218 protein-coding genes, 5 tRNA genes and 2 pseudogenes (2 of these 225 running past the window's edge) are annotated in these 222,688 nt (G+C 63.3%); 74 read left to right on the forward strand and 151 right to left on the reverse strand.

The features are described from left to right. The 16 genes from AAHK21_RS06435 to mtnA all read right to left on the reverse strand — a co-directional run. Positions 1-1,083, reverse strand: partial view of a glycosyltransferase family 4 protein gene (locus tag AAHK21_RS06435; RefSeq protein WP_367856770.1) — the 5' portion only. 147 nt of this gene lie to the left of the window's left edge; only the first 1,083 of its 1,230 coding nucleotides appear in the window; it begins with the start codon at positions 1,081-1,083; its stop codon lies off the left edge, out of view. Between the two features lie 15 nt (positions 1,084-1,098). After that, positions 1,099-3,009 carry a hypothetical protein gene (locus AAHK21_RS06440; protein ID WP_367856771.1) on the reverse strand — a complete coding sequence of 637 codons (1,911 nt, stop codon included), beginning with the start codon at positions 3,007-3,009 and terminating at the stop codon, positions 1,099-1,101. A gap of 591 nt (positions 3,010-3,600) precedes the next feature. After that, entirely contained in the window at positions 3,601-4,881 is a 1,281-nt protein-coding gene (locus AAHK21_RS06445; protein WP_367856772.1) for a lipopolysaccharide biosynthesis protein, read from the reverse strand. 20 nt (positions 4,882-4,901) lie between these two features. Further along, a complete protein-coding gene (locus AAHK21_RS06450) occupies positions 4,902-5,981 on the reverse strand; it encodes a DegT/DnrJ/EryC1/StrS family aminotransferase (RefSeq protein WP_367856773.1) in 1,080 nt (359 codons plus the stop codon). Next, positions 5,978-6,562, reverse strand: coding sequence for a UDP-2-acetamido-3-amino-2,3-dideoxy-D-glucuronate N-acetyltransferase (gene wbpD, locus AAHK21_RS06455; RefSeq protein WP_367856774.1), 585 nt, complete (start codon positions 6,560-6,562; stop codon positions 5,978-5,980). The genes AAHK21_RS06450 and wbpD overlap by 4 nt, the downstream gene beginning before the upstream one ends. Before the next feature lie 3 nt (positions 6,563-6,565). After that, positions 6,566-7,516, reverse strand: a complete 951-nt coding sequence (locus AAHK21_RS06460; RefSeq protein WP_367856775.1) for a Gfo/Idh/MocA family protein — start codon at positions 7,514-7,516, stop codon at positions 6,566-6,568. Between the two features lie 69 nt (positions 7,517-7,585). Next, positions 7,586-8,899, reverse strand: coding sequence for a UDP-N-acetyl-D-glucosamine 6-dehydrogenase (wbpA, locus tag AAHK21_RS06465; protein WP_367856776.1), 1,314 nt, complete (start codon positions 8,897-8,899; stop codon positions 7,586-7,588). A 664-nt stretch (positions 8,900-9,563) separates the two neighbouring features. Beyond that, entirely contained in the window at positions 9,564-9,827 is a 264-nt protein-coding gene (locus AAHK21_RS06470) for a LapA family protein (RefSeq protein ID WP_367856777.1), read from the reverse strand. Positions 9,828-9,843: 16 nt separating this feature from the next. Beyond that, the gene (gene ihfB, locus AAHK21_RS06475; protein ID WP_217866827.1) at positions 9,844-10,140 is read right to left on the reverse strand and encodes an integration host factor subunit beta; all 297 of its coding nucleotides are present in this window, start codon (positions 10,138-10,140) and stop codon (positions 9,844-9,846) included. 239 nt (positions 10,141-10,379) lie between these two features. Further along, positions 10,380-12,056, reverse strand: coding sequence for a 30S ribosomal protein S1 (gene rpsA / locus AAHK21_RS06480; protein WP_046856619.1), 1,677 nt, complete (start codon positions 12,054-12,056; stop codon positions 10,380-10,382). A 123-nt stretch (positions 12,057-12,179) separates the two neighbouring features. Next, on the reverse strand, positions 12,180-12,866 hold the full coding sequence (gene cmk, locus AAHK21_RS06485) for a (d)CMP kinase (RefSeq protein WP_267302462.1): 687 nt from the start codon (positions 12,864-12,866) through the stop codon (positions 12,180-12,182). Then, positions 12,863-15,103, reverse strand: coding sequence for a bifunctional prephenate dehydrogenase/3-phosphoshikimate 1-carboxyvinyltransferase (locus AAHK21_RS06490; RefSeq protein WP_367856778.1), 2,241 nt, complete (start codon positions 15,101-15,103; stop codon positions 12,863-12,865). Before AAHK21_RS06490 ends, cmk begins: the two co-directional genes overlap by 4 nt. A 162-nt stretch (positions 15,104-15,265) precedes the next feature. Further along, the gene (gene pheA / locus AAHK21_RS06495) at positions 15,266-16,360 is read right to left on the reverse strand and encodes a prephenate dehydratase (protein WP_046856621.1); all 1,095 of its coding nucleotides are present in this window, start codon (positions 16,358-16,360) and stop codon (positions 15,266-15,268) included. Further along, positions 16,360-17,445, reverse strand: a complete 1,086-nt coding sequence (gene serC / locus AAHK21_RS06500) for a 3-phosphoserine/phosphohydroxythreonine transaminase (protein ID WP_046857873.1) — start codon at positions 17,443-17,445, stop codon at positions 16,360-16,362. The genes pheA and serC overlap by 1 nt, the downstream gene beginning before the upstream one ends. A gap of 157 nt (positions 17,446-17,602) precedes the next feature. Further along, positions 17,603-20,365 carry a DNA gyrase subunit A gene (gene gyrA, locus AAHK21_RS06505; RefSeq protein ID WP_046856622.1) on the reverse strand — a complete coding sequence of 921 codons (2,763 nt, stop codon included), beginning with the start codon at positions 20,363-20,365 and terminating at the stop codon, positions 17,603-17,605. A 248-nt stretch (positions 20,366-20,613) separates the two neighbouring features. Continuing rightward, positions 20,614-21,690 carry an S-methyl-5-thioribose-1-phosphate isomerase gene (gene mtnA / locus AAHK21_RS06510; protein ID WP_367856779.1) on the reverse strand — a complete coding sequence of 359 codons (1,077 nt, stop codon included), beginning with the start codon at positions 21,688-21,690 and terminating at the stop codon, positions 20,614-20,616. A 111-nt stretch (positions 21,691-21,801) separates the two neighbouring features. On the opposite strand from mtnA, the gene AAHK21_RS06515 reads away from it, so the two are divergent. The 4 genes from AAHK21_RS06515 to AAHK21_RS06530 all read left to right on the forward strand — a co-directional run bounded on the left by AAHK21_RS06515 (position 21,802) and on the right by AAHK21_RS06530 (position 25,420). Further along, positions 21,802-23,127: a TRZ/ATZ family hydrolase gene (locus AAHK21_RS06515; protein ID WP_367856780.1), complete on the forward strand. Its 1,326-nt coding sequence runs from the start codon at positions 21,802-21,804 to the stop codon at positions 23,125-23,127. A gap of 64 nt (positions 23,128-23,191) precedes the next feature. Next, a complete protein-coding gene (gene ubiG, locus AAHK21_RS06520; protein ID WP_023630595.1) occupies positions 23,192-23,890 on the forward strand; it encodes a bifunctional 2-polyprenyl-6-hydroxyphenol methylase/3-demethylubiquinol 3-O-methyltransferase UbiG in 699 nt (232 codons plus the stop codon). 2 nt (positions 23,891-23,892) lie between these two features. Further along, positions 23,893-24,564 (forward strand): N-acetylmuramic acid 6-phosphate phosphatase MupP, encoded by a 672-nt coding sequence (gene mupP / locus AAHK21_RS06525; RefSeq protein WP_102684341.1) that lies wholly within the window; start codon positions 23,893-23,895, stop codon positions 24,562-24,564. Positions 24,565-24,679: 115 nt separating this feature from the next. Then, entirely contained in the window at positions 24,680-25,420 is a 741-nt protein-coding gene (locus AAHK21_RS06530; RefSeq protein WP_102684342.1) for a YciK family oxidoreductase, read from the forward strand. 59 nt (positions 25,421-25,479) lie between these two features. Here AAHK21_RS06530 and AAHK21_RS06535 read toward each other — a convergent pair whose 3' ends face one another. From AAHK21_RS06535 to AAHK21_RS06565, 7 genes are all read right to left on the reverse strand, one after another. After that, on the reverse strand, positions 25,480-26,265 hold the full coding sequence (locus tag AAHK21_RS06535) for a TenA family transcriptional regulator (protein WP_046856627.1): 786 nt from the start codon (positions 26,263-26,265) through the stop codon (positions 25,480-25,482). Between the two features lie 38 nt (positions 26,266-26,303). Beyond that, a complete protein-coding gene (locus tag AAHK21_RS06540; protein WP_367856781.1) occupies positions 26,304-28,760 on the reverse strand; it encodes an EAL domain-containing protein in 2,457 nt (818 codons plus the stop codon). Positions 28,761-28,920: 160 nt separating this feature from the next. After that, a complete protein-coding gene (locus AAHK21_RS06545) occupies positions 28,921-30,753 on the reverse strand; it encodes an ABC transporter ATP-binding protein (RefSeq protein WP_367856782.1) in 1,833 nt (610 codons plus the stop codon). Continuing rightward, positions 30,746-31,378 carry a DsbA family protein gene (locus AAHK21_RS06550; protein WP_367856783.1) on the reverse strand — a complete coding sequence of 211 codons (633 nt, stop codon included), beginning with the start codon at positions 31,376-31,378 and terminating at the stop codon, positions 30,746-30,748. Before AAHK21_RS06550 ends, AAHK21_RS06545 begins: the two co-directional genes overlap by 8 nt. A 3-nt stretch (positions 31,379-31,381) precedes the next feature. Then, entirely contained in the window at positions 31,382-32,314 is a 933-nt protein-coding gene (locus AAHK21_RS06555; protein ID WP_023631440.1) for a rhodanese-related sulfurtransferase, read from the reverse strand. A 217-nt stretch (positions 32,315-32,531) separates the two neighbouring features. Continuing rightward, on the reverse strand, positions 32,532-32,831 hold the full coding sequence (locus AAHK21_RS06560; RefSeq protein WP_046856632.1) for a BolA family transcriptional regulator: 300 nt from the start codon (positions 32,829-32,831) through the stop codon (positions 32,532-32,534). Between the two features lie 10 nt (positions 32,832-32,841). Beyond that, positions 32,842-33,360 (reverse strand): DUF2059 domain-containing protein, encoded by a 519-nt coding sequence (locus AAHK21_RS06565; RefSeq protein ID WP_023631438.1) that lies wholly within the window; start codon positions 33,358-33,360, stop codon positions 32,842-32,844. A 153-nt stretch (positions 33,361-33,513) separates the two neighbouring features. Between AAHK21_RS06565 and AAHK21_RS06570 the strand changes: the two genes are divergently transcribed. Next, the gene (locus AAHK21_RS06570; RefSeq protein ID WP_046856633.1) at positions 33,514-34,908 is read left to right on the forward strand and encodes a class II fumarate hydratase; all 1,395 of its coding nucleotides are present in this window, start codon (positions 33,514-33,516) and stop codon (positions 34,906-34,908) included. A gap of 44 nt (positions 34,909-34,952) precedes the next feature. Here the strand turns inward: AAHK21_RS06570 and AAHK21_RS06575 are convergent, their stop codons facing one another. After that, positions 34,953-35,906: a DMT family transporter gene (locus tag AAHK21_RS06575; RefSeq protein ID WP_367856784.1), complete on the reverse strand. Its 954-nt coding sequence runs from the start codon at positions 35,904-35,906 to the stop codon at positions 34,953-34,955. Between the two features lie 195 nt (positions 35,907-36,101). After that, positions 36,102-37,595, reverse strand: coding sequence for a polyphosphate:AMP phosphotransferase (gene pap, locus AAHK21_RS06580; RefSeq protein WP_367856785.1), 1,494 nt, complete (start codon positions 37,593-37,595; stop codon positions 36,102-36,104). Positions 37,596-37,748: 153 nt separating this feature from the next. Here pap and mnmC point away from each other — a divergent pair, with 153 nt between their 5' ends. Continuing rightward, on the forward strand, positions 37,749-39,719 hold the full coding sequence (gene mnmC, locus AAHK21_RS06585; RefSeq protein ID WP_367856786.1) for a bifunctional tRNA (5-methylaminomethyl-2-thiouridine)(34)-methyltransferase MnmD/FAD-dependent 5-carboxymethylaminomethyl-2-thiouridine(34) oxidoreductase MnmC: 1,971 nt from the start codon (positions 37,749-37,751) through the stop codon (positions 39,717-39,719). Positions 39,720-39,811: 92 nt separating this feature from the next. On the opposite strand, the gene AAHK21_RS06590 is transcribed toward mnmC, so the two are convergent. Together AAHK21_RS06590 and AAHK21_RS06595 are read right to left on the reverse strand one after the other, a co-directional pair. After that, a complete protein-coding gene (locus AAHK21_RS06590) occupies positions 39,812-39,940 on the reverse strand; it encodes a PA1414 family protein (RefSeq protein WP_256206021.1) in 129 nt (42 codons plus the stop codon). Positions 39,941-40,064: 124 nt separating this feature from the next. Beyond that, entirely contained in the window at positions 40,065-40,958 is an 894-nt protein-coding gene (locus tag AAHK21_RS06595) for a LysR substrate-binding domain-containing protein (protein ID WP_367856787.1), read from the reverse strand. Positions 40,959-41,064: 106 nt separating this feature from the next. On the opposite strand from AAHK21_RS06595, the gene AAHK21_RS06600 reads away from it, so the two are divergent. From AAHK21_RS06600 to AAHK21_RS06610, 3 genes and pseudogenes are all read left to right on the forward strand, one after another. Further along, positions 41,065-42,228 (forward strand): MFS transporter, encoded by a 1,164-nt coding sequence (locus AAHK21_RS06600; protein WP_367856788.1) that lies wholly within the window; start codon positions 41,065-41,067, stop codon positions 42,226-42,228. 76 nt (positions 42,229-42,304) lie between these two features. Then, complete coding sequence (locus tag AAHK21_RS06605; RefSeq protein WP_367856789.1) at positions 42,305-42,607, forward strand: type II toxin-antitoxin system RelE/ParE family toxin; 303 nt, start codon at positions 42,305-42,307, stop codon at positions 42,605-42,607. After that, positions 42,600-42,878: pseudogene (locus AAHK21_RS06610) on the forward strand (addiction module antidote protein); the annotation flags it as partial. The gene AAHK21_RS06605 and the pseudogene AAHK21_RS06610, both read left to right, overlap by 8 nt. A gap of 85 nt (positions 42,879-42,963) precedes the next feature. On the opposite strand, the gene AAHK21_RS06615 reads toward AAHK21_RS06610, so the two are convergent. The 9 genes from AAHK21_RS06615 to AAHK21_RS06655 form a co-directional block, all read right to left on the reverse strand. Beyond that, positions 42,964-43,890: a DMT family transporter gene (locus tag AAHK21_RS06615; protein ID WP_367856790.1), complete on the reverse strand. Its 927-nt coding sequence runs from the start codon at positions 43,888-43,890 to the stop codon at positions 42,964-42,966. A 91-nt stretch (positions 43,891-43,981) separates the two neighbouring features. Further along, on the reverse strand, positions 43,982-44,386 hold the full coding sequence (locus AAHK21_RS06620; RefSeq protein WP_367856791.1) for a transcriptional regulator: 405 nt from the start codon (positions 44,384-44,386) through the stop codon (positions 43,982-43,984). A gap of 106 nt (positions 44,387-44,492) precedes the next feature. Then, positions 44,493-44,933, reverse strand: a complete 441-nt coding sequence (locus AAHK21_RS06625) for an SMI1/KNR4 family protein (protein ID WP_367856792.1) — start codon at positions 44,931-44,933, stop codon at positions 44,493-44,495. A gap of 39 nt (positions 44,934-44,972) precedes the next feature. Further along, entirely contained in the window at positions 44,973-45,572 is a 600-nt protein-coding gene (locus tag AAHK21_RS06630; protein ID WP_367856793.1) for a hypothetical protein, read from the reverse strand. A gap of 400 nt (positions 45,573-45,972) precedes the next feature. Then, on the reverse strand, positions 45,973-46,203 hold the full coding sequence (locus tag AAHK21_RS06635; RefSeq protein WP_367856794.1) for a hypothetical protein: 231 nt from the start codon (positions 46,201-46,203) through the stop codon (positions 45,973-45,975). Positions 46,204-46,359: 156 nt separating this feature from the next. Continuing rightward, on the reverse strand, positions 46,360-46,683 hold the full coding sequence (locus tag AAHK21_RS06640; protein ID WP_367856795.1) for a hypothetical protein: 324 nt from the start codon (positions 46,681-46,683) through the stop codon (positions 46,360-46,362). Between the two features lie 190 nt (positions 46,684-46,873). Continuing rightward, a complete protein-coding gene (locus AAHK21_RS06645; RefSeq protein WP_367856796.1) occupies positions 46,874-47,110 on the reverse strand; it encodes a hypothetical protein in 237 nt (78 codons plus the stop codon). Positions 47,111-47,145: 35 nt separating this feature from the next. Further along, complete coding sequence (locus AAHK21_RS06650) at positions 47,146-47,391, reverse strand: hypothetical protein (RefSeq protein WP_367856797.1); 246 nt, start codon at positions 47,389-47,391, stop codon at positions 47,146-47,148. Positions 47,392-47,420: 29 nt separating this feature from the next. Then, on the reverse strand, positions 47,421-47,891 hold the full coding sequence (locus AAHK21_RS06655) for a hemagglutinin repeat-containing protein (protein WP_367856798.1): 471 nt from the start codon (positions 47,889-47,891) through the stop codon (positions 47,421-47,423). Positions 47,892-47,903: 12 nt separating this feature from the next. On the opposite strand from AAHK21_RS06655, the gene AAHK21_RS06660 reads away from it, so the two are divergent. Next, positions 47,904-48,173 (forward strand): hypothetical protein, encoded by a 270-nt coding sequence (locus AAHK21_RS06660; protein ID WP_367856799.1) that lies wholly within the window; start codon positions 47,904-47,906, stop codon positions 48,171-48,173. A gap of 11 nt (positions 48,174-48,184) precedes the next feature. Here the strand turns inward: AAHK21_RS06660 and AAHK21_RS06665 are convergent, their stop codons facing one another. The 3 genes from AAHK21_RS06665 to AAHK21_RS06675 form a co-directional block, all read right to left on the reverse strand. Next, positions 48,185-48,421 carry a BrnA antitoxin family protein gene (locus AAHK21_RS06665; protein ID WP_094010018.1) on the reverse strand — a complete coding sequence of 79 codons (237 nt, stop codon included), beginning with the start codon at positions 48,419-48,421 and terminating at the stop codon, positions 48,185-48,187. Continuing rightward, positions 48,396-48,677: a BrnT family toxin gene (locus AAHK21_RS06670; protein ID WP_367856800.1), complete on the reverse strand. Its 282-nt coding sequence runs from the start codon at positions 48,675-48,677 to the stop codon at positions 48,396-48,398. Before AAHK21_RS06670 ends, AAHK21_RS06665 begins: the two co-directional genes overlap by 26 nt. Before the next feature lie 185 nt (positions 48,678-48,862). Further along, a complete protein-coding gene (locus tag AAHK21_RS06675; protein WP_367856801.1) occupies positions 48,863-50,188 on the reverse strand; it encodes a DEAD/DEAH box helicase in 1,326 nt (441 codons plus the stop codon). Positions 50,189-50,330: 142 nt separating this feature from the next. Between AAHK21_RS06675 and AAHK21_RS06680 the strand changes: the two genes are divergently transcribed. Continuing rightward, on the forward strand, positions 50,331-51,632 hold the full coding sequence (locus tag AAHK21_RS06680; protein WP_367856802.1) for a mechanosensitive ion channel family protein: 1,302 nt from the start codon (positions 50,331-50,333) through the stop codon (positions 51,630-51,632). A 164-nt stretch (positions 51,633-51,796) separates the two neighbouring features. Beyond that, positions 51,797-52,999: an MFS transporter gene (locus AAHK21_RS06685; protein WP_367856803.1), complete on the forward strand. Its 1,203-nt coding sequence runs from the start codon at positions 51,797-51,799 to the stop codon at positions 52,997-52,999. Positions 53,000-53,002: 3 nt separating this feature from the next. Here AAHK21_RS06685 and AAHK21_RS06690 read toward each other — a convergent pair whose 3' ends face one another. From AAHK21_RS06690 to AAHK21_RS06700, 3 genes are all read right to left on the reverse strand, one after another. Further along, on the reverse strand, positions 53,003-53,875 hold the full coding sequence (locus tag AAHK21_RS06690; protein WP_367856804.1) for a carboxylate/amino acid/amine transporter: 873 nt from the start codon (positions 53,873-53,875) through the stop codon (positions 53,003-53,005). A gap of 283 nt (positions 53,876-54,158) precedes the next feature. Further along, positions 54,159-54,758 carry an FMN-dependent NADH-azoreductase gene (locus tag AAHK21_RS06695; protein WP_023629502.1) on the reverse strand — a complete coding sequence of 200 codons (600 nt, stop codon included), beginning with the start codon at positions 54,756-54,758 and terminating at the stop codon, positions 54,159-54,161. A gap of 110 nt (positions 54,759-54,868) precedes the next feature. Then, positions 54,869-55,183, reverse strand: coding sequence for a hypothetical protein (locus AAHK21_RS06700; RefSeq protein WP_023629501.1), 315 nt, complete (start codon positions 55,181-55,183; stop codon positions 54,869-54,871). A 50-nt stretch (positions 55,184-55,233) separates the two neighbouring features. Between AAHK21_RS06700 and AAHK21_RS06705 the strand changes: the two genes are divergently transcribed. From AAHK21_RS06705 to AAHK21_RS06720, 4 genes are read left to right on the forward strand one after another with little or no spacing between them, the layout of a single operon-like run. Continuing rightward, complete coding sequence (locus AAHK21_RS06705) at positions 55,234-56,157, forward strand: LysR family transcriptional regulator (RefSeq protein ID WP_028693074.1); 924 nt, start codon at positions 55,234-55,236, stop codon at positions 56,155-56,157. Between the two features lie 13 nt (positions 56,158-56,170). Then, the gene (locus AAHK21_RS06710; RefSeq protein ID WP_367856805.1) at positions 56,171-56,983 is read left to right on the forward strand and encodes an alpha/beta fold hydrolase; all 813 of its coding nucleotides are present in this window, start codon (positions 56,171-56,173) and stop codon (positions 56,981-56,983) included. Continuing rightward, positions 56,977-57,534, forward strand: a complete 558-nt coding sequence (locus tag AAHK21_RS06715) for a peptidylprolyl isomerase (RefSeq protein WP_050706800.1) — start codon at positions 56,977-56,979, stop codon at positions 57,532-57,534. The genes AAHK21_RS06710 and AAHK21_RS06715 overlap by 7 nt, the downstream gene beginning before the upstream one ends. 51 nt (positions 57,535-57,585) lie before the next feature. Further along, positions 57,586-59,418 (forward strand): ABC transporter ATP-binding protein, encoded by a 1,833-nt coding sequence (locus AAHK21_RS06720; protein WP_367856806.1) that lies wholly within the window; start codon positions 57,586-57,588, stop codon positions 59,416-59,418. 67 nt (positions 59,419-59,485) lie between these two features. On the opposite strand, the gene AAHK21_RS06725 is transcribed toward AAHK21_RS06720, so the two are convergent. Further along, a complete protein-coding gene (locus AAHK21_RS06725) occupies positions 59,486-60,613 on the reverse strand; it encodes a GNAT family N-acetyltransferase (protein ID WP_313047748.1) in 1,128 nt (375 codons plus the stop codon). A gap of 239 nt (positions 60,614-60,852) precedes the next feature. Between AAHK21_RS06725 and AAHK21_RS06730 the strand changes: the two genes are divergently transcribed. Next, on the forward strand, positions 60,853-62,097 hold the full coding sequence (locus tag AAHK21_RS06730; protein ID WP_046856651.1) for a putative porin: 1,245 nt from the start codon (positions 60,853-60,855) through the stop codon (positions 62,095-62,097). Between the two features lie 183 nt (positions 62,098-62,280). Here the strand turns inward: AAHK21_RS06730 and AAHK21_RS06735 are convergent, their stop codons facing one another. The 4 genes from AAHK21_RS06735 to AAHK21_RS06750 all read right to left on the reverse strand — a co-directional run bounded on the left by AAHK21_RS06735 (position 62,281) and on the right by AAHK21_RS06750 (position 68,389). After that, complete coding sequence (locus AAHK21_RS06735; RefSeq protein WP_367856807.1) at positions 62,281-63,402, reverse strand: beta-ketoacyl-ACP synthase III; 1,122 nt, start codon at positions 63,400-63,402, stop codon at positions 62,281-62,283. A 217-nt stretch (positions 63,403-63,619) separates the two neighbouring features. Beyond that, entirely contained in the window at positions 63,620-67,525 is a 3,906-nt protein-coding gene (gene hrpA / locus AAHK21_RS06740; RefSeq protein ID WP_367856808.1) for an ATP-dependent RNA helicase HrpA, read from the reverse strand. A 105-nt stretch (positions 67,526-67,630) separates the two neighbouring features. Further along, positions 67,631-67,879, reverse strand: a complete 249-nt coding sequence (locus AAHK21_RS06745) for a hypothetical protein (RefSeq protein ID WP_367856809.1) — start codon at positions 67,877-67,879, stop codon at positions 67,631-67,633. A 12-nt stretch (positions 67,880-67,891) separates the two neighbouring features. After that, positions 67,892-68,389 carry a hypothetical protein gene (locus tag AAHK21_RS06750; protein WP_367856810.1) on the reverse strand — a complete coding sequence of 166 codons (498 nt, stop codon included), beginning with the start codon at positions 68,387-68,389 and terminating at the stop codon, positions 67,892-67,894. A gap of 463 nt (positions 68,390-68,852) precedes the next feature. On the opposite strand from AAHK21_RS06750, the gene AAHK21_RS06755 reads away from it, so the two are divergent. Continuing rightward, positions 68,853-70,217 (forward strand): glutamine synthetase family protein, encoded by a 1,365-nt coding sequence (locus AAHK21_RS06755; RefSeq protein WP_367856811.1) that lies wholly within the window; start codon positions 68,853-68,855, stop codon positions 70,215-70,217. A gap of 26 nt (positions 70,218-70,243) precedes the next feature. Then, on the forward strand, positions 70,244-71,551 hold the full coding sequence (locus tag AAHK21_RS06760; RefSeq protein WP_367856812.1) for an NAD(P)/FAD-dependent oxidoreductase: 1,308 nt from the start codon (positions 70,244-70,246) through the stop codon (positions 71,549-71,551). Between the two features lie 158 nt (positions 71,552-71,709). On the opposite strand, the gene fadD1 is transcribed toward AAHK21_RS06760, so the two are convergent. After that, the gene (fadD1, locus tag AAHK21_RS06765; protein ID WP_046856658.1) at positions 71,710-73,407 is read right to left on the reverse strand and encodes a long-chain-fatty-acid--CoA ligase FadD1; all 1,698 of its coding nucleotides are present in this window, start codon (positions 73,405-73,407) and stop codon (positions 71,710-71,712) included. 356 nt (positions 73,408-73,763) lie between these two features. Further along, entirely contained in the window at positions 73,764-75,452 is a 1,689-nt protein-coding gene (gene fadD2 / locus AAHK21_RS06770; RefSeq protein WP_367856813.1) for a long-chain-fatty-acid--CoA ligase FadD2, read from the reverse strand. 201 nt (positions 75,453-75,653) lie between these two features. On the opposite strand from fadD2, the gene AAHK21_RS06775 reads away from it, so the two are divergent. After that, complete coding sequence (locus AAHK21_RS06775) at positions 75,654-76,598, forward strand: lysophospholipase (RefSeq protein WP_367856814.1); 945 nt, start codon at positions 75,654-75,656, stop codon at positions 76,596-76,598. A gap of 34 nt (positions 76,599-76,632) precedes the next feature. Further along, complete coding sequence (locus tag AAHK21_RS06780; protein WP_367856815.1) at positions 76,633-77,103, forward strand: MaoC family dehydratase; 471 nt, start codon at positions 76,633-76,635, stop codon at positions 77,101-77,103. 38 nt (positions 77,104-77,141) lie between these two features. Here the strand turns inward: AAHK21_RS06780 and AAHK21_RS06785 are convergent, their stop codons facing one another. From AAHK21_RS06785 to AAHK21_RS06815, 7 genes are all read right to left on the reverse strand, one after another. Next, a complete protein-coding gene (locus AAHK21_RS06785; RefSeq protein WP_367856816.1) occupies positions 77,142-78,380 on the reverse strand; it encodes an RNA polymerase sigma factor in 1,239 nt (412 codons plus the stop codon). 46 nt (positions 78,381-78,426) lie between these two features. Continuing rightward, entirely contained in the window at positions 78,427-78,771 is a 345-nt protein-coding gene (locus tag AAHK21_RS06790; protein ID WP_023631072.1) for a YciI family protein, read from the reverse strand. A 46-nt stretch (positions 78,772-78,817) separates the two neighbouring features. Further along, the gene (locus tag AAHK21_RS06795) at positions 78,818-79,243 is read right to left on the reverse strand and encodes a nuclear transport factor 2 family protein (RefSeq protein WP_023631071.1); all 426 of its coding nucleotides are present in this window, start codon (positions 79,241-79,243) and stop codon (positions 78,818-78,820) included. Between the two features lie 135 nt (positions 79,244-79,378). Next, on the reverse strand, positions 79,379-80,020 hold the full coding sequence (locus tag AAHK21_RS06800) for a LysE family translocator (RefSeq protein WP_046856663.1): 642 nt from the start codon (positions 80,018-80,020) through the stop codon (positions 79,379-79,381). A 74-nt stretch (positions 80,021-80,094) separates the two neighbouring features. After that, complete coding sequence (locus AAHK21_RS06805; RefSeq protein ID WP_023631069.1) at positions 80,095-80,427, reverse strand: type II toxin-antitoxin system HicB family antitoxin; 333 nt, start codon at positions 80,425-80,427, stop codon at positions 80,095-80,097. Continuing rightward, positions 80,424-80,678 carry a type II toxin-antitoxin system HicA family toxin gene (locus AAHK21_RS06810; RefSeq protein WP_367856817.1) on the reverse strand — a complete coding sequence of 85 codons (255 nt, stop codon included), beginning with the start codon at positions 80,676-80,678 and terminating at the stop codon, positions 80,424-80,426. The genes AAHK21_RS06805 and AAHK21_RS06810 overlap by 4 nt, the downstream gene beginning before the upstream one ends. Positions 80,679-80,722: 44 nt before the next feature. Beyond that, the gene (locus AAHK21_RS06815) at positions 80,723-81,691 is read right to left on the reverse strand and encodes a threonine dehydratase (protein WP_367856818.1); all 969 of its coding nucleotides are present in this window, start codon (positions 81,689-81,691) and stop codon (positions 80,723-80,725) included. 76 nt (positions 81,692-81,767) lie between these two features. On the opposite strand from AAHK21_RS06815, the gene AAHK21_RS06820 reads away from it, so the two are divergent. Further along, positions 81,768-83,135 (forward strand): PLP-dependent aminotransferase family protein, encoded by a 1,368-nt coding sequence (locus tag AAHK21_RS06820; protein WP_367856819.1) that lies wholly within the window; start codon positions 81,768-81,770, stop codon positions 83,133-83,135. Positions 83,136-83,198: 63 nt separating this feature from the next. Here AAHK21_RS06820 and AAHK21_RS06825 read toward each other — a convergent pair whose 3' ends face one another. Next, on the reverse strand, positions 83,199-83,456 hold the full coding sequence (locus AAHK21_RS06825; protein WP_023629531.1) for a DUF2790 domain-containing protein: 258 nt from the start codon (positions 83,454-83,456) through the stop codon (positions 83,199-83,201). Positions 83,457-83,719: 263 nt separating this feature from the next. Between AAHK21_RS06825 and AAHK21_RS06830 the strand changes: the two genes are divergently transcribed. Beyond that, complete coding sequence (locus AAHK21_RS06830) at positions 83,720-84,169, forward strand: GNAT family N-acetyltransferase (protein WP_367856820.1); 450 nt, start codon at positions 83,720-83,722, stop codon at positions 84,167-84,169. Here the strand turns inward: AAHK21_RS06830 and def are convergent. The 3 genes from def to AAHK21_RS06845 all read right to left on the reverse strand — a co-directional run bounded on the left by def (position 84,124) and on the right by AAHK21_RS06845 (position 85,962). Next, positions 84,124-84,660 (reverse strand): peptide deformylase, encoded by a 537-nt coding sequence (gene def / locus AAHK21_RS06835; protein WP_031314713.1) that lies wholly within the window; start codon positions 84,658-84,660, stop codon positions 84,124-84,126. The genes AAHK21_RS06830 and def overlap by 46 nt on opposite strands. After that, positions 84,660-85,616 carry a YihY/virulence factor BrkB family protein gene (locus tag AAHK21_RS06840; protein WP_046856666.1) on the reverse strand — a complete coding sequence of 319 codons (957 nt, stop codon included), beginning with the start codon at positions 85,614-85,616 and terminating at the stop codon, positions 84,660-84,662. Before AAHK21_RS06840 ends, def begins: the two co-directional genes overlap by 1 nt. A 166-nt stretch (positions 85,617-85,782) precedes the next feature. Continuing rightward, positions 85,783-85,962 (reverse strand): CsbD family protein, encoded by a 180-nt coding sequence (locus AAHK21_RS06845; RefSeq protein ID WP_023629533.1) that lies wholly within the window; start codon positions 85,960-85,962, stop codon positions 85,783-85,785. A 230-nt stretch (positions 85,963-86,192) separates the two neighbouring features. Between AAHK21_RS06845 and AAHK21_RS06850 the strand changes: the two genes are divergently transcribed. Then, the gene (locus AAHK21_RS06850; RefSeq protein WP_023629534.1) at positions 86,193-86,573 is read left to right on the forward strand and encodes a hypothetical protein; all 381 of its coding nucleotides are present in this window, start codon (positions 86,193-86,195) and stop codon (positions 86,571-86,573) included. Here the strand turns inward: AAHK21_RS06850 and AAHK21_RS06855 are convergent, their stop codons facing one another. Then, positions 86,574-87,410 carry a S1 RNA-binding domain-containing protein gene (locus tag AAHK21_RS06855; RefSeq protein ID WP_023629535.1) on the reverse strand — a complete coding sequence of 279 codons (837 nt, stop codon included), beginning with the start codon at positions 87,408-87,410 and terminating at the stop codon, positions 86,574-86,576. A gap of 129 nt (positions 87,411-87,539) precedes the next feature. Here AAHK21_RS06855 and AAHK21_RS06860 point away from each other — a divergent pair, with 129 nt between their 5' ends. Next, positions 87,540-88,400: a DUF6279 family lipoprotein gene (locus AAHK21_RS06860; protein ID WP_367856821.1), complete on the forward strand. Its 861-nt coding sequence runs from the start codon at positions 87,540-87,542 to the stop codon at positions 88,398-88,400. 153 nt (positions 88,401-88,553) lie between these two features. On the opposite strand, the gene aceK is transcribed toward AAHK21_RS06860, so the two are convergent. Beyond that, on the reverse strand, positions 88,554-90,269 hold the full coding sequence (gene aceK / locus AAHK21_RS06865) for a bifunctional isocitrate dehydrogenase kinase/phosphatase (protein WP_367856822.1): 1,716 nt from the start codon (positions 90,267-90,269) through the stop codon (positions 88,554-88,556). A 178-nt stretch (positions 90,270-90,447) separates the two neighbouring features. Between aceK and AAHK21_RS06870 the strand changes: the two genes are divergently transcribed. Further along, positions 90,448-91,323 carry a DMT family transporter gene (locus tag AAHK21_RS06870; protein ID WP_367856823.1) on the forward strand — a complete coding sequence of 292 codons (876 nt, stop codon included), beginning with the start codon at positions 90,448-90,450 and terminating at the stop codon, positions 91,321-91,323. 42 nt (positions 91,324-91,365) lie between these two features. Here AAHK21_RS06870 and AAHK21_RS06875 read toward each other — a convergent pair whose 3' ends face one another. The 3 genes from AAHK21_RS06875 to cysK all read right to left on the reverse strand — a co-directional run bounded on the left by AAHK21_RS06875 (position 91,366) and on the right by cysK (position 94,696). Beyond that, positions 91,366-92,247 (reverse strand): DMT family transporter, encoded by an 882-nt coding sequence (locus AAHK21_RS06875; RefSeq protein ID WP_367856824.1) that lies wholly within the window; start codon positions 92,245-92,247, stop codon positions 91,366-91,368. A 382-nt stretch (positions 92,248-92,629) separates the two neighbouring features. After that, positions 92,630-93,565 (reverse strand): aspartyl/asparaginyl beta-hydroxylase domain-containing protein, encoded by a 936-nt coding sequence (locus tag AAHK21_RS06880; RefSeq protein ID WP_046856670.1) that lies wholly within the window; start codon positions 93,563-93,565, stop codon positions 92,630-92,632. A gap of 156 nt (positions 93,566-93,721) precedes the next feature. Beyond that, a complete protein-coding gene (cysK, locus tag AAHK21_RS06885) occupies positions 93,722-94,696 on the reverse strand; it encodes a cysteine synthase A (protein WP_367856825.1) in 975 nt (324 codons plus the stop codon). A 134-nt stretch (positions 94,697-94,830) separates the two neighbouring features. On the opposite strand from cysK, the gene AAHK21_RS06890 reads away from it, so the two are divergent. The 3 genes from AAHK21_RS06890 to AAHK21_RS06900 all read left to right on the forward strand — a co-directional run bounded on the left by AAHK21_RS06890 (position 94,831) and on the right by AAHK21_RS06900 (position 98,132). Next, positions 94,831-95,904 (forward strand): DUF748 domain-containing protein, encoded by a 1,074-nt coding sequence (locus tag AAHK21_RS06890; protein WP_367856826.1) that lies wholly within the window; start codon positions 94,831-94,833, stop codon positions 95,902-95,904. 190 nt (positions 95,905-96,094) lie between these two features. Next, positions 96,095-96,940: a MoxR family ATPase gene (locus tag AAHK21_RS06895; protein ID WP_023629931.1), complete on the forward strand. Its 846-nt coding sequence runs from the start codon at positions 96,095-96,097 to the stop codon at positions 96,938-96,940. Positions 96,941-96,953: 13 nt separating this feature from the next. After that, the gene (locus AAHK21_RS06900; RefSeq protein WP_023629932.1) at positions 96,954-98,132 is read left to right on the forward strand and encodes a VWA domain-containing protein; all 1,179 of its coding nucleotides are present in this window, start codon (positions 96,954-96,956) and stop codon (positions 98,130-98,132) included. A 123-nt stretch (positions 98,133-98,255) separates the two neighbouring features. Here AAHK21_RS06900 and AAHK21_RS06905 read toward each other — a convergent pair whose 3' ends face one another. Genes AAHK21_RS06905 through AAHK21_RS06920 form a run of 4 tightly spaced genes read right to left on the reverse strand, consistent with a single transcriptional unit; the run spans position 98,256 to position 101,959 of the window. Further along, on the reverse strand, positions 98,256-99,194 hold the full coding sequence (locus AAHK21_RS06905; protein ID WP_367856827.1) for a biotin-dependent carboxyltransferase family protein: 939 nt from the start codon (positions 99,192-99,194) through the stop codon (positions 98,256-98,258). Further along, positions 99,191-99,886, reverse strand: coding sequence for a 5-oxoprolinase subunit PxpB (gene pxpB, locus AAHK21_RS06910; RefSeq protein WP_046856675.1), 696 nt, complete (start codon positions 99,884-99,886; stop codon positions 99,191-99,193). Before pxpB ends, AAHK21_RS06905 begins: the two co-directional genes overlap by 4 nt. Continuing rightward, positions 99,883-100,662: a 5-oxoprolinase subunit PxpA gene (locus AAHK21_RS06915; RefSeq protein ID WP_367856828.1), complete on the reverse strand. Its 780-nt coding sequence runs from the start codon at positions 100,660-100,662 to the stop codon at positions 99,883-99,885. Before AAHK21_RS06915 ends, pxpB begins: the two co-directional genes overlap by 4 nt. Before the next feature lie 10 nt (positions 100,663-100,672). Next, positions 100,673-101,959, reverse strand: coding sequence for an MFS transporter (locus AAHK21_RS06920; RefSeq protein WP_038705611.1), 1,287 nt, complete (start codon positions 101,957-101,959; stop codon positions 100,673-100,675). 129 nt (positions 101,960-102,088) lie between these two features. Between AAHK21_RS06920 and AAHK21_RS06925 the strand changes: the two genes are divergently transcribed. Beyond that, complete coding sequence (locus AAHK21_RS06925) at positions 102,089-103,000, forward strand: LysR family transcriptional regulator (protein ID WP_046856677.1); 912 nt, start codon at positions 102,089-102,091, stop codon at positions 102,998-103,000. A gap of 24 nt (positions 103,001-103,024) precedes the next feature. Here AAHK21_RS06925 and AAHK21_RS06930 read toward each other — a convergent pair whose 3' ends face one another. From AAHK21_RS06930 to AAHK21_RS06940, 3 genes are read right to left on the reverse strand one after another with little or no spacing between them, the layout of a single operon-like run. After that, positions 103,025-103,546: a DUF2937 family protein gene (locus tag AAHK21_RS06930; RefSeq protein ID WP_023632562.1), complete on the reverse strand. Its 522-nt coding sequence runs from the start codon at positions 103,544-103,546 to the stop codon at positions 103,025-103,027. 9 nt (positions 103,547-103,555) lie between these two features. Then, positions 103,556-104,329, reverse strand: coding sequence for a class II glutamine amidotransferase (locus AAHK21_RS06935; RefSeq protein WP_038705609.1), 774 nt, complete (start codon positions 104,327-104,329; stop codon positions 103,556-103,558). A 16-nt stretch (positions 104,330-104,345) separates the two neighbouring features. After that, a complete protein-coding gene (locus tag AAHK21_RS06940; RefSeq protein WP_038705608.1) occupies positions 104,346-104,855 on the reverse strand; it encodes a hypothetical protein in 510 nt (169 codons plus the stop codon). Between the two features lie 126 nt (positions 104,856-104,981). Between AAHK21_RS06940 and AAHK21_RS06945 the strand changes: the two genes are divergently transcribed. Continuing rightward, the gene (locus AAHK21_RS06945) at positions 104,982-107,024 is read left to right on the forward strand and encodes a S9 family peptidase (protein WP_367856829.1); all 2,043 of its coding nucleotides are present in this window, start codon (positions 104,982-104,984) and stop codon (positions 107,022-107,024) included. Between the two features lie 85 nt (positions 107,025-107,109). Continuing rightward, positions 107,110-107,583, forward strand: coding sequence for a cyclic nucleotide-binding domain-containing protein (locus AAHK21_RS06950; RefSeq protein ID WP_046856679.1), 474 nt, complete (start codon positions 107,110-107,112; stop codon positions 107,581-107,583). On the opposite strand, the gene AAHK21_RS06955 is transcribed toward AAHK21_RS06950, so the two are convergent. Continuing rightward, positions 107,580-107,855, reverse strand: a complete 276-nt coding sequence (locus AAHK21_RS06955; protein WP_160291270.1) for a hypothetical protein — start codon at positions 107,853-107,855, stop codon at positions 107,580-107,582. The genes AAHK21_RS06950 and AAHK21_RS06955 overlap by 4 nt on opposite strands. A 132-nt stretch (positions 107,856-107,987) precedes the next feature. Between AAHK21_RS06955 and AAHK21_RS06960 the strand changes: the two genes are divergently transcribed. Together AAHK21_RS06960 and AAHK21_RS06965 are read left to right on the forward strand one after the other, a co-directional pair. Further along, a complete protein-coding gene (locus tag AAHK21_RS06960) occupies positions 107,988-108,353 on the forward strand; it encodes a YajD family HNH nuclease (protein WP_023632486.1) in 366 nt (121 codons plus the stop codon). A 73-nt stretch (positions 108,354-108,426) separates the two neighbouring features. After that, positions 108,427-108,897 (forward strand): RNA methyltransferase, encoded by a 471-nt coding sequence (locus AAHK21_RS06965; RefSeq protein ID WP_046856681.1) that lies wholly within the window; start codon positions 108,427-108,429, stop codon positions 108,895-108,897. 170 nt (positions 108,898-109,067) lie between these two features. Here the strand turns inward: AAHK21_RS06965 and AAHK21_RS06970 are convergent, their stop codons facing one another. The 8 genes from AAHK21_RS06970 to AAHK21_RS07005 all read right to left on the reverse strand — a co-directional run bounded on the left by AAHK21_RS06970 (position 109,068) and on the right by AAHK21_RS07005 (position 118,428). Beyond that, positions 109,068-110,558, reverse strand: coding sequence for an aldehyde dehydrogenase (locus AAHK21_RS06970; RefSeq protein WP_367856830.1), 1,491 nt, complete (start codon positions 110,556-110,558; stop codon positions 109,068-109,070). A gap of 2 nt (positions 110,559-110,560) precedes the next feature. Continuing rightward, on the reverse strand, positions 110,561-111,463 hold the full coding sequence (locus AAHK21_RS06975) for a dihydrodipicolinate synthase family protein (RefSeq protein ID WP_367856831.1): 903 nt from the start codon (positions 111,461-111,463) through the stop codon (positions 110,561-110,563). Positions 111,464-111,529: 66 nt separating this feature from the next. Then, positions 111,530-112,858, reverse strand: a complete 1,329-nt coding sequence (locus AAHK21_RS06980) for an MFS transporter (protein ID WP_367856832.1) — start codon at positions 112,856-112,858, stop codon at positions 111,530-111,532. 186 nt (positions 112,859-113,044) lie between these two features. Further along, positions 113,045-114,364: an NAD(P)/FAD-dependent oxidoreductase gene (locus tag AAHK21_RS06985; RefSeq protein WP_367856833.1), complete on the reverse strand. Its 1,320-nt coding sequence runs from the start codon at positions 114,362-114,364 to the stop codon at positions 113,045-113,047. A 93-nt stretch (positions 114,365-114,457) separates the two neighbouring features. Further along, positions 114,458-115,180, reverse strand: coding sequence for a GntR family transcriptional regulator (locus AAHK21_RS06990; RefSeq protein ID WP_367856834.1), 723 nt, complete (start codon positions 115,178-115,180; stop codon positions 114,458-114,460). 114 nt (positions 115,181-115,294) lie between these two features. Further along, positions 115,295-115,561 carry a hypothetical protein gene (locus tag AAHK21_RS06995; protein ID WP_367856835.1) on the reverse strand — a complete coding sequence of 89 codons (267 nt, stop codon included), beginning with the start codon at positions 115,559-115,561 and terminating at the stop codon, positions 115,295-115,297. Positions 115,562-115,711: 150 nt separating this feature from the next. Continuing rightward, positions 115,712-116,890, reverse strand: coding sequence for an integrase core domain-containing protein (locus AAHK21_RS07000; RefSeq protein WP_367856464.1), 1,179 nt, complete (start codon positions 116,888-116,890; stop codon positions 115,712-115,714). A 174-nt stretch (positions 116,891-117,064) separates the two neighbouring features. Continuing rightward, positions 117,065-118,428 (reverse strand): IS3 family transposase gene (locus AAHK21_RS07005; protein ID WP_367856463.1). Its coding sequence is split into 2 segments (ribosomal slippage): positions 117,065-117,963 and positions 117,963-118,428, totalling 1,365 coding nucleotides; the frame shifts between segments, so codons are not numbered across the junction. Between the two features lie 464 nt (positions 118,429-118,892). On the opposite strand from AAHK21_RS07005, the gene AAHK21_RS07010 reads away from it, so the two are divergent. Continuing rightward, positions 118,893-119,123: a hypothetical protein gene (locus AAHK21_RS07010; protein ID WP_367856836.1), complete on the forward strand. Its 231-nt coding sequence runs from the start codon at positions 118,893-118,895 to the stop codon at positions 119,121-119,123. A 189-nt stretch (positions 119,124-119,312) separates the two neighbouring features. Continuing rightward, the gene (locus tag AAHK21_RS07015) at positions 119,313-119,636 is read left to right on the forward strand and encodes a DUF2892 domain-containing protein (RefSeq protein WP_367856837.1); all 324 of its coding nucleotides are present in this window, start codon (positions 119,313-119,315) and stop codon (positions 119,634-119,636) included. Positions 119,637-119,728: 92 nt separating this feature from the next. Here the strand turns inward: AAHK21_RS07015 and AAHK21_RS07020 are convergent, their stop codons facing one another. Beyond that, the gene (locus AAHK21_RS07020) at positions 119,729-120,937 is read right to left on the reverse strand and encodes a hypothetical protein (protein WP_367856838.1); all 1,209 of its coding nucleotides are present in this window, start codon (positions 120,935-120,937) and stop codon (positions 119,729-119,731) included. Between the two features lie 26 nt (positions 120,938-120,963). Next, a complete protein-coding gene (locus tag AAHK21_RS07025; protein WP_367856839.1) occupies positions 120,964-121,413 on the reverse strand; it encodes a YcgN family cysteine cluster protein in 450 nt (149 codons plus the stop codon). Positions 121,414-121,559: 146 nt separating this feature from the next. Here AAHK21_RS07025 and AAHK21_RS07030 point away from each other — a divergent pair, with 146 nt between their 5' ends. Beyond that, positions 121,560-122,153, forward strand: coding sequence for a nitroreductase family protein (locus AAHK21_RS07030; protein ID WP_102681718.1), 594 nt, complete (start codon positions 121,560-121,562; stop codon positions 122,151-122,153). Between the two features lie 112 nt (positions 122,154-122,265). Here the strand turns inward: AAHK21_RS07030 and AAHK21_RS07035 are convergent, their stop codons facing one another. The 5 genes from AAHK21_RS07035 to AAHK21_RS07055 form a co-directional block, all read right to left on the reverse strand. Beyond that, positions 122,266-123,198, reverse strand: a complete 933-nt coding sequence (locus AAHK21_RS07035; protein ID WP_367856840.1) for a D-2-hydroxyacid dehydrogenase — start codon at positions 123,196-123,198, stop codon at positions 122,266-122,268. 75 nt (positions 123,199-123,273) lie between these two features. Continuing rightward, positions 123,274-123,567, reverse strand: coding sequence for a YcgL domain-containing protein (locus AAHK21_RS07040; RefSeq protein ID WP_023630461.1), 294 nt, complete (start codon positions 123,565-123,567; stop codon positions 123,274-123,276). Continuing rightward, entirely contained in the window at positions 123,564-124,697 is a 1,134-nt protein-coding gene (gene rnd, locus AAHK21_RS07045) for a ribonuclease D (protein ID WP_110697933.1), read from the reverse strand. The genes AAHK21_RS07040 and rnd overlap by 4 nt, the downstream gene beginning before the upstream one ends. Before the next feature lie 100 nt (positions 124,698-124,797). Then, on the reverse strand, positions 124,798-126,435 hold the full coding sequence (locus AAHK21_RS07050) for a phosphoethanolamine transferase (protein ID WP_367856841.1): 1,638 nt from the start codon (positions 126,433-126,435) through the stop codon (positions 124,798-124,800). Between the two features lie 164 nt (positions 126,436-126,599). Continuing rightward, on the reverse strand, positions 126,600-126,965 hold the full coding sequence (locus AAHK21_RS07055; RefSeq protein WP_046856694.1) for a 5-carboxymethyl-2-hydroxymuconate Delta-isomerase: 366 nt from the start codon (positions 126,963-126,965) through the stop codon (positions 126,600-126,602). A 116-nt stretch (positions 126,966-127,081) separates the two neighbouring features. Between AAHK21_RS07055 and AAHK21_RS07060 the strand changes: the two genes are divergently transcribed. Next, the gene (locus tag AAHK21_RS07060) at positions 127,082-127,318 is read left to right on the forward strand and encodes a YdcH family protein (protein ID WP_046856695.1); all 237 of its coding nucleotides are present in this window, start codon (positions 127,082-127,084) and stop codon (positions 127,316-127,318) included. A 27-nt stretch (positions 127,319-127,345) separates the two neighbouring features. Here the strand turns inward: AAHK21_RS07060 and AAHK21_RS07065 are convergent, their stop codons facing one another. Continuing rightward, positions 127,346-128,521 carry a PLP-dependent aspartate aminotransferase family protein gene (locus AAHK21_RS07065; RefSeq protein ID WP_367858965.1) on the reverse strand — a complete coding sequence of 392 codons (1,176 nt, stop codon included), beginning with the start codon at positions 128,519-128,521 and terminating at the stop codon, positions 127,346-127,348. Between the two features lie 152 nt (positions 128,522-128,673). Here AAHK21_RS07065 and AAHK21_RS07070 point away from each other — a divergent pair, with 152 nt between their 5' ends. Then, on the forward strand, positions 128,674-129,132 hold the full coding sequence (locus AAHK21_RS07070) for an Lrp/AsnC family transcriptional regulator (RefSeq protein WP_046856697.1): 459 nt from the start codon (positions 128,674-128,676) through the stop codon (positions 129,130-129,132). 120 nt (positions 129,133-129,252) lie between these two features. Here the strand turns inward: AAHK21_RS07070 and AAHK21_RS07075 are convergent, their stop codons facing one another. Then, entirely contained in the window at positions 129,253-131,580 is a 2,328-nt protein-coding gene (locus tag AAHK21_RS07075) for an FdhF/YdeP family oxidoreductase (RefSeq protein WP_367856842.1), read from the reverse strand. A 254-nt stretch (positions 131,581-131,834) separates the two neighbouring features. Between AAHK21_RS07075 and moaA the strand changes: the two genes are divergently transcribed. Both moaA and AAHK21_RS07085 read left to right on the forward strand, forming a co-directional pair. After that, a complete protein-coding gene (moaA, locus tag AAHK21_RS07080) occupies positions 131,835-132,839 on the forward strand; it encodes a GTP 3',8-cyclase MoaA (protein ID WP_367856843.1) in 1,005 nt (334 codons plus the stop codon). 21 nt (positions 132,840-132,860) lie between these two features. Continuing rightward, positions 132,861-133,760, forward strand: a complete 900-nt coding sequence (locus tag AAHK21_RS07085; RefSeq protein ID WP_367856844.1) for a bestrophin family protein — start codon at positions 132,861-132,863, stop codon at positions 133,758-133,760. Between the two features lie 82 nt (positions 133,761-133,842). Here the strand turns inward: AAHK21_RS07085 and moaB are convergent, their stop codons facing one another. Next, a complete protein-coding gene (gene moaB, locus AAHK21_RS07090; RefSeq protein WP_367856845.1) occupies positions 133,843-134,382 on the reverse strand; it encodes a molybdenum cofactor biosynthesis protein B in 540 nt (179 codons plus the stop codon). 192 nt (positions 134,383-134,574) lie between these two features. Between moaB and AAHK21_RS07095 the strand changes: the two genes are divergently transcribed. After that, the gene (locus tag AAHK21_RS07095; protein ID WP_110697921.1) at positions 134,575-135,462 is read left to right on the forward strand and encodes a LysR family transcriptional regulator; all 888 of its coding nucleotides are present in this window, start codon (positions 134,575-134,577) and stop codon (positions 135,460-135,462) included. Between the two features lie 261 nt (positions 135,463-135,723). Here AAHK21_RS07095 and AAHK21_RS07100 read toward each other — a convergent pair. Continuing rightward, positions 135,724-135,957, reverse strand: a pseudogene (locus AAHK21_RS07100) (phage tail protein); the annotation flags it as partial. 459 nt (positions 135,958-136,416) lie between these two features. Next, entirely contained in the window at positions 136,417-137,187 is a 771-nt protein-coding gene (locus tag AAHK21_RS07105; RefSeq protein ID WP_367856846.1) for a helix-turn-helix domain-containing protein, read from the reverse strand. Between the two features lie 244 nt (positions 137,188-137,431). On the opposite strand from AAHK21_RS07105, the gene AAHK21_RS07110 reads away from it, so the two are divergent. The 5 genes from AAHK21_RS07110 (at position 137,432) to AAHK21_RS07130 (ending at position 143,957) form a co-directional block, all read left to right on the forward strand. After that, on the forward strand, positions 137,432-139,048 hold the full coding sequence (locus tag AAHK21_RS07110) for an APC family permease (protein ID WP_263159021.1): 1,617 nt from the start codon (positions 137,432-137,434) through the stop codon (positions 139,046-139,048). A 23-nt stretch (positions 139,049-139,071) separates the two neighbouring features. Next, positions 139,072-139,998: a 4-hydroxyproline epimerase gene (locus AAHK21_RS07115; protein ID WP_367856847.1), complete on the forward strand. Its 927-nt coding sequence runs from the start codon at positions 139,072-139,074 to the stop codon at positions 139,996-139,998. 41 nt (positions 139,999-140,039) lie between these two features. Then, the gene (locus AAHK21_RS07120) at positions 140,040-140,987 is read left to right on the forward strand and encodes a dihydrodipicolinate synthase family protein (RefSeq protein WP_367856848.1); all 948 of its coding nucleotides are present in this window, start codon (positions 140,040-140,042) and stop codon (positions 140,985-140,987) included. Between the two features lie 144 nt (positions 140,988-141,131). Then, on the forward strand, positions 141,132-142,709 hold the full coding sequence (locus tag AAHK21_RS07125) for an aldehyde dehydrogenase (NADP(+)) (RefSeq protein WP_367856849.1): 1,578 nt from the start codon (positions 141,132-141,134) through the stop codon (positions 142,707-142,709). 3 nt (positions 142,710-142,712) lie between these two features. After that, entirely contained in the window at positions 142,713-143,957 is a 1,245-nt protein-coding gene (locus tag AAHK21_RS07130; RefSeq protein WP_367856850.1) for an NAD(P)/FAD-dependent oxidoreductase, read from the forward strand. 31 nt (positions 143,958-143,988) lie between these two features. Here the strand turns inward: AAHK21_RS07130 and AAHK21_RS07135 are convergent, their stop codons facing one another. Then, on the reverse strand, positions 143,989-145,080 hold the full coding sequence (locus tag AAHK21_RS07135) for an NADH:flavin oxidoreductase/NADH oxidase (protein WP_367856851.1): 1,092 nt from the start codon (positions 145,078-145,080) through the stop codon (positions 143,989-143,991). Positions 145,081-145,131: 51 nt separating this feature from the next. Between AAHK21_RS07135 and AAHK21_RS07140 the strand changes: the two genes are divergently transcribed. Further along, complete coding sequence (locus AAHK21_RS07140; RefSeq protein ID WP_046856709.1) at positions 145,132-145,467, forward strand: helix-turn-helix transcriptional regulator; 336 nt, start codon at positions 145,132-145,134, stop codon at positions 145,465-145,467. Between the two features lie 121 nt (positions 145,468-145,588). Here the strand turns inward: AAHK21_RS07140 and mqo are convergent, their stop codons facing one another. Continuing rightward, positions 145,589-147,226, reverse strand: a complete 1,638-nt coding sequence (gene mqo / locus AAHK21_RS07145) for a malate dehydrogenase (quinone) (RefSeq protein WP_046856710.1) — start codon at positions 147,224-147,226, stop codon at positions 145,589-145,591. A gap of 327 nt (positions 147,227-147,553) precedes the next feature. Then, positions 147,554-147,745, reverse strand: coding sequence for a DUF4223 family protein (locus AAHK21_RS07150; RefSeq protein WP_023630554.1), 192 nt, complete (start codon positions 147,743-147,745; stop codon positions 147,554-147,556). A gap of 434 nt (positions 147,746-148,179) precedes the next feature. Here AAHK21_RS07150 and AAHK21_RS07155 point away from each other — a divergent pair, with 434 nt between their 5' ends. Both AAHK21_RS07155 and AAHK21_RS07160 read left to right on the forward strand, forming a co-directional pair. Next, the gene (locus tag AAHK21_RS07155; RefSeq protein WP_367856852.1) at positions 148,180-148,482 is read left to right on the forward strand and encodes a type II toxin-antitoxin system RelE/ParE family toxin; all 303 of its coding nucleotides are present in this window, start codon (positions 148,180-148,182) and stop codon (positions 148,480-148,482) included. Positions 148,483-148,484: 2 nt separating this feature from the next. Further along, a complete protein-coding gene (locus AAHK21_RS07160; RefSeq protein WP_367856853.1) occupies positions 148,485-148,847 on the forward strand; it encodes an addiction module antidote protein in 363 nt (120 codons plus the stop codon). A gap of 180 nt (positions 148,848-149,027) precedes the next feature. Here the strand turns inward: AAHK21_RS07160 and AAHK21_RS07165 are convergent, their stop codons facing one another. The 7 genes from AAHK21_RS07165 to dapA all read right to left on the reverse strand — a co-directional run bounded on the left by AAHK21_RS07165 (position 149,028) and on the right by dapA (position 153,690). After that, positions 149,028-149,270 carry a hypothetical protein gene (locus tag AAHK21_RS07165; protein WP_102681691.1) on the reverse strand — a complete coding sequence of 81 codons (243 nt, stop codon included), beginning with the start codon at positions 149,268-149,270 and terminating at the stop codon, positions 149,028-149,030. An 11-nt stretch (positions 149,271-149,281) separates the two neighbouring features. Continuing rightward, positions 149,282-149,761 (reverse strand): hypothetical protein, encoded by a 480-nt coding sequence (locus AAHK21_RS07170; RefSeq protein WP_367856854.1) that lies wholly within the window; start codon positions 149,759-149,761, stop codon positions 149,282-149,284. A 228-nt stretch (positions 149,762-149,989) separates the two neighbouring features. Continuing rightward, positions 149,990-150,079: transfer RNA gene (locus AAHK21_RS07175), tRNA-Ser, on the reverse strand. A 91-nt stretch (positions 150,080-150,170) separates the two neighbouring features. Continuing rightward, on the reverse strand, positions 150,171-150,881 hold the full coding sequence (gene purC, locus AAHK21_RS07180) for a phosphoribosylaminoimidazolesuccinocarboxamide synthase (RefSeq protein ID WP_367856855.1): 711 nt from the start codon (positions 150,879-150,881) through the stop codon (positions 150,171-150,173). 29 nt (positions 150,882-150,910) lie between these two features. After that, a complete protein-coding gene (locus AAHK21_RS07185; RefSeq protein WP_367856856.1) occupies positions 150,911-151,669 on the reverse strand; it encodes an MBL fold metallo-hydrolase in 759 nt (252 codons plus the stop codon). Continuing rightward, positions 151,670-152,785 (reverse strand): outer membrane protein assembly factor BamC, encoded by a 1,116-nt coding sequence (gene bamC / locus AAHK21_RS07190; protein ID WP_046856746.1) that lies wholly within the window; start codon positions 152,783-152,785, stop codon positions 151,670-151,672. A 17-nt stretch (positions 152,786-152,802) separates the two neighbouring features. After that, a complete protein-coding gene (dapA, locus tag AAHK21_RS07195; RefSeq protein ID WP_217868671.1) occupies positions 152,803-153,690 on the reverse strand; it encodes a 4-hydroxy-tetrahydrodipicolinate synthase in 888 nt (295 codons plus the stop codon). A gap of 260 nt (positions 153,691-153,950) precedes the next feature. Between dapA and AAHK21_RS07200 the strand changes: the two genes are divergently transcribed. Both AAHK21_RS07200 and AAHK21_RS07205 read left to right on the forward strand, forming a co-directional pair. Then, a complete protein-coding gene (locus tag AAHK21_RS07200) occupies positions 153,951-154,511 on the forward strand; it encodes a glycine cleavage system protein R (RefSeq protein ID WP_038705592.1) in 561 nt (186 codons plus the stop codon). A gap of 10 nt (positions 154,512-154,521) precedes the next feature. Then, the gene (locus AAHK21_RS07205; protein WP_367856857.1) at positions 154,522-154,995 is read left to right on the forward strand and encodes a peroxiredoxin; all 474 of its coding nucleotides are present in this window, start codon (positions 154,522-154,524) and stop codon (positions 154,993-154,995) included. 32 nt (positions 154,996-155,027) lie between these two features. On the opposite strand, the gene AAHK21_RS07210 is transcribed toward AAHK21_RS07205, so the two are convergent. Next, positions 155,028-156,098 carry an AI-2E family transporter gene (locus tag AAHK21_RS07210; protein WP_023630921.1) on the reverse strand — a complete coding sequence of 357 codons (1,071 nt, stop codon included), beginning with the start codon at positions 156,096-156,098 and terminating at the stop codon, positions 155,028-155,030. A gap of 21 nt (positions 156,099-156,119) precedes the next feature. Continuing rightward, a complete protein-coding gene (locus tag AAHK21_RS07215) occupies positions 156,120-156,359 on the reverse strand; it encodes a sulfurtransferase TusA family protein (protein ID WP_023630920.1) in 240 nt (79 codons plus the stop codon). A gap of 106 nt (positions 156,360-156,465) precedes the next feature. On the opposite strand from AAHK21_RS07215, the gene AAHK21_RS07220 reads away from it, so the two are divergent. Beyond that, complete coding sequence (locus AAHK21_RS07220) at positions 156,466-157,902, forward strand: M48 family metalloprotease (RefSeq protein ID WP_046856749.1); 1,437 nt, start codon at positions 156,466-156,468, stop codon at positions 157,900-157,902. A 52-nt stretch (positions 157,903-157,954) separates the two neighbouring features. Here AAHK21_RS07220 and nadA read toward each other — a convergent pair whose 3' ends face one another. The 8 genes from nadA to AAHK21_RS07260 all read right to left on the reverse strand — a co-directional run bounded on the left by nadA (position 157,955) and on the right by AAHK21_RS07260 (position 168,126). After that, positions 157,955-159,013 carry a quinolinate synthase NadA gene (gene nadA / locus AAHK21_RS07225; RefSeq protein ID WP_046856750.1) on the reverse strand — a complete coding sequence of 353 codons (1,059 nt, stop codon included), beginning with the start codon at positions 159,011-159,013 and terminating at the stop codon, positions 157,955-157,957. Between the two features lie 244 nt (positions 159,014-159,257). After that, the gene (locus tag AAHK21_RS07230; RefSeq protein WP_367856858.1) at positions 159,258-160,769 is read right to left on the reverse strand and encodes a YdgA family protein; all 1,512 of its coding nucleotides are present in this window, start codon (positions 160,767-160,769) and stop codon (positions 159,258-159,260) included. Positions 160,770-160,874: 105 nt separating this feature from the next. Then, on the reverse strand, positions 160,875-161,507 hold the full coding sequence (locus AAHK21_RS07235; protein ID WP_367856859.1) for a GNAT family N-acetyltransferase: 633 nt from the start codon (positions 161,505-161,507) through the stop codon (positions 160,875-160,877). Beyond that, a complete protein-coding gene (locus AAHK21_RS07240) occupies positions 161,500-163,386 on the reverse strand; it encodes a hypothetical protein (protein WP_367856860.1) in 1,887 nt (628 codons plus the stop codon). Before AAHK21_RS07240 ends, AAHK21_RS07235 begins: the two co-directional genes overlap by 8 nt. After that, positions 163,292-164,485, reverse strand: coding sequence for a GNAT family N-acetyltransferase (locus AAHK21_RS07245; RefSeq protein ID WP_046856753.1), 1,194 nt, complete (start codon positions 164,483-164,485; stop codon positions 163,292-163,294). Before AAHK21_RS07245 ends, AAHK21_RS07240 begins: the two co-directional genes overlap by 95 nt. Continuing rightward, positions 164,475-165,662, reverse strand: a complete 1,188-nt coding sequence (locus AAHK21_RS07250; protein WP_367856861.1) for a GNAT family N-acetyltransferase — start codon at positions 165,660-165,662, stop codon at positions 164,475-164,477. The genes AAHK21_RS07245 and AAHK21_RS07250 overlap by 11 nt, the downstream gene beginning before the upstream one ends. Further along, positions 165,646-166,953 (reverse strand): aminotransferase class I/II-fold pyridoxal phosphate-dependent enzyme, encoded by a 1,308-nt coding sequence (locus AAHK21_RS07255; protein WP_330104475.1) that lies wholly within the window; start codon positions 166,951-166,953, stop codon positions 165,646-165,648. The genes AAHK21_RS07250 and AAHK21_RS07255 overlap by 17 nt, the downstream gene beginning before the upstream one ends. 3 nt (positions 166,954-166,956) lie before the next feature. After that, entirely contained in the window at positions 166,957-168,126 is a 1,170-nt protein-coding gene (locus tag AAHK21_RS07260) for a sterol desaturase family protein (protein WP_367856862.1), read from the reverse strand. Positions 168,127-168,735: 609 nt separating this feature from the next. On the opposite strand from AAHK21_RS07260, the gene AAHK21_RS07265 reads away from it, so the two are divergent. The 4 genes from AAHK21_RS07265 (at position 168,736) to AAHK21_RS07280 (ending at position 175,700) form a co-directional block, all read left to right on the forward strand. Next, the gene (locus AAHK21_RS07265; RefSeq protein ID WP_367856863.1) at positions 168,736-170,070 is read left to right on the forward strand and encodes an APC family permease; all 1,335 of its coding nucleotides are present in this window, start codon (positions 168,736-168,738) and stop codon (positions 170,068-170,070) included. Between the two features lie 56 nt (positions 170,071-170,126). Next, the gene (locus AAHK21_RS07270) at positions 170,127-172,253 is read left to right on the forward strand and encodes a methyl-accepting chemotaxis protein (protein WP_367856864.1); all 2,127 of its coding nucleotides are present in this window, start codon (positions 170,127-170,129) and stop codon (positions 172,251-172,253) included. 554 nt (positions 172,254-172,807) lie between these two features. Next, a complete protein-coding gene (locus AAHK21_RS07275; RefSeq protein ID WP_367856865.1) occupies positions 172,808-174,361 on the forward strand; it encodes an amino acid permease in 1,554 nt (517 codons plus the stop codon). 52 nt (positions 174,362-174,413) lie between these two features. Next, a complete protein-coding gene (locus tag AAHK21_RS07280; RefSeq protein ID WP_367856866.1) occupies positions 174,414-175,700 on the forward strand; it encodes an NAD(P)/FAD-dependent oxidoreductase in 1,287 nt (428 codons plus the stop codon). Between the two features lie 71 nt (positions 175,701-175,771). Here the strand turns inward: AAHK21_RS07280 and AAHK21_RS07285 are convergent. From AAHK21_RS07285 to AAHK21_RS07370, 18 genes are all read right to left on the reverse strand, one after another. Then, positions 175,772-175,847, reverse strand: a tRNA-Lys gene (locus tag AAHK21_RS07285). 61 nt (positions 175,848-175,908) lie between these two features. Then, a complete protein-coding gene (gene queC / locus AAHK21_RS07290) occupies positions 175,909-176,583 on the reverse strand; it encodes a 7-cyano-7-deazaguanine synthase QueC (protein WP_367856867.1) in 675 nt (224 codons plus the stop codon). 10 nt (positions 176,584-176,593) lie between these two features. Continuing rightward, a complete protein-coding gene (gene queE, locus AAHK21_RS07295) occupies positions 176,594-177,241 on the reverse strand; it encodes a 7-carboxy-7-deazaguanine synthase QueE (protein WP_139673117.1) in 648 nt (215 codons plus the stop codon). 160 nt (positions 177,242-177,401) lie between these two features. Continuing rightward, entirely contained in the window at positions 177,402-178,211 is an 810-nt protein-coding gene (ybgF, locus tag AAHK21_RS07300; RefSeq protein ID WP_023628691.1) for a tol-pal system protein YbgF, read from the reverse strand. Between the two features lie 6 nt (positions 178,212-178,217). Then, positions 178,218-178,715 (reverse strand): peptidoglycan-associated lipoprotein Pal, encoded by a 498-nt coding sequence (gene pal / locus AAHK21_RS07305; protein ID WP_008090230.1) that lies wholly within the window; start codon positions 178,713-178,715, stop codon positions 178,218-178,220. A 54-nt stretch (positions 178,716-178,769) separates the two neighbouring features. After that, a complete protein-coding gene (gene tolB, locus AAHK21_RS07310) occupies positions 178,770-180,020 on the reverse strand; it encodes a Tol-Pal system beta propeller repeat protein TolB (protein WP_046856761.1) in 1,251 nt (416 codons plus the stop codon). Between the two features lie 47 nt (positions 180,021-180,067). Beyond that, the gene (gene tolA / locus AAHK21_RS07315) at positions 180,068-181,144 is read right to left on the reverse strand and encodes a cell envelope integrity protein TolA (RefSeq protein WP_046856762.1); all 1,077 of its coding nucleotides are present in this window, start codon (positions 181,142-181,144) and stop codon (positions 180,068-180,070) included. Further along, on the reverse strand, positions 181,144-181,596 hold the full coding sequence (tolR, locus tag AAHK21_RS07320) for a protein TolR (protein ID WP_023628694.1): 453 nt from the start codon (positions 181,594-181,596) through the stop codon (positions 181,144-181,146). Before tolR ends, tolA begins: the two co-directional genes overlap by 1 nt. A 14-nt stretch (positions 181,597-181,610) precedes the next feature. After that, the gene (gene tolQ, locus AAHK21_RS07325; protein ID WP_023628695.1) at positions 181,611-182,306 is read right to left on the reverse strand and encodes a protein TolQ; all 696 of its coding nucleotides are present in this window, start codon (positions 182,304-182,306) and stop codon (positions 181,611-181,613) included. Between the two features lie 2 nt (positions 182,307-182,308). Then, on the reverse strand, positions 182,309-182,761 hold the full coding sequence (gene ybgC / locus AAHK21_RS07330) for a tol-pal system-associated acyl-CoA thioesterase (protein WP_367856868.1): 453 nt from the start codon (positions 182,759-182,761) through the stop codon (positions 182,309-182,311). A 125-nt stretch (positions 182,762-182,886) separates the two neighbouring features. Then, the gene (gene ruvB / locus AAHK21_RS07335) at positions 182,887-183,933 is read right to left on the reverse strand and encodes a Holliday junction branch migration DNA helicase RuvB (RefSeq protein ID WP_023628697.1); all 1,047 of its coding nucleotides are present in this window, start codon (positions 183,931-183,933) and stop codon (positions 182,887-182,889) included. Then, entirely contained in the window at positions 183,930-184,547 is a 618-nt protein-coding gene (gene ruvA / locus AAHK21_RS07340; protein ID WP_367856869.1) for a Holliday junction branch migration protein RuvA, read from the reverse strand. The genes ruvB and ruvA overlap by 4 nt, the downstream gene beginning before the upstream one ends. A gap of 108 nt (positions 184,548-184,655) precedes the next feature. Beyond that, on the reverse strand, positions 184,656-185,180 hold the full coding sequence (ruvC, locus tag AAHK21_RS07345; protein WP_023628699.1) for a crossover junction endodeoxyribonuclease RuvC: 525 nt from the start codon (positions 185,178-185,180) through the stop codon (positions 184,656-184,658). A gap of 133 nt (positions 185,181-185,313) precedes the next feature. Then, positions 185,314-186,066, reverse strand: coding sequence for a YebC/PmpR family DNA-binding transcriptional regulator (locus tag AAHK21_RS07350; RefSeq protein WP_023628700.1), 753 nt, complete (start codon positions 186,064-186,066; stop codon positions 185,314-185,316). A 93-nt stretch (positions 186,067-186,159) separates the two neighbouring features. Continuing rightward, positions 186,160-187,935: an aspartate--tRNA ligase gene (gene aspS / locus AAHK21_RS07355; RefSeq protein ID WP_046856765.1), complete on the reverse strand. Its 1,776-nt coding sequence runs from the start codon at positions 187,933-187,935 to the stop codon at positions 186,160-186,162. A gap of 94 nt (positions 187,936-188,029) precedes the next feature. Further along, a complete protein-coding gene (locus AAHK21_RS07360) occupies positions 188,030-188,251 on the reverse strand; it encodes an FmdB family zinc ribbon protein (protein WP_046856766.1) in 222 nt (73 codons plus the stop codon). Positions 188,252-188,339: 88 nt separating this feature from the next. After that, positions 188,340-188,666 carry a ribbon-helix-helix domain-containing protein gene (locus tag AAHK21_RS07365; protein WP_046857889.1) on the reverse strand — a complete coding sequence of 109 codons (327 nt, stop codon included), beginning with the start codon at positions 188,664-188,666 and terminating at the stop codon, positions 188,340-188,342. A 195-nt stretch (positions 188,667-188,861) separates the two neighbouring features. Next, a complete protein-coding gene (locus tag AAHK21_RS07370) occupies positions 188,862-189,335 on the reverse strand; it encodes a Dps family protein (protein WP_028690591.1) in 474 nt (157 codons plus the stop codon). A 280-nt stretch (positions 189,336-189,615) separates the two neighbouring features. On the opposite strand from AAHK21_RS07370, the gene AAHK21_RS07375 reads away from it, so the two are divergent. Beyond that, the gene (locus AAHK21_RS07375) at positions 189,616-190,209 is read left to right on the forward strand and encodes a cold shock domain-containing protein membrane protein (protein ID WP_367856870.1); all 594 of its coding nucleotides are present in this window, start codon (positions 189,616-189,618) and stop codon (positions 190,207-190,209) included. Positions 190,210-190,228: 19 nt separating this feature from the next. On the opposite strand, the gene AAHK21_RS07380 is transcribed toward AAHK21_RS07375, so the two are convergent. Together AAHK21_RS07380 and AAHK21_RS07385 are read right to left on the reverse strand one after the other, a co-directional pair. Continuing rightward, positions 190,229-190,441, reverse strand: coding sequence for a SlyX family protein (locus AAHK21_RS07380; RefSeq protein ID WP_046856768.1), 213 nt, complete (start codon positions 190,439-190,441; stop codon positions 190,229-190,231). Positions 190,442-190,443: 2 nt separating this feature from the next. Continuing rightward, the gene (locus AAHK21_RS07385; protein ID WP_110697854.1) at positions 190,444-190,863 is read right to left on the reverse strand and encodes an HIT domain-containing protein; all 420 of its coding nucleotides are present in this window, start codon (positions 190,861-190,863) and stop codon (positions 190,444-190,446) included. 762 nt (positions 190,864-191,625) lie between these two features. Here AAHK21_RS07385 and AAHK21_RS07390 point away from each other — a divergent pair. The 3 genes from AAHK21_RS07390 (at position 191,626) to AAHK21_RS07400 (ending at position 195,789) form a co-directional block, all read left to right on the forward strand. Then, positions 191,626-192,942: an OprD family porin gene (locus AAHK21_RS07390; RefSeq protein ID WP_367856871.1), complete on the forward strand. Its 1,317-nt coding sequence runs from the start codon at positions 191,626-191,628 to the stop codon at positions 192,940-192,942. Between the two features lie 156 nt (positions 192,943-193,098). After that, positions 193,099-194,814: a proline--tRNA ligase gene (locus AAHK21_RS07395; RefSeq protein ID WP_046856771.1), complete on the forward strand. Its 1,716-nt coding sequence runs from the start codon at positions 193,099-193,101 to the stop codon at positions 194,812-194,814. 21 nt (positions 194,815-194,835) lie between these two features. After that, on the forward strand, positions 194,836-195,789 hold the full coding sequence (locus tag AAHK21_RS07400) for a lipoprotein (protein ID WP_046856772.1): 954 nt from the start codon (positions 194,836-194,838) through the stop codon (positions 195,787-195,789). 35 nt (positions 195,790-195,824) lie between these two features. Here the strand turns inward: AAHK21_RS07400 and dinB are convergent, their stop codons facing one another. Then, positions 195,825-196,883 (reverse strand): DNA polymerase IV, encoded by a 1,059-nt coding sequence (gene dinB / locus AAHK21_RS07405; RefSeq protein ID WP_367858966.1) that lies wholly within the window; start codon positions 196,881-196,883, stop codon positions 195,825-195,827. A gap of 210 nt (positions 196,884-197,093) precedes the next feature. Here dinB and AAHK21_RS07410 point away from each other — a divergent pair. From AAHK21_RS07410 to AAHK21_RS07430, 5 genes are all read left to right on the forward strand, one after another. Further along, positions 197,094-197,170: transfer RNA gene (locus tag AAHK21_RS07410), tRNA-Met, on the forward strand. Between the two features lie 136 nt (positions 197,171-197,306). Beyond that, a tRNA-Met gene (locus AAHK21_RS07415) sits at positions 197,307-197,383 on the forward strand. 124 nt (positions 197,384-197,507) lie between these two features. Continuing rightward, positions 197,508-197,584 (forward strand) — tRNA-Met (locus tag AAHK21_RS07420). A gap of 248 nt (positions 197,585-197,832) precedes the next feature. After that, a complete protein-coding gene (gene mprF, locus AAHK21_RS07425) occupies positions 197,833-200,475 on the forward strand; it encodes a bifunctional lysylphosphatidylglycerol flippase/synthetase MprF (protein WP_160290797.1) in 2,643 nt (880 codons plus the stop codon). Further along, on the forward strand, positions 200,475-201,767 hold the full coding sequence (locus AAHK21_RS07430; RefSeq protein WP_367856872.1) for a virulence factor family protein: 1,293 nt from the start codon (positions 200,475-200,477) through the stop codon (positions 201,765-201,767). Before mprF ends, AAHK21_RS07430 begins: the two co-directional genes overlap by 1 nt. A gap of 101 nt (positions 201,768-201,868) precedes the next feature. Here the strand turns inward: AAHK21_RS07430 and AAHK21_RS07435 are convergent, their stop codons facing one another. After that, positions 201,869-203,779 (reverse strand): potassium transporter Kup, encoded by a 1,911-nt coding sequence (locus AAHK21_RS07435; RefSeq protein WP_367856873.1) that lies wholly within the window; start codon positions 203,777-203,779, stop codon positions 201,869-201,871. A 235-nt stretch (positions 203,780-204,014) separates the two neighbouring features. On the opposite strand from AAHK21_RS07435, the gene rimO reads away from it, so the two are divergent. From rimO to tsaA, 5 genes are all read left to right on the forward strand, one after another. Further along, on the forward strand, positions 204,015-205,346 hold the full coding sequence (gene rimO / locus AAHK21_RS07440; protein ID WP_031315328.1) for a 30S ribosomal protein S12 methylthiotransferase RimO: 1,332 nt from the start codon (positions 204,015-204,017) through the stop codon (positions 205,344-205,346). Between the two features lie 85 nt (positions 205,347-205,431). Continuing rightward, complete coding sequence (locus AAHK21_RS07445; RefSeq protein ID WP_367856874.1) at positions 205,432-205,890, forward strand: GNAT family N-acetyltransferase; 459 nt, start codon at positions 205,432-205,434, stop codon at positions 205,888-205,890. Positions 205,891-206,011: 121 nt separating this feature from the next. Beyond that, positions 206,012-206,722, forward strand: a complete 711-nt coding sequence (locus AAHK21_RS07450) for an rRNA pseudouridine synthase (protein ID WP_367856875.1) — start codon at positions 206,012-206,014, stop codon at positions 206,720-206,722. Positions 206,723-206,772: 50 nt separating this feature from the next. After that, a complete protein-coding gene (locus AAHK21_RS07455; protein WP_094010097.1) occupies positions 206,773-207,234 on the forward strand; it encodes a DUF1456 family protein in 462 nt (153 codons plus the stop codon). Between the two features lie 6 nt (positions 207,235-207,240). Further along, positions 207,241-207,933: a tRNA (N6-threonylcarbamoyladenosine(37)-N6)-methyltransferase TrmO gene (gene tsaA / locus AAHK21_RS07460; RefSeq protein WP_367856876.1), complete on the forward strand. Its 693-nt coding sequence runs from the start codon at positions 207,241-207,243 to the stop codon at positions 207,931-207,933. Positions 207,934-208,011: 78 nt separating this feature from the next. Here the strand turns inward: tsaA and fpr are convergent, their stop codons facing one another. Then, positions 208,012-208,791: a ferredoxin-NADP reductase gene (gene fpr, locus AAHK21_RS07465; protein ID WP_046856781.1), complete on the reverse strand. Its 780-nt coding sequence runs from the start codon at positions 208,789-208,791 to the stop codon at positions 208,012-208,014. Between the two features lie 120 nt (positions 208,792-208,911). Between fpr and finR the strand changes: the two genes are divergently transcribed. After that, positions 208,912-209,838 (forward strand): LysR family transcriptional regulator FinR, encoded by a 927-nt coding sequence (gene finR, locus AAHK21_RS07470; protein ID WP_023631043.1) that lies wholly within the window; start codon positions 208,912-208,914, stop codon positions 209,836-209,838. Positions 209,839-209,841: 3 nt separating this feature from the next. Here finR and AAHK21_RS07475 read toward each other — a convergent pair whose 3' ends face one another. From AAHK21_RS07475 to AAHK21_RS07485, 3 genes are all read right to left on the reverse strand, one after another. Beyond that, positions 209,842-210,207, reverse strand: coding sequence for a diacylglycerol kinase (locus AAHK21_RS07475; protein WP_023631044.1), 366 nt, complete (start codon positions 210,205-210,207; stop codon positions 209,842-209,844). A gap of 76 nt (positions 210,208-210,283) precedes the next feature. Then, complete coding sequence (erdR, locus tag AAHK21_RS07480) at positions 210,284-210,934, reverse strand: response regulator transcription factor ErdR (RefSeq protein ID WP_023631045.1); 651 nt, start codon at positions 210,932-210,934, stop codon at positions 210,284-210,286. Between the two features lie 257 nt (positions 210,935-211,191). Then, positions 211,192-211,902, reverse strand: coding sequence for a tRNA-uridine aminocarboxypropyltransferase (locus tag AAHK21_RS07485; RefSeq protein WP_094010099.1), 711 nt, complete (start codon positions 211,900-211,902; stop codon positions 211,192-211,194). Between the two features lie 214 nt (positions 211,903-212,116). Here AAHK21_RS07485 and AAHK21_RS07490 point away from each other — a divergent pair, with 214 nt between their 5' ends. Continuing rightward, entirely contained in the window at positions 212,117-212,536 is a 420-nt protein-coding gene (locus AAHK21_RS07490; protein WP_367856877.1) for a quorum-sensing-regulated virulence factor family protein, read from the forward strand. Between the two features lies 1 nt (position 212,537). Here the strand turns inward: AAHK21_RS07490 and AAHK21_RS07495 are convergent, their stop codons facing one another. Further along, positions 212,538-212,744 carry a hypothetical protein gene (locus tag AAHK21_RS07495; RefSeq protein ID WP_046857890.1) on the reverse strand — a complete coding sequence of 69 codons (207 nt, stop codon included), beginning with the start codon at positions 212,742-212,744 and terminating at the stop codon, positions 212,538-212,540. 304 nt (positions 212,745-213,048) lie between these two features. On the opposite strand from AAHK21_RS07495, the gene AAHK21_RS07500 reads away from it, so the two are divergent. Beyond that, positions 213,049-214,167 (forward strand): LOG family protein, encoded by a 1,119-nt coding sequence (locus AAHK21_RS07500; RefSeq protein ID WP_094010100.1) that lies wholly within the window; start codon positions 213,049-213,051, stop codon positions 214,165-214,167. A gap of 69 nt (positions 214,168-214,236) precedes the next feature. Here AAHK21_RS07500 and recX read toward each other — a convergent pair whose 3' ends face one another. The 11 genes from recX to AAHK21_RS07555 form a co-directional block, all read right to left on the reverse strand. Next, positions 214,237-214,707 carry a recombination regulator RecX gene (gene recX / locus AAHK21_RS07505; protein WP_367856878.1) on the reverse strand — a complete coding sequence of 157 codons (471 nt, stop codon included), beginning with the start codon at positions 214,705-214,707 and terminating at the stop codon, positions 214,237-214,239. A 9-nt stretch (positions 214,708-214,716) separates the two neighbouring features. After that, positions 214,717-215,793, reverse strand: a complete 1,077-nt coding sequence (gene recA / locus AAHK21_RS07510) for a recombinase RecA (protein WP_028690616.1) — start codon at positions 215,791-215,793, stop codon at positions 214,717-214,719. A gap of 103 nt (positions 215,794-215,896) precedes the next feature. Next, complete coding sequence (locus AAHK21_RS07515) at positions 215,897-216,379, reverse strand: CinA family protein (RefSeq protein ID WP_367856879.1); 483 nt, start codon at positions 216,377-216,379, stop codon at positions 215,897-215,899. Positions 216,380-216,409: 30 nt separating this feature from the next. Continuing rightward, on the reverse strand, positions 216,410-216,982 hold the full coding sequence (locus tag AAHK21_RS07520) for a hypothetical protein (protein WP_110697824.1): 573 nt from the start codon (positions 216,980-216,982) through the stop codon (positions 216,410-216,412). Between the two features lie 61 nt (positions 216,983-217,043). Further along, positions 217,044-217,745, reverse strand: coding sequence for a colicin-like pore-forming protein (locus AAHK21_RS07525; protein ID WP_367856880.1), 702 nt, complete (start codon positions 217,743-217,745; stop codon positions 217,044-217,046). 44 nt (positions 217,746-217,789) lie between these two features. After that, positions 217,790-218,251 carry a lysis system i-spanin subunit Rz gene (locus tag AAHK21_RS07530; protein WP_367858967.1) on the reverse strand — a complete coding sequence of 154 codons (462 nt, stop codon included), beginning with the start codon at positions 218,249-218,251 and terminating at the stop codon, positions 217,790-217,792. Between the two features lie 32 nt (positions 218,252-218,283). Beyond that, positions 218,284-218,835, reverse strand: coding sequence for a glycoside hydrolase family 19 protein (locus AAHK21_RS07535; protein ID WP_367856881.1), 552 nt, complete (start codon positions 218,833-218,835; stop codon positions 218,284-218,286). Between the two features lie 217 nt (positions 218,836-219,052). Further along, a complete protein-coding gene (locus AAHK21_RS07540) occupies positions 219,053-220,087 on the reverse strand; it encodes a phage late control D family protein (RefSeq protein ID WP_367856882.1) in 1,035 nt (344 codons plus the stop codon). A gap of 16 nt (positions 220,088-220,103) precedes the next feature. Further along, positions 220,104-220,310, reverse strand: a complete 207-nt coding sequence (locus AAHK21_RS07545; RefSeq protein ID WP_102681658.1) for a tail protein X — start codon at positions 220,308-220,310, stop codon at positions 220,104-220,106. Then, positions 220,285-221,130: a phage tail protein gene (locus AAHK21_RS07550; RefSeq protein WP_367856883.1), complete on the reverse strand. Its 846-nt coding sequence runs from the start codon at positions 221,128-221,130 to the stop codon at positions 220,285-220,287. The genes AAHK21_RS07545 and AAHK21_RS07550 overlap by 26 nt, the downstream gene beginning before the upstream one ends. 9 nt (positions 221,131-221,139) lie before the next feature. Beyond that, a protein-coding gene (locus tag AAHK21_RS07555; RefSeq protein WP_367856884.1) for a hypothetical protein crosses the window boundary here: on the reverse strand, positions 221,140-222,688 show its 3' portion. Its footprint extends 746 nt past the window's final position; only the last 1,549 of its 2,295 coding nucleotides appear in the window; its start codon lies off the right edge, out of view; the stop codon is at positions 221,140-221,142.

The following is a 222,688-nucleotide window of genomic DNA, read 5'->3' on the forward strand; positions in this document are numbered from 1 at the left end:
AACGACGGCATCTACGTCGTTCGCAGGCACAAATACACCACAACCCGACTCGTTAATCATGGACGGGTAACCATTATAGGACGCCACAACCGGCTTGGCCGCCAACATGTAGTCGATGACCTTGTTCAAAGACTGCCCATAATTCCAGACCTTGGAGTCATGCACGGAAAAATAGAGCAGATCCCCCTTGGCAAGTACCGCTTGCACCATATTGCGCGGCACTTTTGGAGCAAAGACAAGATTAGGGAGGTGGCCATAGCGTTGTTGAAAACTTTCCTTCAACGCTCCATCACCCACAACCACAAACTCGACATCTGTTTGATCTCGCATGGTTTGTGCTGCGGCAAAAAATACATCGAGCGCGTTGGTAATACCAACCGTACCAGCATGCACAACTTTAAACTTATTACTGGAAAGATAACGTTCCGCATAAGCATCCGGAACCTGTGCCACATCGCTCAGATGTTCTTGGCTGACCCCCATGGGAATGCAAAATACGGGACGTTCATAGCCCAATTCGTTGCGAACATGCTCTCCAAGGTTTGGCATCGTACCCACGATCGCATCCGCTTTTTTATAGGCAATCCGCTCGAGCCAAGCCAACCCTCTGACGAACAGGTTACGCTTGCTGTACCCGCCCTCTTCCACAATTGTAAGCGGCCAGATATCACGAATTTCCAGTACCAAGCGACACTTGTACCTCCATCGCATCCACAACCCATTAATGATTGTCAACAACGACAGACTGGATACAATCACCACATCCGGACGAGGTAATGCACGCTTATCGAGCCAGAACAGGTTCCACTCGAAGTGAAACCAACTAAGGATCCTTCGCAAAGACTTGGCGACGGAATACTTCATTGTTTTCAACCAAACGACCTTTATCCCGTCAATATCCTCGGTCGTCACCTGTTCATGAAGCACGGGCAGATCTACTACATTGTTCGAGTCCGAGCTAATCACGACGAGCTGGCACCCGGCGCGCGCCATCTCCTCAACAATAAACCAGCCTCGCCCTCCGGGGCTGGTAGCGGTTTTTGGCGAAAAGTATTTGGTCACATACCAAATCGTTTTTTTCATCGACTCAAGTATCCATCAATCTTTATAGAGACGTGGAATGGAATTGACCACCTTGATCACCTCGGTAAAGTCCATGCCGAGCGCATCCAGATACCAACGAATGTTCTGGTAGCGAGGACGATTTTCTTCACGCACCAGCTCAAGCGCCCGCTCACGGGTCATTTCCCCCTCGCGCACCTGATTACTGCGGAAAGTATCATGCTCGGAAAAACCAGCAACAAGATAATAAATGTAGTTATATAGCCCCGCAGTACCATCACCGATCCGCCAGGTGGTCGTAGTGTCGGCCGCCAACTCCCAACCGTAGTCATCAATCAACGTACGATCAATAGTCTGCTCATCCCAGCGCCAATAGTCAAAAATATGATAGTAATCTTTTTTCTCGGTAAAACTACGATAGTACTCACCAGACAGAGTATCCCACAGCGAACCGTTAAAATATCCGGGACTTCTAAGCATCGCTTTGAACCGCAGGCTCTGATACTCAAGCTGCTTACGCCAACCATGCATATAGACCCGCTTTTCTTCGAACGCCGGCGGCACGCCTAGGAAGCCAGCCTTGAAGTGAGTCACCTCCAGAGGGTTGACTCCCCATAGATTCAGGTCAACGCCTGTCTGTTTCTTGACTGTTTCGATATGGCGAAAGAAGTGCTTGTCGCCTGCGGTAAGAATACTGATCATACCCAAGTGTGGCGCTTTGAGCCACGCCTTGAGATTTACCGCAATATTCCTGCGTTTTTTCGCGATGTCATCTGCAACAATGATGTTTTCGACACCCAGCTCGGCGCTCATTCGGCTTATGTTACGCCGCCCCAGATCAGTGACCATACCCCAATCATAGGTGTAGGTCACCGGATTCATTTTGAGTTCCTTGACAACTAGGTGCAGCCCGTAGCAACTATCACGCCCACCGGAGAATGGGACAATACAGTCCGTCACTCCAGCGCGACGATAGGATTCCACTAAATTGAATAGCTCTTCCTTGGGCTTTGGTATATTCCGCGGACTATAGCTCCGACAGTAATTGCACACTCCATCGACGTCAAAATCAATGAATGGCATCGTTTCAGGAAGAATGCAGCGGGTACAACGGCGCAGATTGGGTTGCGGATAGAGAAGCAACTTTTCTTCAGCGCTAATGAAGCGAAACGGCGGAATTAGGTTCTCTACACGCTGTTTCCTGTCAGCTACGTGGATATCCAACGCCATTGGCAGGTCGAGAACAACCCCTCCCTCACGGATTTGTTGGATATCCGTGCTGCCGATCTGAGTCAGAGGAAACCGCTCCGAGGAGAAGCAGCACCCGCCGTCCACGGAACCGACATACAGGCTGCCATTGTTGGAGAAAAGCAATGCCTTGCCCAGGCGTGGAACAGCGATCGCACAGGCGATGACTCCCTCGCAAAGTGCCAACACCTTGTGCGCCAAGCCATCCAGCGTGTCACCAGCTTCCTCGAGGTGCTGCTCGGCAATCGCCGCGATTACTTCGCTGTCGATCTCCTGCATGCGTGCGGGCTTGATGTGATTCCATACGTCAGCGTCATTTACAATGATGCCATTGTGAATAACGCAAATACCATTCCGCACGACAGGCTGATTGTCAGCAAGGCCATTGGTAATAAGGCGACTGTGCCCAAGAACGAAGGTCGAATCGAAAGGCTTGATTTCCGAAATCAACTTTTTGACGTCGTAATCAGCCCTGCTCACTTGATAACCGCTCTCATCAGCGTAGATCAGACCGCTGGAGTCCCGCCCCCGCTGCCTTGCATGCAAAGCGAGCGTCATGACGCTCTCTTGGCTGACCTTCTTACCGCTGATGAAGCCAAAAATCCCACACATAAACAGCCCGTAGTAATTGGTTTTTCCGCACGCTGGCAGGTTAAAGTCTGAGGTGAGTACGCTACCAACCGGAGCCACGCCAATCATTCGCGATGCAAGGCTACCTAGGCATGGCTGGTTTCTCGCATGCCCACCAGATTTTTTGCGATTTCGACTCGAAAGCTATCGCTGCTACCGACCACCATTCTTTCGCCTGCACACTCCCCGACTCGGCAGGACCAGGCACGCAAACAGACGCATTGAGGTTCTCTCCCTTGTGTCGCAGGTGGAGTACCGGATGTCATTACCGCGCAGTTTACAGCATTCGCCAACCCCATAGCCCGAAAGCACGGTATCGATGCAGCAAAATTAGCTATGCGTGCGAGAAACCGGCACAAGAGAGGCTCGAAACGGCCTGCTTTTCTGACGGTAGTGCGCCTCACCCAGCCTCCAGAGCAAAACCGGGCCAAGCAACCGGCATAACGAGAGCGACGCACACAGCACAAGAGCTACATTGCTCCCGCACAAGACAATCAATTGACCCTCAGTGGGCGGTCAAAATGGGTGCCGACGTTGAACTGACCTCGGGCGGAGTGATCAACGTGGTACGGCAGGTTTCCGAGCGACGAGCGGACCTGCTGTTCTTGCAACGCGTTACTGCGATTGCACGCACCAGAGCTGCTGCCCCCGATACCAGCACTACCGCTGCACAGAAACGACACCCCTAGCAGCCCTGTACTGAAAGTAGGAATGTAAAATGTATAAACCAGAGAAAGCACACACATGTGCAATAATCGCAGCGTGGTATCCAAAACCCTCTCGCTTGCAGATATAGAAAATCAGCCCAGTCGCACAGAGTCGAGAGAACTGCCAGAATGAGTCCAAATGCAACCATCCCGGTAACAAAACAGTGCCACTCAATGGCGATGAAAGTGTTTGAAAAAAAACCAGGACCGACAGCAGGGAGGCAATCTCTCCCGCTGGCCGCCAAGCATCTCCAAAAATCAGAACAAAAAGTGATGGCCCACATAGCAGCACAGGCAACATGGGCAGGAAAGCAAAAATCAGCAGCCGCTTGAGCGAACCAAGGAAAATATCCCGACATTCGCCCGTATCGGCATATTGGCCCGCTGCCCGCTGGCGATAAACATCACCGATTGCATTGGCAACCAGGCTTAATGGTGCAGCCATTACGCGTTGCGCCAGCGAATAAAAACCTGCAACACCTGCACCATAGAATACAGTCAAAAGCAATAGCGGCATCTCGGTTGCACCCACGCTCATGACCTGCCCAGGTACCATAAACTTGGGATAGCCGATGTACTTGCGCGCCACACACCTCATACGTTTGAGGCTGACCCGCCGAAACAGCCTGCGATCATTTTCTTGCAATGACAGAGCCAAAGACAATGTCGATAACACCTGCCCCAGCAACTGCCCCCCGATCAACCCCAGCGACCCGATCTTGGAGGCACCAGCAGCTAACTGCACAGCGATGCCAGCGCCGCTCTGCACAACCCGACTAACCGCCATGCCCTTGTAGCGCCCACGACGGTTGGCCCAGAAATTCAGAGCAAAATAACAACCCAGTATCAAAGTAGCCAGAGGAACAAGATAAAACCAAGGCGCCATTTCCGGGTGCCCTAGCGACGTAACGATAGCGCGGTTGCAGACGAGGACGATGATGAGTAAAAAAAAGCTGATCACGATAGTAGATATGAAGGTAACCGCTACCAGATTAGCGGCCTCGACGTCACGTCTGGGGACCACGATAGCAAGTTCGTATTTCCCCGTAACAAGCACCGCCAAGATTGCACAAATCGAACCATACAAGGCAAACACACCAAAATCCTGCGGCGTGTAAAGCCTGGTCAAGACCGGCGATAGAATTAGGGGTAATAATTGAGCCAGGCCAGTTCCTGTCATCAACGTCATCACGCTTTTGGCAAAGTTACTTTGAGGCAAAAACCGCCTGGCCATACGACGAAAACCCCGCATTATCATCCGGCCAGGGCTGCCACTATTTCTTCCTGATCTTCTATACCCAGATAAGGATGCATAGGCAGACTCATCACGCGCTGCGCGATCGCGTCACCAACAGGTAGGTGAACGCCTGCATCAGCGACTGCGGGCTGCTTGTTCAATGGAATGGGATAATGCACGGCCGTTGGCACCCCACGCACTTTCAATTTTTCCTGAACTGAATCCCGAGACGCTACCTGGACGGTAAATTGTGCCCACGCGCTCACGTTGCAGGTCTCGACATACGGCGTAGCGATCCCCGCACTTTCGAGCAAAACCTCATAGCGCTTAGCCACTACCTGGCGCTGCTCAAGTTCTTGCGCGAACACATCCAATTTAGGCAACAGAATTGCTGCCTGGAGAGTATCCAGGCGACTGTTCACCCCCACCCGGACATGGTGATAACGACGATCCTGGCCATGCCTAGAGATCTGTCGCAGCACAATCGCCAGGTCATCGTCATTGGTGAAGATGGCCCCACCGTCGCCATAGCAACCTAATGGCTTGCTTGGGAAGAAACTGGTACAGGCGATGGTGCTCAGATTGCAGGAACGGATCCCTTTGTAGCTCGCACCAAAACTCTGCGCCGCATCCTCAATGACCGGGATCCCATGTTTTGCAGCAACAGCATTGATCGCATCAAAGTCCGCGCACTGCCCATAGAGCGATACCGGAATAATAGCCTTGGTACGAGGAGTGATTGCAGCCTCGAGCAGCTTCGGGTCCAAATTATAAGTACGAGGATCAACATCCACATACACAGGCTTGGCCCCCAACAATGCAACCGTTTCCGCTGTTGCAATATAGGTGAAACCTGGCGTAATCACCTCATCACCTGGCCCGATTCCCAAAGCCATCTGCGCAATCTGCAGTGCGTCGGTACCGTTGGCGACACTGATACAGTGTTTCGCACCAACAAAAACAGCAAGCCTTTCTTCCAGCTCCGCCACTTCCGGACCAAGAATGTACTGACCATGCTCAAGCACGCGCGCGATACCCGCCTTGATCTTTTCGCCTATCAGTGACTGCTGGGCCTTCAGATCGATGAATTCAATCACTCCGCGCTCTCCTTGCTCAAATTCCGACCACTAAGGACATAAAGCGCGCCAGTGTGCGTACAATGTGCGCTCGCGCGTCCCTCCAGAGGCAATTCCAACTGCTCACCAAACTCACTCATCCAGCCTATCTGCCGCGCAGGCACTCCAACCATCAAAGCGTACGCTGGAACGTCCTTATTGATTACCGCTCCCGCTCCGACAAAAGCAAACTCGCCTATGGTGACACCACACACAACCGTGCAATTGGCTCCCAACGTCGCACCTCGCTTCACTTGCGTGTCACGGTACTGATCCTTACGCTCGACAAGCGAGCGGGGATTGTAGACATTGGTGAAGACCATACTGGGACCGCAAAACACCCCGTCCTCCAAAGTAACGTTGTCGTAAACTGACACGTTGTTCTGGATTTTACAGTTGTTCCCGATCACCACCTTATTGCCGACAAACACGTTCTGTCCGAGAGAGACGCCGGTACCGATACGCGCTCCTCCACAGACATGGACAAAGTGCCACACGCGCGATCCTTCACCGATCTGCGCCCCCTCATCGACAATCGCGCTTTCATGCTGAAAGTATTTCATGGATTAGCCCAGCAGCCCTGCAAGCATCGGATGTCCTTCGTTGTCGCGCACGACAACGGGCGCCATGGTGCGGATAGTCTCAACAGTTTCCACACAATGGCGCGCGTCTTCGATTCCGTACCCCTTGCCATCGAGAATGGCCTGGTAACTGATGGTATGCAAATCGGTAAAACCTTCGGAGAACTCGATCTCTGCCCCATCGCAAGTGATCGAGCGGTAGGTCGACTTCTTACCCTTGACCGATTCCGGCAGGTCATTGGCATCGATGGAGAGGAACCAGCGTACCCGGGCATTTTCATATTCCAGGTAACCAGCCGCCTTGGACTCGTTGGCGAAGTGAACAACGTTACGCTGCAACTTGCCAAAGATGAAGTGCAGCATGTCGTAGAAATGCACACCGATATTGGTGGCTACACCGAAGGATTTGCGTGGATCGCCCTTCCAGCTCTCCATATACCACTTGCCGCGGCTGGTGATATAGGTGAGCTCGACGTCATGCTTGTGTGGTTGGGCGCTACCCTGTACCTGCTGCTTGAGATCGATGATCGCCTTGTGATGGCGAAGCTGCAGGATGTTCCACAGGCGTTTGCCGGTTTCGCGCTCGGTCAGCGCCAAGTCATCGAGCATGGCGGCGCTGGGCACCAACGGTTTTTCGCAGATCACATCACAACCCAGGCGCAGGCCAGCGGTGATGTGAGGATGATGCAGATAGTTGGGCGAGCAGATCGAGACGATGTCCAGCGCTTGCGCCGGATCGCGCTTCAAGCGCCAGGCATGATCGTAGAAGCGCTCGAACTCGGTGAAAAACTCGCTCTGGGGCGACAGGCTGTCAATGATACCGACCGAATCATTGATGTCGTAGGCACTGACCAGTTCGTTACCGGTATCTTTGATGGCGCGCATGTGACGCGGCGCGATGTAACCCGCAGCACCGACTAAAGCAAAACGTTTCATGGCAGATCTCGAGAAGACAGTTGAGCAGAGCAGAAACGCCCGACAATCAGCCGGGCGTCTCCAATCGGATTAGGCCTTGATGATGTTCGCCGCCGGCGTCCGGTATTTACCGCGGCTGTCGACCAGCAATCGGGCATTGGCCTGGATCAGGGTGTAGTCGAACTTGTCATGATCGGTCGCCAGTACCACGGCATCGAAGGTGGCAAGGTTCGCAGTGGTCAGCGGTTCGCTGGACAGTTCGAAGTGATGCTCACGCATTTCCGGGAAAGTGGGCACATGCGGATCGCTGTAGGCCACCACGGCGCCCTTGGCTTCAAGCAGCTCCATGATTTCAACCGAGGGCGACTCACGCATGTCATCCACGTTCTTCTTGTAGGCGATACCCAGGACCAGCACACGGCTGCCCTTTAGCGCCTTCCCTTGCTCGTTGAGGCCGCTCACCAGTTTGCCAACAACGTATTCCGGCATGGCCTTGTTGATCTCGCCAGACAACTCGATGAAGCGGGTATGCAGGCCATACTCGCGAGCTTTCCAGGTCAGATAGAACGGATCGATCGGAATGCAGTGGCCACCCAGACCTGGCCCCGGGTAATAGGCGGTAAAGCCGAAGGGCTTGGTGGCGGCCGCGTCGACCACTTCGAAGATATCGATACCCATGCGGTCCGCAACGATCTTCATTTCGTTGACCAGACCGATGTTGACCGCTCGGTGAATGTTTTCCAGCAGTTTTGTGAGTTCGGCCGCCTTGGTGGAGCTTACCTGTACGACCTGATCGATCGCCTGCTCGTACAATGCAACGCCCACACGCAGGCAATTCGGCGTATGCCCGCCGATGACCTTGGGGATGGTACGAGTTTCGAAGTTAGGGTTGCCCGGATCTTCGCGCTCAGGGGAATAGACCAGGAAGATATCCTCGCCCACCTTCAGACCACCCTCCTGTACCCGAGGCAACAGCTCTTCCTCGGTGGTGCCTGGGTAGGTGGTGCTTTCCAGCGAAACGACCTGGCCAGCACGCAGATAGGGCTTGATTGCGTTGGTGGTATCGATAACGAAACTCAAATCCGGCTCGCGATACTTATTGAGCGGAGTAGGAACGCACAGGATCAACGCATCACATTCGCTGACCCGAGTAAAGTCAGCGGTCGCTTCAAAACCGCTGGCACGTGCCTGAGCGACGCTGTCGTGCGAAATGTGCTCAATATCACTCTGACCCGCATTGAGCATATCAACTTTGACGGTATTGATATCAATACCCAGCACACGATAGCCGATGGCGTTATAACGCAACATCAGCGGTAGGCCAACATACCCCAGACCCACGATACCAATGATGGCTTCCTTACTTTTGAATCTCTCGATACTGGCTTGGGTCTGCTCAAACATGCATGGCTCCGATAATGCACCTTTTACTTTTGGCGCTCACACCCAGGCTCCAGCCCAGGTACAGTTTCTGACATCTACGGATAGTAATGGATCGAGCCCCGGTAGCATAGCCCTGACTAGGCTTCTGGGGACCGCCGACCCCCAGCAGCGCGGGCACCTCCGGCTATCAAAATAACATCAATACACCCCCAACCCCAGCAAACAGGCAGGTAGCGAGACACAGGAAAGAATGAATCTGGGCGAGCGCACCTTTTGACAACCGTCGGTGAATTCGCACAACGCCAGAGAATGGAATCCCGAAAACGGGCGCTGACAACCACACAAGATCGTTAGGCAACTACCAATTTCACAGCCCAGAACTTTACGCACAACATGCGATCACCCAGACAATGCACGAGGAACACGAGACACAAAAGCATGAACCAAGCAAGTTAATCTAACAAACAGCACTAACACGAAAAAAGCACGAGACGCGAAAGGAACAACTTCGCAACACCAGCCACCACACCATTCAAACACATATCGGAACGTGTCGACCAGAACCAATCAAATAGCCACTCGCACCAGCAGCTCATCAACATTGATCCATGACAGACCACAGTTTAATACATCCTCTCGAATATAATTATAGCCAGCCCACTGCGCGCACCCTGCCCAGAATACGTTAACGCCCAGAAGATCCTGCCTGAAGCAGCGAGGTCCGAATTTTGCGATTGCCACGCACCAGACCATACGCCCCCAGCAGAGGCCCGATTGCCAGCCCGACAATTAGCGCCGCCAGCACCAGGACACCAATAGGCAAGGCCGGAGCAATCCAGCCGAACAAGACCAACGACACTGCCTGCTGGTTTTCCAGGACGAAGAATAACACCACAGCCGCCAGCAGCAGCACGAACAGCGCCGCCAGGGCGCGCTTGAGGTTACGCATCAGACTGCTCCTTCACTCAATGAGGCACGTGCTCATCTTCATTGACCCGATCACGCAGCTCCTTGCCGGGCTTGAAGTGCGGTACGTACTTGCCGTCCAGGCTGACCGACTGACCGGTCTTGGGGTTGCGTCCTACACGGGGCGCGCGATAGTGCAGAGAAAAGCTGCCGAAGCCACGGATCTCGATACGATCCCCGGTCGCCAAGCACTGCGACATCTGCTCAAGCATGGTCTTGATGGCCAACTCGACGTCCTTGGACGAGAGTAGCCCCTGATGGGTGACAATACGTTCGATCAGCTCCGACTTCGTCATATTTTTCCCTTCGTTATCAAGCAGCTAGATCATTGCTTAATCAGTTTGTAGCACGCTCCGAGCGATTTGAACAGGCCGGTTCTTGACTAAACAAAAAAATTCAAGGTAAGGATTTGTTCACAGTCGTGACAAGCCGCCAGGAATCGGGCCAGGGCACCGGAGGCCCCACACCTACCGAGAAATCACAGGCACAAAAAAGGGCGACCCGAGGGTCGCCCTTTTTACCGATCAAACAGAACTCAGTTCTGCTTGGCCATAGCTTCGCGCAGCAGCGCGGCCATGGTGGTATCGGCAGCCGCTTCCGGAGCGTTTTTCAGGCTCTGGATGGCTTCGCGCTCTTCAGCATCGTCCTTCGACTTGATGGACAGGCTGATGACGCGGGACTTGCGGTCGACGCTGATGATCTTGGCTTCGATCTCTTCGCCTTCCTTCAGCACGTTACGAGCGTCTTCAACGCGGTCACGGCTGATTTCGGAAGCTTTCAGAGTAGCTTCGATGTCGTCGGCCAGGGTCACGATAGCGCCCTTGGCGTCAACTTCCTTGACGATACCCTTGACGATAGCGCCCTTGTCGTTGACAGCAACGAAGTTGGAGAACGGATCGTCTTCCAGCTGCTTGATGCCCAGGGAGATGCGCTCGCGCTCTGGGTCAACCGACAGGATGACGGTTTCCAGCTCGTCGCCCTTCTTGAAGCGACGCACGGCTTCTTCGCCGGCTTCGTTCCAGGAGATGTCGGACAGGTGAACCAGACCGTCGATGCCGCCGTCCAGGCCGATGAAGATACCGAAGTCGGTGATCGACTTGATGGTACCGGTGATCTTGTCACCCTTGTTGAACTGGCCGGAGAAGTCTTCCCATGGGTTCGATTTGCACTGCTTGATGCCCAGGGAGATACGACGACGCTCTTCGTCGATGTCCAGAACCATGACTTCCACTTCGTCGCCAACCTGAACGACTTTCGACGGGTGGATGTTCTTGTTGGTCCAGTCCATTTCGGAAACGTGTACCAGACCTTCAACGCCTTCTTCCAGCTCAGCGAAGCAGCCGTAGTCGGTCAGGTTGGTAACGCGAGCAGTCACGCGGGTGCTCTCTGGGTAACGGGCTTTGATAGCAACCCATGGGTCTTCGCCCAGTTGCTTCAGGCCCAGCGAAACGCGGTTGCGCTCACGATCGTACTTCAGGACCTTGACGTCGATCTCGTCACCAACGTTGACGATCTCGGACGGGTGCTTGATACGCTTCCAGGCCATGTCGGTGATGTGCAGCAGACCATCGACGCCGCCCAGGTCAACGAACGCACCGTAGTCGGTGAGGTTCTTGACGATACCTTTGACCTGCTGGCCTTCCTGCAGCGATTCCAGCAGAGCTTCGCGCTCGGCGCTGTTTTCGGCTTCCAGGACGCTGCGACGGGAAACGACAACGTTGTTGCGCTTCTGGTCCAGCTTGATGACCTTGAATTCCAGCTCTTTGCCTTCGAGGTGGGTGGTGTCGCGCACTGGGCGGACATCAACCAGGGAGCCCGGCAGGAACGCACGGATGCCGTTAACGTCGACAGTGAAGCCGCCTTTAACCTTACCGTTGATAACGCCCTTGACCACTTCTTCAGCAGCGAAAGCAGCTTCCAGAACAATCCAGCACTCGGCGCGCTTGGCTTTTTCACGGGACAGCTTGGTTTCGCCGAAGCCGTCTTCGACCGCGTCCAGCGCAACGTGAACTTCGTCACCGACCTTGATGGTCAGTTCGCCAGTTTCGTTGTAGAACTGCTCGAGCGGGATGACACCCTCGGACTTCAGGCCAGCGTGTACGGTAACCCAGTCGCCGTCGATGTCGACAACGATACCGGTGATGATTGCACCCGGCTGAAGATTGAGGGTTTTCAGGCTTTCTTCAAAGAGTTCTGCAAAGCTTTCGCTCATTTTAATTCCTGTAGATTCGGGCGAAAAAGACGCCCATAGCCACATTCCAGACAATGTGGGTTTCGTTAAGTTAAGAAGCGCTGGCAGGACGTTGACTGGTGCCCCTGCCGACTCTCCTCTCCATCAGGCCAGGTCGCGCAGGGCGAGCTCGCTTCTGATGCGTTGCAGCACCTGTTCGATGGACAACTCCGTGGAATCCAGCTGGATTGCATCGGCCGCCGGCTTGAGCGGGGCCACTGCACGCTGGGTGTCGCGCTCATCACGCGCACGGATCTCATCTAGCAGACTCGACAGACTAACATCTTCGCCCTTGCCCTTCAACTGCAGGTAACGGCGACGGGCACGCTCCTCGGCACTGGCGGTAAGGAACACCTTCAACGGCGCGTCCGGGAATACCACGGTGCCCATGTCGCGACCGTCGGCAATCAGCCCGGGGGCCTCACGGAAAGCACGCTGGCGCTGCAGCAGCGCCTCGCGCACCGCGGGCAGCGAGGCGACCATCGAGGCCCCTGCACCAACAGTCTCGGTGCGAATGGCATTGCTGACATCCTCACCTTCAAGAATGATCTGCTGCAGCTTGCCCGGCTCCGCCGCGACGAACTGCACGTCCAGATGCGCGGCCAGCGCCTTGAGCAGCTCTTCGTTGGTCAGGTCGACGCCATGGTTGGTGGCGTTGAACGCCAGCAGGCGGTACAGGGCGCCGGAATCGAGCAGGCGCCAGCCCAGCTCGCGGGCCAGCAGGCCCGCCACGGTACCCTTGCCCGAGCCGCTCGGCCCGTCGATGGTGATGACCGGTGCTTGCGAATTCACGACTTGCCCTCTTCAGCGACGCGGATGCCGACTTCCTTGCACAGCGCCAGGAAGTTGGGGAACGACGTGGCGACGTTGGCGCAGTCATGGATCACGATCGGCGCGCTGGCGCGCAGCGAGGCGATGCTGAAGGCCATGGCGATGCGATGGTCGCCGTGGCCGTGCACTTCGCCGCCGCCGATCTGGCCGCCGTCGATGATGATGCCGTCCGGGGTCGGCTCGCACTTCACGCCCAGGGCGATCAGGCCGTCGGCCATCACCTGGATGCGGTCCGACTCCTTCACCCGCAGCTCTTCGGCGCCACGCAGCACGGTACGCCCTTCGGCGCAGGCGGCAGCGACAAACAGTACCGGGAACTCGTCGATGGCCAGCGGCACCAGTTCTTCCGGGATGTCGATACCCTTGAGCCTGGCGCCACGCACGCGCAGGTCGGCCACCGGCTCGCCGCCGACTTCACGCTGATTTTCCAGGGTGATGTCGCCGCCCATCAGGCGCAGGATGTCGATAACGCCGGTGCGGGTCGGGTTGATGCCAACGTGTTCCAGGACCAGCTCGGAACCCTCGGCGATGGACGCCGCCACCAGGAAGAACGCCGAGGAGGAAATGTCTGCTGGCACTTCGATGCGGGTGGCGGTGAGCTTGCCACCGGACTGCAGGGAGGCTACCGGACCGTTCGACTCGACCGCGTAGCCGAAGCCGCGCAGCATGCGCTCGGTGTGGTCACGGGTCGGCGCAGGCTCGGTGACAGTGGTGGTGCCTTCGGCGTACAGGCCGGCCAGCAGCAGGCAGGACTTGACCTGGGCACTGGCCATCGGCAGCGTGTAGTTCAGCGCCTTGAGCTTGTGCCCACCACGGATGGTCAGCGGCGGACGACCTTCAGGGCCGGTCTCGACCACGGCACCCATTTCACGCAGCGGATTGGCCACGCGGTTCATCGGGCGCTTGGACAGCGAGGCGTCGCCGGTCATGGTGGTGTCGAACGACTGCGCTGCCAGCAGGCCGGACAGCAGGCGCATCGAGGTGCCGGAGTTACCCACGTACAGCGGGCCGGGCGGCGGCTTCAGGCCGTGCAGGCCAACACCGTGAATGGTCACGCGACCATGGTGCGGCCCTTCGATGACCACGCCCATGTCGCGGAAGGCCTGCAAGGTCGCCAGGGCGTCTTCACCCTCGAGGAAACCTTCGACTTCAGTCGTGCCCTCGGCCAGCGAGCCGAGCATGATCGAGCGATGGGAAATCGATTTGTCGCCAGGTACGCGGATCCGTCCGGACACGCGGCCACCCGGTTGGGCCAGGAAAATCAGATCGTTGGCGTTCATAGCGTCCACATAGGCCCGACGGGCAAGGATTTTACTGAAATGCTCGCGGGCAACACGGGCGCGGGTGAACACGCCCAGCAGTTGGTGCCCGTCCCCAGCATCGACCGCGTCGCGCAGGGCGTCGAGGTCGCTGCGAAATGTATCGAGAGTGCGCAGGACCGCCTCACGGTTGGCGAGGAAGATGTCGTGCCACATGATCGGGTCGCTGCCGGCGATTCTCGTGAAATCGCGGAAGCCTCCCGCAGCGTACCGGAAGATCTCCAGGTTTTCATTGCGCTTGGCCAGCGAGTCGACCAGGCCGAAGGCCAGCAAGTGCGGCAGATGGCTGGTGGCGGCTAGCACTTCATCATGGCGCTCCACCGACATATGCTCGACATCGGCATCCAGCGCTCGCCAGAGGCGATCAACCAGGGCGAGCGCGCCCGGCTCGGTTTCCGCCAGCGGAGTGAGGATCACCTTATGCCGGCGGAACAGCGCCGCATTGGAAGCTTCCACCCCGCTCTGCTCCGATCCGGCGATCGGGTGCCCCGGCACGAAACGCGGCAGGCGCTCGGCAAATGCCTCGCGCGCGGCACGCACCACATTGCCCTTGGCGCTACCCACGTCGGTGATCACCGCATTAGCCAGGTCGAGCTGGGCCAGGCGAGCCAGGACTTTCTCCATGGCCAGGATCGGCACAGCCAACTGGATAACGTCGGCGCCGACACAAGCGGCCGCAAGGTCTGCCTCGCAGCGATCGACCACGCCAAGCGCCACGGCTTGCTTGCGTGACTCGGCGTCGAGGTCGACGCCGACCACTTCGCGGCACAGGCCGCTTTCGCGCAGACCCTTGGCGAAGGAGCCGCCGATCAGGCCGAGACCTACGACCACCAGACGGTCGATGAGCGGAGCGGGATTGTTTGTTACAGCATTAACCACGAGTGCGAACCCTGTTCAAAAACATGCCAGTCGTTGAAACCGCAGGGGCTGCTGCGCAGCCCATCGCTGGCAAGCCAGCTCCCACATAGGCCAGCGATACACCGCTCCCTGTGGGAGCCGGCTTGCCGGCGATGGGCCGCAAAACGACCCCAGCAAAATCGATCAAAGCACCGCTTTCGGATAAGAGCCCAGCACCTTCAGCGCCACAGCCTCCTGGCTGATCTGCTCCAGCACCGCCTTGATCAGCGGATCACGGTGATGGCCGACAAAGTCGATGAAGAACACGTAGGTCCACTTACCACTGCGCGAAGGACGGGTCTCGATGCGCGTGAGGTCGATGCCGTTTTCATGGAACGGCACCAGCAGCTCGTGCAGAGCACCCGGCTTGTTGCTCATGGAGACGATGATCGAAGTCTTGTCGTCGCCGGTCGGCGGTACTTCCTGGTTACCGATCATCAGGAAGCGCGTGGAGTTGTCCGGGCGGTCCTCGATCTTTTCGGCCAGACGGGTCAGACCATACAAGTTGGCCGCCATGTCGCCGGCGATCGCCGCCGAGTTCCACTCGCCCTTGACCCGCTTGGCCGCCTCGGCGTTGCTCGACACAGCCACGCGCTCGACGTTCGGGTAATGGGCGTCCAGCCACTTGCGGCACTGGGCCAGCGACTGGGCATGGGAGTAGATGCGGGTGATGCTGTCGGTCTTGGTGTTCTCGCCCACCAGCAGGTGATGGTGGATACGCAGCTCGACCTCGCCGCAGATCACCATGTCATGCTCGAGGAAGCTGTCCAGCGTGTGGCTGACGGCGCCCTCGGTGGAGTTCTCCACCGGCACCACGCCGAAATTGACCGCACCCGCCGCCACTTCGCGGAACACTTCGTCGATGGCCGCCATCGGGCGGCTGACCACGGCATGGCCGAAGTGCTTCATGGCTGCGGCCTGGGTGAAAGTCCCCTCAGGGCCGAGGTAGGCCACTTTCAGCGGCTCCTCGAGCGCCAGGCAGGAGGACATGATCTCGCGGAACAGCCGCGCCATCTCTTCGTTGTCCAGCGGCCCCTGGTTACGCTCCATGACGCGCTTGAGCACCGCGGCCTCGCGCTCGGGACGGTAGAACACCGGCGCCTCGCCTTCAGGCAGCGATGCGGTCTTGACCTTGGCCACTTCCTGGGCGCAACGGGCGCGCTCGCTGATCAGCTCGAGGATCTTCTCGTCGAGGCTGTCGATGCGCACACGCAGGGCCTTGAGCTCCTGATCGGACATCAGCCGTGCTCCTTCTCGAATTCACCCATGTACTGCACCAGCGCCTCGACAGCCTCCAGGCCCAAGGCGTTGTAGATCGAAGCGCGCATGCCTCCAACCGAACGATGGCCCTTGAGGTTGAGCAGGCCACGGGCATCGGCACCAGCCAGGAAGGCTTTGTCCAGACGCTCGTCGGCCAGGCGGAACGGCACGTTCATCCACGAGCGGGCGTTGACGCTGATCGGGTTGGTGTAGAACTCGCTGGCATCGATGAAGCCGTACAGGCGCTCTTTCTTGGCGCGGTTGCGCTGCTCCATGGCCTCGACGCCACCCTGCTCCTTGAGCCACTCGAACACCAGGCCCGAGAGGTACCAGGAATAGGTGGCCGGAGTGTTGTACATCGAGCCGTTGTCGGCCGACACCTTGTAGTCGAGCATGGTCGGGCAGCTGCTGCGGGCACGACCCAGCAGGTCTTCGCGCACGATCACCACCACCAGGCCGCTCGGGCCGATGTTCTTCTGTGCGCCGGCATAGATCAGGCCGTACTGCGACACGTCGATCGGGCGCGACAGGATGTCCGAGGACATGTCGACCACCAGCGGGACGTCACCGGTCTCGGGTACCCAGTCGAACTGCAGGCCACCAATGGTCTCGTTGGACGCATAGTGTACGTAGGCGGCGTTGCGGGTCAGCTGCCACTCGTTCTGGCCCGGGATGGCCAGGTAGTCGTAGGGCTTGGCGCTGGCAGCAACGTTGATAGTGCCGAAGCGGCGCGCCTCCTCGATGGCCTTCTTCGACCAGATACCGGTCTCGACGTAGTCGGCGGTGCCGTTTTCCGGCAGCAGGTTCAGCGGAATCTCGGCGAACTGCTGGCTGGCACCGCCCTGCAGGAACAGCACCTTGTAGTTGGAGGGGACGGATAGCAGGTCGCGCAGGTCCTGCTCGGCCTTTTCGGCGATAGCCACATAGTCGTCGCTGCGATGGCTCATCTCCATCACCGACAGACCCTTGCCGCGCCAGTCCAGCATCTCGGCCTGGGCGCGCTGCAGCACGGCATCAGGAAGCGCGGCAGGGCCTGCGCAGAAGTTAAAGGCTCGTTTGCTCACATCCACTCTCGCTCTGCCAAATAGAACAAAATCGTAATTCGCTGCCGACCAGTCAAGACTGTGTCGCCGGCACCGGGGCTGCCTTGCAGCGCCAATGCCCCACCTTCATCAGTCAAACGGGGCGACCTTGGTCGCCCCGCTCGGGTTGTTGCATCGATTATTCCTGAGGCGCCTCTTCGGTGCCGGCATCGTCGTCGCCCACCGCATCGAGCGGGGCGCCCTCCTCGTCCGTCTCGATCAGTTCATCGAGCTCTTCCTCGGAGGGTTCCTGAACGCGCTCAAGCCCCACCAGCGTCTCGTCGGTGGCCAGCTTGATCAGCGTGACACCCTGGGTGTTACGGCCCAGGCTGGACACCTCGCCGACCCGGGTACGCACCAGCGTGCCCTGGTCGGAGATCAGCATGATTTCCTCGCCTTCTTGCACCTGGATAGCGCCGATCAGCAGGCCGTTGCGCCCCTTGGTGCCCATGGCGATCACGCCCTGACCGCCACGGCCGCGACGCGGGAACTTGGACAGCGGCGTGCGCTTGCCAAAACCACGCTCGGAGGCGGTGAGGATCTGCGCGCCAGACTCCGGAATCAGCATGGAAATGATCTGCTGACCCTTGCCCAGCTTCATGCCGCGCACGCCACGGGCGGTACGGCCCATCTCGCGCACCACGCTCTCGGCGAAGCGGATCACCTTGCCGGCGTCGGAGAACATCATGACTTCCTTGGCGCCATCGGTAATGGCGGCGGCGATCAGGGTGTCACCTTCCTTGAGCTTCAAGGCGATCAGGCCATTGGAACGCGGACGGGCGAACTGCACCAGCGGAGTCTTCTTGACGGTACCGGAAGCAGTGGCCATGAAGATGTAGGCGCCGGTCGCTTCAGCGGCCCACTCAGGGGTGTCGCCGTCTTCCTCGTCGATCTCCTCGGCTTCCACCAACTCGCCTTCGATCACGCTGTCGTCGCTGTCTTCCAGTTCTTCCTCTGGATCTGCGTGCTGCTGCAGCGCCTCCAGATCGATCTGCAGCATGGCGGTGATGCGCTCACCTTCTTCCAGCGGCAGCAGGTTGACCAGCGGGCGGCCGCGGGCGGCGCGGGAGGCCTCGGGAATTTCGTAGGTCTTCTTCCAGTACACCTTGCCCTTGCTGGAGAACAACAGCAGGGTGGCGTGGCTGTTGGCGACCAGCAGGTGCTCGATGTAGTCCTCGTCCTTGACGCCTGTGGCCGACTTGCCTTTGCCGCCACGGCGCTGAGCCTGGTACGCGGACAATGGCTGGGTCTTGGCGTAGCCACCGTGGGAGATGGTCACCACACGCTCTTCTTCGGGGATCATGTCGCCGTAGTTGAGGTCGTGGCTGGCATTGAGGATTTCGGTGCGACGGGCATCACCGTACTCGGCGCGGATCGCTTCGAGTTCTTCGCGGATCACTTCCATCAGACGCTCGGCGCTGCTGAGGATGCGAATCAGCTCGCCGATCTGCTCGAGAATCTCCTGATACTCGGCCAGCAGCTTCTCGTGCTCCAGGCCGGTCAGGCGGTGCAGGCGCAGCTCCAGGATCGCCTGGGCCTGTTCCGGCGACAGGTAGTACTTGCCTTCGCGCAGGCCGTACTGCTCCGGCAGGTCTTCCGGACGGCACGACTCGGCACCGGCACGCTCGACCATGACCTGCACTGCACTGGACTCCCAGGCCGTGCTGATCAACGCTTCCTTGGCTTCGGACGGCGTCGGCGAGGCCTTGATCAGGGCGATGACCGGATCGATGTTGGACAGCGCGACCGCCTGGCCTTCAAGGATATGGCCACGCTCGCGGGCCTTGCGCAGCTCGAACACGGTGCGGCGGGTGACCACCTCGCGACGGTGGCGAACGAACGCTTCGAGCAGGTCCTTCAGGTTCAGCAGGCGCGGGCGACCGTCGATCAGGGCAACGATGTTGATACCGAACACGCTCTGCAGCTGGGTCTGCTGGTAGAGGTTGTTGAGCACCACCTCCGGCACCTCGCCGCGACGCAGCTCGATGACGATACGCATGCCATCCTTGTCGGACTCGTCGCGCAGCTCGGTGATGCCTTCGATCTTCTTCTCTTTAACCAGCTCGGCGATCTTCTCGATCAGGCGCGCCTTGTTCAGCTGGTACGGCAGCTCGGTGACCACGATCTGCTGGCGGCCGCCGACCTTGTCGATGTCCTCGATCTCGGAGCGGGCACGCATATAGATGCGGCCACGGCCGGTGCGATAGGCCTCGATGATGCCTTGGCGACCATTGATCAGGCCCGCTGTCGGGAAGTCCGGCCCCGGGATGAACTGCATCAGCTCATCGACCGTGATGTCGGAGTTGTCGATCAGCGCCAGGCAGCCGTCGATCACTTCGCCGAGGTTGTGCGGCGGAATGTTCGTCGCCATGCCCACGGCAATACCGCTGGAGCCATTGACCAGCAGGTTGGGGATCTTGGTCGGCATGACCGCCGGGATCTGCTCGGTACCGTCGTAGTTCGGTACCCAGTCGACGGTCTCTTTGTGCAGGTCGGCCAGCAGCTCATGGGCCAGCTTGGACATGCGCACTTCGGTGTATCGCATGGCCGCGGCGTTGTCGCCGTCCACCGAACCGAAGTTGCCCTGGCCATCGACCAGCAGGTAGCGCAGCGAGAATGGCTGGGCCATGCGCACGATGGTGTCGTACACGGCGGTGTCGCCGTGCGGGTGGTACTTACCGATCACGTCACCGACCACACGGGCGGACTTCTTGTACGGCTTGTTCCAGTCGTTGCCCAGTTCGCTCATCGCATACAGAACGCGACGATGCACGGGCTTCAAGCCGTCACGCGCATCAGGCAGCGCTCGCCCGACAATAACGCTCATCGCGTAGTCGAGGTAAGACTGTCTCAGTTCGTCTTCGATATTGACCGGGAGGATTTCTTTGGCCAGTTCGCCCATGAGAAGCCTGATTCCTTTTTCTGGTGAAACTTCGCCTGATCCCTCGAAGGACGAACGAAGCTCGCCGCCGCAGCGCAATTGGGGTGCGACGACTTACGACAAATCAATGAGTTGTGCCATGGATCTGCGCAATGAAGGCCGCGGTAAAGAGCGGCCTTGGAAACTGCCGGATGGTATCACAAACGCTGCGCGCATGGGAGATATGGCAGGTTGCCGTACTGCACCATCCGCACGGATGGAAAAACGCCTCAGTGGAGGCGTTTGCGGCACATCAACTGGGCGATTTTTGCGGTATCCGGGCGCTCGACCACGCCCTTCTCGGTGACGATCACGTCGATCAGGTCGGCCGGGGTGACATCGACCACCGGGTTGTAGGCCTCGACATCAGCGGTTACCTGGATCCCGGACACCTCCAGCAGCTCTTCCTCGCCGCGCGTCTCCAGCGGGATATCCTCACCGGTGGGCAGGTTCAGATCGATGCTGGTGCTCGGCGCCACCACCATGAAGCGCAGCCCGTGGTGCATGGCCGCCACCGCCATCTGGTAGGTACCGATCTTCGCCGCCACATCGCCATTGGCGGCAATGCAGTCGGCGCCGACCACCACCCAGGTGATGCCCTTGGTCTTCATCAGGTGCCCGGCCGCCGCGTCGGCAACCACGGTCACCGGCACACCGTCGGCGGCCAGCTCCCAGGCGGTCAGGCGCGAACCCTGCAGCCACGGCCGCGACTCGCAGGCATAGACCTGCTCGACCATGCCCTCCAGGGTGGCGGCGCGGATCACCCCCAGGGCGGTACCGAAGCCGCCGGTGGCCAGGGCCCCGGCGTTGCCGTGGGTGAGCAGGGCCTGCTCGCTGCCCTGGTGCCTGCGGATCTGCTCGACACCGAACTGGGCCATGGTCAGGTTGGCCTCGCGATCACTCTGGTGAATCGCCACCGCCTCGGCCTCCATCACCTTCAGCACGTCTTCATCCGGGCGCAGGCGCTGCAAGCGCTCACGCATGCGGTTGAGCGCCCAGAACAGGTTGGCCGGGGTGGGCCGCGCCTCACCGAGCATCATGAAGTCTTCTTCGAGGCTCTCTTCCCAGCTCTCGCCTTCGGCCAGGCGACTGCGCAGCGCCAGCACCAGCCCGTAGGCGGCGCAGATGCCGATCGCCGGAGCGCCACGCACGGCCATGTCGCTGATCGCCTCAGCCACCTCGGCCGCCTCGGTGCAGGCCAGCCAGCACTGCTCAAGCGGCAGCAGGCGCTGGTCGAGCAGGTGCAGCACGCCGTCGCGCCACTCGATGCCCGTCACCGTCTCCGCCGCCATCAGTTGCTCGCGCATCGCCTCTCCCCGTCGCCCTGGCATCAAAAGCCGGCGATTATAGCGAGCCTGCGTCGCGGACGCTCGGGTATACTGCGCGTTTAGCCGAACCGATCCAGGTATATATCGCGCATGCCCATCGCCACCCCCCTCCTCGACCTGCTGCTTGTGCCGGACTGGCTGGTCCCCGTCGAGCCGGCCGGTGTCGTGCTGGAGGGCCATGCGCTGGGTATCCGCGACGGCCAGATCGCCTGGCTCGGCCCACGCGAGCGGGCGCCACAAGCGCGGGAAGTGCGAACGCTGCCCGACTGCCTGCTGACGCCCGGGCTGGTCAACGCCCACGGCCACGCCGCCATGACCCTGTTCCGCGGCCTGGCCGACGACCTGCCGCTGATGACCTGGCTGCAGGAGCACATCTGGCCCGCCGAGGGTCGCTGGGTGAACGAGGCCTTCGTAGCCGACGGCACCGAACTGGCCATTGCCGAACAGCTCAAGGGCGGCATCACCTGCTTCGCCGACATGTACTTTTATCCCCGAGAGGCCTGCGACCGCGTGCACCGCAGCGGCATCCGCGCGCAGATCGCCGTGCCGCTGCTGGATTTCCCCATCCCCGGCGCACGCACCCCGGACGAGGCCCTGCATCTGGCCATCGAACTGTTCGGCGAGCTGCGCCACCACCCGCGCATCACCATTGCCCTGGGCCCGCACGCCCCCTACACGGTGAGCGACGAGAACCTGGAGAAGATCCGGGTGATCGCCGACCAGCTGGACGCACCGTTGCACATGCACATCCACGAGACCGCCAGCGAAGTCGAGCAAGCGCTCAAGGACAACGGCGAGCGGCCACTGGCGCGCCTCGCGCGCCTGGGCCTGCTGGGCCCGAACCTGCAAGCGGTGCACATGACCCAGATCAGCGACGAAGACCTGGCGCTGCTGGTAGAAAGCAACACCAGCGTGGTTCACTGCCCCGAATCCAACCTCAAGCTGGCCAGCGGTTTCTGCCCGGTGGAGCGCCTGTGGCAGGCCGGGGTGAACGTGGCCGTCGGCACCGATGGTGCCGCCAGCAACAATGACCTCGACCTGCTCGGTGAAACCCGCACCGCCGCGCTGCTGGCCAAGGCCGTCGCCGGCTCGGCCACCGCCCTGGACGCTCACCGGGCGCTGCGCATGGCCACGCTCAATGGCGCCCGGGCCCTCGGGCTGGAGGCGATCACTGGCTCGCTCGAAGTGGGCAAGGCCGCCGACCTGGCCGTCTTCGACCTGTCGGGGCTGGCGCAGCAACCGGTGCACGACCCGGTCTCGCAACTGATCTACGCCACCGGTCGCGACTGCGTGAAGGATGTCTGGGTCGCCGGGCAGCAACTGGTCGAGGACCGCCGCCTGAGCCAGATGGACGAAGCCGCGCTGGCCGCCAACGCCCGCGCCTGGGGAGCCCGCATCGGCGGGCGCAACGAATGAACGGCCGGCAGCTGCGGCTGCCGGCCCGCGACACTATTTATCAAAGATTCAGAGGACTGTTCCCATGAGCAACGTCGACCACGCCGAAATCGCCAAGTTCGAAGCCCTGGCCCACCGCTGGTGGGACCGCGAGAGCGAGTTCAAGCCGCTGCACGACATCAACCCGCTGCGGGTCAACTGGATCGACGAACGCGTCGGCCTGGCCGGCAAGAAGGTGCTGGACGTCGGCTGCGGCGGCGGCATCCTCAGCGAGGCGATGGCCCAGCGTGGCGCCACCGTCACCGGTATCGACATGGGCGAAGCACCGCTGGCGGTGGCCCAGCTGCACCAGCTGGAGTCGGGCGTTGCGGTGGAGTACCGGCAGATCACCGCCGAAGCCCTGGCCGAAGAGATGCCCGGCCAGTTCGACGTGGTCACCTGCCTGGAAATGCTCGAGCACGTACCCGACCCTTCCTCGGTGATTCGCGCCTGCTACCGCATGGTCAAGCCCGGCGGCCAGGTGTTCTTCTCGACCATCAACCGCAACCCCAAGGCCTACCTGCTGGCGATCATCGGCGCCGAATACGTGCTGAAGATGCTGCCGCGCGGCACCCACGACTTCAAGAAGTTCATCCGCCCCTCCGAGCTGGGCGCCTGGAGCCGTGCCGCAGGCCTGGAGGTCAAGGACATCATCGGCCTGACCTACAACCCGCTGACCAAGCACTACAAGCTGTGCAACGACGTCGACGTCAACTACATGATCCAGACCCTGCGCGAGGAATGAGCATGCGCCTGCGAGCAGTACTCTTCGACATGGACGGCACCCTGCTGGACACGGCGCCGGACTTCATCGCCATCTGCCAGGCGATGCTCGCCGATCGCGGCCTGCCGGCCATCGACGACGCACGCATCCGCGAGGTGATTTCCGGCGGCGCCCGCGCCATGGTCGCCGCGACCTTTGCCATGGACCCCGAGGCCGACGGCTTCGAAGCCCTGCGCCTGGAGTTCCTCGAACGCTACCAGCGCGATTGCGCGGTGCACAGCAAGCTGTTCGACGGCATGCCGGAGCTGCTGGCCGACATCGAGAAAGGCAACCTGCTGTGGGGGGTGGTCACCAACAAACCGGTGCGCTTCGCCGAACCGATCATGCAACGCCTGGGCCTGGCCGAGCGCTCGGCGCTGCTGATCTGCCCGGACCACGTGAAGAACAGCAAGCCCGACCCAGAGCCGCTGATCCTGGCATGCAAGACGCTTGACCTGGACCCGGCCAGCGTCCTGTTCGTCGGCGACGACCTGCGCGACATCGAGTCCGGCCGCGACGCCGGCACCCGCACCGCAGCGGTGCGCTATGGCTATATTCATCCAGAGGACAACCCTAACAACTGGGGCGCCGACGTGGTGGTGGACCACCCGCTGGAACTGCGCAAGGTGATCGACAGCGCGCTGTGCGGCTGCTGATTTCAAGTCGCAAGCGTCAAGCTTCAAGCCTCAGGAAAAAGCAGCTCCAACACTGATGCGCTTTCTCCTGTAGCTTGCCGCTTATAGCTTGCAGCTCATATTCAAGGACAGACCTATGTTCGACTACACCGCCCGCCCCGACCTGCTCAAGGGCCGGATCATTCTGGTCACCGGCGCCGGTCGCGGCATCGGCGCCGCCGCCGCCAAGGCCTATGCCGCCTTGGGCGCCACCGTGCTGCTGCTGGGCAAGACCGAAGCCAACCTGAACGAGGTCTACGACCAGATCGAAGCCGCGGGCCACCCGCAGCCGGTGGTGATCCCGTTCAACCTGGAAACCGCCCTGCCCCACCAGTACGACGAACTGGCGGTGATGATCGAGGACCAGTTCGGCCGCCTCGACGGCCTGCTCAACAACGCCTCGATCATTGGCCCGCGCACGCCGCTGGAGCAGCTGTCGGGCGACAACTTCATGCGCGTGATGCACATAAACGTCAACGCCACCTTCATGCTGACCAGCACCTTGCTGCCGCTGCTGAAGCTGTCGGAGGACGCCTCGGTGGTGTTCACTTCCAGCAGCGTCGGGCGCAAGGGCCGCGCTTACTGGGGTGCCTACGGGGTGTCTAAATTCGCCACCGAGGGCCTGATGCAGACCCTGGCGGATGAACTGGAAGGCGTAGCGCCAGTGCGCTCCAACAGCATCAACCCGGGCGCCACGCGCACGGCGATGCGCGCCCAGGCCTATCCGAGCGAGAACCCGCAGAACAACCCGCTGCCCGAGGACATCATGCCGGTGTACCTGTACCTGATGGGGCCGGACAGCAAGGATGTGAACGGGCAGGCGCTGAACGCGCAGTAAAACCGACAAGCCCGCCCCTACGCCTTGCTGCGTGGGAGCGAGCTTGCCCCGCTATGGTTTCAGCCCGCCGCCAAGGCCGGGCGCAGGCGCCCTTGCTGACGCCCTTCGAGCTGCATGCAACGCTCCAGGAACAGGAACATGCAGTCGTAGCTCTTGCAGATCGCCCGACGCAGCTCGGTGCGCAGCCCCAGGGTCGGGCTCTCGCCCGCCAGCGTGCAGATGATTTCCAGCGCTTCCCACGGGTGCGCGTCATCATACTGCGCATGCATCTTCAACCATTTCATGGCGCGCTTGCGGGTGTCTTCGGGGAAGCCCTGGGCGTAGGTATCTTCGGCGCAGACCACCGCCGACCATTCACCGGTGGCACCTTCGATGGCGTAGTTGGTGGCCGCCATGGCGATGGCCAGCGACTCGGTGGCGCATACCCGCCAACACCAGTCGTTCAAGCCATTGAGCTCGGGCGGCACTTCCTGGGACTGCAGTTCATGCAAGTGGATGCCATGAGCCTGGCACCAGTGCACCCAGTAGTCGGCATGATTGAGCTCGACGCGGATGTTGCGCATCAGCCAGCGGCGCGCCATGTCTTCGCCGGGATGCCGGGCGTAACGGGTCTTGGTGAGGTTGTGGGCCATGTAGAGGGAGAACTGCTCGACCACCGGCCAGCCACCGATCAGGTACTGGCGGATGGTCGACTGCTTGAGCTGGCCATCGCGCAGGCGTTGGTAGAATTCATGCTCCACCACCCTGCGCTTGCTTTCGCGGCAATCCTCTATCAGTTGTTGGGCCCACTGCGGATAACTGGCCGGATCCATCAATGGTCCGATCCTTACGAACGCGTCGATCACTGTCAGCTCCTTGATTCCCTGTGATTTCCGGGCGTTGTTCAGCGAAAGGTCCCCGGCGCCCGGTGCAGAAGGGGCCTCGCGGCAATCCGTTGGCGCTGCAGGCTGTCGCAGGTGAACACCTGCGGGCGTTCGATGAGATATCCCTGGGCGTAGTCCACGCCGATCTCCTGCAAAGCCTGCTCGATCAGTGGCGTCTCGACGAACTCGGCGATGGTCCGCTTACCCATGACGTGGCCAATGTGATTGATCACTTCGACCATAGCCCGGTTGATCGGGTCATCGAGCATGTCCTTGACGAAACTTCCGTCGATCTTCAGGAAGTCTACAGGCAAATGCTTCAAATAGGCGAATGACGACATTCCGGCGCAGAAGTCGTCCAGCGAGAATTTGCAGCCCAATCCTTTCAATTCATTGATGAACCGTATTGCACTGCCCAGATTGGCGATGGCGCTGGTTTCGGTAATTTCAAAACAGATGAGCCGTGGCGGGATGTCGAACTCGCCAAACAGGCGCTGCAGGTACTCGAGGAACTTGTCGTCGCCGATGCTCGAGCCCGAAAGGTTGATGGCACACATTGCCAACGGCCCCTCCCGCCCCTCGTCCAGGCACTGGCGAATCACCTGGAACACACTGCGCACCACCCAGCGATCGAGCGCGGTCATCAGGCCGTAGCGCTCGGCTGCGGGAATGAAGCTGTCGGGCAGGATGGTGCGTCCGCTTTCATCATGCAGGCGCAGGAGGATTTCGATATGCCCCGGTCCTTCATGGGGATGCAGCGGGGCGATTTCCTGGGCGTAGAGGCAGAAGCGATTCTCCTCCAGCGCCACGTGCAGGCGCTGGATCCAGGCCATTTCACCGAAGCGCATGGACAGCTCGCTGTCGTCGGCGTGATAGACCTGCACCCGGTTGCGCCCTTTCTCCTTGGCCATGTAGCAGGCCATGTCCGCCGCGCGCAACGACGCCTCCAGGGTACTGGGCACCTGGGCGATATGCACCAGGCCGATGCTGACCGTGGTGACGAAGGGCCTGCCCTTCCACACGAAATGCAGGCTCTGCACGGCCTGGCGCAATTGCTCGGCAATGCGCTCGCCCTGCTCGGGGGGGCAGTTCTCGAGCAGCACGCCGAACTCGTCGCCGCCCAGGCGCGCCAGGGTGTCGCCCTCGCGCAGGCCCGACTGCAGCACCGCACAGATATGCCGCAACAGCTCGTCGCCAGCGGCATGGCCACAGGTGTCGTTGACCAGCTTGAACTGGTCCAGGTCGAGGAACATCAGCGAATGCCGCCCGGCCTGGCGCGCCAGGCCATTGAGCGCCTGCTCCAGGCGATACTCGAACTCGCGGCGGTTGGCCAGCCCGGTCAGGGCGTCGTGGGTGGCCTGCCACGACAGGTTGGCGATGTACTGGCGCTCCTGGGTCATGTCATGCAGCACTACCACGATGCCACTGACCTGCCCTTCGGTGAGGATGGGCGAGCCCACCAGGTTGACCGACACCGTGCTGCCGTCCAGGCGCTGGATCAGCCGGGCGTGCTCGGCGCCGCCCTTGAGGCTGCCGCTGAGCACCTGCTCGACCAACGTCATGCTATCGCCTTCGGCATTCTCGTCGAGCAGGCTGAACAGCGCCGCCAGCGGCAGACCCTGGGCCTGCACCGCCTGCCAGTGAGTCAATTGCTCGGCAGCCGGGTTCATGTAGCTGATGCAACCGTCGACATCGGCGGTGATCACCGCGTCGCCGATCGACTCCAGGGTGATCTGCGCCCGCTCCTTCTCCTCCTGCAACGCACTGGCGAACGCCTGACGCTGGGCCAGCAGCTTGCTCGAGCGCCGCCAGGCCATGGCGATAAGGAACAGCGCGGTGGCCAGGTTGGTGAGCATCAGCACCTTGAGCAGCATCCGCGAACCTTCGCCCAGGGCATCGCTGAACGCCTTGGCGGCAGGGGTCACGCCATCGTTGATGGCGACGATGCGTGCCTTCCAGTTGGCTACCTGGTGGGCGTCGGCCTTGCCGCCGGCAAACCCTTCGCGCATCTGCTGGGCCAGCACGTCGAGCTGGCGCAGGTAGTCGTCACCGATGTCCCAGTAATCGATGGCGGTTTCCATGTAGCTGATATGGCGAAAGTTGCGGTAGAACCAGATGATCCGGGCGACGTCCTCGGGATGATTGCCACCCTGCAGCACGCCTTGGCGCGCCGCCTCCAGGTCCGGCTCGGGCCGATCCAGGGCCAGGCGCAGGTTGTGATCGCCCTGGGGCACCAGGATGGCCCGGCGATAACGGGCATAGGTCAGCGGATCGCGATCATCGGCATAGAGGTTGAGGTAGTAGATGGCGTCCTTCTGCGCCTTGGACCATAGGCTCTCGCCCGCCACATAGGCGCGCACGGCGGACAATGCATAAAGACTCAAACTGCCCAGCAGTACCTGGAAAACCACAACGGCGACGAAGGGCCAGATGATGCCCAGCAGCCTTGGCGCTTCGAGAGTCCGATTTCCCTTCATGTAATCCCTGTCATGGCGGCAGATAAGGCACGAATCGACCTAGACAAGCACAGCGTAGGCCATTTGCCATGAAGCAGCGACCAGGGAAAAGCGCCAAGCGGCAAGAAAAAGCCTGCTCGTTTCGACTTGCCGCTTGAACCGTGAAGCTTGAGGCGGTTTTTCAGGTTTGCTGCAGGTGGCCGTAGAGCTTGGCGTACAGGCCACCTTCGGCGATCAGCTGCTGGTGGTCGCCATCTTCGGCGACATGACCGCCATCGAACACCAGCACCCGGTCCGCCTGCTTCACCGCCGACAGGCGGTGGGCGATGATCAGCGTGGTGCGCCCGCTGAGGAAGCGCGCCAGGGCCAGGTGCAGGTTGTATTCGGTGGCCGCGTCCAGCGCGGAGGTGGCCTCGTCGAGGATGACTACCTTGGGTTCGGCCAACACCATGCGGGCGATCGCCAGGCGCTGGCGCTGGCCACCGGACAGACGCACGCCGGAACGCCCGACGATGCTGTCCAGGCCCTGGGGCAGCGCGGCGATGGTGGCGTCCAGCTGGGCGATCCGCAGTGCCTGCCAGCAGGCGTCGTCGCTGCAGTCACGGCCCATGGTCAGGTTGGCGCGCACACTGTCGTTGAACAGTGACGGGTGCTGCAGCACCACCGCGACATTTTCGCGCAGGGTCTCCAGGCCGATCTCCTGCAGGCTGGCGCCTCCAAAGCGGATGGTCCCGGCCTGGGCGCTGTACAGCCCAAGCAGCAACTGCACCAGGGTACTCTTGCCGCCGCCGCTGGCACCGACGATGGCGACCTTCTCGCCCGGGGCGATGGTCAGGTTGAGCTGGTCGAGCACCGGCTCGTCGGCATAGGCGAAGCGCAGGTCGCGCACCTCGATACCGACCGTGTCGCGCCCGGCGAACGGGTCGGCGGCCGCCGGGTACTGCGGCTCGTCGGCCCGCGCCAGCAGCTCGTTCAAGCGGCTCAGTGCGCCGCCAGCGGCATAGTAGGCATATTGCAGGTTCAGCAACTGCTCCACCGGCCCGATCATGAACCACAGGTAGCTGAACACCGCCAGCATCTGGCCGATCGACAGGTCGGAGAACAGCACCGTGAGCATGGCAGCGGCACGGAAGATATCGATGCCGAACTGGAACAACAGGCCACTGGCGCGGCCGCTGGCGTCGCTCTTCCACTGCGATGCCACCGCGTAGTCACGCACCTCGCGGGCGCGCAGCCCCAGGCGGCCGAGGAAGTAGCCCTGGCGGTTGCCGGCGCGGATCTCCTGGATCGCGTCGAGGGTCTCGGTCAATGCCTGGGTGAAACGTGCCGTGCTGTCGTTCTCGAGCTTCTTCAGGTGCTTGACGCGCTTGCCCAACTGCACGGTGAAATAGATCACCAGCGGATTGAACAGCAGGATCAGCAGCGCCAGCTGCCAGTGCATCCAGATCAGGATGGCCGCGGTGCCGGTCAGCGTGAGCACGGCCACCAGGAAGCGGCTCAGGGTTTCGCCGACGAACTTGTCGAGGGTGTCCAGGTCGGTGACCAGGTGGGTGGTCACCGTGCCGCTGCCCAGGCTTTCGTATTCCTTGAGCGAAATGCGCTTGAGCCGCTCGATCAGGCGGATGCGCAGGCGGTAGACGATGTCCTTGGCCAGGCCGGCGAACAGCTTGGCCTGGACCACGTTGAACGCCAGTGCCGCCAGGCGCAGGCCGAGGGTGGCGCACAGCATCAACCCGATGTAACCGGCGGCAACTTGCCAGCCCGCGGGCAGGAAATTGTTCATCCACTTCAGCGCCGCGTCGCCATGCCCCAGCAGCACTTCGTCCACCAGCAACGGCAGCAGCAAGGGAATCGGTACGCTGCACAGGGCGGCGAGCACGGCCACCAGGTTGGCGGTCCACAGGGCTTGCTTGTGGTGCAGTGCCAGGCGGCGGATCTCCGCCCAGCTCAGGCGATCGGGCACAGCGGGGGACTTCCCTGGCACAGGGTCTGGCGACCCTGGCAGGTCAAGCACAGGCGGCCTGCTGCAGCCAGCGGCCGAGCAAGGGTTGCAGGCTGTCCAGCGGCTGGTAGCCATTGGTCAGCAGAGCCAACTGGCCATTGCGCTCGGCCAGCAGCGTGGGGAAGCCAGCGATGCCCAGGTCCTGCACCCAGGCGAAATCGGCACTGGTGGCGATTCGGGTGTCAGGGAGGGTGAAGCGCTGGGAGAACTGCTCGCGGTCGAAGCCGGCCTGCTCGGCCAGCTCCACCAGTTGCGGGGCGCGGGTGACATCCACGCCCTGCTCGTAGAACGATGCCTGGATCAGTTGCAGCAGGCGCCAGGCCCGCTTGTCGTCCAGCTCGCGTGCCGCCACCAGGGCGCGGCACGCCGGCTCCGTGTCGTAGACGAAACCGTCGGGCATCGCGTCGTCGAAACGGAACGGCTGCCCGGTGGCGTCATGCACCGCCTGCCAGTGCTCGAGGATGTACTTACGGGTCGAGGCGTCCAGGGCGCTGCCACCGGTGCGCAGGCCGCCCGGCACCAGGCGGGTCTCGACACCCGCCTCACGGGCCTGGGCGATCAGCGCCTCGGCCACCGGGGCAAAGCCCCAGCACCAGGAGCACATCGGGTCCATCACATAGAGCAGGCGTGCGGACATGCATCAGGCCTCGGCTTTGTAGTTGAAACCGATCGGGTGCGGCTGGTTGCGCGCCTTGGCCAGCTCGATCTGCTTCTGGCGGTCGATGGCGCTGCGCCGGGTCTTCTCGCTCAGGCTGTCCCAGCAGTGCGGGCAGCTCACGCCTGGCGAATAGTGCTCCGACTCCCGGTCCTTCACGTCGATCGGGTGGCGGCAGGCATGGCACTGGTCGTACTCGCCCTCGGTCAGGTCGTGGCGCACCGTGACCCGGTTGTCGAAGACGAAGCAGTCGCCGTCCCAGAGGCTTTCTTCCTGGGGCACTTCCTCGAAGTATTTCAGGATGCCGCCCTTAAGATGATAGACCGCTTCGTAGCCCTCACCGAGCATGTAGCTGGAGGCCTTCTCGCAGCGGATGCCACCGGTGCAGAACATGGCGACCTTCTTGTGCTTGCTCGGGTCGAAGTGGGCCTTGATGTAGTCGGGGAACTCGCGGAAGGTCTCGGTCTTCGGGTCGATGGCGCCCTTGAAGGTGCCGATGGCCACTTCATAGTCGTTGCGGGTGTCGATCAGCAGCACTTCCGGGTCGCTGATCAAGGCGTTCCAGTCTTTCGGATCGACGTAGGTGCCGACCGCCTTGTTTGGGTCCACGCCCGGCACGCCGAGGGTGACGATCTCTTTCTTGAGCTTGACCTTGGTGCGGTAGAACGGCTGCTCGTCGCAGTACGACTCTTTATGGTCGACGTCCACCAGGCGTGGGTCGTTGCGCAGCCAGGCCAGCAGCGCGTCGATGCCTTCGCGGGTGGCCGAGACGGTGCCGTTGATACCTTCGTTGGCCAGCAGCAGGGTGCCTTTCACGCCGTTGTCGAGCATGGCCTTCAGCAGCGGCTCGCGCAGTTCGACGTAGTCTTCGAGGGTGACGAACTTGTACAGCGCCGCCACGACGATCGGTTGGGTCATTGCGTTGAATCTCCAGGTGGTTGCCCTCGTAAGGGGCGGACCGGGTTTGGCAAAAGCATGGGGCCGCTGCGCAGCCCATCGCCGGCAAGCAGGCTCCCACACGCTCAGCGCAAGACTCGAAATTTGCGCAGGACCTGTGTGAGCCGGCTTGCCGGCGATGGGCCGCAAAGCGGCCCCGAGGGAATAACGCGAATTGTACCAGAACGACGGAAAGGATTCAGTGCTTGCCGCCGCCGGCGCACACCGGCGAGGCCGGCGCCACACCGACCACGGCCCATTCCTCGGGCGTGTAGGTGTGAATCGCCAGGGCGTGGATCTGGCCCATCAGCTCACCCATGGTGGCGTAGACCTTCTGGTGGCGCTTGACGCTGTTCAGTCCGGCGAACTGCTCGCTGACCAGCACCGCCTTGTAGTGCGTTTCCTGGCCACGGCTGTGCATATGGCTTTCGTTGTGCACTTCGAGGTGTTGCGTGCCCAGCGGCGCCAGCTGCTGTTCGATGCGTTGCTGCATGCTCATCGCGTCACGCTCACTTCTTCGCCGGGGCCTTGCCGGCGCTTGGGTCGAGTTCCTTGGTCATGTCGTCGAGCAGCTTGTTGACCACAGGTACCGCCGGCTCCAGGCTCTGCTGGGTCAGCTGGGCGGACTGCTGGGTGACCTTGGGCATTTCACGCAGGACTTTCTTGCCCAGCGGCGACTCGTAGAACTTGACCAGGTCGTTCAGCTCGGCCTCGGTGAAGGTCGCGGTGTACAGGTCGACCATCTTCGGCTTGAGCTTCTTCCAGCCGATGGCGTTGTCCAGGGCGGCGTTGGCCTTGGCCTGGTAGCTGTCGAGCACGGTTTTCTTGGAGGCCGGCGCCTTGGTCTGCTCGAAGCGCTGGGCGAACATCTGCTGGACCTGCATGTACACCGGGGTGCCCAGCTTGTCGGCATTGGCCAGGGTCAGGAATTTCTCGGCGGCAGCGTTGTGCGCTGGAGTGGCAGCGAGTACCTGGCCGCTGGCGCAAACCAGGGCAACGGCGGCACAGAGGACACGGAGACGGGTCATTGCATTTCCTTCAAGAAAGGGAGGCGAGTACCTCAGAGTAGAGCATTCTGCGCTGTGATGGCGAAGTGCTCAAGTGGCACGACGAGCGACGGAACCGCTCTGTCGAATCAGGGCCTAAACTGCGATTTCGAACCACAAAGGAGTGAGCGCAGCATGAGCCGTATCGAGACAGACAGCCTGGGCCCGGTCGAAGTTCCGGAGGACGCCTACTGGGGTGCGCAGACCCAGCGTTCGCTGATCAACTTCGCCATCGGCAAGGAGCGCATGCCGCTCGCGGTACTGCACGCCCTGGCGCTGGTCAAGAAAGCCGCTGCCCGGGTCAACGACCGCAACGGCGACCTGCCCGCCGATATCGCCCGCCTGATCGAGCAGGCCGCCGACGAAGTGCTCGACGGCGAGCACGACGAGCAGTTTCCGCTGGTGGTGTGGCAAACCGGCAGCGGCACCCAGAGCAACATGAACGTCAACGAAGTGATCGCCGGGCGCGCCAATGAGCTGGCCGGCAAGGGCCGTGGCGGCAAGGTGCCGGTGCACCCCAACGATCACGTCAACCGCTCGCAGAGCTCCAACGACTGCTTCCCCACCGCCATGCACATCGCCGCGGCCCAGGCCGTGCATGACAAACTGCTGCCGGCGATCGCCGAACTGTCGGCCGGGCTGGCCGAGCTGTCGGCGCGCCACACGCACCTGGTCAAGACCGGGCGCACGCACATGATGGACGCAACGCCCATCACCTTCGGCCAGGAGGTCTCGGCCTTCGTCGCCCAGCTCGACTACGCCCAGCGCGCCATCCGCGCGACCTTGCCGGCGGTTTGCGAACTGGCCCAGGGCGGCACCGCCGTGGGCACCGGGCTCAATGCCCCGCACGGTTTCGCCGAAGCCATCGCCGCGGAGCTGGCGGCCTTGTCCGGCCTGCCGTTCGTCACCGCGCCGAACAAGTTCGCCGCCCTGGCCGGCCATGAGCCGCTGACCAGCCTGGCCGGCGCGCTGAAAACCCTGGCCGTGGCCCTGATGAAGATCGCCAACGACCTGCGCCTGCTGGGTTCCGGCCCCCGCGCGGGGATTGCCGAGGTACGCCTGCCAGCCAACGAGCCAGGGAGCTCGATCATGCCCGGCAAGGTCAACCCGACGCAGTGCGAGGCGCTGTCGATGCTGGCCTGCCAGGTGCTGGGCAACGATACGGCGATCGGCTTTGCCGCAAGCCAGGGCCACCTGCAACTGAACGTGTTCAAACCGGTAATCATCCACAACCTGCTGCAGTCGATCGAACTGCTGGCCGATGGTTGCAGCAACTTCCAGCAGCACTGCGTGGCCGGCATCGAGCCGGACGCCGAACAGATGGCGGCGCACCTGGAGCGTGGATTGATGCTGGTGACGGCGCTGAACCCGCACATTGGCTACGACAAGGCGGCGGAAATCGCCAAGAAAGCCTACGCCGAGGGCAAGACCCTGCGCGAGGCGGCGCTGGAGCTCAAGTACCTGACCAACGAGCAGTTCGACCAGTGGGTGCGGCCAGAGAACATGCTGGCGCCCGGCGGCAAGGGCTGATCCGGCGGCCTCATCGCGATGCGACTTGCACCGCGATGAGGCCATCAATCAACCTGTACCCGACGCGCTTTCCAGCCAGCCACCAGCGATGGCCCCAGCGCCACCAGTGCCGAGCCCAGTACCACGGTCACCGCCCCGACATACCCCAGGCCATTGATCTGCTCGGCATGCACGTAGTCCGGCCAGAGCCAGGCCGCCAGCGCTACCGCAACGAACGTCACCAACGGTGTCAGCGCCAGGGTCGCGCTCACCCGCGAGGCCTCCCAATGCGCCAGTGCCTCGGCGAACGCGCCATAGGCCACCAGTGTGTTCAGGCAGCAGGCCAGCAACAGCCAGCCCTGCAACGGGCTGAGCTGCAACGCCTCCAGCGGATGCACCCAAGGCGTCAGCAGCAGCGCGCAGCAGATGTAGATCACCATCATCACCTGCTGCGAGTTCCACACCGTCAGCAATTGCTTCTGGCTCAGGGCATAGAACACCCAGATGCTGGTCGCCAGGATGATGGTCAGCACACCGGTGGTGTAGGTGCCGAGTGATGTGAGCAGTTCTTCCAGGCGCTGGTTGAAAAACAACGCGAAGCCCAACAGCAGCACCAACAGGCCCAGGCCCTGCCCCAGGCTGAAGCGCTCCTTGAAGACGAAGACGCTGGCCACCAGCAACAACACCGGCCCAAGTTGCACCACCAGTTGCGCGGTACCGGGGCTGAGCAGGTTGAGCCCAACCAGGTACAGAACGTAGTTGCCGACCAGCCCCGCCACCGCGACGGCCACCAGGCCCTTGCCCTTGACACCGAGACCGCTGAAAGACGGCAGCCGCCGATTGGCCGCCAGCCAGGCGAACAGCAGGCCGCCGGAAACGCTCAGGCGGTACCAGGTGACGGTCACCGGGTCCATCACCTGCAGCACCTGCTTGAGCTTGATCGGCAGGATGCCCCAGAGAAACGCGGTCAGCAGCGCCAGCAGCAGGCCCTGGACCCAGCGTCCGGAAGAAATGTGCATGGTGTCCTCGAATCAGGCCTTGGCGGGGGAAGCTGCAGTCTAAAGGCTTGCCGGGAAGGATGTGGTGGGAAAAGATTTCATCAGGTCATTCCCTGGATGCATGCTCAATGCGTGGGCGGGCTTTCGTGGGAGCGGCGGTGCGCCGATGCGACTTGCCCCGCGATAGGGCCAAGCCAACACCCGTGCACGATCCGCCTACTTCTTGTCCTTGGCGAACGCCGCCTCCAGTGACTGGTTGATCGTGCGCAGCACCTTCACCCGCGCCCAGCGCTTGTCGTTGGCCTCCACCAGGGTCCATGGCGCGATCTCGGTGCTGGTGCGGTCGACCATGTCGCCCACCGCTTCGGAATAGACATCCCACTTGTCGCGGTTGCGCCAGTCTTCCTCGGTGATCTTGTAGCGCTTGAACGGGATCTGCTCACGCTCCTCGAAACGCTCCAGCTGGGTCTGCTGGTCGATGGCCAGCCAGAACTTGACCACCACCACCCCGGCGTTGCTCAGTTGCTCCTCGAAGTCGTTGATCTCGCCGTAGGCGCGCATCCAGTCCGCCGGGCTGCAGAAGCCCTCGACCCGCTCCACCAGCACGCGGCCATACCAGGAGCGGTCGAAGATGGTGAACTTGCCGCGGGCCGGGATATGGCGCCAGAAGCGCCACAGGTACGGCTGGGCACGTTCTTCCTCGGTGGGCGCGGCAATCGGCACAATGCGATACTGGCGCGGGTCCAGCGCCGCCGCCACTCGACGGATGGCCCCGCCCTTGCCGGCCGCATCATTGCCTTCGAACACCGCCACCAGGGCGTGCCGGCGCATGCGCTTGTCGCGCAGCAGGCCAGCCAGGCGTGCCTGTTCGGTGACCAGCTGTTCCTGGTAGTCGTGCTTGTCCAGGCGCAGGGTCATGTCCAGGGCGCCGAGCAGGCTCTTCTGGTCGATGCTGCGCCCCAGGGGCGCGACGTTACCCTGGTGCTTGCCCTTGGGATTGTTGGCCAGCGCGGCCTGCAGGCTTTCGAGCAAGATGCGCCCGACCGCCAGGCTGCGGTAATGCGGGTCGACGCCCTCGACCACATGCCAGGGCGCATAGTCGCGGCTGGTACGGCGCAACACCCGCTCGCCGAAGCGCACGAAGCGGTCGTAGGTTTGCGACTGCTGCCAGTCCAGCGGGCTGATGCGCCAGTTGTGCAGCGGGTCTTCCTTGAGTGCCTTGAGCCGCGCCTTCATCTGCTTCTTGGACAGGTGGAACCAGAACTTGATGATCAGCGCGCCCTCGTCGCACAGCATCTGCTCCAGGCGCTCTGCTCCGGCGATGGCCTGGTCGAGCACGGCGTCCTTGAACTGGCCGTGCACTCGCCCTTCGAGCATCTGGCTGTACCAGTTGCCGAAGAACACGCCCATGCGCCCCTTCGGTGGCAGCGCCCGCCAGTAGCGCCAGGCCGGCGGGCGGGCCAGCTCTTCGTCGGTCTGCTGGTCGAAGGTGCGTACCTCGATCAGCCGCGGGTCCATCCACTCGTTGAGCAGCTTGACCGTCTCGCCTTTACCGGCGCCCTCGATGCCGTTGATCAGCACGATCACCGGAAAGCGCGCCTGCTGCTTGAGTTCGTACTGGGCTTCGAGCAAGGCCTCGCGCAGGGCGGGCACTTCGGCTTCGTAGGTGTCCTTGTCGATGCTGTGACCGATTTCGGCGGATTCGAACATGGAGGGCTCCTTCAATGGATAAGCAAGATTAGCGGATCGAGCAGGATTTTTGCGCCCTCTGCGCTCAGCATCGCGACACCAGGCCGCTGCCACGAACGACGCAAGCGTCTGCAGATCGCTTAAGATCCACCCTTTGTTGCAACCGAGCCGACCATGTCCGACACCCTCCTCCCCACACAGGCCCAGATCGACTGGGATGACCAGGGCCGCCCCCACTCCCGGCAATACGACGATGTCTACTTCGCCATCAACGAAGGCATCGACGAGACCCTGCATGTGTTCATCGAGCAGAATCACCTGCGCCAGCGCTTCGCCGAGCTGCAGCCGCATGCCTGCCTGGTGATCGGTGAAACGGGCTTTGGCACCGGCATGAACTTCTTCTGTGCCTGGCAACTGTTCGCGGAGCTTGCGCCCGCCGACGCACGCCTGCATTTCGTCAGCGTCGAGAAATACCCGCTGGCCCCCGACGACCTGGCCCGCGCCATGCAGCTGTGGCCGGAACTGGCCGCCTTCACCCAGCCGTTGCTGGAGCAGTACGTGGCGATCCACCCGGGCTTCCAGCAATTCAGCCTCGACGGTGGCCGCGTCACCCTGACGCTGATGATCGGCGACGCGCTGGAACAGTTGCCTCAGCTCGACGCCCGCATCGACGCCTGGTTCCTCGATGGCTTCGCCCCGGCGAAGAACCCCGACATGTGGACGCCGGAACTGTTCGCCCAGCTGACGCGGCTGTCGCACCCCGGCACCACCCTGGGTACCTTCACCACCACCGGCTGGGTGCGTCGCTCGCTGATCGAGGCCGGCTTCACCATGAAGAAAGTGCCGGGCATCGGCAAGAAGTGGGAAGTGATGCACGGGGTCTACAGCGGTGCGCCTGTCGCTCGCGCAGCGCCCTGGTACGCGCACCCGGCACCCGCATCGGGGCCACGCGAAGCGCTGGTCATCGGCGCCGGCCTGGCCGGCAGTGCCACGGCCCGGAGCCTGGCTGCACGGGGCTGGCAGGTCAGCGTGCTGGAGCGCCACGACGGCCCGGCCCGGGAGGCCTCGGGCAATCCACAAGGCGTGCTGTACCTCAAGCTTTCCGCCCACGGCACCGCCCTTTCGCAGATGATTCTCGCCGGCTTCGGCTACACCCGCCGCTGGCTCGAGCATCTGCAGCGTGGCCAGGACTGGGATGCCTGCGGCGTGTTGCAACTGGCTTTCGATGATCAGGAAAATGCGCGCCAGGCCAAGCTGGCAGCGGCCTTTGACAACAGCCTGCTGCAGCGCCTGGAGCGCGCCCAGGCCGAAGCCATCGCCGGGGTCGCGCTGCCCAGCGGCGGCCTGTACTACCCCGAAGGTGGCTGGGTGCACCCGCCTGCGCTGTGCCAGGCCCAGCTGGACCACCCGCGCATCCGTCTGCTTACCCACGCCGATGTGCTCGAGCTGCGCCGTACCGATGGCCTGTGGCAGGCCTGGGAGGGTGAGCGCCTATTGGCCAGCGCACCGCTGGTGGTGCTGGCCGGCGCCGCCGATATCCGCCGTTTCCCGGCGTGCGCCGGGCTGCCGCTCAAGCGTATTCGTGGGCAGATCACCCGCCTGCCCGTGACCGAAAGCAGCCGTGCGCTGCGCACCGTGGTCTGTGCCGACGGCTACGTGGCGCCCCCGCGAGGGGACGAGCACACCCTTGGCGCCAGCTTCGACTTCAACAGCGAAGACCTGACGCCAACCGTGGCCGAGCATCAGGGTAACCTGGCGCTGCTCGATGACATCTCCACAGACCTCGCCGCCCGCCTGCGCACCGCCGAGCTGGACCCGGCGCAGTTGCAGGGCCGGGCGGCGTTCCGCTGCACCAGCCCGGATTACCTGCCCATCGTCGGGCCGATGGCCGATGTCGAGGCGTTCAACGAGGCCTACGCCATGTTGGGCAAGGATGCGCGGCAGGTACCGGATGTAGCCTGCCCGTGGCTGGAGGGGCTGTATGTGAACAGTGGGCACGGCTCACGCGGCCTGATCACCGCGCCGCTGTCTGGCGAATTGATTGCGGCGTGGGTCAGCGGTGAGCCGCTGCCGGTGCCCAGGGCAGTGGCCGAGGCGTGCCATCCCAACCGCTTCGCGCTGCGTCGGCTTATCCGCGGCAAGTAGCACCAGGATTGGGCGCTGCGCTCCCGAAAGCGCGCCCCTTGAACGCAAAAGGCCGCCGCATCGATTGGATGCGGCGGCCTTTTGCCTTGTGGTCAGCGCCGACGCGGCTGGCGCTTGCGCTGTTCTTCGTCGGTCGGGATCGGCACCGGCTGCAACGGTGGCGGGAGCAGGCCCAGGGCGACGGCGAGGTCATGGAGCCAGTTGTACATGCGTTCGTTCATATTGCCCCCTTGACGGGTCAGCCTCACGGTCAATCAATCTTGCGATGCGTCATACAGATCATAGTCCGATGTCTTGTATTACGCATGCCTCTGTTCTTACAGATATGGGCGATTCTGACCCGGATCAAGCGCAGATGGCAGCTTCCGACGGTCGGTCAATCGTTTCGCTTTGTTGCAAATCGATCCAGGCCTGCAGATTGGCCCCGCGTTTACCCTGGCGCCACATCAACCAGGTCATCGCATGATCGAACGGTGCCTGCAAGCGGTGGGCACGCACCTGGTCGCGCCCCGGCAGGCTGTCGAGCATCGACTGCGCCATGAGTGCCACACCTGCCCCGGCGATCACGCAGGCCAGCATGCTCTGGTAGGACTCGATCTCCATCACCCGGCCCATGGGCGTGTGGGCATGGGCATACCAGGCTTCCAGGCGCATGCGGTACGAGCAGCCCTGGCGGAAGGTGAACACCGCCTTGCCGGCAACGTCACTGGCGCTGTGCACCACCGGGTGTTCAGGGCTGGTGATCAGCACCAGCGTTTCCTCGCACAGTGGCACGCCATCCAGCCCGGCCAGGTTGAGCGGGCCGTCGACCAACGCCGCGTCCAGCCGATGGCTGAGCACGCCTTCGAGTAGTTCCGCACTAGGCGCCGCCTGGACCTGCAGGTTCACGGCTGGATAAGCCTGGTGATAACGCGCCAGTAGCGCTGGCAAATGAATGGCCGCGGTGCTGTACATGGTGCCCAGCACGAAATCCCCCGCTGGCTGGCCCCCCTGCACCGCCGCGAGCGCCTCGTCGCGCAGGTTGGCAAGGCGGTTGGCGTAGTCGAGCAGCACCTTGCCGGCCGGCGACAGCTGCAAGCGCTGGCGCTCGCGCAGGAACAACTCCACGCCCAGTTGCTCCTCGAGCTGACGCAGGCGCGTCGACAGGTTCGACGGCACCCGGTGCAAGCGCTCGGCGGCGCGGGTAACCGAACCCTCCTCGGCCACGGCCTGGAAGATGCGCAGTTGGCTGAACTCCATGAGATTCTCCAAAACAGAACAACTTCATCATCATTATTCAATTTTATTGAAAGTCAATGCACCCTACTCTGCCATCCATCGCATCCCTTCGTGCAGGAGACTTTCCATGTCGCCCTTCGTGCAACTGTTGGCCAGCGCCGTGGCGCTGATGATGGCCATGGGCATCGGCCGCTTCGCCCTGACCCCACAACTGCCCCGGCTGATCGCCGAGGGCCAGTTCGACCTGACCGCTGGCGGCCTGGTCGCCGCCGCCAACTACCTGGGCTACTTTCTTGGCGCGGTGGACGGCATGTTCGCCCGCCAGCCACGCCAGGTACGCCTGCGCCTGCATGGCGGGCTGTGGCTGTGCGTATTGCTGACCCTGGCATCGTGGGCGGCCGACGGATTCTGGAGCCATTTGCTGCTGCGCTTCGGCACCGGCGTGGCCAGCGCCTGGGTGCTGGTGATGATCGCCAGCCTCAGCCAGCAACTGGCCAGTGCCCATGGCCGCCAGCGCCTCGGCGCACTGGTGTTCGCCGGACCCGGTGTCGGGATTGCGGCGACAGGCTTGCTGGCCTTGGCCGCGCACCTGCTGGGGCTGGATTCGGCGGCCCTGTGGCTGATTTATGGGGTCGCCGCACTGGTCATGCTGCTCGCGGTGCTGCCGTGGCTGCCGCGAGCGCTCGAACCCGTCACCTTGCCCCTTGGCAGCGACCGCGGCCCCAACAATGGCATCGGCCGCCTGGGCCTGCTCTACGCGCTCTACGGGATCGGCTACATCCTGCCGGCCACCTTCCTGTCGCAGATGGCCAACCAGCAGTTCCACGGGCAATGGCTGGCCGACCTGTTCTGGCCGGCGTTCGGCCTGGCCTCGGCGCTGGGTGTGATGATCGTCAGCCTGCTTCGCCCGGGCCGCACCTCGACCTGGCTGAGCATCACCCTGTGGCTGCAAGGGCTGGGTGTTCTGGCCTGCCTGCTGGGCGGCGGCGTCGGCCTGGCATTGGGCGTGCTGCTGTGCGGTGGGCCGTTCCTGGCCTGCATGCAACTGGTGATGCAGCGCTCGCGGGAGCTGGCGCCCCATGCCACACAGCGCAATGCCGGGATGTTGACCGCTTGTTTCGCCCTTGGGCAATTAAGCGGGCCGCTGCTGGCGGCGTTGAGCAACCACTACAGTGCCAGCCTGCAGCCTGCCTTGGTGCTGGCAGCGACAGGGCTGGCCATGGCTGGCGTGCTGGTCATCACGGGAAACCGCAGTTTGCAGGGCTGCCCATCAAGAACCCGAATGGCCTGACAGGGAAAACCCGGCTGCAAAAGGTCGAAACCATTTGCAGCCTTTGCCATTGTATTTTATAAACTACATTCACTCGATGAAAACCATCGAATCCAGCAGTTTCAGGCATTGGCTGATCGGGCTTCGGAATGCCACGGCAAGGGCCAGAATCGTCGCTCGTGTCAACCGACTCAAGGAAGGGCTAGCGGGTGACGTTTCACCGGTCGGCCATGGCATGAGTGAGCTGAGAGTCCATTACGGCCCAGGCTATCGGGTGTATTTTCACCAATACGGCGATACCTTGATCATCCTGCTTTGCGGCGGCGACAAAAGCAGCCAGCAACGGGACATCAAGGCAGCCCGGCAGATCCTGCAGTCGTGGAGTATGCAAAATGACTGAAACGTTCCATGAATTCGACGCTGCCGCCTATCTGACTTCCCCGGAAACCATCGCGCAGTTCATGACCGATGCATTGGAGACAGGGGATGCAGCCTACGTGGCAAAAGCCGTGGGCGTGGTGGCTCGCGCCAGGGGCATGAGTGAACTGGCAAAGGAAACAGGCCTGTCTCGCGAGCAGCTTTACCGCTCGTTCAGTGAACACGGCAACCCAACGCTCAAATCGTTCCTGACTGTAATGAAAGCGTTGGGAATAGACATGGCTGCCAGACCATCCCAGCAAGGTGTAGGCCAGGCGAAGTGCCTTGCCGGTCCTGTGGCATCTAATACCTCAAGGACCGGCACTTGCTTGCGCCCTGTCATCCCACCAGTTTGCGCAACTGCTGCCGCACCCACGCCTCGGCGCTGACCATGATCACCCCAAGCAGCACCATCACCGCGCCGATCACGAAGTTCAGGCTCAGCGGCTCGCCCAGCAACAGCACCCCAAAGGTCACCCCGAACAGCGGCGTGATGAAGGAAAACACCGCCAGGTTCGACGCCAGGTACTTGCGCAACAACCAGAACCAGGTCAGGTAGCTCACGAACGACACCACGATCCCCTGGAACAGCACGCTGCCCACCGCCAGCGGGGTCACCGAGAAGTCGGCGATCTGTCCACTCACCAAAGCAATCAGCACCAGCCCGACAAACCCCACGGCCAGCTGGTAGAACAGGGTCAGGGTCGCCGGCGCCTCGGACAACCGCGAGCCGCGCACCACCACCGTGGTAGCGCCCCAGGCCAGGCCAGCGAGAATCGCCAACGCGTCGCCAAGCAGCATGCGCCCATCGAGATGTTCGAGGGAAACACCGCCCGCGAAGGCCAGGGCAATCCCCCCGAACGCCAGCAGGATGCCCAGCCACTGCAACAGCCGCAGCCGCTCGCTAGGCATCATGAAATGCAGCCCCAGGGCGGTGAAGATCGGCGCGGTGTAGAGGAACACCGACATATGCGCCGCCGAGGTCAGCTTCAGCCCCTCGGCGATGAACAGGAACTCCAGGCCGAACAGCGCGCCGGCCAGCAGCCCGGCGCGCCAGGTGCTGCCAACCTGGTTCCAGCCACCCCGCAAGCACACCAGCAGGCCAACCAGTACCGCCGCGATGCCATTGCGAAACGCCGCCTGCATGACCGGTGCGATATCCACCGCAGCGGATTTGATCAGCACCTGCTGGCAGCCCCAGATCAGGCACAGCCCCAGCATGACCTGGAAAGCAAAAGCGTCGGGGTTCTTGCGGACCGCGGTCATGGGCGGCCCCTCTGCAGGTTGAACGACATGGCAAGGCTCGGCGGTGAGAATGGATCCCGATTATCGGGGGACCGGCCTTGCCGATGCCAGTCTAAATTGACCCGCCGGCGATCTGCGCCTTGGCCGAGACATGCTCGAAGGTGGCTTCGTCCAGGGCATCGGCCTGTTCATCGAGCACCTGGCGCGGATGTTCGAAGCCCGGAATGCTGCTGTCGATCAGGCTGAGCAGGCGCGAACCGCGTGGGCTGAGGACGAAATTCTCGCCGTTGCCGCCTTCCGCTTCAGGCCGGCTCTCGATGAAACCGCGTTCGGAGAGGATCTTTTCGTACTTGCAGGCCTGGGCCTTGAGCTGGTTCAGATCGCCCGGCGCCTCGCCATCGGCGGCCAGCGCGGCGGCATGCTGCTCGGCATAGGGGCGCGGCGTGAAACTGTGACCGGCGCCGTTCTGCACTTCGTGCAGCAAGCGTTCGATCAGGTCCCAGTCGTATGTGCTCATGGGGTAAGCCTCCTGCTGTGGACAAGTAGGTACACAGCGTGGGACTGACAGAGGTTGCCAGGTGTTCAATCAGAAACCGAAGGGCCGCCCCATTGCTCATCGCAGGCTACAAGCTGTTCAGCATTTCACGTATGTACTCGGAAAAACTGTCCGCCACTTGATTCGCCTCACGGCTTACCGGGTCGATATCGACAACCACCCAGCCATTGTTCGTATCGAACCCCGAGCAATACCCCTGCATGTCATCTCCGAACAGGAGGATGCCGTCCAGGGGGAGTTCATCATCTTCGTCGTAGACCTGGTCTGGGGTCAGCAGGCCCTCATACAACATGTAGGCAGCCTCACCCACTTCACCCCAGCCAAGCTCCTTCATGAACGCAACATAATCGGCCGGAACTTGCGAATGATCGGCAGTCAGTGCCGCGAGCACCTGCGCAGTGGCTGTCTCCAATTTTGCGAGCAGGCCGGATGCCTTGTCCGGCTGCAGATCTTCATACCTGTCCACGGCTGCTCCTTCCATGTCACGAATCAGCCAAAACTCGATCACGACAACGCCGGGGTGGAGAACATGCTTTTTGCCCCAGGCTTAGCACCTATACAAATCGCAAAAATACTCGTTGATACATTTCCCACTCAACACTTGTTTCGAATTGAAATCCAAGGTTTGAGAGACGACAACTCCTGGTCTCAGGCTCTCTGGAAAATCTTCAATCGATGCATACTCCCCTGGCACCAGAAACCTGAAGTAGTCTCCCATACTCGTAGGGCCATCAAACCCAACGGGAAAATCTTCTCCCTCTCGGGAACCTTCGACGGCGTGATAGACAAAGAAACCTTTGTTGAAGGCAAGGCTGGCTTCACTGTAGATTCCTCGCTCTTCGAGATCGCGCAACAGCTCATCCAGCACGAAAGCCTTGTCTCTTCCTTGCCAGCGCCATGCCGAATACAAGTCCACCGTAAAGCCACCTTTCTTCAAAGGTGGGTACGACCGAAAGACCTGAGACTCCTCCCACATGAATTCACTGAGGGTGTCCAGCATTTCCTCCGCTCCGCTCAGTGCCAGGAGCACTTTCGGAATATCACCAAAACAATTGTTCACCATGACCGCAATTCGACCAACTCCATCCATGGCCAACCACGTGTATATAGTACCGAAGCCAGGTTCCCATTGTTCATCAAGGCTCATTGCCGGTTCCCCTTAGGCCATGTCACCGTGCAATTTTCTCAAGTTTTAGCATGGCGCCGAGAGGAACATCGCCTCGTCGCCAGACACCGATCAAGGACACAGATTTATTATATAAACCCTAATTTCGACGCCTTCGGCTCAGCGCTCGACACTCTCTTCGGTAGAGGACTTAAAAATAAAACCCCCTTTCGTCAAGAGCAGGTTAAATAAAATTTTTCACTTTCCGCCCAACCCGCTTACCTGCCCCTACCCATACAACTTAGGCGCTGCTCGAAATATATCTGCACTCGCCAATAACGCGTTGAAAGGAGGCTCGGAATGCTCATGTACTCCAGTACACTGCGCTTCCTCCCCCTTTTTTCCTTGTTTGGCCTTCACGCAGAAACATTTCGTACAAACCCTAATCAATCACCTGCTCCACAGCATAAGTCGTGAAACTATTTTCACCTTCCTCCAAATGCAATCGCCGGCATTGGGGGCAACGGTAAACTGCCATGGCAGTTATTTCAATCACCTCGTAAAACTGCTCCGAAGACATTGACTCCACATCCAGACGCTCTGCAACCTGCTCTATAACTGACTCAGGCATTAGTGTCATTTCATGATCTGACCAGCCATGCGACAAGTTCATGACGCACCCACACCTACACAAGAATTTTGGCATTCTGATTTTCCGAATTTTTATCTATCGGCACACGCCATGCCGTCCAGAAGCGCCTGACGCTTTAGTAAATCAGCAACGTAGCAAAACAATACTGCCCCCGCTTTTTCAACTGCTGCAGTTCCATCAACCCAGTGGATGCTCTCTGACATAGGCCCGCAAGTCCTCGAGTGCTATACCCGGCGCGCCTGATGCCAACCATAGCTGGAACTCTGCGGGGTAGGGTGACAATACTTGGCCACCCGCGACCTGATGCTCCGTCACTGTTCCATACTTGGCGATAAATCTGAGATGCGTTACAACGAGCACCCAGATTCGTCTCAGCGCAGATGATTCGGGCACCCCTTGTGAAGCATCGGTCAGGTACACCGACTCCCCCTCGACGAAAGCGAGAAGATCATCTGCCCTGCCCGCTTGAATCAAAGCACGAATCAACTCACTCTTTTCCATATTGCTCTCTAATCACGAAATTCAACCGAGCAGTTTGACACCACTTCGAAGCTCTTGAAACCGAGCAAGGATATTGCTTTAACTAACGGAGTAGCTCATAGCCGTCGGCTCGGCCATGCAACAGCAAAGAGCAGAGCAAAACAAATAAAATCTTCTCCTTTCCGCACCAACTCAGCTATATATTGAGCAATCATATACCATCCAGAAGCACCTGGAGCTTTAGCGGGTCAGCGACAGTACCGAAGTAGTAGACTCCCCCAGTCGTCGAAAAGCCCGGCGACTTCACCTTCAGATAAGGGACAAAATACTCAGCATCCAATAAATACTCCAATTTCTTGCAATCTTCAAGACCTGCAATACGTACGAAAGGCCCCTGTTCCGAATCCAAACAAACTTGAATTTTTTCACCAATCATTGTATCGATCATAACCACCTTCGTTATCCAAACACCTCAAGAACCACCTACAACTCGATACTATCGAGCAGCTCTTGAAGCTTGATCGGATCAGCAACGGTACCGAAATAGTACTCGGTCCCGCCATGAACACCAAGGTCTGGGCACGGCCCCAGCCAGTAGAGCACATTGAGCTCATCATCAAACAGATCCCTGAGCGCCCCACTGTCCTGAAAGGAAAAAATTCTTATATAAGGCCCATAACGAGGATCAATAAGAACCTGAACTCGCTCCTTGGTAATGCAGTCAATCATTTTTCACCTCGCCGTTCACCACCACAAACTCAACCAGATTTATTTTGCACGTATTCCAAGGACCAATTCAGCTCTTTCTCGATTGGAGCTCTCTTCTTGCCGCTGTTGTCGAGGGCGTCATCGTATCTGACAGGTCGCGTTTTTCCAGACAGGCCAAGGAAACCGGACTTGGTCTTCTTGCTGTACTCGCCGTGTTCCTCGACGCCAGACAGCACGGCCACATCGCCAGTTGCACCGAGCATGACATCACCGCCGGCCTTGAGTTGGCTGCCGATCACCGCGACATCACGGCCACCGTCCAGGTCGATGCCGCCGTCGTCCTTCTTGCTGACGTTGACGGTCAGGTCGCCACCGGCCTCGATCATCGAGGCGACGTCGGTGCTGTGGTAGCTCTCCTGCTGCTTGAAGCTGCGGATCTGGATAACGGCGCTTGTCCCGCCAGTCGCTCGCGCTGAACTTCCGGCCAGCCAGCGACCTCCACCGCATGAATCGACTGACAAGGGAACCGAAGGATGAAACCACTACCCTACATCCTCTACGCGGCAGCCCTGCTGTGCGCGCAGCCCATCTGGGCCTGCACACCGGAAGAGGCCACGCAGAAAAGAGAGCAACTGGCAGGCCTGGTGAGCCAACTGACCGAGCAGAACGCTCAAAAGGCCAAGGAGATCAATGAGGAGCTCCAGCACATGGACCTCGGCACCGCCAGCAAGGACCTGCCGGACAAGTGCCAGTTGATCGACAAGCGCATCCAGGAGCTGAAGGAAGCGGAAAGGAAAACCTGACCGCGCCCGGATCAACGCCGCTGCTGGGCCTGCATGTACTGACGAAGCAACTGGTTGATGCGGGTCTGGTAGCCGGCGCCCTGCTCCTTGAACCAGGTCAGTACATCGGCATCCAGGCGGATGGTCACTGTCTGCTTGGCCGGCACCCGCAGCTCGGCGCGGCGGAAGAAGTCATCGTCGAGTTCGGGGATGTCCGAGGTATCGACCGGGGCTTGGTCTTGCTCACAGCTTCTGGACGGTTTCGACATAGCGCGTTACCTCACGTCGAGTGGCTCTTCTGGCGGAAATGATGCGGATTACATCACCCTGTCGTTCGGTGTAGGCGACCACGCTGACCCAGGCATTGATCCAGCCCATGCCGATCCAGCGTGCCTCCGGGTACTCGAATCGCTCATCCCGCAGCGCCAGCATCGGTTGGCGGAACATCTGGGGCACATCGTTGAAGTCGATACCGTGCTTGCGGATGTTGAGCTGGTTCTTTTCCTCGTCCCATTCAAATCGCACGGGACAATCGTATTTACAGCTGTACATACGCTACTCCTCCTTGGCTGCACATGCCAGAGGAGTGTGGCGCTCGGGCGACAAAATGCCCGGGCTGGAACAGGGTTTGGGAAATGGGCTACGCGCCCTGGGGAAAGAGGTGAAGCAACCCGCCACCGTTGCAGTGGCGGGCTCATTGCCGGAGGGGCTTACTCAGCCGCCGGCTTGCGCTTTTTCAGCGGTGCCAGGCCATCGGCGCTGGCCAGCGGCGCGTTGGCCTTCGGCTTGGCGGACGGCTTGCGCTTGACGGCGCCTTTCTTGTCGGCACCCGACTTCTTCTCGGTCTTTTTCTTCTTGGTGCCGGCAGCCTTGCCCGACGCCTTGACCTTCTTCGGACCGTTATAGGTACCCTTGACCTCCTTGATGACGCGGCGCTCGAACTGCTGCTTGAGGTAGCGTTCGATGCTCGACATCAGGTTCCAGTCGTTGTGGGTGATCAGCGAGATCGCCAGGCCTTCGCCGCCGGCACGGCCGGTGCGACCGATACGGTGCACGTACTCGTCGCCGCTGCGTGGCATGTCGAAGTTGATCACCAGGTCGAGGCCGTCGATATCCAGGCCGCGGGCCGCGACGTCAGTGGCCACCAGCACCTTGGAGCCGCCGTCCTTGAAGCGGTCGATGGCCAGCTTGCGGTCCTTCTGGTCCTTCTCGCCGTGCAGGACGAACGCCTTGACCTCCTTGGCCACCAGGTGGCCGTAGATGCGGTCGGCCAGGGCGCGGGTGTTGGTGAAGATGATTGCCTTCTTGTAGGTCTCGTTGGCCAGCAGCCACTGCACGATCTGCTCTTTGTGCTGGTCGTGGTCAGCGGTGATGATCTGCTGGCGGGTGCCTTCGGCGAGCTGCGAAACGCTGTTGAGCATCAGGTGCTCAGGGTCTTTGAGCACTTTGCCGATGATGTCGCGCAATGCCGCGCCACCGGTGGTGGCCGAGAACAGAAGGGTCTGCTTGCGGTTTTCGCACTCTTTGCACAGGCGTTCCATGTCTTCGGCGAAGCCCATGTCGAGCATGCGGTCGGCTTCGTCGAGGATCAGCACGTCAACGTGCGACAGGTCGAGGTTGCCGGCATTGAGCTGCTCGAGCAGGCGGCCCGGGGTGCCGATCAGCACATCCGGCACCTTGCGCAGCATCGCCGCCTGTTCCTTGAAGTCTTCACCGCCGGTGACCAGCCCCGACTTGATGTAGGTGAATTGGGAGAACAGCTGCACCTGCTTGAGGGTCTGTTGGGCCAGTTCGCGGGTCGGCAGCAGGATCAGCGCACGGATTTCCACGCTCGGGCCGCTGCGGTCGACCAGGCGGTTGAGCAGTGGCAGCACGAAGGCGGCAGTCTTGCCGCTGCCGGTCTGCGCCGTCACCCGCAGGTCACGCCCTTGCAGGGCCAGGGGAATGGCCGCCGCCTGCACTGGGGTCGGCTCGACAAATTTCAGCTCGGCCACGGCTTTGAGCAGGCGTTCGTGCAGGGCGAATTGGGAAAACACGGGGTAACCTCGGGCAAGTGCGAAAAATTCAGTTGCATAGGGTAACGTTTTCCGTGGCCAGAACCGAATTTCTTTTGGCAACTTTGCGCCGATCCACGCTCTAATAACGCTTCGTACCGCAACACAGACCGTTTCCAAGCCCATGGACATCCAACGCTTCTGGCGTGACGCCCTCGACCTCTGGGGCACGCTCGACCAACACCCGCTGCTGCACGCTGCCCTCGGCCTGGCCGTGCTGCTGCTCGTCTCGCTGCTGATCGGCCGCCTGGCCCGCTTCCTGGTGCTGCACTCCAGCCGCCTGCTGGGGCGCCAACAGGCGCTCAGGTGGCTCGACGACCTGCGCCACAACAAGGTGCTCCATCGTCTGGCCCAGACCACCCCATCACTGGTGGTGCAGTTCGGCCTGAAGCTGGTGCCGGAGCTGTCGGCCGCCGCACAGCATTTCCTCGGCAACGTCGCCCTGGCCGTGACGCTGCTGTTCATGACCCGCGCCCTGTCCTGCCTGCTCGACGCACTGCTGGACATCTACGCCCGCACCGAACATGCCCGCACCCGCTCGATCAAGGGTTATATGCAGCTGGCCAAGATGATGCTGTGGATCTTTGCCGCCATCGTCATCGTCGCCACCCTGATCGACCGCTCGCCACTGTTGCTGCTGTCCGGTCTGGGCGCCATGTCGGCGGTGCTGCTGTTGGTGTACAAGGACACCCTGTTGTCGTTCGTCGCCAGCGTGCAACTGACCAGCAACGACATGCTGCATGTCGGCGACTGGATCGAAATGCCCCAGGCCGGCGCCGACGGCGACGTGGTCGACATCACCCTGCACACGGTCAAGGTGCAGAACTTCGACAAGACCATCGTCTCCATCCCCACCTGGCGCCTGATGAGCGAGTCATTCCGCAACTACCGCGGCATGCAGCAGTCCGGCGGGCGGCGGATCAAGCGCAGCTTGTTCATCGATGCGGCGGGCGTACGCTTCCTGACCCAGGAAGAAGAACAGCGCCTGGGCCAGGTGCGTCTGCTCGGCGACTACCTGGCCGGCAAGCGCCAGGAGCTGCGCGAATGGAACGAGGCTCAGGGCCACAATGCCGGGCTGTCGGCCAACCGCCGGCAGTTGACCAATATCGGTACCTTCCGCGCCTTCGCCCTCGCGTACCTGAAGAGCCACCCCAACGTGCACCCGAACATGACCTGCATGGTCCGCCAGATGCAGACCACCGCCGAAGGCGTGCCACTGGAGATCTACTGCTTCACCACCACCACGGTGTGGGCCGAGTACGAGCGCATCCAGGGCGATATCTTCGACTACCTGTTGGCCGTCCTGCCGGAGTTCGGGCTGAGCCTGTACCAGCAGCCTAGTGGTCATGACATGCGTGCGGGGCTGGCGGCCAGGCCGCAGCCTCAGACCCAGCCACGCAGCCTGGACGTATTGAGCGAGGCCTGACCGTCCCATCGGGGCGCCCGACCGGGCGCCCTTTGCATTGCGCCCCCAAGGCGCACTACCCTGGAGCCATCCAGGACGACGTCATCACGGAAGATCGACGGCCCACTCGCCACGCCTATCCCTGACGCTCGACAGACGCCTGCCACAACCTTCGTGAGCGAGCCATGCCTCAGGACATTGCCAGCACTTCACTGCACGACACCCCGCCATCGTCTCGGCGCAAGACCCTCGCCGCCGCCAGCCTCGCCCATGGCGTGCATGACGGCCTGACCGATGTCATCTACGTATTGCTGCCCCTCTGGCAGGTCGCCTTCGGCCTCAGCTACGCCCAGGTCGGGCTGCTGCGCGGCGCCTACGCCGGCATGATGGCGGGTTTTCAGTTGTTGGCCAGCAAAGGTGCCCGGCACTGGGGTCGCGAGGCCCTGTTGATCCGGGGCACGGCGCTGGCCGGGCTGGCCTACCTGATGGCCGCCCAGGCGAGCGACTTGAGCCTCCTGCTGATCGCCCTGATGCTCGCCGGCCTCGGTGCCAGTACCCAGCACCCGCTGGCCAGCGCGCTGGTCGCTGATGCCTACGAAGGCAGCGGCAAGGTGAAGCAGGCCCTGGCCCAGTACAATTTCGCCGGAGATATCGGCAAGGCGCTGATCCCGGGCCTGGTCGGCCTAGTGCTGGTATATGTGTCATGGCAGGCTAACGCCACCGCGCTTGGACTGCTAGGCCTGGGGGCGGCAGCGGCACTGTGGTGGCTATTGCGTCAGGCGCCACTCGCAGGGCGATCAACGCGCAAGGCCGTGGCCCAAGATCGAGTTGGCTCAAGGTCAGGGCTGGCGGCGCTGATCGCCACCGGCACCCTCGACAGTGGCGTGCGCATGGGTTTTCTGACCTTCCTGCCGTTCCTGCTGCAGAGCAAGGGCGCGACGACCGCGCAAATAGGCCTGGCCCTGACATTGCTGTTCATTGGCGGCGCCTTCGGCAAGCTGTTCTGCGGCTACCTGGGCGCCCGACTGGGGCCGGTGCGCACCGTGATCTGCACCGAGCTGCTGACCGCCGGGCTGATCCTGGTGGCACTGCTGTTGCCCTACCTGCCGTTGATGCTGGTGATGCCTCTGATCGGCGTGGCACTCAACGGCACCTCGTCGGTGCTGACCGGGCTGGTGCCGGACTTCGCCGGCAGCGAGCAGCGCGAGCGGGTGTTCGCCTGCTTCTATACCGGCACCGTCGGCGGCGGCGCGCTGGCGCCGATGCTGATCGGCGCGATATCCGACCACACTGGGGTGGAACAGGGATTGATGGCGCTGGCAGGCACGCTGCTGCTGACCCTGCCGTTATGCCTGGTCGTGCACACTGGCCTGCCGCGCCGGCAATGATCCTCAGGCCGCTCCCGGCAGCCTCGCGCGCTGGCCGCCCAAGCGGCTCAACCAGACCGACGCCAGGATCACCGTACCGCCAATGGCCAGGCGCCCGAGCGGTTCGTCCTGGTTCCAGATCAGCAGGTTGAGCAACAAGCCCACCGGCACATGCAGGTTATTCATCACCGCTAGGGTACCGCCGGAGACCAGGCAGGCACCCTTGTTCCACCAGTACAACCCCAATGCAGTCGGACACAGGCCGAGGAACAGCAGCACCAGCCACTGGGTATCGGTGCTCGGCAGGTGCTGGGCATTGCCGAACAGCAGGAAGGCCGGCAATACCACCAGCAACGCGCCCAGGTAGAAATAGCCGAACCGGCGGTAGTGCGGCAGGTCGCTGGGGTGGCGGGCCACCAGATGGCGGTACAGCACCTGCCCGGCGGCATAGGTGAAGTTGGCCAGCTGCAGCAGCAGGAAACCGATGAAGAACTCGCCGGTGACCGTGTCGAAGCGGATCACCGCCGCGCCGGCCACTGCCACCAGGGCGGCAAGCAGCGCCCAGGGGTTGAAGCGGCGGTTCAGGGCATCCTCGATCAAGGTCACATGCAGCGGGGTGAGAATGGTGAACAGCAGTACCTCCGGCACCGTCAGCACGCGGAAGCTGAGGTACAGGCAGACATAGGTGATGCCGTACTGCAGCGCGCCGATCAGCAGCATCGAGCGCATGAAGCGTGGTTCGACCTGGCGCCAGCGGGTCAGTGGCAGGAACACCAACCCGGCCAGCAACACCCGCACAAGCACGGCGAAGTAGCTGTCGACATGGCCGGCCAGGTATTCGCCGATCAGGTTGAAGGAGTACGCCTGGATCAGCGCGACGATTATCAGGTAGCCCATGGTTGGCCCTCGTGGATCAAGGCGGGGACCTTAGCGGGTTGGGCCTGGGCAGTTCAACCATGGGGATTGTGGGGCTGCTGCGCAGCCCATCGCCGGCAAGCCGGCTCCCACACCGACCGCACAATTCTCAAGGACTGCGCTGTATCCATGAGCTGGCTTGTCGGCGATCAGGCCGGCACAGGATGCGCACTTTCTGCGAGCAAAAAAAGCCCGGCCATCTCTATGGCCGGGCAGGCACACCCAAAGGAGCAACAAGGTGTCAGGGTTGGGAATTCGTCGCGGCTCAGGCCACCGCGGCCAGTCTGGCCTTGGCCTGGTTCAGGCCCTTCTCGTGGAACTCGCCGCTCATGTTCAAGCCTTCGGCATGGATGAAGTCCACATCATGGATACCGATGAAGGCCATCACCTGGCGCAGGTACGGTTCCTGGTGATCGCTGCTGGCACCGGCATGGATGCCGCCGCGAGCGGTCAGGACGATGGCGCGCTTGCCGTTGAGCAGCCCCTGTGGCCCGGTCGGGGTGTACTTGAAGGTGATGCCGGCGCGCAGCACGTGGTCCAGCCAGGCTTTCAGGGTACTGGGGATGGTGAAGTTGTACATCGGCGCAGCCATCACCAGCACGTCGGCGGCCAACAGTTCGTCGGTCAGCGCATTGGAGCGCTCCAGTGCCTCACGCTCGGTAGCGCTGCGCTGTTCCTCGGGCTTCATCCAGCCGCCGAGCAGGTTGGCGTCCAGGTGCGGCACGGGGTTCACCGCCAGGTCGCGCACCGTGATCTCGTCGGCCGGATGCGCCGCTTGCCATTGCTGGATGAAGTCCAGGGTCAGTTGGCGAGAAACGGAATCCTGCTGGCGGGCGCTGCTTTCGATGATCAGTACGCGGGACATGTGTGCCTCCATCGGCGGTAAGGGGTGGCGATTCGATGGAGGTGAGATTAGAGGTTGACCTATCGATAAAAAAGCGTAAAAAGTGGGATCAACCTATCGATTAACCTGTTTTATTCCGCTTTGCAGTCGAGCACGATGCGCAGCTTGATGATCTGCCGGTTGAACTTGGCAGTGACATCCACGCTTCTGCCCGCAGGCACGTTGACCCGGCGCACCCTCGGCGCCTCGGGGCCGTTGCGGAAGGTGACCTTGCATGCCGCCGGCACCTGCCCATAGTTGTTGAGGCTGATCGAGCCGATGTCATAGGCCGTGTCGTAGGCGGTGTAGTCGACCTTGACCCCGGTCAGTTCCTTCTCCACGTCGATCGGGTAAGCCATGGCCCCGAGGGGCAGGCACAACAGCAAAGCCGCACAACATTTCTTCATACGGGCGCTCTCCTTGGGAAGAGCGCAGCTTAGGACAACAGGAGCCCTGGATGAAAGCACCGCGCGTTACCCTGGATCAGTGGCGGACCCTGCAGGCGGTGGTCGACCACGGCGGGTTCGCCCAGGCCGCCGAGGCCCTGCACCGCTCGCAATCGTCGGTAAGCTACACCGTGGCGCGCATGCAGGAGCAGCTGGGCGTGCCGCTGCTACGCATCGATGGGCGCAAGGCGGTGCTGACCGAGGCCGGCAGCGTGCTGCTGCGCCGTTCGCGGCAACTGGTCAAGCAGGCCAGCCAGCTGGAAGACCTGGCCCACCACATGGAGCAGGGTTGGGAAGCCGAGGTGCGCCTGGTGGTCGACGCCGCCTACCCCAGCGCCCGCCTGGTGCGCGCCCTGGCAGCGTTCATGCCGCAGAGCCGCGGCTGCCGGGTACGCCTGCGCGAAGAGGTGCTGTCCGGAGTCGAGGAAGTGCTGCACGAAGGCATCGCCGACCTTGCCATCAGCAGCTTCAACATCGGCGGTTACCTGGGCACCGAACTGAGCCCGGTGGAGTTCATCGCCGTCGCCCACCCCGAGCATGCCCTGCACCGCATGGGCCGCGAAATCACCTTCCAGGACCTGGAAAGCCAATTGCAGGTGGTGATCCGCGACTCCGGTCGGGCCCAGCCGCGTGATGTCGGCTGGCTAGGCGCCGAGCAGCGCTGGACGGTAGGCAGCCTGGGCACCGCGGCGACCTTCGTCGGCAGCGGCCTGGGCTTTGCCTGGCTGCCCCGGCACATGATCGAGCGCGAACTGCGCGAAGGCGTGCTCAAGCCCCTGCCGCTGGATCAGGGTGGCAGCCGCCATCCACTGTTCTACCTTTACTCGAGCAAGGAAAAGACCTTGGGCCCGGCCACGCAGATTCTCATCGAACTGCTGCGCAATTTCGACACCGCGCCGCTGGACGTGCCCTTCGCAGCCCCCCCGCAAGCCTGAGAGGACCGCGCCCATGGCCGTTTTCGAACATCAAGGATGCCAGTTGCATTACGAGGAACACGGTCAGGGCGAGCCCCTGGTGCTGCTGCACGGGCTGGGTTCGAGCAGCCAGGACTGGGAACTGCAGGTGCCCGAGCTCGCCCGCCAGTACCGGGTGATCCTCATGGACATCCGCGGCCACGGGCAATCGTCCAAGCCTCGCTCGGGCTACCAGATAAAGACCTTCAGCGAGGATCTCCTGGCCCTGCTCCGTCATCTGGACACCGGCCCGGTGCACTTCATCGGCCTGTCCATGGGCGGCATGCTCGGTTTCCAGTTCGCCGTCGACCACCCCGAGTGGCTGCGCAGCCTGTGCATCGTCAACAGCGCCCCGGAGGTCAAGCGCCGCACCCGCAGCGACTGGATCTGGTGGCTCAAGCGCTGGGGCCTGGCGCGTCTGCTCAGCGTCGAGACCGTCGGCAAGGGCCTGGCCGAACGGCTGTTTCCCAAGCCGGAGCAGGCCGAGCTGCGGCGCAAGATGGCCGAGCGCTGGGCGCGCAACGACAAGCGTGCGTACCTGAAAAGCTTCGACGCCATCGTCGACTGGGGCGTACAGGAACGCATCGGCCAGATCCGCTGTCCCACCCTGGTGATCGCCGCCGACCACGATTACACACCGATACAACTCAAGGAGCGTTACGTCGCCCTGATGCCCAACGCCAGACTGGCGGTCATCGACGATTCGCGGCACGCTACGCCCCTGGACCAACCTGAGGTCTTCAACCAGACCCTGCTGCAGTTCCTCGCAGCCGCTTCCACCTCTCAAGGATCATTGAGCCCATGCTGAAAAAACTTCTGCTCACCGCCTGCTCGGTCGCCTTCGCCACCAGCGTCATGGCCTCCGACAAGACCCCGCACGTTGAGCTGGTCACCAGCTTCGGCAAGATCGAGATCGAATTGAACGCAGAAAAAGCGCCGATCAGTACCAAGAACTTCCTCCAGTACGTCGACAGCGGTTTCTACAACAACACCATCTTCCACCGTGTGATCCCGGGCTTCATGGTCCAGGGCGGTGGCTTCACCGACCAGATGGTACAGAAGAGCACCCAGGACCCAATACGCAACGAGGCGAGCAACGGCCTGCAGAACACCCGTGGCACCCTGTCCATGGCGCGTACCTCCGACCCGAACTCGGCCACCAGCCAGTTCTTCATCAACGTCGCCGACAACGACTTCCTCAACCCGGGCCGCGACCGTGGCTACGCGGTGTTCGGCAAGGTCACCAAGGGCATGGAGGTGGTCGATCAGATCGTCAACTCGCCAACCACCGTCAAGAAAGGCATGCGCGATGTGCCGGCGGATCCGGTCTACATCAAGTCGGCCAAACGCATCGATTGATCCCGCGCCGCACAGGGACGTGAGTCGGGTCGAACAGGAGTGTCGTCACCCATGCTGTACCGTCGTTTCGAGCAGTTGATCGACATCTTCCGCGAGGCGCCGAGCGAGGCGCCTCCCGGCAAGGTCTGGCCCTTCTATCTCTATTATTTGCGCCAGGTCTGGCCGAGCTTCGTCGCCTTGCTGATCGTCGGGCTGATCGCCTCGCTGATCGAGGTGGCGCTGTTCAGCTACCTGAGCCGGATCATCGACCTGGCCCAGGGTACGCCCAACGCCAACTTCTTCAGCGAGCACAGTGGCGAGCTGATCTGGATGCTGGTGGTGGTGCTGGTGCTGCGGCCGGTGTTCTTTGGCCTGCACGACCTGCTGGTGCACCAGACCATCAGCCCGGGCATGACCAGCCTGATCCGCTGGCAGAACCACACCTATGTGCTCAAGCAGAGCCTGAACTTCTTCCAGAGCGACTTCGCCGGGCGCATCGCCCAGCGCATCATGCAGACCGGCAACTCCCTGCGCGATTCGGCGGTGCAGGCGGTGGACGCGCTGTGGCATGTGCTGATCTATGCCATCAGCGCACTGGTGCTGTTCGCCGAGGCCGACTGGCGGCTGATGCTGCCGCTGCTGGTGTGGATCGCCTGCTATATCGGCGCGCTGTACTACTTCGTGCCGCGGGTGAAGGAACGCTCGGTGATCTCCTCCGATGCCCGCTCCAAGCTGATGGGGCGCATCGTCGATGGCTACACCAACATCGCCACGCTCAAGCTGTTCGCCCACACCGACTACGAGCAGCAGTACGCTCGCGAGGCGATCAGCGAGCAGACCGAGAAGACCCAGCTGGCCTCGCGGGTGATCACCAGCATGGACGTGGTCATCACCTCGCTGAACGGCCTGCTGGTGGTCGCAACCACGGGCCTTGCCCTGTGGCTGTGGAGCCAGTCGCTGATCAGCGTCGGTGCCATCGCCCTGGCCACCGGCCTGGTGATCCGCATCGTCAACATGTCGGGCTGGATCATGTGGGTGGTCAACGGCATCTTCGAGAACATCGGCATGGTCCAGGACGGCCTGCAGACCATCGCCCAGCCGGTCACCGTCAGCGACAAGCCGCACGCGCCGGCACTCAAGGTCAGCCGCGGCGCGGTGCGCTTCGACCATGTCGACTTCCACTACGGCAAGGGCGGCAAGGTGATCGATGCCTTGAACCTGGATATCCGCCCCGGCGAGAAGATCGGCCTGATCGGCCCGTCCGGCGCCGGCAAGTCGACCCTGGTCAACCTGCTGCTGCGCCTGTATGACATCGACAGCGGGCGCATCCTCATCGACGGCCAGGATATCGCCGAGGTCAACCAGGCCAGCCTGCGCGCTCAGATCGGCATGATCACCCAGGACACTTCGCTGCTGCACCGCTCGATCCGCGACAACCTGCTGTACGGCCGGCCGGATGCCAATGACGAGGAAGTCTGGGAGGCTGTACGCCGGGCGCGGGCCGACGAGTTCATCCCGCAGTTGTCCGACGCCCAGGGCCGTACAGGCTTCGACGCCCATGTCGGCGAGCGGGGCGTGAAGCTCTCCGGCGGCCAGCGCCAGCGCATCGCCATCGCCCGGGTGCTGCTGAAGAACGCGCCGATCCTGATCATGGACGAGGCCACCTCGGCGCTGGACTCGGAGGTCGAAGCGGCGATCCAGGAGAGCCTGGAGACGCTGATGCAGGGCAAGACGGTGATCGCCATCGCCCACCGCCTATCGACCATCGCCCGCATGGACCGGCTGATCGTGCTGGACAAGGGGCATATCGTCGAGAGTGGCAGCCACACCGAGCTATTGGCGCAGCGTGGCCTGTATGCGCGGCTGTGGCATCACCAGACGGGTGGGTTCGTCGGGGTGGATTGATACAGAAAACGCCATGGGAAAATCAGCTTGGGAGCGGGCTTGCCCGCTCCCACGAGCCCCTTGATCTTCATGCCTGGCGATATGGCAACATCCCCCGCGCCTCCTCGGCATAAGCCCGCACCCCGACCCGCTCCTGTCCGAGAAAATCCTCCACCGCCCGGCGCAATCCCGGATGCAGCAGGTAATGCCACGACCGCGTGATCACCGGCTCGAAGCCGCGAATCAGCTTGTGCTCACCCTGGGCCCCGGCATCGAAACGCTGCAGCCCTTCGCCTATGGCGAAATCCATGCCCTGGTAGAAACAGGTCTCGAAGTGCAGACGGTCGAACTCATCCAGGCATCCCCAGTACCGTCCATACAGGCTGTCACCGCCGATCAGGCTGAGCGCCATGGCCACCTCGCGCCCCTGCTGGCGGGCGATGACCACCCGGATGGCCTCGGGCATTCGCTCGGCGATCAGGCTGAAGAATTCACGGGTAAGGTAGGGCGCGCGCCGGCGCACGGCGTAGGTGTTGGCGTAACACAGGTAGACAAAATCCCACTGCGCCTCGCTCAGCTCGTCGCCCCGATACCAGGCGAAGTCGATCCCCTGCCCCGCCACCTGTTCGCGCTCCTTGCGCATCTGCTTGCGCTTGCGTGAGCTGAGGGTGTCGAGAAAGTCCTGGAAGTCCCGATAACCCCGATTGCGCCAATGGAACTGGCAACCCAGGCGTTCCATCCAGCCTGGCAGACCGGCGAGTGCCTCATCCAGCGCAGTGTCGGTGAAGTTGATATGCGCACCCGATAGCCCGCCCTTGCCCAGGTACTCGGGGATGGCCTGCAACAGCAACAGGCCATCGCTCGGGTCAGCGGCCAACAGGCGTGGGCCGGTCACCGGGCTGAACGGCACCGCACCCAGCAGCTTGGGGTAGTAGGCGATACCTGCGCGCTCGCAGGCATCGGCCCAGCCGTGGTCGAACACGTACTCGCCGAAGGAATGCCATTTGCGGTACGCAGGCAGCAGCGCCCGCACCTCACCGTCGCGTTCCAGCACCAGGTGTTCGGCGGCCCAGCCAGTGTCAGGCACCACGCTGCCACTGTCCTCCATGGCCGTGAGGAAGGCATGGCGCAGGAACGGCTGGGCGTCAGGCACCAGCGCGTCCCAGGTGGTCGCCGGCAGGTCGCGCAGATGGGCAAGGCTGTGGAGGCTGATCACGTTTCCGACTCGCTGAAAAGAGAGTGCCAGTATTGCCAAGTCGACCGTGACACTCAAATGACGGCCGCTTTACTTAACAACAGTGCCACTGTTTAGACATTATTCTGTCATTCGCCCCCGCAATACTTGCGCCTGTTTTCCGGAACCCCAGAACCTGTCTAGTCAGGCCCTTTCCGAAGACATGCCAACTTGGGGGCGGGCGCTTGAGCCTCCCCACTTTTTCCAACAGGGAGAACCTTATGCGTCTTGTTTCTACACTTACCGGAGTGAGCCTCACCGGCATGATGCTGGCTCTGAGTACTCCGGCCAGTGCTGCTGTCGACGCCAAGCTGCTCGAAATGCTCCGCGCCAATGGCTCGATCAACCAGGCGCAGTACAACGAACTGCAGGGCGACCTGGCAAAGGAAACCAAGGAAAAGGCCGACCAGAAAGCCCAGTCCGAGCGCATGAGCTCGTTCGAGCAGAAAGTGGCGTGGGCCGCCAAGACCCAGATCAAGGGTGATGTGCGCCTGCGTTACGAAGACGTCAACGTCGACAACCCGATCTCGCGCAGTGGCAACCAGGACCGTGAGCGCGTCCGCGCCCGTGTCGGCTTCTACAGCGAGATCAACCCGCAAGTGGACGCCGGCGTGCGTGTGGCCACCGGCAGCAGCGCCGATGCCCGCTCGACCAACCAGAGCCTGGACAACTACTTCGAGAAGAAATCTCTGTGGGTCGACCTGGCCTACCTCGACTGGCACCCGACCGCCATCCCCAACCTGCACCTGATCGGCGGCAAGATGGCCCAGCCATGGGTGAGCATGGGCGACATCATCTGGGACAGCGACATCAACCCCGAAGGCGTGGCGGTCACCTACAAGACCAACCTGGGCGCCACCGAACTGTTCGGCAGTGCCGGCCACTACACCCTCAAGGACAACGTCGACGGCGACGGCGTGCAGTTCAAGCACGACGCGCAGCTGTACCACGGCCAGCTGGGTGCCAAGTTCAACGCGGCCGACACCCTCAAGTTCACCGTGGGCGGCAGCATCTACGGCTACGACAACGACAAGGAGTCGACCGTCCTGCGTGCCCTGGGCAACACCACCAACGAGTTCAACCTGGTGGAAGGTTTCGGCCAGGTGGACTTCACCGGATTTGCCATCCCGCTCTCGGCCTATGGCCAGTTCGTCAAGAACACCGAAAGCACCGACGGCAAGGACAAGGCCTGGCTGGCGGGCCTGAAAACCAAGGTCGGCGCCTGGAGCCTGGACTACAACTACCGCGACGTGCAGCGTAACGCGGTGGTCAGCGCCTTCACCGACTCCGACTTCGGCAACGGCTTCACCGGTTCGCGTGGCCACAAGTTCAAGGTCGGCTACGAGATCGACAAGAACTTCTCGCTGGGCGCGGCCTACCTGATGGCCAAGACCGACTTCTCCAACCTGCCGAACAGCGATGCTGACGTAGACACCCTGCAGGTGGATCTGGAAGCGAAGTTCTAAGCAACAGGCTCCTTGGCTCCACCCTGAAGCGGGAAATGCTGACCCCATCCAGCATTTCCTGCTTTTTTTGCTCTGTCAGAAATGCGTCGGCCCTATCGCCGGCAAGCTGACTCCCAAGAGAAATATGCACCACTGTGGGAGCCGGCTTGCCGGCGATTAGGGCCGGAGCAGGCGAAACGGGTATCAGCGCTTGCGCAGGATCACGCTTCCAATCGAATAACCCGCGCCGAACGAGCTCAGCACACCCAGCGACCCCTTGGCCAGGTCATCCTGGTACAGGTGGAAGGCAATCACCGACCCTGCCGAGCTGGTGTTGGCATAACGGTCGAGAATCACCGGCGCCTCTTGCTCGTCCACTTCGCGGCCCAGCAGCTTCTTGACGATCAGGTGGTTCATGCTCAGGTTGGCCTGGTGCAGCCAGAAGCGCTGGACGTCGCTCGGCTGCTGGCCGTTTTCGTCCAGGTGCTGGCCGATCAGTTCGGCGACCTTCGGGCAGACTTCCTTGAATACCTTGCGGCCTTCCTGCACGAACAGCTTGTCGCGCGAACCGATGCCCTCTTCCGCGGCGCGGTTGAGGAAGCCGAAGTTGTTGCGGATGTTATTGGAGAACGCGGTCCACAGCTTGGTGCTGACGATATCGAACTGGTGCGCGGAGGTGGCCAGGTCGGCACGTTCGATCAGTACCGCGGTGGCGGCGTCACCGAAAATGAAGTGGCTGTCACGGTCACGGAAGTTCAAGTGGCCGGTGCAGATTTCCGGGCTGACCACCAGCACCGCGCGGGCCTGGCCCAACTGCACGCTGTTGGCAGCCGTCTGGATGCCGAAGGTGGCCGACGAACAGGCGACGTTCATGTCGAAGGCGAAGCCCTCGATACCGAGCGCCTGCTGCACTTCGATGGCGATGGCCGGGTACGGGCGCTGCAGGTTGGAGCAGGCGACAATCACCCCGTCGACATCGGCGGCGGTGCGCCCGGCACGTTCCAGCGCCTGACGCGCAGCGGCAACGCCCATTTCGCAGAGGATCGACTGTTCGTCGTTGGAACGCTCCGGCAGGCGCGGTTTCATGCGCTGCGGATCGAGGATGCCGGCCTTGTCCATGACGAAGCGGCTCTTGATGCCCGAGGCCTTTTCTATGAAGGCGGCATCGGACAGCGGCGCCGCCTCGACTTCGCCACGCTCGATGGCGGCGGCATTGTCACGGTTGAAACGCTGTGCCCAGGTGTTGAAGGACTCCACCAGTTCTTCGTTGGAAATGCTCTGGGCCGGGGTATACAGGCCGGTGCCGCTGATGACGACGTTGTGCACGGTCGTTCCTCTGGTCAAAGGCCATCGCCATGCGGCGCAGGCCGGGAAAAGGGCAACATAATGGCACCTTGGTACCAATTCACAGACGAGGGCTGGGCCCTCGATCGCTGGCAAGCCAGCTCCCTCAGTTCAATGCGTACCCTGTTGGAGCTGGCTTGCCAGCGATGGGCCGCAAAGCGGCCCCAAATTCCGTCAAGTTTGCCACAAGTTGCAACGGTTAGGCTTCCACCTGACTCCACTGCTTGCTCAGTCGCTTGTCGGAAACCGGAACCTTGGTCCCCAACTGCTGGGCAAACAACGACACCCGGTACTCCTCCAGCAGCCAGCGGTACAAGGTAAGTTGCTCATCGCGCTTGCCTTCCTGGGCATGCTTGTCGGCACGGACCTGGTATTGCGCCCAGCAATTGGCCAGCTCGCCACTCCACACCCGGTCCTTCTGCACCTGCGACCCCAGCTTCTCCAGGCGCAGTTCCACCGCCTTGAGATAACGCGGCAATTCCTTGAACCAGGCCCCCGGCGTCTCGCGCACGAAGCCCGGATACACCAGGTTGGCCAGTTGCTGCTTGATATCGTTGAGTGCCACCGCCTGGCTCAGGTCGATCTTGCCCTTGAAGCGCTTCTGCAAGCCATGCCACAGCTTGAGCACCTCCAAGGTCAGGCGCGCCAGGCGCTCGGCATGCTCGCTCCAATTACCACGCTTACGCTCGGCCAGCGAGGCCAGGGCGGCGCCATCACGGGGCAACGGGTCTTCGCCTTCGAGCACGCAACTGTCGAGACTGGCCAACAGGATATCCTCCACCAGTGCCTCGACCCGGCCCAATTCGCGATACAGCAGGCCCAATTCGGTCAGCCCCGGCAGCTTGCCGCGCAGGAACTTGGCCGGCTCGGCCAGCTGTTGCAGCAGCAGGCGCTGCAGGGCACGTCGGTGCTGGAACTCGGCCTCGGCCTGGGTCGAGAACCGTCCCTCGCGCACCGTGCCGTTGTCCTCGACCAGTGCCGGGTACACGGTCATCGACAGCCCGGCGATCTTCTGCTGGGCGATCTGCGCCACTTGCTCGAATACCTTGGCCTGCACCGGCTGTTCGGCCTTGTCGTTGCGCGGCAAGGCCAGGGCGGCCTGGCTGGCGGCGGCAAAACGGGCAGTCAGTTCGGCCAGATCGCGGCCTTCGCCGAGGAACTTGCCCTGGGCATCGACCACTTCGATGTTCATGCGCAGATGGCCTTCCACCAGCCCGGTCGCTTCCGCCCAGGCCTCGTCGGACACCCGCGCCCCGGTCATGCGCAGCAGCTCATGGCCCAGTGCCTGGGGCAATGCGCCCTGGCCGAAGACCATGCGCGACAGTGCCGCCTTGACGAAGTCCGGCACTGGCACGAAGTTCTTGCGCAGGGCCTTGGGCAGGTTGCGCACCAGGGCGATGCACTTGGCCTCGAGCAGGCCCGGCACCAGCCATTCCAGGCGTTCGCCCGGCAGGTTGGGCAGCAACGGCGCCGGCACCCGCACGGTCACGCCGTCACGTGGATGGTTCGGTTCGAAGTGGTAGCTCAGCGACAGGCGCAGTTCGCCCACCTGCAAGTGATCCGGGTACTGCGCTGCGGTGACCTCGCTGGCCTCGCGGGCCAGTACGTCCTCCTCGCGCATGATCAGCAGGTTGGCGTCCTTCTGACTGGTCATCCGGTACCAGGCATCGAAGGTCGCGGTCTGGTGGATCTCCGCGGGCAGGCGCGCTTCGTAGAAGGCGTACAGCGTTTCTTCGTCAGCCAGAATGTCACGCCGACGGGCCTTGGCCTCCAGTTCGTCGAGCTGCTCCAGCAGGCGCTTGTTGGCCGCCAGGCACTTGGCCCGGGACTGGATCTCGCCGCCGACCAGGCCATCGCGGATGAACAGCTCACGGGAAGTGGCGGGGTCGATCGGGCCGAAATGCACCGGGCGGCGTCCGACCAGGATCAACCCATACAAGGTGATCTGCTCGTAGGCCACCACCTGGCCGCGCTTCTTCTCCCAGTGCGGTTCGAAGTGGTTCTTCTTGATCAGGTGGGTGGCCAGCGGCTCGATCCAGTCCGGTTCGATCTTGGCCACCATGCGCGCATACAGCTTGGTGGTTTCCACCAGTTCGGCGGCCATCACCCATTGCGGCCGCTTGCGGCCAATGCCCGACGACGGGTGAATCCAGAACCGCCGTTGACGCGCGCCCTGGTAGTCGCCCTCCTCGGTCTTCTGGCCGATCTGGCTGAGCAGGCCGCTGAGAATCGCCTTGTGCATGCGCTGATAGTCGCAGGCATCCTTGTTCATCGTCAGTTGCAGGTCGCGACAGATCAGCGCCAGCTGGCGGTGGGCGTCGCGCCACTCGCGCAGGCGCAAGTAGTTGAGGAAGTTCTTGCGGCACCAGTTGCGCAGCGGGTTGGCGGTCAGCGCCTGGCGCTGCTCCTCGAAACCGCGCCATAGATTGACCAGCGCGGCGAAGTCGGAATCGACATCCTTCCACTGGGCATGGGCCTGGTCGGCGGCCTGCTGGCGCTCCGGTGGGCGCTCGCGCGGGTCCTGCACCGACAATGCGCTGGCGACGATCAGCACTTCCTGCAGGCTGCCCTGGCGGGCACCTTCGAGCAGCATGCGGCCCATACGAGGATCTATCGGCAGACGCGCCAGCTGGCGGCCCAGCGGCGTCAGCTGGTTCTCGCGGTTGACCGCCGACAGTTCCTGCAACAGGTTGAAGCCGTCGCTGATGGCCTTGCCATCCGGCGGCTCGATGAACGGGAAGGCGTCGATCGCGCCCAGGCGCAGGTGCAGCATCTGCAGGATCACTGCCGCCAGGTTGGTGCGCAGGATCTCCGGATCGGTGAACGCCGGCCGGCCGTTGAAATCATCCTCGCTGTACAGGCGGATGCAGATGCCCGGCTCGACCCGGCCGCAGCGGCCTTTACGCTGGTTGGCGCTGGCCTGGGACACCGCCTCGATGGGCAGGCGCTGGACCTTGGCGCGGTAGCTGTAGCGGCTGATGCGGGCGGTGCCGCTGTCGATCACGTAGCGGATGCCCGGCACCGTCAGCGAAGTCTCGGCGACGTTGGTCGCCAGCACCACGCGCCGGCCGCTGTGGGACTGGAAGATCCGCTGCTGCTCGGCCGGCGACAGCCGCGCATACAGCGGCAGGATCTCGGTGTGGCGCAACTGCGCCTTGCGCAGGATCTCGGCGGCGTCGCGGATCTCGCGCTCGCCGGGCAGGAACACCAGCACGTCGCCCGGGCCCTTGCCCTGGCTGCGCTCGTGCTGGGCGATCTCGTCGAGGCTGGCGAGGATCGCCTGGTCGACCGAGAGGTCTTCCTCGACCTGGTTGCCCTCCTCGTCCTGCTCGCTGGTCAGCGGGCGGTACCAGGTTTCCACCGGGTAGGTACGGCCGGACACCTCGATGATCGGCGCGCCGTCGAAGTGCTTGGAGAAACGCTCCAGATCGATGGTCGCCGAGGTGATGATCAGCTTCAGTTCCGGACGGCGATGCAGCAGGGTCTTGAGGTAGCCGAGCAGGAAGTCGATGTTCAGGCTGCGCTCGTGAGCCTCGTCGACGATGATCGTGTCGTAGCGTTCGAGGAAGCGGTCGTGCTGGGTCTCGGCCAGCAGGATACCGTCGGTCATCAGCTTGACCAGGGTGTTCGAATCGCTCTGGTCCTCGAAGCGCACCTGGTAGCCCACCAGCGCCCCCAACGGCGTGCCCAGTTCCTCGGCGACCCGCGCCGCCACACTGCGCGCAGCGATCCGCCGAGGCTGGGTGTGGGCGATCAGGCCGCGGCTGCCACGGCCCAGCTCCAGGCAGATCTTCGGCAACTGGGTGGTCTTGCCCGAACCGGTCTCACCAGCGATCACCAGCACCTGGTGCTCGGCCAGGGCCTTCTTGATCTCGTCGCGCTTGGCGGCGATCGGCAGGTTGTCGTCGTAGCGAATGCTCGGCACGCTCTGCTGGCGCGCGGTGACCTGGGCGCAGGACGCCTGGACCTTTTCCACCCACTGCGCGAGCTTGCCCTCGTCGGGGCGCTTGCGCAGTTCGTGCAATTGCCGACGCAGCCGATGGCGGTCGGCGATCATGGCGTGGTCGAGGTTGTTCAGCAGTTGGTCGATGGCGTGGTCTGTCATGGGGCTTTTTAATGATGCAGGCGAATGCTGCTTTTTCATGATCGGCAGGCGTAAGAGGCGCGATTGTCGCAGATTTGCGAAATCGATGCTGCCTGTGCCCGCCGTTCAGTCGCGGTCACGTTCGAAATAGCGGGAACGCTTGAACAACAACGGGGCAGCAATTGCCACGAAAAAAGCTGACCAACCAATACCATCAAGTTGCAGAAACTGTTCTTCACCCAGTTGAGTACAGGCGGTGATCCCGGTGACGTTGAACACGATGTAAAGAAAAACCCTGATGCACCTTGACCGGCATGCCCAGTCGACCAACGTGCCGACCACGAGGGCATAGCAAATACCATAAAGCACCCACATATCCGCTCCCCTTCAGATAATCAACATCAGGCTGCTGGATTGGGGACCAATACCGCCTTTCACGGTTGCTGATAGCGATGCCAGTACATCCCCAGCATGAAAAGTAGGAATCTTATTCTGAATCAACCACCCCACAGCTCCGGTGACGGCGATCCCTGCGACCGCCGCCGCAGGCCCACCTGCCATTGCTAGCGCGACATCCGCCGTCGCTTTACCCGCTGCGGTACTGAAAATGCCCGAAACCCTGTACCTCTGCTGATTGAGGCTGTCCCCCTGCTGGCGAGTTAACGGCCGTGATACCGCAACCGTCATCAGGCAAGGCCGCTGCCCTGCCAGCATCCGGTCGTAAAGCTCCGCCATTTTTTCAACGACCCGATAGTGCCCGGCATGAACCCATGGCAGACCCGTTTGCCGGATTTGGCAACATTCTCCTGGCTGGATGATGAACTCGCTGACATCGAAGACGATCGCGTGATGTGCAACTACCTGATAAGTCCTTTGTGCTTGCATGGCTGTCCCTGTCGCTTGCCTATCCTGCAGAACTTAGCGACTTTCACCTCTGGCCCTGGCCCTGCAAATTAGCCTGGGTCCGATAAAGCTGTGGGAAGCTTCCTAAGCTCCTGCGAAGCGGTGGGCAAACCTTGCCAATGTTTAGCCCCCACCGGAATGAACGTCGCCATTCACTGCTTTAATCAACCTTAAAGGCCATGTGAGTATCCAGGGATGCTTCCCGACCCGATGATCGCCCGCTCGCTGCCCCACCCTTCATTGCCGAAGGCCCGGGCCCGTGCCGGTGAAAATCCGTTGGTCCATATCATCCTGGCGTTCTGGGCGCTGTGGCATTGTCGTCACGCGCGCCCACCGGACACTTCGCTCACGCACTCCTGACCCGACCCGGCCATCCTCTGGCCGATTGACTCAGCCTGACCGCTCGCCTGCGCGGCGGTCCCGTGTGCCCCAGAGCGAATCCACCATGCACTTTGCCCCTGCCGAGCAAGCCAGGCGTTTCCTGGCCGACAACCCCGATATCGACCTGATCGAACTGTTCATCCTCGACGCCAACGGCGTACCCCGCGGCAAGCTGTTGCATCGCGAGGAACTGCTGGCGGTGTTCGACAGCGGCCGCCCGCTGCCCAGCACCATCCTCGGCCTGACCCTCAATGGCGATGATGTCGAAGACTCCGGCCTGGTCTGGGACGTCGGCGACATCGACTGCCGCGCCTACCCGCTGGAGGGCAGCCTGGTGCGCCTGCCCTGGCGCCGGGTGCCGACCGCCGCCGTGCAGGTCAGCATGCACCCCAGCGAAGGCCTGCCGGCCAGCGTGGCGGATCCGCGTCATGTGCTGCTGCGGGTGATCGACGCCCTCAAGGCCGAGGGTTATCACCCGGTGATGGCCTGCGAGCTGGAGTTCTACCTGCTCGACCAGCAGCGCGACGCCCAGGGCCGCCCGCAGCCGGCGCTGGACAGCGACGGCGGCCGCCCGCGCGGTACCCAGGTCTATGGCTTGCGCGAGCTGGAGCAGATCGAACCGTTCCTTGCCGGTCTGTATGCTGCCTGCAAGGCTCAGGACATCCCTGTGCGCACGGCGATCTCCGAGTACGCCCCGGGGCAGGTGGAAATTACCCTGGAGCACGGCAATGCGCTCCAGGCCATGGACCAGGCCGTGCGCTACAAGCGTCTGGTCAAGGGCATTGCCAATGCCCATGGCATGCAGGCCTGCTTCATGGCCAAGCCGTTCGCGCAACTGGCCGGCACCGGCATGCACATGCACCTGAGCCTGGCGGACGCCGCTGGCAACAACCTGTTCGCCAGCGAAGACAAGGCCGGCACCCCACTGTTGCGCCAGGCGGTGGCCGGCATGCTGCGTCACCTGCGTGAGTCGCTGCTGCTGTTCTGCCCCAACGCCAACTCGTTCCGCCGCTTCCAGGCCAACAGCTATGCCCCGCTGGCGCCGACCTGGGGCGTGGACAACCGCACCGTCAGCCTGCGCGTGCCCGGCGGCCCGGCCAACAGCCGGCATGTGGAGCACCGTATCTGCGGCGCCGACGCCAACCCCTACCTGGCCGCCGCCGCGATACTTGCTGCCGCGCACCAGGGCATCCGCGAACAGCTCGATCCCGGCGCGCCGGTCGAAGGCAACGGCTATGCCCAGGCCAGCGAGTACCTGCCCACCGACTGGCTGACTGCCCTGGAAGCCCTGGAGCAGTCGGCCTGGGCCAGGGAGGCGCTGGGCGAGGCCTTCCTCGGCGTATACCTGAAGGTCAAGCGCGCCGAGTACCGCCAGTTCATGGCCGAAGTCGGCGAACAGGACTGGCGCTGGTACCTGCATCAGGCCTGACAGACGAACTACAACAAGGAACACCCATGAACGCAGCACTGAACAACAGGCCGGCCCAGCGTGCGCCGTCCTACTACAGCGCCACCCTCAATGACGCGACCGAATACCCCACGCTCAAGGGCACGGTGCAGGTGGACGTGGCGATCATCGGCGGCGGCTTCACCGGTGTGGCCACTGCGGTGGAGCTGGCCGAGCGTGGCCTGAAGGTAGCCATCGTCGAGACCAACCGCATCGGCTGGGGCGCCAGCGGGCGCAACGGTGGCCAGGTCACCGGCAGCCTGTCGGGCGACGAGGCCATGCGCGCGCAGATGCGCGACCGCCTGGGCGCCGAGGTGGACGACTTCATCTGGCACCTGCGCTGGCGCGGCCACCAGATCATCGAACAGCGGGTCGAGCGCTACGGTATCCAGTGCGACCTCAAGCACGGCCACCTGCACGCGGCGATGAAACCGTCGCACATGACCGAACTGCGCGCCTTCGAGGCCGAAGCCCAGCGCCGCGGCATGGGCGACCTGGTGCAATTGCTCGACCGCGACGCCATGCAGCAGCACCTGCAAAGCCCGCTGTACCTTGGCGCGTTGAAGAACCACCGCAACCTGCACCTGCATCCGCTCAACCTGTGCCTGGGCGAGGCCCGCGCCGCCCATGGCCTCGGCGCGCTGGTGTTCGAGAATTCCGAAGTGCTGGAGATCATCCACGGCCCCCGCCCGGCCGTGGTTACCGCCAACGGGCGCATCGAGGCACGCCAGGTGATGCTGGCCGGCGACGTCTACCACAAACTGGAAAAACGCCAGCTCAAGGGCAAGATCTTCCCGGCCATGGGCGGCATCGTCACCACCGCGCCACTGGGCGACCTGGCCGACCAGATCAACCCGCAGGATCTGGCCGTGTACGACTGCCGCTTCGTCCTCGACTACTACCGTCTGACCGCCGACAAACGGCTACTGTTCGGCGGCGGCGCCAACTACTCCGGGCGCGATTCGCGAGACATCGAGGGCGAGCTGCGCCCGTGCATCGAGCGCACCTTCCCGGCACTCAAGGGCGTGCCGATCGAGTTCCAGTGGAGCTGCGCCATGGGCATCGTGGTCAACCGCATCCCACAACTGGGCAAGCTGTCGGACAACGTCTGGTACTGCCAGGGGTACTCCGGGCACGGCATCGCCACCAGCCACATCATGGGCGAGATCATGGCCGAGGCCTTGACCGGGACGCTGGAGAAGTTCGATACCTTCGCGGCGTGCAAGCACATCAAGGTGCCGATGGGCGACTTGCTGGGCAATCCGCTGCTGGCGGCGGGGATGTGGTACTACCAGATGCTGGAAAAACTGCGCTGAGCTACATAACGCAAAACGGGAGCGGCGGTGCGCCGGTGCGACTTGACCCGCGATGGCGTCGGTTCAAGCAACAACGTTGCCTGACCTGACGCTATCGCGGGGCAAGTCGCATCGGCGCACCGCCGCTCCCACGTTTCAATCCCAAAGCAGGCTGCAGATCAGGCGATCTTTTTCAGGCCCTGCTTTTTCAGCTCTTCGTCACGCAGCTCGCGGCGCAGGATCTTGCCGACGTTGGTGGTCGGCAGCGCATCGCGGAACTCGATGGCCTTGGGCACCTTGTAGCCGGTGACGTTGGCGCGCATGTGCTCCATGACCTGTTCCTTGGTCAGGGTCATGCCAGGCTTGACCACGATGAACACCTTGATCACCTCGCCGGATTTTTCGTCCGGGATACCGATGGCGGCGCACTGCATCACGCCCGGCAGCGCGGCCAGCACGTCTTCGAGCTCGTTGGGGTACACGTTGAAACCGGACACCAGGATCATGTCTTTCTTGCGGTCGACGATGCGCATGTAGCCGTCCGGCTGGATCAGGGCAATGTCACCGGTTTTCAGCCAACCGTTGCTGTCGATGATCTCGGCGGTGGCGTCTTCACGCTGCCAGTAGCCCTTCATCACCTGCGGCCCCTTGATGCACAGCTCGCCCACCTCGCCCAGGGGCAGTTCCTGGCCGTTGTCGTCGACGATCTTGCACAGGGTGGACGGCACCGGGATGCCGATGGTGCCCAACTGGTTGGCCGAGGTCGGATTGACCGCCGCCACCGGGCTGGTCTCGGTCATGCCGTAGCCTTCGCAGATGGCGCAACCAGTCACCGCCTTCCAGCGCTCGGCCACGCTCTGCTGCAGGGCCATGCCGCCGGACAGGGTGATCTTCAGCGCCGAGAAATCGAGGTTGCGGAAGGTCTCGTTGTTGCACAGGGCGACGAACAGCGTGTTGAGGCCGATGAAGCCGCTGAACTTCCACTTGCCCAGTTCCTTGACCATCGCCGGCAGGTCGCGCGGGTTGCTGATCAGCACGTTGTGGTTGCCGATCAGCATCATGGCCATGCAATGGAAGGTGAAGGCGTAGATGTGATACAGCGGCAGCGGAGTGATGAGGATCTCGCAACCTTCGTGCAGGTTCGAGCCCATCAGCGCACGGCACTGCAGCATGTTGGCCACCAGGTTGCGATGGGTGAGCATCGCGCCCTTGGCCACGCCGGTGGTGCCGCCGGTGTACTGCAGCACGGCGACGTCGCCAGGCTGCGGATTGGCCTCGGTGACCGCGCCCCCCTTGCCCAGCGCCAGCGCGTCGTTGAAGCGCACCGCGCCCGGCAGGTGGTAGGCCGGCACCATTTTCTTCACGTACTTGATGACGCTGTTGATCAGCAGGCGCTTGAGTGGTGGCAACAAGTCGGCCACTTCGGTGACAATGACGTGTTTGACCTGGGTCTTGGGCACCACCTTTTCCGCCAGGTGCGCCATGTTGGCCAGGCACACCAGCGCCTTGGCGCCGGAATCGTTGAACTGGTGCTCCAGCTCCCGCGCGGTGTACAGCGGGTTGGTGTTGACCACGATCAGCCCGGCACGCATGGCGCCGAAGACGGCGACAGGGTACTGCAGGACGTTGGGCAACTGGACCGCGATGCGGTCACCCGGCTTCAGGTCGGTGTGCTGCTGCAGCCAGGCGGCGAAGGCGCCGGACAAGGTGTACAGCTCGCCGTAGGTGATGGTCTTGCCCAGGTTGCTAAAGGCAGGTTTGTCGGCAAAGCGTTGGCAGGATTGCTTGAGTACCGCCTGGATATTGGGGAATTCGTCAGGATTGATGTCCGCCGTGACCCCGGCTGGGTACTTATCCTTCCAAAAATGTTCGATCATGGAAGCCCGCTCCTTCAGCAACAGCGAATTCGGTATGCGTCGATGCGCTTATTATTGATATGAGACGCCGGTTCATTGCAAACCGGATCCTCTGAAAGCGCGCCGAGAGTAACAGCTTTGCAAGGGGTCGCCTAGAGGCCGAAATGGGCCGGCAGGTCACAAAAATGACTCAATGAACAATACAGGTCATTTTTAGAGTAATTATACAAAATGTCGCGAATCCGCCTCAAAGCCTGGGCCTAGAGAGGATCTGTGAGAGCGCGCCTGGCCCGCGATGGCGTCATTCATGGCAACACTGTCGCCCAGGCTGACGCAATCGCGGGACAAGTCGCATCGGCGCACCGCCGCTCCTACTCTCAGGCGATGTCCCGCAATTCCCGACGCAGGATCTTGCCCACCGGGGTCATCGGCAGCGACTCGCGCAGCACGATGTGCTTGGGCACCTTGTAACCAGTGAAATTGCTCTTGCAGAACGCCTTGAGCTCATCGACGCTCACCCCGCCCACACGCGGCACCACGAACAGCTTCACCGCTTCGCCGGTACGCTCGTCCGGCACGCCGATCACCGCGCAGCTGGCTACCTGCGGATGGCCCATCACCACGTCCTCGATCTCGTTGGGATACACGTTGAAGCCCGAGACGATGATCATGTCTTTCTTGCGGTCGACGATGCGGGTGTAACCATCCGGATCGATGATCGCAATGTCGCCGGTCTTCAGCCAGCCTTCGCTGTCCAGCACCTGGGCGGTAGCCTCCGGCTGCTGCCAATAGCCCTTCATCACCTGCGGCCCCTTGATGCACAACTCGCCGCGCTCGCCCAACGGTTGTTCGTGACCGTCATCGTCGATCACCTTGAACCCGGTGCCAGGCACCGGGATCCCCACCGTTCCCAGGCGCGCCAACTGGCCATAGGGGTTGGTGCTGGCCGCTGGCGAGGTCTCGGTCAGGCCGTAGCCTTCGACGATGCGGCAACCCGTGAGCGCCTCCCAGCGCTCGGCGGTGGCCTTGACCAGCGCGGTGCCGCCGGAATTGGTGATCTTCAGCGCGGAGAAATCCAGCGACTTGAACCCCGGGTTGTCCATCAGCGCGACGAACAGGGTATTCAGGCCTACCAGCGCCGAAAACCGCCACTTGCCCAGTTCCTTGATGAACCCCGGAATGTCGCGGGGGTTGGTGATCAGCACGTTGTGATTGCCGGTCACCATCATGCACATGCAGTTCGCGGTAAAGGCATAGATGTGGTACAGCGGCAGCGGCGCGATCATCACCTCCTGCCCTTGCTTGATCAGCGGCTGGCCATCGGGCCCGTGCTGGCCGAAACAGGCCAGGACCTGAAGCATGTTGGCCACCAGGTTGCCGTGGGTGAGCATGGCTCCTTTGGCCAGGCCCGTGGTCCCGCCGGTGTACTGCAGCACCGCGACATCGTCGAGTGTCTGCGCCACCGCCTGGTGACTGAGGCGTTGCCCGTGGCGCAGGACCTGCTTGAACGACACCGCCTGGGGCAACTGGTAGGCCGGCACCATTTTCTTCAGCTTGTCGACCACGGTGTTGATCAGCCAGCCCTTGGCCGCCGGCAGCAAGTCGCCCATCTTCGCTTCGATCAGGTACTCGATGCCGGTGTCGGGCAGCACCTCCTGCACGCGCTTGCCGAACATGTTCAGGTACACCAGCGCGCGGGCGCCGGAGTCCTTGAACTGGTGGCGCATCTCGCGCTCGGTGTACAACGGGTTGGTGTTGACCACCACCAGCCCGGCGCGCAAGGCGCCGAACACGGCTATCGGGTATTGCAGAACATTGGGCATCTGCACCGCGATGCGGTCGCCCGGCACCAGGTCGGTGTGCTGCTGCAACCAGCCGGCGAAGGCCGCCGAGTAACGGTCGAGGTCCGCGTAGCTCAGGGTGACGCCGAGGTTGCTGTATGCCGGCCGGTCGGCGAAGCGCTTGCAGGAGCGCTCGAAAACGTCGACGACTGACGTATAGGCATTCATGTCAATGGTGGAAGGCACGCCCGCCGGGCGCTTGTCGTTCCAGAAATCGGCTTGCATTTATTGTTGTTCCTCTACCGGGACGTCCCTGACCTGATCGCCTGATGGCAAAAAGGTGTTCAGCCGACGTTAGCAGCTCTGTCGAGGGTGGCAAATACGCCAAGTGCCGCCATTAACATTGTGAATCTCTTTTCTGCCCTTCCTGCAATCGAGCGCTTTGCGCATACACTGTTGGCGAACCTCCGCGCGCAAGGATCCGCCATGCCCCATGACGCCTTCTGGCTCCCCGCCAGCGAGCATTGCAGCCTCCATGTTCATCAATGGCTGCCCGCCACGCCGGTCAAGGCCGTGGTGTTGCTGGCCCACGGCATGGCAGAGCATGCCGGGCGCTACCAGCGCCTGGGGCATGCCCTCAACGCTGCCGGCTACGCGCTGCTCGCCCCCGACCTGCGCGGCCATGGCCGTACCGCCGAGCTGGGCAGCCTGGGCCTGTTCGCCCGCCATAATGGCTGGAATGCCGTGGTCAACGACTTGGGTCTGTTGGCCCAGCACGTCGGCCAGCAGTTCCCGGGTACCCCCTTGTTCCTGTTCGGCCACAGCATGGGCAGCTACATCGCCCAGGCCTACCTGCTGCACCACAGCGCCAGCCTGCAAGGCGCGATCCTCAGCGGTTCGAACTTCCAGCCGGTGGCACTGTACCGGGCCGCACGCCTGATCGCCCGCTTCGAAGCGTGGCGCCAAGGCCCCCTGGGCAAGAGCGCGCTGATCGACTGGCTGTCGTTCGGCTCGTTCAACAAGGCCTTCAAACCCAACCGCACGGCGTTCGACTGGCTCAGCCGCGATGCCGGGGAAGTGGACAAGTACATCGCCGACCCGTTGTGCGGCTTCCGTTGCAGCAACCAGCTGTGGCTCGACCTGCTGCAGGGGCTGGCGCAGATCAGCCAGCCCAGGCATCTCGGGCAGATCGACCCGAACCTGCCCATCCTGGTGCTCGGCGGCGAATGTGATCCGGTGAGTGCCGGCAAGCGTCTCACCCATCTGGCCGACGCCCTGCGCGCGACCGGCAACCGTCATGTACAGTTGCGCATCTACCCCGGCGCACGCCACGAAGTGCTCAACGAAACCCATCGCGACGAGGTCACCGCCGAGATCATCGGCTGGCTGGAGCAGGCGCTGGCCCTTGGCCGCCCTGCCCGCAGTGAATGATCGGCCACCTCGCCCGCCCTACAAGGAAGCCTCGATGACCCAGATCACCAACACCCCTTACGAAGCCCTCGAAGTCGGCCAGAAAGCTGAGTACAAGAAGTCTGTCGAAGAGCGCGACATCCAGCTGTTCGCCGCCATGTCCGGCGACCACAACCCGGTACACCTGGACGCCGAATTCGCCGCCAAGAGCATGTTCCGCGAACGCATCGCCCATGGCATGTTCAGTGGCGCGCTGATCAGCGCCGCTGTCGCCTGCACCCTGCCTGGCCCGGGCACCATCTACCTGGGCCAGCAGATGAGCTTCCAGAAGCCGGTGAAGATCGGCGATGAGCTGACCGTGCGCCTGGAAATTCTCGAGAAGCTGCCCAAGTTCAAGGTGCGCATCGCCACCAATGTGTACAACCAGAACGATGAGCTGGTCGTCAGTGGCGAGGCCGAGATCCTCGCGCCGCGCAAGCAGCAGACGGTCGAGCTGGTCAGCCCGCCGAACTTTGTCGCCAGCTGATTCACCACGCCGGCCATCGCGGGCACGCTGGCGATAGCTCAGCCCAGTTCGCGTAACCGCCGTTCGATATGCCGCCGTTCCGGCCCCTGGCGGGTGAGCGTCAGCGCTTGCCGCCAGGCATCCCGGGCCTGATCGAGGTTGCCCAGCTGCCGGTGCAGTTCGGCGCGCGCGGCATGGGCCAGGTGATAATCACCCAGCTCGCCGCGCTGCAGGATTGCCTCCACCGCCTGCAACCCCACCTGGGCGCCGTCCCGCCTGGCCAGCGCCGCCGCCCGGTTCAGCTCCACCACCGCTGATGGCCAGTGACGCTGCAGCACATCGTACAGGCCGATGATCTCGTCCCAATCCGTGGCCTCGGCGCTGGGCGCTTCGGCATGCACCGCGGCTATGGCCGCCTGCACGGTATACGGCCCGAAGTCGCGACTGCGCAGTGCCTGCTGGACCAGCTGGCTGCCCTCGTCGATCTGCCCGCGATCCCACAGGCTGCGATCCTGCTCATCCAGCAGCACCAGCTCGCCATCGGCGGTGCTGCGCGCCCTCTGCCGCGATGCCTGGAGCAGCATCAGCGCCAGCAGGCCATGCACTTCGGCATCGGGCAGCAACTGGGCCAACAGGCGTCCCAGGCGGATTGCCTCATCGGTCAGCTCGCGGGTGGTGACATCTTCGCCCGCCGAGGCCGAATAGCCTTCGTTGAATACCAGGTAGATGACCCGCAGCACGCTTTCCAGGCGCTCGGGCAGCTCGCTCAGCTCCGGCACCTGATAGGGAATCTTCGCATCGCGGATCTTGGCCTTGGCACGCACGATACGTTGGGCGATGGTGGCCGGGCTTTGCAGGAAGGCACGGGCGATCTGCTCGGTGGTCAGGTCACACACCTCGCGCAGGGTCAGCGGTACCTGGGCGTCAGAGGCCAGTGCCGGGTGGCAGCAGGTAAAGATCAGACGCAGACGGTCATCGGCCAGTAACGTCTGCTCGCCCGGATCATCGGCTTCGCGTTCGAGCAACATGATCAGGTCGGCCTGGGAGCGGTCGAAGCGCGCACTTCGGCGCAGCGCATCGATGGCCTTGAAGCGGCCGACAGACACCAGCCAGGCCCGCGGGTTGTCGGGGATACCATCGCGCTGCCAGCGCTGCACGGCAATGAAGAAGGCATCGTGCATGGCCTCCTCGGCCAGGTCGAAGTCCCCCAGCAGGCGAATGAGGGTCGCCAGGATCCGCCGCGAGTCGCGGCGGTAGACAGCCTCCACCTCCTGGCGGACTTGCGCTTCCCCCACCATCAATCGGGCTTTCCCTGCTGACTCATGCGGCTTTTCTCCCGTTGCGTCAGGGTTGCAGTTCACGCACCGGCCGAACCTCGACGCTGCCCACCCGGGCTGCCGGGATGCCCTTGGCGATGTTCAGCGCCTCGTTGAGGTCACGGGCGTCGACCAGGTAGAAACCGGCCAGTTGCTCCTTGGTTTCGGCGAACGGGCCATCGGTCAGGCTCATGCGCCCGGCGCGTACACGTACCGTGGTGGCCGTCTGCACAGGCTTGAGCGCCTCGGCGGCGAGCATGCGCCCGCTGCCCTGGATGGATTCGGCGTAGGCCATGCATTCGGCGTCTTCGGGGCTGTCGGGCAGGCTGTGCAACAGCGCTTCATCACAATAGACCAGGCACAGGTATTTCATGATCGTCTCCAGCAGGTCGGCTTGGTGCGGTGGGCGATGAGCGGTATCAGGGCTTGAGATCGAACAAGGCTTTTTGCGTTTCCATGTCGAACGGCGCCGACCAATGCTCGTGGATCACTTGCCATTGGCCGCCGCTGCGCCGATAGCCGACCGTGGCGCGCATGAAGCCGCACTGGCTTTCGTCGTCGCCCGGGCCACAGCGGTTGAGCCAATGAGCCAGGGCCAGGTCGCCGTCGGCGTATACCTTCAGCTCTGCCAGCTCGAAGACCATCGGCCCCGTGCACATACCCATGCACATTTCCCAGTGTGCGCGGTAGGCGGCCTTGCCCTTGAACTGCAGGGCCTGGATGGCATCGAAGGCGAGGATGTCGTCGGCATAGGGTGCGACAATACGGTCCACGTCGCGCTCGCGCACGGCCTGCATCCACTGTTCGATCAGTTGACGAAGTTCAGTTTCGGCTGCGCTGTTCATCGGTGCTTCCTCCCAGCGTTCAACAATGATTGGCGCCGGTGCATTCCGGCGCCTTCACCCATGGTCGAACGGGAAAATGGAGAATCGACAACCCGATGAGAAAAAACAGTCAGCGGCACAGAACAGCCGGAATGATCAGGCCGGTACTGCCAGGATGAATTCGCGGTAACCGGAGAGCACCACGTAACCTGCGAAATAGCAGAAGATCGCTGCCGACAACAGGTACGACCAGGTCAGCAGGCGATCGCCAAGCAGGCGCCCGCCATGACTGGCGATACCGCACAACGAGACGCACCAGAGCAGCCCTGCGGCAAAGAAGCCACCGAGGAACAGGCCTGCATCCAGCGCGCTGCCGGCGCCGGAGCGGGAGATCAGCACGCCGCCGACTGCGGCAAACCAGAGAATCGCGCTGGGCGATGACATGGCCAGGAAGATCCCGCGCAGGAATTCGCGCCAGCCCGATTCGACCACTACCTGGCCACGCGACTCCAGGTGCCCGCCGCGCCACGCCGCCAGCAGCATCTTCACCGCGAACCACGCCAATAACGCGGAGCCCCCCAGCCACAACGTCCAGCGCACGCTTTCGAACTGCAGCAAAACGGTCATGCCGGCCAGGGCCGCAATGGCGTAGATGAGATCGCCGACGCAGGTCCCCAGCCCAAGCCAGAAACCCTGAAGAAACCCCCGCTGCATGGCCAGGGTAATCATGGCGATGTTGGCCACGCCGATGTCCAGGCACAGGGACAGGCTGAGGAGGAAACCATTGGAAAAGGGCATGGCAGGCTCGACTGCGGACGAAAGTCAGCGATTGAACCTGAATGCCCCCTGGCGGTACAGGAGGAATTTGCAGCTCAGGCCATCGCCGCCTGCTCGAAGACCTCGTCGGCCCATTGGTTCAGACTCTTGCCGGCAACCCTGGCCGCAAGGCTGGCAGCAGCGTGCACTTCTGGGCGGATACGCAACATGACCTTGCCCGAGGCCGGTTTTTCGGGGGTGACGCCCTGTTCGGCGCAATCGGCCAGGTAGTCGTCGAGTGCCTCACGGAACGCCTCGTGCAACGCAGGCACGGCGCTGGCGTGGAAGCTGATGATGTCCCGCAGGCCGAGCACGCGGCCGACGAAAATATCGTCACGCGCGTCGTACTCGATGCGGGCGGCATACCCTTTGTATCGCATGCAGCTCATGGTCGGACTCCCGCCCGCAGCAGGAACTCGCGGGCCTCTTCTATCTGATATCGCCTGGCTTCCTTGCCAGGATGGGGGCGGTGGCAGCGCCAGCACTGCTCGCCCAACAGCATCTTGACCCTGGAACCCTGCCGCTCCAGCACCTGGCCGCCAAGATGCAGCACCAGAGCCTCGATTTCGGCGAGCGGCAATGTGGGTGTGGTCGGAGCTCTGAAGATGCTGTCCAGAATCTTGCGATATCGAGTGTTCATCGGAAAATGCTATCAAATAAAGATAGCACTTCCTTTCGACACTTTCATACAGGATCTTTCGTCCCCATCAACACCTGCGCATAGCGCCCGCGATCCACGTTCGCGCCACTGAGAACCACCGCCACCCGCTTGCCCGCCTGACGCCCACGCTCCTGCATCAGTGCAGCCAGGGCGGCGGCGCCGGCACCTTCGGCGGTGTTGTGGGTGGTTTCGTGGTAGAAGCGCATGGCTTCGGCGATCTCCTCGTCGCTCACCCGCACGATGCGTGCAGCATGCTCGCGTACCAGGGCAAAGGCATCGGGATGCGGCACGCGGCAGGCCATGCCGTCGGCGAAGGTATCGGCGCTGGCGGTGGTGACGATGCGTCCCAGCTCGAAGCTCTGGGCATAAGCGTCTGCCGCAGTGGATACCACGCCGACGATCTCGGTGGACAGCCCCAGCAGGTTGCGCGCCTGGATCAGCCCACAGATGCCCGACCCCATGCCGATCGGCACGTACACGCAATCCAGGTCGGCCACCGCCTCGAACAGCTCCAGGGCGTAGGTGGCCACGCCACGCACCAGCTCCGGATGGAACGAGGGAACCATGGCAAAGCCCCGCGCATCAGCCAGGCGCGCTGCCTCTTCCCGGGCCACGTCGAAGTCCACGCCATGCTCCACCAGTTCCGCGCCCAGGGCGCGCATGGCGGCATTCTTCTCCCGCGAATTGCCCTCTGGCACCACGATCACCAGCGGCAAGCCGGCCTGGCGCGCCGCCAGGGCCATGCTCTGGCCGTGATTGCCGCGAGTGGCGGTAACCAGGCCACGGGGGACTGCGCCACTGGCCAACAGCGAGCGGACATAGACCAGCCCGCCGCGCACCTTGAAGGCCCCCGTGGGCGCATGGTTCTCGTGCTTGACCCACAGCTGGCAACCCAGCCGTTCGGCCAGCAGCGGCCAGGCGTGCTGTGGGGTCGGTGGCACGTGCTGGTGAACGAAAGCGGCGGCTTCGCGCAGGGCGGGCAAGTCGAACATGGCGAACGTCCTTCATCGGTATGGGGTTGAACCGATCCTAAGCGCCGGGCATTGTATGGGTCCAAATAAATATTGCATGGGTAGCAATTTCGTGTGGATTCCGAGCCTCCCGGCCAACGACCAGCCGCGCTACCAGGCACTGGTCGAGGCCATCGCCAACGCCATCGAACAGGGTGAACTGAAGGTCGGTGAACGCCTGCCCCCGCAACGCCGCCTCGCCTGGGCGCTGGGCCTGAACCCGAGCACCACGCAGCAGGCCTACCGAGAAGCAGCGGCGCGGCATCTGGTGTCCGGGGAGGTGGGACGCGGCACCTATGTGCTGGCCAGCAGCAAGGAAGCGACGCTGTTTCGCCTCAAGCAACCCAGCCGCCAGCACCCAGTGATCGATCTATCGACCAATGTGCCGGTGGCCGATCCCTGCAATCTGGACCTCGAGCACAGCCTGCGCAGTCTGCTCGAGCAGGGCGATACCGCCTTGCTCGACCATTACCTGGGGCCCGAGCAGTTGCTGCTGGGGCGGATCGAGGGGGCGCGCTGGCTGGGCAACCGCGGTTTGGACCTGGCGCCAGAGGACGTGCTGCTTTGCGGGGGCGCCCAGCAGGCGCTGACGCTTGTGTTGCAGTCGTTGTGCCAGGCGGGCGAGCCGGTGATGGTCGAGGCGTTGACCGCCCCGGGCATCAAGGCGGCCTGTCGCCAGTTGCGCCTGCCCGTGCACGGCGTGGCCCTGGATGAGCAAGGCCTGCTCCCGGACGAACTGGACCGTGTGGTCCGCGCGAGCGGCGCGCGGGTATTGGTCACCACCCCTACCCTGCACAACCCGACCGGAGCGTGCATGGGCGAGGCCCGGCGCCTGGCGCTGGCGCAAGTCGCCAGGCGCCACCAACTGCTGGTCATCGAGGATGACGTGTATGGTGCGTTGACCGACCTGCCACCCCTCTACCCCTTGCTCGAAGGCCGTGGCGTGCTGATCAGCAGCCTGTCCAAGACCGTCGCCGCCGGCTTGCGCCTGGGCTGGATCGTGGCCCGGCCAGCGTTGCTGGAACAGATCGATCCCTATGCCCAGGCCACCCACTGGTCGGTGTCGCCGCTGAACCTGCGCATCGCCTGCCAATGGATCGCGGATGGCACTGCCGCCCGGCGGCTGGCCTGGCAACGGGAGGAACTGGGCGAACGCTGGCGCCTGGCGCGGGCGGTGCTGGGCGAGGCGCTGCCCGCCGATGGCGTGCCGTCGCCGCACATCTGGCTGGCCACGCCTGGAGACACCCAGGCGCTGGTTGCGCGGTGTCGGGAACACGGGGTGGAGATCGTGCCGGCCAGCGTGTTCGCGGTAGGCACCGACAGCGTCAGGGCCGTGCGGATCAGCCTGTCGGCGGCGCACAGCCGGGCACAGTTGAAGCAAGGACTGGAACTGGTGGGAGCGGGCCTGACCCGCGATTGCACGTGATACTCGGCTGAACGCCATCGCGGGGCAAGCCCGCTCCCACGAGCCTTGTCTCGGCCACGCGGCTCAATTCAGCCGGCAACCCTCACCCAATGCACGGTACTGGAGGGTGTGGACCTGCCCTTGATGATCCTCGTAGGTCATGGTGGCGGGCACCACTTCGCAAACGTTGGGGATCGTCGACAGGCTGATCACGCGCTTGATGTCGAGGTTGGTGGAATAGTCGTACTGCTCGACCACGGGCTGGGTGTCTGCGGTCTTGGCCTGGTCCGCGAAGGCGAACGGGGACATACCGACCAATGCAAGAATCAGTAAGGCTTTCATGGGTGTCGACCTTGATGGCTATCAAGCTGATCGCGTGACTTCTGACGCCGTCAATGGCCCGGAGAAGTTGTCATCGACTGCGAAGATGACACGAAGTACCGATCCCGCTTTATCGTACTGCCGGGGGGATGAGTGAAAGTCTACTCCGCGCCTGAAATAGTTGAACCCCGGAGTCGGACATTCACCCTTGCCGCATTTGCAACAATCTGCGACAAAGCACCGATGAATTCCTGCCTGAGATAGCCACACCGCGTGAACCAAGCATGCTCCCTCTGACCTGCACTCGCCTTCCCCCAACCCAGCGCCGCCTGCTGGACCACTTCTACCGCCAGCACGGCTCGCGCATGCGCGCCGCCGGTGAAGGCGAGCAATGGGTGGCGCGTACCGCAGAAATAATCGGTGGGATGAACCTGACGCCCATCGGTGGCGATCACTGGCTGACCGGCCTGTTCGTCGCCCCGCAGTGGCGCGGCCAGCAGATCGCATCCCGGCTGATAGACGCGGCGCTGGCCGAAAGCAACGCTGCGACCTGGCTGTTCTGCCACCCGGATTTGGCGCCTTTCTACCAACGCCTGGCCTTCACACCGACAACCACCCTGCCCGAGGCCCTGGCTTCACGCCTGGCCCGCTACCAGCGCAGCAAGGCCCTGCTGGCGATGAGGCGGGGTCAGTCGTCGGCCACGTCGAGCCCGGGGAACAGCACCTCGGTATAGCCGAACTTGCTGAAGTCCTGGATGCGCGAAGGATACAAACGGCCGATCAGGTGGTCGCACTCATGCTGCACCACCCGGGCATGGAAGCCATCGGCAAAGCGGTTGATCGGGTTGCCCTGCGGATCGATGCCCGAATAGCTGATGTGCTTGTAGCGCGGCACCACGCCACGCAGGCCGGGCACCGACAGGCAGCCCTCCCAGCCGTCCTCGACCTCCGTGGCCAGCGGCGTGATCACCGGGTTGAGCAGGATGGTGCGTGGCACCGGCTCGGCGTCCGGGTAACGCTCGCTGCGCTCGAAGCCGAAGATCACCAGTTGCAGGTCGATGCCGATCTGCGGCGCGGCCAGGCCGACACCGCCGACATGGGCCATGGTCTCGAACATGTCGTCGATCAGTTGCGCAAGCTCCGGGCTGCCGATCATGTGCTCGGGAACCGGCGGGGCGATGCGCAGCAGGCGTTCATCGCCCATCTTGAGAATGTCGCGGATCATCAGGTATTCGGCTCGCGGGTCTGGGGTTCGGGTGTCACCGGGTGCTCATGGCCGAGCACGGTGATGCTCTGTTGCGGGTTGTCCTGCTCGAATTCCTTTTCGCCGGGGTTCTTGCCCTCGGCCGACATGTGCTCGATCACCGCGTTCATCTCGGCGCCCAACAGCAGCACTGCGGCGGAGATGTAGAAGTACAGCAACAGCACGATGATCGCCCCGATACTGCCATACATGGCGTTGTAGTCGGCAAAGGTCTTCACGTAGTAGGCAAAGCCCAGCGAGGCGACGATCCACACCACCACCGCCAGCACCGAACCTGGGGTGATGAAACGGAATTTCTGCTTCACGTCGGGCATCACGTAGTAGATCAGCGCCACCGCCACCATCATCAGAATGATGATCGCCGGCCAGCGCAGGATGGTCCAGACGATGACGACCGCCTCCTCCAGCCCGACCTGGGAAGCGATCCACTCCATCACCTGCGGCCCCAGCACCATCAGCGCCGCCGCTGCCAGGAGCATGCCGGCGATGCCGACGGTATAGATGACCGACAGCGGAATGCGCTTCCACACCGGCCGCCCCTCGGGCACGTCGTAGGCCGCGTTCATCGCGCTCATCATCAGGCGCACGCCCGCCGAGGCGGTCCACAGGGCAATCACGATACCCACCGACAGCAGCCCGCCCTTGGACTGCTGCAACTGGTCGATCACCGGGTTGACCTGCTCCAGGGCCTGGGGCGGCAGCACCAGTTCCGACTGCAGGCGCAGCCAGGAGAAGAAGTCCGGCAGATGCAGGAAACCGATCAGGGCGATCAGGAACAGCAGGAAGGGGAACAGCGAGAACAGCATCTGGTAGGCCAGCGCGGAGGCATAGGTGGACATCTCGTCATCGAGGAACTCCTTGACGGTGCGCACCAACACGCGGTGCAGGGGCAGGCCGCGCAGGTCGGGGAAAATCATAGCGTCTCCTTTCGCCGCTTGATCGGAATGGCAATGCTGCAAGTCTAATAGACCAGGCGGAGGGCGTGCTGTTCGCTTGTACCTTGCGCACAGTACAAAGCAAGCGCGGGGCAAGCCCGCCCCCATCTTGCGGGAGCGGGCTTGCCCCGCGGCCAGGCTGCGGCGGTCAAGGTTTCTTCACGGCATCCTTGACCTTGCCCACGGCCTGTTGCGCCTCGCCTTTCAGTTCCTGGGCCTTGCCCTCGGCGCGCAGCTTGTCATTGTCGGTCACCTTGCCGACGCCCTGCTTGATATTGCCCACGGCCTCGTTGGCCAGGCCCTTCGCTTTGTCCTTGGTGCCACTCATGGGATGTCTCCTCGGGGGAAAGACACGGGAAATCGTGTCGACATCTGATCGACCCAAGGCTATTGGGCAGAGTTTCAATTCATTTGCACCCTGTCAGCCAAATGGCAATTGGCAGGGCTCGATACGCTTGCACGGTCCGGGTTCGGTGATTTCGGGGAAGCGGGCTTGCCCCGCGATAAGCCCCACCCCACAATGGCAGGCCTTACTCGCGTCAACCCGCAGGAACCTGCATGAAACTCGACAAACCCACCGCCATCGCTCGCCGTAACGAGGCGCTGGCCAAACCGGTACTCACCAGTGCCAACACCCTGTTCGCCATTCTCGACACCAAGCGCAACCTGTGGTGGTTCGAAGTGCCGGTTGCACTGCTGCGCAAGGGCCAGCCCGACTGGGTCAACCTGCTGCTGCACACCCCAGAGAACGACGGGCTGCAGCACCTCAAGGTGCCCACCAACTTCCTCAAGGCTCATCAGGAGCAGATGGAAGTGCGCAACCCCGGCAAACGCCGTTCGACCATCAGCCTGGCCCTGAGCGCAGACCGCGACTCACTGCTGCGCGACACCCGCCCAGGTGGCGAGCAGCTGGACTTCAGCACCTTCGTGCAGGGCTGATCAAGCCCGCTCGATGCGATCGTCATGGATGACGATGCGGCCCTGCTTGAACAACGCGCCAATGGCTTTCTTGAAGTTGCCCTTGCTGACGTTGAACATCTGGCTGATCAGCGCCGGGTCGCTCTTGTCGCACACCGGCAGCACACCACCGTTGGCCTCGAGGCGCTGCATGATCTGTTCGTGCAGGCTGTCGGCCAAGGCCTGGCCCACCGGCTGCAGGCTCAGGGCGATCTTGCCGTCGGCGCGCACTTCCTTGATGAAGCCCTTCTCGTGCATGCCCGAACGCAGGAACTTGAACACCTCGTTCTTGTGGATCAGGCCCCAGTGGCGGTTGTTGATGATCGCCTTGAAGCCCATCGGCGTCTCGCCGGCCACCAGCAGCTCGACCGGCTGGCCGACGCTGTAGTCCACCGGGGTGCGGTCCAGGTAACGGTCCAGCTTGGCGGTGGCGGTAATACGCCGGGTGCGCTTGTCCAGGTAGGCATGGACCACGCAGTAGTCGCCGATCTTCAGTTGCCGTGACTCTTCCGAGTAAGGCATCAGCAGGTCCTTGGACAGGCCCCAGTCGAGGAAGATGCCCGCGCCGTTGATGTCCTTGACCTTGAGGCTGGCAAACTCGCCCACCTGCATTTTCGGCTTTTCGGTGGTGGCGATCAGCTGGTCTTCGCTGTCCAGGTAGATGAACACGTTGAGCCAATCGTCCAGCTCCAGCTCGGCATCCTTGGGGAAGTAGCGCCGCGGCAGGAGGATTTCGCCATCGGCGCCGCCATCAAGGTACAGGCCGAACTCCACGTGTTTCACGATTTGCAAACTGTTGTAACGCCCAAGCAGAGCCATTTCCGAAGATCCTCAAGACAAGGCGGCTATTCTAACACCTGACCCGCCCGGCCGCCCGAGCGCACATTCGCCGGAACCGTCGGGCCCACCGTGCGTCTACCGCCTGGCCAGCCCAGCAAGGATTCGCTCATGCCCCTTCGCCTGCCCAAAGCCCTGCTCCTGCTCATCGGCTTCGCCCTGGCACTGACGGCCTGCAGCCGCATCGACCTGGCCTACCGCAACCTTGATCGCCTGGTGCCGTGGTCGCTGGGCGACTACCTGGACATGAACCGCGAGCAAAAGCAGTTGCTCGACGAACGGCTCAAGGCGCACCTGGCCTGGCACTGCAAGACCCAACTGCCCGGCTACCTCGACTGGCTCGACCGGGTGCAGCTGATGGTCGCCAACGACGCGGTCACCGATGAAAGCCTGCGCCAACGCACGGTCGAGGCGCGCCAGGCCATCGGCCGGGTCACCGAAGCGATAACCCCCTCTGCCGCGGAACTGCTCAAGGGCATGAATGACAACCAGGTAGCGGAAATGCGCGAGGCTTTTCGCAAGGACATTGACAAACGCCAGAAGGAGTACGTCGACACACCATTGGCCAAGCAGGTCGAGAACCGTGCCGCACGCATGCGCAAGCGCCTTGAGCCCTGGCTGGGCGAGCTCGATGCCGAGCAACGGCTGCGGGTGATGAGCTGGTCACAGGCCCTGGGTGACCAGAATCGCCAGTGGATCGCCAACCGCGCCCACTGGCAGCAGCAACTGGTGCTGGCGATGGACCAGCGCGCCAGCCCAAGCTTCGAGCCCAGGTTGGCGCAATTGCTGCAGCGCAAGGAAAGCCTGTGGACACCGGAGTACCGTCAGGCATTCCAGAACACCGAGCGCCAGGCACGCAGCCTGCTGGTGGATCTGCTGAAACAGAGCAGCCCGGCCCAGCGGCAATTCCTGCAGCAGCGGCTGAGCAAGGTGCGCGCGGACTTCAGCGAGCTCAAGTGCCTCAAGGGGTGAAAAGCTAGGCTCTGTACGAAAAGTCTTGAGACGCAGGTCAGGCAAGGCGAAAACAGCCGAGGAAGCGCAGTGTACTGGAGTACATGAGCATTCCGAGGCTGTTTTCAACGCAGCATGAACAAGTATCAAGGCTTTTCGTACAGAGCCTAAGGCCTAACGCGCCTTGCGCCGATAAGGGAACACATCTATCACCTTCCCCGCCCGGATCGCCTCCTGCAGGCCTTTCCAGTAATCGGCGTCGTACAGTTCGCCATGCAAGCGGCTGAACAAGCGGCGCTGGCCGATATCGGCGAACAGGAATGGCGGAAACTCCTCGGGGAACACGTCATGCGGCCCAATCGAGTACCACGGCTCGCCGGACATCTCGTCCTCCGGATAACGCGGCGGCGGGATATGACGGAAGTTGACCTCGGTGAGGTAGCTGATCTCGTCGTAGTCGTAGAACACCACCCGGCCATGGCGGGTGACGCCGAAGTTCTTCAGCAGCATGTCGCCGGGGAAGATGTTCGCCGCCGCCAATTGCTTGATCGCCAGCCCATAGTCTTCCAGCGCCTCCAGCACCTGGGCTTCGCTGGCCTGTTCGAGGTACAGGTTGAGCGGGGTCATGCGCCGTTCGGTCCAGCAGTGGCGGATCAGCACCGTGTCGCCCTCAAGCGCCACGGTGGAGGGTGCAACCTCTAGCAGTTCCGCCAGGCAGTCGGGATCGAACTTGCCCTGGGGAAAGCGAAAATCGGCGAACTCCTGGGTATCGGCCATGCGCCCGACGCGGTCGACGCTTTTTACCAGGCGGTATTTCTCGATCACCGTGGCCCGGTCGACGGTCTTCGACGGCGAGAAGCGGTCCTTGATGATCTTGAACACGGTGTTGAAGCCCGGCAGGGTGAACACGCTCATGACCATGCCGCGCACGCCCGGGGCCATGACAAAGCGGTCGTCGCTGTTGGCCAGGTGGTTGATCAGCGCCCGGTAGAACTCCGACTTGCCATGCTTGTAGAACCCGATCGAGGTATACAGCTCGGCGATGTGCTTGCCCGGCAGGATGCGCTTGAGGAAGTTGACGAACTCCGCCGGCACCGGCACATCGACCATGAAATACGAACGGGTGAAGGAGAAGATGATCGACACCTCCGCCTCGTCGGTAATCAGCGCATCGGCCTCGATGCCATGCCCCTCGCGGTGCAGCAGCGGGATCACCAGTGGCCACTGCTCGTCGGGGGTGTACAGCCGACCGACCAGGTAGGCGCCCTTGTTGCGGTAGAGGACCGGGGTGAACAGCTCCACGGCCAGGGCCGGATCCTTGCAGACCCAGTCGGGCAGGCATTCGCGCAATTGATCCTCCAGGCGCGCGATATCGCCTTCCCGGTCGCCATACGGCACGTCGAACGCATAATCGGCGAAGATCGCTCGCAACAAGCCTTTGAGACCGTCCTGCAGCGTATAGGTGCGCGTCTGCGCCGCCCGCTCATGGCCGCGCATCGACGGCCGGGTGGTGTGGATGAACATGCAGCCGTCGCTGATCAGGTCATGGCTGAACAGGCTGCAGAACAACGAGTTGTACCAGGTCTCGGACAGCTCGTCGTCCAGCCGGGGGTCGATCAGGCGAATGTAGGCGTTCTTGACCAGCGGCCACTGCTCGACGTCCAGCAGCACCGCGGTGTCGAAGCGCTGGCGCAGCCAGCCGTTGACCTCGGCGACCTTCTCCTCGTACAGGTTGATGCGCGCTGCGGCGGCGTGCTGGATGTCCTGCCAGCGCGCCTGTTCGAAGCGCTCGCGGGCGCCGAGGGTGATACGGCGAAAGTGCTCGCGGTAGTCGTCGAAGCCATCGAGGATCATCCGGGCGATATCGACGGCGGGCCAGGCTGGGGTCATGCGCGTGCCTCTATGCAATGGTCACCGAGAGAGCTTAGTCGGATACGAGCCCTGTGGGAGCCGGCTTGCCGGCGATGACGCCCGTGAGGCGGTCCCGGATTCACACAGCAAGAAAGCACAAGAATCCCCCACTCGCCCTGACGTACACTCGCGCCCTGCCCTACCGCCGGAGACCCCCGTGAGCCCCATCGCCCTCGCCCGCCTGCTGACCCTTGCCGCCGTCTGGGGCGCCAGCTTCCTGTTCATGCGCATCATTGCCCCGGAGCTTGGCACCGTGCCGACCGCCTTCTTCCGCGTGTCGATCGCCTGCCTGGGGCTGATCGCCATCCTCGCCGCCGCCCGCGTGCGCTGGGACTTCGAGGGCAAGCTGGGCGCCTGCCTGGTGCTGGGCATGATCAACTCGGGCATTCCGGCCACGTTCTATTCCGTGGCGGCGCAGGTACTGCCGGCCGGCTATTCGGCGATCTTCAACGCCACCACGCCGCTGATGGGCGTGCTGATCGGCGCCTTGTTCTTCCGCGAAGCCATGACCCTACCCAAGCTCTGCGGGATCTTCCTCGGGCTGTTCGGTGTCGGCATTCTCAGCGGTGCCGGCCCGGTGGCGCTGGACATGGCCCTGGTGCAAGGCGCACTGGCCTGCCTGGCCGCCACCACCTGCTACGGCTTCGCGGGCTTCCTGGCAAGACGCTGGGTCGGCACGCTGGACAGCCGCCTTTCGGCGCTGGGCAGCATGCTCGGCGCCACCTTGCTGCTCAGCCCGCTGTTCGCCTGGAGCGCGCTGACCCAGCCGCCGACCAGCTGGGGCGGCTGGCAGGTATGGCTGTCGCTCCTGGGCCTGGGGCTACTGTGCACGGCGTTCGCCTACATCCTGTACTTCCGCCTGCTGAACGAAATCGGGCCGGTCAAGGCCAGCACCGTGACCTTCCTGATCCCGGTGTTCGGCGTGCTGTGGGGCGCATGGCTGCTGGATGAGCCGCTGTCGATGGCGCACTTGTATGGCGGTCTGCTGATCGGTGCGGCGCTGTGGTTGGTGCTGCGCCCGGCACGGCACTGAAAAAAGGGGAGCGGGCTTGCCCCGCTCCGACCGCTCGTTGACTCAGGCCTCGGCTGTGCGCAACGCAGGCTTACGGAACACGAACAGCAAGCCGATCACGATCAGTCCCATCCCCAGCAGGCTGAGGGGCGCCAGGCGGTTGCCGAAGATGATGAAATCCATCACCGCCGTGACCGCCGGCACCAGGTAGAACAGGCTGGTGACATTGACCAGGTTGCCCCTTGCGATCAGCCGGTAAAGCAGCAGCGTGGCCAGCAACGAAACCACCAGCCCCATCCACAGCAGCGCGCCGAGGAAACTGGCGTTCCATTGGACATGCAGCGGCTGCAACGGCGCGAACACCGCGCACATTGCAAAGCCCGCCATGTATTGCAGGGGCAAGGTGCCCATGGGATTGTCGGTAATGCGTTTCTGCAGGATCGAGCCCAAGGTCATGCTGGCCAGCGCCAGCAGGGCGAACAGCATCCCGGCGAGGGATACCCCACCCAGGTTGATACCCTGGTAGACCACCATCACCAGGCCGCCCAGGCCAAGCCCCAGGCCGAACAATCGGCTCCAGGAGCGCTGACGCTCCATCAGCACCACGGTCAGGATCGGTTGCACGCCCATGACCGTGGCCATGACACCGGGCGTAACGTGAGTGTTCAGCGCCAGCAGGTAGAAGATCTGGTAGGCACCGAGCAATACGCAGCCGGTCCCCAGGGCGCGAACAATGCCGCCCCGGGTGCGTGGCCAACGTAATCCGAGCAACGGACCGATCAACAGCAGACCGAACAGCGCCAGGGCCGAACGCAGCAGCAGGAAGGCGAAGGGGCTGGCCTGGGCCAGGCCAAGCTTGGAGACGATCGCCCCGCTGCTCCACAGCAGGACGAACAGGCTGGTCGTGGCCGCCGAGGCCACGGATGCTTTGTTGAGGACAGACATGTATTGCCACCTGTATACGGGCAAATGAGCCGTACGGAGGGCCTATCGCGACTTGCGGGGATAGCCGACCGTGTTCAGTAGGTTGCGAGTGCGGTGGGGAGCGGCCAGCGGCCGATCAGCCCAGCACCACGACTGCGCAAGGAGGCGGAGCTACGCCGCCTACCACGCCACTGACAGGTGGTGGATAGTGACTGATCATGGCCGGCTGCTGGCTGCCACGCACGACCACGCCCGCGACAGGCGCGAGAACGTAAGCGGTGGTGGAAGCAATGGCTGGCATGAACAGGTCTTCGGGGAAGAAAGTGTTTCGGAATATAGCGGGGGAATCATCGCGGGGCAAGCCTGCTTGCACAAGGTGTGAAAGCAGGCCTGCTCGACCGGATCAGAACAACCAGTGGTACAGGGCGTAGGCGACGACAACCGCCAGCACCGGACGCAGCACGCGGTAGGCCTTGGGGTTGGCACGCTTGAACTGCTTGACCCGGGTGCTGATGACATTGCTGAAGCGCTTGCTCCAGGCATAGGCCTGGTTGATCCCGCCGACACGCTCGTCATCGGTGTTCTGCGGCGCGGTGGCGCGACCGAGGAAGGCACTGACCTTGCGGTTGATGCGGGTCATCAGCGGGCTGTTGAGCGGGCGTTCGACGTCGCAGAACAGGATCACGCGGGTGACCTCGGTCTCGTTCTTGACCCAGTGCACGAAGGTCTCGTCGAACATCACATCCTCGCCGTCGCGCCAGGCGTAGGGCTGGCCATCAACGTAGATGCGGCAGTTGTCGGAGTTCGGCGTGGACAGCCCCAGGTGATAGCGCAGGGAACCGGCGAACGGGTCGCGGTGCGGGTTCAGGTGGCTGCCGCCGGGCAACAGGGCGAACATCGCGCCCTTGACGTTGGGGATGCTGCTGACCAGCTCGACAGTCTTCGGGCACAGCGCTTCGGCCGAAGGCAGCGGTTTGTCGTACCACTTCAGGTAGAAGCGCTTCCAGCCCTTCTTGAAGAACGAACCGAAGCCGGCGTCGTTGTCTTTTTCCGCCGCGCGGATGTAACCCTCGTCGAACAGGCGCATGGCCTCTTCGCGGATCACCTCCCAGTTGTCCTTGAGCACATCCAGCTCGGGGAAGCGCTGGCGGTCCAGGTACGGCTTGGAAGGTACGCCGGAAAACAGGTACATAAGGCTGTTGTAGGGGGCGAACAGCGCCGAATGGTTGACGAACTGGCGCAGCACCGGCAGGCGTGCCTTGCCGCGCAGGTGCACGAACAGCACACTGCCGAAGAACACCAGCAGGACACCGGCCTTGGCGACGAAGGAAAAGGTCATGCAACACTCCTTGGAGGGGAAATCAGGCCATCCCCAGATAGCCGGACATCATAAACCCATCAGGAGCAGCTGCAAGCCAGAAGCTGCAAGCGGCAAGCTCAAGCTGATCCGCGTCAATACGGCCATGCCTTCGACTTGCGGCTTGCAGCGTGTCGCTTACTGCTGGTTCTCCTGCTCAGTGAACAGATCGCTGAACAGCATGCTCGACAGGTAACGCTCGCCCGAGTCCGGCAAGATCACCACGATGGTCTTGCCCTGCATCTCCGGTTTCTCGGCCAGGCGCACCGCCGCTGCCATCGCGGCGCCGCATGAGATGCCGCAGAGGATGCCCTCCTCCTGCATCAGGCGGATGGCCATGGCCTTGGACTCTTCCTCGGTCACCGTCTCGACCTGGTCGACGATCGACAGGTCGAGGTTCTTCGGCACGAAGCCGGCACCGATGCCCTGGATCTTGTGCGGGGTGGGCTTGAGCTCCTCGCCGGCCAGGGTCTGGCTGATCAGCGGCGAGTTCACCGGTTCCACTGCCACCGACAGGATCGCCTTGCCCTGGGTGTGCTTGATGTAGCGCGACACGCCGGTGATGGTGCCACCGGTGCCGACGCCGGCCACCAGCACATCGACCGCGCCATCGGTGTCGTTCCAGATTTCCGGGCCGGTGGTCTTCTCGTGGATGGCCGGGTTGGCCGGGTTGTCGAACTGGCCCGGTAGGAAGTGCTGCTCAGGGTCGGAGGCGACGATCTCGTTGGCCTTCTCGATGGCGCCCTTCATGCCCTTGGCCTTGTCGGTCAGCACCAGCTCGGCGCCCAGCGCTTTGAGTACCTTGCGCCGCTCCAGGCTCATCGAGTCTGGCATGGTCAGCACCAGCTTGTAGCCACGGGCGGCGGCCACGAAGGCCAGGCCAATGCCGGTATTACCCGAGGTGGGCTCGACGATGGTCATGCCCGGCTTGAGCTTGCCGCTGCTCTCGGCGTCCCAGATCATGTTCGCGCCGATCCGGCACTTCACCGAGTAGCCAGGGTTGCGCCCTTCGGTCTTGGCCAGGATGGTCACGCCGCGCGGGGCGATGCGGTTGATCTGCACCAGCGGCGTGTTGCCGATGGAATGGGCGTTGTCGGCGTAGATACGGCTCATGGCGGCGGTCCTTGAACAGGAAAAAAGTGCAGGGAAAACCCTGAGGGTAAGCCTGCAATCGGTGAGCGTAAAGCCCGTTCGAACTCGACGAAACGGCCTGCGGTCAACCGCACATGCTCCCGTGGAGAAACCCGATGAAAGCGCGCTACCGCTGGCCACTGGTCGGCTTCGCCAGCCTGGTCGCACTGCTGGTGGCCCTGCACCTTGCCTTGCCTTACCTGGTGCGTGACTACCTCAACGACAAGCTGGCCGACATGGGCGACTACCGCGGCCAGGTCCACGATGTCGACCTGGCGTGGTGGCGTGGCGCGTACCAGATCAATGGCCTGAAGATCGTCAAGGTCAGCGGCAAGGTGCCGGTGCCGCTGCTCGAAGCACCGCTGATCGACCTGTCGGTGAGCTGGCACTCGCTGTGGTACGACCGCGCCGTGGTCGCCGAAGTGACCTTCGTACGCCCCGAACTCAATTTCGTCGACGGCGGCAACAAACAGAACTCTCAGACCGGCCAAGGCACCGACTGGCGCCAGCAACTGGAAAAACTGCTGCCGATCACCCTGAACGACGTGCGCATCGAACAAGGCACCCTCACCTTCCGCAACTTCAATTCCAGACCGCCGGTAGACCTCAAGGCGACCCGGCTGGACGCAAGCATCCGCAACCTGACCAACGTGCGCGACGAAAAGGGCCGGCGCGACGCCAGCTTCGAAGGGACGGCGCTGCTGCTGGGCGATGCCAAGGTGGAAAGCCGCGCCACCTTCGACCCCTTCAGTGACTTCGACGACTTCCAGTTCCGCCTGCGCGCCACCGGCATCGAACTGCGCCGGCTGAACGACTTCGCCAGTGCCTACGGCAAGTTCGACTTCAATGCCGGGCATGGCGATGTGGTGATCGAGACCGAGGCCGAGAATGGCCGGCTCAAGGGCTACATCAAGCCGCTGTTGCGCGATGTCGATGTGTTCAATTGGCAGCAGGACGTGGAAGACAAGGACAAGGGCTTCTTGCGCTCGATATGGGAAGCCGTCGTGGGCGCCACCGAGACCGTGCTCAAGAACCAGCCGAAAAACCAGTTCGCCACCCGCGTGGAACTCAGCGGCAGCGTGCACCAGCAGGACATCAGCGCCTTCGAGGCGTTCCTGCAGATCCTGCGCAACGGCTTCATCCAGGCGTTCAACGCACGCTACGAGCAGCCCGCGCCCAAATCCGACTGAGCCCTGGGTGACGGACCATTCAGGGACTGAATACCCGGTCTGCGTTTTCACGCGTCGGGCGTGGCGTTATAGTCGTTGGCACATCAATAAACATGTATTGCCTGGGCCGGCCCTATCGCCGGCAAGCCGGCTCCCACAGGGAGCGGGTCTGCCCGCAATGACGCCAGCCAGCCACCCAGAGGATCGGTTAATGAAGTTCGAAGGCACCCGCGACTACGTCGCCACAGATGACCTCAAGCTGGCGGTCAACGCGGCCATCACCCTGGAGCGCCCGTTGCTGGTCAAGGGCGAGCCGGGTACTGGCAAGACCATGCTCGCCGAACAACTGGCCGCCTCCTTCGGCGCACGCCTGATCACCTGGCACATCAAGTCGACCACCAAGGCCCACCAGGGCCTGTACGAATACGACGCGGTCAGCCGCCTGCGCGATTCGCAGCTAGGCGTGGACAAGGTCCACGATGTGCGCAACTACCTGAAAAAAGGCAAGCTGTGGGAGGCCTTCGAGGCCGACGAGCGGGTAATCCTGCTGATCGACGAAATCGACAAGGCCGACATCGAGTTCCCCAACGACCTGTTGCAGGAACTCGACAAGATGGAGTTCTACGTCTACGAAATCGACGAGACCATCAAGGCCAAGCAGCGCCCGATCATCATCATCACCTCCAACAACGAAAAGGAGCTGCCTGACGCCTTCCTGCGCCGCTGCTTCTTCCACTACATCGCCTTCCCCGACCGCGCCACCCTGCAGCAGATCGTCGACGTGCACTACCCCAACATCAGCCAGTCGCTGGTCAGCGAGGCACTGGACGTGTTCTTCGACGTGCGCAAGGTGCCGGGCCTGAAGAAAAAGCCCTCCACCTCCGAGCTGGTCGACTGGCTCAAGCTGCTGATGGCCGACAACATCGGCGAGGCGGTACTGCGCGAGCGCGACCCGACCAAGGCCATCCCGCCGTTGGCCGGGGCCCTGGTGAAGAACGAACAGGACGTGACGCTGCTCGAGCGCCTGGCCTTCATGAGCCGGCGCGGCAACCGCTGACGGGAGCCGGGCCATGCTGCTCAACCTGTTCAATGAAATGCGCGCGGCCAAGGTGCCGGTGTCGGTGCGCGAGTTGCTCGACCTGCACCATGCCTTGCAAAAAGGTGTGGTGTTCGCCGACATGGACGCCTTCTACTATCTGGCCCGCGCCATCCTGGTAAAGGACGAACGGCACTTCGACAAGTTCGACCGTGCCTTCGCCGCCTACTTCAAGGGCCTGGAAAACCTCGATCGGCATATCGAGGCGTTGATCCCCGACGAATGGCTGCGCAAGGAGTTCGAGCGCTCGCTCACCGACGAGGAACGGGCGCAGATCCAGTCCCTGGGCGGGCTGGACAAGCTGATCGAGGAGTTCAAGAAGCGCCTCGAGGAACAGAAGGAACGCCATGCCGGCGGCAACAAATGGATCGGCACGGGTGGCACCAGCCCGTTCGGCTCCGGCGGTTTCAACCCCGAGGGCATCCGCGTCGGCGAGGCCGGCAAGCGCCAGGGCAAGGCGGTGAAAGTCTGGGACCAGCGCGAGTACAAGAACCTCGACGACCAGGTCGAGCTGGGCACGCGCAACATCAAGCTGGCCCTGCGCCGGCTGCGCAAGTTCGCCCGCGAAGGCGCCGCCGAGGAGCTGGACATCGACGGCACCATCGATCACACCGCCCGTGACGCCGGCCTGCTGAACATCCAGATGCGCCCCGAACGGCGCAATACGGTGAAGCTGCTGTTGCTGTTCGACATCGGCGGCTCGATGGACGCCCACATCAAGGTCTGCGAGGAACTGTTCTCGGCCTGCAAGACCGAGTTCAAGCACCTGGAGTACTACTACTTCCACAACTTCGTCTACGAGTCGGTGTGGAAGAACAACCTGCGCCGCACCTCAGAGCGCTTCTCCACCTTCGACCTGCTGCACAAGTACGGCGACGACTACAAAGTGATCTTCGTCGGCGACGCAGCCATGGCACCCTACGAGATCACCCAGCCCGGCGGCAGCGTCGAGCACTGGAACGAAGAGGCCGGGTACGTGTGGATGCAGCGCTTCATGGAGAAATTCAGGAAGATTATCTGGATCAACCCGTATCCGAAGCAGGCCTGGGACTACACCGCCTCGACCCATCTGGTGCGGGACCTGATCGAGGACAAGATGTATCCGTTGACGTTGCAGGGGTTGGAAGACGGGATGCGTTACCTGTCCAAGTAATCTGTTGACCGAACTGGCCTCATCGCGGGGCAAGCCCGCTCCCACGCCAGCCCTGCAAATGCGCGAGTAGCGTGGGAGCGGCGGTTCGGCGCCCCGACTTGCCCCGCGATGAGGCCGGCAGACTCAACCCCAGCAGCGCAAGCATGCCTGCTGCTCGCGCCACGCCTCGTCCTGCACCACCGCCCTGAAGCGTATCGTCGCGCCCGGCATGCACTGCGCCAGTTGCGCCAGCGCCAGCGGCGTCAACGCCCCCAGCCGCGGATATCCACCGATGGTCTGCCGGTCATTGAGCAGTACGATCGGCTGCCCGTCCGGCGGCACCTGCACGGCGCCGAGCGGGATTCCCTCGGAGATCATCGGCGCGCCCTGGTAGACCAGTTGCGGCCCGAGCAGGCGAATGCCCATGCGGTCGGCACGGCTGTCCAGCGTCCAGTCACGGTTGAACGCCTCGAACAGGCTGGTGCCGCTGAAATCGCCTATCTGCGCCCCCATCACCAGGTCCAGCACAGGCTTGTCCGCATACACCGGCCGCAACGTTTCGGGAACGTGGGAGCGGCGGTTCGGCGCCCCGCCTTGCCCCGCGATGGCTCCGACAGCGTGCAGCACCTCCCCTTTCGCCAACGCCCGGCCCTGGCCATCCACTCCACCCAATTCCTCCCGGACCACCGTGGAGCAACTGCCCAGGACCGCCTCGCCCTGAAACCCGCCAGGCGCGGCCAGATAAGCACGTACCCCTTGGCGAGGCTGACGCAGCGTCAGCTGCTGGCCCTTGTCGAGGTTGAAGCTGGTCCAGGGCGCCACGGCCTGCCCGTCGACCTGCGCATCCAGGTCGGCCCCGCCCAACGCCAGCATGCAATCTTCCTCGGCAACCACACTGAACCCGCCAAGGGCGATTTCCACCACGGCATTGTCCAAGGCATTGCCCAGCAACCAGTTGGCCCAGCGCATCGCCACCCAATCCAGCGCGCCGCCCTGGGTCACCCCCAGATGCCGCACGCCGAAGCGCCCGCCATCCTGCAATTGGCACAGCGCGGTGCTGGCCTCGATCCTCAACTGGCTCATGCCTGGGCCTCCAGCGGGCTGTCATCACCGCCCAGGTTGATGAACTCGGCGTGCCCGACGGCCACGAAACGTACCCGGTCGCCCGGTTGCAGCAGGCTATAGCCCTCGCGCTCGCGGTCGAACAGGTGCACCGGCGTCCGACCGATCAGGTTCCAGCCGCCCGGCGACACCGCCGGATAGGCGGCAGTCTGGCGTTCGGCAATACCGACACTGCCCGCTGCCACACGCTTGCGCGGGGTGCTCAGGCGCGGTGTGGCCAGGCGCTCGTCGACCAGCCCCATGAAGCCGAAACCCGGGGCGAACCCCAGCGCGAACACCGGGTAATCACGACCACAGTGCACGTCGATCACTTCCGCTTCGCTCAGCCCGCTTCGCGCAGCCAGCACCGGCAACTCGGGGCCGACGCTGGCGTGGTACCAAACCGGGATCTCGTGCCTGCGCCCGGCCTTTCCGTCATCCGGCCGCAGGCCCTCCAGTGCGTGCAGGATGCGCCGGCGCGCTTCGCCCGGCGCCAGGTCGAACTGCACCATCAGCGTGGTGTAGGACGGCACCAGGTCGATCAACTGTTGGCCAAAGACGTCCCGCAAGCGCTGGCTGGCGGCGAGTATCCACGGCATGTTGCCTTCATCGATGGCATCAAACAGCCGCACCATCAGGCTGTCGACGGCCACCACTTCGATACGTGGGGTCATGCCTGCTCCAGCGCGTCGAGTGCCTGGCGGATCTGGCGTACCGCGGCCACGGAACCATCGTTGTCGCCATGCACGCACAGGGTGCTGGCGTTCAACCGCACCTCGCTGCCATCGTCGGCCACCAGGGCCTCGCCCTTGGCCAGGCGCAAGGCCTGCTCGACCACCAGCGTCGGGTCATGGTGCACTGCGTCCGGCAGGCGCCGTGACATCAGGTGCCCGCTGGCGGTGTAGCCACGGTCGGCGAAGGCTTCGAACCACAACGGCACGCCGATCTCATCGCCCAGAGCCTGGGCGGCGCTGTCGTCGGCGGTGGCCATGAGCATCAACGGCAGGCCGCTGTCGAATGCCGCCACGGCCTCGAGCACGGTGCGCAGGATGGCCGGGTTGGCCATCATGTCGTTGTACAGCGCGCCATGGGGCTTGACGTAGGCCACCCGGCCACCGAGCACCTTGCAGATGCCGTCCAGGGCGCCGATCTGGTAATGCAGCAGGTCGCGGATCTCGTCGCTGCTGCAGGCCATGGAGCGGCGGCCGAAGCCTGCCAGGTCCGGGTAGGCCGGGTGCGCGCCGATGGCCACCCGGTGCTCCAGCGCCAGGGCCACGGTGCGGCGCATGGTGCCGGGGTCGCCGGCGTGGTAGCCGCAGGCGATGTTGGCGCAGTCGATGAACGGCATGACCTTGGCATCCTGGCCCATGCGCCAGTTGCCGAAGCTCTCGCCCATGTCGCAATTGAGTAGCAGGCGTTTCACCTGGCGGACCTCCGTATCAATGTTCATGGTGCCTACCTTAGCGCGCCTGGAGCGCTTTGCCGCGGGTTTCCGGCAGGCTCAGCGCGGCCAGGATCACCACACCGTAGGACACTGCGGCAAAGGCGCCAATCCCCAGGCCCAACGGCACTTTCTCGCCGAGCAGGCCGATCAGCAGCGGGAACATGGCCGCGATGACCTTGCCGATGTTGTAGCAGAAGCCCTGCCCCGAGCCACGGATGCGGGTGGGGAACAGCTCGGTGAGGAACGACCCCATGCCGCTGAAGATGCCCGAGGCGAAGAAGCCCAACGGGAAGCCCAGCCACAGCATCACGTTGTCGCTGACCGGCAGCTGTGTGTAGAGCAGGACGATGACGAACGAGCCCACGGCGAACAGGATGAAGTTCTTCCGCCGCCCCAGCAGGTCGCAGAGGTAGGCACTGACCACATAGCCGATGTAGGAGCCGACGATGACCATCGCCAGGTAGCCGCCGGTGCCCAGCACGCTCAGGCCGCGCTCGTTCTTGAGGAAGGTCGGCAGCCACGAGGTGATGGCGTAGTAGCCGCCCAGGGCACCAGTGGTGAGCAGCGAGGCGCGGATCGTGGTCCACAACATGCCGGGGGCGAAGATCTCGTAGAAATGCGAAGGCGCCGCGACCGTCTCGGCCGCCTTGGCCTCGCGGTAGACCTCCGGGTCCTTGACCAGGCGCCGCACGAAGATCACGAAGATCGCCGGCAGCAACCCGAGCAGGAACAGCGCGCGCCAGGCCTGCTCGGCCGGCAGCCAGGAGAACAGCAGCGCGTAGAGGATGGCGGTCAGGCCCCAGCCGATGGCCCAGCCCGACTGCACCATGCCCACCGCCTTGCCGCGGTCCTGGGCACGGATCACCTCGCCGATCAGCACCGCGCCGGCGGTCCATTCGCCACCGAAACCGAAGCCCATCAGGGTACGGGCGATCAACAGCTGCTCATAGCTCTGGGCGAAACCGCAGAGGAAGGTGAAAAATGCGAACCACAGCACCGTCAGTTGCAGGGTGCGCACACGGCCGATGCGATCGGAGAGGATACCGGCGATCCAGCCGCCCAGGGCCGAGGCGATCAGCGTGCTGGTATGGATCAGCCCGGCCTCGGCGGTGCTGATGCCCCACAGCATGATCAGCGTGGGGATGACGAAGCTCAGCATCTGGGTGTCCATGCCGTCCAGGCCGTAGCCGATCTTGCAGCTCCAGAAGGTGCGTCGTTGCTGGGAATCGATGTCGCGGTACCAGGCGAAAGGGCCGCTCGAGGTTCGGGCGGGGGCCTGCTGCTGCACGCCGGTCGGGTTCATGGTTGCCTCGGCTTGTTGGTATTGTTCTATGGGCGACGTCGGGCGTCGCGGCCTGGGCACCATGTTCAGAGGCCGCGCCCGGCACGTCCAATGAGAAAATCCGCCGGTCTGGAACAAGAAAAACTGATCATGAACCTTCGTTTCCTCGAAACCTTCGTCTGGGTCGCCCGGCTCAAGAGCTTCCGCCTCACCGCCGAGAAGCTGTTCACCACCCAGGCCTCGGTGTCCAGCCGCATCGCCGCGCTGGAGGCCGACCTGGGCGTGAAACTGCTGCTGCGCGATTCGCGCGGGGTCAGCCTGACGCCCGAGGGCGCCAAAGTGCTGGAATATGCCGAACGCATGCTCGACACCGCCAAGGCCATGAAGCAGTCGCTGGACAGCGACCGGGCCAAGACCGGGCGCATTCGCCTGGGGGTCATGGACACGGTCATCCATACCTGGATGAGCGCGCTGGTGGCGGAGCTGGGCGAGCGCTACCCGCAGGTGGAGATCGAGCTGGTAGCCGATACCGCGCTGAACCTGCGCGAGCAGTTGCAGAAGGGTTTTCTCGACGTGATCCTGCAGACCGACCTGCTGCGCGAACAGTCGATCCGCAGCCAGGACCTGGCGCGCTACCCGATGGGCTGGATCGTCGCCGCCGGCTCCCCGCACCACCGCACCTACGCCTCGTTGGCGGAGCTGGCCCGCGAACGCATCGTCACCTTCTCGAAAAATTCCCGACCGCACCAGGAGGTGCTCAGCCTGTTGCAGGCAGCCGGGGCCGAGGCGCCACGCCTGAACTGCGTGAACTCGGTGGCGGCGATCACCCGCCTGCTGCGCGACGGTTTCGGCATCGGCGCGCTGCCACCGGCACTGGTGGATGGCGAATTGAGCCGGGGCGAGCTGGTGTTGCTGGACGGCTTGCAGCCACCACCGAGCCTGGAGCTGGTGGTGGCCTGGCAGACCGGCGTGGCGTTGGTGGACGAGATCGTCGACGTGTGCCGGCAAGTGCTGGAGCGCTACGCGCGGGATGTGGGCGGGCAGCGGATCGTGTTGGTCTGAACGACGATCAGGGCAGCAACAGCATCACCGCCAGCTTTCCTTCACCACCTTGCGCCGCCCACCGAGGATCACCCAGCCAATCACCAGCAACAGGCTCTCGACCACGAACGCCAGCACGAACCCGCTGCCGATCCCCCAGCCGATAGCCTCGGGCACCAGCAGGATCTGGTAGCTGTAGCCCTTGAGAGTCTCTTCGCGCAGCGTCGGCTCCGGCTGCACCAGCACATGCCAGGTACGGCTCACCCACGAGCCTTGCAGGGCCTGCCATTCATGCTCCAGCGCCTGGTTGCGGATCAGCAGGCTTTCGATGCTGTTGGCATCGCTGTTGAACACCGGATCGTCGCTGCTGCGGTAATGCCGCACCAGCGCCTGCAGGTCGCCGTTGAAGAAGCGCTGCGCGGTCTGGCGGAAGCCGTCCAGGGCCTGGCGCGACTCGAGCAGGTGCGCCTCGACGCGCTGGCTGTAGTCCTTGACCAGCCCCGGCACCTGGAGACCGGCCAGCAGGCCGAAGGTGAACAACAGCAAACGCAGGTAACTTCTGAACATGGAGCTTCCTTAGCTCTGGCCGTGGGCGACGCACTCGCCATGGCGCCACAGACCCCACTGACCCGGCTCGTAGCGGTTCCAGGTCTCGTTCTCGGTCAGGGCCTCGGTGGCGATCACCGTGACCACGTCGTTGGGGGTGGTTTGCGTGTGGAAGTCGACGATCAGGTCGACATCCTTCAGCCGCGCCGCACCGAACGGTGCGCGGCGGGTGATGTGCACCAGTTTGGTCGAGCAGAAGCAGAACAGCCAGTCGCCATCGCTGAGCAGGCAGTTGAACACGCCCTTGCCGCGGTACTCGGCGCAGGCCTCGACCAGGACCGGCAGCAGCTGCTCGGCTTCCACCGGCTCGGGAAAGGCCTCGCGGATACGATTGAGCAGGTCGCAGAAGGCGGCCTCGCTGTCGGTGTCGCCAATTGGTCGGTAGAACGTGCGCTGGCCGGCGAAGTCACCCAGCTGGCCGTTGTGCGCGAAGCACCAGTTGCGGCCCCACAGCTCGCGCACGAACGGGTGGGTGTTGGACAGGCAGACCTTGCCGACGTTGGCCTGGCGGATATGACCGATGACCACTTCGCTCTTGATCGGGTAGCGCTGCACCAGGTTGGCCACTTCCGACTCGCTGCTCGCCGCCGGGTCCTGGAACAGGCGCAGGCCGCGCCCCTCGTAGAAACCGATGCCCCAGCCATCGCGGTGCGGGCCCGTGCGCCCGCCGCGCTGCATCAGGCCGGTGAAGCTGAAGACGATATCGGTGGGGACGTTGGCGCTCATGCCCAGCAGTTCGCACATGTTCGCGGCTCCTGGCTTACAGACGGGGTTCGACGCGGCCCTGCCCGGGGCCGGAGCGGCGCACGGGGGCCGGTGGCGGATCGTCGCGGTAGCGGTCGTGACGATTGGCGGCCAGGGACGCATCGGCCACGACCTCCTCCTCTTCCTTGGCCTGGCGCTGGGCGGCGGCCTCGCGCTGGGCGCGGCGTTCGCGGGCACGCTTTTCCAGCGGCCAGCGGATCAGCACGAAGACGAAGTACAGGGCAAAGGCGATCATCCCGTACATGGCAAGGTCCGAGGCTGCGCGCCAGGCGTTGTTGCCGACCTTGAAGGCGAGGTCCAGCGCGGTGATGGCGATGGCCGGGGCGAAGCTTTCCTTGACCGGGTCGACGATGGTCGGGGCGAACAGCAGCACGGCGATGATCACCCGCAGCGGCTCGCGCAGCCAGCGCCACATCCAGCCGGTCAGCTTGAAGCCCACCAGCAGGCAGCCCAGGGCGGCAACGGCGTACAGGCCCCAGGCCAGCGTATAGTCGTGTTCGGTCATGGTGTTGGTGCAAGCCAGGCAAAGAGACGCCTATGATAAACACTTTTACCGGCGCAGGCTGCCCCCGCACCGCATGCGACCCGCAGTGGCCCCTTCGCGAGGGGCCCATCATCGATGAGATCACCCATGCCCCTGACCCTTCCCGCCCCTATCGCCCATCAAGCCGACGGCAACGACCCCTACGCCTGGCTGCAGGACCGCGACACGCCCGAGGTGCTGGCCTACCTGGCCGAGGAAAACGCCTACCAGGAAGCCTGCCTCGCCGGCCAGGCGCCGCTGCGCGAGCAACTGTTCGAAGAGATCAAGAGCCGCATCCTCGAGACCGACCTGTCGCTGCCCTCGCCCTGGGGTCCGTACCTCTACTACACCCGCACCACCGCCGGCGACGAGTACCCGCGCCACTACCGCTGCCCGCGCCCGGCCGACGACAGCAATACGGTCGATGAAAGCCGCGAGGAACTGCTGCTCGACCCCAATGCGCTGGCGAACGGCGGTTTCCTCTCCCTCGGCGCCTTCAGCATCAGCCCCGACCATCGCCTGCTGGCCTACAGCCTGGATACCAGCGGCGACGAGGTCTACACCCTGTACGTCAAGGACCTGGCCAGCGGCGCGCTGAGCGCCCTGCCCTTCGACGACTGCGACGGAAGCATGACCTGGGCCAACGACAGCCAGACGCTGTTCTTCGCCGAGCTGGATGACACCCACCGCCCCTGGCGCCTGCGCCGCCACACCCTGGGCGAGGCCGCGGCCACCAGCGTATTCGAAGAGCCCGACGGACGTTTCTTCCTGCACTGCTACCGCGCCAGCTCCGAACGCCAACTGGTGCTGCTGCTCAACAGCAAAACCACCAGCGAAGCCTGGGTGCTCGATGCGGCCACGCCGCACGCCGACTTCACCTGCCTGGCGCCACGGGTCGAAGGCCATGAGTACTTCCCCGACCATGGCCAGCTCGACGGTCAATGGCGCTGGTTCATCCGCAGCAACCAGGACGGTATCAACTTCGCCCTGTTCCATGCGCCGGCAGACAGCGTGCCGGCCCGCGCGCAATGGCAGGTGCTGGTGCCGCACCGCGACGACATCATGCTCGAAGGCGTCAGCCTCAATGCCTCGGCACTGTCCCTGAGCCTGCGCGAAGGCGGCCTGCCAATCATCGAAGTGCGCCCGCAAGGCCTGCCGGCCTACCGCGTCGAACTGCCGGACGCCGCCTACAGCCTCTACGTGCAGGACAGCCTGGAATTCGCCAGCTCGCGCATCCGCCTGCGCTACGAAGCCCTCAACCGCCCGGCCCAGGTGCGTCAGCTGGAGCTGGCCACAGGCGCCCAGCAGGTACTCAAGCAGACCCCGGTGCTCGGCGCCTTCGACGCCGACGACTACATCAGCCAGCGCCTGTGGGCGGTGGCCAAGGACGGCACCCGGGTACCGATCAGCCTGGTGCGCCGTCGCGCCGACGAAGGCAAGACGGTGCCGCTCTACCTCTACGGCTATGGTGCCTACGGCGAGAGCCTCGACCCGTGGTTCTCCCATGCCCGCCTGAGCCTGCTGGAGCGAGGTGTGGCCTTCGCCATCGCCCATGTGCGCGGTGGTGGCGAGCTGGGTGAAGCCTGGTACCGGGCCGGCAAGCAGGAACACAAGCACAACAGCTTCGACGACTTCATCGCCTGCGCCGAACACCTGATCGCCGAAGGCGTGACCAGCCGCGAACGCCTGGCCATCAGTGGCGGCAGTGCCGGCGGCCTGCTGATGGGCGCGGTGCTCAACCTGCGCCCCGAGCTGTTCCGCTGCGCCATCGCCGAAGTGCCGTTTGTCGATGTGCTCAACACCATGCTCGACCCCGAGCTGCCGCTGACCGTTACCGAGTACGACGAATGGGGCAACCCGGAAGACCCCGAGGTGTATGCGCGGATCAAGGCCTACGCGCCGTACGAGAACGTCAGGGCCCAGGCCTACCCGGCCATGCTGGTGATCGCCGGCTACAACGACAGCCGAGTGCAGTACTGGGAGGCGGCCAAGTGGGTGGCGCGCCTGCGCACGAGCAAGACCGACGCCAACCTGCTGCTGCTCAAGACCGAGATGGGCGCCGGCCACGGCGGTATGAGCGGCCGCTACCAGGGGCTGCGCGACGTGGCGTTGGAGTATGCGTTCGTCTTCAATGAGCTGGGCGTGGCGTAAAACGCGAATTTCGTTGTCTCACAAGCGCCACGGCCACTGATTGTGCGCACGCGGCGCTTTCCAGACATGCGAAGAAGAACAACACATGCCCGACACCCAGCACCTGAACGCCGAAATCCGCGACATGCTCATGGACTGCGGTCTGTTCGACACCCTGCAGCCCAGCGATTTCGTCACCGCCGCAGGCTATTTCAGCCTCACCGCCGTGAGCGAAGGCCAGACCCTGTTCAGTGAAGGCGACGCCGGCACCTTCATGTGCATCCTCCACCGAGGCGTGGTCTCGGTGCGCAAGACCGACGGCAACGGCACCGAGGTGGAAATCGCCACCCTGCGCAAGGGCCGAGCCTTCGGCGAAATGGCCGTGCTCGACGGCGAGCGCCGCTCGGCCACCTGTGTGGCCGCCAGCGACTGCCAGTTGCTGACCCTGGGCAAGGATTCGCTGGAGAAGATGCTCGCCGACGCGCCGCGCATTGCCGCCCGCATCATTCGCGCCCTGGCCGTCGCGCTTTCACGGCGCCTGCGGATGCAGGATGGCCAGCGCCTGGCACAGCAGGTCTAATCGCGTTTAGGCGGCGGTTTTGGCGAATCCTGGTTCAACCCCGGCAACGGTTGGTCCTTCGGCGGCCCCGGCACCGGCATGGGCGGCAGCAGCGGCGCGCCGGGCCGGTTGGCGCCGGCCTTGGGCGGCGTGCTCGGGGTGATCTGCGGGTAGGGTGTCGGCGTCGGCGTCCCCGGTGCCCCCGGGACGGTCGTGAGCGGCCGCTGCTGACCTGCAGCGTCGGCCAATGGCACTGTGCCAAGCAACAATGCGGCGAGGATCGCATGCAACATCTGCCGCCTCCTGTCAGAAACCTTCCTACAGGCTATGCCCAATGGCGCATTTTTGCCTGTCCGCCCGCCCGACTGGCGCGCTAGACTCAAGGACATAACCGTCATTGCCCTGATTAGAAAAAAGGTAACACCATGAGTTCCACCTCCGACGCCACCGCCCGCCTCGACCGTATCCTCGCCGACGCCAAGCGCGACAAGGAAATGGGCTATCGCGACAAGGCGCTGAAAATGTACCCCCACGTCTGCGGCCGCTGCACCCGCGAGTTCTCCGGCAAACGCCTGTCGGAACTGACCGTGCATCACCGTGACCACAACCACGACAACAACCCCCAGGACGGCTCCAACTGGGAACTGCTGTGCCTGTACTGCCACGACAACGAGCACGCCCGCTACACCGACCAGCAGTATTTCAGCGAAGGTTCGCTGAGCACGCCGAAAGTCGCCGTGGCCACCCACAACCCGTTCGCCGGCCTGGCCGCGCTGATGAAGAAGGACTGACCGTCGATTCCCGCCCCCGCCGTGTCGGCAAGCCCGTATAATTGCGCTCTTTTTTTGCGAAGGGCCCCGACACGTGGCGAACAAACGGTACAGCTGCATCGGCCTGTTCAACCCCAAATCCGCCGAGAATGTCGGTTCGGTGATGCGCGCGGCCGGCTGCTATGGGGTCAATTCGGTGTTCTACACCGGCAAGCGCTATGAGCGCGCCCGGGATTTCGTCACCGACACCAAGCGCGTGCACTACGACATCCCGCTGATCGGCATCGACGACCTGCAGCGCATCATCCCCCTGGGTTGCACGCCGGTGGCGGTGGAACTGGTGGACGGTGCGCGCCCCCTGCCCGAATACACCCACCCGGACCGGGCGATCTACATCTTCGGGCCTGAGGATGGCTCGCTGAGCGAAGACGTGCGCGGTTGGTGCGAAGAGACCATCTACATCCCGACCCAGGGCTGCATGAACCTGGCGGCGACGGTGAATGTGGTGCTGTATGACCGCATGGCCAAGGGGTTGAATACGCGGTCGGGGCCCAAGTTCAAGTAACGCAGGAATGAACGCCTGGGGCATGCATATGCAAGCATCCTGTCCATAGGCGCCGCTGACGCGGCGCATCGCCGGCAAGCCGGCTCCCACACTGTCCGAGTTTGGCCAGATGTCATGCGCAGTACCTGTGGGAGCCGGCTTGCCGGCGATAAGGCCGATCCTGCTAACGCTTACGTAGCGTTGATCCAGATGGTCTTCAGCTCCGTGTACTGGTCATGCGCCCACTGCGATTTGTCGCGGCCACCAAACCCGGACTCCTTGTAGCCGCCGAATGGCGTCGAGGCATCGCCCTCGCCGAAGCAGTTCACCGTGACCACCCCGGCGCGGATCTCCCGCGACAGGCGCAAGGCATTGCGCAGGCTGCCGGTGTAGGCCGACGCGGCGAGGCCGTAGACCGTATCGTTGGCCAGCTCGATGGCTTCGTCGATGGTCGTGAAACTGGTCACGCTGAGCACCGGCCCGAAGATTTCCTCGACGAACAGGCGGCTGTCCCGCGCCACGCCGTCGACGATGGTCGGTTGCACGTACACACCTTCCTGCGTCTCGCCCCCCTGCACCACCTTGAGCGAATGCTCGGCGGCATACTCCAGGTACGAACGCACCTTCTCGAAGTGGGCTTTGCTGACCATCGCGCCCAGGCGGTTTTCCGGGTCGAGCGGATCACCCAGCTGCCAGTCCTTCAGGTGCTTGGCCATGAGGCCGAGCAACTCGTCCTTCACCGCCTCATGCACGATCAGCCGCGACGACGCCGAGCAGTTCTCGCCCATGTTCCAGAACGCCCCGGCAGTGACGAACTGCGCGACCTCGTCCAGGTCCTCGCAGTCGTTCATCACCACCGCCGGGTTCTTGCCACCCAACTCCAGCACGATGCGTTTGAGGTTGGACTCGGCGGCGTACTTGAGGAACAGCCGGCCGGTGTCAGTGGAACCGGTGAAGCTGACCATCGGGATATCCATGTGGCGGCCGATGGCCTCGCCCACCTCACGGCCACCGCCCGGCACCAGGTTGAACACGCCAGCCGGAATCCCGGCCTGGTGCGCCAGCTCGGCCACGCGCAGCGCGCTGAGAGTGGTTTCCTTGGCCGGCTTGACCACGATCGAACACCCGGCGGCCAGCGACGGGGCGATCTTCCAGGCCAGCATCAGCAGCGGGAAGTTCCACGGCAGCACCAGGCCGACCACGCCGATGGCCTCGCGGACCACCAGGGTCACCGCGGCATTGCCGGTGGGCGCGGTGTTGTCGTAGAGCTTGTCGATCAGCTCGGCGTGCCAGCGGATCGTGTGGATGGTTTCCGGCACATCGACGTTCTGGCACTCGCTTACCGGTTTGCCGCTGTCGAGGCTTTCCAGTACCGCCAGTTCGTGGGCGTTGTCCTCCAGCAACTGGGCAAACTTCAGCAGCACCTGCTTGCGCTCGCCCGGCTGGCGCTTCGACCAGGTACCGGCCTCGAACACACGCTTGGCAGCCGCCACCGCGAGGTCCACATCCTGCACGTCGCAGGCGGCCACTTCGGCCAGCAACTGGCCCGTGGCCGGGTTGCGGGTGACGAAGGTATTACCCGCGACGGCATCGCGGAACTCGCCGTCGATGAACGCCTGGGTCCGCGGTTGCAGTTTCGCGGCGATGGCCGCGTATTCGGCCTTGCTGAGCAATTCAGCCATGTTCAGGCACCTCCTGTGATCTGCGCGACATTGCGCTTGAGTTCGCCGACCACCCGCTCGAGTACCTGCTTTTCGGCCCCGTCGAGGTCCTGCAAAGGCTTGCGTACGCCACCGCTGCGCAAACCGTCGAGGGCACAGCCATACTTGATCGACTGGACGAACTTGCCCCCTTCGAGGAAGTCCATCAGCGGCATCATCGCCGCCATGATGCGGCGCGCCTTGTCGAAGTCTTTCTCCAGCACGCACGCCTCATAGAGCGCCACATGCTCGCGGGGGATGAAGTTGGAGCCGGCGCAGACCCAGCTTTTCGCGCCCCAGGCAAAGAACTCCAGGGCCTGGTCGTCCCAGCCGCAGGACAGCTGGATGTGCGGGCGCCGAATGGCCAGGCGGTGCAACTGGGCCATGTCGCCGGAGCTTTCCTTGATGGCGACGATGTTCTGCACATCGGCCACCGCATCGAAGAACTCATCGCCCATGCTCACGCCCATGCGGCCGGGGTAGTTGTAGAGCATGACCGGCAGGCCGGCGGCGGCGTCCACCGCTTTTACATGCAGGGCGATTTCCTGCTGAGTCGGCAGCGCATAGGGCGGTGTGCCGACCAGCAGCGCATCGGCCTTGATCTCCTTGGCGTGCCTGGCGAAGGCCACGGCGTCCTCGGTGCGGATGCCGCCGGTGCCAACGATCAGCGGCAGGCGACCGTTGAGCACATCCTTGGCCTGGGCCGCCAGCTCGACGCGCTCCTGGGTGGTATGGGCGTAGTATTCGCCGGTGGAGCCGCCGATGATCACACCGTGGATCTTGGCCTCGACCAGGTATTCGAGAACCTCGGCGAAGGCCGCCTTGTCGATCGAGCCGTCAGTGGCCAGGGGGGTGATTGCCGGGGTGTAGATGCCTTCGAATTTCACGATCAGGTACTCCATTGGACACAAGGTTTCAGGCCGCGTCGGGCAAGCCCGGCGCGGTGCAAGGGATCAATTGAGGGCGGCTGCCTGCTGCAGGTTGAGCGCTCGGGTCTCCGGGGCCAGCGCCCAGGCCACCAGCAAGCCGAGCAAAGTGACTGCGGCTGCCGCATACATGGTGAAGGCGATGCCATAGCCATCGAGCACCAGCGGCACCAGCCAGGTACCGATCGCAGCGCCAACCCGCGACAGCGAGGTGCCGACGCCCACGGCGTTGGCGCGGATCTCGGTGGGGAACAGTTCGTTGGGGTAGACCAGCTGCAGCACCTGGGTGCCGCCGATGAACAGCGCGTAGGCGCCGAACAGGCCGAGGATCAGCAGTTCGGAAGCGGCGTGGAACACGCCCAGCCCCAGCAGCGCCAGCCCCGACCAGAAGAAGCTGTGGATCAGCATGCTGCGCCGGCCCATGCTGTTGATCAGCCGCGTGGCGACGATGCAGCCGACCACGAACAGCAAGGTGATCGCCACCGAGCCGAACGAGGCCCAGTCGCCCTTGAGGTTGAGCGCGCCAAGCACCTTCGGCGCGAAGGCGTACACGGCGAATACCGGGATCACCGAGCAGGACCAGAACACCGCGACGAACATCATGCGTTTGCCATAGCCCGAATGCAGCAGGCTGAGGAACGACAGCTTCTTCTGCTCCGGCTCCTCGGGCAGGTTGCGCAGGGAGAAGGTGTCGCCGTAGACGCTCTTGATCACCGCCTCGGCTTCACTTGCGCGGCCCTTGCTCAGCAGCCAGCGCGGCGACTCCGGCGTCCCCAGGCGGATCAGGAACAGCAGCGCGCCGATCAGCGCCGGGCTGGCCAGCACCAGGCGCCAGGCATCGTCGCCGCCCTGACGCAGGAGGAAGTCGCCGAGGATGTAGGCGAAGGCCGCACCGGCGAACCAGAGAATGGTCAGGGTGGCCAGGCGCGGGCCACGGTTCTTCCTGGGCAGGAACTCCACCAGCAGCGAAGTGGCCACGGGGTATTCGATGCCCACGGCGATACCGAGCGTGAAACGCAGCAGGAACAGCACCAGCCCCGACTCCACCCAGAACTGGCTGAGCGAGGCGAGGATGAACAAGGTGGGGCCGACGAAGAACACCCGTTTGCGCCCGAAGCGGTCGGTCAGCCAGCCACCGAGAAAACCGCCGAAGAAAATCCCGATCAACGCCGAAGCGGCGATCATGCCCTGCCAGAAACTGCTCAACGAAAGGCCCGCAGACATCTGCACCAGGGCCACGCCAATGATGCTCAGGACATAGCCATCGACGAACGAGCCACCGCCGGAACGCACGGTGAGCAATTGATGAAAGCGATTAAGCGGTACGTCTTCGATTGATACATTGGTATTTGTCATTATTGTCTCCTGCCATCATCAAACGCAGGCCGTTTTCAGGGCGAGCGAACCCGCGAAACCGAAATTCAATTTCAGCTCCGAACGGTCGAAGTTGCACTTCGAACCCAAACAGCACGCAATAGAAACCGCAGGCCGGGCAATCAACGCCCAGCGAATATCAAGTTGTTAATAACGCTTTAAATCACATCAACTTTCTTGCCCGGCGCGGTATTGCCCCCACTTGAGATTAAGGTTAAGGCCCAACGACACCAGCGCGGCCGGTGGATTGGCGCAGGGGCCCGGTGCATTCAGCACAAAATCGATCAGTTCATTGCGTTCGCCCGCCAGCCAGTCGGCCAGCAACTTGCCGGTGGCCGTGCCGCGGGTCACGCCCAGGCCGTTGCAGCACAGGGCGCCATAGACATTGGGCGACAGTTCGCCGAAAAAACCCGTGTGGTTGCGCGACATCGCCAGCGCGCCACCCCAGGTATGCTCGAACGGCAGGCCGGATACCATCGGGAAGCGCCGCTCGAACGCATCGCGATGGCGTACGGCGAAGCGCTCCAAGTACTTGCGGTTGGCCCGGCCATCGGGGTTGAAGCTGAAGCTGTTGCGGATCAGCAGGCGATTGTCCGGCGTGCGTCGCACGGTGGTGCCGAACGGATCGGCCGGGATCAGCCCCCAGTAAGGCTTGCCGCCCAGGCGCAGCTGTTCCTCGGGCGTCATCGGGCGGGTCAGGCTGGCATAGGTGAACACCGGCAGCATGCGGCCCTTGAGGAAACCGAAGCTCATGCCGAAGGCATTGGTGGTGAGGATCAGCTTGTCGGTGGTGATCGAGCCGTTGGCGTGCCGCAGCACGGTCTTGGCGCCGTACTCGACCTCGGTAATCGGCGTGTGCTCGTACAGGGTGACATTGGCCGGCAGGCTGTCGGCAAGCCCCTTGACCAGCGCCGAGGGCTGCACCAGCGAAGTGCCCGGGGTGAACAGGGCCTTGCGGTAGAACGTGGTGCCGATGTGTTCGGGCAGCTCGCCTGCCTCGATCATCTCGTAGGGCTGGCCGAGCTTGTCCAGGCCCCGGCGGTAGGCATCGAGCACGGCGACGCCGCGTGGCTCGACGGCGGCCTGGTACTTGCCGCAGTGCTTCATCTGGCAGTCGATCTGGAAGCGCTCCACCAGCTCCTTGAGGAACGCCTGGCCACTGAGGTTGAGCTTGAGCGTCTTGCTCGCCACGCCGATGTCGCCGATGTAGTCGTCGGCACCGATGTCATGGGGCAGGTCGATGGCGAACCCGGCGTTGCGCCCGGACGAGCCGAAGCCGACCTCCTGGGCTTCCAGCAGCACGATCTGCTGCTCGGGAAAGTTCAGCGCCAGCTGCCGCGCGGCGGCAAGGCCGGTGAAGCCGGCACCGACGATGACCCAGCGCGCCGTGGTATGGCCGGCGTGCGGCGCCCGTGTACGGCGCCCCTTGCTCAGGTGGTACCAGCCGCAGGTACTGTCGTCGGCGGGCAACGAGGTGATCTTTGTCATTTCAGGAACCAGATATTGTTGTTAGGTCTGTTCCTCATCACGCCCGCCCGTTCCGGCCTCCTGCCGGAAGATTGGGGGGCGGTGAGCATCACGTCACAAGGCCAGTGCCACTTCCATTCCCTGGGGCGCCGCGTATTCGGCCATGCGCCGACGGGACAGCTCGAAGTGCTCGCGCACCAGTTGCCCCGCGGTTTGCGGATCGCGGCGTTCGATCGCCTCGATCATCTGATCGTGTTGCATGCAGGCCAGCTCGAGGTCGCGCTGCATGTCGTCGGTGGTCGGGTGACGGTAGAAGATCTTGCCCAGGCGGGTGTGGTCGATCAGCAGGCGGCGCAGGCTGGGCAGCAGGTAGTCGTTGTGGGCGATCTTGCCGATCTCCAGGTGGAAGGCATCGTTGTAGAGCACGCGGTTTTCCACGTCCTTGCTCTCGATGGCCTGGCGGAACAGTGCCTGGATGGCCTTGAGGCCTTCGATCTCCGCCGCCGTGGCATGGGTGGCCGCCAGTTGCGTGGTGGCGATGTAGATCAGCGGCGCGGCCAGGAAGAAGCTGTGCAGCGAGTCGTGGTTCATTGCCGCCACCCGCGGGGCCCGGTTGGCCTCCAGCTCCACATAACCCTCGGCAGCCATCTGCCGCAACAGCTCGCGAACCGGAGGCCGCGACAGGCCGAATTCGTCGCACAGCGCCAGCTCGTCGACCACCGCTCCCGGCGCCAGCTCCATGCTGAGGATGCGCCGGCGCAGGGCCTCGGCAAGCACGCCCTTGCGATCGATGGGCACCTCGTCGGTGGACGGTTGGACATCAGCGTTGGCTTTCATGGCGGCCTTTTTGGTTGTCATATGCTTGTGTCTACAATTTGTATAATGAATATAGAGCGCCGTTAGACAATGTGTCTACAGCTTTTTTGATGAACGGTTCACAGGAGGTGGGGCTTAGGGATTACGGGGGTATTTGATCACATCCGGCTCCCGTGCAAGCCAGGCGTCTACGCGGCGAAGTGCACGCCACCGTGGGCCGTTGCCGTTGCCGTTGCCGTTGCCGTTGCCGTTGCCGTTGCCGTTGCCGTTGCCGTTGCCGTTGCCGATCAGAAGTCTACCCCCGAAGCCCGCGAGCGACAGCTGCGCCAGCCCAGGCGCCGCCCGTAACTTCGCGACTTCAGGAGGCCGAACGGAGGTCTTGCGGAGGGAGGTGACGGGCATGGATGCCCGTCAAGCGCTGCGCCCCAGGATGGGGCGTTCAGCGCGGTCCTCCCGGGAGCAAGGCCGGAGTGAGGGAACCCGGAGCGAAGCGGAGGGCCGGATGAATGGAGCGATGTACGGATCACCCACATGGGTTACACAAAAGTTCACTCACATAGGTGACAACACCTTGAGTGTTACATAACCATCAGTGGCATCCCGCACATCGACCCTGCCAAGGATGATGGGGCCGAAAATAACATCCCAGATGCCATCCCCAACCTGCTCCAGTCCAATGGTCTGGTGCTTGAGCACATAACCTACGTAGATCCTCAAGCCCCGGCGATTGATGATGCCGGAGCTATCAGCCGGCAAGCTCTCGATATGACTGGGATAGGTCATTTCGGGGAGCTTTTCAGGGAATGGGCGTGGAGATGGCTGGTAGCAAGACGCCGGTGTTTTCTGCTTCAGCGCTTCATGCAAGCGCTCATGATTGTAGTGCTGCCGAAAGCGATCAAAGTGCCGTTGTTGAGCCTCCCAGGCCACTGCCGGCGGCGATGGGAGCGTGCTTTTGAGCGTTCGATGCATGCGCTCGTGGCGGCCATTTTGTTCAGGCCGACCAGGCGCAATACGCTCGGGAATGATGCCTAGACGCAGCCACCAGATCGACAGCTGAGAAAGTCCCGCACGCCCCTTACTGGCAAACGGCACACCGTTATCGGTACGAATCCGCTCAGGCAAGCCATTCTCTCGGAACACTTGGGTGAAAACGGCCTGGGTTTCCAGCAGGTTGGTATTGGGCATGCTGTGACAGGCGAGCAGGAAACGACTGGCGTGATCCATGATCGTCAGCGGATAGCACCAGACGCCTGCACCTGTCAGGAATTGACCTTTGTAGTCCGCACTGAACAGCTGGTTAGGCGACTCGGCCTTCTCCAGGGGCTTGGGATAGACCGCTACACGCTGACGTAAGCGGCGTGGTTTGACCAATTCGGCTTTCTTGAGGATGTTGTAGATCGCTGTCTTCGAGGGCGGCGCCTGATCAGGGAAACGCTCCTGCAGCGCAGCCTGGATCTTTTTCGGCCCCGGTTCCGTTTCGCCTCGACTGCGCAATTCGATGATGGCTTCGCGAACTGCGGCGGGTACGACCCAATCCTGGTTCAACCGGCGGCGGCTGCGTTCTTCCAGCCCCGAAGGCCCCTCTTTCTCATATCGCTCGACCCATTTGTAGCCGGTCTTTCGGCTGATCTCGTAGGCCTGGCACAGGGCGCTGAAGCTGGGCGGCCCCTGCAGGTAATCCGCGATGAAAAGCATTTTAAGGTCCATAGGTTTCAGCTCTCGCCAAGGCATGGTCAGATCCTCGAAAACCGACCCTGCCAGTTAAAGACTGTTACCTATGTGCGTGAACTGATTTGTAACCCATGTGGGTGAGTCATACCCGCAGCGTTTTTTGGTTACTTTTTGTCGCGTTTGACAAAAAGTGACTCGCCGTTGAACTGACCCCCGAAAGTTGGACAGGTAGCGCTATGCGGCCAGCGCTTGGGTTCGGAATTCTACCGGACTCAAGCCATTCAGTCTGAGACTGATGCGTTCTTGGTTGTAGTAGGCGATGTAATCCTCTAGCCCTGATGCCAGTTGCTCAACACTTTCAAACGATTCCAGGTAAAAAAACTCGCTCTTGAGCGTGCCGAAAAAGCTTTCCATGGCGGCGTTGTCCAGGCAATTGCCCTTACGTGACATGCTCTGCTCGATATTCTTCCCAGCCAGCATATGCCGGTAAGTTGGCTGTTGATATTGCCAGCCTTGATCGGAATGCAGTATCGGTTTGTCACCTGGATTCAGCCGCTCGAAGGCTTGCTCCAGCATTGTCGAAACCATCTTGAACTCAGGACGCCGGTTGATCTGATAAGCAAGGATCTCGCCGTTGTACAGGTCCATCACAGGCGAGAGAAACAGCTTCTGCCCCTTTACCTTGAACTCTGTCACGTCGGTTGCCCATTTCTGATTGGGGGCTTCTGCCTTGAATTTGCGTTTGAGTAGATCAGATGCAACAACCCCCTCGGAGCCTCGGTACGAGCGATATTTCTTAACTTTGACCAGAGATTTGAGGTCCATCAACTGCATCAGTCGCTGCACCTTCTTGTGGTTGACCACCTCGCCATTGTGCCCGAGGACCGCAGTGATACGACGATAGCCGTACCGCCCCTTATGTCCGTGATAGAGGCTGTTGATGCGCTCTTTGAGAGCAGCATGCTTGTCAGCCACCAGCACTTTGCTTTGGTAATAAAAGGTACTGCGTGCCAGCCCTGCAGCACGTAGCAGCAGAGCAAGTCGATGCCCGCGCCTCAATCCTTGGATAGCCTGCGTTTTCTTGCCTGCGCAGTTCGAGGGTCCGCTTGGATCAAGGCATCGAGCTTTTTTAGATAAGCATTCTCCGCGCGCAGGTATTCCAGCTCTTCGAGCATTTGCTTTGGTGTCAGCTCGCTGTCCGCTGGGGTGGGCGGGCTTGTGCTGGACTGTTTTGATGGCTTGCGGGGCATGCTGAACTCTCGGGTACGGCGCGGGTGAAGGGCTTCTACTCCGCCTTTATCGTACAACCTTTTCCATTGCCTGATGCTACTCGGGCCGCGGATATCAAACTGCACGCAAGCTTGCTGGGCGGACAGTCCGTCTTGCTCAATGCACTGCAAAACCTTCAATTTGAACTGCGCGTCGTAGTGGCTGTACTTGGCAATCAAACCGGCTGCACCGTGTTGCTCGTAGCCCTTTACCCAGCGGCGTAACAGCGATGGACTCAGGTCATGCTTGAGCGCCACCTCATGAACACTGCGGGCAGAAAGGCACTCTTCGATGAGTGCCTGCTTGAGTGCCAGGTTGTATTTCGTCATGGAACACCCTCCGGTTGGGGATAAGGTGTCCAACTTTCGGGGGTCAGTTCACGTAAGGGCGAAAAGGTGACTATGCGTCAGTATAGCCAATGAATGCGCTTACAACTGTAAAAACCCACACCAACCGCATTTGACTTTGACTTTGACTTTGACTTTGACTTTGACTTTGACTTTGACTTACACAGTGTGTGTTTTGAAAGTTATATGCGCATTCAGTTGCGATGGTGACGCATAATCACCTTTCCGCCCTTACGGCGGGTCCCTTTTTGAAGGATCAAAAAGGAACCAAAAAATCCTCGCTCCATTCATCCGGCCCCTACGCTTCGCTCCGGGGTCCCCTCACTCCGGCCTTGCTCCCGGGAGGACCGCGCTGAACGCCCCATCCTGGGGCGCAGCGCTTGACGGGCATCCATGCCCGTCACCTCCCTCCGCAAGACCTCCGTTCGGCCTCCTGAAGTCGCAATTTGTGTCGCCTGAACTATCGCGCACTTAGAAGCAAAAGCAAAAAACAACAGCAACAGCAACAGCAACAGCAACAGCAACAGCAACAGCAACAGCAACAGCAACAGCAACAGCAACAGCAACAGCAACAGCAACAGCAACAGCAACAGCAACAGCAACGGCAACGGCAAAAGCGAGATTTAGAGATTCTCCATAGTCGTTCAGCCACGGCGGCTCTTTCGTGCCACAGCTGATTAAATACGCTGAGCAAAAGTTTCATTACAAACAACACGCTCGCCAACAGCATCTGCAGCCAATTGCTATAACCCCTCCTGCTCAGGGCTGCATCGAAGTTGTCCGGGGCAGCCACGCGGCAAATTACACTGAACGCTTGCACGCTGGTCAAAGTCTGCTGGATATCACCAACCTGAGGAGACCCGGCAATGCACGATACCCATTGGACAACGGACACACCGGAACACAATGTCCACGGCCTGGAGCGCGTCAGCTCCCTGGCTGGGGGCGCGTTGATGATCAGCAAGGGGCTACGCCACGGTGGCCTGCTGGGGATGGTGCAGGTTGCCGTCGGCGGCCTGGCGCTGGCCCGTGGTGTGAGCGGGCATTGCTCGACCAAGGCGTGGTGGCTGCGGCATCGCGCCGAATACCTGCGCCTGCATCGCGACATAGAACGAGGAGCTGCCGAGCTCAAGGCACTGAAGGCCAGCGCCGAGGCGGCAACCCGTACCGCGACGGTGACCGGCGGTTAAAAGCATCGCGGGCAAGCCCGCTACCACGAGCCGGCGTTCAAAATGATGTCCGGGGTCGTGGGAACGGGCTTGCCCCGCGATAAATCCTGCGCCTAGCGCAATACCTTGCTTTGCAATACTTCGGACTGCCGCCCCAGGACGTTCTCGCTGATCTGCACGAACTCCTCGGTGCTGACGCTCGACAGGCGCATCAGCGCCCGGGCGACATCGTCCAGCGAGCGCTTGTCGTGGTTGTGCAGGCGGATCTCTCGGTCCAGCGCCTGCAACAGCAGCACGCCGCGGGCCACCTGGGCCGGGCTGGCCTTGGCACCCTTGAGGTGATTCACTTTGTCGCCAAGCTTGTGCAAGCGCGCCTGCAAGGCCTCGTAACGGTCGTCGCTCATGCCTCCAGCACGCCGCAGCAGCTCGCTGGCGTAATAGTCGGCCAGGCTCTCGCCGAGCCAGTCGCTGCCATCGCGGTCGTTGATCTGGGCGAACAATTGCACCAGTTCGCGCAACAGCGGGCTGTTGCCGTTCTCGCTGATCAGCGGCCGGCCACTGTGCAAGTACAGGGAATTGTTGCCTGGCAGCACGCCACGCCACATCTCGTCGCGGGCACCGACCAGCAGCAACTTGGGCGGGTTGCGTGGAAACACCGACTGCAACTGCGGCCAGACGAAGGTCAACAGGGTCAATGTGTCCATGCGGCGCATGCCCTGCCCTTGCGGCGCGGCGACGGTCACCTCGGTGTCGCCAAGGCGCGCACGGCGGCTGCCCAGGTTGCCGGCGAGCATCCAGCCGGTGGGGCGGTCGAACAGGCGCGATACGTCATCGATGCGGAATTTCTGCCGACCGATGCGCGGCCAGGCGGTTTCGACACTCTTCCAGCCGGTCGGCAGGTCGAAAGCCAGGCGCGACACCAGCTCGGTGCCGTCCTGCTGGTCAAGGCGCGCCGGCGGCACCAGCTGATCGCCACGGAACAGCGCCCAGTGCGCGGTCATGCGGGTTTCATGGACACCGCCCTTGGGTTGCTGGTCGAGCAGCACGCGGTAGCTGAGGCTGGTCTTGCCTGACGCCGGGTGCCAGACACCGCGCCCGTTCTGCACCTGCCACTGGCCATCAGCAAGGAAGTCGCTGTAGACGCCGGCTTTGCCCAGGTCGAAGTCCAGGCTGCGCACCACACTGCCTTCGGCCAAGGTCAGGCGCACCTCGGCCTGGCCGCTCTGCGGCAACAGGCGAACCTGATAGTCCAGGTCGACTTTCCTGGCCAGCGCCTGAGTGCTGAGCAGCAGGCCAAGCACCATCAACAGCGGGCGACGCATAGCGAAACTCCTTGTAGCCGCGCGGCTCAACCCGCGCGAAAAATCAGGTGGTCTTCCCAGTCGTCTTCATCCACGTCGTTCTCGCTGAGCATCCGCCCGGACCGGGAAATGCGTTGCTCATGCACTTGCCCGCGATCGCCGCAGACCAGGTGGTGCCACGACGGCAAGTCGTGGCCTTCGCTGACCAGGCGATAACCGCAGGTGGGCGGCAGCCACTTGAACTGGTCGGCCTTGCCCGGGGTCAGCTGGATGCAATCGGGCACGAAGCGGAAGCGATTGGGATAGTCGCTGCACTGGCAGGTCTGCAGGTCGAGCAACTTGCAGGCGATGCTCGTGTAGTAGACGCTGTTGTCCTCTTCGTCCTCGAGCTTCTGCAGGCAGCACAGGCCGCAGCCGTCGCACAGCGACTCCCACTCTTGCACATCGAGCTGGTCGAGGGTCTTGCGCCGCCAGAAGGGCGCGGTATCGGCGATCATCACACGTGTTCCTGCAGTCAACATCAATCCGCGGCGCGCGGCGGCGCCAGTCTAGAGGCAGTCCGGCGGCAACGCCAGACCGCTTGTCAGTGCTCACCGGACGCAGTAGCGTGCGGTCTTTGTCCCAGCCCTTGCAGGAGCACCCCATGAGCGCCACCCCACGCATCGCCGACTACGCCATCAACGAGCAGTTCATCAATCGCTGGTCGCCCCGCGCCTTCACCAACGAGCCGATCAGCCAGGAAACCCTGCTGAGCTTCCTCGAGGCCGCACGCTGGGCGCCGTCGGCCTACAACTCGCAGCCGTGGCGTTTCCTCTATGCCCGCCGCGACACGCCGAGCTGGGCGCGCTACCTGGACATCCTCAACGAGTTCAACCGCAGCTGGGCGCAGCATGCCTCGGCGCTGGTGCTGATCATCTCCAAGACCACCTTCGCCGCACCCGGCTCCGATGAAGAGAAGCCGGCCCTGTGGCACACCTTCGACACCGGCTCGGCCTGGGGCCATCTGGCGTTGCAGGCCAGCATCAGCGGCTGGCACACCCACGGCATGGCCGGCTTCGACCAGGACCTGGCCCGGCGCGAGCTGAAGATCCCCGAGGGCTACGCACTGCACGCAATGGTGGCAATCGGCAAGCTGGGCGACAAGGCGACCCTGGCCGAAGGCCTGCAGGCCCGTGAAGTGCCGAGCCCGCGCCGGCCGTTGAGCGAGCTGGCGGCCGAAGGCGACTTCAGCCTGTAAGCCTTCCTTCGATAGCACCGGCCCATCGCCGGCAAGCTGGCTCCCACAAGGTTGCGCGGTCTCCTGTGGGAGCCGGCTTGCCGGCGATAGGGCCGCAACGGCCGGACTACGATCAATACCCCCGCGCGAAATCCACCTCGCCCCGCAACCCCTGCCCCGCCGCATACGCCTGCGCATTCCCGACGAACAACCGCACCATCGCCGCCGGCGAGGTCGGCGCCGAGCTGTGCCCAGTCAGCAGCAGCCCCCAGGCAGTCCAGAACGGGTGGCGCTGGGGCAACGGCTCCTGGCGACAGACATCGATCACCGCGCCGGCCAGGTGCCCTTGCTTGAGCGCCTCGACCAGGTCGGCATCGACCACCGCCACGCCGCGCCCGGCATTGATGAACAAGGCACTGGAGCGGAAGCACTTGAACAGTGCCGCATCGTACAGGTCATGGGTGGCTGGTGTGTCGGGCAACAGGTTGAGCACGTAGTCGGCCTCGCCGACCAGGCGAGGCAACTGGTCGAGCCCGGCAACCTCGACGAACGGCGCCTGCTCACGGGCACTGCTGGCTACCCCGTACAAGGTGACGCCAAAGGGCACGAGGAACTCGGCGACTTGCTGGCCGATATCGCCGGTGCCGACGATCAGCACCCGGCGTCCTTCCAGGGTCCGCCCTGGCCGATCGTCCCAACGCCGCTCGACCTGGCTGACCAGGCGCGACAGCACATCGCGCTCATGACCAAGCATGTAGGTGAGCATGTACTCAGCCATCACCTGGCCAAAGATCCCCACCGCCCGGGTCAGCCGGTAGTCGCGCGGCAGGCCGTCGGCCAGCAACGGCGTGATGCCGGCCCAGGTCGATTGCATCCACTGGGGTTTGTGGCCCTGGCGCAACAGGCTGGCCAGCAGGTCGGGCTGCCCCAGCCATACCGGGCAGTCGGGGGCCAGGCGGGCCAGTTCGGCGGAATCGCCACTGGTCAGGACCTCCAGGTCCGGCGCCGCCTCGCCCAGCAGGCGGGCATAGTTGGCATGATCCTGTTCAGCGATCAGAACGCGCATGTGACACACAACCTTGGCAAACAACGGAAGCGGCCCGCCAGGCGGGCCGCAGACAGAGAAGAGACCGTGCCCGGATCAGGCCGGGTCGTTGCGGCGCAGCAGTTCTTCGGGCAGGTGCTCGATGTAGTCGTCGTCCGGCGGCGGCATCTGCAGGTGGTAGCCTTGGTTGTCGAGGTTTTCCAGCACCTTGGCGATATCCTCGCGGGCCAGCTTGCGCTCGGGGCTGAGCACCAGGTCGAAGGCGTGCACGGGCGTGCCGAAGAAAGGCAGCAGCCCCTCGGGCACACGCTCCAGGCCATCGGCCTTGAGCACATACAGGTACATTTCGTTCTTGCGGGGGCTCTTGTAGATCGAGCAGATACGTTTCATCGTGAATCTCCGGCACCGGCAAGATCGTCCAGCAGGGCCTGGCCCATGCGCTCGCGACGCCAGCCGCGCAGTGCATCGGGCAGTTGATAGGGACCGTCGGGATAGCCGCTCTTGAGCAGCGCTTCGAGGGCTTTCTTGCGCAGCATCAGCTCCGGGGCGATGCCCAGGCGCTCGCCTTCGGCCTGGCCGATGGCGCGCAGGCGCTTGAGAATGCCGGCGGCTTCGATCGGCAGCGGCTCGGGCAGCGGCGCGGGCCATTGCTCCTGCGGCAGGCTGGCGGCGCGCTTGATCAGCTGGATCAGCGCCTCGCCGTCCTGGCGGATGGTGCGCGGGTGCATTTCATCGATTTTCGCCAGCGCCGACGGGCTGTCTGGCTGGCTCTTGGCCATGGGCCACAACGAATGTTCCTTGAGGATGCGATTGCGCGGCACATCGCGGCTGCGGGCCTCACGCTCGCGCCAGGCGCACAGCTCGCGCAGCACGGCCAACTGCTGGCGGCCGAGCTTCCATGCCAGCTTGACGTCGCGGTAGAGGGTCTCGGGCTCGACTTCACGGCGCAGCGCGGCAACCAGCTCGGCACCGTCCTCGAGCACCCAGGCGTACTTGTCGTCCGACAGCCGCGGGCGCAAGGCGCTGAACAGTTCGGCCAGGTGCACGGCATCTTCGGCGGCGTAGCTGACCTGGGTCTCCGAGAGCGGGCGCTGCAGCCAGTCGGAGCGGGTCTCGCCCTTGGGCAGTTCGAGCCCCAGCACGTCCTGCACCAGACGCGAATAGCCCATGGAGAAACCGATGTTCAGGTAGCCGGCGGCGAGCTGGGTGTCGAACAGTGGCTGCGGCAGCTTGCCGGTCAGGCGCAGCAGGACCTCCAGGTCTTCGCTGCAAGCGTGCAGCACCTTGACCACGCCATTGTCTTCGAGCAGCTCGGCCAGCGGCTGCCAGTCGCGAATCAGCAAAGGGTCGATGAGGAAGGCACGTTTGCCGTCACCGATCTGGATCAACCCGGCTTTCGGGTAGAAGGTGTCGACCCGCATGAATTCGGTGTCGAGGGCCACAAAGGGCAGCTCACGCCAGCTTCGGCAGTGCTGGGCCAGGGTCTGGTCGTCACGGATCCAGTGAATTTCGATGGCCACGAGGCTCTCCCACTAACATTGGCGCGCAGTATATACGGCGCGGGCGCAATGGGTGAAACCTCGCAAGCCACGCCATCCTTGGTGCTGATCGTCGGTACGCTCAGCGATCGGCCGCCAGCCAGGGTCGGCAGCCGGCAAACAGGTCCAGCGAGCGCTGGTAGACCTCGGTGCGCACCTGCAACAGGCCGAGCATCGAGTGGAACAGGTTGTCCTGGGACAACGGCGCATCGCGCAGCTTGCCCAGGCATTCGGTGTCCACGCCGAAGTCCTCGCGGTAGCTGTCGGAGAACCAGGCCAGCAGCGGCACGTGCTTCTGCTGCTCCGGTGCGATCATGTAGGGCGTGCCGTGCAGGAACAGGTTGTACTCGCCCAGCGACTCGCCATGATCTGAAAGATAGATCATCGCGGTGTCGACCTTGTCCTGCTTGCTGCGCAAGGTATCGATCAAGGTCGCCAGCACCTTGTCGGTGTAGGCCAGGGTGTTGTCGTAGCCGTTGACGATCTCCTGTTGGCTGCACTGGTTCAGGGCGTTGCTGCGGCACACCGGGTTGAAGGGTTCGCTGCCGGCCGGGTAGCGCTTGAAGTATTCCGGGCCATGGCTGCCCATCTGGTGCAGCACCAGCACGGTGTCCTGGTCGAGGTTGTCGAGCAACTCGGCAAGGCCCTGCAGGAGGATCTCGTCATGGCATTCGCCGCTGGCACACAGGCTTGGGTCCTGCAGGTTGCTCACGTCGATAAATTGCACCCGGTCACAGGTGCCCTTGCAGCCGGACTGATTGTCGCGCCACTGCACTGCCAACCCCGCGCGCTGGAGGATGTCGAGCAGGCCTTCGCGGTTCTTCGCCACGCGGGCGTCGTAGTCCTTGCGCGGCATGCCGGAAAACATGCAGGGCACCGACACGGCGGTCTCGGTGCCGCAGGAGTGGACGTCGGTAAAGCTCAGCAGGCCCTTCTCCTTGTTCAATTGCGGGGTAGTGTCGCGGGCATAGCCGAGCAGGCCGAAGTTTTCCGCCCGGGCACTTTCGCCGACCACCAGCACGGTCAGCGACTTGCGCTGGTGCTGCTGCCAGGCCGCATCGCGACGGGCATCCTCGCCATAGCGCTGGAAGGGCCGGGTAGCCGTGCCCACTTGCTCGCTGACATAGCCGATGGAGGCCCCCACGATATTGCTCGGCGTAAGCATCAGGCGCAGTTCATGGTGGTTGCGAAACAACGACGCCAAGCCCTGGTAGTTGACCAGCGCCACCGAGCCCAGGGCCGCGACGCAGGCCCCGCTGACCACCAGCTTGCCCAGCAGCTCGCGGTGCCAGGGGCGATAGGCGATCCTGGCCTTCCACACCAGCAGCGACGGCAGTACACCCAACAGCAGGATATAAGCGGCGAACTTCAGCGAAAGCAGGTCGCGCACTTCCGTAACATTGGTTTCGGCCACATTGCGAAACATGCCGGCGTCAATAAGTACGCCATATTGATTCATGAAGTAAGCGACACTTGCACCGCTGATGAACAATACAATCAATACGGGTTTCAATACATAACGAAACGCCAGCAAAGTGAGGATGAGATTGAAGGCGAACAGCATCAGCACGGCGAATGCCAGGCTCAACCACAGCCCCACCATGCCCGGCGGCACGATGGACTCCAGGTGCTCCCAAAGCAAGGTATTGAAGCCGATCAACAGGTACAGGCTGGCCAGCAACGTGACCCATTCAGTGCGCAGGGATTTGAATTTGAGCATGGCGTTCGCAACAAGAGTTCATCAGCGGCCAACACGCCCGGACGGGCAGGTTGGAAAGTTGGCCGAACTCTAGAAAGCCTAGCATCAATTTTTTGTGAAAAAGACGCCAACAATTGGTGGGCCGGCGTCTTTCATGAATTAAACAACTTTCATTCAGCTGCCATTCAGCCAGGCAGGCGAAGTTTGGCGTACGGCTCGCGGTCGATATCCAGGACTTCCACGCACAGCTGAATGTCCAGCCCAGGCTGGGCCGCAATCGCCTCGCGCAACACCTCGAGCAGGCTGTTCGACAACTGCTGTTTCACCTGCTGCGTACGCCCGCTGAGGATCGCCAGGCGCACATGGGCGAAGGCCCGTTCGCCCGGGGCGGTGCCCACCCGGTACTGGGCAAAGGCCTGGGCGCGGCTCTTGATGTCCAGCTCCTCGGCAAACTGGCCACTGCCGACCAGGGCGTGGTTCAGGCGCAGCAGCAGCACATCGACATTGAGATCGCGCAGGTTGTCGCTGTATTCCAGGTTCAGGTGAGGCATGGCGCAGGTTCCGTTCACGCAGGGGGATGCGACAGCCTAACCCAGTCCCGCAATACGGCAAAGGCGACTATCCTCTTGGTTCAGGCTCGTTTACCAACCCTGAGAGAGGTGAAGAAATGCCAGTTCCGCATGATTTGCTCGCAGACCTGCACGTGACCGCCGAACAGTTCCAGGCCCTGATCGACAAGGATCACGACCTGCACAAGCTGCACAAGGAATACAACGCCAAGGACAAGGAAGTGCTCGCCGCCGAAGGCAATGCCACCGGCGACGACACCGTAAACCGCCTGCGCAAGGAGCGGGTGCTGATCAAGGACAAGATCGAACGCATCGTCCACCCACCCAAATCCTGATTTCCCCCGCGATAACGTCGGCGTCCGTTACGCGGACGCCTTCAGCGCCCCCTCCAGATCCTCGATCAGATCGCGGTAATCCTCGATCCCGATCGACAGCCGCAGCAGGTTCTCACTGATCCCCATCACGCCCTTCTGCTCCGGGCTCAGGGAGTTGTGCGACATGCTCCAGGAGTGGTTGATCATGCTCTCCACACCGCCCAGCGAGTCGGCCAGGACGAAGATCGACAGCGCCTCGACCAGGCGGTTGACCGCGGCCCGGTCGCCCTTGATGCGCAACGCCACCACCGCGCCGCCCGTGCGCATCTGACGCTTGCACAGGTCATGCTGCGGGTGGCTTTCCAGGCCCGGGTAGTAGACCTGCTCGACCTGCGGATGCTGTTCGAGGAACTGCGCCACACGCAGGGCGTTGGCGCTCTGGCGCTCCATGCGCACATCGAGGGTCTTCAGCCCGCGCAGCGCCAGGTAGCAGTCGAACGGCCCCTGGATCGCGCCGACCGCCATGCTGATCTTGCGCAGGCGTCCCAGCAGCTCGTTATTGGCCGCCACCACCACGCCGCCGGTTAGGTCGGAATGGCCGCCGATGTACTTGCTCGCCGAATGCATCACCAGGTCCACGCCCAAGGTGATCGGCTGCTGGTTCCACGGCGAACAGAAGGTGTTGTCGATGCAGGTCATCACCCCCCGCTCACGGGCCAGCTCGCAGACCGCCTTGATGTCCACCAGGTGCAGCAGCGGGTTGGTCGGCGACTCGATCCAGATCAGCTGGGTCTCGGGGCGGATCGCCGCAGCCACCGCCTCGACGTCGTTGAGGTCGACGTAGGTGGTGGTCAGGCCCGAGGTGCGTCCACGGTAGTCTTCCAGCAGGCGGAAGGTGCCGCCGTAGACGCCGTTCATCACCACCACATGGGCATCCTTGGACAGCAGCTCGAGCACCGTGGCGGTGGCGCTGACGCCCGAGGCGCAGGCGACCGCGCCGACGCCCTCCTCCAGTGCGGCCACGCAGGTCTCGTAGGCATGCCGGGTCGGGTTGCTGACCCGGCTGTAGGCGTATTCGGGGTTGTCGTCCAGGCCGCGCTTGATGAACGAGCTGGAGGTGACGATGGCCGGGAAGATGGCGTTGTCGGCGACGCTGGACTGCTCGCCGGCGTGGATGGTGCGGGTGGCGAAATTGCGCGGTTTGTCGGACATGGTCGGGTCCATTGCCTGAGGGTGGAAAACCACCACTATCTCATATCCACCACCCCAAGGCGCCAGCGGAACATTTCCGTCGACGCAGCGGCTGAAACGGTTCCAACGTTCCCTGCGAGCGGCTACTCTCGGAAAACTTTTCCCGTAATCGGCGACACGACGTCATGGACAGTTTCGACCAGCACATCCTCACCCTGCTCCAGCGCGACGCCTCGCTGTCCCTCAAGGACCTGGCCGAAGCGGTCAACCTGTCCACCACGCCGTGCTGGAAGCGGGTCAAGCGCCTGGAGGAGGAAGGCTACATTCGCGGCCGCGTCGCCCTGCTCGACCCCGAGCGCCTGGGCCTGGGCCTGACGGTGTTCGTCCAGCTCAAGACCCAGCGCCACGACAGCGCCTGGCTGGCGCAGTTCGCCGCCACGGTGACGGCGTTCGAGGAGGTGATGGAGGTGTATCGCATGTCCGGCGACTGGGACTACATGCTGCGGGTGGTGGTGGGCGACATAGCCGCCTACGACCGCTTCTACAAGAAGCTGATCACCAGCACCGACGGCCTGTCGAACATCACCTCGAGTTTTGCCATGGAGCAGATGAAGTACACCACGGCGTATCCGGTCGGGCGCTGAAATGGCGCCTGGCAGGACCGGCCTCATCGCCGGCAAGCCGGCTCCCACCCCGACCGCGCCGAGCTCAAGCCAAACGCCCTCCCTGTGGGAGCTGGCTTGCCAGCGATGAGGTCGACCCTGTCAGTCAGCCAGGGTGGCCTCGATCCGGTTCCCCGCCTTGGCCTTCTCCAGCCTGATCGCTACGAACTTCGAGGTTGGTGTGTAGGTTCCCTCGCCGTAGCTTTCCAGCGGCACCAACGGATTGGTCTCCGGGTAATACGCCGCCGCCTGCCCTTCAGGCACGTCATAGGACACCAGACGGAAGCCCGACACTCGCCGCTCGAGGCCGTCCTCCCACAACGACACGATATCCACGTGCTCGCCCGGCTCGAAGCCCAGGCGACGGATATCGGCCTCGTTGACAAACACCACCTCGCGCAGCCCGAACACGCCACGGTAACGGTCATCGAGCCCATACAGCGTGGTGTTGTACTGGTCGTGGGAACGCAAGGTCTGCAGGATCAGGTCCGGCTTGTCACCGCGAGCCAGCACAGCCGCGTTGACCAGTTGCTCCGGCAACTGGCTCGGGGTGAAACGCGCCTTGCCGGTGGCCGTGCGGAAGTTGCGGTCCGCCGCGTGGTTGCCCAGGTGGAAGCCGCCCGGATGCTGCAGGCGTGCGTTGAAGTCGGCGAAGCCGGGAATCACGTCGGCGATCATGCCGCGGATACGGCCATAGTCGGCAATCGCATAGTCCCAGTCGATAGGCCGATTGCCCAGGGTGGCCTTGGCCATGCCAGCAACGATGGCCGGCTCCGAACGCAGCAGTGCAGAACGCGGTTTCAGCTGGCCATGGGAGATATGCACCATGCTGAAGGTGTCCTCCACGGTGACGCCCTGCGGCCCTTCGGCCTGGATATCGATCTCGGTGCGCCCCAGGCACGGCAGGATCAGCGCATCACGCCCGGTGACCAGGTGCGAACGGTTGAGCTTGGTGGAGATCTGCACGGTCAGCTCACAGTTGCGTAGCGCCGCATGGGTACGCGGGGTGTCCGGAGTCGCCTGGGCGAAGTTGCCGCCCAGGGCGACGAACACCTTGGCCCGCCCTTCTTCCATTGCCTGGATCGCCAGCACGGCGTTATGGCCGTGCTCGCGGGGCACCTCGAACTGGAAGCGTTTCTCGATGGCGTCGAGCAGCGCAGCCTTGGGCTTCTCGTCGATGCCCATGGTGCGGTCGCCCTGCACGTTGCTGTGGCCGCGCACCGGCGACAGGCCGGCGCCGGGCTTGCCGACGTTGCCACGCAGCAGCTGCAGGTTGACGATTTCCTGCACGGTGGGCACCGAGTGGCGGTGCTGGGTGACGCCCATGGCCCAGCACATGATCACCCGCTCGGCCTTGCGGTACATGCGCGCGGCCAGCTCGATCTCAGCCTTGTTCAGGCCCGACTGCTCGACAATATGGTCCCAGGGCGTGGCATCCACCACGGCCAGGTAGGCCTCGACGCCACTGGTGTGTTCGGCGATGAAGGCGTGGTCGAACACCGGAGGCTCGTCGTTCAGCTGCGCCTCGCGCTCCCACTGCAGGAGGAACTTGGCGATGCCGCGCATGGCCGCCATGTCGCCACCCAGCGCCGGACGGAAGTACGCGGTGTTGGTCGGCTCGGAGCCATTGCTGAGCATCTCGAACGGGTGCTGCGGGTGCTGGAAGCGCTCCAGGCCACGTTCTTTCAGCGGGTTGAAGCAGACCACCTGGGCACCACGCTTGACCGCCTCGCGCAGCGGTTCGAGCATGCGCGGGTGGTTGGTGCCGGGGTTCTGGCCAATCACGAAGATCGCATCGGCCAGCTCCAGGTCATGGAACACCACGGTGCCCTTGCCCACGCCGAGGGTTTCGGCCATGCCCACGCCGCTGGCCTCGTGGCACATGTTCGAGCAGTCGGGGAAATTATTGGTGCCGTAGGCACGCACGAACAACTGGTAGAGGAACGCCGCCTCGTTGCTGGCCCGGCCCGAGGTGTAGAACTCGGCCTGGTCGGGCGAAGCGAGGCCGTTCAGGTGCCGGGCGACCAGGGCAAATGCCTCGTCCCAGCTGATCTCGACGTAATGATCGGTGGCCGCGTCGTAGCGCATCGGGTGGGTGATGCGGCCCTGGTACTCGAGCCAGTAGTCGGTCTGTTCGAGCAAGGCGCTGACGCTGTAGCGGGCGAAGAACGCCGGATCCACCGAGCGCCCGGTGGCTTCCCAGTTGACCGCCTTGGCGCCGTTCTCGCAGAACTTGACCATGTCGCTTTCCGGCGATTCGCCCCAGGCGCAACCCGGGCAGTCGAAACCACCGTTCTGGTTGGTCTTGAGCATGGCCCGCAGGTTCTTGAAGGCGTTCTCGCTGCCCAGCCAGCTCTTGGTCACGCTCTTGAGCGCGCCCCAGCCGGCGGCCGGCCCCTTGTAGTCCCTGATATGTTCGTCCTGGCTCATGCTGCGCTTCTCCGCACGGTGTTTTTTCCAGCCTAAGAAGCGCCCCCTGCTGCGTCCAATCGAAATAAATGACGGCGTGATAAACCGTTTCGATCACCGGCCCCAGCCCTTGGCCAGCGCGGCTTGCAGCCGTGATAGAGGAGACTGATCGAATGGTCGGGCAAAGCAATTTGACGCCAATGGGCGCAGGTTATAGCTTGGACCTTATCCGCGGCCTTTCGCCGCCCCCAGCCACTTCAATGTCGAGCGCGAACGTGGAAAAGAACCCCCAGGCCCTGATCGACGGTTTCAACCGCAAAGTCGATTACCTGCGGATGTCGGTTACCGACCGCTGCGACTTTCGCTGCGTCTATTGCATGGCCGAAGACATGCAGTTCCTGCCGCGCCAGCAGATTCTCAGCCTCGAAGAGCTGTACCAGGTCGCCGAGCGTTTCGTCGCCCTGGGTACCCGCAAGATCCGCCTGACCGGCGGCGAGCCGCTGGTACGCCAAGGCATCGTCGAGCTCTGCGGGCGCATCGCCGCCCTGCCCGGCCTGCGCGAACTGTGCCTGACCAGCAACGGCTCGCAGCTCGGCCGCCTGGCCCAGCCGCTGTTCGATGCCGGCGTGTCGCGCCTGAACATCAGCCTCGACAGCCTCGACCCCGAGCGCTTCCGTGCCCTGACCCGCACCGGCGACCTCGCGCAGGTGATCGCCGGCATCGACGCCGCCCGCACCGCGGGCTTTCGCCGCACCAAGCTCAACGCGGTGGTGCTCAAGGGCCGCAACGACCACGAGATCGTCGACCTGGTGCGTTTCGCCATCGACCGCGAACTGGACATCTCGTTCATCGAAGAGATGCCCCTGGGCGTGATCAGCGAGCACGAGCGCGGCGAGTCGTTCTGCTCCAGCGACGACGTACGCACGCGCCTGGCCGAGCACTTCACCCTGGTCGAGTCGGCCGAGTCGTCCCAGGGCCCGGCGCGCTACTGGCGCCTGGCCGAGGCGCCCAACACCCGGGTCGGTTTCATCTCTCCCCACAGCCACAACTTCTGCGCCACCTGCAACCGCGTGCGCCTGACCGTCGAAGGCCGCCTGTTGCTGTGCCTGGGTAACGAACACTCGGTGGACCTCAAGCAGGTCATGCGCCAGCACCCCGGCGACAGCGCCCGCCTGGAAAAAGCCATTCGCGACGCCATGCAGCTCAAACCCTACCGTCACCACTTCGAAGTGGGCGGCGAGGTGCAGATCCTGCGCTTCATGAACATGACCGGCGGCTGATCGGCCGCCTCTGGAACCGCCTTGATCGTCCACTCACGCCCCGACATGCTGCGCGTGCTGTTCACCCTCAAAGGCTCGATCGTCCAGCGCATCGCCCTGCGCTGCCTGGCGGTGACCTTGCTCGCAGCGCTGATCGTGCTGGTCGAGCGGCACTACCCGGCGCTGTTCTATCCGGTCAGCGCCACGCCCTTCACCCTGTTGGGGCTGTCGCTGTCGATCTTCATGAGCTTTCGCAACAACGCCTGCTACGACCGCTGGTGGGAAGGCCGCAAGGCCTGGGGGCGGATGATCATCGAGGTGCGCTCGTTCGTGCGCGAAAGCGTGGCGATCAAGGATGAGGCGCTGCGCAAGGAACTGCTGCGCAGTCTCTGTGCCTTCGCCCATGCCCTCAATGCCCGGCTGCGCAACGAAGACGAGCTCGGCGCCGCCCGCCCCTGGCTGGGCGAGAAGGCGCAGATAGTGACGCACAATGTCTGCGACGGCATCCTGCGCAAGGTGGGCGAACATTGTTCACGGCTGGCGGAGCGTGGAGCGATCAGCGAGTTCCGCTACACCTTGCTGGAGCAGCGTCTGGCCGGCCTGTCGGACGTGCAAGCCACCTGCGAGCGGATCAAGGGCACGCCACTGCCGTTCCCCTATACCCTGCTGCTGCACCGCACCATCTATATCTTCTGCCTGCTGCTGCCGTTCGCCCTGGCCGAACCGCTGGGCTGGCTGGCACCGCTGTTCACCACCATCGTCAGCTACACCTTCTTCGGCCTGGATGCGATCGGCAACGAGCTGGAAGACCCCTTCGGGCGGGATGAGAACGACCTGCCGACCGATGCGCTGGTGCGCACCATAGAGCGTGATGTGCTGTCGGCGTTGGGGCATGAGCCACTGCCACCGGCGTTGGTGCCGGTGGATCATGTGTTGAGTTGACATTGCCGGCGATAGGGCCGTACCGGCAACAACTGTGTTCAGGGAATGCGTGGGAAAGAACTTGCTCCGCGATAGAGTCGAATCAACCGCGGCTTTCGCAGGCCCCGATTGCTTTGAGGTGCGGGACGAAGTTGCACGGCCGATGCCGCGCATCCAGCTGCTCGGCCAGGATCCCCTCCCATGCCGTGCGGCAGGCGCCGGTCGAGCCCGGCAGGCAGCACACCAGGGTGCCGTTGGCCATGCCGGCCAGGGCCCGGCTCTGTACGGTCGAGGTACCGATATCGAGAATCGACAAGGCGCGGAACAACTCGCCGAACCCGTCGATGCGCTTGTCCAGCAGGCAGTCCACCGCTTCCGGCGTGCTGTCGCGGCCAGTGAAACCGGTGCCGCCGGTGATCAGTACCACCTGCACCTGTTCATCGGCGATCCAGGTGGCGACCTGGGCGCGGATCTTGTACAGGTCGTCCTTGAGCAGCTCGCGCGCCACCAGGCGGTGGCCCACGCCGACAGCGCGGCTGGCCAGCAGCTCGCCGGATGTGTCGGTCTCGAAAGTGCGGGTGTCGCTGACGGTCAGCACCGCGATGTTCAGCGGTACGAACACCGCGTCCGGTTTCACGCTCATGGCCTTTGCTCCAGGATTGGCTTGGCGGCCACGTTAGAGAGAAGCCCCGGTAGCGTCCAATCGATAGCGCGTACCGGGTGATCGACGGTTTCTATCGCCTGCCCGCGACAGGCCAGCGAATTTGTCAGCAATGATTAGCCAGGTGCTTCACTCTTGGTTAAGGTCTACCCACCCCGCAACCCAGGCCGCACCATGGACATCAAACAGCTCAAGTTCCTCATCGCCCTCGACCAGACCCGCCACTTCGGCCAGGCCGCGGCGCTGTGCCACATCACCCAGCCGACCCTGTCCATGCGCCTGCGCAACCTCGAAGACGAACTCGACCTGGTGCTGGTCAAACGCGGCCAGCGCTTCGAAGGCTTCACCGAAGCCGGCGAACGCATCCTGGCCTGGGCCCGCACCCTGCTAGCCGCCCACGACGGCCTGCAGGCCGAGGCCGCCAGCTGCCGGGGCCAGGTGGTCGGCAGCCTGCGCCTGGGTACCGTGCCGCTGGCCAGCTTCAACCCCATGCAACTGCTGATGCCGTTGCGCGCGAAATACCCAGAGCTGCACTTCCAGCTGTCGTCGCTGAGCTCCGAGCAGGTGATCGACGGCCTGAGCCGCAACCAGCTCGACCTCGGCATCTGCTACCTCGACCAGGTCAACACCAGCTTCTTCGAAGTGATCGAACTGAGCATCACCACCATGGGCCTGCTGCACGACACCCGGCACTTCCAGTTCGAGGCCGACAGCCTGCACTGGGAAGACCTCGGCGACCTGCCGTTGGGCCTGCTGAGCAAAGGCATGCACTACCGCCAGTCCCTCGACCTGAGCTTCCGCAGCCGCGGCCTCACGCCCAACGCCGTGCTCGAGAGTGACTCGACCTTCCAGCTGATCCAGGCGATCAACACCGGCGTGTGCTGCGCGATCATGCCACTGGATTGCGGCCTGGAAGACCTCAGCCAGCACATGCGCATCATCCCCGTGCAGGAGGCTAGCATCCACAGCCCGGTCGGCCTGCTGTTGCGCCGCAGCGAGCCGCGCTCGGCCATCGCCGAGCAGTGCTTCGACGAGGCCCGCGCCCTGTTCAGCAGCGAGTGATCAGCACTTGATCAATGCGAGCATGGCCATGTTGCGTGGGCGGGTGATCCCGGAGTAACCACGATCACCGAACAGACCTGGCAATGCATAGTTGACCCTCGCATCGACCCCACCCAGCGAAATGGTCGAATACTCGGCGGTGGAGTAGGCATCCACGCCCATCGCGACTTGCGAAGCCGGACCGTCGTTCTGTGTGGTAGATGCACTCCAGACACCGTTCGCACTGTTCTGGGTGGTGTCGTAGGGGTAGAGGCTGCCCTTCTGCCAGGAGCCGAATGCCCGGCCTTGGTCTACCCCACGGCCGTCATCGAAGCCACGGATGAACTCACCGCGCAGGTCAGGCAGGCCGAAGGTCGTGACACCATCGCCAGCGCCATAGGTGGTGCCGATGGCTGCGAACAATGCACCATGCTCGGCGCGAGACACCAATGCTCCATTGGCCTTCAGCCAGCCAACCGGCGCCTCGTTGGCTGCGGAGAACTTGATGTCACCAGGCGCGGCTCCGGAGAAACCGATGATCTGGCCAAGCGTGACGGCATGCTGGCTATGCGTGGCATTGGCCACCTGCTGGGCACCACCCTCGCAGTTCAGCAGGATCCAGCAAAGGGCCCCCTGATTGAGCAGTGGACCGAGGTAGGACACCAGCGTCACGTTGCCGCCAGCGACAATCTCGTTACCTTGCAACAGCTGGCCACCGAGGCCGTAGATCGGCGCAGCTGCCAGACCATCGGGAGCATAGGACGCATCCGCTACGTTGGTGCTGGTCGCACGAAAATACTGCACGACACCATCGGTAGTGGGTAGCGCCGCAAAAGGCAGGGAATTCTTGGCGGTATAAGCGGTTGTCATCGTGAACATCCTGTATCGATTGAATTTACACACGCTACTGAGTAGCGCAGAAACCCATTATATGCATTAAAGCATATTCAATCAATGCATCTATGCATAAAACCTTCAATTCGTTGCCATCCGGTACTGCCGCGGCGTGAAACCGGTCAGTTGCCTGAACTGCCGGCTGAACGCGCTGTGGTCGGTGTAGCCACAGCGCAGCGCCACCTCGATGATCGGCAGGTCGCTGTGCAGCAGGTGGTGCGCATGTTCCAGACGGGCCTTGTGGATCATCTGCCGGGGTGTGAGGTGGAACACCCGCTTGCAGTAGCGCTCCAGTTGCGCCACCGAGATGCCGGCGATGCGCGTCAGCTCGCCCATGCTGATCGGCTGGTGGAAATGCGCGCGGATATGCGCGTCCACCGCCGCCAACCGCTGGTAGGCGGGGTGGGTGTCGGCGGCTGACTGCAGGTCGACCGAAATGCCCACCAGGCCGATGATCGCCCCCGCCGCGTCGTACAGCGGGCGCTTGTGGGTCAGGCACCAGCCCGGCTCGCGGCTGCCGTACAGGTGCAGCTCGAGCTGGTCCTCCAACACCTGGCCCTGCTCCAGCACCCGGCGGTCCTGCTCGGTGTAGCCGGGGCCCAGGCGCGCCGGGAACACCTCGGCGCTGGTCTTGCCCAGCAGCGGTTGCAGGTGTTTCAAACCGCAGCGCTGGACCAGCGTGCGGTTGGCCAGCACATAGCGAGCCTGGTCGTCCTTGATGAAGATCGCCGCATTGGCGATGACGTCCAGCATCGGCAGCAGCCAGACCACGCCGGTGAGCAGGGCTTCGAGGGATTCGGGGCGGTGCTGGTCGAGGTGCTGGTACAGCGCAGTCAACGGTTGCTCGGGCATGCGGTTATCTCTAGTGGTTCTGGCGCCCTGCAAGCCTAGTCAGCAGCCCCCTCCGAGCGCCAGCACTTGCTCCCGACTATGCCGATTTCGTCACCCACCTTGCAGAAAACCATCAAGAACCGAGCCCCCGATCGGTCCACTCTATGCCCCACGCAAGCCGCCCCATGACCTACAAGAACGCGGCGCATGCCGCCGCATCGTGACATCAGACCTGCCTATCCAAAACCTACAAGAAGGCGCACCCATGTCAGGCAAATTCAAGAAACAGCTGTCACTGCTGGACCTCACCTTCATCGGCCTCGGCGCGATCTTCGGCTCGGGCTGGCTGTTCGCCGCCAGCCACGTCTCGGCCATCGCCGGGCCGGCCGGCATCCTCTCCTGGTTCCTCGGCGGTTTCGCCGTGCTGTTGCTGGGCATCGTCTACTGCGAGCTCGGCGCCGCCCTGCCACGGGCCGGCGGCGTGGTGCGCTACCCGGTGTACTCCCACGGCCCGCTGCTGGGCTACCTGATGGGTTTCATCACCCTGATCGCCTTCTCCAGCCTGATCGCCATCGAGGTGGTCGCCTCGCGCCAGTACGCCGCGGCCTGGTTTCCGGCGCTGACCAAGAGCGGCTCCAGCGACCCGACGGTGCTCGGCTGGCTGGTGCAGTTCGCCCTGCTGGGGCTGTTCTTCGTGCTCAACTACCGCAGCGTGAAGACCTTCGCCAAGGCCAACAACCTGGTCAGCGTGTTCAAGTTCATCGTGCCGCTGCTGGTGATCGGCGTGCTGTTCACCTTCTTCAAACCGGAGAACTTCGAGGTCCAGGGCTTCGCCCCGTTCGGCCTGTCCGGGGTGGAGATGGCGGTGTCGGCCGGCGGCATCATCTTCGCCTACCTGGGCCTGACCCCGATCATCTCGGTGGCCAGCGAGGTGAAGAACCCGCAGCGCACCATCCCCATCGCGCTGATTCTCTCGGTGCTGCTGTCCACCGCGATCTATGCCCTGCTGCAACTGGCGTTCCTCGGCAGCGTGCCGACCGAGATGATTGCCAACGGCTGGGCCGGGGTGACCAAAGAACTGGCCCTGCCCTACCGTGACATCGCCCTGGCCCTGGGCGTCGGCTGGCTGGCCTACCTGGTGGTGGCCGACGCGGTGATCTCGCCCAGCGGCTGCGGCAACATCTACATGAACGCCACCCCGCGAGTGATCTACGGCTGGGCGCAGACCGGCACCTTCTTCAAGTACTTCACCCGCATCGACGAGCAGTCCGGCATCCCGCGCCCGGCGCTGTGGCTGACCTTCGCCCTGGCGGTGTTCTGGACCCTGCCGTTCCCGTCGTGGGAGGCGCTGATCAACGTGGTCTCCGCAGCCCTGGTGCTGAGCTATGCCGTGGCCCCGGTGTCCGTGGCCGCCCTGCGCCGCAGCGCCCCGGACATGGCCCGGCCGTTCCGGGTCAAGGGCATGGGCGTGCTCGGCCCACTGTCGTTCATCATCGCCGCGCTGATCGTCTACTGGTCGGGCTGGAACACCGTGTCCTGGCTGCTGGCGCTGCAGATCGTGATGTTCGTGCTGTACCTGCTGTGCCGCCGCTTCGTGCCTACCGAACACCTGTCGCTGGGCCAGCAGGTGCGCTCGTCGGCCTGGCTGATCGGCTTCTACGCCGTGACCATTTTCCTCTCCTGGCTGGGCAGCTTCGGTGGCCTGGGCGTGATCGGCCACCCGCTGGATACCGTGGTCGTGGCTGCCAGTGCCCTGGGCATCTACTACTGGGGCGCCGCCACCGGCGTGCCGGCGCGGCTGGTGCGCCTCGATGGCGACGACGAAAGCGAAGCCAGCAGCGAAACCCATGCCGGCCGACAGCCCGCCGCTGTCGCCTCCTGACCCACTACACAATGGACACGCTGATGAAACAGGTTCATGTCATCGACTCCCACACCGGCGGCGAACCGACCCGCCTGGTGATGAAGGGCTTCCCGCCACTGCACGGCCACAGCATGGCCGAGCAGCGCGACGAACTGCGCGAGCTGCACGACCACTGGCGCCGCGCCTGCCTGCTGGAGCCGCGCGGCAACGATGTGCTGGTGGGCGCGCTGTACTGCCCTCCGGTGTCCGCGGATGCGACCTGCGGGGTGATCTTCTTCAACAACGCCGGCTACCTGAACATGTGCGGTCACGGCACCATCGGCCTGGTTGCTTCGCTGAGCCACCTCGGCCTGATCGAGCCTGGCGTGCACAAGATCGATACACCGGTCGGCCAGGTCAGCGCCACCTTGCATGGCGACGGCTCCGTCACTGTCGGCAACGTGCCGTCCTACCGCTACCGCCGGCAGGTAGCGGTGCAAGTGCCTGGGCATGGCCAGGTGCATGGCGACATCGCCTGGGGCGGCAACTGGTTCTTCCTGGTCTCCGACCACGGCCAGCGTATCGAGCTGGACAACCGCGAAGCCCTCACCGACTACACCTGGGCCCTGCTCAAGGCCCTCGAAGCACAAGGCATCAGCGGCGAGGACGGCGCCCCGATCGACCATGTCGAGCTGTTCGCCGACGACGCCAACGCCGACAGCCGCAACTTCGTCATGTGCCCCGGCAAGGCCTACGACCGCTCGCCCTGTGGCACCGGCACCAGCGCCAAGCTGGCGTGCCTGGCCGCCGACGGCACGCTCGCCGAAGGCCAGACCTGGGTCCAGGCCAGCATCACCGGTAGCCGCTTCCAGGGCCGCTACGAACGCGACGGCGAGCGCATTCGCCCGTTCATCACCGGCCGCGCCCACATGACCGCCGACAGCACCCTGCTGATCGACGAACAGGATCCGTTCGCCTGGGGCATCTGACCCCGTTCATTTCCCACTGAATACCGCCAGGAGTGACAACAATGACCGACAACATCTTCACCGGCACCATGCCCGCCCTGATGACCCCCTGCACCGCCGAGCGCAAGCCGGACTTCGACGCCCTGGTGCGCAAGGGCCGCGAACTGATCGACGCCGGCATGAGCGCGGTGGTGTACTGCGGCTCGATGGGCGACTGGCCGCTGCTGACCGAGGCCGAGCGCCAGGAAGGCGTGGCGCGCCTGGTGGCCGCCGGCATCCCGACCATCGTCGGCACCGGCGCGGTGAACACCCGCGAAGCCGTATCCCATGCCGCCCACGCCGCCAAGGTCGGTGCCGCCGGCCTGATGGTCATCCCCCGCGTGCTGTCCCGCGGCGCCTCGCTGATCGCCCAGAAGCACCATTTCTCGGCAATCCTCGCCGCCGCGCCGAAGCTGCCGGCGGTGATCTACAACAGCCCCTACTACGGCTTCGCCACCCGCGCCGACCTGTTCTTCGAACTGCGCCGCGAGTACCCGAACCTGATCGGCTTCAAGGAGTTCGGCGGTGGCGCCGACCTTCGCTACGCCGCCGAGCACATCACCTCCCAGGACGACGCCGTGACCCTGATGGTCGGCGTCGACACGCAAGTAGTGCATGGCTTCGTCAACTGCAACGCCACCGGCGCCATCACCGGCATCGGCAACGCCCTGCCCCGCGAAGTGCTGCAACTGGTCAGCCTGAGCAAGCGCGCCGCCAAGGGCGATGCCAAGGCCCGGCGTCAGGCACGTGAGCTGGAAGCAGCGCTGGCGGTACTGTCGTCGTTCGATGAAGGCTGCGATCTGGTGCTGTACTACAAGCACCTGATGGTGCTCAACGGCGACACCGAGTACCGCCTGCACTTCAACGAAACCGATGCCCTCAGCGACGCCCAGCGCAACTATGCCGAGCAGCAGTACGCGCTGTTCCGCAGCTGGTACGCCAGCTGGTCGGCCGAACAGAACCAGGCCTGACTCCAGGAGCTGCTTCGCCCCCATCGCCAGCAAGCCAGCGCCCACAAGCTTCAAGCCTTGCGCAGTACCTGTGGGAGCCGGCTTGCCGGCGATGGGCCGCACAGCGGCCCGCTTTCTCCCAAACTCAATCCCAAAGGACGCCCCATGACCCTGACAGGCAACCTGCTGATCGGCCAGCGTGCCGTGCCCGGCAACCGCGAAGCGATCCGCGCCATCGACCCGAGCAGCAACCAGGCCCTGGAACCCGCCTATGCCGGCGCCAGCGGCGAACAGGTGGCTCAGGCCTGCGCCCTGGCCTGGGCGGCATTCGATACCTACCGCGAAACGCCCCTCGAACAGCGCGCCGGTTTTCTCGAAACCATCGCCGAACAGATCGAAGCACTGGGCGATGCGCTGATCGACCGCGCCCACGCCGAGACCGGCCTGCCCAAGGCCCGCCTGCTGGGTGAGCGTGGCCGCACCTGCGCCCAGCTGCGCACCTTCGCCCGGGTGGTACGCGCCGGTGAGTGGCTGGATGTACGCGTGGACAATGCCCTGCCCGAGCGCCAGCCCCTGCCCCGCCCGGACCTGCGCCAACGCCAGGTGGCCCTGGGCCCGGTGGCGGTGTTTGGCGCCAGCAACTTCCCGCTGGCCTTCTCGGTGGCCGGCGGCGACACCGCCTCGGCACTGGCCGCGGGCTGCCCGGTGGTGGTCAAGGCCCACGCCGCCCACCCCGGCACCAGCGAGCTGGTCGGCCAGGCCGTGGCCCGGGCTGTCGCGCAGTGCGAACTGCCCGAAGGCGTGTTTTCCCTGTTGTACGGCGCGGGCCGTGAAGTGGGCATCGGCCTGGTCACTGATCCACGTATCAAGGCGGTCGGTTTCACTGGTTCACGCAGCGGTGGCCTCGCCCTTTGCCAGGCGGCCCAGGCGCGTCCGGAGCCGATCCCGGTCTATGCCGAAATGAGCGCTATCAACCCAGTGTTCCTGTTCGATGGCGCCTTGCGCTCGCGCAGTGAAGCCCTGGCGCAAGGCTTTGTCACTTCTCTGACCCAAGGCGCCGGCCAGTTCTGCACCAATCCCGGGCTGGTGGTCGCCCGGCAGGGCCCGGCCCTTGAGCATTTCCTGGTTGCCGCCAGCGCCCATGTTGGCCAAGCGGCGGCGCAAACCATGCTCACCCCGGGTATCGCCAATGCCTATGCTGACGGCGTGGCAGCATTGAGCGAAAACCAAAATGCCCGCTGCGCGGCGAGCGGCCTGGCGGCGCAGGGGCCGAACCAGTGCCAGGCTCAGTTGTTCGTCACCACCGCGCAGGCGTTTCTTGCCGACCCTACGCTGCAAGCCGAAGTGTTCGGCGCCGCCTCGCTGGTGGTGGCATGCGACAACGATGAGCAAATCCGCCAGGTAGCCGAGCATCTGGAAGGCCAACTGACCGCCACCCTGCACCTGGACGAGGCCGATCTGCACATTGCCCGTCGCCTGCTGCCGACCCTCGAACGCAAGGCCGGGCGGATCCTGGTCAATGGCTGGCCGACCGGAGTCGAGGTCAGCGACGCTATGGTCCATGGCGGCCCGTTCCCGGCCACCTCGGACGCCCGCAGTACCTCGGTGGGCACTGCGGCGATCCTGCGCTTCCTGCGCCCGGTGTGCTACCAGGACTTCCCCGACGCCCTGCTGCCCGGTGCATTGCAGCAGGCCAATCCGCTGCACCTGCGGCGGCTGCTCGATGGCCAGCGGGAAGCCTGAACCATGACCGCCACTGACACGGACATCGCCGTGGTCGGCGCAGGCATCGTCGGCGTCGCCTGCGCCCTGCAGCTGGCACGCCAGGGCCGCCGGGTGCTGCTGATCGATCGCCAGGCTCCGGGCCATGGCGCTTCGTATGGCAACGCTGGGCATCTGGCCACCGAGCAGGTGTTTCCCATCGCCGACCTGTCGATCCTCAAGCGCCTGCCGGCGATGTTGCTGGACCCGATGGGCCCGCTGCGCCTGGACTGGAAGTACCTGCCCCGCGCCCTGCCCTGGTTCACCCGGCTGCTGCTGAACCTACGCCCGGCGCCGTTCCAGCGCAGCGTGGCGGGCATTCGGGCGTTGAATGAAAACAGCCTTGGCGCCTGGCAACGGCTGCTCGCCTCCATCGACCGCAGCCCCTTGCTCAAGGAAGACGGGTCGCTGCTGGTGTTCGAACGCCATGAATCGCGCCAAGCCCTCGCGGCGTTGCGCGCCCGCATGCAGGCACAGGGCGTACCCGTGGACCTGTGGTCGGCAGAGGCGGTGAGCGAAACGGCGCCGCAGTTGAGCCCGTCGATCCTGGGTGGCCTGTTCTTCCCGCGCACCGGTCACTTCCTCGACCCCTATCAAGTGGTCTGCGAACTGTTCAGCGCCGCAAGGGCCAGCGGCGTACGCTTTCTTCGCGCCGAGGTCAGTGGCGGCCGGGTGCATGGCCAGGGCGTCAGCCTTGCCAGCGACCAGGGCCCCGTCGAGGCCAGCCAGGTGTTGATCAGCGCCGGCGCCCACTCGGCCAAGCTCACCGCTACCCTGACCGGCCGGCGAGTGCCCCTGGATACCGAGCGCGGCTACCACCTGATGCTACCGGCGGAGCAGCAGCGCCTGCCGTTTGCCGTCACCTCGCTGGAGCGCAAGTTCATCATGACGCCCATGGCCGAAGGCCTGCGCCTGGCCGGCACGGTGGAGTTCGCCGGGCTCGAGGCGCCGCCGAGCATGCAGCGGGCGTGGCAACTGCACAGGTTGAGCAAGGGTTTGTTCCGGCGCGAACTGGATGCCGAGGGGGCGACGCCGTGGATGGGGTTCCGGCCTTCGTTGCCGGATTCGCTGCCGGTGATCGACCGGGTGGCCGATGGCAAGGTGTTGCTGGCGTTCGGGCACCAGCACCTGGGGTTGACCCAGGCGGCGGTGACGGCGGAATGGATGGGGCGGTTGGTAAATGGCGAAGACTGCCCGCAAATCAGCGCCTATCGATTGAGCCGGTTTTGAAACGGGGGCCGCGTGGCGGCCCCTGCCTCACTCAGCGATAACGCTCGAGCCAGTGCGCATAAGGCGCTGGCAAGGTCCACGAAGCCTTGTCCACGCCCAGGGCCTTGGCAGCGGCATACGGCCAGTGCGGGTCAGCCAGGTGCGCACGCCCCACCGACACCAGGTCCAGCTGGTTGGCCTGCAACGCGCCTTCGGCCAGCTCCGGGGTACCGAAGCCCCAGGCCGAAGTCACCGGCAGCTTGGCCTCGCGACGCACACGTTCGGCGATCGGGCCCATGAACGCCGGCCCCCACGGGATGTTGGTCTCGGGAATGGTGAAACCGACGCTGACGCTCAGCAGGTCCAGGCCACCGGCCTTGAACCGGCGCGCCAGTTCGATGGATTCCTGCAGGGTCTGCTCGTCACGGCCGTCATACTCCAGCACGCCAAAGCGAGCGGTCAGCGGCAGGTTCTCCGGCCACACCTCACGCACGGCGGCCAGGGTTTCCAAAAGGAAGCGCGTGCGGTTGTCGAAGCTGCCGCCGTAGGCATCGGTGCGCTGGTTGGAATGCTCGGAGAAGAAGCTCTGGCCCAGGTAACCATGGGCAAAGTGCAGCTCGATCCATTCGAAACCTGCATCGCGGGCACGCCGTGCGGCATCGACGAAGTCCTGCTTGACCCGGGCGATATCGTCCAGGGTCATGGCCTTCGGCACTTTCGGCAGGTGGGCGCCGAAGGCGATGGCGGACGGGGCGATGGTGTCCCAGCCGCGGGCATCGTCGGCGGCGATGTGGTCGTCACCTTCCCAGGGGCGGTTGGCGCTGGCCTTGCGCCCGGCGTGGGCGATCTGGATGCCCGGCACGGAGCCGGCGGCCTTGATCGCCTTGACCACCGGCACGAACGCCTGGGCCTGGGTGTCGTTCCAGATCCCGGCGCAGCCGGGGGTGATGCGCCCTTCCGGGGACACCGCGGTGGCCTCGACCACCACCAGGCCGGCACCACCACGGGCCAGGCCTGCGTAATGCACCTGGTGCCAGTCATTGATCAGGCCATCTTCGGCCATGTACTGGCACATCGGCGGAATGGCGATGCGGTTGCGCAGGGTGACGTCTTTGAGGGTGTAGGGTTCGAACAAGGCGGCCATGAGGTAACTCCAGGGACAGGGTGGATACGATTGTTCGATCATATTCGAACTATGGCAATTTGTGAAACCCCCGTTATCATGTCGACCATGCGAGCCTATACCCACCCCAATCCCGAAGACCTGACGCTGGAGCGCCTGCTCTACGCGCTGAGCGACCCTGTGCGCATGGATATCGTGCGCCGCCTGGCGGGTGTTGCCGAAGCCAGCTGCGGCGAGCTGGACGGCGGCCGGCCCAAGTCGAGCATGTCCCATCACTTCCGTGTACTGCGTGACTCGGGGCTGGTGTACACCCGCAATGTCGGTACCACGCACATGAACTCGTTACGCAGCGATGAGCTCGAAAGCCGTTTTCCAGGGTTGCTGGGCAGCATTCTCGAACAGCGTTGAACCCCGGCCTGCCAGCGGCGGGAGCCGTTTCCATCGATAGTCCAGGCACAAAAAAACCACGAGGCCGCCAGGGGCGATCCTCGTGGTTGGTGTTGCCGGGCAAGCCCGGCAACCATGGGCCTTACAGCGCCATGTCGTTCGCAGGCTTGCTCTCGACCGGTGCGCCTGGGGCGGCGGTGGTCTTGACGCTCTGATCGAGCACCGGCGGCTTCTCCAGCTGCAGCACTTCGGCGGTGTAGTCCCACTCTTTCTGAGTGGCGGCAGCCGATGCGTTCAGCTTGGTACCGTAGCTCGGCACGATTTCCTTGATCTTGGCCTGCCACTCAGGGGTGGCGACCTTCTCCTTGAACACGGTTTCGAGCACGTTGAGCATGATCGGCGCGGCGGTCGAGGCACCTGGCGAGGCGCCCAGCAGGCCGGCGATGGTGCGGTCCTGGGAAGCCACGACCTCGGTGCCCAGCTTCAGCACGCCGCCCTTCTCTTCGTCACGCTTGATGATCTGCACGCGCTGACCGGCCTGCCACAGCTTCCAGTCTTCCTTCTTGGCGTTCGGGAAGTAGGTCTGCAGGGCGGCGAAACGGTCGTCGTCGGACTGCATCAGTTGGCCAGCGAGATACTCGACCAACGGGTACTGGTCGATGCCGACGCGGGCCATCGGCCAGACGTTGTGGGTGGTGGCGCTGCTCAGCAGGTCCAGGTACGAGCCGTTCTTCAGGAACTTGGTCGAGAAGGTGGCGAATGGCCCGAACAGGATCACGCGCTTGCCATCCAGCACACGGGTGTCCAGGTGCGGGACCGACATGGGTGGCGCGCCGGTCGAGGCGATGCCGTAGGCCTTGGCCATGTGCTGCATGGCAACGGTCGGGTTCTCGGTCACCAGGAACGAGCCACCCACCGGGAAGCCTGCGTATTCCTTGGCCTCGGGGATGCCCGACTTCTGCAGCAGCTTCAGCGCGCCGCCGCCGGCACCGATGAACAGGAACTTGGCGTCGGTGGCCGATTCGGTACCGTCCTTCAGGTTCTTGTACTCGACGTGCCAGGAGCCGTCTTCGTTGCGGGTGATGTCCTGCACTTCGGTGGAGAGCTTCAGGTCGAAGTTCTCTTTGGTCTGCAGGCTGCCAACGAACTGGCGGGTGATCTCGCCGAAGTTGACGTCGGTGCCGATCGGCGTCCAGGTGACCGCCAGCTTCTGGTTCGGGTCACGGCCTTCCATCATCAGCGGGACCCACTTGGCGATCTGCGCGTGGTCCTCGGAGTACTGCATCGGACGGAACAGCGGGCTGGCCTGCAGGGCGTCGTAGCGCTTCTTCAGGAACTTGATGTTGTCATCGCCCCAGACGAAGCTCATGTGCGGGGTGGTGTTGATGAACGAGTGCGGGTTCTTCAGCACGCCCTGGCGTACTTGCCAGGCCCAGAACTGGCGGGAGATCTGGAACGACTCGTTGATCTCGATGGCCTTGGTGATGTTGACGTTGCCGTCTTTGTCTTCCGGGGTGTAGTTCAGCTCGGCCAGCGCGGAGTGGCCGGTACCGGCGTTGTTCCAGCCGTTGGAGCTTTCTTCGGCGACGCCGTCCAGGCGCTCGACCATCTCCATCGACCAGCTTGGCTCCAGCTCGTTGAGCCAGACAGCCAGGGTGGAGCTCATGATGCCGCCGCCAACCAGCAGCACGTCGACTTTCTTGGTGTCGGCGGCGTGCGCTTGCATGAAGCTCGCCGCGACAGCCAGACCCAGCAAGGTCTTGCCAGCTTTCTTGAACATTGATCGATTCCAGTCAGTAGAACGGAGGGTGGGCCTGTGGCTGGCCCAGGTATTCCATGTTCTTCAGCGCAGGCTTGTTGTGATCATTGTTCAGCAGCCAGAGAGACATTGGACGCGCCAGCCTTTGGTCGGATTGACCGACAAGGCTGAAACGATTTACGGATTGTAACCGAATTGCCAGCACAAACAAACGCGGGCAGGGGCGTCAAGACGACAGGTTGCCACGCGACAAGCCACCACGCCCCGGAAAACAAAAACCCCCGGCCACATCCATGGTCGGGGGTCTTGGATCAGGCCGTGAACGGCCGGATCAGGGTAATCCCAAGATTACTGCTGCTGAGGCAGTTTATCGATCGGGCCGCAGCCGCCGATGATCTTGGAGATGGAAACCGATGGGTGGAACAGGTAGTCGTACGAGCAGTTCTTAGGCTGGTTGTAGACCTGGCCGGTGCAGCCGGACAGCAGGGCAACGCCCGAAACGACAGCAACAGCGACAGTAGCTTTGATCAGCTTTTTCATAAAAATCCTTTAGTCCATGATCCACCATCAAACGGATGGCGCGCGGATCATACGGGAAATGGCGGTGAGAATGAAAGGCATTAGTACAGGTGCACTAGTTGACGGGGGTCAACTAACAAGTTGATGGCACGGCAACTAAGCGAGTTGAACTACTTGCTAAAACGTTACAGGTTGGCGTGGTTCGCACAGATCGCGCTTACCGGAAATAGCTGAATCCCTGGGACTGACGCGCATCCCGACTGAAAAGCATGGACTTCCCTCTGCCCGTAGTCCTTTTCCGAGTCGGATGTCCCCTTCCTTCAAAGCGTTGCAACCGAGCGAATCGCTCTCTAGCCTCAGGCCGTCACTGCGCTTAATCAAGCGTCGTCCGGCTTGGCGCCTGATCCGAAAATCCCCCACATGGACAAGGAGTAGCCAGTAGGCTACTTTCATGCATGAGCAACCTGATCGACACAACGCCAGAATTCGAATCCTGGCTCGATAGCGTCAAGGACCCCATCGGCAAAGGTGCTATTGCGGTACGGATTCTCCGCGCAGAAGGTGGCAACTTCGGCGACACCGAACCCGTCGGCGACGGTGTCAGCGAAATGCGCGTGTTCATCGGGCCTGGCTACCGCATCTACTATGTGCGCACAGGCATGGCGCGCTATTTGATGCTCTACGGTAGTGACAAAACTGATCAAGGCAGAGGCATCAAGCGAGCGAAGGAAATTCTCGATGCCCTGCGAGGTAAATGAAGATGAATAGAAAAGCCGAGTCTGGCGATATGCCAATCCTTGACCTGGAACTGAGCAACACAACCCGCTTCGAGGCCTCCCGCTTCCTCGACACCCCCGAAACCATTGCCGCCTTCCTGGCAGAAGCCTTGCACAGCAACGATGCCCAGACGCTGATGCAGGCCATCGCTGAAGTCGCCAAGGCCATCGGTGTAAATCAGTTTGCCCAGGATGCAGGTGTTAACCGCGAGTCGCTCTATAAAACGCTCAAGGGAGGGGACAAGACACGCTTCGCTACCGTCCAGAAGCTGATGCTTGCACTAGGGGTGGAGTTGACGGTCAGGCCGCTCGAGACCGCCAACGCCTGCAACAAGGGAATCCAATAAACAGGCGAGGGCATGAAGTGAAAACGGAGTTGCCTGAAAAGAGTCGAGCCGGCATGGCCAAAGCACTGTCGCAAGATGTTTCCCACGCAGTAACCAACAGCCCCGCTGTTTGATGCAAATAGCCCCGTAGCGCGAACTACGGGGCTTTCAGCAAAGAAATCAATACAGACCTTTATTGCATCAACCAACCTGCTCGAATCGCCGTCGCCTCACGAACAGGCCCACGCCCAACCCGGTGGCAAGGACCGACAGCAATCCCAGGTCCAACCCGAACAAACGGGCTTGGCTAACAATGATGCAACCGGCGAAACCAACCACCACCAGCGCCACCCCCAGCCACTTGCGCAGCGGGTAGGGCCTGAGGAACCGATCCAGCAGGCCATAAAGCACCAGGGCGATGACCGCATAGGTAATTTCGGACACAGGCGCCTCCCTCAGGTCTTGATGATCAGGGTCGAAGTGGAGTGCTGCGGACCGATGCCGCCATTGACCTGCGCCTCGATGCTGACCAACACATCGCCAGCATGGTAGGTGGGCAGGACGTCATTGGCATAGGCACGCACCCCAGCGCCCACCGGCACGCCAACATACGGCGATGCTACAGAACTGGCGGCCGCGGCAAACGCCGAGGCGGCAAGGTTGGCGACCTTGGTGCGCTGGGAATTGAGGGTATCGCCCTGCTGCCGGGTCAGCGGCTTGGAGATGCCGATTTTCATCACGCATGGCAACCCCTTGGCCAGCATCCTGTCGTACGTCTCGACGACCTTGCTGTTGACCTCGTAGTGGGCACTTTTAGCTTCGCCGAAATGCAGCTCGCGCAAACGCCCACGCTCGCTGTCGGTCAGGGTGATCTGCGAGACGTTGAAGACGATCCCGTGATTGCCCATGTATTGGAAAGTCCCTTCGAACTTCATTGCACGCATCCTTACGAAAACAAAGGGCGCGATTCTCTACGAGAGCAGTGCCGCTGCAAATCGTGGCAGGTTGCCAGCAAGCGCCGCAGGCTAGCGATTGCCCTACTGTCAGTATTCCTTTTCCAGGAACGCGGACCCGATGCTGACGCACGCTATCAGCGAGTCGCCACAAAAAATACAGGCAATGAAAAAAGCCCCGAGACGTTAATCTCGGGGCTTTCTCATGTATGGCGGAGAGATAGGGATTTGAACCCTAGGTACTGTTGCCAGTACAACGGATTTCGAATCCGTCCCGTTCGACCACTCCGGCATCTCTCCAATGGCGCGCATCATACCAGCGATTTCGTTTCTGGCAAACCTTTTTTGAAAAAAATTCGCGTGGTATCAGGCGCTTGCGTGAACGGGCCGCTTACAGCGGCACGCCCAGGCGCTTGGCAACTTCTTCGTAGGCTTCGATCACGTCGCCCAGGCCCTGGCGGAAGCGGTCCTTGTCCATCTTCTTGCGGGTCTCTTTGTCCCACAGGCGGCAGCCGTCCGGGCTGAATTCGTCGCCCAGGACGATCTGGCCGTGGAACACGCCGAACTCCAGCTTGAAGTCGACCAGCAGCAGGCCTGCGTCGTCGAACAGCTTGCTCAGCACTTGGTTGACCTTCAACGACAGCTTCTTCATCTCCACCAGTTGCTCGGCGGTGCCCCAGCCGAAGGCGACGACGTGGGATTCGTTGATGAAGGGGTCGCCCTTCTCGTCGTTCTTCAGGAACAGCTCGAAGGTGGACGGCTCCAGCTTGATGCCCTCCTCCACGCCCAGGCGCTTGACCAGGCTACCGGCGGCGTAGTTGCGCACTACGCACTCGACCGGAATCATATCGAGCTTTTTCACCAGGCACTCGCTGTCGCCCAGCAGCTTGTCGAACTGGGTCGGCACGCCGGCTTCTTCGAGCTTCTGCATGATGAAGGCGTTGAACTTGTTGTTCACCATGCCCTTGCGGTCGAGTTGCTCGATGCGCTTGCCGTCGAACGCCGAGGTGTCGTTACGGAACAGCAGGATCAAGCGGTCGGCGTCGTCGGTCTTGTAAACCGATTTGGCCTTGCCGCGGTAGAGTTCGTCGCGTTTTTCCATGATGGGCTCCGCTTGCTTGAGTAGGTGGGCTAGGCGATTTGGCGCCAGTCGAGCCCTTGATCCTGATTCGCCACCTGGAGCCAGTCCGGGTCGCACCCGAGGGCGTCGACGAAGCACTGGCGGGCCAGATGTGGCAGGTTGTTCTTGCTGCTGAGGTGGGCCAGCACCAGGTGCTGCAGGTTTTGCCAGCCCAACTCGGCCACCAGGCTCGCGGCCTGGTGGTTGTTCAAATGTCCCTGGCCGCCGCCGACCCGCAGCTTGAGAAAGCGCGGGTAATGCCCACGGGCCAGTAGGTCGCGGCAATGGTTGGCTTCGATCAGCAGGGCATCGAGCCCCTGATAGCGCTCCAACAACTGCGCGTCGTAGCTGCCCAGGTCAGTGAGCATGCCGAAGCGGCGGCGACCGTCGCTGATCACGTACTGCAACGGCTCGTAGGCATCATGCTCGACCCGTGCCGCGCTGACCTGCAGATCGCCGATCTGCACGACATCGCCGCAACCGAGAAAACCGGCCACCTCCACCGGCTTGCGCATGCCGCGCAAGGTGCCCTGGCTGAGGTAGACCGGTACATTGTAGCGCCGCGACAGCAACCCCACGCCATGCACGTGGTCGGCATGTTCATGGGTCACCAGCACCGCGCTCAGCTGCGTGGCCGAAACCCCGAGCAGCGCCAGGCGCCGCTCGGTCTCGCGCAGGGAAAAGCCGCAATCGACCAGGATGACCGTGTCACCACTGGCGATGAGCGTGCCGTTTCCCTGGCTACCGCTTCCCAGAACCGCGAAGCGCACTTAGCCCAGGTGGTCCTGGATCGCGCTCAGCACGCGGCGGGCGACATCGGCCGGGGCCACGGTGTTGATGTTCTTCTCGACGGTCACCTGGACGTTATCACCCACCTTGCTCAGGCGTACCTGATAACGCTCGGCGCGGGCTTCACGCTCTTCCTTGCTCGGCTCGCTGCCGAACAGGCGGCTGAAGAAGCCAGGCTCCTTCTGCTTGTCGTCGGGCTTCTCGGACAGGTTGATGTAGTACAGGCCCAGACTGCGGTTGATGTCCTCGACGCGCCACTCGCCCTGCTCCAGGGCGCGGCCGACGCCGGACCAGGCGCGGTCCAGGTCGGAACCCAGGAACAGCACCGGGTTGCCGCTGCCGTCCTCGCTCAGGCTGACCTGGCTCGGGGCATCGAAGTCGCGCGCGGCCAGCAGCGAGACCGACCCGCCCTTCTCGGCGCTGCGGTTCATGCTGGCGAGCATCTCGTCGACCAGCAGGGCGTCGGTGCCGGTGTTGCTGGAGGCGGACGGGAAGTCAGGCTCGGCAGTGCTGCCGGCCGGGCGCTCGACGCTGACCACATACACCTCGGAGGTGTTGCGCTGCACGCCGGGCTCCATGCGCACCCGCACACGAACTTCGCTGTCCGGGCTGCTGGAGGTACTGGCCAGGCGCTGGCCGAGGGAAGCCGACAGTTCGTCGAAGCGCTGCCAGGTGGTGTTGAATTCGCCGGTCTGCGGGCGCTCTTCAGCGATGCGGAAACCGTTGTCCTCGAAGAACTGGCGGGTCACCGGCCAGACTTCGGCGGGCGAGCGCTGGGCCAGCACCCAACGGCTGTTGCCGCTGCGCTGCAGGCTGAAATCGCTGATGTCGGCGGTGGCCGACAGCGGCTGTGGACGGGGTACCTCGAACTCGCCAGTGGCGCGATCGTCGGCCACGTTGCGCGGGATCGGCAGCAGCGGATCCAGGCGCTTGACGTTGCTGGCGTCCGGCGGCAGCTGCATCGGCGCGGTAGGCTGCGCCTGCAGGTAGTCGCTGCCACGGTCGCGGAAATAGCCATCCTCGCCCCACAGCCAACCGCACCCACTGGTGCTGGAAATGATCAGGGCGAGAGCGGAAAGACCAGCCAGTCGCTTCATGCGGTGTACTTCCTCGATTAAACCAGTACGCCGGACTGGCGCAAGGCAGTACGGACTTTTTCGTGACAGCCTTCGCTCAGCCAGGTCAGCGGCAGGCGGATACCTTGTTGCATCAGGCCCATTTCAACCAGCGCCCATTTCACCGGGATCGGGTTGGCTTCGCAGAACAGGTCTTTGTGCAGCGGCATGAGTTTTTCGTTGATTGCGCGGGCCTTCTCGGCATTGCCCTCAAGGGCGGCCTCGCACAGGTCGGCCATTTCGCGCGGGGCGACGTTGGCGGTGACGGAGATGTTGCCCTTGCCGCCCATCAGGATCAGCTCGACGGCGGTCGGATCGTCGCCGGACAGGACGATGAAGTCCTTGTCGACGCCGTCCAGGATGGCCTTGGCACGGACCAGGTCGCCGGTGGCTTCCTTGATACCGATGATGTTCTTGACCTTCGACAGGCGGATCACGGTGTCGGCCTGCATGTCGCAGGAGGTGCGGCCGGGCACGTTGTACAGGATCTGCGGGATGTCGACGGCTTCGGCGATGTGCTTGAAGTGCTGGTACAGGCCTTCCTGGGTCGGCTTGTTGTAGTACGGCACGACGAGCAGGCAGGCGTCGGCGCCGGCATTCTTGGCGTTCTGGGTCAGGTGCACGGCTTCGGCAGTGGAGTTGGCACCGGTACCGGCAATTACCGGGATCCGCTTCTTGCTGTGCTTGACCCGCTCGACCACGTGCTTGATGACCAGGATGTGCTCTTCGACGTCCAGGGTGGCGGACTCGCCGGTGGTGCCGACAGCTACGATCGCGTGGGTGCCGTTTTCCAGGTGGAAGTCTACAAGTTTGTCGAGGCTGTCCCAGTCCAGACGCCCTTGTGCATCCATGGGTGTGACCAACGCCACCATACTGCCCGCAATCATGTAATTGCTCCTGCCGGAAAAAGAGAGCGGTAATGGTACTGGCGCCATCGGCCTTGCACAAGCGAAGCAGGCGGGCGGAGCATTCCCCTTCGCGCCGCTTTTCGCTACCCTTGATCCTTTGATCGATACAGCGCGGCCCGTCGGGCCGTCGACAGTGCGCCTCGCCTGCGTCCACAGCCGCCCAAACCGGCCGGGGCCCTGCTGGAAAAGGAGGCTTGCCCCCGTCCTGTACCGACCGCTCATCGCTTTAGGAATGCTGCATGTCCACCCCCACCGTTCGCGAACAATTCCTCGTCATCAGCGCCCTGGGCCCCAACCCCATGGAGCTGGCCAACGTCCTCAGCCGCGCGGCCTTCGACAATCGCTGCGCGGTGGTCACCTCGCGCCTGTCGCGCCACGGCGAAACCAGCGCCCTGGTGCTGCAGGTCGGCGGCAGCTGGGATGCCCTGGCCCGCCTCGAGGCCACCCTGCCGGGCCTGGGCAAGAAGCACGGGCTGACGCTGGACGTGGTCCGCAGCGCCGACCAGGAGGTGCGCCCGCAGGCCTTGCCTTACGTGGCCTACGTCAGCGCCGCCTATCGCCCGGACATCATCAACGAGCTGTGCCAGTTCTTCCTCGACCACCGCGTCGAACTGGAAGCCATGACCTGCGACACCTACCTCGCCCCGCAGACCGGCAGCAGCATGCTCAACGCCCAGTTCACCGTGATCCTGCCGGCCGGCACCCAGATCAGCTGGCTGCGCGACCAGTTCCTCGACTTCGCCGACGCCCTGAACCTGGACGCGCTGATCGAACCGTGGCGCCCACAGAACCCTGTCTAAGGAAGCTCCCATGGCCGTAGCAATCGACCAACCCGTCGCCGATATCCAGGTGCAGGCCACCAGCGGCCAGACCGTCAGCCTGGCTGAGCTGAAAGGCCAGCAAGTGGTGCTGTACTTCTACCCCAAGGACAGTACTCCGGGCTGCACCACCGAAGGCCAGGGTTTCCGCGACCAGCACGCGGCATTCCTCGCCGCCAACACCGTGGTGTTCGGCGTTTCGCGCGATGGCATCAAGTCGCATGAGAACTTCAAGGCCAAGCAGGCGTTTCCCTTCGAGCTGATCAGCGACAAGGACGAGGCGCTGTGCCAGCTGTTCGACGTGATCAAGCTGAAGAAGCTGTATGGCAAGGAGTACCTGGGCGTGGACCGCAGCACCTTCCTGATCGACAAGGACGGTGTGCTGCGCCAGGAATGGCGCGGGGTGAAGGTGCCCGGGCATGTGGATGCGGTACTGGCTGCGGCCGAGGCCTTGAACAAAGCTTAAGGACGCATGGGGCTGCTGCGCAGCCCCAGCAATTACAGCATCGGCGCCACAGACGTTTCCTGCCGCGGCCAAGCATCCAGCACCGCCTTGAACAGCGTCGCCAGCGGGATCGCGAAGAAGATCCCCCAGAACCCCCACAGCCCGCCGAACAGCAGCACCGCGCAGATGATAGCCACCGGGTGCAGGCTCACCGCCTCGGAAAACAGCAGCGGCACCAGCACGTTGCCATCGAGCGCCTGGATGATCGCGTACACCGCCATCAGGTAGATGAACTGGTCGCCCCAGCCCCACTGGAACAGCGCGATCAGGGTCACCGGCACCGTCACCACCACCGCACCGACATACGGCACCACCACCGACAGCCCCACCAGCAGCGCCAGCAAGGCGGCATAGTTGAGGCCCAGGCTGATGAAGGCGATATAGGTGGCAATCCCGCAGATCAGGATCTCGATGCCCTTGCCGCGGATATAGTTGGCGATCTGCCGGTTCATCTCGTCGCCCACCCGGTTGAGCAACGTGCGCTCACGCGGCAGGTAGCCACTGACCCAGCGCCCGATCAGCTCGCGATCCTTGAGGAAGAAGAACACCAAAATCGGCACCAGTACCAGGTAGATCATGGCATTGACCAGCAACGGCAGGCTCGACAAGGAGAAGGTCAACGCCCACTGGCCGAACTTGCCGATTTCACCGCGCACCGACTCGATGGCACGCAGCACCTGCTCATCCGACACCAGGTGCGGATAGCGTTCGGGCAACAGCAGCAACAGCGACTGCCACTTGCCGAGCATGCCGGGCAGCTCGTTGAACAAGGTGATCAGCTGATGCCAGAGCAGCGGCACCAGCACCAGCATGAACACCGCCAGCGCGCCCATGAAAAGCGCGAACACCAGCCAGACGGCCAGCCGCGTCGGCACCTTCAAGCGCTCCAGGGCATTGACCAGCCCCTGCATGAGAAACGCCAGGACCATGCCCGCCAGCACCGGCGCGAGCATGCCGCCCAGGGTCAGCACCACGGTGAAGGCCAGGAACAGCAGGACCGCCAGCACCACTGCCTCCTCGTCGGAGAAGTAGCGCTGCATCCAGTCGCGAAGCACTTTGAACATTGACGATCCTAAAGTAGGGAATCAGGCCTTGCGCAGCCAGTAGGTGTAGACCCCGGCCTCGGCCGTTTCATGCAGCAGCGTATGACCGGCCAATTGGGCGAACGTGCGGAAATCGCGCTGGGAACCGGCGTCGGTGGCGAGCACTTTGAGCACCGCGCCGCTGGCCAGGCGATTGAGCTCCATCTTCGCCTTGAGCAGCGGCAATGGACAGTTGAGACCGCTGGCATCGAGCTCGGCGTCACAAGTCGGGGTGTCACTCATCGGGCAGCGCTCCAGGACCGCATGGGGAAGGCCGCTAGGATACCGCCACTGGTCGGCATCGCGCGACCCGGCTACAGTAAGGCTTTTGACCGACGCGAGCTTCTGCATGAATCTACTGCGCCCCACCCTGTTGACGCTGGCCTGCCTGCTGGCCCTGCCCGGCCACGCCGACGACCTGCCGTCACTGGGCGACGCCAGCTCCGCGATCGTCTCGCCACAACAGGAACACCAGCTCGGCCGCGCCTGGCTGAGCCTGTTGCGCGGCCAGGTGAACCAGCTCAACGACCCGCAGCTCAAGGACTTCGTCGAGACCAGCGTGTACAAGCTGGCCGAGACCAGCCAGCTGCAGGACCGACGCCTGGAGTTCATCCTTATCGACAGCAAGGAACTCAACGCCTTTGCCGCACCCGGTGGCATCGTCGGGGTCAACGGCGGCCTGTTCCTCAATGCCCAGACCGAAGGCGAGTACGCCTCGGTACTGGCCCACGAACTGGCGCACTTGTCGCAACGCCACTTCGCCCGCGGCGTCGAGGCCCAACAACGCATGCAGTTGCCGATGATGGCGGCCTTGCTGGCCGGTATCGTGCTGGCGGCGGGCGGCGGCGGCGATGCCGGCATTGGCGTGATCGCCGGCACCCAGGCTGCGGCAATCCAGGAACAGCGGCGCTTTTCCCGGCAGAACGAACAGGAAGCCGACCGTTTCGGCATCCTCAACCTGGAAAAGGCCGGCTACGATCCGCGCAACATGCCCAGCATGTTCGAGCGCCTGGCCCGCCAGTACCGCTACGATGCCAAGCCGCCGGAATTCCTGCTGACCCACCCGGTCACCGAATCGCGTATCGCCGACACCCGTAACCGCGCCGAACAGGCGCCCAAGGGCGGCGTGGAAGACAGCCTGCGCTACCAGTTGATCCGCGCCCGCGTGCAGCTCACCTACGAAGGCACGCCGGGCATGGCCGCCAAGCGTTTCCGCGCCCAGCTCGACGAAACCCCGAACATGGATGCCGCCCGCTACGGCCTGGCCCTGGCGCAGATCAAGGGCGGCCAGCTCAACGAAGCGCGGGAGAACCTCAAGCCACTGCTGGCCAAGGCCCCCAACGACATCACCTACAACCTGGCGCAGATCGACCTGGACATCACCAACAACCGCCTGGCCGACGCCCAGCAGCGCGCCCAGCGCATGCAGGCGCTGTATCCGGGCAACTACCCATTGAAACAGGTGCGCGCCGACCTGCTGGTCAAGCAGAACAAGCCGGCCGAAGCGGAAAAGGTGCTGGATGACCTGGTCAAGAACCGCCCAGACGATCCGGACGTGTGGTACGACGTGGCCGAAGTGCGCGGACTGTCGGGCAACACCATCGGCCTGCACCGCGCGCGCGCCGAATACTTCACCCTGGTAGGCGACTTCGACCAGGCGATCCAGCAGCTCGACTACGCCAAGCGACGCTCGGGCAGCAACTTCCCGCTGGCGTCGCAGATCGACCAGCGCCAGCGCGAGATCATGGAACAGCAGCGCATGGTCAAGGAGATGATGGGGCGCTGATACACAGCCAGAAACCATCGCGGGGCAGGCCCGCGATGGTTTGTGCAACCGGTCAGGCGTTACCGGACAACTTCAACCGCGCCGCCTGGGTGAAGTCGAGCATGCGGTTCAACGGCTTGATCGCCTTGGGGATCAGCGCCGGCTCGACGAAGATCTCGTTGCTGCCATTGCGCAGACAGTCCAGCACCCGCTCCAGGGTGTTCATGGCCATCCACGGGCAGTGCGCGCAGCTGCGGCAGGCCGCGCCGTTGCCAGCGGTCGGCGCCTCGACGAATTCCTTGTCCGGGCACAGCTGCTGCATCTTGTAGAAGATGCCGCGGTCGGTGGCGACGATGAAGGTCTTGTTCGGCAGGGTCTGCGCCGCCTTGATCAGCTGGCTGGTGGAACCTACCGCGTCGGCCAGTTCGATCACCGCTTCCGGCGACTCCGGGTGCACCAGGATCGCGGCGTCCGGGTACAGCGCCTTCATGTCGGCCAGCTGGCGCGACTTGAACTCTTCATGAACGATGCAGGCGCCATCCCACAGCAGCATGTCGGCACCGGTCTGCTTCTGGATGTAACGACCCAGATGCTGGTCCGGGCCCCAGATGATGGTCTCGCCGTTGTCCATCAGGCTTTCGACGATTTCCAGCGCGCAGCTGGAGGTCACCACCCAGTCGGCCCGGGCTTTAACTGCCGCGGAGGTGTTGGCGTAGACCACCACGGTGCGCTCGGGATGTTGGTCGCAGAAGTCCGAGAACTCCTTGACCGGGCAACCCAGGTCGAGGGAGCAGGTCGCTTCCAGGGTCGGCATCAGCACGCGCTTTTCCGGGGTGAGGATCTTCGCCGTCTCGCCCATGAAGCGCACCCCCGCCACCACCACGGTCTCGGCGGGATGATTCTTGCCGAAGCGCGCCATTTCCAGCGAGTCGGACACGCAGCCGCCGGTTTCCTCGGCCAGGGCCTGGATCACCGGATCGCAATAGTAGTGGGCCACCAGCACGGCGTTCTGCTTCTTCAGCTCGGCAGCGATGGCCGCACGGTAATCGGCCTCCTGCGCGGGCGTCAGCGGGTTGGGCTGCTTGGCATCGAGGTGCGCCTGGACCAACAGGCGTTCGGAAATCTGGGTCATGATCGCTGGACCTGCAGGGCGCTTGAGCGCGTCAGTCGAGTGTATCACCCGGCCCTTGCAGATCGGCTAGCGGTGCCGGACGGCCAGCGTCTCGGCCCCTCTGCGGGCGCGGATTATTATCGGACGCGAAGGCTACAGGCAATCGGAAGGATGCAAAAGGGGTTTTTGCAGCCCTCCGTCGCGGGGCAAGTCGGGTCGCCGCATCGCCGCTCCCACGATGATGGGAGCGGGTCTGCCCGAAGGGTCAGCCCTGCGGCTGCAGCGCCGCCAGGTGGCCGCTGATCAGCATGGCGAACTCTTCGACGGTCATCTTCTTGCCGTTGAAGTCGACCATGCCATCGGCGTACTGCAGGCTCGATACCACATCGGTGCCCTCTACCGTGGCCATGCCGCTCTGCAGCGCCATCATGCCGAGCATCTCGCCAGCCTGGCTGGACTGCTGGGCAATGGCCTGGGCGTCGGTCTCGCCGTCGAGCAGCGCCTGCAACGTGGCCAGGTCACCGACCATCGGCTTGGAGACACTGAGCTTGGCCTTCAGCTGGGTCAGCAGCTGCTTGCCCAGCTGGTCAGGCGGCAGGTCGAACGAGCTCGGGCTGGCGAAGTCCATCGCCAGGTTGAAGTGGCTCTCGCCATTGGCGGTCTTGAACGCCAGCTTCTCCACCGCCACCTGCGGCTTGGCCACCAGCAGCTTCTGCAGGTCGCCCTGGATCTTGGCCTGTTCCTCGGGGGTCATGTCCAGCGATGGGGCCTCGCCCTCGGCCGCCTCCTGCTGCATCTGCGGCAGCTGGGTCTGGTACCACTCCATCAGCGCCTGCATGGCCGCGATGTCGATGGACTTCATGGTCAGGACCATTTCCGCGCTGCCGACCTTGCGCCCGGCGTAGCTGATGTCGGCAACCTTGTATTCCAGGCGCCCGGCCAGCTTGTCCTTGGCCTCGCCCTCGGCGTTGTACAGGTTGTTCTGCTGCAGGCCCTTGAGCACCAGCACTTCCTGCTTCGGCCCGAAGGTCACCTGGGTGTCGGCCAGGGCCAGGTCGAAGTTGCCGACATAGACCATGTCGTGGGCGGTTTCGTGGAGCTTGCCACCGGCCTTGAAGCCGTTGAGCAGGATCTTCACCGGCGCCTGTTGCTCATCGACGAAATTCAACTCCAGGTGCTCGGCATTGCCGTGGATCTCCACCGCCTTGCCGTCGCGGTCACCGCGCAGTTGCAACTGCAGGCCGGAGAAGTCCAGGACGTTGCCGCCGTCTTCCTTGAGCGTCACCGGCGCCAGGCGGATATCGCTGTCGACACTGCCGTTGTAGCCGAGGCTGACCTGGGCGGTGACCGGTGCCTTGTCGCCGGCGGCGGTGAACCAGCCCGCGGTGAAGTCATCCTTGTCCAAAGCGCTGTTGCTGGTGGCCATGACCGGCATCAGCTTGAACGCCTTGACCCGCGACCAGGGGAACGGGCCGTGCTCGATCTGGTCGGTCACGCCAACCTGGAAGTTCAGCGCCTCGGCCTCGCCGAGCTGCACGTTCTCGGCCTTCAGGCGGTAGTGCGCGGTGCTGGTGAAGAAGTGCTGGTCCAGCGAGACCAGCTCGATGGTCATGCTGCCGCCGTTACCGACCAGGGCTTTCTTCAGCTCTTCGTTGCCGCGGGCAACGGAGCGCTCCAGCTCCGCGGGCAACTGCTTGCCGGTATACCAGGCGCCAGCGGTGGTTGCGACGGCGATGGCCACGGCCAGACCGGAAAGGATGCCTACTGATTTCTTCATGAATAGAACCGATTGCTGTCCATATGGGGCTGATAGGCCCCCTCGAATGGGGGTATGCAAGATTAGCACTGACCGGCCCGGCGTGAGACGCAAGTTTTCGCATCGTTATCCGCGGTTGCCCAGATCCAGGCTCATGCGCAACTGGTCGGCGAATAGAAAACCTTCGCAACACACCCCCGGTATCTCGCTGTCAACCTGGAAACCATGGGCCCGGTACAAGCGCTGCGCCAGCTGGTTGTCGGCGTCCACATCCAGTTGCAGGCGCCCATGCCCCGCCGCCCGTGCCCGGGCGATGGCGCCTCGCAGCAGCCGCGTGCCAAGCCCCCGCCCGCGCGCCTGGGGCGCCACGGCCAGGTTGTACAGCCACAACACATCGTGACCAGGCCGCGGATGGCGCGCCACCGACCGCTGCAGGCGGCGGATCACCCGCAACCCGGACAGCCCCGGATAGAAACGCAGTATCGAGGTGAGCAGGGCCAGGTCGAAACAGGTCTTTTCGCGGGCACCAAGCGTAGCCACAACCCCTTGGCATTCCCCTGCCTGCACCAGCACCCGATGCCGGGCGTGGCCAAACCAACCCAGGTTGCGGGCAAAGGCGTGCGCCAGGTAAGGCTCCAGATGGCGTGTCCCGTAGATGAACGCCAGGGGTTGCGGCGCGATGCTGGCGACCAGCGGCACGACCTGGCCGACATGCCCGGCATCGGCGAGCTGCCCGCCCATGTTCAGTGTGTCAGTCACCCTTGAGCACTCCCATGCTGCGCAGCAGGCGGATGGCGTTGGTGTTGCGCGAAATGCCGTGGCGCAGCTGATAGTTGAAGCGCAGCACCTGTGCCTCGCCCTCTTCGAAACCTTCTTCGAAGTAGATGTTGCTGCCCAGCCCCTGGAGTTCAGGCGCGGTGGCCAGCGCCACGTTGTGGGTGGTGAGCATGCCCAGTGCCTGATGGGCGCAGAGGGTGCGCAGGATCTCGATGATCGCCAGGTTGCGCTCCTTCTCGTTGGTGCCCTTGAGCAGCTCGTCGAGCAGGTACAGCACCGGCTCCGCTGCCTGGCGCACAGTGTCGATCACCGCCTTGACCTGCATGACCTCGCTCATGAAGTACGACAACCCCTGTTCCAGCGAGTCGCTGACCGAGATCGACGAGACCATGCGCATCCGCCCGAAAGCGAAATGCCGCGCCGCCACCACCGAGCCGGCCTGTGCCAGGCGCAGATTGAGGGCCACGGTACGCATGTAGGTGGTCTTGCCCGACATGTTGGAGCCCGTTATCACCGTGACCCGCCCCGGTACCAGATCGATCGGGTTGGCGACCGCCCGCTCCGGGTGAATCAGCGGATGACTGGCCGCCTCGGCATGAATCTCGGCCTCGCCGATGGCTTCGGCCCGACACCAGCCCGGGTTCTCGTCCGCCAATCCGGCAAAGGCTGCCAGGGCCTCCAGCTCGGCGACCACCTCCAGCCACTCGGGCAAGCGACGACATTGCTCGCGCTTCCAGCGGGCCAGGGCACGGGCGCAATGGAAGTCCCAGAGCAGCAGGGCCTGGGCGAACACGCTGACGGTCGGGTTGTGCCGCAACCGGGCGTAGCCGAGGATGCCGTCAAGCTGGCGAATCGCCGCTGCCGGTGCCCGGCCATCGGCCTGCAGGCGCGCCACCTGGCGGCTCAGGCCCGGGCTGTCGAACCGCTGCGCAACGGCCAGGGCCAACCAGTCCGACAAGCCACCAAGCGCATCGGCGGTATCGTCCGCACCGTCGAACACCTTGTGCCAGGCCTTGGCCCGCCAGCCGTAGAACATCAGATTGACCACGATGCAGGCCAGCAACGCCAACGGCGGCACCATGCCGGCCAGCACCGCCACGACGCCACCGAGGCTGGCGAGCGTGGCAAGCAACCCCAGTACGACCTGCGCCGGCGGGAACACCCCGGCATCCACCCGAACCACCCATGCGGCCAGCCGCCCCAGCCCGTAGCCACGCGCATTGATCTGCAGCGCGTGAGCCGCCAGGGCCTGACGCAGGCTCCGGCGCTCGACCAACTCGGCAATGGCCGCCTGGCGCTCGGCCTGCTGAGCCGTGGTGGCCGGCAGGGTCAGCCAGGCGGCGATGCGTTCGTCACCCAGGCTGGTGGACTGGCTGAACAACAGCTGGCCCAGCGATGCCGGGCCAAACAGGTTGATGTCCAGGTCCTGCTTGTCGAACAGTGGACGCAGGCTGGTTGGACACGCGGGCAGGTCGTCGAAACGCCGGTCCAGCCGTGCCAGGGCCCACTGATTGAGCGTATCCCGGTGCTGTTGGTGGGCGATACGCTCGCGCAGGCCGGCATGACGCCGGACCAGCGCCACGAACAGCGCCAGGCAACCGCCAAAGGCCAACCACAGCCACGGCGCGAAGCCGTTCTCATAGCCATGCCAGGCCAGGGTGGGCATGGCCAGGAACACCAGCAGGCGCGCCCACTCGGTCTTGCGCAGGCGTGCCGACAGCCGGACGACCTGTTGCCGATGACGGCTCGACCTGGCCGTGAAGTCGTCACGCAGGGCCTGCCGGTTCCGCTTCTGACTGGGCGGCGGCGCGAAAGACGCGGCGCTGGCTGGGCTGCTTGATATCGAACATTTCTGCGACATGAGGTCCTAGGATCCTGTTCAGGACGGGGTTCTTCAGCTTCAGGTACAGGCCGCTGCCGCTGAGCTGCGAGCCGAGGTTCTGCTTGACGAAATAGTTGGTGATACCGAGGTCGACCCGCTCCGTGGCCGGCGAGGCAAACCGGCGCAACAGGTCGATGTGCAGCACATAGTAGGCATTAACCGGCAGGTCCACGGCATAGTCACGGCCAAACAGGAACGGGTTGATGACCCGCTCGCCCACCCCGCTGAGCACGAACGCCACGGCCCGGTCATTCGGATCAAGTAACACCGAGAACACGGCCTGGTCACTGCCTTGCAGGCGCTGAAGGAAAGCCAGTGGCAATTGCTCGCGCTGGTACTCGGTCGCATGCCGGTGTGTACACACATACAGCTCGTACAGCCGCTCCAGGCCGGGTACCTCGCCCTCATGATGAAGTACCCGGTAACCGGAGGCTTCGAAACTGCTCAGTGCCTTCTTGAGGATCTTGCGGCTGTTTGCCTTGAGCCGGGCGTAATGCCCTGCCCAGTCCAGGCCGTGCAGGTGGATGAGTGCCAGGGGATAGTTGTGGCAATGACGAAAGCCGCGCCTGTGCAGCAGGCCGTCGAATGCGGCATGACTGGCGTTCTCGCGGTCCAGGTCACGCACCACGTGCACCCGGGCCCGCGGCAGCGCCCGTTCGGCACTGGTCACCAGCAGCGCGAACAGTTCGTCCTGGTCATGCTCCGGCGCTACCCACCAGTGCTGCCCTGCCGTTTCGAAACAGCCCAGCATGGCCACCCGCAGCATGCCGATTCGCGGCACCAGCCGCCGCAGCGGGCCAACGCCACGGCGCAACCAGGCTGGCGCTTCGGCCATCAGGTCCAGGTCCTGCTGGGTGACAAACAGCATCCCGGCGACTTGCGCCGATCCAGGCCGGCGCGCCACCAGGTAGCGGTAGTCACGATCGTGGAAACAAGCCTCGACCACCTGCATGAACGCGTGGCTGCGAAACGGATGATGGAAGGCCAGGGTGCTGTCCCACAGGCTCTGGTCGAGGTCGTCGATGCTGTCGAAAACCTGCACCTGCCAGGTATCCAGGTCGTAGGTTTCAATCAGCATGGTCGAGCAATCCTTGGGCCTTGAGACTGTCCAGGTAGGCATCGTGGTGCTTGAACACATTGCGCAGCGCCGGAATCTGCGGCGCCGGGAACAGTCCGTCGCGCAGCAGGTACAACAGTCGGTTGACCCAGCCTCGACGATGGCGGATGTAGAAATACAGCGGTGAGGAAACGGCCCCGATGCTGAACTTGGCCTCGTAGCTGGTCTGGCCCAGCTCGATATACGGCACGCCACGACGCTCGGCCTCCTCGACGATGCGGTACAGGCAGTTGAAATACAGGCTGCCGGCATCGCGATAGGCGTAATCGATGCCCAGGTACAGCGGATGCAACGCATCGCCCGCGAGGAACAACTCGAACGCCACCAGACGCTGCTCATCGAAGCAGAGCAAGGCGTAGGCCTGGGTACCAAGGCAGTGGCAAACCTCACGGAAGAACGCTTCGGAGAGACGCTCGAATCGGGTGCTGGAGCGTTCGAGCACGTTCAGGTAGAGCCGATGCATTTGTGTTGCATGATCGGCGAAGTTCACTTCGACCACCCAGCGCAAGCCCGCTTCGTCGAACGTCCTGCGGCGCTTCTTCAACACGTTGCGGTACTTGCTGAGCATGTTGTCGACATAGCCCATGCCATTCACCGCCGCAGTGCTCACAAAGGTGGTGTCGGGGCTGCGGCACAGCAGGTAGTGCTCGCCGAACGCCGCTGAAAGCCGCCGCTGCAGGGCCTGGTCGAACTCCTTGAGGCAGACGAACCCGATACCCAACGCGTCGGCCTTGGCCTGCAGTTCCTGATGCAGCATCGCAAGCACCGGATCCCAGGCCCCATCCCGTACCCCGGGCAGGCCCAGCAGGTCGGAACAGATCGCCAACGGGCTGCCGATGACGAACAGGCGTGCCTTGAGCAAGCGCCCGTACACCCTGCGCGCCTGCCGTACCACGGCCTGAACCTCCACCGGCGCGAGGTCGGACAGCGAATAGTCCATCACGAAACACGGCACAATGCCGACCAACCGCCCGTCACGTAGCACCCTGAGGTAATGAAAGCTGTCGACGATGCCTGCTCGCTCCAGTGCCTGCTGCAGTTCGTACGAGGCGGTCACCCTGCCGGCGCCGAAGCAGGCCTGCCATTCGCTCCGTCCGATATCACTCAGTTGCCGGGTCCACTCAAACACGACGGCCATCCCGGGCTCCGTGCGCATCGATCAGCCGCAGTGTCCGGCCAACGTCGGTGATGGCCTCGATGCTGTAGTCGAGTTCTTCTCGGGTGAGATTGGCACTGAGGTTGATGCGCACCCGTGCACGCGAACGGCTCACCGCCGGGTGAGCCACCGGATTGACGTAGACGCCGCGCAGGTGCAAGGCCTTGGCCAGCTCGTAGGCCTTGTGCTCTTCGTAGGTCATCAGTGGGATGATGCTGCTGCGTGTGTCGAGCAGGTCGAAGCCACGGGCGCGCAGGGTCGCGACAAAGTACTCGGTCTTGTCGCGCAATTGCTCGATGATCTGTGGCGAAGCCTCCAGCACATCCAGCGCGGCGATGATCGAGGCCAGCACAGGGGGCGGCAGCGACGCCGAGAAAATGTAAGGGTTGGCGCCTGCACGCAAGAGGCTGGCGGTTTCATGGCGAGTGGCGATGAAGCCGCCGACACCCGGCAACCCCTTGCTCAGGCTGCCGGTCAGCACATCGACCTGCCCCGCTACCCCGAACAACGCCGGCGTGCCCCGCCCATGGGGTCCCAGGTGCCCCGTGCCATGGGCATCGTCGACGACCAGGAAGGCGTTGTAGCGCCTGGCGAGTTCGGCGATCCGGTCCAGCGGAGCAAGGTCGCCGTCCATGCTGAACACGCCATCGGTGACGATGAACTTGCGCTGTTGCGCGGGAAGGCGCTGCAGGTGGCTCTCCAGGCTGCGTAGCGAGGCATGGCGGTAAGGCACTACCCGCGCCGCGCTCAGACGCAGGCCATCGACGATCGACTGGTGATTGAGCATGTCGCTGAGCACCACGTCGCCCTCGCGGCACAGGGTGCCCAGGGCTGCCAGGTTGGCGGCGAACCCCGACGAGAAGGTGATCACCGCCTCGACCCCGAGGAACTGCGCCAGGCGCCGCTCCATCTCCAGGTGCAGCTCGCTGGTACCGTTGAGCAGGCGCACGCCGCTGGAGGTGGTGCCGTAATGGCGTATGGCGTCGATGGCCGCCTCGTTGATACGGGGATGGCCATTGAGCCCGGAGTAGTTGTACGACCCCAGGTGCAACACGTCACGGCGCTCGGGGACCCTGGCATGCTCGCTGAAGCTGACCGAGGCATGCTTGGTCGGCATCGAATGGAACACCCGCCCGATGACGTCCATGTAGCCCTGCCCCACCAGACTTTCGAGGCGTTCGAGCAGGCTCTCCAGGGCCTGGTTGTCGCGGGCCAGCCGCTGGGGCTGCGCCCCGTCGTCGGCCGAGCCCCGCAAGGCGCTTGTCGGGTTCATCAATCACTCCTTGATCAACAATGGATTGCGCCGCACGGCCAGCAGAGGCAGGCAGCAGCTCAGGATTGCCAACAGCAGCAACCAGGCTCCGCCGGTCGCCTGCCACCACAGGAACAGGCTGGCCAGCGCCAGCCCCAAATACAACGGCCAGCGCAGGTGCGCCAGGCCGGACTCGCGGTGGCCGGCGCTATTGGCCGCCAACAGGAATGCGAGCGCCGCCAGGGCCGCCTGCCCCGGCGGCAGGACGGCGTACTGGGTCACCAGGAAAAAACCGAGGAACAAGGCCGGCAGGTAGTCCGGCCAGGCGAACGCGCCCTGCCCCAGGCTGGCGTGTTGCTCGATGACCCGGGTATGCGCCGGACTGCCGAACAGCACCCGCAACTTGCCACACAACCCGCTGGCCTCCCGCGCCGAACGCAGGCAATGCCGATAGAGGAAGAAGTTCAGGTGGCCAGGCGAGCCCGGCTGGCTGATCGGCGTGGTCACCCCGTAACGCACCGGCTCCTGCGGCAGTTCACGCTGGTAGGTACCGAACAGGCGGTCCCAGATCACCAGGAAACAGCCGAAGTTCTTGTCCAGGTAGCGATCGTTGCTGGCGTGATGGACCCGATGCTGGGACGGCGTGACCAGGATTCGCTCCAGCACGCCCAGCTCAGGGATCAGTGGCGAATGGATGAAGAACTGGTAGATCAGCTGCGCGGCCACCACCAGCAGGTAGTGTTGCAGGGGGATGCCCAGCACCGCCATGGGCAGAAAGAACAGCCAGACGGTGAAATTGCCCAGCCAGCCTATGCGCACTGCGGTCGTGAGATTGAAGGCCGTACCGCAGTGGTGGATCAGGTGATTGCACCAGAGCAGCGCGCATTTGTGATGGGCCCAGTGATTGACCCAGTACAGGAAGTCATAGACGAGGAAGGCAAAGGCGATGTTCGCCCAGGGGCTGCCCAGGTCCAGCCCCAGCGACCAATGGCTGTGCAGGTAAGCATAAAGCCCGAGGCTGGTCGCGGCGAACAGCACGCCGACCGCAAGGTTGCCGATGCCGAGGACGAAATTGACCAGTCCCTCGGCCGGGTGCCAGTCCGCTGTCCGGCGCCAAGCCAGCCATGCCCCCTCGACCACGATCGAGCCGAGTACCAGCACCAGCAAGTAATCCAGAAACGCCGCGCTCTCCATGCCAGCTCCCTTGCCCAGGGCGTGCCAGGATTGGCGCGCCAGCAGACTCCTGATCCGTGGAGCCCGGCCCGGCCAACCCGTTGCAGGGCCGCCAGGCGAGTACTTTTACTAGAACGAATCACCCTAGAAGGGATAAAGGAAAAATCCATGACAGCCGTCGCAAGCGCGACGTATTTCGTCACAACACATTTCAGGTAAGCGTTAATTTTTATCAACACACATAACGAGGAAAACACTCAAAAAACGACGAAAAAACCAAAATAGCGACTAGTCGTTCAATAAAAATTCACACAAACCCGACATGCTGTCGTGTTTCACTTGACACCCCCACCCCCTTCGTCGTTTATTTTTCCCGCTTTGCGTCGCGCCCGATAAACCACAACTACAGGCAAGCGCCCCGATCATGCCGATCCCGTCCTCGAATCATCTTCGCCACCCCCTCGTGCACGTCCGCCATCCACGCCCCGGCCCCTCGATCGGCTGATCCGCGTACCTTCTGCCACGCCTTCGGGCGTTACCTGCCGCTCCAACTACAAATGGTGAATAACATGGAGCCCATCCGCACGTCCTTGCCGCACACCTCCGTCCGCCCGCCAGAGGAGGCACCCCATGCAGCCTGACGCCCAGTTCCGCAAGTCCCTGCGTCTCTGGCATGTGGTGATCATCGGCCTGGCCTACCTCACCCCGATGACCGTGTTCGACACCTTCGGCATCGTCTCCGGGATCACTGCCGGGCATGTGCCCAGCGCCTACATCCTGGCCCTGGCCGGCATCCTGTTCACCGCCGTGAGCTATGGCACCCTGGTGCGACGCTTCCCGCAGTCGGGCTCGGCGTACACCTACACCCAGCGCGCCATCAACCCGCACGTGGGCTTCCTGGTCGGCTGGTCGTCGCTGCTGGACTACCTGCTGCTGCCCATGGTCAATGCGCTGCTGGCCAAGCTCTACCTGTCGGCAATGTTCCCCGAAGTGCCGGCCTGGGTGTGGGTGTTCGGCTTCGTCACCCTGATCAGCCTGATCAACATGCGCAGCATCAACCTGGTGGCGCACTTCAACCTGCTGTTCGTCGCCGTACAGGTGGCAATCATCTCGGTGTTCATCTACCTCTGCTGGCGTGGCCTGGGCCATGGCGAAGGCCTGGGCACGGCCTGGAGCATGGTACCGTTCGCCGACGATCAGACCCAGTTCGCCGCCCTGGCCGCCGGCGCGACTATCCTGTGCTTCTCGTTTCTGGGCTTCGATGCAGTGACCTGCCTGTCGGAGGAAACCCGCGACCCGGGCAAGACCATCCCGCGGGCGATCTTCCTCACGGCGCTGATCGGCGGCGTGGTGTTCATCAGCGTGTCCTACTTCATCCAGGCCTACTTCCCGACCATGCAGCGCTTCCACGACCAGGAAGCGGCCCTGCCGGAAATCGCCCTGTACGTCGGTGGCAAGCTGTTCCAGTCGGTGTTCATCGCCTGCACCGTGATCAACACCATCGCCTCGGGCCTGGCCTCGCAGACCAGCGTGTCGCGCCTGCTGTACGTGATGGGCCGCGACAACGTGATCCCGGCCGGGGTGTTCGCCCGCCTGCACCCGCGCTACAAGACCCCGGTGCTGAACATCGCGGTGGTCGGCCTGATTTCGCTGTCGGCGATCTTCTTCGACCTGGTCACCGCCACCTCGGTGATCAACTTCGGCGCACTGGTGGCGTTCAGCTTCGTCAACCTCTCGGTGATCAACCACTGCTATATCCGTGAGAGACAGAACAAGGGCCTGACGAACAACCTCAAGTATCTGGTGGCGCCGACGATAGGCTTCTGCATCATCGTCTCGCTGTGGCTGGACCTGAACGAACACTCCTTGCTGTTCGGCGGTGTCTGGGCCCTGCTTGGCGTGCTCTACCTGGCCTGGCTGACCAAGGCCTTCAGGGTTGCGCCACCGAACTGCATCGCCGAATGACCCCATCGACGCCCGCCTGACCGCGGGCGTTGTGTTTGCCCGAGAAGGAAAAGCCCATGTCGCAGCGCCGTCTCTCCATCCAGTGGAAGATCACCCTGCTCGCCGGCCTGTGCCTGCTGGCCATCGTCGCCTTGCTGGTGGCCACCTCGCTCACCCAGGCCCGGCGCAGCGCCGAGCAGGTGTTCCAGGCCAACACCGAGCTGCTCGACCACAGCGCCCGCCTGCGCCTGCAGGCCCACGGCGAAACCCAGGCCCTGCGCATCCAGCGCTACTTCATGGACGCCTACCAGTACGGCAACGGTTTCGCCCGCCTGGTGCAGGCGCTCAAGGCCCGTGGCGGCGCCGACCTGCGCGGTGAGCTCAGCCGCGAAGCCCGCGCCGCACTGGCCGGCAATGCCGACCTGATCGGCCTGTACCTGGTGTTCCAGCCCAACGCCCTGGACCAGCAGGACGCGCGCTTCGTCGGCCAGGCCGACAATGGCAGCAACGACAGCGGGCGTTTCTCGCTGTACTGGTCGCAGCCCGGCACTGGCAGCCTCGAAGTGGAGGCCATGCCCGAGTCGATGCTTGCCGACACCAGCATTGGCGCCAACGGTTCACCCTACAACCGCTGGCTGACCTGCCCGCTGGAAACCGCCAAGGCCTGCGTGCTCGACCCGTACTTCGACGAGGTCAACGGCCACCAGGTACTGATGACCAGCATCGCCCTGCCGCTGCTGGAAAACGGCAAGGTGGTGGGTGTGGTCGGCCTGGACATCGGCCTGGACAACCTGCAGCAACTGAGCCTGGCCGGCCGCCAGGAACTGTTCGACGGCCAGGGCCAGGTCAGCATCGTCAGCCCTGCGGGCCTGCTCGCCGGCCACAGCCAGGATGCCGGCCAGCTGAGCAAGACCGTGCAACAGGCCTTCGGCGCCAGCGCGGCAGCCCTGGCCGCACCACTGCGGGCCGGCCAGGCCGTCGAGCGCCTGGACCAAGGCACCATGCGTATTTCCCGACCCTTTGCGCCAATTCCTGGCGCGGCACCGTGGCAGGTGCTGCTCGAACTGCCCGAGCAGGTACTGCAAGCGCCCGCCGTCACCCTCAACCAACGCCTGGACAGCCAGAACCAGCAGGCCAACCTCGTCAGCCTGCTGATCGGCCTGGGCGCCGCCGTGCTGGGGCTGCTGCTGGTGTGGCTGACTGCCCGCGGCGTGACCCGGCCGATCCTGGCCGTGGCCGCCCGCCTGAAGGACATCGCCAGCGGCGAAGGCGACCTGACCCGACGCCTGGACTACGCCCGCGACGACGAACTGGGCCAGCTCACCGGTTGGTTCAACCGCTTCCTCGACAAGCTGCAACCGGTGATCGCCCAGCTCAAGGGTTCGCTGCAGGAAGCCCGCGGCACTGCCGACCAGTCGGCACTGATCGCCCGTCAGACCAGCGAGGGCATGCAGCAACAGCACCGCGAAATCGAACAGGTGGCCACGGCGGCAAACGAAATGAGCGCCACGGCCCATGACGTTGCCCACAATGCCGCCCAAGCCGCCCAGGCCGCACGCGGTGCCGACCAGGCAACCCGCGATGGCCTGGCGCGGGTGGGCGCCACCCGGGAAGCGATCGCCCAGCTTGCCGGCGGCATGGATGCGGCCATGGATGAAGCCCGCGCCCTGGAAAGCCGTGGCGAACAGATCGGCTCGGTACTTGAAGTGATCCGCGCCATCGCCGAGCAGACCAACCTGCTGGCCCTCAACGCCGCCATCGAAGCGGCCCGCGCCGGCGAAGCCGGGCGAGGCTTTGCGGTGGTCGCCGACGAAGTACGCAACCTGGCGCAGCGCACCCAGGTGTCGGTCGAGGAGATCCGCCAGGTCATCGAAGGCTTGCAGCAAGGCACCCAGGACGTGGTCGAGGCAATGCAGGCCGGTCAGCGCCAGGCCCAGGACAGTGCCGCGCAAATGGAACAGACCTTGCCGGCGCTGCAGCGTATCGGCGAGGCGGTGACGGTGATCACCGACATGAATCTGCAGATCGCCTCGGCCGCCGAGGAACAGAGTGCAGTGGCCGAAGAGGTGAACCGCAACGTGGCGGGCATCCGCGACGTTACCGAATCGCTGTCGGGCCAGGCCGACGAGTCGGCGCATATCAGCCAGGCACTGAACCGGCTGGCCAACCAGCAGCAGGCACTGATGGCGCAGTTCCGGGTTTGAGTCCACCCCCGGATGAAACAGCAACAGCGGACTGCCAGCAGCAGCACGGTCCGCCGTGACAAAGGCTGACAACTCTCGACAAGGCTGCTCCTCCAGCAACCCTTCCGCTTGAAGGGATACGACCCTCCCAAACCGATATCTGGCCACCCCAGGTATCGGTTTTTTGTTGCATCAATGATGAATAAATTTCCGCCATATTGTTTCGTACATTTTAATGAAAATACAAAACGACCATTTAACACTTCACAATGACGTCGATGCATATCAGTAAATATGGGCAATCCAGATGAATGCGTGCAAATATCAACGTTGGCACATGATCAAAACGACGAAATCATGCATTCCAAAACGGAATGAAGTAACAACTAATTGTCGTTTGTTGCGAACACCTTTCAACGCCAATACTGATTTCAATCAATGCAATCGCGACCGCCGCAGCACTGGAGAAGCTGCTGGCCGACCGGCGCCCATCCGCGCCCGTCACCTGCAACAGGAAGTGGTCAGATCACAACAAGAACAACAACTCACCCGAATGCAGATCAAATAGGTTGCCCATGACCCATTCGAACAACAACGGAAGTTTGACTGCCGCAGCCCCGCCTTCCGGACACCTCAAACGCACCCTCACCAGCCGCCACCTGAACATGATCGCCATCGGCGGCTCCATCGGCACCGGCCTGTTCGTCTCCTCCGGCGCCACCATCGCCCAGTCCGGCCCCGGCGGTGCATTGCTGGCCTTCGCGGTGATCGGCCTGATGGTCTACTTCCTGATGACCAGCCTCGGCGAAATGGCTGCATGCATGCCGGTCAGCGGCTCGTTCTCCACCTATGCCTCGCGCTACGTCGAAGAAAGCTTCGGCTTCGCCCTGGGCTGGAACTACTGGTACTCCTGGGCCGTGACCATCGCCGTGGACCTGGTGGCCGTGCAGATGATCATGCTCTACTGGTTCCCGGACACCCCCGGGGTGATCTGGAGCGCGGCCTTCCTGGTGCTGCTGTTCGCACTCAATGTCGCCTCGGTGCGCTTCTTCGGCGAGGCGGAGTTCTGGTTCGCCCTGATCAAGGTCATCACCATCATCATCTTCATCGCCGTGGGCGTGCTGATGCTGCTGGGCATCCTCGAAGGCGGCCAGGACGGCGGCGCCCACCTCTGGCAGATCGGCGACGCGCCCATTGCCGGCGGCCTGCCGGCGCTGATCGGCGTGGCGATGATCGTCGGTTTCTCGTTCCAGGGCACCGAGTTCGTGGGCATCGCCGCTGGCGAAACGGCAAACCCGGGACGCAACATTCCCAAAGCCGTACGCCAGATCTTCTGGCGCATCCTGCTGTTCTACGTACTCACCATTGTCGTGATCGGCCTGCTGATTCCCTACACCGACCCGCGCCTGCTCAAGGATGGCCTGTCGGACGTCACCATCAGCCCGTTCACCCTGATCTTCACCAAGGCCGACATGCTCGCCGCGGCCGCCGTGATGAACGCGGTGATCCTGACCTCGGTGCTGTCCGCCGGCAACTCGGGCATGTATGCCTCGTCGCGCATGCTCTACAGCCTGGCGCTGGAGCGCAAGGCGCCGGCCATCTTCGCCCGGGTAACCCGCAGTGGCACGCCGGTCTGGGCGCTGCTGGCCACCGCTGCGGTCGCGGGCCTGTGCCTGCTGAGCTTCCTGTTCAGCCCCGGCAAGCTCTACCTGTGGCTGCTGAACACCTCCGGCATGCTCGGTTTCATTGCCTGGCTAGGCATCGCCATCAGCCATTACCGCTTCCGCCGCGGCTACCTGCTCAATGGCAATGACCTGGCGAAACTGCCGTATGTGTCGAAATACTTCCCGTTCGGCCCGCTGTTCGCCTTCGGCCTGTGCATGGTGGTGATGCTCGGGCAGAACTACCAGGCGTTCATCGGTGGGCAGATCGACTGGATCGGCGCCTTCGCCACCTACGTCGGCCTGGTGCTGTTCGTGGTGGTCTGGTTCGGCCACAAGCTGGTCACAGGCTCCAAGGTGGTGCGCTACAGGGAAATGGACTTTTCCAGTATCGAGATTCGCAAAGCCGAACGCAGCAAGACAGAGCCTGCCGGTGATGCGCTCGCGGTCAGCCAGCAGCCCGCCTGACACTCCATTGGCGGACCCGCCCCGGTCCGCCCACCACTGCTCCGGGACCCTGATGAACAGCACCTTCGACTCCTACTACGAAGCCACCGCCAGCAGAACCCTCTACCCTGCCCAGAGTGGGCGCACCGATACCCGCGTCTGCATCCTCGGTGGCGGCCTGGCCGGCCTGTCGACCGCGATAGGGCTTGCCGAGCGCGGAGTGCCCGATGTGACGCTCCTCGAATCGCAACATGTCGGCCATGGCGCCTCGGGCCGCAACGGCGGCTTCGTCTTCGGCGGCTACAGCCTCGGCAACGCCGAACTGCTGTCGACCCTGGGCGCCAACGAGGCCCGCAAGCTTTATCGGCTGACACTCGACGCCGTCGAGCTGATCCGTGAGCGCACCCGCCGCTACGCCATCGATTGCGACCTGGTCGACCAGGGCGTGATCCTCGCCAACTGGTTCAACGACCCGTCGCGCCTGGAAAAACCGCGCCAGCTGATGAAGCAGGCCTATGGCGTCGACTGGGAATACATCGCCCCCGGCGAACTGAAGGAACAGCTCAGGACCGAGCGCTATTACGGCGGGTTGCTGGAGCGCAACGCATTCCACTTCCACCCGCTCAAGTATGTCTGCGGCCTCGCCCAGGCAGCCGCGCAGGCCGGGGTGACGATCTACGAACAATCGCCGGTGACCAGTATCGAGAAGAAGGCTGGCGGCTACATCGTGCGCACCGGCCAGGGCGAAGTCCATGCCGAGCAGGTGGTGTTCAGCGCAGGGGGCTATGCCCGCGGCGTCTACGCCCCGATCGAGCGCGCCGTGCTGCCGATTGCCACCTACGTGGTGACCACCGCGCCACTGGGCGCACGCCTGCAGGACGCCATCGACTGCCAGTCGGCCATCTACGACACACGCTTCGCCTTCGATTACTACCGCCCGCTGAAAGACACCCGGATCCTCTGGGGCGGACGCATCTCCATTCTCGATCGCGGGCCGCAAGCCATCGCCAAGCTGCTCAAGGCCGATCTGGCGAGCGTCTATCCGCAACTCGAGGACGTGGAGCTGGAATACTCCTGGGGCGGCCTGATGAGTTACGGACGCCACCAGATGGCGCAGATCGGCCAGGACGACAACGGCATCTGGCACGCGGTCGGCTTCGGCGGCCATGGCATGGCACCGACCACGGTCGCCGGCGAAGTCCTTGCGGACGCCATCACCCACCGCCTGCCGATCCCGAGTGGTTTCAGTCGGTTCGGCCTCGACCGCACCTTCGGCCTGGCCGGCCTGGTGGCTGCGCAGGCCACCTACACCGCCTACCAGGCACGGGACGCCTTTGATGCGCGGCGACTGAACCGCTGACAGTGGGTCAGGCCACTTTTCGACAGGCATGAAAAAGCCCGCCATGAAGGCGGGCTCTTTCGTACTGCATATGGTGGGTCGTGTAGGATTCGAACCTACGACCAATTGGTTAAAAGCCAACTGCTCTACCAACTGAGCTAACGACCCGTTGGATGGCGCGTATATTACTGATTTCTCAGAAGAATTCAACACCCCATCGCAAATTTTTTCAAAAATACCGAGTGGGGTCCTCTACACCGGCAGCCTTGAAGCCATCAGCGCGCAGGCGGCAGCTGTCGCATTTGCCGCAGGCACGCCCGGCATCATCGGCCTGGTAGCAGGAAACGGTCAGGCTGTAGTCCACGCCACGGGCGATCCCGGCCTGGACGATCTGCGCCTTGCTCAGGTTCTGCAGCGGCGCCTGGATACGGAAGCCCTGCCCTTCCACGCCGGCCTTGGTAGCCAGGTTGGCCATGCGCTCGAAGGCCTCGACGAACTCCGGGCGGCAGTCCGGGTAGCCGGAGTAGTCCACGGCGTTGACGCCGATGAAGATGTCACGGGCCTCGAGCACTTCCGCCCAGCCCAGCGCCAAGGACAGGAACACCGTGTTGCGAGCCGGCACATAGGTGACCGGAATCCCCTCGCTCGGCGCCTCGGGCACATCGATGCTGCTGTCGGTCAGGGCCGAGCCACCGATGCCATCGAGGTTCAGGCCGATCACCTTGTGCTCGACCACGCCCAGGTCACGGGCCACCCGCGCCGCGGCGTTGAGCTCGGCGCGATGGCGCTGGCCGTAGTCGAAGCTCATGGTGTAGCACTGGTAGCCGTCGGCCTTGGCCATGGCTACCACGGTGGCCGAATCCAGGCCACCGGACAGCAGGATTACCGCGCGTTTGTCAGTCATGTCTTTCTCCTCAACGTCCGGGTTCGTCGTTCCACAGCAGCTTGTGCAGCTGCAGCTGGAAGCGTACGGGCAGGTTGTCGGCGACGATCCAGTCGGCCAGGTCGGTGGCGCTCACCTGATGGTGGCTGGGCGAAAACAGCACTTCACCGGCGCGCTCGGCCAGGTTGTACTGGATCAGCTTGGAAACCGCCCAATCGTAGTCCTCACGGGAACAGATGACGAACTTGACCTGGTCGTTGCCGGTCAGCAGCTCGATATTCTCGTAGCGATTGCGGTGAGACTCCTCGGAGCCTGGGGTCTTGAGGTCGACCACGCGGCTGACCCGGGTGTCGACGCCACTGATGTCGAGGGCGCCACTGGTTTCCAGCGACACGTCGTAACCGGCATCGCACAGGCGTTGCAGCAGAGGCAGCGCGTTGGGCTGGGCCAGAGGCTCGCCACCAGTCACGCAGACGTAGCGCGGCTTGAAGCCGGCCACCTGCTCAACAATGGAGTCGAGGGTGCGGATAGTGCCGCCACTGAAGGCATAGGCACTGTCGCAGTACTGGCAGCGCAGGGGGCAACCGGTCAGGCGCACGAAAACCGTGGGCAGCCCGGCCGTTCGCGTTTCACCCTGCAACGAGTAAAACACTTCGGTGATGCGTAATGTGTCTTGCATGATCGCCACGGGCGTGACAGCTGAACAGGCTGTCCGCCTCCGTCAGGCACTGTAGCGGACTCGACAAAGCGTTATCCGCGGCAGCGTGTTTACGAAAAAAGGGCCGTGATTCTAACGAAAAAACCCGCGACAAGCGCGGGTTTCTTCTTCAACGGGTCGTTCAGAGCTTTTGCAGGTCGCGTTGCGCCAGTTGCGCGGCGGAGGTGCCGGGGTACTGGGTGATGACCTGCTGCAGGATGCCCTTGACCTTGTCGGTGTGGCCCATGCGGCGCTCGACGTCGGCCAGCTTGTACAGCGAATCCGGCACTTTGCTGTGTTTCGGGTACTTCTGGCCGACTTCGGCGAACGCCTGGCTGGCGCCTTGCAGGTCGCCCTTGGCCAGGTTGACCTCGCCGAGCCAGTACTGGGCATTGCCGGCGTACTGGCTGTTGGGGTACTTGCGCAGGAAGGCGTTGAAGGCCTGGCTGGCCTTGTCGAAGTCCTTCTGCTTGATCAGGTCGAAAGCGGCGTCGTAATACAGCTTCTCTTTCGCCGGATCGCCCGGCTCGCTGCTCGCGGCCGGTGGCTGCGCGGCATTGGCGCCGGCGGCCGCACCCGTGGCTGCGCTGTTCGCGCCACCGGTGGAAGAATTGTCTGGAGTCGCGGCAGGCGCGGCACCGCTGCTGATGCGGCGGTCGAGATCCTGGTAGCGCTCGAGGTTTTCCTGCTTCATGCGCGACACATCGTTCTGCAGCTCTTCGATGATGCCTTGCTGGCGGGAAATCTGGTCCTGCATCTGCTGCAGCTGCATGAACAGCTGGCCATTTGCAGAAGCAGGGGCCGAAGCCCCTGCTCCGGCATAGGCGCCGCTCGTGCCATAACCCGCGGGTGGATAGCCACCCGCGTTGTCATCTACTACGGGAACCGCAGCCCACGCCGAAAGGGGCAGGCTGAGTGCGAGGACGGTTACAGCACGACGGCACATACGCATAGGAACTTACTTACGCAGTTCTACGCGACGGTTTTGAGCCCAGGACTGCTCGTCGTTGCCGGTGGCAACTGGACGCTCTTCGCCGTAGGAAACCAGTTCCAGCTGAGCAGGGGAAACGCCCTGCAGAACCAGGTAGCGCTGAACGGCCTTGGCACGACGCTCACCCAGAGCCATGTTGTACTCGCGGGTGCCGCGCTCGTCGGTGTTGCCTTCCAGGACAACGCGGTTGCCGTTGGACTTCAGGTCCTTGGCGTGAACGTCCAGAGCGCGCATGGCTTCTGGCTTCAGGTCCGAGCTGTCGTATTCGAAGTAGAAGGTGGTGATTGCGCGCAGGGCGGCTTCTTCGCTCAGGGAACCGTCAACAGCGCCAGTGTTGGCACCGTAGCCAGCGTTCGGATCAACAGCGCCTTCACCAGCGTTGTCGCCGCCTTTCGAGGAGCAACCTACAGCTACAGCCATGGCCAGAGCCAGCGCAGCGAATTTACCAAACTTCAGCATTTCCATCGTGAAACTCCTAATGAAACCCCAGTGTGTTAAGCAAAACGTGTTACGCCGCAATCAGTTCAGGTAAGGGGACCAGGACGGTTCTCTGACTTCGCCTTGAGCGGTAGGAAGTGGGAGCCTCACGCGGCCGTTAAGCGACACGAGCATCAAGACTCCCCGGCCCTGCTGGCGGGTGGCGTAGATTAGCATGGTGCCGTTTGGCGCAACAGTGGGAGACTCATCAAGACTGGTCTCGGAGAGAATCTTTACACTTCCACGTTGCAGGTCCTGCGCGGCCACCTTGAAGTTGGTGAAACCCTGCTGGCGATGGATCATCACCAGGGTCTTTTCATCCGCCGACAGTTTCGGGTTGGCGTTGTAGTTGCCCACGAACGTCACGCGCTCGGCACCACCGCCACCGACCGACTGTTTGTAGATCTGCGGCTTGCCGCCACGGTCGGAGGTGAAGTACAGGGTGTTGCCATCCTTGCCCCAGAACGGCTCGGTATTGATACCTGGGCCGGCGGTGACACGGGTGATCTGGCGCGAAGCCACGTTCATCACATAGATGTCCGGGTTGCCGTCTTTCGACAGCACGAACGCCAGGCGCGAACCGTCAGGCGACCAGGCAGGCGCGCCGTTCAGGCCTTCGAAGTTGGTGATCTGCTCGCGGCGACCGGTATCGATGTGCTGGATGAAGATGCGCGGGCGCTTCTGCTCGAACGAGACATAGGCGATACGCTTGCCATCCGGCGCGAAACGCGGAGACAGGATCGGTTCACGCGACTGCAGCAGGGTCACCGCGCGGGCACCGTCATAGTCCGAACGCTGCAGGGTGTAACGGGTGTTGTTGGTCGAGAAGCGCTCGGCGGTCACGTACAGCATGCGGGTGGAGAACGCACCCTTGATGCCGGTGAGCTTCTCGAACGACTGGTCGGCGATGTAGTGCGACATGTCGCGCAGCTGGTCGACGCCGCCGGCCACGCTGCCGGTCAACACCTGCTGCTCGGTGGCGACGTTGAACAGGGCGTACTGCACCTGCAGGCGACCACCGGCCGGTACGATGCTGCCGACCATGACGTACTGGGCGCCCAGCGCTTTCCAGTCACGGAAGATCACTTCGCTGGCCTGGCTTGGCTGGCTGATCATGTTCTGCCGCGGGATCGGCGCGTAGTAGCCGGAGTTGCGCAGGTCGTTGCCGATGATATCGGCCATGTCTTCCGGCAGCACGCTGCCGCCCTGGACACCGAACGGCACTACCGCAATGGGAGTTGCCCGGTCGCTACCGCTGGTGACCAGGATGTTCTTTTCCTCTGCCATCGCCATGCCTGCCACGCAGCAGAGCAAGACCAGGAGTCCTCTCAGACGTTTAATCACAACGCTAGATCCTCAGGTGTAAATGTCATCTTGAATGAACGATACGGATTGAACTCGTTCGGCTTCAAGCCCTGCATTTCGGTCAACCGACCAATGTTCTTCACCGCGGCCACGGCCGAGCTGTCGAACGGACCGTCGCCACTGGACTTGGCCACACTCACGTTGGTGAGGGTGCCGTCCGGCAGCATGTTGATCTGCAGAACTACCGTCATGCCCTTGCGCGCGGATGGCGGACGCGCCCAACCTTCGGCCGCGCGCATGCGGATCAGGTCGTCGAAGTCGCCGGCCACCTGGTCACCCTGCTCGTCGGCCAGCGCCTGCTGCCGTTCGGTGGTGTCGGACAACAGCTCGGCGAGTGCCTGGGCCTTCTTGTCTTCCGCCGCCTTGCGGGCCGCTTCCTGTGCCTTTTTCTTCTGGGCGTCTGCCGCGGCCTTTTTCTTGGCCTCTTCAGCTGCCTTCTTCTTCGCATCCTCGGCCGCCGCTTTCTTCTTGGCGTCCTCGGCTGCTTTTTTCTTCGCGTCTTCGGCGGCTTTCTTCTTCGCCTCCTCCGCGGCCTGTTTCTTGGCTTCTTCCTCGGCCTTCTTCTTGGCCTCGTCCTCAGCCTTCTTCTTGGCGATGTCGGCCTGCTGCTTCTCGGCGGCCTTTTTCGCTTCCTCGGCTTTCTTGGCCTCGGCGGCTTTCTTCTGCTCGGCGGCCTTGGCGGCGTCTTCGGCTTTCTTCGCCTCGGCGGCTTCGCGAGCCTCCTCGGCTTTTTGAGCGGCGTCGGCTTTCTTTTGTTCCGCGGCCTTCACGGCCTCCTGCTCGACCTTCTTCTGCTCCAGCTGTTCGACCTCGGTCTGGCGCGAAGCGGTCTTCTTGGCCTCCCCGGCAATCTTCTGATTGGTCTGGGTGGTCGCCTGGCTCTTGGACTTGAGCTGATAAAGCGTGGCCTGGACGATAGGCTTGGAGGGCGGCAGCTCGGGCGTCATGGCGAAGCTGACGAACAGCATGCCGAACACCAGCACGTGCAGCGCAATGGCCCAGACACTGGGCCAGAAGTAGCTTTCCGAGGCGGATGGCTCTCGCTGTTGCATCAGGGCGCCTCGGTAATCAGGCCAACGTTACCGACACCGGCCTTCTGCAACCCGCCCATGGCGCCCATCACCGCACCGTAGTCGACAGCCTTGTCGCCACGGATGAAGACCTGGGTCTGCTTGCCCTGGTCACGACCGGCGGCGATGATCTTGGTCACCGCGCTGGTCATTTCCGGCAAGGTCATGGCCTTGTCCATCTGCTTGTCGGTGTCGACTTCGCTGCCGAGGTTCCAATAGTAGGTCTTGTCGGCCTTGATCGAGATGGTCAGGACCTGGACGTTGTTGTCCTGCGGCAGGGCTTCGCTGGAAACCTTGGGCAGGTCCACCTTCACGCCCTGGTTGAGCATCGGGGCGGTCACCATGAAGATAACCAGTAGCACCAGCATCACGTCGATGTAGGGCACCACGTTCATCTCGGCGACCGGCTTGCGTTTGTGGCGAACTCGGGCCATGGGTTTCTACCTGATCACTCTTCGCTGGTGTGTACTTTGCGGTGCAGGATCGCCTGGAACTCGTCGGCGAACGTGTAGTAGCGCCCGATCAGCACTTCACTGCGCGCGGCAAAACGGTTGTAGGCGATAACAGCCGGGATCGCGGCGAACAGACCGATCGCAGTGGCGATCAGGGCTTCGGCAATACCCGGGGCCACGGTGGCCAGGGTGGCTTGCTGGGCGCTGGCCAGGCCACGGAAGGAGTTCATGATGCCCCATACGGTACCGAACAGACCGATGTACGGGCTGGTGGAACCGACGGTGGCCAGGAACGGCAGGCTCTGCTCGAGCTTTTCTTCCTCGCGGGAGATGGCCACGCGCATGGCACGCCCTACCCCTTCCATGACCGCGTCCGGGTCGACGCCCGGCTGCTGGCGCAGGCGCGAGAACTCCTTGAAGCCGGCACGGAAGACCTGCTCTACACCCGAGTCCGGGTCCGGGTTGCTGCCCGCCTGGCGGTACAGCTTGGACAGGTCGATGCCCGACCAGAAGCGCTCTTCGAAAGCGTCCAGTGCACGACGACCGGCGCGCAGCATGGTGCTGCGCTGGAAGATCATGATCCAAGAGGTCACCGAGGCTGCCACGAGGGTCAGCATTACCAGCTGAACCACGACACTGGCATTGGCGACCAGGCTCCACATGGAGGTATGGTCGACGACGTTTGCTTCCACGCTTATTCTCCTGCGTTCGATTGAGTACCCGTGCCGTCCGCCAGGAAGGCGTCGCGCAGTTCTGGGGGAATGGCCCGGGGTTTGAAAGTGTCGGCGCGCACGGCGGCCACCAGGAACTGCCCCTCGCAGAGCAGCACTTCATTCTTTGCTCGCCACACCTGCTGCACGAAGCGCAGGCTGGCACGATTCAATTCAAGTACTTGCGCGGTTACCCGCAACTCGTCGTCCAGGCGGGCCGGCGCGTGATAGCGCGCCTCGCTGGAATGGACCACGAACAACAGATTGTCCTGCGCCAGCTGGGCCTGGGAGAACCCCAGGTGACGCAGCCGCTCGGTGCGCGCGCGCTCCATGAATTTGAGGTAGTTGACGTAATACACCACGCCACCGGCGTCGGTGTCCTCGTAATAGACGCGACAGCGGTGTGCGAACGGTTCCAGCCCATTTTGCGCGCGCATACTCTAGTGCTTACTCCTGTGCTTGCCAATCCGCTGCGGCAACTGTTTTTGCATCGATAATGTCGTATTGCCAGCGAGCCCAGGGCATGCCAGCGGTAGGACCACGAAAATGCCGATTCGATCTGTCATTCGTCGTCTTGCGCAGCATATTCCCCGCCCTCGCAGAAACGCCCGGGAATGTTCAGGCCGAAATGCAGGTAGGCGTGCCGGGTGACCACACGGCCCCGCGGGGTACGCATGATATAGCCCTGCTGGATGAGATAGGGCTCGAGCACGTCCTCGATGGTGTGGCGCTCCTCGCCGATCGCCGCAGCAATATTGTCGAGCCCCACCGGGCCACCGTCGAACTTCTCGATCATGGTCAGCAGCAGACGCCGGTCGGAGTGATCGAAGCCACGCTCGTCGACATCCAGCAAGTTCAGCGCCATGTCCGCGACCGCCTTGGTGATCTCGCCCTTGCCGCGCACTTCGGCAAAGTCGCGCACCCGCCGCAACAGGCGATTGGCGATCCGCGGGGTGCCACGCGCCCGACGGGCGATCTCGAATGCGCCCTTGTCGTCCATGGGCAAGCCGAGGATGCCGGCCGAACGGCTGACGATGGTCGCCAGGTCCCTGTCGCTGTAGAACTCCAGGCGCTGGACGATACCGAAGCGATCACGCAGCGGATTGGTCAGCATGCCGGCGCGGGTGGTGGCGCCGACCAGGGTGAACGGCGGCAGGTCGAGCTTGATCGAGCGCGCGGCTGGGCCCTCGCCGATCATGATGTCCAGCTGGAAATCCTCCATCGCCGGATAGAGCACTTCCTCGACCACCGGCGACAAACGGTGGATCTCGTCGATGAACAGCACGTCATGCGGCTCGAGATTGGTCAGCATCGCCGCCAGGTCGCCGGGCCGTTCGAGAATCGGGCCGGACGTGCTCTTGACCGACACGCCCATCTCGTGGGCGATGATGTTGGCCAACGTGGTCTTGCCCAGGCCCGGCGGACCGAAGATCAGGGTGTGATCAAGCGACTCGCTGCGCCCGCGCGCGGCCTGGATGAACAGCGACATCTGCTCGCGCACCACCGGCTGGCCGATGTACTCGTCCAGGCTCAGCGGGCGGATCGCACGATCCTGGACCTCTTCGCGGTCGCGTCCGGAGGCGGCGATCAGGCGGTCAGTCTCGATCACTTGGTAATCATCCCTTTGAGGCTGCGACGGATCAGTTCCTCACTGCTGAGGTTGGCCTTGCCCTCGATGGCGGCAATCGCCTTGCTGGCTTCCTGCGGCTTGTAGCCCAGCGACACCAGGGCGCTGACCGCGTCGGCCTCGGCGTTGGAGGCACTGGCCACCGGCACCGGCCCGTCGGACACCAGGGCGAACATGGCCGGCGAGGTTTCCCAGGCCTTGAAGCGGTCCTTGAGCTCGACCAGCAGGCGCTCGGCAGTCTTCTTACCGACACCGGGCACACGCACCAGAGCGGAGGCATCCTGGGCCTGGACGCAACGCACCAGCTCATCGGCCTCGAGCCCCGACATCAGCGCCAGCGCCAGTTTCGGGCCAACGCCATTGAGGCGGATCAACTCACGGAACAGCTCGCGCTCGCGTTTTTCGAAGAAGCCGTACAGCAGATGGGCGTCTTCACGCACCACCAGATGAGTGTGCAGGGTGACGGTCTCGCCCAGCTTGGGCAGACGGTACAGCGTGGTCATCGGCACTTCGAGCTCATAGCCCAGGCCGTTGACGTCGATAATCAGGTGCGGCGGCTGTTTTTCCGCCAGGGTGCCACGCAAACGTCCAATCACGTTCCGATCCTTCCTCTCGGGCGCCGGTCGAAAACCGGTCCACCCTATCAGCAAATGCGCCGGGAGAGTGCTTCACCCGGACAAAATGTGTATCACCGCATGAAGCGGTTACAGACGCAAGCGTCCGCCACGGCGCCGGGCTGTCGCCAACCCGTGGGGGATGAGGCTGGAGCGGGTATGGGCATGGCACAAGGCGATGGCCAGGGCGTCGGAGGCGTCGATCTGCGGCTTCTGGGTCAGCTTGAGCAGGTGCATGACCATCATCATCACCTGTTCCTTGTTGGCGCCGCCGGTGCCGGCCACGGCCTGCTTGACCTGGCTGGCGGTGTATTCGGCGATCTCAAGGCCGGCCTCGGCCGCGGCGACGATTGCCGCCCCCCGGGCCTGGCCAAGCTTGAGCGCCGAATCGGCGTTGCGCGCCATGAACACCCGCTCGATGCCCATGGTCACCGGCTCATGCTGGCGAATGATCTCGCTGACACCGCGAAAGACGATCTGCAGACGCTCGTGCAGCTCACCGCCGCCAGTGCGTATACAGCCCGACGCCACGTACTCGCAGCCACGGGCTGTCTGGCGGACCACGCCAAAACCGGTGATGCGCGAGCCGGGGTCGATACCAAGAATGAGAGTCATAGCGCCTACAAAGGTGTGCGAATTTGCCGGCCTTATCGCGGGACAAGCCCGCTCCCACAAAGACTACACCGCAATCTGGCGCAGGCCTTGTGGGAGCGGGCTTGCCCCGCGCTACAGCCGATAGCCGAAACGATCAGCCCAGCGTTTCCATGATCTCATCGGAGATCTGTGCGTTGGAGTAGACGTTCTGCACGTCATCCAGGTCCTCGAGCATGTCGATCAGCTTGAGCACCTTCTCCGCACCGTCCTGATCCAGCTCGGCGCTGGTGGTCGGCTGCATCACGATCTCGGCGTCGGACGCCTTGAAGCCGGCCTCTTCCAGGGCGTTGCGCACGGCATAGAAGCTGTTGAACGAGGTGAAAACGTCAAAGGAGCCGTCGTCGTTGACCACCACATCGTCGGCATCGGCCTCCATCGCGGCTTCCATCAGCGCATCCTCGTCCACGTTCAGCTCGGCAGCGAAGCTGATCTGCCCCTTACGCTCGAACAGGTAGGCCACCGAACCGTCGGTACCGAGGTTGCCGCCGCACTTGGTGAAGGCATGCCGCACGGCCGCGGCAGTACGGTTACGGTTGTCGGTCATGGCTTCGACCATGATCGCCACGCCGCCCGGGCCGTAGCCCTCGTAGCTGAGCTCTTCGACGTTGTCGCTTTCGTTGGTGCCGGCACCGCGGGCCACGGCGCGATCGATGATGTCGCGGCTCATGTTGGCACCCAGGGCCTTGTCCAGCGCCAGGCGCAGGCGCGGGTTGGACGCCGGATCACCACCACCTTGCTTGGCAGCGACGGTCAGTTCGCGAATCCACTTGGTGAAGATCTTGCCTCTCTTGGCATCCTGGCGTTCTTTGCGGTGCTTGATGTTCGCCCACTTGGAATGACCGGCCATAACGACTCCAAATCCTTGAAACAGAAACAGGTTCCGCCCCGAAGGGCGGAACGCATGAATACGTGGGCGCAGCCAGTGCGCCCGGGGCCGAGGTTACTCGACCTTGGTCTGCTCGCGCAGACGGATGTGCAGCTCGCGCAGGGCCTTGGCGTCGACCATGCCCGGGGCCTGGGTCATGACGCACGCGGCGCTCTGGGTTTTCGGGAAGGCGATCACTTCACGGATCGACTGCGCGCCGGTCATCAGCATGACCAGGCGGTCCAGGCCGAAGGCCAGGCCACCGTGAGGCGGTGCGCCGAACTTCAGGGCGTCGAGCAGGAAGCCGAACTTCTCTTCCTGCTCCGCCGCCTCGATACCCAGCAGGCGGAACACCGCCTGTTGCATTTCCTTGCGGTGGATACGGATCGAACCGCCACCCAGCTCGGTGCCGTTGAGCACCATGTCGTAGGCACGCGACAGCGCGGTGGCCGGATTGGCCTCCAGCTCCTCGGGGGTGCACTTCGGCGCGGTGAACGGGTGGTGCAGCGCGGTGAAGCTGCCGTCTTCGTTCTCTTCGAACATCGGGAAGTCGACGACCCACATCGGTGCCCACTGGCAGGTCAGCAGCTCGAAGTCATGACCCAGACGGATACGCAGCGCGCCCAGGGCTTCGCTGACGATCTTGGCCTTGTCGGCGCCGAAGAACACGATGTCGCCATCGACTGCGCCAACGCGGTCGAGGATGGTGTTGAGGTTGGCCTCGGGGATGTTCTTGACGATCGGCGACTGCAGACCCTCGACACCCTTGGCGCGCTCGTTGACCTTGATGTAGGCCAGGCCCTTGGCACCGTAGATGCCGACGAACTTGGTGTACTCGTCGATCTTGCTGCGCGGCATGCTGGCGCCGCCCGGCAGGCGCAGCGCGGTGACGCGGCACTTCGGATCGTTGGCGGGGCCGGCGAAGACCTTGAAGTCGACATCCTTGAGCTGGTCGGCAACGTCGATCAGTTCCAGCGGGATACGCAGGTCCGGCTTGTCGGAGCCGTAGCGGCGCATGGCCTCTTCGTAGGTCATGTGCGGGAAGTCACCGAACTCCAGGTCCAGGACTTCCTTGAACAGCTTGCGGATCATGCTCTCGGTGAGGCCCATGATCTCGGACTCGTCGAGGAAGCTGGTCTCGATGTCGATCTGGGTGAATTCCGGCTGGCGGTCGGCACGCAGGTCTTCGTCACGGAAGCACTTGGCGATCTGGTAGTAGCGGTCGAAGCCGGCGACCATCAGCAGCTGCTTGAACAGCTGTGGCGACTGCGGCAGTGCAAAGAAGCTGCCGGCGTGGGTACGGCTTGGCACCAGGTAGTCACGGGCGCCTTCCGGCGTGGCGCGGGTGAGGATCGGCGTCTCGACGTCGAGGAAGCCGTTCTCGTCGAGGAAGCGACGGATGCTGCTGGTGATGCGCGAACGCAGGCGCAGCTTGTCGGCCATTTCCGGGCGACGCAGGTCGATGAAGCGGTAGCGCAGGCGGGTTTCTTCGCCCACGTCGGAGTATTCGTTCAGCGGGAACGGCGGCGTTTCGGCCTCGTTGAGCACGGTCAGCTGGTAACCGAGGATCTCGATGGCGCCGGAGGCCATGTTGGCGTTCACCGCGCCATCCGGGCGCTTGCGTACCTTGCCGGTGATCTGCACGACGTATTCGCTGCGCACGCGGTCGGCGGCAGCGAAGGTTTCGGCGCGATCCGGATCGAACACGACCTGGGCCATGCCTTCGCGGTCACGGATATCGAGGAAAATCACCCCGCCGTGGTCGCGGCGACGATGGACCCAGCCGCAGAGGGTGACTTCCTGGCCGTCCAGGGACTCGTTCAGTTGGCCGCAATAATGGCTGCGCATCATGGTCGTGGTTTCGCTTCTCGTGATTCGTATGTTCGGTGGAGGTCTTGGCCGCCCAAGGGGCTAATACTGCAAGACCTGGTCGGTGCAATTCAACTCAGTCGGCCTTGTCGCCGCCTGCCAGATTCTTTTTCGCCCCGGTCTTGAAGTCGGTCTCGTACCAGCCGTTGCCGCTCAGGCGGAAGCCGGGGACCGACAGCTGCTTCTTCAATGCCGGCGCCTGGCATGCCGGGCAATCGGTCAGCGGCGCGGCACTGATCTTCTGCAACACCTCCATGCGGTGTTCGCAGGATGCACATTGATAGTCGTAAAGGGGCATGGCGTCTCTCGTCAACCACATCGCACGCTGCCCAAGGCAGCAAAGAGCGGGATTATATATGGTTAAGGAGTGCTGTGCAGCCCGGCGATCAGTGTACGTCCCGCGCCTCCTGCAACCAGGTGACGCAGATCACCCGGACCAGCCCGCTGAAATTCCTCACCCCGCCATGGCGCAGGTGCACCTCGCGGTCCACATAGGACAGCACCGCGCTCACCGAACAGCGGTTGGCCTGGGCGATGCGCTCCAGGATGCGCCAGTACACCACCTCCAGACGCAGGCAGGTGGCGAAGCCGTTGAGCCGCACCGAGCGTGACACAGGCCCCGCCTGCGCCATGTCGAAGTCCCGCCTGAACGGATCGACCCGGGGGCTGCCCACGCCCTGCCTGTGCCTCGCATTGCCGTCGATACCACGCATCGGATTGTCCACCGCACCGCTCCATCATCTCGAAACCACACCCCGCCCGCCTTGCGAACGGATCCATGTGTTTCATGAAGCGCCACCCGATCATGCCGATAGCAGCGGCAAAGCCTTCCCCGCAAACGCGCAGGCCCGATACCTGTGAAGGCATCGGGCCTGGTTTGGCGGGGCCAAACGACGGTCAAGCGGTAATCAGTTCCCGTCGAGCAAGACGCGCAGCATCCATGCCGTTTTTTCGTGCACCTGCATGCGCTGGGTCAGCAGGTCGGCGGTCGGCTCGTCGCTGACCTTGTCCACCACCGGGAAGATGCTGCGAGCGGTACGCACCACGGCCTCCTGCCCCTGCACCAGCTGGCGGATCATCTCTTCGGCAGGCGGTACGCCCTCCTCTTCCTTGATCGAAGAGTGGCGGGCATAAAAGGCATAGGAACCCGGCGCCGGGAAGCCCAGGGCACGGATACGCTCAGCGATCGAATCGACCGCCAGGGCAAGCTCGTTGTATTGCTCCTCGAACATCAGGTGCAGGGTGCGGAACGACGGACCGGTGACGTTCCAATGGAAGTTGTGGGTTTTCAGATACAACACATAGGTATCCGACAACAGGCGGGACAACCCATCGACGATGGACTTGCGATCTTCTTCACTGATACCGATATCGATTGCCATGAAGCTCCCCTTTCCATAAGGCTTGATCATCAAGCGGGCAGCAAACACTCTAACAAGAGTTGGTTACCGGCGCATGCGGCACAAGGCTGCACTGACAGCCGTCGGCGCCAATCGGTTTGAGAAGCCCCCGCCTTTGCTGTTAAATAGGCAGTGTGCCACCCGTGCGGATTGTCAGTGCCGGGTGCATAGGCTGGCCCGTCACGTTTTCGCGCCTACAGTTCACGCGCACCGTGCGACCAGCTCATCCTGTGATCGGCCTTATCAACGTGAGCCAAACCCAATGTTCAAGATCGTCCATCTGGTGACGGGCGTGGCGGCTTTGCTGCTATCGCTCATACCCACCTTGAAAACTGACGCAACACCCTTCCTGCAGCACCCCGAGGCCGTCTACCTGGCGCTGCTCGGCCTGCTCAACCTGGTGATTGCCCCGGTGCTGCCACAGTACTACAAAGGCATGCGCCAACAGCTGCAACACGCCACCAGCATCCTGCTGGTCGTGGCCGTGGTGCTGCAGACCCTCACCCTGCTGGCCCGCCCGGAGCTTGGCAACCTGCCAGCACTGGCCTGCGCCTTCCTCGCCAGCGTGCTGCACCTGGTGGCCGGTTTCGTTCGCGGCACGCGAAAGGCCCGCGCCAGCCAGGGCAATCCACAGGAGGCCGGCCTGCGCGATACCGGCACCGTGAAGTGGTTCAACACCTCCAAGGGCTTCGGGTTCATCTCCCGCGACTCCGGTGACGATATCTTCGTGCACTTTCGCGCCATCCGCGGCGAGGGCCACCGGGTGCTGGTCGAAGGCCAGCGCGTGGAGTTCTCGGTGATGCACCGCGACAAAGGCCTGCAGGCCGAAGACGTGGTCGCCGTCGCGCGCCGCTGAACCCGTGCCGCCGCCGTACTCAATAGTGAGGCGGCGGCGCTTCTTCTTCCCCGCCGCCCTGCTGGCCGGCCATCTCCTCGTAGCGCTTGATCAGCTCCGCCATCTGCAATTGCAGGCGTTCGATCACTCGACTCTGCTCGACAATCACATCATTGAGCGCTTGCAAGCTGTCATCCTGAAACGCCTGGCGGGTCTCCAGCTCGATCATGCGCATTTCCAGTTCCTGCGACATCCTCAAGCCTCCTTGAAGCTCTCACCCAGCAGCGCACGCACTTGCTGGCGAATACCGTCGAGCTGCTCCTGGGTGTAGCCGATGGCCGCCACCTTGCCCCAGACCGGGGCGGGCCAGGCGGCATCACCACGGTGGCGCACGATCACATGCATGTGCAGCTGGCTGACCACATTGCCCAGGGCCGCGACGTTCATCTTGTCGGCGGCAAAGGCATCCTTCAACGCCTCGGCCAGGGCGCTCGTCTCGACCCACAACTGCTGCTGGTCCGCTTCCTCGAGCTCGAACACTTCAGTGATATCGGCGCGACGCGGCACCAGGATGAACCACGGGTAGTTGGCATCCTTGCTCAGCAGCAGGCGGCACAGCGGCAGGTCGCCCAATACCAGGGAATCCTCCTGCAGACGCGAATCGAGGGTGAACACGGCAAACCTCCTTACTAGCGATACAGCCCTTCCAACCGGCCGGGCACAGGGGCGCAAGGATACTCTGCTTCGGCATTTGCCACACCCGCCGACGTCGATTCGAGCCATTTGTAGCACGCGAATGACAACATCGACGCCCCGCTTCGGTAACACAGCGCTACTTTTCGCACCAAAATGATGCCGCTCGTCAGACCTCCACCACACATCCGTCACATAAAACAGCCAGGATAAACAATCGTCGGTAACACCTTGACTTGGAAGGCAGCTTCACACGCATACGCCAAAGATCACCGTGAACCGCCATCAAACCGGTCGCAGCCCGTGTTTTCGGAGGTTTTCCGGCTACAGGCAGGGCCTTTGTGAAAATTTCATCAAAGGTTCGTGATTTTGAGCATGCTTGTTGCATTCGTTACTCGCCAAGTCGGCATGCTCCCTGCATTGCAGGGTGAATGCGACAAATAACAACAGCGGCATCGGATAAACCAGGGAGTTTCACAAGCCGTACTTTGTATTTATACAAACATGACGGTTTCGAGACAGCGCTGGCGTTGTACGCCTCTATAAAACGGGCGTGATTTGCGACATGGAGACAACTGACAGCGACATGGCCATAAAGTTACCGAAAGGTTGTTTCTGCCCATATCGCCAAGAATAGTCCGCGTGATATACATTTTCGCCGACATAACAAGAAAGAGCCGGCCCTATAACTAAAACACTTGGGTGCGGCGGTACTCTTCCTAAAAACCAAAGGAGCAAATCACGATGCGCGTGATGAAGTGGAGCATGATCGCCCTGGCCGTAGCGGCAGGGACTTCGCAGATGGCTGTCGCCTCTTCGCAGGATGAGTCCAAGGGCTTCGTCGAAGACAGCAAGCTCAGCGTCAAGACCCGGATGCTGTATTTCAGCCGTGACTTCCGTAATGCCCCGGCTGGTGACAAGAGCCGCGTGGAAGAAACCGGCCTCGGTTTCCACGGCACTTTTGAATCCGGATTCACCCAAGGTACCGTGGGTGTCGGCGCCGATGCCATCGGCCTGCTCGGCGTCAAACTCGACAGCGGTAAAGGCCGCGCGGGCACCGGCCTGTTCCCAACTGGCTCCGACGGCCGCTCGGAAGACGACTACTCGAAGGGGTACGGCGCGGTCAAATTCCGCATTTCGGACACCGTCCTGAAATATGGCGGCCAGTACACCGCAATGCCAGTGTTCGCCACCGACGACAGCCGCCTGCTGCCAGAAGTTGCCGAAGGCTTCCTGCTGACCAGCAAGGAGATCAAAGGCCTGGAGCTGAATGCCGGCCACTTCACCCGCCTCGACGCCCAGGCAGCCAGCTACAAAGACAGTATCGGCGGCCTCAACAGGGCACGCCAGAAACGCCCTGGCCTGACCGAGGCAAACGTCTTCGGCGGCACCTATGCCATTACTGATAGCCTGAGCACCAGCCTGTACTACTCGCGCGTGGAAGATCACTTCCGCAAGTGGTACGGCAACGTCAACTGGGCACTGCCCATCAGCGACAAGCAAGGCCTGGTGTTCGACTTCAACATCTATGACACCAAGTCCATCGGTGAAAACCGCACGGGCGCCGCTGTCGCCAAAGCCGATGGCACCAATGAACTCGACAACATTGCAGCCAGCCTCTCGGCTGCCTACAACATTGGCGCCCACACCTTCACTTTGGCTTACCAGAAAGTCAGCGGTGACGGCGACTACGCCTATGGCGTCGACGGCGGCGGCACCGTGTTCCTGGCCAACTCCATCGCCCGCTCCGACTTCAACGCCGAAGACGAGAAGTCCTGGCAGGTCCGCTACGACCTGAACTTCGCCGAATACGGCGTCCCAGGCCTGACCTTCATGACTCGTTACGCCCGCGGTACCGGCGCCACGACCGAGACCACCGACAACGGCAAGGAATGGGAACGCGACATCGACGTCAAGTACGTCCTGCAAAGCGGCCCGGCCAAGGACCTGAGCCTGCGCGTGCGCCAGGCCACCTACCGCTCCTCCGATGGCGTCTACTACGGCTCCAACTCGATCGACGAACTGCGCCTGATCGTCGAGTACCCGCTGAGCATCCTGTAAACCCAGGTTTGCGACGCCCCAAGATGAAGAAGCCCGGCGATCGCCGGGCTTTTTCTTGGCTGACAGAACCGCGCCAGTGCTGCATTCTGTACGCTTTCGTTTCGCCCCCGTACAATGCGGGGTCATTTCACATTCAGGCAATCGACACGGCTCACCATGCGCACCAGTCAATATTTGCTCGCCACCCAGAAAGAAACCCCGGCCGATGCAGTGGTCATCAGCCACCAGCTCATGCTGCGCGCCGGCATGATCCGCAAGCTGGCCTCCGGCCTGTACACCTGGCTGCCGATGGGCCTGCGGGTAATGCGCAAGGTCGAAGCCGTGGTACGCGAGGAAATGACCGCCGCCGGCGCCCTCGAGGTGCTGATGCCGAGCATCCAGCCAGCTGAACTGTGGCAGGAATCCGGCCGCTGGGAGCAGTACGGCCCCGAGCTGCTGCGCCTGAAAGACCGCCACCAGCGTGAATTCTGCGTCGGCCCGACCCACGAAGAGGTCATCACCGACCTGGCGCGCAACGAGCTGTCCAGCTACAAGCAGCTGCCGCTGAACATGTTCCAGATCCAGACCAAGTTCCGCGACGAGATCCGTCCGCGCTTCGGCCTGATGCGCGGCCGTGAGTTCATCATGAAGGACGCCTACTCCTTCCATGCCGACCAGGCTTCCCTGCAGGAAACCTACGACCGCATGCACCTGGCGTACTCCAACATCTTCACCCGCCTGGGCCTGGACTTCCGTCCGGTGCAGGCCGACACCGGCTCGATCGGTGGTAGCTACTCCCACGAATTCCACGTGCTCGCCTCCTCCGGCGAAGACGACGTGATCTTCAGCGACAGCTCCGATTACGCCGCCAACATCGAGAAGGCCGAGGCCATCCCGCGCGAAACCGTGCGCCCGGCGCCGACCGAAGAGCTGCGCCTGGTCGATACCCCGGACGCCAAGACCATCGCGCAACTGGTGGAAAACTTCGGCCTGGCTATCGAGAAGACCGTCAAGACCCTGATCGTGCATGGCGCCGAGGAAGGCAAGCTGGTCGCGCTGATCGTCCGTGGCGACCACGAGCTCAACGAAATCAAGGCCACCAAGCTGGAGCAGGTCGCCGACCCGCTGGTGATGGCCACCGACGCCGAGCTGCGTGCCGCCATCGGTGCCGGCGCAGGCTCCCTCGGCCCGCTGAATCTGCCGCTGGAGTGCATCATCGACCGCTCGGTCGCCCTGATGAGCGACTTCGGCATCGGTGCCAACATCGACGACAAGCACTACTTCGGCGTGAACTGGGAACGCGACCTGCCGGTTCCACAGGTCGCCGACCTGCGCAACGTGGTCGAGGGCGACCCGAGCCCGGACGGCCAGGGTACCCTGGTGATCAAGCGCGGCATCGAAGTCGGCCACATCTTCCAGCTCGGCACCAAGTACAGCGAAGCGCTCAAGTGCCAGGTGCTGGGTGAGAACGGCAAGCCTGTGGTCCTGTCGATGGGTTGCTACGGCATCGGCGTGTCCCGTGTGGTCGCCGCCGCCATCGAGCAGAACCACGACGACAAGGGCATCATCTGGAATGACGCCCTGGCCCCGTTCCAGATCGCCCTGGTGCCGCTGCGCTACGAAACCGATGTGGTCCGTGAGGCTACCGACAAGCTGTACGCCGAACTGACCGCCGCAGGTTTCGAAGTCCTGCTGGACGACCGCGACAAGAAGACCAGCCCCGGCATCAAGTTCGCCGACATGGAGCTGATCGGCATCCCGCACCGCATCGTCGTCAGCGACCGCGGCCTGGCCGATGGCAACCTGGAGTACAAGCACCGCACCGAGTCGGAGGCCCAGGCACTGCCGCTCAATGAAGTGCTGACCTTCCTGCAGGCCCGCATCCGCCGCTGATAACCCGTTACGCGAGTGATCATGTCCAAGCGAAGTACCTACACCCTGGGGGGCGCCGCACTGTGCGGCGCCCTGCTCCTCGGCGGCTGCGCCAACCAGATGTCCCAGCGCAGCGACCACGAGGAGCGCGTCGAGCGCAAACTGCTCGAGCACAGTCTGCAGATCGATGTCGGCGAGCCGAAGGTGATGGAGCTTCCGCAGCGGCGCGTGCGCATTCATGAGCTCAAGCGTTTCGAAGTCACCGAGTTCGAAGTGACCCGCCGCTACGACCGCTACACCCCCTACCAACCCTGGCGGGAGATCTACGAGATCCCGCTGGGCGCGGTGGCCGTGGTGGCGGGCATCGGTGCCAACGTGGCCAATGTGTTCGCCTTGGGCAACCTGCCGGACAGCGTCACCCACGACTGGCTGAGCTATGGCGTGGCGGGCGTCAACCCGTTCATGAACGTACCGTCCAACGGCCGTGCCCAGCAGAACCTGGCGGGCATCGACGAGGTCGAGAAGGGCAAGCGCGAAGAGTCCATCAGCCTGCCGTGGAACGAGCGCCTGGTCGAGGTCAAGGCCGGCAAGATGACCCACGAGCTAACCACCGACAAACATGGCGTACTGCGCCTGAACCTGCTCGACAGCCCGTTCTCCGAGCAGAACCTCAACCATATCGGCACCCTGCACCTGCAGGTGGTGGATGAGGAAAACCAGGTACGAGGCGATGCCAGCTTGCTGGTCAGCGGCAATTTGCGTGGCAAGTTGCTCGAGGCCCACGAGCTGATTTTCGATGACCTCGAGGACGACGATGTCGGCCAGTGGGTACATCGGGTCAAGCGCCTGTCGGAACTGGGCCTGGAAGAAGAGGCCAGCGAACTCGAGCAGAGCCTGATCGAGCTGACGCGCAACGATCCTGAGCTGCAGCAGGAGTTTCTGCAGGCACTGACCAAGGCCACCGGGCGACTGGTTGCCGATCCGGGCGTGCAGTAAAACGAGAAGGGGCCGCTTGTGCGACCCCTTCTTCTTTATATGTCCCGAAACAACTCCAACTGTTCAAGCGCCCCACGCAGGTCCCGCAGCCTCACCCCTACCCCCAGCAACCGCACCGGTTTGCCACCTCGGGCAAACGCCTGGCTAAGCAACTGCCGGTAGCTCTCCAGGTCTCGCCCCGCCCCCGCCTGCTCCAGCGTGGTCTGGCTGAAGTCATGGAACTTGACCTTGACGAACGGCTTGTCGGGCCGATAGCTGCTATCCATGCGCGCAATCCGCTCATTCAGACTGGCGAGCAGGTCAGGCAGCTTCTCCAGGCAACTGCTCAGGTCGGGCAAGTCCTGGTCGTAGGTGTTCTCGACGCTGACCGACTGCCGCCGACTGTCGTTGTGCACCGCACGCTCGTCGATCCCTCGCGCCAGCCCCCACAAGCGCTCGCCGAAGCTGCCAAATTCGCGCACCAGCGCCAGCCTCGACCAGTCGCGCAATGACAGGCAAGTATCGATCCCCAATCGCGAAAGCTTATCCGCCGTCACCTTGCCCACGCCATGCAAGCGGGCAACCGGCAAAGCCGCGACGAATTCCTCCACTTGGTCCGGGGTAATGACGAACAACCCATTGGGCTTGCGCCAATCGCTGGCGATCTTGGCCAGGAACTTGTTCGGCGCCACGCCTGCTGACACCGTGATATGCAGTTGCTGGGCGACCCGACGACGAATGTCCTCGGCAATCCGCGTGGCGCTGCCGGCAAACCATTGGCTGTCACTGACATCCAGGTAAGCCTCGTCCAGCGACAGCGGTTCGATCAACTCGGTGTAGTCCCGGAAGATCGCGTGAATCTCGCGGGACGCCTCACGGTAAGCCTCGAAACGCGGCTTGACGATCTCCAGATCGGGGCACAGCTTCATGGCATGCCCCGATGCCATCGCCGAACGCACGCCATAGGCGCGCGCCTCGTAGTTACAGGTGGCGATCACGCCACGCTGACCTGGCTGCCCACCCACCGCCATGGGACGACCGACCAGGCGCGGGTCATCGCGCATCTCGATGGCGGCGTAGAAGCAGTCACAATCAATGTGGATGATCTTGCGCAAGGACATGGAAGACAGTCACTACTGTAAATTCATACAGATATTACCGTATGGCCAACGGACGAGACAGCCTGGACCGGACAATCGGCCTGCAAGCCCCGTCGCCACTGAGCTGCGGCGCGATCTGGCACGCTAAGGGTTTGAACGAAAAAGGTTTTTCTTGAGGAAATGCTTGACAGGCAAGGGAAAATACGTAGAATTCGATCTCACAGGCGCGGGATGGAGCAGCCTGGTAGCTCGTCGGGCTCATAACCCGAAGGTCGTCGGTTCAAATCCGGCTCCCGCAACCAGATTCAAGAAAAGGCCACTGTTCATACAGTGGCCTTTTTTATTGCCTCTATATTTACACCGAAAGAAAAAACCACGAAAAATCAAGCAGTAACGCTTGACAGCGGTTGGAAAATCCGTAGAATTCGATCCCACAGGCGCGGGATGGAGCAGCCTGGTAGCTCGTCGGGCTCATAACCCGAAGGTCGTCGGTTCAAATCCGGCTCCCGCAACCAGATTCAAGAAAAGGCCACTGTTCACGCAGTGGCCTTTTTTATTGGCCGCAGTTTTTCCAATCGCAACCAATGTCATATCAAGCCTTGACAAGCCATGGCAAATGCGTAGAATGCGCCCCTCTGACGCGGGATGGAGCAGCCTGGTAGCTCGTCGGGCTCATAACCCGAAGGTCGTCGGTTCAAATCCGGCTCCCGCAACCATATTCGTCAGAACAAACCCCGCCTGTCGCAAGACAGTGCGGGGTTTGTTGCATTCAGCCCATACCCTTTCGATTCCTCCTCGCCAAGCCCTGGTTCCAGCCCTTGCAGACGGCTGAATGAACTATCTTTAACTATCCTGAAACAGATTAAGCCGCCGGCGCGGAGTAATATTCGGATACGTTTTTCCAAAGGGACTTTCACTTGGCCGTACCTTGCCTTCACCTCGCGCGTTGCGCACGAGGCACTCCATGACCGCCCCCACTCCCGAGCCCCAGGCACCGTTGACCACGGCCTTGCCGGCGGCGGCGCAGCGCCTGCCCTGGCTGGAACGTCTGAGCAAGTACCGGCAGCCGCTGGGTTTGGCGTTGACATTGCTGCTGTTCGCCATGGGCCTGATTGCCTGCCGCCATCTGTTGAGCGAACTGGATATCTACGCCCTGCATGATGCGATGCTCAGCGTACCGACCCAGTCGCTGCTCGGCGCGCTGCTGGCCACGTTGGTCGGCTTCGTGATCCTGCTCGGTTACGAATGGTCGGCCAGCCGCTATGCCGCCGTGCAACTGCCACCTCGCACCCTGGTGCTCGGGGGCTTCAGCGCCTTCGCCATTGGTAACGCGATAGGCCTGTCGATGCTGTCGGGTGGCTCGGTACGCTATCGCCTCTATGCCCGCCAAGGTTTGGGGGCCGCAGAGGTCGCGCGCATGACGGTGTTCGCCAGCCTTTCGCTGGGCTGCGCGCTGCCGCCGCTGGCGGCACTGGCCACCCTGAGCGACCTGCCGGCAGCGGCAACGGCGCTGCGCTTGCCTGCACCGCTGTTGGGCGGTATCGCCATCGCCGTGCTGGTCGCGGCGGTAGCCCTGGTCATGGGCCTGTACCGCCGTCGCCTGCCTGAACAGCCGCTGGCCGACAACCTGCTGGTGCAGTTCGGGCGCCGCACCCTGCGCCTGCCAGGCGCACGCCTGACTGCGTTGCAACTGCTGATCACCGCCCTGGATGTCGCCGCCGCGGCCACCGTACTTTATTTGCTGCTGCCCGAAGCCCCGCCCTTTGGCGCGTTCGTGCTGGTCTACCTGCTCGCCCTCGCCGCCGGGGTGCTCAGCCATGTGCCGGGTGGCGTCGGGGTGTTCGAGGCGATCCTGCTGGCCGCGTTCGCCAACCAGCTGGGCGCGGCACCACTGGCGGCCGCCCTGCTGCTGTACCGGCTGATCTACGTGGTGCTGCCGTTGCTGGTGGCCTGCGTACTGCTGCTGGCCAACGAAGCCCGCCGGCTGATGGTCGCCCAGCAGGCGATCCGCGCAGCCTCGGGCCTGGCAGCGCCGGTGCTGGCGATCCTGGTGTTCCTTTCCGGCGTGGTGCTGCTGTTCTCCGGCGCCACCCCGGAGATCGACAGCCGTCTGGAGCACATGGGCTTCCTGATCCCACACCGCCTGATCGATGCCTCGCACTTCGGCGCCAGCCTGATCGGCGTGCTCTGCCTGCTGCTCGCCCAGGGCCTGCGCCGGCGCCTGTCGGCCGCCTGGCTGCTGACCACCGTGCTGCTGCTGGTGGGCGCGGTGCTGTCGCTGCTCAAGGGCTTCGACTGGGAAGAAGCCAGCCTGATGTGCTTCACCGCTGCCCTGCTCGCCCTGTTCCGCCGCTCGTTCTACCGTCCCAGCCGTCTACTGGAGCTGCCGTTCTCGCCGGTGTACCTGGTGGCCAGCGCCTGCGTGGTCGGCGCCTCGGTATGGCTGCTGCTGTTCGCCTACCAGGACGTGCCCTACACCCACAAGCTGTGGTGGCAGTTCACCCTTGATGCCGATGCGCCGCGGGGCTTGCGCGCCGCGCTGGGCAGCGCCGTGCTACTGGTGATCGTCGCCCTGACCTGGCTGCTGCGCACCGCCCGGCCAGTGATCCATCTGCCCAGCGAAGACGAACTGCAGCGCGCCAACCGCATCCTGCTCGCCTCCGACCAGCCCGATGGCGGCCTGGCCCTGACCGGTGACAAGGCGCTGCTGTTCCACCCCAACGACAACGCCTTCCTGATGTATGCCCGTCGCGGCCGCAGCCTGGTAGCCCTGTACGACCCGATCGGCCCGGCCCAGGAACGCGCCGAAATGATCTGGCAGTTCCGCGACCTGTGCGACCTGCACCATGCGCGCCCGGTGTTCTACCAGGTGCGGGCGGAGAACCTGCCGTTCTACATGGACATCGGCCTGACCGCGATCAAGCTCGGCGAGGAAGCACGGGTCGACCTGCGCCGCTTCGATATCGATGCCAAGGGCAAGGAGATGAAGGACCTGCGCTACACCTGGAACCGCGGCGGCCGCGACGGCCTGGCCCTGGAGATCCATGAGCCTGGTCACGCCCCGCTGGAGGCACTCAAGGAGATCTCCGACGCCTGGCTCAGCGGCAAGAACGTGCGCGAAAAAGGCTTCTCCCTCGGCCGCTTCAGCCCCGAGTACCTGCAGCATTTCCGCATCGCGCTGATCCGCTTCCAGGGCCGTCCGGTGGCCTTCGCCAACCTGCTGGAGACCCACAGCAACGAGCTGGCCAGCCTCGACCTGATGCGCGCGCATCCAGAAGCACCGAAACTGACCATGGAGTTCATGATGGTCGGTCTGATCCTGCACTACAAAAGCCACGACTACGGCCGCTTCAGCCTGGGAATGGTCCCCCTTTCCGGCTTGCAGCCGCGGCGTGGCGCCCCCTTGACCCAGCGCCTGGGCTCGATGGTGTTCCAGCGTGGCGAACAGCTCTACAACTTCCAGGGCCTGCGGCGCTTCAAGGACAAGTTCCAGCCGGACTGGGAACCTCGCTACATGGCCGTGCCAGCCGGGCTCGACCCGCTGGTGGCACTGGCTGACACCGCCGCCCTGATCGCTGGCGGCCTGACTGGATTGGTGAAACGTTGATGATCCGACGCTATTGGCTGTACGTACTGATTCCCCTGTTGCTCGCCGTGCTGGCCGGTGGCGCGGCCTTCTGGCTGTGGACCCGCCCGGCCCCCGAGGCACGCCTGGAGCACCTCACACTCGACGACGGCAGCGCCCTGACCCGTGCCACTCCCGGCGTGCATGCCAAGGCCCGGGTGGCCATCGGCGTGCCCCAGGACCAAGCCCTGACCGACAAGCAACTGCTCGACCTGAGCCAGGCCGGCGAGGCCCAACTGGTGCAGGTGGTCCTGCCGCCGGCCGACTGCGCCAAGCAGCAGGCCGCGATGGACCAGGCCCTGACTCGACTGGCCGACAAACCGACCCTGGTTGCAGGTATCGGCCCAGGCGCCGCCCAGGCCTGGCGCTGGCTGGCCGCGCAAGGCGACGACAAGGCACGAGCCATCTCGGTGGATTTCACCGTCGAGCAGCCCGGCTGCCAGGCCGCCCTGCCCAAGTCCGCCGCCCATGGCCACTGGAATGTGGCTTGGAACGACAACCCGGATGACGCCAGCGCCGCCTTCGTGCGCGACCAGGCCAACGCCGAGACCAGCATCGCCGACTACGACATCCACCTGCCCCAGGTACTCAAGGCCCAGTTGACCCAGGCCCTGGTCGGTCACGATGGCAACGCCCTGGCCATCCCGGTGGTCGAAGTTCCGGCCGGGCAGACCACCGACACCGTCACCCTGTTCCTTTCCGGCGACGGCGGCTGGCGCGACCTGGACCGCGATGTGGCCGGCGAGATGGCCAAGCTTGGCTACCCGGTGGTCGGCATCGACACCCTGCGCTATTACTGGCAGCACAAGACCCCGGAGCAGAGCGCCGCCGACCTCTCCGAGCTGATGCAGCACTACCGCCAGAAATGGGGCACCAAGCGCTTCGTGCTGACCGGCTACTCGTTCGGCGCCGACGTGCTGCCGGCTATCTATAACCGCCTGTCCGCAGACGACCAGAAGCGCATCGATGCGGTGATCCTGCTGGCGTTCGCCCGCAGTGGCAGTTTCGAGATCGAGGTGGAGGGCTGGCTCGGCAAGGAGGGCCAGGAAGCCCCAACCGGGCCGGAGATGGCCAGGTTGCCGGCGGCGAAGGTGGTGTGCATCTATGGCGTGGAAGAGACTGACGAGAGCGGCTGCACCGACAAGACCGCCGTGGGTGAGCGCATGAAACTGCCTGGCGGCCACCACTTCGACGAAAACTACCCGGCGCTGGCCAAGCGTCTGATCGGTGAGATCGAGACCCGCCAGGGAAAGGCCAACGTCGCTGAGAAATGATAAGGAAAGGGGCCGCTTTACGGCCCATCGCGGGGCAAGCCCGCTCCCACAAGGTCACACAAGCCTTGTGGGAGCGGGCTTGCCCCGCGATGCTTTAGCCCTCAGATTTCGACCTGCGTCCCCAACTCGATCACCCGATTGAGCGGCAGGTTGAAGAACCGCAGGTTGCCGTTGGCATTCTTCAGCAGGAACGCGAACAGGTTCCCGCGCCAGCGCGACATCCCCTCCAGGCGCGAGGCGATCACCGTCTCCCGACTGAGGAAATAGGTGGTGCGCATCGGGCTGAAGTCCAGCTCATCCAGGTGACACAACTTCAGCGCCGCCGGTACGTCCGGCTCGTCCATGAAGCCAAAGTGCAGCAGCACCCGGAAGAACCCGTCACCATAGGCTTCCACCTCGAAACGCTCATGCTCCGGCACCCGCGGCCGGTCCTCGCTGACCACCGTCAGCAGCACCACCTGGCTGTGCAGCACCTGGTTATGCAGCATGTTGTGCAGCAGCGCGTGGGGAACGGCATCGGAGCGCGCGGTCAGGAACACCGCGGTGCCCTCGACCCGATGCGGCGGCTGCACGCGGATGCTGCTGATGAACAGCGGCAACGGCAACGCGCCTTCATCGATGCGCTCGACCAGAATCTGCTTGCCGCGCTTCCAGGTACTCATCAACACGAACAGCACGATACCCGCCAGTACGGGGAAAGCGCCGCCCTGCACTATCTTCGGCACGTTGGCGGCGAAGAACAGCCCGTCGACGAACAGGAAGCCCAGCAGCAGCGGTACCGCCAACACCGGCGGCCACTTCCACAGCAGCAGCATGACCGCCGAGACCAGGATGGTGGTCATCAGCATGGTGCCGGTCACTGCCACGCCGTAGGCCGCCGCCAGGGCGCCGGAGGACTCGAAGCCGATCACCAGCAGCACCACGCCGACCATCAACGCCCAGTTCACCGCGCCGATATAGATCTGCCCCTGCTCGTCGCTGGAGGTGTGCTGGATCTGCATGCGCGGCACATAGCCCAGCTGGATGGCCTGGCGAGTCAGCGAGAAGGCCCCCGAAATCACCGCCTGGGAGGCGATCACCGTGGCCATCGTCGCCAGGCCCACCAGCGGCAGCAACGCCCAGGACGGCGCCAGCAGGTAGAACGGGTTACGTGCCGCCTCGGGGTTCTGCAGCAGGATGGCGCCCTGGCCGAAGTAGTTGAGCACCAGTGCCGGCAGCACCAGGGCGAACCAGGCGCGGGCAATGGGTTTGCGGCCGAAGTGCCCCATATCGGCGTAGAGGGCCTCGGCGCCGGTCAGCGCCAGCACCACCGCACCAAGGATGGCCACGCCCATGCCAGGGTGGACGATGAAGAAGTTCAAGGCCCAACCCGGGTTGAACGCCTTCAGCACCTCCGGGCTCTGCAAGATCCCATGCACGCCCAGCGCCGCCAGCACAAGGAACCAGGCGACCATGATCGGGCCGAAGGCCTTGCCGATCTTCTCGGTGCCGTGCTTCTGCACCAGGAACAGCGCCACCAGCACCACCAGCGCAATCGGCACCACCCAGTGGTCGATACCCTCGAACGCCAGGCCCATGCCCTCCACCGCCGACAGCACCGACACCGCCGGGGTGATCATGCTGTCGCCGTAGAACAGCGAGGCGCCGATCAGGCCGCAGCCGACCATCAGCATGCGCAGCCGCGGGTACTGCGCCGTGGCCCGCCGCGCCAGCGCGGTCAGGGCCATGGTGCCGCCCTCGCCCTGGTTATCGGCGCGCAGGATGAACATCACGTACTTGAACGAAACCACCCACAGCAGCGACCAGAGGATCAACGACAGAATGCCCAGCACCCCGTCATGGTTGACCTGTACGCCATAACCGCCGGTAAAGACCTCTTTGAGGGTGTACAGCGGGCTGGTGCCGATATCGCCATAGACCACCCCAACGGCCGCCACGAGCAGGCCCAGCGGCCGTGCCGCTCCCTGCTTCCCCGCGTGCCCGCCTTCGGCATGACTGCTTGCCTGAACCATCGACCACTCCCGCAGACGGCCTGTTAGACCGGTTGAATGCCTACCCGCGCCGGACCCTCCCGGATACCCCGGCGCAACGGCGCGAAGCATAGCGCAGCGTTCGTCGTATTTCTGCTGGTAAAGCGACCTTGTGCTCGCTAGAATTGCGCACTTTTTGATCAGAGGCGCCGAAAGCGCCCGCCAGGATCGCCCCCGTTACCGGCCGGGCGACCTGTATTCAATACCGAGGTTAGCCATGTCCACCACTCCCGCCACCCCAAAGGTCGGCTTCGTCTCCCTGGGTTGCCCCAAGGCCCTGGTCGATTCCGAGCGCATCCTGACCCAGCTGCGCATGGAAGGCTATGAAGTCGTGCCTACCTACGAGGATGCCGACGTGGTGGTGGTCAACACCTGCGGCTTCATCGACAGCGCCAAGGCCGAGTCGCTGGAAGTGATCGGCGAAGCCATCAAGGAAAACGGCAAGGTCATCGTCACCGGCTGCATGGGTGTCGAGGAAGGCAGCATCCGTGACGTGCACCCCAGCGTGCTGTCGGTCACCGGCCCGCAGCAGTACGAGCAGGTGGTCAATGCCGTGCACGAAGTGGTGCCACCGCGCCAGGACCACAACCCGCTGATCGACCTGGTGCCGCCCCAGGGCGTCAAGCTGACCCCGCGTCACTACGCCTACCTGAAGATTTCCGAAGGCTGCAACCACAGCTGCAGCTTCTGCATCATCCCGTCGATGCGCGGCAAGCTGGTCAGCCGCCCGGTCGGCGAGGTGTTGAGCGAGGCCGAGCGCCTGGTCAAGGCCGGCGTCAAGGAGATCCTGGTGATCTCCCAGGACACCAGCGCCTACGGCGTGGACGTCAAGTACAAGACCGACTTCTGGAACGGCCGCCCGGTCAAGACCCGCATGCTCGAGCTGTGCGAGGCGCTGAGCAGCCTGGGTGCCTGGGTGCGTCTGCACTATGTCTACCCGTACCCAAACGTCGACGACGTGATTCCGCTGATGGCCGCCGGCAAGATCCTGCCGTACCTGGACATCCCGTTCCAGCACGCCAGCCCCAAGGTGCTCAAGTCGATGAAGCGCCCGGCCTTCGAAGACCGCACCCTGGCGCGCATCAAGAACTGGCGTGAGCAGTGCCCCGAGCTGGTGATCCGCTCGACCTTCATCGTCGGTTTCCCTGGCGAAACCGAGGAAGACTTCCAGTACCTGCTCGACTGGCTGACCGAAGCCCAACTCGACCGCGTCGGCTGCTTCCAGTACTCGCCGGTGGAAGGCGCTCCAGCTAACGACCTGGGCCTGGAAGAGGTGCCGGACGACGTCAAGCAGGATCGCTGGGACCGCTTCATGGCCCACCAGCAGGCCATCAGCACTGCTCGCCTGCAACTGCGTATCGGCAAGGAAATCGAAGTGCTGATCGACGAAGTCGAAGAGCAGGGCTCGGTGGGCCGCAGCTTCTTCGACGCGCCGGAGATCGACGGCAGCGTGTTCATCGACGGCGACCACGGTTTCAAGCCGGGCGACAAGGTTCGCTGCCGCATCGTCGACGCCGACGAGTACGACATGTGGGCCGAGCCCATCTGAGCGAAACCCGCCTGAAAATACCCCGCCAGCTGGCGGGGTATTTTTTTGCATCTATGTTTTCCTCAATGGCCCCGAGGATCACAGGATGTCGCCCACTGTCGCGCTGCACACACCTCATCTGAGCGATTACCCCGAGCTGGTCCGGGTGTGGGAGGCGTCGGTGCGGGCCACCCACGACTTCCTGCCCGAGAGCTACATCCTGCTGCTGCGCGAGCACGTGCTGCGCAAGTATCTGGATGCCGTGATGCTGGTCTGCTGCAAGGACAGCAAGCGGCACATCCTCGGCTTTGCCGGGGTCGCCAACGGCCGGGTCGACATGCTCTTCGTCGCGCCCGAACACCGTGGCCAGGGCATCGGGCGGCGCCTGCTGCGTCACGCGGTGCACGAATTGAACGCCGAGCGCCTGGACGTCAACGAACAGAACCCGCAAGCCCTGGGTTTCTACCTGCATGAAGGCTTCGAGATCTATGGCCGCTCGGAAACCGACGGCCTAGGGCAGCCCTATCCCCTACTACATATGAGGCTTGTTCGTACAACGTCCTAGTACGCAAGCTCAGGAAACCACTACCCCGCTCCGAAATGGCGCAAATGACATCGATTTGCAGCCGCTACCTCGCCCAGGCAGGTACAATGAAGGCTTTCCCTACCGCGTGATGCCCGTGTCCATGTCCGAACCCATTCGTCTCTCCAAACGCCTCATCGAACAGCTTGGCTGCTCCCGCCGCGAGGCCGAACTGTACATCGAGGGTGGCTGGGTCACGGTCGATGGCGTGGTGGTCGAACAACCCCAGTTCAAAATCACCGAACAGCAGGTCGAGCTGCTCCCAGGCGCCCGTGCCGACTCGCTCGAACCGGTCACCCTGCTGCTCAACCAGCAGGCCGGCCAAAACAGCGCAAGCGCCCTGGCCAGCATCAGCATGGCCAGCCTCAGCGAAGCGCACCGCGAGGGCGTGCGCCCGTTGCATGGGCATTTCGCCCGCCAGGCCTGCATCGTCCCGCTGCTGCCCGGCGCCAGTGGTCTACAGCTGTTCACCCAGGACTGGCGGGTAACCCGCAAGCTCGAGGCCGACCTGCGCCGCATGGAGCAGGAATACATCGTCCAGGTCAGTGGTGAAGCCAAACCCGGTGCCCTCGAGCGCCTGGCCCGTGGCGTGGAGCGCAAGGGTGTCGAACTGCCGAAGGCCAAGGCCAGCTGGCAGAACGAACAACACCTGCGCATCGTGCTGAAGAACCCGCAACCGGGCTTGATCGAACAGCTTTGCGAAACCGCCGGCCTCAAGGTGCTGGGGATGCGCCGTATTCGCCTTGGCGGGGTGTCGATGGGCAAGCTGCCGCTGGGCCAATGGCGCTACGTGGCCGCTACAGAACGCTTCTAGCATTACCGCCGCGCAACGACTGACGCGGCAACAGAACAGGATTCGCTGCAATGAACCACAACGATGTACTGCGCAGCCTGCGCTACATGCTCAAGGCCAACGACCAGAAAATGGCCGAGATCATCAAGCTCTCGGGCCTCGAGGTTTCCGTCGAAGCCATCGCCACCTATGTGAAGAAGGAAGAGGAACCCGGCTTCGTACGCTGTCCGGAGAAGGTCATGGCACACTTCCTCGACGGTCTGGTGATTCACCGTCGCGGCCGCGACGACAGCCGCCCGCCGCAGCCGATCGAAGTGCCGGTGACCAACAACACCGTGCTCAAGAAGCTGCGGGTGGCCTTCGAGCTGAAGGAGGACGACCTGCACGCGGTGCTCAAGTCCGTCGACTTCCCGGTGTCCAAACCGGAGCTGAGCGCGCTGTTCCGCAAGGTTGGCCACGACAACTACCGCCCCTGCGGCGACCAGTTGCTGCGCAACTTCCTCAAGGGCCTGACCCTTCGCGTGCGCGGCTGAGCCAAGATGCAGCATACCGTCTCGCCGGTCGGCATCGTTCGCTCCTGCTTCAAGGAGAAGTTCGCCATCCCGCGCCAGCCCAAGCTGGCGCCGGCCGCCCGTGGCGTGCTGGAGCTGCTGCCGCCCTTTGACCAGGGCGATGCCGTCGAAGGCCTGGAACAGGTCAGCCATGTGTGGTTGCTGTTCCTGTTCCACCAGGCACTGGAAGACAAGCCACGCCTGAAGGTGCGCCCACCGCGCCTGGGCGGCAACAAGTGCATGGGGGTGTTCGCCACCCGAGCCACCCATCGGCCCAACGGCATCGGCCAGTCGGTGGTACGCCTGGAGGGCGTCGAACCAGGGCGACTGCTGCTGTCGGGGATCGATCTGCTGGACGGCACCCCGGTGCTGGATATCAAGCCTTATGTGCCGTATGCGGACAGCGTCGCCGAGGCATCGAACCTGATGGCCAGTGATGCACCGGAGCCGATCAGGGTGCAATGGAGCGAGAGCGCACTGCCTCAGGCCCACACCCACGCGCTACGCCTGGGCGAACCTTTGGTCGAGCTGATCGACCAGTGCCTCGCTCAGGACCCACGTCCTGCCTACCAGGTGCCGCCGCCCGAGCGGGTATATGGGGTCAAGTTCTGGGATGTGCAGGTACGCTGGCATTATCCGCAACCGGATGTGATCCGGGTGCTGGAAGTGACGCCGGAGTGATGTAGCGTCGATAAGACGCAATGCCAGGCATAAAAAAACGCAGGCCAAGCCTGCGTTTTTTCATTCATGCCGCTGGCCTTACTTCTCGACGAACGCTCGCTCGATCAGGTAATCGCCCGGCTCACGCATGCGCGCGGAGATCTTCAGGCCAAAGCTGTCCAGCACTTCGCTGGTTTCATCGAGCATGCTCGGGCTGCCGCAGATCATGGCACGGTCGTCCTGCGGGTTGATCGGTGGCAGGCCGATATCGCTGAACAGCTTGCCGCTGCGCATCAGGTCGGTCAGGCGGCCCTGGTTTTCGAAAGGCTCGCGGGTCACGGTCGGGTAGTAGATCAGTTTGTCGCGCACCGACTCACCGAAGAATTCGTTCTGCGGCAGGTGCTCGGTGATGAACTCGCGGTAGGCCACTTCGTTCACGTAGCGAACGCCGTGTACCAGGATCACTTTCTCGAAGCGCTCGTAGGTCTCCGGGTCCTGGATGACGCTCATGAACGGCGCAAGGCCGGTACCGGTGCTCAGCAGGTACAGGTGCTTGCCCGGGTTCAGGTCGTCCAGCACCAGGGTGCCGGTGGGCTTCTTGCTGATGATGATCTCGTCGCCTTCCTTCAGGTGCTGCAGCTGGGAGGTCAGCGGACCATCCGGCACCTTGATGCTGAAGAACTCCAGGTGCTCTTCCCAGTTCGGCGAGGCGATGGAGTAGGCGCGCATGAGCGGACGGCCGCTGTCCTGCTGCAGGCCGATCATCACGAACTGACCGTTCTCGAAGCGCAGGCCCGGGTCACGGGTGCACTTGAAGCTGAACAGAGTGTCGTTCCAGTGGTGCACACTGAGGACACGTTCGTGGTTCATGTTGCTCATCGATGGGGCTCCTGAAGGAAAACGCGGCGCGCGCAAGACGCGCAGTTGCGCGATAGTTTAGGGGCAGCGACAATATCTGTTAACTGAATTATCAAGATATGTGTTATCGGTTATATAGATATGCGATTCACACTTCGTCAGCTCCAGGTCTTTGTCGCCGTCGCCCAGCACCAGAGTGTGTCCAGGGCCGCGGGCGTACTGGCCTTGTCACAATCGGCAGCGAGCACCTCGATCACCGAACTGGAGCGCCAGTCCAGCTGCCAGCTGTTCGACCGTGCCGGTAAACGCCTGAGCCTCAACGCCCTGGGCCATCAACTGCTGCCCCAGGCCGTGGCCCTGCTCGACCAGGCCAAGGAAATCGAAGACCTGCTCAACGGCAAGTCGGGATTCGGCTCGCTGGCGGTCGGCGCCACCCTGACCATCGGCAACTACCTGGCCACCTTGCTGATCGGCAGCTTCATGCAGGTGCACCCGGAAAGCCAGGTCAAGCTGCACGTACAGAACACTGCGCATATCGTGCAACAGGTTGCCCATTACGAAATTGACCTGGGTCTAATCGAAGGCGACTGCAACCACCCCGATCTGGAGGTGCAGCCCTGGGTGGAGGATGAGCTGGTGGTGTTCTGCGCGCCGCAGCATCCGCTGGCCAAGGCCGGTCATGCAGATATCGAGCAGCTCTCCCATGAAGCCTGGATCCTGCGCGAACAGGGCTCGGGCACGCGCCTGACCTTCGACCAGGCCATGCGTCATCATCGCGCCAACCTGAACATCCGCCTGGAACTGGAACACACCGAAGCAATCAAGCGCGCCGTGGAGTCGGGCCTCGGTATCGGCTGTATCTCCCGCCTGGCGCTGCGCGACGCCTTCCGCCGCGGCAGCCTGGTGCCGGTGGAGACGCCGGCGCTGGATCTGTCGCGACAGTTCTATTTCATCTGGCACAAGCAGAAGTACCAGACCTCGGCCATGCGCGAGTTCCTCGAGCTGTGCCGCAGTTTCACCGCTGGGGTGCAGCGCAGCGACGAGATCGTGCTACCGCCGATCGCCTGAACGTCAGCCGAGCAGGATCACGCCCCAGACCAGCGCGACCATGCTCATGGCCACCAGTTGCGCGGCACTGCCCATGTCCTTGGCGTTCTTCGACAGCGGGTGACGATCGAGGGAGATGCGATCGATCGCCGCCTCCACTGCCGAATTGAGCAGCTCGACGATCAGCCCCAGCAGGCACACGGCGATGAGGATCGCCCGTTCGGCGCGGCTCACCGGCAGCCAGAAGGCTGTGGGGATCAACAGCACGTTGACCAGCACCAGCTGGCGAAACGCGGCCTCACCCTTGAACGCGGCGCGCAGGCCGTCCAGCGAGTAGCCGGCGGCATTGAAGATACGTTTGAGGCCGGTCTGGCCCTTGAATGGCGACATGTGTGTCAGTCACTTCACCGAAAAAGGCCAGCAGGCTAGTTCAACCGCAGTCAAAAAAGCGTGAAGGCGCAGGGATTTAGCTGGCCGAAACCGATTCAAGTTGTTGCAACAACAGCGCGGCCTGGGTCCGGGTGCGCACGCCGAGCTTGCGGAAGATCGCCGTGACGTGGGCCTTGATGGTCGCTTCCGAGACACTCAGCTCATAGGCGATCTGCTTGTTCAGCAACCCTTCGCAGACCATGGTCAGCACGCGGAACTGCTGCGGGGTGAGGCTGGCCAGCCCTTCGCTGGCGGCCTTGGCCTCGGCGGACACGTCGACCTTCTCGAACGCCTGCGGCGGCCACCAGACATCGCCGTCGAGCACATTGCGCACGGCTTCCTGGATCTTGCTCAGCTCGCTGGACTTGGGGATGAAACCGCTGGCGCCAAATTCGCGGGACTTGACCACGACGGCCGCCTCTTCCTGCGCCGAAACCATCACCACCGGGATCTGCGGGTATTGGCCACGCAGCAGCACCAGCCCGGAGAAACCATAGGCCCCGGGCATGTTCAAGTCCAGCAGGACCAGGTCCCAGTCGGCTTTTTCAGTCAGGCTGGTTTCCAGTTCGGCGATGCTCGCCACCTCGACCAAGCGCACATCCGGGCCCAGGCCGAGGGTAACGGCCTGGCGCAGTGCGCTGCGAAACAGCGGGTGGTCATCGGCAATCAGGATTTCGTATGTGGCCATCGATCTAGGGATCCTGTTCTGTACCAGGCGCAGGGGGTACGGGAGACGCCTGGCGGGCAACTCATGGCGCGAACGGCAGGGCCGCCGGCCGGGATGGCACGGCGAAGTCCGGGGTAACAGCAGCTTCGTCGTGCCCGAAGCGGCGCCAAGGATGCCGAGCACGCCCCGGGTGGTCAAGCCAATTGCCCGGTCGTCCCCGCCTACCCTGGCTGCCAGCCCCGACAGTATGTACCAATCCGCCGCGCCTGCCCCTTGGACTATAGGAAGGTATGCAAACGCTGGTGGACCTCGTCCTGCTCATCCAGCGCCAGGCGCCGCTTGCCGCTGAGGTAGTGCAGGCTGAATACATCCAGGTAGGCATCCAGGGCCTGCGAGGCCTGGCTGTCGCCGGCCAATTCCAGACACATGGCGGCGACTTCGGCGGTACAGAAGTGGTCGTCACGCTTGGAGCGGCGCAGGCGGTAGCGCGACATCTGCTCGGCCTGCAGGCTCAACACCGGGAAACGGTCGAGATAGGGGCTCTTGCGGAACATCTTGCGCGCCTCGGTCCAGGTGGCGTCGAGCAGGATGAACAGCGGGCGCTTGCCCGGTTCACGCACCACCTCGCTGACCACGCGGTCCTCTTTGACGAACTCGCCGGGGAAGACGATGTAAGGCTGCCAGCGCGGATCGTCCAGCAGCGCCAGCAAACCCTCGTCCACCGAGGTACGCAGCCAGCCGAAGGCGGACGTATCCTCGATCACGTCGGCAATCAGCCACCCCGTGTTGGTCGGCTTCAGTGGCTCGGTGTCATGCATCAGCAGGCACATGCCGGCGTCTGCCGGCACCCGCGGTTTCCACGCGCACAGGCAGTGCGTGGCGATCACCCGGCAATCCGGGCATCGCTCGGCTCGCGAGCCGCGGGCGACAAAGGGTTTGATGCTGCGCGCCAGGCGCTCGGCGCGCAGCCGCGCTACCGCGTGGCTCATGGCTGCAGGCCTTGGCAGGAAGATGGAAGGGGCACGACGACGACTCGGTAAAAACAAAATGCGAGTCTACCAGAGCGTACGTCATTTGCCGTGCAGCCCTTACGGCCGCTCCTTTATAATCAGCGGCTCAGGCGGCCGGGGAACCCCAGCAGTTTCATGGAACGCCGCCCGCCGGCGCAGGTCAAAGCGCCAGTCATCGAACCAGGAGAGATTCATGCTGCGTCTTATCGTCCCGACCCTGAGCCTGTTGCTCGCCCTGCCCCTGGCCGCCCAGGCTGCCTCCAAGCAGGAATACGAGCTGACCCAGATGCTGCAGAAGGTCGCCAAGGAAAGCAGCGTCGGTACCCCCCGGGCCATCAACGAAGACATCCTCGACCAAGGCTATACCGTCGAAGGCAAGGCGCTGGTCAATCACCTGAGCGTGCGCCAGGAGCATGCGCAAGGCATGCAGGCCAACCCCGCGCAGGTACGCAGCCAGCTGGGTGACAGTGTTTGCCGTAACAATGGTTACCGTCAGCTGATGTCCAAGGGCGCGGTGATGGTCTACCGCTTCACCGTGTACAAGACCAACCAACCGGTCATGGACCAGGCGTTCGACGCTGCCAGCTGCGCGGCTGGCAACAAGAGAAAGTGATTCAGGCCAGCTGATCGCTGTCTCTGGCGCGCCGCTGCTCATCATCGGCGCGCAACTCGGCCAACAGGGCCAGCAGGTAAGGCGAGTGCCCCTCGCCCCCCTGCAGCCGACGCAAGCACTCCCCCTCCAGGCTCAGGTGATGAACCTTCGCCTCGCGCTCGAGCAACTGCAACAGTTGCCCGTCCACCTCGATCACCAGCCGGTGCATACCGCCACCTCGCTGCATCACTCTTCCGCCTCCAGTTAACCAAAGCGCTGCTGTCATCGGATCCAGTCTGACAGGCGGTATTGCACGCCTGTGGCGGCACGAGTGCGCCCCAGCGTCTAGATTGATAACGAGTACCCATAACAACGACAACGCGATGGAATTGCCACTGCAACAATGGCCTTGAAGGCCTACTGCAACGCTCGGGGGGCACACTCGAGCCACAGCAGCCAGCGACACACGCAGTGTCGCGGCCGGGACCTGCCATCGACCCGGTCAGAGGTTTTGCTGCAGAAGGAGACGTTGAATGCCTTACCAATCGAACGAGCTGCTGTTCAACCATTTCAGGGACCACGGCATCGACCTGAGCAAGATCGACGAGCAACTGCAACTGGTTGCCCCGAACAGCCCCAACCTGCCGCTGTACCGCGACATGCTGCTGACCGTGCTGCGCATGGCCCATGACGACCGCAACCGCTGGAACGCCAAAATCACCCTGCAGGCCCTGCGTGAACTCGACCATTCGTTCCGCACCCTCGAGCATTACAAGGGGCGGCGCAAAGTTACCGTGTTCGGCTCGGCACGAACGCCATTGGAGCACCCCATGTATGCGCTGGCCCGAGAGCTGGGCGCAACGCTGGCACGTTCCGACCTGATGGTGATCACCGGCGCCGGAGGCGGCATCATGGCCGCCGCCCACGAAGGCGCCGGCAGCGATCACAGCCTGGGTTTCAACATCACCTTGCCTTTCGAGCAGCATGCCAATGCCACCGTCAATGGTACCGACAAGTTGCTGCCGTTCCATTTCTTCTTCATTCGCAAGCTGTTCTTCGTCAAGGAGGCCGATGCGCTGGTGCTCTGCCCGGGCGGCTTCGGCACCCTCGACGAGGCGCTGGAAGTGCTGACCCTGATCCAGACCGGCAAGAGCCCGCTGGTTCCGGTGGTGCTGCTCGACTCGCCCGGTGGCAGTTTCTGGCAGGACGCCCTGGCCTTCATCAGCCGCCAACTGGAAGAAAACCGCTACATCCTGCCCAGCGACCTCAAGCTGGTACGCCTGGTGCACAGTGCCGACGAGGCGGTGGAGGAAATCAACCAGTTCTACAGCAACTACCACTCCAGCCGATGGCTGAAGAACCAGTTCGTCATTCGCATGCATCACCCCTTGAGCGAGGCCGCGCTGCATGACGTGGAGGAAGGCTTTGCCGATCTGCGCCTGAGCGGCAGGTATCACCAGCAGCCTGACAGTGGCGCGGAGCACGAAGAAGGCAACTTCAGCCACCTGACACGCCTGACCTTCGCCTTCAACGGCCGTGACCAGGGTCGCCTGCGCGAACTGGTGGACTTCATCAACCTATCGGAGAACTGGGCCAAACCCCAGCCAATGCACACCACCCAACGAGCCCGGGAAGCCCTGCGGGTGAACTGAACGCAAAATGGCCCACATGGCTGGCCCCGGTCGGGGTCAGCCATGTGGGCCATCAATGCTGGTCACGCTTCAATAATCGTCAAGATCGCGCCCGCAGAGCAGCCGACTGATCATTTCCATGGAAAATCCACGGTAGGCGAGAAAACGCGTTTGCTGTGCGCGGCTGCGTGGATCATGGGGAAGTTGCCCTGAGAACTTGCGCTGCCACACCTCTTTCAACCGCACCGCCCAGTCCACTTCGCTGTCACGTAGTGCCTGGTCGATATCGCCACGGTCCAGACCTCGCTGGCCAAGCTCCTCACGGATACGCCCAGGGCCATAGCCTGAGCCGGAACGATAGCGTATGAAGCTTTCAAGGTAGCGGGCCTCGCTGAGCAGCCCCTCCTCGGCAAGCCGATCGAGCGCGGGCTCGATCAACTCATCGGTAGCGCCGCGTTGGCGCAACTTGCGGGTCAGCTCCACGCGACCATGCTCGCGGCGTGCGAGCAGGTCCATGGCTGTCCGCCGAACGGCGACGGGGGTGTCGAGTACGACGGACATGAACGCAGATCAATAACCGGCGTCGGCGTCAGCCAGATCATCGGCATCGGCTTCGGCGGCACCGGCCTTGGCGGCCGCTGCTGCAGCGGCGGCTGCACCGGCGGTCAGCAGCTTGTCGCGAATCTGCTTCTCGATCTCGCTACCAATGGCCGGGTTCTCTTGCAGGTACTTGGCGGCGTTGGCCTTGCCCTGACCGATCTTGTTGCCCTGGTAGCTGTACCAGGCACCGGATTTTTCAACCAGGCCCTGAGAAACACCCAGGTCGATGATTTCGCCGTTGCGGTAGATGCCCTTGCCGTAGAGGATCTGGAACTCGGCCTGGCGGAACGGCGGCGAGACCTTGTTCTTGACGATCTTGACGCGGGTTTCGCTACCAACCACCTCATCACCTTCCTTGACCGCGCCGGTACGGCGAATGTCCAGGCGCACGGAGGCGTAGAACTTCAGGGCGTTACCGCCGGTGGTGGTTTCCGGGCTACCGAACATCACGCCGATCTTCATACGGATCTGGTTGATGAAGATGACCAGGCAGTTGGCGTTCTTGATGTTACCGGTGATCTTGCGCAGCGCCTGGGACATCAGGCGGGCCTGCAGGCCGACGTGCATGTCGCCCATCTCGCCTTCGATCTCGGCCTTGGGCACCAGCGCGGCCACGGAGTCGACGATGATCACGTCGACGGCGTTGGAGCGCACCAGCATGTCGGTGATTTCCAGGGCCTGCTCGCCGGTGTCCGGCTGCGAGACCAGCAGGTCGTCGACGTTGACGCCCAGCTTGCCAGCGTACTCAGGGTCGAGGGCGTGCTCGGCGTCGACGAAGGCGCAGGTGGCGCCGTTCTTCTGGGCTTCGGCGATGACCGACAGAGTCAGCGTGGTTTTACCCGAAGACTCCGGGCCGTAGATCTCGACGATACGGCCTTTCGGCAGGCCACCAATGCCCAGGGCAATGTCCAGGCCCAGGGAACCTGTGGAGATGGCGGGGATCGCTTGGCGCTCGTGGTCGCCCATGCGCATGACCGCGCCTTTGCCGAATTGGCGTTCGATCTGACCCAGGGCCGCAGCCAAGGCGCGCTTCTTGTTGTCGTCCATTGAAATCCTCACGTGTTCGACTGGCCCTGACGGCCGGAATAACTGTATAAGTAGCCAGTATTATTCCACAGGGATTCGTTTCCGCAAACCCCCGTCGGGCGAATTACTCTGCGCCAAGCTGTAACAAGCCGTCTAACGCGGCGATCACCGTCTGTCGGCGCACCGCTTCGCGGTCACCATCGAAGTGGCGGCGCTCGCTGCTCACGTTGTCGCCGTCGGCCCAGGCCAGCCACACCGTGCCCACCGGCTTGGCCGCTGAACCGCCGTCGGGGCCGGCCACGCCGCTGACCGCGACCGCAAAGCGCGCACCACTGGCAGCCCGGGCGCCGCGTACCATGGCCTCGACCACCTCCTGGCTGACCGCGCCCACCTCGGCGAACAACACCTCAGGTACACCTAGCTGGCGGGTTTTCTGGGTATTCGAGTAGGTGACGTAGCCGGCCTCGAACCAGGCCGAACTGCCGGGTATGCGGGTGATGGCCTCGGCGATGCCGCCGCCGGTGCAGGACTCGGCGGTGGTCACCTGGGCATTGAAGCGCCGCAGGTGTTCACCCAGGCGGGTGGAGAGAACAGTGATCGGGTCCATGATGGGCTCCTGTGAAGAATGGGCCCTACCCTAACACCCCGGTGACCTGCCCACACATCGCAGCAGCCAGCCGACCGGGTAATGAATGAACAGCAGGTAGCTCAGGAGCAGCAGATACTCCAACGCCATCAGCATGCTCGCGGCAAAGCATGCAAACAGCACCGGGTTGAAGCCGAAACCGCGAAACTTGCCGCGGTGATGGGCAAAATCCACAGAGGTGAAGTAGTTGTAATGCACCATGAAGCTGATAAGCGCTGCCCAGCCGAGGTACAGCAACAGGTAGCGATGCCATGGCAGTACGGGCAAGCGAGCAGGCAAGCCGGAGCCGGGCTGGCGCAGGATCACGACAAGCCCGGCGGCAAACAGGGGGGCGGCAACCGCGATGTAATTGGCGATGGCCATGGATTCCAGAGGGAAGTTCGATGACCAGGGACCGACACGTCCCAGCAGGTGCTGTACCAGGAACTGCTCGAGCGTGATCGGCAATTGGCCTTGGGCCTGGGTTGGCAACCACAGGGCAATCGCGAAGATTGGCAGTACGCTCACCAGGATGAGCAGCCATTGGCAAAGCTTGAGCAGACCCGCTTTTTCAGTGGTTTTCATGACATCCTGTTCATTGCATGCATTAAGCCAAGGAGCGCAACGCGCTCCTTGGTGAACAGCGTCAGGCGCCTACGGCGTCCATTACCCAGTTGTTGATCTGATCAACTTTCTCCGGGTCGAAGTAGGAACTGGCCAGGCCAACCAGCACACCCCCGACGACCAGCGCCACGCCACCCGTCACCGTCACCCCCAGCAAACCGGGTGTGATGCCGAGCATGGCCCCGGCCGCACTGCCTGCGATCTTGCCGAGCACGGCGCTCTCCATCTCCAGCAGGAAGGGCTTCCACTCTCCCGTCTGGAACCCTGTGGCGGCCGCCTCCACAAGCCCTTGGGCCTGGATGGCCCCGCCGGTAACGCCGAAAGCCTTGCCCAGGCGCGTCATGTTATCGCCCAAGGTCGCCTTGTCCAGTGCGCGCAACGCTTGCGCGACAGCAGCCGCATCCTTGCCATTGAGCTTCCAGCCAGGGTTGCTCGACATTTTCTCGAATGTCTTCAGGGCATCCTGGTAGCTGCGCACCTGTTTGCCCGAGATATCCTTCTGAAGCTCCCGGGCGGCTTGCGATACGCGCTCACCGTAACGGCTGGCGATTTCCTTGTAGGCCTCCTTTTTCGCGGCGTCACGCCGGGCCTTTTCCAAGGCATCGAGTTTCTCGCTCAACTGCTCCTGCGCCTTGAGGTCGACATACAACGCCAGCGCTGCCGTAAAGAGAGAAAGCTCGACATCCAGCGCCGCTGGCACGTCGTAATCGACCAGCTTGCGCAATTCATCGATCAACGCCCTGACGGAAAAAAGATAGGAAATGCAGATCAGTGCGACAGTGCGCGCACATAAGCCTGACAGGCCCGCAAGGCGATCAGTCCACGGTCGCCGTCGTCGGTGATGGCGATAATTCGTCGAGCATGCGCCGGGTCAAGTCGGGCGCGTACGGAGCCATGATCCACGCCGCCGGCGCCGGTGGCGGCAGGCACTGGGGCACAGGCGGTGTCGCGCTCGACCAGGACCGACAGGCGCAGATCGGCAGTAGCAAGGCGGTCACGCAGGCGAGCCTGAGTGTGCTGGGCATCGGTCAACTCCTGGAAATGTTTGGTTTCGCTGTCGTGCAGGCGTTGTTCGAGGCCCTGGCGCTGCTCGCGCTCGGCCAGCAGCATGCCGTGCAGCGCCTCGGCCTGGTCCAGGCGCTGCTGCACCAGCACTTGTTCCTGCTCGGCCAGCTGGCGACCAAGGCGCCAGCCCTGCGCCTGCCAGGCCCCGGCAGCGGACAACACCATCAGCCCGACGCAAGCCGCCAGTTGCAGGCGGCTCAGCACAGCACCTCCCGCGCCCGCGCCCACAGTTCGAGGCGTTCGGACAAGCCGTTCAGGCCACCGTTGATATGCCGGGTGATGCGGTTGAACTCACCCTGGTCGGCCAGGGCGTTAAGCCCACGCGAATGCCAGAACCAGGCCGCCGATTCGCACGCCCAGCGCGGCTGCTCGAGCATCTGCGGTTGCGCCAGCAGGCGCTCGTCACCGAACAACGCACGGCTGCAAGCCTGGTAGTTGTTACGCCCGGTCACCTGAATCAGGCCGCGACCGCAATAGCGCTGGCCGTCGCCGTCGGCTTCGGGCGTGTTACCCAGGCGCAGCGCCAGGCTGCCGGTGTCGTAGCGGGCCAGGTACTTGTCGTTGCCCAGTTCCTTCACATAGCGCAGTTGGCCGGACTCATGGCCGACCTGGGCCAGGAACGCGGCAACACGCTTGGGGTGGTCGATCTCCCAGTTGGCCATGGCCGTGTTCAGCGCCGGCAGAAAGGCGGCGATGCGTTGGCCGGCGAGCGGGTAGATCTGCTTGAGTTGCTGTTCAGTGAGCGGCATCGGTGCATTCTCCATTGCGGTCTGATCGAAAGGCGGCCGGTGCCGCCTGTGGCTCGCTCATGGGCGATGGCTCGAAGCGCTTGGCTTTCACAGAATTCAAGGTGTGGCGACCGCCGCACCTGATCTGGAGCTCGGAAACAGGGTGATGCGGCCGGCTGACGGCGACTATAGGGAGCGCCGCAGCCGGCAGGCATCGGGAAACCCTCACCACCCTGCCTCAGGCCTTGAGCGAACCCGTCCGCCGAGGCGCGGAACCCTTGGCTTTGGCCTTGCCCTGGCGGCCGCCGTTGCACTGCACGGTGGTGCGCCAGCCGCTGCTGGTGAACACCTGCTCGACCGATTCGATCAGGTAGTGCCCATCGAGCCCAGCCAGGAAGCCCTGGACATCGATGGCACGCTCAGCGAACAGATCGGTGCGCCCAGGCATATCGAGGCGTACGCTCGCGGTGTCGCGGTTGAAGCTGGCCAGTCGGGCACGGGCGGCCTGTTCCGCCGCCGCACGGTTGGGGTACAGGTGACGGTCGGTGTAGACCGGCTGCAGGCCGTCCGGAGCATCGCCATTGACCAGTTCCACCGCCTGCAGGCGCCCGCTGGCGCTGTCCTGGTGGCGGGTCCTGACGGCCTTGTGGGTGCTCTTGTCGGCCAGACGGAACTGCCACTGGCTGACCTGGTTGCGTGTAATGCCCACCACGTCCAGAGGCTTGCCGCTGGCGCTATGTCCGCCCTGGCGCGGCAGCACCAGCAGTTGCCCATTGGCGAGCTTGGCGGTGCAGTCGTGCTGGCGCGCCAGGCGGGTGACGAAGTTGAAGTCCGACTCGCTGTACTGATCGACCCGCGGCACCTGCACGGCCACCGGGCACACCGCCTGCCAACCGTTGCGGGCGCCGATCTCGGCGACGATGCGCTGCAGCGTCGTGTTCTCCCAGCTGCCGCTGCGGATGGTCTTGCCGCTGCCACGCAGGTCGCTGGCCTTGCCGCGGATCACCAGGGTGTCTGGCGGGCCCGACAGCTCGACCTCATCGACGGTGTAGCGGCCCAGGCGGCTCAAAGGCTGGCCGGCGTAGCCCAGGTGCACCTCCAGCAGCGCGCCCCTGGCCGGCAGCGCCACGTTGCCGTCACGGGCATCGATGCGCAGCTCGAATTCGTCCGACTCGAGGCCAGGTTTATCGGTGGTTCGCAGCAGCAGCAGACGGTCGTTGATCAGGTTGGTGATGTCGTTGCCGTCGGCGGTGATACGGAATTGGGGTTGCACGATTGAGGCTCCGATTTCAGTCCCACAGTTGCAAGGTTTCGCTCGTCGTCATCGGCAGTTCCGGCAACAGGATCCTCACCCCGGCGCGAAACGGCTGCGCCTCGTCCGCCAGCCCCTGGTTGGCATCCAGCACGGCCTCGACCGTGCCGGTAAGATGGCCGTAATAGTGCTGGCAGAGGGTGTCGAGCAGGTCGCCCTCAGACGTTGTGCAGGTCTTGGCCATAGCTCACGAACTCCAGTGAAAACCCTTGTTTGCGCGGAATACCGCCGGCCAGCAGGACACTTTGCTCCTCCTCGATGCTGGTCAGGCACCAGGTGCCAAGCACCTCGCCGTAGCCAGTGGTCAACGACAGCGGCAGCAGCTGGCGGCCAATGCTGCGCAGCGTCTGCAACTGGCCGAGGCCACCCTTGAAACCCGGGAAGATCGCCCCGCGAATGCTGATGGTCTCTTCACCCAGGCTCACCGCCTGCTGCGCAGTGTCGCGGCTTAGCCGCTCCTGGCCGGCCCAGCGGAAGCGGGTCTGCCGGCGCAACTGGTCGAAGGCGGCGGTGTCGAGGTTGAAGTAGTACGGCGCTGAACCGGCCTTGAGTGGTTGCATCACCAGCAGGTGGGGGAATGGCTTGACCGCTTCGGCGGCAGGCGTCGCCTCGGGCGCGAAGCCCAGCGTCGACAGCACGCCGTTCACGGTCGAACGCACCTCCCCCACCACACGGCGGATCGCTGCCCCGGCCTTGGCGGCATGGGCGGCGAAGCCGTCGATGCGATCACGCACCTGACGTACCACCGCCACCGCCTGGTCGTACTTGGCCACCACCTTGGCGACCCGGGCCTGGGCATTGCTGATTGCACGCATCGTGCGTTGCAACTTGGCGCCGATGACCGGACCAACCACCGGCAAACCTTCCAGTTCGCCCACGGCGCCTTGTATATGGCCGATCGCGTCGTTCATCGGATCGAGCATGGCGTCGGCACGCCGACGCCCTGCCTCTCCCGCCTTGACCAGGGCGTGCAGCGTGGCTTGCAGCTGCTCCAGATAGGTCATGGATCCTCCTTAAAGTGCGATGTGTGGGGTGTCGGCCAACTGCGCCGAACGGGCCTGGCGCATCAGCTCTTCCAACTGACGACGGGCGATGGTCTCCAACTGTTGCAGCACGGAAGGGTCATCGAGGCTGTTGCTGAAGGTGACCGGCATGTTGGCGGTGAAGGTGAACTGCTGGTTGATTGGCGCGGGTGGTACCGCAGGCGTTGCCGTCGCTACCGGCGGCGCGGGTAGCGGCGGCTGTGCCGCAGGGCTATCCATTGCCCGTACTGCCTCCCCCAGGCTCGGCTTGGCGGCAGGCTCTTCCTTGCCCGAACCCAGCGCCTTGCCCAACCAGCCGCCAATGCTTTCACCTCCCATGCTGCCCAGCACGCCACCGATCAGGCCACCGATCGCGGTGCCAATCACCGGTACCACCGAGCCGATGGCAGCACCTGCCGCAGCACCGGCCAAACCGCCTCCCAGGCCACCAGCGGCGGTGCCATAACCCTCAAGTTTCTGCTCGGGCGAGGCATCGCTGTTGTAGGTCTCGGCAAGTTGCAGGCCGGTGTCGAGCAAGGCGGCACCTGGGATGCGCCTGAACACTCGCCTTGCCACCGAGGCGTTGGCATTGCCGGCCCCTGCCCTGCCCGTCAGGCCGGCGAACGCAGTACCGGCGAGCCCGACCGCGCTGGCTGGCGATGCAGTGGCTGGAGGGCTGTCCGGGACAGTTTCCTGGGCCTCGAAGAAGGCTGCCTCGTCCTCCGTTTCGTCGACCTCTTCCTCCTCCTCCTCTTCCTCCAGCTCCTCGACATCGTCACTGGCTTTAGGCATGCGAGTGGCAGCGGCAGGAATCTTGGCCTTATCGGCAGGAGCATCGTTGGCGGCGGGCTTGTCGGAGAACAATCCATGGAGCGTCTTCCCAGCCAGGCCGCCAAGACCTTCGCCGATCATCTCGCCGATCTCACCGCCGTACTTCTGGATCTGCTTGTTCTTGGTCACGCCGGCGAGCAGTTCCGCTCCAAGGCTCCCCAGCACACTCCCGAAAGCAGCACCCACCGCCTCGGCCTGGTCCTCGCTCTTGTCCTTGAGCATGGCCAGGCCAAGCTTGGTGGCGCCCTTGGCCGCCGCCTTGCCACCGTTCTCCCGCAGACCGCTAGTGATCTCGGAGCGTCGTTCGGGAGATTGCCCTTGGTACGTACGCGCGCCCCAGGTGGCAAACGCGGTACCACCCAGCGCACCTGCCGCGATCAATCCGCCCTTCATGATCTCCCGAGCACCATTGGCGGGGCCCTCGGAGGGGAGCTCTTGAGCTGCAGCAGCGCTCTCGAGTGCGGCGCTTCGGGCCTCTCCAGGCGGCGTGGCGGTACCCTCGGGCGCATCGACAGAACGTTGCGCTGAAGCATCAGCCGCATCCTTGTCCGTGCCTGAGGCATCGTTGGCGGCGGGCGTATCGGAGAACCAGCCGAAGACCGTCTTGCCGATCAACCCACCAACACCTTCGCCGATCATTTCGCCGATCTCACCGCCGTACTTCTGGATCTGCTTGTTCCTGGTCAGGCCGCCCAAGAGCTCCGCTCCC

The sequence above is a fragment of the Pseudomonas sp. TE50-2 genome, from assembly GCF_040813665.1.
In the GTDB taxonomy this organism is placed as follows: Bacteria; Pseudomonadota; Gammaproteobacteria; order Pseudomonadales; family Pseudomonadaceae; genus Aquipseudomonas; species Aquipseudomonas soli.

What these genes read in the sequence shown, in the direction of transcription:
- AAHK21_RS06440 (WP_367856771.1), bottom strand. Translation starts at nt 3,009, where the DNA reads ATGATTGGCGTGGCTCCGGTTGGTAGCGTACTCACCTCAGACTTTAAC.
- AAHK21_RS06445 (WP_367856772.1), bottom strand. Translation starts at nt 4,881, where the DNA reads ATGGCCAGGCGGTTTTTGCCTCAAAGTAACTTTGCCAAAAGCGTGATG.
- wbpD (WP_367856774.1), bottom strand. Translation starts at nt 6,562, where the DNA reads ATGAAATACTTTCAGCATGAAAGCGCGATTGTCGATGAGGGGGCGCAG.
- AAHK21_RS06460 (WP_367856775.1), bottom strand. Translation starts at nt 7,516, where the DNA reads ATGAAACGTTTTGCTTTAGTCGGTGCTGCGGGTTACATCGCGCCGCGT.
- wbpA (WP_367856776.1), bottom strand. Translation starts at nt 8,899, where the DNA reads ATGTTTGAGCAGACCCAAGCCAGTATCGAGAGATTCAAAAGTAAGGAA.
- AAHK21_RS06470 (WP_367856777.1), bottom strand. Translation starts at nt 9,827, where the DNA reads ATGCGTAACCTCAAGCGCGCCCTGGCGGCGCTGTTCGTGCTGCTGCTG.
- ihfB (WP_217866827.1), bottom strand. Translation starts at nt 10,140, where the DNA reads ATGACGAAGTCGGAGCTGATCGAACGTATTGTCACCCATCAGGGGCTA.
- rpsA (WP_046856619.1), bottom strand. Translation starts at nt 12,056, where the DNA reads ATGAGCGAAAGCTTTGCAGAACTCTTTGAAGAAAGCCTGAAAACCCTC.
- pheA (WP_046856621.1), bottom strand. Translation starts at nt 16,360, where the DNA reads ATGTCCGATCAGGAGCTCAAGGCCCTGCGTGTGCGCATCGACAGCCTC.
- gyrA (WP_046856622.1), bottom strand. Translation starts at nt 20,365, where the DNA reads ATGGGCGAACTGGCCAAAGAAATCCTCCCGGTCAATATCGAAGACGAA.
- mtnA (WP_367856779.1), bottom strand. Translation starts at nt 21,690, where the DNA reads ATGCGCGAGCAACTGATGGCGGCGGAGACGGTGACGGGCATCGAGTGG.
- AAHK21_RS06515 (WP_367856780.1), top strand. Translation starts at nt 21,802, where the DNA reads ATGCCCATCGCCACCCCCCTCCTCGACCTGCTGCTTGTGCCGGACTGG.
- ubiG (WP_023630595.1), top strand. Translation starts at nt 23,192, where the DNA reads ATGAGCAACGTCGACCACGCCGAAATCGCCAAGTTCGAAGCCCTGGCC.
- mupP (WP_102684341.1), top strand. Translation starts at nt 23,893, where the DNA reads ATGCGCCTGCGAGCAGTACTCTTCGACATGGACGGCACCCTGCTGGAC.
- AAHK21_RS06530 (WP_102684342.1), top strand. Translation starts at nt 24,680, where the DNA reads ATGTTCGACTACACCGCCCGCCCCGACCTGCTCAAGGGCCGGATCATT.
- AAHK21_RS06540 (WP_367856781.1), bottom strand. Translation starts at nt 28,760, where the DNA reads ATGAAGGGAAATCGGACTCTCGAAGCGCCAAGGCTGCTGGGCATCATC.
- AAHK21_RS06550 (WP_367856783.1), bottom strand. Translation starts at nt 31,378, where the DNA reads ATGTCCGCACGCCTGCTCTATGTGATGGACCCGATGTGCTCCTGGTGC.
- AAHK21_RS06555 (WP_023631440.1), bottom strand. Translation starts at nt 32,314, where the DNA reads ATGACCCAACCGATCGTCGTGGCGGCGCTGTACAAGTTCGTCACCCTC.
- AAHK21_RS06560 (WP_046856632.1), bottom strand. Translation starts at nt 32,831, where the DNA reads ATGAGCATGCAGCAACGCATCGAACAGCAGCTGGCGCCGCTGGGCACG.
- AAHK21_RS06565 (WP_023631438.1), bottom strand. Translation starts at nt 33,360, where the DNA reads ATGACCCGTCTCCGTGTCCTCTGTGCCGCCGTTGCCCTGGTTTGCGCC.
- AAHK21_RS06570 (WP_046856633.1), top strand. Translation starts at nt 33,514, where the DNA reads ATGAGCCGTATCGAGACAGACAGCCTGGGCCCGGTCGAAGTTCCGGAG.
- AAHK21_RS06575 (WP_367856784.1), bottom strand. Translation starts at nt 35,906, where the DNA reads ATGCACATTTCTTCCGGACGCTGGGTCCAGGGCCTGCTGCTGGCGCTG.
- pap (WP_367856785.1), bottom strand. Translation starts at nt 37,595, where the DNA reads ATGTTCGAATCCGCCGAAATCGGTCACAGCATCGACAAGGACACCTAC.
- mnmC (WP_367856786.1), top strand. Translation starts at nt 37,749, where the DNA reads ATGTCCGACACCCTCCTCCCCACACAGGCCCAGATCGACTGGGATGAC.
- AAHK21_RS06590 (WP_256206021.1), bottom strand. Translation starts at nt 39,940, where the DNA reads ATGAACGAACGCATGTACAACTGGCTCCATGACCTCGCCGTCGCCCTG.
- AAHK21_RS06595 (WP_367856787.1), bottom strand. Translation starts at nt 40,958, where the DNA reads ATGGAGTTCAGCCAACTGCGCATCTTCCAGGCCGTGGCCGAGGAGGGT.
- AAHK21_RS06600 (WP_367856788.1), top strand. Translation starts at nt 41,065, where the DNA reads ATGTCGCCCTTCGTGCAACTGTTGGCCAGCGCCGTGGCGCTGATGATG.
- AAHK21_RS06605 (WP_367856789.1), top strand. Translation starts at nt 42,305, where the DNA reads ATGAAAACCATCGAATCCAGCAGTTTCAGGCATTGGCTGATCGGGCTT.
- AAHK21_RS06615 (WP_367856790.1), bottom strand. Translation starts at nt 43,890, where the DNA reads ATGACCGCGGTCCGCAAGAACCCCGACGCTTTTGCTTTCCAGGTCATG.
- AAHK21_RS06620 (WP_367856791.1), bottom strand. Translation starts at nt 44,386, where the DNA reads ATGAGCACATACGACTGGGACCTGATCGAACGCTTGCTGCACGAAGTG.
- AAHK21_RS06630 (WP_367856793.1), bottom strand. Translation starts at nt 45,572, where the DNA reads ATGAGCCTTGATGAACAATGGGAACCTGGCTTCGGTACTATATACACG.
- AAHK21_RS06635 (WP_367856794.1), bottom strand. Translation starts at nt 46,203, where the DNA reads ATGAACTTGTCGCATGGCTGGTCAGATCATGAAATGACACTAATGCCT.
- AAHK21_RS06640 (WP_367856795.1), bottom strand. Translation starts at nt 46,683, where the DNA reads ATGGAAAAGAGTGAGTTGATTCGTGCTTTGATTCAAGCGGGCAGGGCA.
- AAHK21_RS06645 (WP_367856796.1), bottom strand. Translation starts at nt 47,110, where the DNA reads ATGATCGATACAATGATTGGTGAAAAAATTCAAGTTTGTTTGGATTCG.
- AAHK21_RS06650 (WP_367856797.1), bottom strand. Translation starts at nt 47,391, where the DNA reads ATGATTGACTGCATTACCAAGGAGCGAGTTCAGGTTCTTATTGATCCT.
- AAHK21_RS06660 (WP_367856799.1), top strand. Translation starts at nt 47,904, where the DNA reads ATGAAACCACTACCCTACATCCTCTACGCGGCAGCCCTGCTGTGCGCG.
- AAHK21_RS06665 (WP_094010018.1), bottom strand. Translation starts at nt 48,421, where the DNA reads ATGTCGAAACCGTCCAGAAGCTGTGAGCAAGACCAAGCCCCGGTCGAT.
- AAHK21_RS06680 (WP_367856802.1), top strand. Translation starts at nt 50,331, where the DNA reads ATGGACATCCAACGCTTCTGGCGTGACGCCCTCGACCTCTGGGGCACG.
- AAHK21_RS06685 (WP_367856803.1), top strand. Translation starts at nt 51,797, where the DNA reads ATGCCTCAGGACATTGCCAGCACTTCACTGCACGACACCCCGCCATCG.
- AAHK21_RS06690 (WP_367856804.1), bottom strand. Translation starts at nt 53,875, where the DNA reads ATGGGCTACCTGATAATCGTCGCGCTGATCCAGGCGTACTCCTTCAAC.
- AAHK21_RS06695 (WP_023629502.1), bottom strand. Translation starts at nt 54,758, where the DNA reads ATGTCCCGCGTACTGATCATCGAAAGCAGCGCCCGCCAGCAGGATTCC.
- AAHK21_RS06700 (WP_023629501.1), bottom strand. Translation starts at nt 55,183, where the DNA reads ATGAAGAAATGTTGTGCGGCTTTGCTGTTGTGCCTGCCCCTCGGGGCC.
- AAHK21_RS06705 (WP_028693074.1), top strand. Translation starts at nt 55,234, where the DNA reads ATGAAAGCACCGCGCGTTACCCTGGATCAGTGGCGGACCCTGCAGGCG.
- AAHK21_RS06710 (WP_367856805.1), top strand. Translation starts at nt 56,171, where the DNA reads ATGGCCGTTTTCGAACATCAAGGATGCCAGTTGCATTACGAGGAACAC.
- AAHK21_RS06715 (WP_050706800.1), top strand. Translation starts at nt 56,977, where the DNA reads ATGCTGAAAAAACTTCTGCTCACCGCCTGCTCGGTCGCCTTCGCCACC.
- AAHK21_RS06720 (WP_367856806.1), top strand. Translation starts at nt 57,586, where the DNA reads ATGCTGTACCGTCGTTTCGAGCAGTTGATCGACATCTTCCGCGAGGCG.
- AAHK21_RS06730 (WP_046856651.1), top strand. Translation starts at nt 60,853, where the DNA reads ATGCGTCTTGTTTCTACACTTACCGGAGTGAGCCTCACCGGCATGATG.
- hrpA (WP_367856808.1), bottom strand. Translation starts at nt 67,525, where the DNA reads ATGACAGACCACGCCATCGACCAACTGCTGAACAACCTCGACCACGCC.
- AAHK21_RS06745 (WP_367856809.1), bottom strand. Translation starts at nt 67,879, where the DNA reads ATGTGGGTGCTTTATGGTATTTGCTATGCCCTCGTGGTCGGCACGTTG.
- AAHK21_RS06750 (WP_367856810.1), bottom strand. Translation starts at nt 68,389, where the DNA reads ATGCAAGCACAAAGGACTTATCAGGTAGTTGCACATCACGCGATCGTC.
- AAHK21_RS06755 (WP_367856811.1), top strand. Translation starts at nt 68,853, where the DNA reads ATGCACTTTGCCCCTGCCGAGCAAGCCAGGCGTTTCCTGGCCGACAAC.
- AAHK21_RS06760 (WP_367856812.1), top strand. Translation starts at nt 70,244, where the DNA reads ATGAACGCAGCACTGAACAACAGGCCGGCCCAGCGTGCGCCGTCCTAC.
- fadD1 (WP_046856658.1), bottom strand. Translation starts at nt 73,407, where the DNA reads ATGATCGAACATTTTTGGAAGGATAAGTACCCAGCCGGGGTCACGGCG.
- fadD2 (WP_367856813.1), bottom strand. Translation starts at nt 75,452, where the DNA reads ATGCAAGCCGATTTCTGGAACGACAAGCGCCCGGCGGGCGTGCCTTCC.
- AAHK21_RS06775 (WP_367856814.1), top strand. Translation starts at nt 75,654, where the DNA reads ATGCCCCATGACGCCTTCTGGCTCCCCGCCAGCGAGCATTGCAGCCTC.
- AAHK21_RS06780 (WP_367856815.1), top strand. Translation starts at nt 76,633, where the DNA reads ATGACCCAGATCACCAACACCCCTTACGAAGCCCTCGAAGTCGGCCAG.
- AAHK21_RS06785 (WP_367856816.1), bottom strand. Translation starts at nt 78,380, where the DNA reads ATGGTGGGGGAAGCGCAAGTCCGCCAGGAGGTGGAGGCTGTCTACCGC.
- AAHK21_RS06790 (WP_023631072.1), bottom strand. Translation starts at nt 78,771, where the DNA reads ATGAAATACCTGTGCCTGGTCTATTGTGATGAAGCGCTGTTGCACAGC.
- AAHK21_RS06795 (WP_023631071.1), bottom strand. Translation starts at nt 79,243, where the DNA reads ATGAACAGCGCAGCCGAAACTGAACTTCGTCAACTGATCGAACAGTGG.
- AAHK21_RS06800 (WP_046856663.1), bottom strand. Translation starts at nt 80,020, where the DNA reads ATGCCCTTTTCCAATGGTTTCCTCCTCAGCCTGTCCCTGTGCCTGGAC.
- AAHK21_RS06805 (WP_023631069.1), bottom strand. Translation starts at nt 80,427, where the DNA reads ATGAGCTGCATGCGATACAAAGGGTATGCCGCCCGCATCGAGTACGAC.
- AAHK21_RS06810 (WP_367856817.1), bottom strand. Translation starts at nt 80,678, where the DNA reads ATGAACACTCGATATCGCAAGATTCTGGACAGCATCTTCAGAGCTCCG.
- AAHK21_RS06815 (WP_367856818.1), bottom strand. Translation starts at nt 81,691, where the DNA reads ATGTTCGACTTGCCCGCCCTGCGCGAAGCCGCCGCTTTCGTTCACCAG.
- AAHK21_RS06820 (WP_367856819.1), top strand. Translation starts at nt 81,768, where the DNA reads ATGGGTAGCAATTTCGTGTGGATTCCGAGCCTCCCGGCCAACGACCAG.
- AAHK21_RS06825 (WP_023629531.1), bottom strand. Translation starts at nt 83,456, where the DNA reads ATGAAAGCCTTACTGATTCTTGCATTGGTCGGTATGTCCCCGTTCGCC.
- AAHK21_RS06830 (WP_367856820.1), top strand. Translation starts at nt 83,720, where the DNA reads ATGCTCCCTCTGACCTGCACTCGCCTTCCCCCAACCCAGCGCCGCCTG.
- def (WP_031314713.1), bottom strand. Translation starts at nt 84,660, where the DNA reads ATGATCCGCGACATTCTCAAGATGGGCGATGAACGCCTGCTGCGCATC.
- AAHK21_RS06840 (WP_046856666.1), bottom strand. Translation starts at nt 85,616, where the DNA reads ATGATTTTCCCCGACCTGCGCGGCCTGCCCCTGCACCGCGTGTTGGTG.
- AAHK21_RS06845 (WP_023629533.1), bottom strand. Translation starts at nt 85,962, where the DNA reads ATGAGTGGCACCAAGGACAAAGCGAAGGGCCTGGCCAACGAGGCCGTG.
- AAHK21_RS06850 (WP_023629534.1), top strand. Translation starts at nt 86,193, where the DNA reads ATGAAACTCGACAAACCCACCGCCATCGCTCGCCGTAACGAGGCGCTG.
- AAHK21_RS06855 (WP_023629535.1), bottom strand. Translation starts at nt 87,410, where the DNA reads ATGGCTCTGCTTGGGCGTTACAACAGTTTGCAAATCGTGAAACACGTG.
- AAHK21_RS06860 (WP_367856821.1), top strand. Translation starts at nt 87,540, where the DNA reads ATGCCCCTTCGCCTGCCCAAAGCCCTGCTCCTGCTCATCGGCTTCGCC.
- aceK (WP_367856822.1), bottom strand. Translation starts at nt 90,269, where the DNA reads ATGACCCCAGCCTGGCCCGCCGTCGATATCGCCCGGATGATCCTCGAT.
- AAHK21_RS06875 (WP_367856824.1), bottom strand. Translation starts at nt 92,247, where the DNA reads ATGTCTGTCCTCAACAAAGCATCCGTGGCCTCGGCGGCCACGACCAGC.
- AAHK21_RS06880 (WP_046856670.1), bottom strand. Translation starts at nt 93,565, where the DNA reads ATGACCTTTTCCTTCGTCGCCAAGGCCGGTGTCCTGCTGGTGTTCTTC.
- cysK (WP_367856825.1), bottom strand. Translation starts at nt 94,696, where the DNA reads ATGAGCCGTATCTACGCCGACAACGCCCATTCCATCGGCAACACGCCG.
- AAHK21_RS06890 (WP_367856826.1), top strand. Translation starts at nt 94,831, where the DNA reads ATGAAAGCGCGCTACCGCTGGCCACTGGTCGGCTTCGCCAGCCTGGTC.
- AAHK21_RS06895 (WP_023629931.1), top strand. Translation starts at nt 96,095, where the DNA reads ATGAAGTTCGAAGGCACCCGCGACTACGTCGCCACAGATGACCTCAAG.
- AAHK21_RS06900 (WP_023629932.1), top strand. Translation starts at nt 96,954, where the DNA reads ATGCTGCTCAACCTGTTCAATGAAATGCGCGCGGCCAAGGTGCCGGTG.
- AAHK21_RS06905 (WP_367856827.1), bottom strand. Translation starts at nt 99,194, where the DNA reads ATGAGCCAGTTGAGGATCGAGGCCAGCACCGCGCTGTGCCAATTGCAG.
- pxpB (WP_046856675.1), bottom strand. Translation starts at nt 99,886, where the DNA reads ATGACCCCACGTATCGAAGTGGTGGCCGTCGACAGCCTGATGGTGCGG.
- AAHK21_RS06915 (WP_367856828.1), bottom strand. Translation starts at nt 100,662, where the DNA reads ATGAACATTGATACGGAGGTCCGCCAGGTGAAACGCCTGCTACTCAAT.
- AAHK21_RS06920 (WP_038705611.1), bottom strand. Translation starts at nt 101,959, where the DNA reads ATGAACCCGACCGGCGTGCAGCAGCAGGCCCCCGCCCGAACCTCGAGC.
- AAHK21_RS06925 (WP_046856677.1), top strand. Translation starts at nt 102,089, where the DNA reads ATGAACCTTCGTTTCCTCGAAACCTTCGTCTGGGTCGCCCGGCTCAAG.
- AAHK21_RS06930 (WP_023632562.1), bottom strand. Translation starts at nt 103,546, where the DNA reads ATGTTCAGAAGTTACCTGCGTTTGCTGTTGTTCACCTTCGGCCTGCTG.
- AAHK21_RS06935 (WP_038705609.1), bottom strand. Translation starts at nt 104,329, where the DNA reads ATGTGCGAACTGCTGGGCATGAGCGCCAACGTCCCCACCGATATCGTC.
- AAHK21_RS06940 (WP_038705608.1), bottom strand. Translation starts at nt 104,855, where the DNA reads ATGACCGAACACGACTATACGCTGGCCTGGGGCCTGTACGCCGTTGCC.
- AAHK21_RS06945 (WP_367856829.1), top strand. Translation starts at nt 104,982, where the DNA reads ATGCCCCTGACCCTTCCCGCCCCTATCGCCCATCAAGCCGACGGCAAC.
- AAHK21_RS06950 (WP_046856679.1), top strand. Translation starts at nt 107,110, where the DNA reads ATGCCCGACACCCAGCACCTGAACGCCGAAATCCGCGACATGCTCATG.
- AAHK21_RS06955 (WP_160291270.1), bottom strand. Translation starts at nt 107,855, where the DNA reads ATGTTGCATGCGATCCTCGCCGCATTGTTGCTTGGCACAGTGCCATTG.
- AAHK21_RS06960 (WP_023632486.1), top strand. Translation starts at nt 107,988, where the DNA reads ATGAGTTCCACCTCCGACGCCACCGCCCGCCTCGACCGTATCCTCGCC.
- AAHK21_RS06970 (WP_367856830.1), bottom strand. Translation starts at nt 110,558, where the DNA reads ATGGCTGAATTGCTCAGCAAGGCCGAATACGCGGCCATCGCCGCGAAA.
- AAHK21_RS06980 (WP_367856832.1), bottom strand. Translation starts at nt 112,858, where the DNA reads ATGACAAATACCAATGTATCAATCGAAGACGTACCGCTTAATCGCTTT.
- AAHK21_RS06985 (WP_367856833.1), bottom strand. Translation starts at nt 114,364, where the DNA reads ATGACAAAGATCACCTCGTTGCCCGCCGACGACAGTACCTGCGGCTGG.
- AAHK21_RS06990 (WP_367856834.1), bottom strand. Translation starts at nt 115,180, where the DNA reads ATGAAAGCCAACGCTGATGTCCAACCGTCCACCGACGAGGTGCCCATC.
- AAHK21_RS06995 (WP_367856835.1), bottom strand. Translation starts at nt 115,561, where the DNA reads ATGCCCGTCACCTCCCTCCGCAAGACCTCCGTTCGGCCTCCTGAAGTC.
- AAHK21_RS07000 (WP_367856464.1), bottom strand. Translation starts at nt 116,890, where the DNA reads ATGCCTTGGCGAGAGCTGAAACCTATGGACCTTAAAATGCTTTTCATC.
- AAHK21_RS07015 (WP_367856837.1), top strand. Translation starts at nt 119,313, where the DNA reads ATGCACGATACCCATTGGACAACGGACACACCGGAACACAATGTCCAC.
- AAHK21_RS07020 (WP_367856838.1), bottom strand. Translation starts at nt 120,937, where the DNA reads ATGCGTCGCCCGCTGTTGATGGTGCTTGGCCTGCTGCTCAGCACTCAG.
- AAHK21_RS07025 (WP_367856839.1), bottom strand. Translation starts at nt 121,413, where the DNA reads ATGATCGCCGATACCGCGCCCTTCTGGCGGCGCAAGACCCTCGACCAG.
- AAHK21_RS07030 (WP_102681718.1), top strand. Translation starts at nt 121,560, where the DNA reads ATGAGCGCCACCCCACGCATCGCCGACTACGCCATCAACGAGCAGTTC.
- AAHK21_RS07035 (WP_367856840.1), bottom strand. Translation starts at nt 123,198, where the DNA reads ATGCGCGTTCTGATCGCTGAACAGGATCATGCCAACTATGCCCGCCTG.
- AAHK21_RS07040 (WP_023630461.1), bottom strand. Translation starts at nt 123,567, where the DNA reads ATGAAACGTATCTGCTCGATCTACAAGAGCCCCCGCAAGAACGAAATG.
- AAHK21_RS07050 (WP_367856841.1), bottom strand. Translation starts at nt 126,435, where the DNA reads ATGCTCAAATTCAAATCCCTGCGCACTGAATGGGTCACGTTGCTGGCC.
- AAHK21_RS07055 (WP_046856694.1), bottom strand. Translation starts at nt 126,965, where the DNA reads ATGCCTCACCTGAACCTGGAATACAGCGACAACCTGCGCGATCTCAAT.
- AAHK21_RS07060 (WP_046856695.1), top strand. Translation starts at nt 127,082, where the DNA reads ATGCCAGTTCCGCATGATTTGCTCGCAGACCTGCACGTGACCGCCGAA.
- AAHK21_RS07065 (WP_367858965.1), bottom strand. Translation starts at nt 128,521, where the DNA reads ATGGACCCGACCATGTCCGACAAACCGCGCAATTTCGCCACCCGCACC.
- AAHK21_RS07070 (WP_046856697.1), top strand. Translation starts at nt 128,674, where the DNA reads ATGGACAGTTTCGACCAGCACATCCTCACCCTGCTCCAGCGCGACGCC.
- AAHK21_RS07075 (WP_367856842.1), bottom strand. Translation starts at nt 131,580, where the DNA reads ATGAGCCAGGACGAACATATCAGGGACTACAAGGGGCCGGCCGCCGGC.
- moaB (WP_367856845.1), bottom strand. Translation starts at nt 134,382, where the DNA reads ATGAGCGTGAAACCGGACGCGGTGTTCGTACCGCTGAACATCGCGGTG.
- AAHK21_RS07095 (WP_110697921.1), top strand. Translation starts at nt 134,575, where the DNA reads ATGGACATCAAACAGCTCAAGTTCCTCATCGCCCTCGACCAGACCCGC.
- AAHK21_RS07105 (WP_367856846.1), bottom strand. Translation starts at nt 137,187, where the DNA reads ATGCCCGAGCAACCGTTGACTGCGCTGTACCAGCACCTCGACCAGCAC.
- AAHK21_RS07110 (WP_263159021.1), top strand. Translation starts at nt 137,432, where the DNA reads ATGTCAGGCAAATTCAAGAAACAGCTGTCACTGCTGGACCTCACCTTC.
- AAHK21_RS07115 (WP_367856847.1), top strand. Translation starts at nt 139,072, where the DNA reads ATGAAACAGGTTCATGTCATCGACTCCCACACCGGCGGCGAACCGACC.
- AAHK21_RS07120 (WP_367856848.1), top strand. Translation starts at nt 140,040, where the DNA reads ATGACCGACAACATCTTCACCGGCACCATGCCCGCCCTGATGACCCCC.
- AAHK21_RS07125 (WP_367856849.1), top strand. Translation starts at nt 141,132, where the DNA reads ATGACCCTGACAGGCAACCTGCTGATCGGCCAGCGTGCCGTGCCCGGC.
- AAHK21_RS07130 (WP_367856850.1), top strand. Translation starts at nt 142,713, where the DNA reads ATGACCGCCACTGACACGGACATCGCCGTGGTCGGCGCAGGCATCGTC.
- AAHK21_RS07135 (WP_367856851.1), bottom strand. Translation starts at nt 145,080, where the DNA reads ATGGCCGCCTTGTTCGAACCCTACACCCTCAAAGACGTCACCCTGCGC.
- AAHK21_RS07140 (WP_046856709.1), top strand. Translation starts at nt 145,132, where the DNA reads ATGGCAATTTGTGAAACCCCCGTTATCATGTCGACCATGCGAGCCTAT.
- mqo (WP_046856710.1), bottom strand. Translation starts at nt 147,226, where the DNA reads ATGTTCAAGAAAGCTGGCAAGACCTTGCTGGGTCTGGCTGTCGCGGCG.
- AAHK21_RS07150 (WP_023630554.1), bottom strand. Translation starts at nt 147,745, where the DNA reads ATGAAAAAGCTGATCAAAGCTACTGTCGCTGTTGCTGTCGTTTCGGGC.
- AAHK21_RS07155 (WP_367856852.1), top strand. Translation starts at nt 148,180, where the DNA reads ATGAGCAACCTGATCGACACAACGCCAGAATTCGAATCCTGGCTCGAT.
- AAHK21_RS07160 (WP_367856853.1), top strand. Translation starts at nt 148,485, where the DNA reads ATGAATAGAAAAGCCGAGTCTGGCGATATGCCAATCCTTGACCTGGAA.
- AAHK21_RS07170 (WP_367856854.1), bottom strand. Translation starts at nt 149,761, where the DNA reads ATGAAGTTCGAAGGGACTTTCCAATACATGGGCAATCACGGGATCGTC.
- purC (WP_367856855.1), bottom strand. Translation starts at nt 150,881, where the DNA reads ATGGAAAAACGCGACGAACTCTACCGCGGCAAGGCCAAATCGGTTTAC.
- bamC (WP_046856746.1), bottom strand. Translation starts at nt 152,785, where the DNA reads ATGAAGCGACTGGCTGGTCTTTCCGCTCTCGCCCTGATCATTTCCAGC.
- dapA (WP_217868671.1), bottom strand. Translation starts at nt 153,690, where the DNA reads ATGATTGCGGGCAGTATGGTGGCGTTGGTCACACCCATGGATGCACAA.
- AAHK21_RS07200 (WP_038705592.1), top strand. Translation starts at nt 153,951, where the DNA reads ATGTCCACCCCCACCGTTCGCGAACAATTCCTCGTCATCAGCGCCCTG.
- AAHK21_RS07205 (WP_367856857.1), top strand. Translation starts at nt 154,522, where the DNA reads ATGGCCGTAGCAATCGACCAACCCGTCGCCGATATCCAGGTGCAGGCC.
- AAHK21_RS07210 (WP_023630921.1), bottom strand. Translation starts at nt 156,098, where the DNA reads ATGTTCAAAGTGCTTCGCGACTGGATGCAGCGCTACTTCTCCGACGAG.
- AAHK21_RS07215 (WP_023630920.1), bottom strand. Translation starts at nt 156,359, where the DNA reads ATGAGTGACACCCCGACTTGTGACGCCGAGCTCGATGCCAGCGGTCTC.
- AAHK21_RS07220 (WP_046856749.1), top strand. Translation starts at nt 156,466, where the DNA reads ATGAATCTACTGCGCCCCACCCTGTTGACGCTGGCCTGCCTGCTGGCC.
- nadA (WP_046856750.1), bottom strand. Translation starts at nt 159,013, where the DNA reads ATGACCCAGATTTCCGAACGCCTGTTGGTCCAGGCGCACCTCGATGCC.
- AAHK21_RS07230 (WP_367856858.1), bottom strand. Translation starts at nt 160,769, where the DNA reads ATGAAGAAATCAGTAGGCATCCTTTCCGGTCTGGCCGTGGCCATCGCC.
- AAHK21_RS07240 (WP_367856860.1), bottom strand. Translation starts at nt 163,386, where the DNA reads ATGTCGCAGAAATGTTCGATATCAAGCAGCCCAGCCAGCGCCGCGTCT.
- AAHK21_RS07245 (WP_046856753.1), bottom strand. Translation starts at nt 164,485, where the DNA reads ATGCTGATTGAAACCTACGACCTGGATACCTGGCAGGTGCAGGTTTTC.
- AAHK21_RS07250 (WP_367856861.1), bottom strand. Translation starts at nt 165,662, where the DNA reads ATGGCCGTCGTGTTTGAGTGGACCCGGCAACTGAGTGATATCGGACGG.
- AAHK21_RS07255 (WP_330104475.1), bottom strand. Translation starts at nt 166,953, where the DNA reads ATGAACCCGACAAGCGCCTTGCGGGGCTCGGCCGACGACGGGGCGCAG.
- AAHK21_RS07260 (WP_367856862.1), bottom strand. Translation starts at nt 168,126, where the DNA reads ATGGAGAGCGCGGCGTTTCTGGATTACTTGCTGGTGCTGGTACTCGGC.
- AAHK21_RS07265 (WP_367856863.1), top strand. Translation starts at nt 168,736, where the DNA reads ATGCAGCCTGACGCCCAGTTCCGCAAGTCCCTGCGTCTCTGGCATGTG.
- AAHK21_RS07270 (WP_367856864.1), top strand. Translation starts at nt 170,127, where the DNA reads ATGTCGCAGCGCCGTCTCTCCATCCAGTGGAAGATCACCCTGCTCGCC.
- AAHK21_RS07275 (WP_367856865.1), top strand. Translation starts at nt 172,808, where the DNA reads ATGACCCATTCGAACAACAACGGAAGTTTGACTGCCGCAGCCCCGCCT.
- AAHK21_RS07280 (WP_367856866.1), top strand. Translation starts at nt 174,414, where the DNA reads ATGAACAGCACCTTCGACTCCTACTACGAAGCCACCGCCAGCAGAACC.
- queC (WP_367856867.1), bottom strand. Translation starts at nt 176,583, where the DNA reads ATGACTGACAAACGCGCGGTAATCCTGCTGTCCGGTGGCCTGGATTCG.
- queE (WP_139673117.1), bottom strand. Translation starts at nt 177,241, where the DNA reads ATGCAAGACACATTACGCATCACCGAAGTGTTTTACTCGTTGCAGGGT.
- ybgF (WP_023628691.1), bottom strand. Translation starts at nt 178,211, where the DNA reads ATGCGTATGTGCCGTCGTGCTGTAACCGTCCTCGCACTCAGCCTGCCC.
- pal (WP_008090230.1), bottom strand. Translation starts at nt 178,715, where the DNA reads ATGGAAATGCTGAAGTTTGGTAAATTCGCTGCGCTGGCTCTGGCCATG.
- tolB (WP_046856761.1), bottom strand. Translation starts at nt 180,020, where the DNA reads ATGGCGATGGCAGAGGAAAAGAACATCCTGGTCACCAGCGGTAGCGAC.
- tolA (WP_046856762.1), bottom strand. Translation starts at nt 181,144, where the DNA reads ATGCAACAGCGAGAGCCATCCGCCTCGGAAAGCTACTTCTGGCCCAGT.
- tolR (WP_023628694.1), bottom strand. Translation starts at nt 181,596, where the DNA reads ATGGCCCGAGTTCGCCACAAACGCAAGCCGGTCGCCGAGATGAACGTG.
- ybgC (WP_367856868.1), bottom strand. Translation starts at nt 182,761, where the DNA reads ATGCGCGCGCAAAATGGGCTGGAACCGTTCGCACACCGCTGTCGCGTC.
- ruvC (WP_023628699.1), bottom strand. Translation starts at nt 185,180, where the DNA reads ATGACTCTCATTCTTGGTATCGACCCCGGCTCGCGCATCACCGGTTTT.
- AAHK21_RS07350 (WP_023628700.1), bottom strand. Translation starts at nt 186,066, where the DNA reads ATGGCCGGTCATTCCAAGTGGGCGAACATCAAGCACCGCAAAGAACGC.
- aspS (WP_046856765.1), bottom strand. Translation starts at nt 187,935, where the DNA reads ATGATGCGCAGCCATTATTGCGGCCAACTGAACGAGTCCCTGGACGGC.
- AAHK21_RS07360 (WP_046856766.1), bottom strand. Translation starts at nt 188,251, where the DNA reads ATGCCCCTTTACGACTATCAATGTGCATCCTGCGAACACCGCATGGAG.
- AAHK21_RS07365 (WP_046857889.1), bottom strand. Translation starts at nt 188,666, where the DNA reads ATGCGTGGTATCGACGGCAATGCGAGGCACAGGCAGGGCGTGGGCAGC.
- AAHK21_RS07370 (WP_028690591.1), bottom strand. Translation starts at nt 189,335, where the DNA reads ATGGCAATCGATATCGGTATCAGTGAAGAAGATCGCAAGTCCATCGTC.
- AAHK21_RS07375 (WP_367856870.1), top strand. Translation starts at nt 189,616, where the DNA reads ATGTTCAAGATCGTCCATCTGGTGACGGGCGTGGCGGCTTTGCTGCTA.
- AAHK21_RS07380 (WP_046856768.1), bottom strand. Translation starts at nt 190,441, where the DNA reads ATGTCGCAGGAACTGGAAATGCGCATGATCGAGCTGGAGACCCGCCAG.
- AAHK21_RS07390 (WP_367856871.1), top strand. Translation starts at nt 191,626, where the DNA reads ATGCGCGTGATGAAGTGGAGCATGATCGCCCTGGCCGTAGCGGCAGGG.
- AAHK21_RS07395 (WP_046856771.1), top strand. Translation starts at nt 193,099, where the DNA reads ATGCGCACCAGTCAATATTTGCTCGCCACCCAGAAAGAAACCCCGGCC.
- AAHK21_RS07400 (WP_046856772.1), top strand. Translation starts at nt 194,836, where the DNA reads ATGTCCAAGCGAAGTACCTACACCCTGGGGGGCGCCGCACTGTGCGGC.
- mprF (WP_160290797.1), top strand. Translation starts at nt 197,833, where the DNA reads ATGACCGCCCCCACTCCCGAGCCCCAGGCACCGTTGACCACGGCCTTG.
- AAHK21_RS07430 (WP_367856872.1), top strand. Translation starts at nt 200,475, where the DNA reads ATGATCCGACGCTATTGGCTGTACGTACTGATTCCCCTGTTGCTCGCC.
- AAHK21_RS07435 (WP_367856873.1), bottom strand. Translation starts at nt 203,779, where the DNA reads ATGGTTCAGGCAAGCAGTCATGCCGAAGGCGGGCACGCGGGGAAGCAG.
- rimO (WP_031315328.1), top strand. Translation starts at nt 204,015, where the DNA reads ATGTCCACCACTCCCGCCACCCCAAAGGTCGGCTTCGTCTCCCTGGGT.
- AAHK21_RS07445 (WP_367856874.1), top strand. Translation starts at nt 205,432, where the DNA reads ATGTCGCCCACTGTCGCGCTGCACACACCTCATCTGAGCGATTACCCC.
- AAHK21_RS07450 (WP_367856875.1), top strand. Translation starts at nt 206,012, where the DNA reads ATGTCCGAACCCATTCGTCTCTCCAAACGCCTCATCGAACAGCTTGGC.
- AAHK21_RS07455 (WP_094010097.1), top strand. Translation starts at nt 206,773, where the DNA reads ATGAACCACAACGATGTACTGCGCAGCCTGCGCTACATGCTCAAGGCC.
- tsaA (WP_367856876.1), top strand. Translation starts at nt 207,241, where the DNA reads ATGCAGCATACCGTCTCGCCGGTCGGCATCGTTCGCTCCTGCTTCAAG.
- fpr (WP_046856781.1), bottom strand. Translation starts at nt 208,791, where the DNA reads ATGAGCAACATGAACCACGAACGTGTCCTCAGTGTGCACCACTGGAAC.
- finR (WP_023631043.1), top strand. Translation starts at nt 208,912, where the DNA reads ATGCGATTCACACTTCGTCAGCTCCAGGTCTTTGTCGCCGTCGCCCAG.
- AAHK21_RS07475 (WP_023631044.1), bottom strand. Translation starts at nt 210,207, where the DNA reads ATGTCGCCATTCAAGGGCCAGACCGGCCTCAAACGTATCTTCAATGCC.
- erdR (WP_023631045.1), bottom strand. Translation starts at nt 210,934, where the DNA reads ATGGCCACATACGAAATCCTGATTGCCGATGACCACCCGCTGTTTCGC.
- AAHK21_RS07485 (WP_094010099.1), bottom strand. Translation starts at nt 211,902, where the DNA reads ATGAGCCACGCGGTAGCGCGGCTGCGCGCCGAGCGCCTGGCGCGCAGC.
- AAHK21_RS07490 (WP_367856877.1), top strand. Translation starts at nt 212,117, where the DNA reads ATGCTGCGTCTTATCGTCCCGACCCTGAGCCTGTTGCTCGCCCTGCCC.
- AAHK21_RS07495 (WP_046857890.1), bottom strand. Translation starts at nt 212,744, where the DNA reads ATGCACCGGCTGGTGATCGAGGTGGACGGGCAACTGTTGCAGTTGCTC.
- AAHK21_RS07500 (WP_094010100.1), top strand. Translation starts at nt 213,049, where the DNA reads ATGCCTTACCAATCGAACGAGCTGCTGTTCAACCATTTCAGGGACCAC.
- recX (WP_367856878.1), bottom strand. Translation starts at nt 214,707, where the DNA reads ATGTCCGTCGTACTCGACACCCCCGTCGCCGTTCGGCGGACAGCCATG.
- recA (WP_028690616.1), bottom strand. Translation starts at nt 215,793, where the DNA reads ATGGACGACAACAAGAAGCGCGCCTTGGCTGCGGCCCTGGGTCAGATC.
- AAHK21_RS07515 (WP_367856879.1), bottom strand. Translation starts at nt 216,379, where the DNA reads ATGGACCCGATCACTGTTCTCTCCACCCGCCTGGGTGAACACCTGCGG.
- AAHK21_RS07520 (WP_110697824.1), bottom strand. Translation starts at nt 216,982, where the DNA reads ATGAAAACCACTGAAAAAGCGGGTCTGCTCAAGCTTTGCCAATGGCTG.
- AAHK21_RS07530 (WP_367858967.1), bottom strand. Translation starts at nt 218,251, where the DNA reads ATGGTGTTGTCCGCTGCCGGGGCCTGGCAGGCGCAGGGCTGGCGCCTT.
- AAHK21_RS07535 (WP_367856881.1), bottom strand. Translation starts at nt 218,835, where the DNA reads ATGCCGCTCACTGAACAGCAACTCAAGCAGATCTACCCGCTCGCCGGC.
- AAHK21_RS07545 (WP_102681658.1), bottom strand. Translation starts at nt 220,310, where the DNA reads ATGGCCAAGACCTGCACAACGTCTGAGGGCGACCTGCTCGACACCCTC.
- AAHK21_RS07550 (WP_367856883.1), bottom strand. Translation starts at nt 221,130, where the DNA reads ATGACCTATCTGGAGCAGCTGCAAGCCACGCTGCACGCCCTGGTCAAG.